Origin of the sequence: Streptomyces spinoverrucosus, from assembly GCF_015712165.1 — a bacterium.
Lineage (GTDB): Bacteria > Actinomycetota > Actinomycetes > Streptomycetales > Streptomycetaceae > Streptomyces > Streptomyces spinoverrucosus_A.
The window spans coordinates 4,188,893-4,417,473 of record NZ_JADPZX010000001.1 but is presented as its reverse complement, the minus strand read 5'-3'; the positions used below and the strand labels follow the sequence as shown (position 1 = coordinate 4,417,473).

At 70.1% G+C, this 228,581-nt stretch carries 208 protein-coding genes, 7 tRNA genes and 6 pseudogenes (2 of these 221 running past the window's edge); 116 read left to right on the top strand and 105 right to left on the bottom strand.

The genetic code is table 11. The features are described 5' to 3' along the window. From I2W78_RS19905 to I2W78_RS19895, 3 genes are all read right to left on the bottom strand, one after another. Window positions 1-849 carry the 5' portion of a sensor histidine kinase gene (locus I2W78_RS19905; protein ID WP_196461639.1) on the bottom strand. It extends 786 nt beyond the left edge of the window, so 849 of the gene's 1,635 nt are visible here — the first part of the coding sequence; its start codon is at window positions 847-849; its stop codon lies beyond the left edge, outside the window. Beyond that, window positions 846-1,586 (bottom strand): response regulator transcription factor, encoded by a 741-nt coding sequence (locus I2W78_RS19900; RefSeq protein ID WP_196461638.1) that lies wholly within the window; start codon window positions 1,584-1,586, stop codon window positions 846-848. The genes I2W78_RS19905 and I2W78_RS19900 overlap by 4 nt, the downstream gene beginning before the upstream one ends. 198 nt (window positions 1,587-1,784) lie before the next feature. Continuing rightward, complete coding sequence (locus tag I2W78_RS19895) at window positions 1,785-2,684, bottom strand: DUF2797 domain-containing protein (RefSeq protein ID WP_196461637.1); 900 nt, start codon at window positions 2,682-2,684, stop codon at window positions 1,785-1,787. Window positions 2,685-2,801: 117 nt separating this feature from the next. Here I2W78_RS19895 and I2W78_RS19890 point away from each other — a divergent pair, with 117 nt between their 5' ends. From I2W78_RS19890 to I2W78_RS19865, 6 genes are all read left to right on the top strand, one after another. Continuing rightward, window positions 2,802-3,155, top strand: a complete 354-nt coding sequence (locus tag I2W78_RS19890; protein WP_196461636.1) for a DoxX family protein — start codon at window positions 2,802-2,804, stop codon at window positions 3,153-3,155. Between the two features lie 243 nt (window positions 3,156-3,398). Next, window positions 3,399-3,836, top strand: coding sequence for a hypothetical protein (locus I2W78_RS19885; RefSeq protein ID WP_196461635.1), 438 nt, complete (start codon window positions 3,399-3,401; stop codon window positions 3,834-3,836). A 127-nt stretch (window positions 3,837-3,963) separates the two neighbouring features. Further along, window positions 3,964-4,272, top strand: coding sequence for a hypothetical protein (locus tag I2W78_RS19880; RefSeq protein WP_196461634.1), 309 nt, complete (start codon window positions 3,964-3,966; stop codon window positions 4,270-4,272). A 431-nt stretch (window positions 4,273-4,703) separates the two neighbouring features. Next, window positions 4,704-5,441 (top strand): hypothetical protein, encoded by a 738-nt coding sequence (locus I2W78_RS19875; RefSeq protein ID WP_230885515.1) that lies wholly within the window; start codon window positions 4,704-4,706, stop codon window positions 5,439-5,441. Continuing rightward, window positions 5,438-7,135 carry a polyprenyl synthetase family protein gene (locus tag I2W78_RS19870; RefSeq protein ID WP_196461633.1) on the top strand — a complete coding sequence of 566 codons (1,698 nt, stop codon included), beginning with the start codon at window positions 5,438-5,440 and terminating at the stop codon, window positions 7,133-7,135. The genes I2W78_RS19875 and I2W78_RS19870 overlap by 4 nt, the downstream gene beginning before the upstream one ends. Next, window positions 7,132-7,764, top strand: coding sequence for a hypothetical protein (locus tag I2W78_RS19865; RefSeq protein ID WP_196461632.1), 633 nt, complete (start codon window positions 7,132-7,134; stop codon window positions 7,762-7,764). The genes I2W78_RS19870 and I2W78_RS19865 overlap by 4 nt, the downstream gene beginning before the upstream one ends. Here I2W78_RS19865 and I2W78_RS19860 read toward each other — a convergent pair. Beyond that, the gene (locus I2W78_RS19860; RefSeq protein ID WP_196461631.1) at window positions 7,757-9,709 is read right to left on the bottom strand and encodes an NHL domain-containing protein; all 1,953 of its coding nucleotides are present in this window, start codon (window positions 9,707-9,709) and stop codon (window positions 7,757-7,759) included. The genes I2W78_RS19865 and I2W78_RS19860 overlap by 8 nt on opposite strands. Before the next feature lie 244 nt (window positions 9,710-9,953). Between I2W78_RS19860 and I2W78_RS40570 the strand changes: the two are divergent. Continuing rightward, a pseudogene (locus tag I2W78_RS40570) lies at window positions 9,954-10,182 on the top strand (site-specific integrase); the annotation flags it as partial. Between the two features lie 109 nt (window positions 10,183-10,291). Here I2W78_RS40570 and I2W78_RS19855 read toward each other — a convergent pair. The 4 genes from I2W78_RS19855 to I2W78_RS19840 form a co-directional block, all read right to left on the bottom strand. After that, a complete protein-coding gene (locus tag I2W78_RS19855; protein WP_196461630.1) occupies window positions 10,292-10,507 on the bottom strand; it encodes a hypothetical protein in 216 nt (71 codons plus the stop codon). A gap of 419 nt (window positions 10,508-10,926) precedes the next feature. Then, the gene (locus I2W78_RS19850; protein WP_196461629.1) at window positions 10,927-11,148 is read right to left on the bottom strand and encodes a hypothetical protein; all 222 of its coding nucleotides are present in this window, start codon (window positions 11,146-11,148) and stop codon (window positions 10,927-10,929) included. Between the two features lie 306 nt (window positions 11,149-11,454). Next, a tRNA-Arg gene (locus tag I2W78_RS19845) sits at window positions 11,455-11,527 on the bottom strand. Between the two features lie 191 nt (window positions 11,528-11,718). Next, window positions 11,719-11,809: transfer RNA gene (locus I2W78_RS19840), tRNA-Ser, on the bottom strand. A gap of 207 nt (window positions 11,810-12,016) precedes the next feature. On the opposite strand from I2W78_RS19840, the gene I2W78_RS19835 reads away from it, so the two are divergent. Together I2W78_RS19835 and I2W78_RS19830 are read left to right on the top strand one after the other, a co-directional pair. Continuing rightward, window positions 12,017-12,481, top strand: a complete 465-nt coding sequence (locus I2W78_RS19835; protein ID WP_230885514.1) for an SSI family serine proteinase inhibitor — start codon at window positions 12,017-12,019, stop codon at window positions 12,479-12,481. Between the two features lie 274 nt (window positions 12,482-12,755). After that, window positions 12,756-17,111 (top strand): PAS domain-containing protein, encoded by a 4,356-nt coding sequence (locus I2W78_RS19830; protein WP_196461627.1) that lies wholly within the window; start codon window positions 12,756-12,758, stop codon window positions 17,109-17,111. Window positions 17,112-17,121: 10 nt separating this feature from the next. On the opposite strand, the gene I2W78_RS19825 is transcribed toward I2W78_RS19830, so the two are convergent. Then, window positions 17,122-17,802 carry a hypothetical protein gene (locus I2W78_RS19825; RefSeq protein ID WP_196461626.1) on the bottom strand — a complete coding sequence of 227 codons (681 nt, stop codon included), beginning with the start codon at window positions 17,800-17,802 and terminating at the stop codon, window positions 17,122-17,124. Window positions 17,803-17,890: 88 nt separating this feature from the next. After that, entirely contained in the window at window positions 17,891-18,469 is a 579-nt protein-coding gene (locus tag I2W78_RS19820) for a TetR family transcriptional regulator (RefSeq protein WP_196461625.1), read from the bottom strand. Between the two features lie 141 nt (window positions 18,470-18,610). On the opposite strand from I2W78_RS19820, the gene I2W78_RS19815 reads away from it, so the two are divergent. Further along, complete coding sequence (locus I2W78_RS19815) at window positions 18,611-19,900, top strand: MFS transporter (RefSeq protein WP_196461624.1); 1,290 nt, start codon at window positions 18,611-18,613, stop codon at window positions 19,898-19,900. Between the two features lie 30 nt (window positions 19,901-19,930). Here I2W78_RS19815 and I2W78_RS19810 read toward each other — a convergent pair whose 3' ends face one another. The 6 genes from I2W78_RS19810 to I2W78_RS19785 form a co-directional block, all read right to left on the bottom strand. After that, window positions 19,931-21,607, bottom strand: coding sequence for a long-chain fatty acid--CoA ligase (locus I2W78_RS19810; RefSeq protein ID WP_196461623.1), 1,677 nt, complete (start codon window positions 21,605-21,607; stop codon window positions 19,931-19,933). Between the two features lie 129 nt (window positions 21,608-21,736). Further along, on the bottom strand, window positions 21,737-22,294 hold the full coding sequence (locus I2W78_RS19805; RefSeq protein ID WP_196461622.1) for a SigE family RNA polymerase sigma factor: 558 nt from the start codon (window positions 22,292-22,294) through the stop codon (window positions 21,737-21,739). Window positions 22,295-22,498: 204 nt separating this feature from the next. Further along, window positions 22,499-23,638 carry a lipid-transfer protein gene (locus tag I2W78_RS19800; protein ID WP_196461621.1) on the bottom strand — a complete coding sequence of 380 codons (1,140 nt, stop codon included), beginning with the start codon at window positions 23,636-23,638 and terminating at the stop codon, window positions 22,499-22,501. Continuing rightward, window positions 23,635-24,030: a MaoC family dehydratase gene (locus I2W78_RS19795; RefSeq protein WP_196464635.1), complete on the bottom strand. Its 396-nt coding sequence runs from the start codon at window positions 24,028-24,030 to the stop codon at window positions 23,635-23,637. Before I2W78_RS19795 ends, I2W78_RS19800 begins: the two co-directional genes overlap by 4 nt. 8 nt (window positions 24,031-24,038) lie before the next feature. Further along, entirely contained in the window at window positions 24,039-24,971 is a 933-nt protein-coding gene (locus tag I2W78_RS19790) for a bifunctional MaoC family dehydratase N-terminal/OB-fold nucleic acid binding domain-containing protein (protein WP_196461620.1), read from the bottom strand. 194 nt (window positions 24,972-25,165) lie between these two features. Next, window positions 25,166-25,489: a hypothetical protein gene (locus I2W78_RS19785; protein WP_196461619.1), complete on the bottom strand. Its 324-nt coding sequence runs from the start codon at window positions 25,487-25,489 to the stop codon at window positions 25,166-25,168. A 359-nt stretch (window positions 25,490-25,848) separates the two neighbouring features. Here I2W78_RS19785 and I2W78_RS19780 point away from each other — a divergent pair, with 359 nt between their 5' ends. Further along, window positions 25,849-26,724: a bifunctional DNA primase/polymerase gene (locus I2W78_RS19780; protein ID WP_196461618.1), complete on the top strand. Its 876-nt coding sequence runs from the start codon at window positions 25,849-25,851 to the stop codon at window positions 26,722-26,724. 156 nt (window positions 26,725-26,880) lie between these two features. Here I2W78_RS19780 and I2W78_RS19775 read toward each other — a convergent pair whose 3' ends face one another. The 13 genes from I2W78_RS19775 to I2W78_RS19715 form a co-directional block, all read right to left on the bottom strand. Continuing rightward, window positions 26,881-27,432, bottom strand: coding sequence for a hypothetical protein (locus tag I2W78_RS19775; RefSeq protein WP_196461617.1), 552 nt, complete (start codon window positions 27,430-27,432; stop codon window positions 26,881-26,883). Between the two features lie 215 nt (window positions 27,433-27,647). Beyond that, window positions 27,648-28,439, bottom strand: coding sequence for a hypothetical protein (locus I2W78_RS19770; protein ID WP_196461616.1), 792 nt, complete (start codon window positions 28,437-28,439; stop codon window positions 27,648-27,650). Window positions 28,440-29,526: 1,087 nt separating this feature from the next. Beyond that, window positions 29,527-30,705, bottom strand: coding sequence for a tyrosine-type recombinase/integrase (locus I2W78_RS19765; RefSeq protein WP_196461615.1), 1,179 nt, complete (start codon window positions 30,703-30,705; stop codon window positions 29,527-29,529). Beyond that, on the bottom strand, window positions 30,705-30,914 hold the full coding sequence (locus I2W78_RS19760; RefSeq protein WP_196464634.1) for an excisionase family DNA-binding protein: 210 nt from the start codon (window positions 30,912-30,914) through the stop codon (window positions 30,705-30,707). The genes I2W78_RS19765 and I2W78_RS19760 overlap by 1 nt, the downstream gene beginning before the upstream one ends. Window positions 30,915-30,916: 2 nt before the next feature. Then, complete coding sequence (gene repSA / locus I2W78_RS19755; protein ID WP_196461614.1) at window positions 30,917-32,335, bottom strand: replication initiator protein RepSA; 1,419 nt, start codon at window positions 32,333-32,335, stop codon at window positions 30,917-30,919. Further along, window positions 32,332-32,568 carry a hypothetical protein gene (locus tag I2W78_RS19750; protein ID WP_196461613.1) on the bottom strand — a complete coding sequence of 79 codons (237 nt, stop codon included), beginning with the start codon at window positions 32,566-32,568 and terminating at the stop codon, window positions 32,332-32,334. The genes repSA and I2W78_RS19750 overlap by 4 nt, the downstream gene beginning before the upstream one ends. Continuing rightward, window positions 32,565-32,753 (bottom strand): hypothetical protein, encoded by a 189-nt coding sequence (locus I2W78_RS19745; RefSeq protein WP_196461612.1) that lies wholly within the window; start codon window positions 32,751-32,753, stop codon window positions 32,565-32,567. Before I2W78_RS19745 ends, I2W78_RS19750 begins: the two co-directional genes overlap by 4 nt. Before the next feature lie 93 nt (window positions 32,754-32,846). Beyond that, window positions 32,847-33,152: a hypothetical protein gene (locus I2W78_RS19740; RefSeq protein ID WP_196461611.1), complete on the bottom strand. Its 306-nt coding sequence runs from the start codon at window positions 33,150-33,152 to the stop codon at window positions 32,847-32,849. Window positions 33,153-33,162: 10 nt separating this feature from the next. Further along, the gene (locus tag I2W78_RS19735; RefSeq protein WP_196461610.1) at window positions 33,163-33,348 is read right to left on the bottom strand and encodes a mobile element transfer protein; all 186 of its coding nucleotides are present in this window, start codon (window positions 33,346-33,348) and stop codon (window positions 33,163-33,165) included. Window positions 33,349-33,366: 18 nt separating this feature from the next. Next, window positions 33,367-34,017: a DUF2637 domain-containing protein gene (locus tag I2W78_RS19730; protein WP_196461609.1), complete on the bottom strand. Its 651-nt coding sequence runs from the start codon at window positions 34,015-34,017 to the stop codon at window positions 33,367-33,369. A 76-nt stretch (window positions 34,018-34,093) separates the two neighbouring features. Further along, a complete protein-coding gene (locus I2W78_RS19725) occupies window positions 34,094-34,261 on the bottom strand; it encodes a hypothetical protein (protein ID WP_196461608.1) in 168 nt (55 codons plus the stop codon). Window positions 34,262-34,343: 82 nt separating this feature from the next. Then, window positions 34,344-35,672 carry an FtsK/SpoIIIE domain-containing protein gene (locus I2W78_RS19720; RefSeq protein ID WP_196461607.1) on the bottom strand — a complete coding sequence of 443 codons (1,329 nt, stop codon included), beginning with the start codon at window positions 35,670-35,672 and terminating at the stop codon, window positions 34,344-34,346. Window positions 35,673-35,674: 2 nt separating this feature from the next. Continuing rightward, a complete protein-coding gene (locus I2W78_RS19715; protein WP_196461606.1) occupies window positions 35,675-36,007 on the bottom strand; it encodes an SCO3933 family regulatory protein in 333 nt (110 codons plus the stop codon). A gap of 187 nt (window positions 36,008-36,194) precedes the next feature. On the opposite strand from I2W78_RS19715, the gene I2W78_RS19710 reads away from it, so the two are divergent. Next, entirely contained in the window at window positions 36,195-36,953 is a 759-nt protein-coding gene (locus I2W78_RS19710) for a GntR family transcriptional regulator (RefSeq protein ID WP_196461605.1), read from the top strand. A gap of 1,394 nt (window positions 36,954-38,347) precedes the next feature. Here the strand turns inward: I2W78_RS19710 and I2W78_RS19705 are convergent. From I2W78_RS19705 to I2W78_RS19695, 3 genes are all read right to left on the bottom strand, one after another. After that, a tRNA-Ser gene (locus I2W78_RS19705) sits at window positions 38,348-38,425 on the bottom strand. Between the two features lie 75 nt (window positions 38,426-38,500). Then, the gene (locus I2W78_RS19700; RefSeq protein WP_196461604.1) at window positions 38,501-39,166 is read right to left on the bottom strand and encodes a YdcF family protein; all 666 of its coding nucleotides are present in this window, start codon (window positions 39,164-39,166) and stop codon (window positions 38,501-38,503) included. Continuing rightward, window positions 39,163-39,957: a GntR family transcriptional regulator gene (locus I2W78_RS19695; protein ID WP_196461603.1), complete on the bottom strand. Its 795-nt coding sequence runs from the start codon at window positions 39,955-39,957 to the stop codon at window positions 39,163-39,165. Before I2W78_RS19695 ends, I2W78_RS19700 begins: the two co-directional genes overlap by 4 nt. 557 nt (window positions 39,958-40,514) lie before the next feature. Between I2W78_RS19695 and I2W78_RS19690 the strand changes: the two genes are divergently transcribed. The 12 genes from I2W78_RS19690 to I2W78_RS19635 all read left to right on the top strand — a co-directional run bounded on the left by I2W78_RS19690 (window position 40,515) and on the right by I2W78_RS19635 (window position 50,542). Beyond that, the gene (locus tag I2W78_RS19690) at window positions 40,515-40,784 is read left to right on the top strand and encodes a DUF6284 family protein (protein WP_196461602.1); all 270 of its coding nucleotides are present in this window, start codon (window positions 40,515-40,517) and stop codon (window positions 40,782-40,784) included. Further along, window positions 40,784-41,209: a hypothetical protein gene (locus I2W78_RS19685; RefSeq protein ID WP_196461601.1), complete on the top strand. Its 426-nt coding sequence runs from the start codon at window positions 40,784-40,786 to the stop codon at window positions 41,207-41,209. The genes I2W78_RS19690 and I2W78_RS19685 overlap by 1 nt, the downstream gene beginning before the upstream one ends. Continuing rightward, window positions 41,206-42,102, top strand: coding sequence for a DUF2637 domain-containing protein (locus tag I2W78_RS19680; protein ID WP_196461600.1), 897 nt, complete (start codon window positions 41,206-41,208; stop codon window positions 42,100-42,102). The genes I2W78_RS19685 and I2W78_RS19680 overlap by 4 nt, the downstream gene beginning before the upstream one ends. Then, window positions 42,102-42,434 carry an RRQRL motif-containing zinc-binding protein gene (locus I2W78_RS19675; protein ID WP_196461599.1) on the top strand — a complete coding sequence of 111 codons (333 nt, stop codon included), beginning with the start codon at window positions 42,102-42,104 and terminating at the stop codon, window positions 42,432-42,434. The genes I2W78_RS19680 and I2W78_RS19675 overlap by 1 nt, the downstream gene beginning before the upstream one ends. A 13-nt stretch (window positions 42,435-42,447) precedes the next feature. Continuing rightward, entirely contained in the window at window positions 42,448-42,765 is a 318-nt protein-coding gene (locus tag I2W78_RS19670) for a hypothetical protein (protein WP_196461598.1), read from the top strand. 99 nt (window positions 42,766-42,864) lie between these two features. After that, on the top strand, window positions 42,865-44,991 hold the full coding sequence (locus tag I2W78_RS19665; protein WP_196461597.1) for an FtsK/SpoIIIE domain-containing protein: 2,127 nt from the start codon (window positions 42,865-42,867) through the stop codon (window positions 44,989-44,991). A 204-nt stretch (window positions 44,992-45,195) separates the two neighbouring features. Beyond that, window positions 45,196-45,660, top strand: a complete 465-nt coding sequence (locus tag I2W78_RS19660) for a hypothetical protein (RefSeq protein WP_196461596.1) — start codon at window positions 45,196-45,198, stop codon at window positions 45,658-45,660. A gap of 17 nt (window positions 45,661-45,677) precedes the next feature. Continuing rightward, window positions 45,678-45,968, top strand: a complete 291-nt coding sequence (locus tag I2W78_RS19655) for a hypothetical protein (RefSeq protein ID WP_196461595.1) — start codon at window positions 45,678-45,680, stop codon at window positions 45,966-45,968. Between the two features lie 88 nt (window positions 45,969-46,056). Next, window positions 46,057-46,947, top strand: a complete 891-nt coding sequence (locus I2W78_RS19650; protein WP_374222682.1) for a bifunctional DNA primase/polymerase — start codon at window positions 46,057-46,059, stop codon at window positions 46,945-46,947. A gap of 2 nt (window positions 46,948-46,949) precedes the next feature. Further along, a complete protein-coding gene (locus I2W78_RS19645; RefSeq protein ID WP_196461594.1) occupies window positions 46,950-48,428 on the top strand; it encodes an ATP-binding protein in 1,479 nt (492 codons plus the stop codon). 492 nt (window positions 48,429-48,920) lie between these two features. Then, window positions 48,921-49,106, top strand: a complete 186-nt coding sequence (locus I2W78_RS19640) for a helix-turn-helix transcriptional regulator (protein ID WP_196461593.1) — start codon at window positions 48,921-48,923, stop codon at window positions 49,104-49,106. A 59-nt stretch (window positions 49,107-49,165) separates the two neighbouring features. Beyond that, window positions 49,166-50,542 (top strand): tyrosine-type recombinase/integrase, encoded by a 1,377-nt coding sequence (locus tag I2W78_RS19635; RefSeq protein WP_196461592.1) that lies wholly within the window; start codon window positions 49,166-49,168, stop codon window positions 50,540-50,542. A gap of 135 nt (window positions 50,543-50,677) precedes the next feature. Here the strand turns inward: I2W78_RS19635 and I2W78_RS19630 are convergent. The 3 genes from I2W78_RS19630 to I2W78_RS19620 form a co-directional block, all read right to left on the bottom strand. Beyond that, a tRNA-Ser gene (locus tag I2W78_RS19630) sits at window positions 50,678-50,762 on the bottom strand. A 51-nt stretch (window positions 50,763-50,813) separates the two neighbouring features. Then, window positions 50,814-51,074 carry a hypothetical protein gene (locus I2W78_RS19625; protein ID WP_196461591.1) on the bottom strand — a complete coding sequence of 87 codons (261 nt, stop codon included), beginning with the start codon at window positions 51,072-51,074 and terminating at the stop codon, window positions 50,814-50,816. Window positions 51,075-51,111: 37 nt separating this feature from the next. After that, window positions 51,112-52,593, bottom strand: coding sequence for a S1C family serine protease (locus tag I2W78_RS19620; protein WP_196461590.1), 1,482 nt, complete (start codon window positions 52,591-52,593; stop codon window positions 51,112-51,114). A gap of 251 nt (window positions 52,594-52,844) precedes the next feature. On the opposite strand from I2W78_RS19620, the gene I2W78_RS19615 reads away from it, so the two are divergent. The 3 genes from I2W78_RS19615 to I2W78_RS19605 all read left to right on the top strand — a co-directional run bounded on the left by I2W78_RS19615 (window position 52,845) and on the right by I2W78_RS19605 (window position 55,576). Further along, the gene (locus I2W78_RS19615) at window positions 52,845-53,672 is read left to right on the top strand and encodes a glycerophosphodiester phosphodiesterase (protein ID WP_196461589.1); all 828 of its coding nucleotides are present in this window, start codon (window positions 52,845-52,847) and stop codon (window positions 53,670-53,672) included. Between the two features lie 139 nt (window positions 53,673-53,811). After that, window positions 53,812-54,450: an ATP-binding protein gene (locus I2W78_RS19610; protein ID WP_196461588.1), complete on the top strand. Its 639-nt coding sequence runs from the start codon at window positions 53,812-53,814 to the stop codon at window positions 54,448-54,450. A gap of 160 nt (window positions 54,451-54,610) precedes the next feature. Then, the gene (locus I2W78_RS19605) at window positions 54,611-55,576 is read left to right on the top strand and encodes a DUF5926 family protein (RefSeq protein WP_196461587.1); all 966 of its coding nucleotides are present in this window, start codon (window positions 54,611-54,613) and stop codon (window positions 55,574-55,576) included. Between the two features lie 252 nt (window positions 55,577-55,828). Here the strand turns inward: I2W78_RS19605 and I2W78_RS19600 are convergent, their stop codons facing one another. Both I2W78_RS19600 and I2W78_RS19595 read right to left on the bottom strand, forming a co-directional pair. Further along, window positions 55,829-56,416 (bottom strand): hypothetical protein, encoded by a 588-nt coding sequence (locus I2W78_RS19600; RefSeq protein WP_196461586.1) that lies wholly within the window; start codon window positions 56,414-56,416, stop codon window positions 55,829-55,831. Between the two features lie 55 nt (window positions 56,417-56,471). After that, the gene (locus I2W78_RS19595) at window positions 56,472-57,137 is read right to left on the bottom strand and encodes a bifunctional DNA primase/polymerase (RefSeq protein WP_196461585.1); all 666 of its coding nucleotides are present in this window, start codon (window positions 57,135-57,137) and stop codon (window positions 56,472-56,474) included. Window positions 57,138-57,642: 505 nt separating this feature from the next. On the opposite strand from I2W78_RS19595, the gene I2W78_RS19590 reads away from it, so the two are divergent. Both I2W78_RS19590 and I2W78_RS19585 read left to right on the top strand, forming a co-directional pair. Then, a complete protein-coding gene (locus I2W78_RS19590) occupies window positions 57,643-59,151 on the top strand; it encodes a PP2C family protein-serine/threonine phosphatase (RefSeq protein ID WP_196461584.1) in 1,509 nt (502 codons plus the stop codon). 122 nt (window positions 59,152-59,273) lie between these two features. Continuing rightward, window positions 59,274-60,740, top strand: coding sequence for an aminopeptidase P family protein (locus I2W78_RS19585; RefSeq protein ID WP_196461583.1), 1,467 nt, complete (start codon window positions 59,274-59,276; stop codon window positions 60,738-60,740). A gap of 84 nt (window positions 60,741-60,824) precedes the next feature. Here I2W78_RS19585 and I2W78_RS19580 read toward each other — a convergent pair whose 3' ends face one another. After that, window positions 60,825-61,277: an ATP-binding protein gene (locus tag I2W78_RS19580; RefSeq protein ID WP_196461582.1), complete on the bottom strand. Its 453-nt coding sequence runs from the start codon at window positions 61,275-61,277 to the stop codon at window positions 60,825-60,827. A gap of 268 nt (window positions 61,278-61,545) precedes the next feature. On the opposite strand from I2W78_RS19580, the gene I2W78_RS19575 reads away from it, so the two are divergent. The 9 genes from I2W78_RS19575 to I2W78_RS19535 all read left to right on the top strand — a co-directional run bounded on the left by I2W78_RS19575 (window position 61,546) and on the right by I2W78_RS19535 (window position 71,698). Further along, entirely contained in the window at window positions 61,546-62,361 is an 816-nt protein-coding gene (locus I2W78_RS19575) for a hypothetical protein (RefSeq protein ID WP_196461581.1), read from the top strand. A gap of 170 nt (window positions 62,362-62,531) precedes the next feature. Further along, window positions 62,532-63,284 carry a YcnI family copper-binding membrane protein gene (locus I2W78_RS19570; protein ID WP_196461580.1) on the top strand — a complete coding sequence of 251 codons (753 nt, stop codon included), beginning with the start codon at window positions 62,532-62,534 and terminating at the stop codon, window positions 63,282-63,284. A gap of 118 nt (window positions 63,285-63,402) precedes the next feature. Beyond that, on the top strand, window positions 63,403-64,056 hold the full coding sequence (locus I2W78_RS19565; protein ID WP_196461579.1) for an SCO family protein: 654 nt from the start codon (window positions 63,403-63,405) through the stop codon (window positions 64,054-64,056). After that, complete coding sequence (locus tag I2W78_RS19560) at window positions 64,053-64,508, top strand: copper chaperone PCu(A)C (protein WP_196461578.1); 456 nt, start codon at window positions 64,053-64,055, stop codon at window positions 64,506-64,508. The genes I2W78_RS19565 and I2W78_RS19560 overlap by 4 nt, the downstream gene beginning before the upstream one ends. 13 nt (window positions 64,509-64,521) lie before the next feature. Then, window positions 64,522-66,579: a copper resistance CopC/CopD family protein gene (locus I2W78_RS19555; RefSeq protein ID WP_196461577.1), complete on the top strand. Its 2,058-nt coding sequence runs from the start codon at window positions 64,522-64,524 to the stop codon at window positions 66,577-66,579. A 90-nt stretch (window positions 66,580-66,669) separates the two neighbouring features. Continuing rightward, complete coding sequence (gene efeB, locus I2W78_RS19550) at window positions 66,670-67,920, top strand: iron uptake transporter deferrochelatase/peroxidase subunit (protein ID WP_196461576.1); 1,251 nt, start codon at window positions 66,670-66,672, stop codon at window positions 67,918-67,920. A 147-nt stretch (window positions 67,921-68,067) separates the two neighbouring features. Next, the gene (pheA, locus tag I2W78_RS19545) at window positions 68,068-69,000 is read left to right on the top strand and encodes a prephenate dehydratase (protein ID WP_196461575.1); all 933 of its coding nucleotides are present in this window, start codon (window positions 68,068-68,070) and stop codon (window positions 68,998-69,000) included. Between the two features lie 605 nt (window positions 69,001-69,605). Beyond that, a complete protein-coding gene (serS, locus tag I2W78_RS19540; RefSeq protein ID WP_196461574.1) occupies window positions 69,606-70,883 on the top strand; it encodes a serine--tRNA ligase in 1,278 nt (425 codons plus the stop codon). Further along, entirely contained in the window at window positions 70,880-71,698 is an 819-nt protein-coding gene (locus I2W78_RS19535) for an HAD family hydrolase (protein ID WP_196461573.1), read from the top strand. The genes serS and I2W78_RS19535 overlap by 4 nt, the downstream gene beginning before the upstream one ends. Window positions 71,699-72,118: 420 nt before the next feature. Here I2W78_RS19535 and I2W78_RS19530 read toward each other — a convergent pair whose 3' ends face one another. From I2W78_RS19530 to I2W78_RS19510, 5 genes are all read right to left on the bottom strand, one after another. Beyond that, window positions 72,119-72,358 carry an SGM_3592 family protein gene (locus I2W78_RS19530; RefSeq protein WP_196461572.1) on the bottom strand — a complete coding sequence of 80 codons (240 nt, stop codon included), beginning with the start codon at window positions 72,356-72,358 and terminating at the stop codon, window positions 72,119-72,121. Between the two features lie 122 nt (window positions 72,359-72,480). Beyond that, window positions 72,481-73,200 (bottom strand): ABC transporter permease subunit, encoded by a 720-nt coding sequence (locus I2W78_RS19525; RefSeq protein ID WP_196461571.1) that lies wholly within the window; start codon window positions 73,198-73,200, stop codon window positions 72,481-72,483. Between the two features lie 10 nt (window positions 73,201-73,210). Then, complete coding sequence (locus I2W78_RS19520; RefSeq protein WP_196461570.1) at window positions 73,211-74,122, bottom strand: ABC transporter ATP-binding protein; 912 nt, start codon at window positions 74,120-74,122, stop codon at window positions 73,211-73,213. Further along, window positions 74,119-75,027 (bottom strand): ABC transporter permease, encoded by a 909-nt coding sequence (locus I2W78_RS19515; protein WP_196461569.1) that lies wholly within the window; start codon window positions 75,025-75,027, stop codon window positions 74,119-74,121. Before I2W78_RS19515 ends, I2W78_RS19520 begins: the two co-directional genes overlap by 4 nt. Beyond that, window positions 75,017-76,051 carry an ABC transporter ATP-binding protein gene (locus I2W78_RS19510; RefSeq protein ID WP_196461568.1) on the bottom strand — a complete coding sequence of 345 codons (1,035 nt, stop codon included), beginning with the start codon at window positions 76,049-76,051 and terminating at the stop codon, window positions 75,017-75,019. The genes I2W78_RS19515 and I2W78_RS19510 overlap by 11 nt, the downstream gene beginning before the upstream one ends. Window positions 76,052-76,255: 204 nt before the next feature. On the opposite strand from I2W78_RS19510, the gene I2W78_RS19505 reads away from it, so the two are divergent. The 7 genes from I2W78_RS19505 to I2W78_RS19475 all read left to right on the top strand — a co-directional run bounded on the left by I2W78_RS19505 (window position 76,256) and on the right by I2W78_RS19475 (window position 82,873). Next, window positions 76,256-77,086: a M24 family metallopeptidase gene (locus tag I2W78_RS19505; protein ID WP_230885513.1), complete on the top strand. Its 831-nt coding sequence runs from the start codon at window positions 76,256-76,258 to the stop codon at window positions 77,084-77,086. Between the two features lie 2 nt (window positions 77,087-77,088). Beyond that, window positions 77,089-78,840 carry an SDR family oxidoreductase gene (locus I2W78_RS19500; RefSeq protein WP_196464632.1) on the top strand — a complete coding sequence of 584 codons (1,752 nt, stop codon included), beginning with the start codon at window positions 77,089-77,091 and terminating at the stop codon, window positions 78,838-78,840. 13 nt (window positions 78,841-78,853) lie between these two features. Beyond that, complete coding sequence (locus I2W78_RS19495) at window positions 78,854-79,789, top strand: MerR family transcriptional regulator (protein WP_196461566.1); 936 nt, start codon at window positions 78,854-78,856, stop codon at window positions 79,787-79,789. Between the two features lie 122 nt (window positions 79,790-79,911). Continuing rightward, on the top strand, window positions 79,912-80,451 hold the full coding sequence (locus tag I2W78_RS19490; RefSeq protein WP_196461565.1) for an RNA 2'-phosphotransferase: 540 nt from the start codon (window positions 79,912-79,914) through the stop codon (window positions 80,449-80,451). A 39-nt stretch (window positions 80,452-80,490) separates the two neighbouring features. Beyond that, the gene (locus I2W78_RS19485) at window positions 80,491-80,940 is read left to right on the top strand and encodes a hypothetical protein (protein WP_196464631.1); all 450 of its coding nucleotides are present in this window, start codon (window positions 80,491-80,493) and stop codon (window positions 80,938-80,940) included. A gap of 42 nt (window positions 80,941-80,982) precedes the next feature. Beyond that, a complete protein-coding gene (locus I2W78_RS19480; protein WP_196461564.1) occupies window positions 80,983-81,885 on the top strand; it encodes an LLM class flavin-dependent oxidoreductase in 903 nt (300 codons plus the stop codon). A gap of 100 nt (window positions 81,886-81,985) precedes the next feature. Next, window positions 81,986-82,873 (top strand): HAD-IIB family hydrolase, encoded by an 888-nt coding sequence (locus I2W78_RS19475; RefSeq protein WP_196461563.1) that lies wholly within the window; start codon window positions 81,986-81,988, stop codon window positions 82,871-82,873. 63 nt (window positions 82,874-82,936) lie between these two features. On the opposite strand, the gene I2W78_RS19470 is transcribed toward I2W78_RS19475, so the two are convergent. The 4 genes from I2W78_RS19470 to I2W78_RS19455 form a co-directional block, all read right to left on the bottom strand. Continuing rightward, window positions 82,937-83,995 carry a M23 family metallopeptidase gene (locus I2W78_RS19470; RefSeq protein WP_196461562.1) on the bottom strand — a complete coding sequence of 353 codons (1,059 nt, stop codon included), beginning with the start codon at window positions 83,993-83,995 and terminating at the stop codon, window positions 82,937-82,939. A gap of 310 nt (window positions 83,996-84,305) precedes the next feature. Then, on the bottom strand, window positions 84,306-87,857 hold the full coding sequence (cydD, locus tag I2W78_RS19465; RefSeq protein ID WP_230885512.1) for a thiol reductant ABC exporter subunit CydD: 3,552 nt from the start codon (window positions 87,855-87,857) through the stop codon (window positions 84,306-84,308). A 51-nt stretch (window positions 87,858-87,908) separates the two neighbouring features. Then, window positions 87,909-88,913, bottom strand: a complete 1,005-nt coding sequence (cydB, locus tag I2W78_RS19460) for a cytochrome d ubiquinol oxidase subunit II (RefSeq protein ID WP_196461560.1) — start codon at window positions 88,911-88,913, stop codon at window positions 87,909-87,911. 20 nt (window positions 88,914-88,933) lie between these two features. Continuing rightward, window positions 88,934-90,439, bottom strand: coding sequence for a cytochrome ubiquinol oxidase subunit I (locus I2W78_RS19455; protein WP_196461559.1), 1,506 nt, complete (start codon window positions 90,437-90,439; stop codon window positions 88,934-88,936). A 200-nt stretch (window positions 90,440-90,639) separates the two neighbouring features. Between I2W78_RS19455 and I2W78_RS19450 the strand changes: the two genes are divergently transcribed. After that, the gene (locus I2W78_RS19450) at window positions 90,640-91,029 is read left to right on the top strand and encodes a cyclophilin-like fold protein (protein WP_196461558.1); all 390 of its coding nucleotides are present in this window, start codon (window positions 90,640-90,642) and stop codon (window positions 91,027-91,029) included. Window positions 91,030-91,217: 188 nt separating this feature from the next. Here I2W78_RS19450 and hisC read toward each other — a convergent pair whose 3' ends face one another. Further along, window positions 91,218-92,297: a histidinol-phosphate transaminase gene (hisC, locus tag I2W78_RS19445; protein ID WP_196461557.1), complete on the bottom strand. Its 1,080-nt coding sequence runs from the start codon at window positions 92,295-92,297 to the stop codon at window positions 91,218-91,220. Between the two features lie 441 nt (window positions 92,298-92,738). On the opposite strand from hisC, the gene I2W78_RS19440 reads away from it, so the two are divergent. The 4 genes from I2W78_RS19440 (at window position 92,739) to I2W78_RS19425 (ending at window position 97,789) form a co-directional block, all read left to right on the top strand. Continuing rightward, window positions 92,739-93,845 (top strand): LacI family DNA-binding transcriptional regulator, encoded by a 1,107-nt coding sequence (locus tag I2W78_RS19440; RefSeq protein WP_196461556.1) that lies wholly within the window; start codon window positions 92,739-92,741, stop codon window positions 93,843-93,845. Window positions 93,846-94,203: 358 nt separating this feature from the next. Beyond that, entirely contained in the window at window positions 94,204-95,307 is a 1,104-nt protein-coding gene (locus I2W78_RS19435; RefSeq protein ID WP_269066566.1) for a metallophosphoesterase, read from the top strand. Between the two features lie 193 nt (window positions 95,308-95,500). Then, window positions 95,501-96,367, top strand: a complete 867-nt coding sequence (locus tag I2W78_RS19430) for a hypothetical protein (RefSeq protein WP_196461554.1) — start codon at window positions 95,501-95,503, stop codon at window positions 96,365-96,367. Between the two features lie 339 nt (window positions 96,368-96,706). Next, the gene (locus I2W78_RS19425) at window positions 96,707-97,789 is read left to right on the top strand and encodes a hypothetical protein (RefSeq protein ID WP_196461553.1); all 1,083 of its coding nucleotides are present in this window, start codon (window positions 96,707-96,709) and stop codon (window positions 97,787-97,789) included. 566 nt (window positions 97,790-98,355) lie between these two features. Here I2W78_RS19425 and thiC read toward each other — a convergent pair. Then, on the bottom strand, window positions 98,356-100,170 hold the full coding sequence (gene thiC / locus I2W78_RS19420) for a phosphomethylpyrimidine synthase ThiC (protein WP_230885510.1): 1,815 nt from the start codon (window positions 100,168-100,170) through the stop codon (window positions 98,356-98,358). Window positions 100,171-101,180: 1,010 nt separating this feature from the next. Here thiC and I2W78_RS19415 point away from each other — a divergent pair. Next, the gene (locus tag I2W78_RS19415) at window positions 101,181-102,755 is read left to right on the top strand and encodes a YibE/F family protein (protein WP_196464629.1); all 1,575 of its coding nucleotides are present in this window, start codon (window positions 101,181-101,183) and stop codon (window positions 102,753-102,755) included. Between the two features lie 289 nt (window positions 102,756-103,044). On the opposite strand, the gene I2W78_RS19410 is transcribed toward I2W78_RS19415, so the two are convergent. From I2W78_RS19410 to I2W78_RS19395, 4 genes are all read right to left on the bottom strand, one after another. Then, complete coding sequence (locus tag I2W78_RS19410) at window positions 103,045-103,482, bottom strand: SsgA family sporulation/cell division regulator (protein ID WP_196461552.1); 438 nt, start codon at window positions 103,480-103,482, stop codon at window positions 103,045-103,047. 100 nt (window positions 103,483-103,582) lie between these two features. Next, a complete protein-coding gene (locus I2W78_RS19405; protein ID WP_307783974.1) occupies window positions 103,583-104,308 on the bottom strand; it encodes an IclR family transcriptional regulator in 726 nt (241 codons plus the stop codon). 309 nt (window positions 104,309-104,617) lie between these two features. Next, the gene (locus tag I2W78_RS19400; RefSeq protein ID WP_196461551.1) at window positions 104,618-104,830 is read right to left on the bottom strand and encodes a DUF5326 family protein; all 213 of its coding nucleotides are present in this window, start codon (window positions 104,828-104,830) and stop codon (window positions 104,618-104,620) included. A 197-nt stretch (window positions 104,831-105,027) separates the two neighbouring features. Further along, window positions 105,028-105,345 (bottom strand): cupin domain-containing protein, encoded by a 318-nt coding sequence (locus I2W78_RS19395; RefSeq protein WP_141312150.1) that lies wholly within the window; start codon window positions 105,343-105,345, stop codon window positions 105,028-105,030. Between the two features lie 58 nt (window positions 105,346-105,403). Between I2W78_RS19395 and I2W78_RS19390 the strand changes: the two genes are divergently transcribed. From I2W78_RS19390 to I2W78_RS19370, 5 genes are all read left to right on the top strand, one after another. After that, window positions 105,404-105,781: a phage holin family protein gene (locus tag I2W78_RS19390; RefSeq protein WP_196461550.1), complete on the top strand. Its 378-nt coding sequence runs from the start codon at window positions 105,404-105,406 to the stop codon at window positions 105,779-105,781. 5 nt (window positions 105,782-105,786) lie between these two features. After that, window positions 105,787-106,278: a low molecular weight protein-tyrosine-phosphatase gene (locus I2W78_RS19385; protein ID WP_196461549.1), complete on the top strand. Its 492-nt coding sequence runs from the start codon at window positions 105,787-105,789 to the stop codon at window positions 106,276-106,278. Then, the gene (locus I2W78_RS19380; RefSeq protein WP_196461548.1) at window positions 106,275-107,432 is read left to right on the top strand and encodes a cystathionine gamma-lyase; all 1,158 of its coding nucleotides are present in this window, start codon (window positions 106,275-106,277) and stop codon (window positions 107,430-107,432) included. The genes I2W78_RS19385 and I2W78_RS19380 overlap by 4 nt, the downstream gene beginning before the upstream one ends. A 228-nt stretch (window positions 107,433-107,660) precedes the next feature. After that, on the top strand, window positions 107,661-108,566 hold the full coding sequence (locus tag I2W78_RS19375; protein ID WP_196461547.1) for a LysR family transcriptional regulator: 906 nt from the start codon (window positions 107,661-107,663) through the stop codon (window positions 108,564-108,566). 200 nt (window positions 108,567-108,766) lie between these two features. Continuing rightward, window positions 108,767-109,249, top strand: a complete 483-nt coding sequence (locus I2W78_RS19370; RefSeq protein WP_196461546.1) for an NUDIX domain-containing protein — start codon at window positions 108,767-108,769, stop codon at window positions 109,247-109,249. Between the two features lie 31 nt (window positions 109,250-109,280). On the opposite strand, the gene I2W78_RS19365 is transcribed toward I2W78_RS19370, so the two are convergent. Next, a complete protein-coding gene (locus tag I2W78_RS19365; RefSeq protein ID WP_374222725.1) occupies window positions 109,281-110,741 on the bottom strand; it encodes a globin domain-containing protein in 1,461 nt (486 codons plus the stop codon). 1,375 nt (window positions 110,742-112,116) lie between these two features. Here I2W78_RS19365 and I2W78_RS19360 point away from each other — a divergent pair. Beyond that, window positions 112,117-112,983 (top strand): GNAT family N-acetyltransferase, encoded by an 867-nt coding sequence (locus I2W78_RS19360; RefSeq protein WP_196461545.1) that lies wholly within the window; start codon window positions 112,117-112,119, stop codon window positions 112,981-112,983. Between the two features lie 71 nt (window positions 112,984-113,054). Here I2W78_RS19360 and I2W78_RS19355 read toward each other — a convergent pair whose 3' ends face one another. Both I2W78_RS19355 and I2W78_RS19350 read right to left on the bottom strand, forming a co-directional pair. After that, window positions 113,055-113,477, bottom strand: coding sequence for a GlcG/HbpS family heme-binding protein (locus I2W78_RS19355; RefSeq protein ID WP_196461544.1), 423 nt, complete (start codon window positions 113,475-113,477; stop codon window positions 113,055-113,057). A 153-nt stretch (window positions 113,478-113,630) separates the two neighbouring features. After that, complete coding sequence (locus I2W78_RS19350) at window positions 113,631-114,833, bottom strand: MFS transporter (RefSeq protein ID WP_196461543.1); 1,203 nt, start codon at window positions 114,831-114,833, stop codon at window positions 113,631-113,633. Window positions 114,834-114,975: 142 nt separating this feature from the next. On the opposite strand from I2W78_RS19350, the gene I2W78_RS19345 reads away from it, so the two are divergent. Beyond that, window positions 114,976-115,434, top strand: coding sequence for a MarR family winged helix-turn-helix transcriptional regulator (locus tag I2W78_RS19345; protein WP_196461542.1), 459 nt, complete (start codon window positions 114,976-114,978; stop codon window positions 115,432-115,434). Window positions 115,435-115,443: 9 nt separating this feature from the next. Beyond that, complete coding sequence (locus tag I2W78_RS19340; RefSeq protein ID WP_196461541.1) at window positions 115,444-115,896, top strand: GNAT family N-acetyltransferase; 453 nt, start codon at window positions 115,444-115,446, stop codon at window positions 115,894-115,896. Between the two features lie 70 nt (window positions 115,897-115,966). On the opposite strand, the gene I2W78_RS19335 is transcribed toward I2W78_RS19340, so the two are convergent. After that, window positions 115,967-117,352: a serine hydrolase domain-containing protein gene (locus I2W78_RS19335; protein ID WP_196461540.1), complete on the bottom strand. Its 1,386-nt coding sequence runs from the start codon at window positions 117,350-117,352 to the stop codon at window positions 115,967-115,969. A gap of 106 nt (window positions 117,353-117,458) precedes the next feature. Next, window positions 117,459-118,937 (bottom strand): replicative DNA helicase, encoded by a 1,479-nt coding sequence (dnaB, locus tag I2W78_RS19330; protein ID WP_196461539.1) that lies wholly within the window; start codon window positions 118,935-118,937, stop codon window positions 117,459-117,461. Between the two features lie 460 nt (window positions 118,938-119,397). Between dnaB and I2W78_RS19325 the strand changes: the two genes are divergently transcribed. Further along, entirely contained in the window at window positions 119,398-120,735 is a 1,338-nt protein-coding gene (locus I2W78_RS19325) for an MATE family efflux transporter (RefSeq protein ID WP_196461538.1), read from the top strand. A 234-nt stretch (window positions 120,736-120,969) separates the two neighbouring features. On the opposite strand, the gene rplI is transcribed toward I2W78_RS19325, so the two are convergent. The 4 genes from rplI to rpsF form a co-directional block, all read right to left on the bottom strand. Further along, window positions 120,970-121,416, bottom strand: a complete 447-nt coding sequence (gene rplI / locus I2W78_RS19320; protein ID WP_196461537.1) for a 50S ribosomal protein L9 — start codon at window positions 121,414-121,416, stop codon at window positions 120,970-120,972. Window positions 121,417-121,434: 18 nt separating this feature from the next. Continuing rightward, window positions 121,435-121,671 carry a 30S ribosomal protein S18 gene (rpsR, locus tag I2W78_RS19315; RefSeq protein WP_003949403.1) on the bottom strand — a complete coding sequence of 79 codons (237 nt, stop codon included), beginning with the start codon at window positions 121,669-121,671 and terminating at the stop codon, window positions 121,435-121,437. Window positions 121,672-121,728: 57 nt separating this feature from the next. Beyond that, the gene (locus I2W78_RS19310; protein ID WP_196461536.1) at window positions 121,729-122,310 is read right to left on the bottom strand and encodes a single-stranded DNA-binding protein; all 582 of its coding nucleotides are present in this window, start codon (window positions 122,308-122,310) and stop codon (window positions 121,729-121,731) included. Window positions 122,311-122,385: 75 nt separating this feature from the next. Next, the gene (rpsF, locus tag I2W78_RS19305) at window positions 122,386-122,676 is read right to left on the bottom strand and encodes a 30S ribosomal protein S6 (protein WP_003991486.1); all 291 of its coding nucleotides are present in this window, start codon (window positions 122,674-122,676) and stop codon (window positions 122,386-122,388) included. 262 nt (window positions 122,677-122,938) lie between these two features. On the opposite strand from rpsF, the gene I2W78_RS19300 reads away from it, so the two are divergent. From I2W78_RS19300 to I2W78_RS19290, 3 genes are all read left to right on the top strand, one after another. Then, window positions 122,939-123,250 carry a hypothetical protein gene (locus I2W78_RS19300; RefSeq protein ID WP_196461535.1) on the top strand — a complete coding sequence of 104 codons (312 nt, stop codon included), beginning with the start codon at window positions 122,939-122,941 and terminating at the stop codon, window positions 123,248-123,250. A 191-nt stretch (window positions 123,251-123,441) separates the two neighbouring features. Continuing rightward, the gene (gene femX / locus I2W78_RS19295) at window positions 123,442-124,563 is read left to right on the top strand and encodes a peptidoglycan bridge formation glycyltransferase FemX (RefSeq protein WP_196461534.1); all 1,122 of its coding nucleotides are present in this window, start codon (window positions 123,442-123,444) and stop codon (window positions 124,561-124,563) included. Between the two features lie 74 nt (window positions 124,564-124,637). After that, entirely contained in the window at window positions 124,638-125,669 is a 1,032-nt protein-coding gene (locus I2W78_RS19290; RefSeq protein ID WP_196461533.1) for an alanine racemase, read from the top strand. A gap of 117 nt (window positions 125,670-125,786) precedes the next feature. Here I2W78_RS19290 and I2W78_RS19285 read toward each other — a convergent pair whose 3' ends face one another. Together I2W78_RS19285 and I2W78_RS19280 are read right to left on the bottom strand one after the other, a co-directional pair. Then, on the bottom strand, window positions 125,787-127,313 hold the full coding sequence (locus I2W78_RS19285; protein WP_196461532.1) for a glycosyltransferase family 87 protein: 1,527 nt from the start codon (window positions 127,311-127,313) through the stop codon (window positions 125,787-125,789). A 356-nt stretch (window positions 127,314-127,669) separates the two neighbouring features. Continuing rightward, window positions 127,670-130,366 carry a transglycosylase domain-containing protein gene (locus tag I2W78_RS19280; RefSeq protein ID WP_196461531.1) on the bottom strand — a complete coding sequence of 899 codons (2,697 nt, stop codon included), beginning with the start codon at window positions 130,364-130,366 and terminating at the stop codon, window positions 127,670-127,672. Between the two features lie 374 nt (window positions 130,367-130,740). On the opposite strand from I2W78_RS19280, the gene I2W78_RS19275 reads away from it, so the two are divergent. From I2W78_RS19275 to I2W78_RS19260, 4 genes are all read left to right on the top strand, one after another. Next, window positions 130,741-131,424, top strand: a complete 684-nt coding sequence (locus tag I2W78_RS19275; RefSeq protein WP_196461530.1) for a PadR family transcriptional regulator — start codon at window positions 130,741-130,743, stop codon at window positions 131,422-131,424. Window positions 131,425-131,469: 45 nt separating this feature from the next. Further along, window positions 131,470-132,552, top strand: coding sequence for an inositol-3-phosphate synthase (locus tag I2W78_RS19270; protein ID WP_196461529.1), 1,083 nt, complete (start codon window positions 131,470-131,472; stop codon window positions 132,550-132,552). A 75-nt stretch (window positions 132,553-132,627) separates the two neighbouring features. Further along, window positions 132,628-133,890, top strand: a complete 1,263-nt coding sequence (locus tag I2W78_RS19265; protein WP_196461528.1) for an MFS transporter — start codon at window positions 132,628-132,630, stop codon at window positions 133,888-133,890. 125 nt (window positions 133,891-134,015) lie between these two features. Beyond that, complete coding sequence (locus I2W78_RS19260) at window positions 134,016-134,507, top strand: LppU/SCO3897 family protein (RefSeq protein WP_196461527.1); 492 nt, start codon at window positions 134,016-134,018, stop codon at window positions 134,505-134,507. Between the two features lie 115 nt (window positions 134,508-134,622). Here the strand turns inward: I2W78_RS19260 and I2W78_RS19255 are convergent, their stop codons facing one another. Next, window positions 134,623-136,059, bottom strand: coding sequence for a CCA tRNA nucleotidyltransferase (locus I2W78_RS19255; protein ID WP_196461526.1), 1,437 nt, complete (start codon window positions 136,057-136,059; stop codon window positions 134,623-134,625). Window positions 136,060-136,317: 258 nt separating this feature from the next. On the opposite strand from I2W78_RS19255, the gene I2W78_RS19250 reads away from it, so the two are divergent. From I2W78_RS19250 to trxA, 7 genes are all read left to right on the top strand, one after another. Further along, complete coding sequence (locus tag I2W78_RS19250; protein ID WP_196461525.1) at window positions 136,318-138,708, top strand: DUF6049 family protein; 2,391 nt, start codon at window positions 136,318-136,320, stop codon at window positions 138,706-138,708. Between the two features lie 43 nt (window positions 138,709-138,751). After that, window positions 138,752-141,052 (top strand): murein biosynthesis integral membrane protein MurJ, encoded by a 2,301-nt coding sequence (gene murJ / locus I2W78_RS19245; RefSeq protein WP_196461524.1) that lies wholly within the window; start codon window positions 138,752-138,754, stop codon window positions 141,050-141,052. A 140-nt stretch (window positions 141,053-141,192) separates the two neighbouring features. Next, window positions 141,193-142,926 carry a protein kinase family protein gene (locus I2W78_RS19240; protein WP_196461523.1) on the top strand — a complete coding sequence of 578 codons (1,734 nt, stop codon included), beginning with the start codon at window positions 141,193-141,195 and terminating at the stop codon, window positions 142,924-142,926. A 26-nt stretch (window positions 142,927-142,952) separates the two neighbouring features. Next, window positions 142,953-143,678 (top strand): RNA polymerase sigma factor SigM, encoded by a 726-nt coding sequence (gene sigM / locus I2W78_RS19235; protein WP_196461522.1) that lies wholly within the window; start codon window positions 142,953-142,955, stop codon window positions 143,676-143,678. Continuing rightward, complete coding sequence (locus I2W78_RS19230; RefSeq protein ID WP_196461521.1) at window positions 143,675-144,571, top strand: anti-sigma factor family protein; 897 nt, start codon at window positions 143,675-143,677, stop codon at window positions 144,569-144,571. Before sigM ends, I2W78_RS19230 begins: the two co-directional genes overlap by 4 nt. 233 nt (window positions 144,572-144,804) lie before the next feature. Further along, entirely contained in the window at window positions 144,805-145,773 is a 969-nt protein-coding gene (gene trxB, locus I2W78_RS19225) for a thioredoxin-disulfide reductase (RefSeq protein ID WP_196461520.1), read from the top strand. Between the two features lie 43 nt (window positions 145,774-145,816). Further along, window positions 145,817-146,149: a thioredoxin gene (trxA, locus tag I2W78_RS19220; RefSeq protein ID WP_196461519.1), complete on the top strand. Its 333-nt coding sequence runs from the start codon at window positions 145,817-145,819 to the stop codon at window positions 146,147-146,149. A 107-nt stretch (window positions 146,150-146,256) separates the two neighbouring features. Here the strand turns inward: trxA and I2W78_RS19215 are convergent, their stop codons facing one another. The 9 genes from I2W78_RS19215 to rpmH form a co-directional block, all read right to left on the bottom strand. Further along, window positions 146,257-146,874, bottom strand: a complete 618-nt coding sequence (locus tag I2W78_RS19215) for a GNAT family N-acetyltransferase (protein WP_196461518.1) — start codon at window positions 146,872-146,874, stop codon at window positions 146,257-146,259. 335 nt (window positions 146,875-147,209) lie between these two features. Beyond that, window positions 147,210-148,313 carry a ParB/RepB/Spo0J family partition protein gene (locus I2W78_RS19210; RefSeq protein ID WP_196461517.1) on the bottom strand — a complete coding sequence of 368 codons (1,104 nt, stop codon included), beginning with the start codon at window positions 148,311-148,313 and terminating at the stop codon, window positions 147,210-147,212. Then, window positions 148,310-149,383: a ParA family protein gene (locus tag I2W78_RS19205; RefSeq protein WP_196464626.1), complete on the bottom strand. Its 1,074-nt coding sequence runs from the start codon at window positions 149,381-149,383 to the stop codon at window positions 148,310-148,312. Before I2W78_RS19205 ends, I2W78_RS19210 begins: the two co-directional genes overlap by 4 nt. 345 nt (window positions 149,384-149,728) lie before the next feature. Next, complete coding sequence (gene rsmG / locus I2W78_RS19200) at window positions 149,729-150,445, bottom strand: 16S rRNA (guanine(527)-N(7))-methyltransferase RsmG (protein ID WP_196461516.1); 717 nt, start codon at window positions 150,443-150,445, stop codon at window positions 149,729-149,731. Between the two features lie 105 nt (window positions 150,446-150,550). Next, on the bottom strand, window positions 150,551-151,063 hold the full coding sequence (locus I2W78_RS19195; protein WP_196461515.1) for a Jag family protein: 513 nt from the start codon (window positions 151,061-151,063) through the stop codon (window positions 150,551-150,553). A 15-nt stretch (window positions 151,064-151,078) separates the two neighbouring features. After that, a complete protein-coding gene (yidC, locus tag I2W78_RS19190; protein ID WP_196461514.1) occupies window positions 151,079-152,383 on the bottom strand; it encodes a membrane protein insertase YidC in 1,305 nt (434 codons plus the stop codon). Between the two features lie 3 nt (window positions 152,384-152,386). After that, on the bottom strand, window positions 152,387-152,782 hold the full coding sequence (gene yidD, locus I2W78_RS19185; protein ID WP_196461513.1) for a membrane protein insertion efficiency factor YidD: 396 nt from the start codon (window positions 152,780-152,782) through the stop codon (window positions 152,387-152,389). Further along, complete coding sequence (gene rnpA / locus I2W78_RS19180; protein WP_141316125.1) at window positions 152,779-153,150, bottom strand: ribonuclease P protein component; 372 nt, start codon at window positions 153,148-153,150, stop codon at window positions 152,779-152,781. Before rnpA ends, yidD begins: the two co-directional genes overlap by 4 nt. Window positions 153,151-153,171: 21 nt before the next feature. Beyond that, window positions 153,172-153,309 carry a 50S ribosomal protein L34 gene (rpmH, locus tag I2W78_RS19175; RefSeq protein ID WP_003956500.1) on the bottom strand — a complete coding sequence of 46 codons (138 nt, stop codon included), beginning with the start codon at window positions 153,307-153,309 and terminating at the stop codon, window positions 153,172-153,174. A 375-nt stretch (window positions 153,310-153,684) separates the two neighbouring features. Between rpmH and dnaA the strand changes: the two genes are divergently transcribed. The 9 genes from dnaA to I2W78_RS19130 all read left to right on the top strand — a co-directional run bounded on the left by dnaA (window position 153,685) and on the right by I2W78_RS19130 (window position 166,462). After that, window positions 153,685-155,559: a chromosomal replication initiator protein DnaA gene (gene dnaA / locus I2W78_RS19170; protein ID WP_196461512.1), complete on the top strand. Its 1,875-nt coding sequence runs from the start codon at window positions 153,685-153,687 to the stop codon at window positions 155,557-155,559. Window positions 155,560-156,418: 859 nt separating this feature from the next. Then, on the top strand, window positions 156,419-157,549 hold the full coding sequence (dnaN, locus tag I2W78_RS19165) for a DNA polymerase III subunit beta (protein ID WP_196461511.1): 1,131 nt from the start codon (window positions 156,419-156,421) through the stop codon (window positions 157,547-157,549). Between the two features lie 204 nt (window positions 157,550-157,753). Next, on the top strand, window positions 157,754-158,629 hold the full coding sequence (gnd, locus tag I2W78_RS19160) for a phosphogluconate dehydrogenase (NAD(+)-dependent, decarboxylating) (protein WP_196461510.1): 876 nt from the start codon (window positions 157,754-157,756) through the stop codon (window positions 158,627-158,629). Between the two features lie 55 nt (window positions 158,630-158,684). Next, on the top strand, window positions 158,685-159,806 hold the full coding sequence (gene recF, locus I2W78_RS19155; protein WP_196461509.1) for a DNA replication/repair protein RecF: 1,122 nt from the start codon (window positions 158,685-158,687) through the stop codon (window positions 159,804-159,806). Further along, window positions 159,803-160,336, top strand: a complete 534-nt coding sequence (locus I2W78_RS19150) for a DUF721 domain-containing protein (protein WP_196461508.1) — start codon at window positions 159,803-159,805, stop codon at window positions 160,334-160,336. Before recF ends, I2W78_RS19150 begins: the two co-directional genes overlap by 4 nt. 442 nt (window positions 160,337-160,778) lie before the next feature. Then, window positions 160,779-162,839: a DNA topoisomerase (ATP-hydrolyzing) subunit B gene (gene gyrB / locus I2W78_RS19145; protein WP_196461507.1), complete on the top strand. Its 2,061-nt coding sequence runs from the start codon at window positions 160,779-160,781 to the stop codon at window positions 162,837-162,839. 42 nt (window positions 162,840-162,881) lie between these two features. Then, window positions 162,882-165,473: a DNA gyrase subunit A gene (gene gyrA, locus I2W78_RS19140; RefSeq protein ID WP_196461506.1), complete on the top strand. Its 2,592-nt coding sequence runs from the start codon at window positions 162,882-162,884 to the stop codon at window positions 165,471-165,473. A gap of 18 nt (window positions 165,474-165,491) precedes the next feature. Next, window positions 165,492-166,283, top strand: coding sequence for a DUF3566 domain-containing protein (locus tag I2W78_RS19135; RefSeq protein WP_196461505.1), 792 nt, complete (start codon window positions 165,492-165,494; stop codon window positions 166,281-166,283). Between the two features lie 102 nt (window positions 166,284-166,385). After that, a tRNA-Ile gene (locus I2W78_RS19130) sits at window positions 166,386-166,462 on the top strand. Window positions 166,463-166,560: 98 nt separating this feature from the next. Here the strand turns inward: I2W78_RS19130 and I2W78_RS19125 are convergent. Beyond that, the gene (locus I2W78_RS19125) at window positions 166,561-167,436 is read right to left on the bottom strand and encodes a hypothetical protein (RefSeq protein ID WP_196461504.1); all 876 of its coding nucleotides are present in this window, start codon (window positions 167,434-167,436) and stop codon (window positions 166,561-166,563) included. Window positions 167,437-167,655: 219 nt separating this feature from the next. On the opposite strand from I2W78_RS19125, the gene I2W78_RS19120 reads away from it, so the two are divergent. Then, window positions 167,656-167,820, top strand: a complete 165-nt coding sequence (locus I2W78_RS19120) for a hypothetical protein (protein ID WP_196464846.1) — start codon at window positions 167,656-167,658, stop codon at window positions 167,818-167,820. A 129-nt stretch (window positions 167,821-167,949) separates the two neighbouring features. Beyond that, window positions 167,950-168,975, top strand: a complete 1,026-nt coding sequence (locus I2W78_RS19115) for an XRE family transcriptional regulator (RefSeq protein ID WP_196461503.1) — start codon at window positions 167,950-167,952, stop codon at window positions 168,973-168,975. Window positions 168,976-169,160: 185 nt separating this feature from the next. Here the strand turns inward: I2W78_RS19115 and I2W78_RS19110 are convergent. Beyond that, a pseudogene (locus I2W78_RS19110) lies at window positions 169,161-169,531 on the bottom strand (DUF6344 domain-containing protein). 371 nt (window positions 169,532-169,902) lie between these two features. On the opposite strand from I2W78_RS19110, the gene I2W78_RS40565 reads away from it, so the two are divergent. Both I2W78_RS40565 and I2W78_RS19100 read left to right on the top strand, forming a co-directional pair. Next, entirely contained in the window at window positions 169,903-170,031 is a 129-nt protein-coding gene (locus tag I2W78_RS40565) for a DLW-39 family protein (protein ID WP_003999697.1), read from the top strand. Between the two features lie 379 nt (window positions 170,032-170,410). After that, a complete protein-coding gene (locus tag I2W78_RS19100; protein WP_374222681.1) occupies window positions 170,411-171,697 on the top strand; it encodes a hypothetical protein in 1,287 nt (428 codons plus the stop codon). Between the two features lie 25 nt (window positions 171,698-171,722). On the opposite strand, the gene I2W78_RS19095 is transcribed toward I2W78_RS19100, so the two are convergent. Then, the gene (locus I2W78_RS19095; protein ID WP_196461501.1) at window positions 171,723-173,867 is read right to left on the bottom strand and encodes a serine/threonine-protein kinase; all 2,145 of its coding nucleotides are present in this window, start codon (window positions 173,865-173,867) and stop codon (window positions 171,723-171,725) included. Window positions 173,868-174,060: 193 nt separating this feature from the next. Beyond that, window positions 174,061-174,609 (bottom strand): helix-turn-helix domain-containing protein, encoded by a 549-nt coding sequence (locus I2W78_RS19090; protein WP_196461500.1) that lies wholly within the window; start codon window positions 174,607-174,609, stop codon window positions 174,061-174,063. Between the two features lie 182 nt (window positions 174,610-174,791). Here I2W78_RS19090 and I2W78_RS19085 point away from each other — a divergent pair. Beyond that, window positions 174,792-174,864 (top strand) — tRNA-Ala (locus I2W78_RS19085). Between the two features lie 829 nt (window positions 174,865-175,693). On the opposite strand, the gene I2W78_RS19080 is transcribed toward I2W78_RS19085, so the two are convergent. After that, a complete protein-coding gene (locus tag I2W78_RS19080; protein WP_196461499.1) occupies window positions 175,694-176,407 on the bottom strand; it encodes a DUF5324 family protein in 714 nt (237 codons plus the stop codon). A 319-nt stretch (window positions 176,408-176,726) separates the two neighbouring features. On the opposite strand from I2W78_RS19080, the gene I2W78_RS19075 reads away from it, so the two are divergent. Further along, window positions 176,727-177,260: a peptidylprolyl isomerase gene (locus I2W78_RS19075; RefSeq protein WP_196461498.1), complete on the top strand. Its 534-nt coding sequence runs from the start codon at window positions 176,727-176,729 to the stop codon at window positions 177,258-177,260. 213 nt (window positions 177,261-177,473) lie between these two features. After that, window positions 177,474-178,358: a rhomboid family intramembrane serine protease gene (locus I2W78_RS19070; RefSeq protein WP_196461497.1), complete on the top strand. Its 885-nt coding sequence runs from the start codon at window positions 177,474-177,476 to the stop codon at window positions 178,356-178,358. Window positions 178,359-178,682: 324 nt separating this feature from the next. Here the strand turns inward: I2W78_RS19070 and crgA are convergent, their stop codons facing one another. Then, on the bottom strand, window positions 178,683-178,937 hold the full coding sequence (crgA, locus tag I2W78_RS19065; protein WP_196461496.1) for a cell division protein CrgA: 255 nt from the start codon (window positions 178,935-178,937) through the stop codon (window positions 178,683-178,685). Window positions 178,938-179,078: 141 nt separating this feature from the next. Here crgA and I2W78_RS19060 point away from each other — a divergent pair, with 141 nt between their 5' ends. The 6 genes from I2W78_RS19060 to I2W78_RS19035 are packed head-to-tail and all read left to right on the top strand — an operon-like array spanning window position 179,079 to window position 183,328. Next, window positions 179,079-179,858 (top strand): DUF881 domain-containing protein, encoded by a 780-nt coding sequence (locus I2W78_RS19060; RefSeq protein WP_196461495.1) that lies wholly within the window; start codon window positions 179,079-179,081, stop codon window positions 179,856-179,858. Between the two features lie 21 nt (window positions 179,859-179,879). Then, the gene (locus tag I2W78_RS19055) at window positions 179,880-180,572 is read left to right on the top strand and encodes a class E sortase (protein WP_196461494.1); all 693 of its coding nucleotides are present in this window, start codon (window positions 179,880-179,882) and stop codon (window positions 180,570-180,572) included. A 54-nt stretch (window positions 180,573-180,626) separates the two neighbouring features. Then, window positions 180,627-180,788, top strand: a complete 162-nt coding sequence (locus tag I2W78_RS19050) for a hypothetical protein (protein WP_196461493.1) — start codon at window positions 180,627-180,629, stop codon at window positions 180,786-180,788. Continuing rightward, window positions 180,785-181,423, top strand: coding sequence for an aminodeoxychorismate/anthranilate synthase component II (locus tag I2W78_RS19045; protein WP_196461492.1), 639 nt, complete (start codon window positions 180,785-180,787; stop codon window positions 181,421-181,423). Before I2W78_RS19050 ends, I2W78_RS19045 begins: the two co-directional genes overlap by 4 nt. Next, window positions 181,420-182,562 carry a class E sortase gene (locus I2W78_RS19040; protein WP_196461491.1) on the top strand — a complete coding sequence of 381 codons (1,143 nt, stop codon included), beginning with the start codon at window positions 181,420-181,422 and terminating at the stop codon, window positions 182,560-182,562. The genes I2W78_RS19045 and I2W78_RS19040 overlap by 4 nt, the downstream gene beginning before the upstream one ends. 13 nt (window positions 182,563-182,575) lie before the next feature. Then, window positions 182,576-183,328, top strand: a complete 753-nt coding sequence (locus I2W78_RS19035) for a class E sortase (protein WP_196461490.1) — start codon at window positions 182,576-182,578, stop codon at window positions 183,326-183,328. Between the two features lie 73 nt (window positions 183,329-183,401). On the opposite strand, the gene pknB is transcribed toward I2W78_RS19035, so the two are convergent. The 6 genes from pknB to I2W78_RS19005 all read right to left on the bottom strand — a co-directional run bounded on the left by pknB (window position 183,402) and on the right by I2W78_RS19005 (window position 191,578). Beyond that, entirely contained in the window at window positions 183,402-185,399 is a 1,998-nt protein-coding gene (gene pknB, locus I2W78_RS19030; RefSeq protein ID WP_196461489.1) for a Stk1 family PASTA domain-containing Ser/Thr kinase, read from the bottom strand. 171 nt (window positions 185,400-185,570) lie between these two features. Further along, the gene (locus I2W78_RS19025) at window positions 185,571-187,043 is read right to left on the bottom strand and encodes a peptidoglycan D,D-transpeptidase FtsI family protein (RefSeq protein ID WP_196461488.1); all 1,473 of its coding nucleotides are present in this window, start codon (window positions 187,041-187,043) and stop codon (window positions 185,571-185,573) included. Next, entirely contained in the window at window positions 187,040-188,479 is a 1,440-nt protein-coding gene (locus tag I2W78_RS19020) for an FtsW/RodA/SpoVE family cell cycle protein (protein WP_196461487.1), read from the bottom strand. Before I2W78_RS19020 ends, I2W78_RS19025 begins: the two co-directional genes overlap by 4 nt. Before the next feature lie 27 nt (window positions 188,480-188,506). Then, window positions 188,507-190,042, bottom strand: coding sequence for a Stp1/IreP family PP2C-type Ser/Thr phosphatase (locus tag I2W78_RS19015; RefSeq protein WP_196464625.1), 1,536 nt, complete (start codon window positions 190,040-190,042; stop codon window positions 188,507-188,509). Between the two features lie 140 nt (window positions 190,043-190,182). Then, on the bottom strand, window positions 190,183-190,692 hold the full coding sequence (locus tag I2W78_RS19010; protein ID WP_196461486.1) for an FHA domain-containing protein FhaB/FipA: 510 nt from the start codon (window positions 190,690-190,692) through the stop codon (window positions 190,183-190,185). Between the two features lie 10 nt (window positions 190,693-190,702). Then, complete coding sequence (locus I2W78_RS19005) at window positions 190,703-191,578, bottom strand: FhaA domain-containing protein (RefSeq protein ID WP_196461485.1); 876 nt, start codon at window positions 191,576-191,578, stop codon at window positions 190,703-190,705. Window positions 191,579-191,992: 414 nt separating this feature from the next. On the opposite strand from I2W78_RS19005, the gene I2W78_RS19000 reads away from it, so the two are divergent. Next, a tRNA-Leu gene (locus I2W78_RS19000) sits at window positions 191,993-192,076 on the top strand. 188 nt (window positions 192,077-192,264) lie between these two features. On the opposite strand, the gene I2W78_RS18995 is transcribed toward I2W78_RS19000, so the two are convergent. Continuing rightward, window positions 192,265-193,344 (bottom strand): hypothetical protein, encoded by a 1,080-nt coding sequence (locus I2W78_RS18995; protein ID WP_230885505.1) that lies wholly within the window; start codon window positions 193,342-193,344, stop codon window positions 192,265-192,267. Window positions 193,345-193,577: 233 nt separating this feature from the next. Between I2W78_RS18995 and I2W78_RS40560 the strand changes: the two are divergent. Beyond that, window positions 193,578-193,850, top strand: a pseudogene (locus I2W78_RS40560) (ATP-binding protein); the annotation flags it as partial. Between the two features lie 21 nt (window positions 193,851-193,871). Here the strand turns inward: I2W78_RS40560 and I2W78_RS18990 are convergent. From I2W78_RS18990 to I2W78_RS18980, 3 genes are all read right to left on the bottom strand, one after another. Next, window positions 193,872-196,307 (bottom strand): ATP-binding SpoIIE family protein phosphatase, encoded by a 2,436-nt coding sequence (locus I2W78_RS18990; protein ID WP_196461484.1) that lies wholly within the window; start codon window positions 196,305-196,307, stop codon window positions 193,872-193,874. Window positions 196,308-196,391: 84 nt separating this feature from the next. Continuing rightward, window positions 196,392-196,583 (bottom strand): ATP-binding protein, encoded by a 192-nt coding sequence (locus I2W78_RS18985; RefSeq protein ID WP_196461483.1) that lies wholly within the window; start codon window positions 196,581-196,583, stop codon window positions 196,392-196,394. Then, window positions 196,577-197,002, bottom strand: coding sequence for a PAS domain-containing protein (locus I2W78_RS18980; RefSeq protein WP_196461482.1), 426 nt, complete (start codon window positions 197,000-197,002; stop codon window positions 196,577-196,579). The genes I2W78_RS18985 and I2W78_RS18980 overlap by 7 nt, the downstream gene beginning before the upstream one ends. A 91-nt stretch (window positions 197,003-197,093) precedes the next feature. Between I2W78_RS18980 and I2W78_RS18975 the strand changes: the two genes are divergently transcribed. The 3 genes from I2W78_RS18975 to I2W78_RS18965 all read left to right on the top strand — a co-directional run bounded on the left by I2W78_RS18975 (window position 197,094) and on the right by I2W78_RS18965 (window position 199,302). Further along, window positions 197,094-197,339: a hypothetical protein gene (locus I2W78_RS18975; protein WP_230885504.1), complete on the top strand. Its 246-nt coding sequence runs from the start codon at window positions 197,094-197,096 to the stop codon at window positions 197,337-197,339. Between the two features lie 156 nt (window positions 197,340-197,495). Beyond that, complete coding sequence (locus tag I2W78_RS18970) at window positions 197,496-198,542, top strand: zinc-binding dehydrogenase (protein ID WP_196461481.1); 1,047 nt, start codon at window positions 197,496-197,498, stop codon at window positions 198,540-198,542. A gap of 109 nt (window positions 198,543-198,651) precedes the next feature. Then, window positions 198,652-199,302 (top strand): TetR/AcrR family transcriptional regulator, encoded by a 651-nt coding sequence (locus I2W78_RS18965; protein ID WP_196461480.1) that lies wholly within the window; start codon window positions 198,652-198,654, stop codon window positions 199,300-199,302. Here the strand turns inward: I2W78_RS18965 and I2W78_RS18960 are convergent. After that, complete coding sequence (locus I2W78_RS18960; RefSeq protein WP_196461479.1) at window positions 199,268-199,906, bottom strand: TetR/AcrR family transcriptional regulator; 639 nt, start codon at window positions 199,904-199,906, stop codon at window positions 199,268-199,270. The two genes, I2W78_RS18965 and I2W78_RS18960, sit on opposite strands and share 35 nt — an antisense overlap. A gap of 138 nt (window positions 199,907-200,044) precedes the next feature. On the opposite strand from I2W78_RS18960, the gene I2W78_RS18955 reads away from it, so the two are divergent. From I2W78_RS18955 to I2W78_RS41690, 5 genes and pseudogenes are all read left to right on the top strand, one after another. Next, complete coding sequence (locus tag I2W78_RS18955; protein WP_196461478.1) at window positions 200,045-201,190, top strand: VOC family protein; 1,146 nt, start codon at window positions 200,045-200,047, stop codon at window positions 201,188-201,190. Further along, window positions 201,187-202,125, top strand: a complete 939-nt coding sequence (locus I2W78_RS18950) for a fumarylacetoacetate hydrolase family protein (RefSeq protein ID WP_196461477.1) — start codon at window positions 201,187-201,189, stop codon at window positions 202,123-202,125. Before I2W78_RS18955 ends, I2W78_RS18950 begins: the two co-directional genes overlap by 4 nt. After that, window positions 202,122-203,744 (top strand): bifunctional 3-(3-hydroxy-phenyl)propionate/3-hydroxycinnamic acid hydroxylase MhpA, encoded by a 1,623-nt coding sequence (gene mhpA, locus I2W78_RS18945; protein ID WP_196461476.1) that lies wholly within the window; start codon window positions 202,122-202,124, stop codon window positions 203,742-203,744. The genes I2W78_RS18950 and mhpA overlap by 4 nt, the downstream gene beginning before the upstream one ends. Further along, window positions 203,741-203,977, top strand: a pseudogene (locus I2W78_RS18940) (acetoacetate--CoA ligase); the annotation flags it as partial. The gene mhpA and the pseudogene I2W78_RS18940, both read left to right, overlap by 4 nt. Window positions 203,978-203,980: 3 nt before the next feature. Further along, a pseudogene (locus tag I2W78_RS41690) lies at window positions 203,981-204,160 on the top strand (hypothetical protein); the annotation flags it as partial. Between the two features lie 120 nt (window positions 204,161-204,280). On the opposite strand, the pseudogene I2W78_RS40555 reads toward I2W78_RS41690, so the two are convergent. From I2W78_RS40555 to I2W78_RS18915, 5 genes and pseudogenes are all read right to left on the bottom strand, one after another. Then, window positions 204,281-204,556, bottom strand: a pseudogene (locus tag I2W78_RS40555) (ATP-binding cassette domain-containing protein); the annotation flags it as partial. Window positions 204,557-205,350: 794 nt separating this feature from the next. Further along, window positions 205,351-205,704 (bottom strand): nuclear transport factor 2 family protein, encoded by a 354-nt coding sequence (locus tag I2W78_RS18930; protein ID WP_196461475.1) that lies wholly within the window; start codon window positions 205,702-205,704, stop codon window positions 205,351-205,353. A 113-nt stretch (window positions 205,705-205,817) separates the two neighbouring features. Continuing rightward, on the bottom strand, window positions 205,818-206,564 hold the full coding sequence (locus I2W78_RS18925; RefSeq protein WP_196461474.1) for an SDR family oxidoreductase: 747 nt from the start codon (window positions 206,562-206,564) through the stop codon (window positions 205,818-205,820). 149 nt (window positions 206,565-206,713) lie between these two features. After that, window positions 206,714-207,652: an alpha/beta hydrolase family protein gene (locus tag I2W78_RS18920; protein ID WP_196461473.1), complete on the bottom strand. Its 939-nt coding sequence runs from the start codon at window positions 207,650-207,652 to the stop codon at window positions 206,714-206,716. 70 nt (window positions 207,653-207,722) lie between these two features. After that, the gene (locus I2W78_RS18915) at window positions 207,723-208,490 is read right to left on the bottom strand and encodes a pirin family protein (RefSeq protein WP_196461472.1); all 768 of its coding nucleotides are present in this window, start codon (window positions 208,488-208,490) and stop codon (window positions 207,723-207,725) included. A gap of 123 nt (window positions 208,491-208,613) precedes the next feature. Here I2W78_RS18915 and I2W78_RS18910 point away from each other — a divergent pair, with 123 nt between their 5' ends. Further along, complete coding sequence (locus I2W78_RS18910; RefSeq protein ID WP_196461471.1) at window positions 208,614-209,120, top strand: MarR family winged helix-turn-helix transcriptional regulator; 507 nt, start codon at window positions 208,614-208,616, stop codon at window positions 209,118-209,120. A 531-nt stretch (window positions 209,121-209,651) separates the two neighbouring features. On the opposite strand, the gene I2W78_RS18905 is transcribed toward I2W78_RS18910, so the two are convergent. Continuing rightward, window positions 209,652-212,084, bottom strand: coding sequence for an FtsX-like permease family protein (locus I2W78_RS18905; protein WP_196461470.1), 2,433 nt, complete (start codon window positions 212,082-212,084; stop codon window positions 209,652-209,654). Then, on the bottom strand, window positions 212,078-212,815 hold the full coding sequence (locus I2W78_RS18900) for an ABC transporter ATP-binding protein (protein WP_196461469.1): 738 nt from the start codon (window positions 212,813-212,815) through the stop codon (window positions 212,078-212,080). The genes I2W78_RS18905 and I2W78_RS18900 overlap by 7 nt, the downstream gene beginning before the upstream one ends. A gap of 197 nt (window positions 212,816-213,012) precedes the next feature. On the opposite strand from I2W78_RS18900, the gene I2W78_RS18895 reads away from it, so the two are divergent. From I2W78_RS18895 to I2W78_RS18875, 5 genes are all read left to right on the top strand, one after another. Then, window positions 213,013-214,275 (top strand): sensor histidine kinase, encoded by a 1,263-nt coding sequence (locus I2W78_RS18895; protein WP_196464624.1) that lies wholly within the window; start codon window positions 213,013-213,015, stop codon window positions 214,273-214,275. Beyond that, window positions 214,248-214,907, top strand: coding sequence for a response regulator transcription factor (locus I2W78_RS18890; RefSeq protein WP_196461468.1), 660 nt, complete (start codon window positions 214,248-214,250; stop codon window positions 214,905-214,907). Before I2W78_RS18895 ends, I2W78_RS18890 begins: the two co-directional genes overlap by 28 nt. 268 nt (window positions 214,908-215,175) lie before the next feature. Beyond that, complete coding sequence (locus I2W78_RS18885) at window positions 215,176-216,603, top strand: DUF2252 domain-containing protein (RefSeq protein ID WP_374222724.1); 1,428 nt, start codon at window positions 215,176-215,178, stop codon at window positions 216,601-216,603. A gap of 487 nt (window positions 216,604-217,090) precedes the next feature. Continuing rightward, on the top strand, window positions 217,091-217,939 hold the full coding sequence (locus tag I2W78_RS18880; RefSeq protein WP_196461466.1) for a hypothetical protein: 849 nt from the start codon (window positions 217,091-217,093) through the stop codon (window positions 217,937-217,939). Window positions 217,940-217,974: 35 nt separating this feature from the next. Continuing rightward, on the top strand, window positions 217,975-218,319 hold the full coding sequence (locus I2W78_RS18875; RefSeq protein WP_196461465.1) for a rhodanese-like domain-containing protein: 345 nt from the start codon (window positions 217,975-217,977) through the stop codon (window positions 218,317-218,319). A gap of 97 nt (window positions 218,320-218,416) precedes the next feature. Here the strand turns inward: I2W78_RS18875 and I2W78_RS18870 are convergent, their stop codons facing one another. The 6 genes from I2W78_RS18870 to paaA form a co-directional block, all read right to left on the bottom strand. Further along, the gene (locus I2W78_RS18870; protein ID WP_196461464.1) at window positions 218,417-219,553 is read right to left on the bottom strand and encodes an acyl-CoA dehydrogenase family protein; all 1,137 of its coding nucleotides are present in this window, start codon (window positions 219,551-219,553) and stop codon (window positions 218,417-218,419) included. A 94-nt stretch (window positions 219,554-219,647) separates the two neighbouring features. Beyond that, the gene (locus tag I2W78_RS18865; protein WP_196461463.1) at window positions 219,648-220,706 is read right to left on the bottom strand and encodes a 2Fe-2S iron-sulfur cluster-binding protein; all 1,059 of its coding nucleotides are present in this window, start codon (window positions 220,704-220,706) and stop codon (window positions 219,648-219,650) included. Next, window positions 220,706-221,233, bottom strand: coding sequence for a 1,2-phenylacetyl-CoA epoxidase subunit PaaD (paaD, locus tag I2W78_RS18860; protein WP_196461462.1), 528 nt, complete (start codon window positions 221,231-221,233; stop codon window positions 220,706-220,708). Before paaD ends, I2W78_RS18865 begins: the two co-directional genes overlap by 1 nt. After that, window positions 221,227-221,946, bottom strand: a complete 720-nt coding sequence (gene paaC / locus I2W78_RS18855; RefSeq protein ID WP_196461461.1) for a 1,2-phenylacetyl-CoA epoxidase subunit PaaC — start codon at window positions 221,944-221,946, stop codon at window positions 221,227-221,229. Before paaC ends, paaD begins: the two co-directional genes overlap by 7 nt. Further along, a complete protein-coding gene (gene paaB / locus I2W78_RS18850) occupies window positions 221,943-222,230 on the bottom strand; it encodes a 1,2-phenylacetyl-CoA epoxidase subunit PaaB (protein WP_073944895.1) in 288 nt (95 codons plus the stop codon). The genes paaC and paaB overlap by 4 nt, the downstream gene beginning before the upstream one ends. Continuing rightward, on the bottom strand, window positions 222,227-223,234 hold the full coding sequence (paaA, locus tag I2W78_RS18845) for a 1,2-phenylacetyl-CoA epoxidase subunit PaaA (RefSeq protein WP_196461460.1): 1,008 nt from the start codon (window positions 223,232-223,234) through the stop codon (window positions 222,227-222,229). Before paaA ends, paaB begins: the two co-directional genes overlap by 4 nt. A gap of 239 nt (window positions 223,235-223,473) precedes the next feature. Between paaA and I2W78_RS18840 the strand changes: the two genes are divergently transcribed. Genes I2W78_RS18840 through I2W78_RS18830 form a run of 3 tightly spaced genes read left to right on the top strand, consistent with a single transcriptional unit; the run spans window position 223,474 to window position 226,234 of the window. Beyond that, window positions 223,474-224,229, top strand: a complete 756-nt coding sequence (locus I2W78_RS18840) for a DUF5819 family protein (protein WP_230885503.1) — start codon at window positions 223,474-223,476, stop codon at window positions 224,227-224,229. Continuing rightward, complete coding sequence (locus tag I2W78_RS18835; RefSeq protein WP_196461458.1) at window positions 224,226-225,452, top strand: HTTM domain-containing protein; 1,227 nt, start codon at window positions 224,226-224,228, stop codon at window positions 225,450-225,452. Before I2W78_RS18840 ends, I2W78_RS18835 begins: the two co-directional genes overlap by 4 nt. After that, window positions 225,449-226,234 (top strand): TrmH family RNA methyltransferase, encoded by a 786-nt coding sequence (locus I2W78_RS18830; RefSeq protein ID WP_196461457.1) that lies wholly within the window; start codon window positions 225,449-225,451, stop codon window positions 226,232-226,234. The genes I2W78_RS18835 and I2W78_RS18830 overlap by 4 nt, the downstream gene beginning before the upstream one ends. Window positions 226,235-226,238: 4 nt before the next feature. Here the strand turns inward: I2W78_RS18830 and paaN are convergent, their stop codons facing one another. Further along, on the bottom strand, window positions 226,239-227,930 hold the full coding sequence (paaN, locus tag I2W78_RS18825) for a phenylacetic acid degradation protein PaaN (protein ID WP_196461456.1): 1,692 nt from the start codon (window positions 227,928-227,930) through the stop codon (window positions 226,239-226,241). A 160-nt stretch (window positions 227,931-228,090) separates the two neighbouring features. On the opposite strand from paaN, the gene I2W78_RS18820 reads away from it, so the two are divergent. Continuing rightward, a protein-coding gene (locus I2W78_RS18820; RefSeq protein WP_196461455.1) for a 3-hydroxyacyl-CoA dehydrogenase crosses the window boundary here: on the top strand, window positions 228,091-228,581 show its 5' end (the start). It continues 1,027 nt past the right edge of the window; only the first 491 of its 1,518 coding nucleotides appear in the window; the start codon lies at window positions 228,091-228,093; the stop codon falls past the right edge of the window.

Sequence of the window (228,581 nt, the reverse complement as noted above, 5' to 3'; positions counted from 1 at the left end):
CACATGGTCGAGCATGCGGTTGAGCGCGGCGCCGACCTGGCCGACCTCCGTGCGCGGGTCGGTCTCGGACTCGGGAACGCGTTCGCTGAGGTTGACTTCGCCGGTGTGCAGGGGGAGTTCGGAGACCCGGGTGGCGGTGGCGGCCACCTTGCGCAGGGGGCGCAGGGCCACGCCGACGATGGCGGCGCCGGCCAGCAGGGCCGCGACGAGGCCGGCGGCGGTGACACTGACCTCGACGATGATCAGGGTGCTGATCGTGTTGGTGACGGTGTCGGTGGGCAGCGCGACGAGGGCGTTGCCCCGGTCGCCGGTCATGTACGTGACGCGGTACTCGCCCAGGCCCGGGACGTCGACGGTGTGGATGCCGCTGGTGGGCACGTCGGCCAGCGCGGCCGTCTGGGCGGCGGTGAGCTCGACGGCCTTCATCCGCTCGAAGCCGCCGCTCGTGGAGGACTCCTCCTGGGCGACGACCGCCCTGGTGATCGTGCCGTCGTCACTCACGACGGCGGCGACGGTGTCGGCCTGCGTCGGGCCCTTGGTGACGAAGTTGTCCAGCCGCTGGTCCGTCGTCTCGGACACCGGCGATCCGCCCGGGTCGCCCAGCCCCCGCTCGCCGCCGTCCGGCTGCACCAACCCGACCGGAGGGCCCGCCGCGCGCCGGGCGGCGTCGGTGACCTGCCCGTCCAGCTGGTCGTACAGATGCGAGCGCAGCGCCACCGTCGTCACCGTGCCGATCACCGCGCAGACCACCGCGATGAGCGTCACCGCGGAGACGACGAGTCGCGTCCGCAGGGTGCGCGGCTGTGCCGCTCGCCGCCGCTGCGTACGCGGCTGTCGTCGCCGGGTCATGACGCGGCGGGCTTGATCAGGTAACCGGCCCCGCGCCGGGTGTGGATCATCGGCTCCCGCCCTGCGTCGATCTTCCGTCGCAGGTACGAGATGTACAGCTCGACGACGTTGGCCTGCCCGCCGAAGTCGTACGACCACACGCGGTCCAGGATCTGCGCCTTGCTGAGCACGCGCCGCGGATTGCGCATGAGGAAGCGCAGCAGCTCGAACTCGGTGGCGGTGAGGTGGATGTTGTCGCCGGCCCGCGTCACCTCGTGGCTGTCCTCGTCGAGGGTGAGGTCCCCGACGACGAGCACGGAGTCGGACCGCCGGTCGGCGGCGCCGGACCGCCGGATGAGCCCGCGCAGCCGCGCGACGACCTCCTCCAGGGAGAACGGCTTGGTGACGTAGTCGTCCCCACCGGCGGTGAGCCCGGCGATGCGGTCCTCGACGGCGTCCTTGGCGGTGAGGAACAGCACCGGCACATCCGGCAGCTCCCGCCGCAGCCGGCCGAGCACGGCCAGCCCGTCCATGTCCGGCAGCATCATGTCGAGTACGACGGCGTCGGGCCGGAACTCGCGCGCGGTCTGGACGGCACCCTGGCCGTCCCCCGCGCTGCGTATCTGCCAGCCCTCGTAACGCAGGGCCATGGACAGCAGCTCGGTGATGGACAGCTCGTCGTCCACTACAAGCACCCGGACGGGGCTCCCGTCCGGCCTCAGCAGTTCGGTGCGCCCCTGGGGCGAGGTCGTGGTCATGGCGGACACCTTGTCGTCCGCCTCTGAGAGCCCCCTTTCGACTACCTGTGATTTGCCTGAGAAATCCACAGGGACCTGACAGGCGACGCCTGGGAATCCCTCACGGGGGTGTCTCGTGGACGACGGGGTGGGGGCACGGTCGGGGTGCCGTGGGCACGGTCGGGGTGCCGTGGGCACGGTCGGGGTGCCGTGGGCACGTCAGAACAACCCGTCCTGTGAAGCCCCCACCTCCCGGAACTCCCGCAGGGGGAAGGAGAGGCGACCCCTTCGGACCCCATGCCCCCCTTGGCCCGCGTGCGAGGACACCAACTCCCACCCGCTCATGAGCCGCGTATCCAGCACCACGACGCGCCCGCCGACGTCGAGATGCAGATCGGGCCCGGCGGCAGCGACCAGCTCACCGCTCACCTCCCCACCGGCGACCAGCTCACTCACCTCCCCCACGGCGTCCGGCACGCCCGCCGGCCCGAACGCCCCCACATGATCGACGGGCCGGAGGGGCAGCCGCGCCAGCGACTCCGGCCACCCGGGAAGGGCGGTGGCGCGCCGGTGCAGCTCCTCGATCTCGGCCGCCCGCTCGGCCTCCGTCCCGGGCAAGTGGGCCCGCACGACCCGCTTGGCCGCGTACGGAATCCGATCCGGCACCCGCAGGGCGGCCCGCGCCATCTCCTCGGCCCGCCGCGCGGCCATCAACGGCCCCACCCCCAGCCAGCTGAAACAGACGGCCCCCTGCTCCAGCAACCGAGCCTCCCCCCGCTCGACGGCAGTGATCCCGACCTTCACCATCCCGGGCCCGAACCACGCCAGATACACGCGATAGGCCCGTGGATCGTCCGGCACCGCGTCGGCGGCAACGGAGTGCGCCCGATCCAACCGCGCACACTCCTCGCACCGCGCCCCGATGCTCCGCCCCGGCACGACGGCCCCGACGGGACACACATGGCCCCGCGCTCCCACACACGCCCGCACCCCTCCTTCCGCGACCCCGAAGCTCACCCACTTCCCCCACGCCAGCGCACTGCGCCGCCCGCCACTCCACTCGAGCACGGGACCACTGCCCGCCCACCGCAGTCCCGAGCACTTCCACACCTGTGCCATCGACTCCGAGCGTAGGCGGACCCACTGACAACGGGCCGGTTCACGACGGCAGGCCCGGTCACCTCTCACGCACCCGCAACGTCGGGAAAGTGACCATCGAGCCAAGCGGGAGCCGTCATGTTCACCACGTACCTCGTCCTCACCCTCCTCACCGCGACCGCGACCTCGTCCGCGGCCGTCGCCAACCTGATCGGCCACGACTACCCCAAAGCCCAGGCGGACCGGCTCCGCGTCCCCCACTCCTGGATCCGCCCCCTGGGCACGCTCCTGGCAACTGCGACCCTGGGCCTCCTGACCGGCCTGGCCATCCCCCCACTGGGCACCCTCACCGCGGCAGGCCTCGTCCTGTACTTCCTGGGTGCCCTCTGGGCCCACATCAAGGTCCACGACCGCCAACTGGGCCCCTGGTCGGCGTACTTCGGCCTGTCCCTGGCGACACTGGTGCTGAGCATCGCCCACCAGGCCCAGTGACGCCGGGAGCCGTGCCGGGCGAGCCACAATGCCCGTTGCCGGCCAAATCCATGACAGCCCGTCACTTCCGCACGGTTCGGGAACCGATCGCCGGAAGGGTCCAGGGATCACGGAGACCTGGTCACGGGATGATTCCGGCCGGCCGGCGTCCGGGGGAGTCGGTGACCGTATGTGGCAAGGTATGCCGACGATTCACGCCGACGAGGTGGATCGTCGCACGTCGAACCTCCAGGAGCACCACCCATGAACGGAAAGCGCCGCAGACTGCTGCTGGCCGCCATCGACCCCATGCTCGAGCCCGGGGAGCGGGTCGAGGTCACGACCATCGTGAACCTGAGCTCCGTCTCCGTGCGCCGAACGGCGGCGTTCGCGGCAGCCTCGGCGATCATGAGCGGCGGTGGAATGGCGGTGATCCCGGCGCCGACGCCCATGTACCTGGCCATGACGGACCGGCGCATCTTCATCTTCCGGGCGAACCCGACCTTCGCCCGGCCGGAGGAGCACCTGATGACGATTCCGCGCGCCGGACTCGTCCGCACGGACATCAAGGAACGTCTGCTCAACTCGTCCTTCGTCGTCTCCTCACCGGAGAGCGAGCAGGGCCTGAAGATCATCTTCCCGCTGATCGGCCGCAAGGAGCGGAACGCGATAGCCGCCGCCCTGCCCCTGGCCGGCCGATAGCCGACTCCGACCCGGTGCACCGGTCCGGTCCGGCGTTGAACAAGCCCGGCGCCCCGACATCCTTGAGCACGCTCACCGGCGTGGTCCACGGTCCGCGGGAACTGGAGCGCGACTGCGAGATCGGGCAATGTCCCGATCCGTAGGCGCGCACACCGCCGACCCGTGCCCGCGGTGCCTGGTTGAGCAGGTCCGACCGGGCAGCCTCGTGACGGTCGCGGGGCGCGATGTCGTCCACTACGTCTGCGCGCGATGCGGGCACTCGTGGTCCCGCCCGGTCGAGAACGACCTGGAGGTGTACGACACCGTCAGAGCGGACCTCGACGACAGGACGCTCTATGGCGCGGTCTGGCAGGTGGACGACGATCGAGTCCAGCTGCGCGATACGAGCAGTGGGCAGCTGCTGTGGGTCGAGCGCTGGCGGGTCATCCTCTACTGAGGCCCGTCCGGCCCGCCAAACCGGCCCCGTCAGCTCCCGCCATACCCCGGTGACGCAGATGCCCTCCGCAATTGCCTCTGTCACTTTCTGCTACGTTGCGCGATGTGTCCATTACGCAGCGTGCATCGACATTGCCGTCGCTCGGACCCCCAGGTCCCTTCCCAGACGCACCTCTCGTCGATTCACTCGACCGACAGTGGCTGCACTATGCGTTTCTGTCTTCGACGGGTCAGGCCATCATTGCGAACCTGTCGGTCCTCGGCCCCGATCAAGGTCGAACACCACAGGCCGCACCACAACGGATGGCCATCCTGCTGACTCACCGGCGTGACGGCCGCTGGGATTCCACCCAGTTCAACGCCACACACTCCGAGCGTCCCTGGTCCTCGTTCCGGCTGTCTCCCGCTGCCACTACCGACCACCCGTTCCACGTGGCAGGCCACGGACGCGGCCCCACGGTGACCCTGCACCTCAGCAGGACCAGCAGGCCGTGCACCTCGCAGTGCGCGCCCTTCGGCAACGGTGGACACCTGCGCTGGCAGTCGGAGCCCGGCGTACGGGCAACGGGCTCCTGGACCACCGGTGACGGGTCGCTCAACGCGCCACCGGAGTCGATGGAGACCATGCTCGGCTACCACGAGCGGGTGCGAGGCCGGTGGAGCTGGCCCGAACTCGGCGGGTGGGTGTTCGGCTTCGCCAACGACGCCGCCGAGTCGGGTCAAGCGGCGACAGCACCGCCCGCCGCCGTGGTGTTCACCCTTCTCCAGCCCACCGCGCCCAGCGACGCGACGAACGGCTCCGTCATGCTCTGGCGGCGCGGCCGGCTGCTGCGGCACTTCCCGCGTCGGAGCCTGCAAGTAGCGGTGCAGGGGCTCTTGGACCGCGATCGGGTGGTCCTCGTGCCGCCGCTGGCCGGGATGCTGGGTACCCCACCGGCCGCCCCGGTGCCCCGTCGTCTGTTGATCACCGGGATCTGCGGGCAGGACCGTGTACGCCTGGACTTCCACGCCAGGACCGCCGCCCGGATCGCCAACCCCTCCGAGACCACACTGCGCCCCTTCAGCGTGCATGAGGTACTGGGGGATTGCAGGGTGGAGGCCGTGGTGTCCGGACGGTCGCTGGCCTTCGAGGCCGGCGCCGTGGTGGAGTTCGCCGGTGGCGCCCGATGACGGAGACCCTGACCGAGAACCGTGGGGCAGGAGTCCCCTTCACCGGGGCCCGGCTGCTGACGGAGACACTCCAAGCGCTGTCCGATCGGGCGCCCGCGATCGTCGCCGCGGCGGCGGAGCAGCTGCGGGGCACCCGCCTCGGCCTTTCCTTCGGTGACGGCAGCGCCGCCGTGCTCACCGCACAGCACAGTCGGCTCATCGTGCGCGCCCCGGCACCGACGACGGAGGTCCCGGACGTCGAGGTCGTCTTCGACAACCGCGCGATGAATCTCGTGTTCGACCTCCAGCTGCGGCCCATCGACCAGGTGCTCCCGGACAGCCTCGACATGCGGGGTGACAGGGAGAAACTGCTCGCGGTCCAGCGCGCGTTCGGCCTGCTGTCACAGCGCGCGTCCGGTCTGCGCTTCATCCAGGAGCTGTGGCGCGACTACCGCGAGCAGGCACCCTGGTTGTGGGGCGAGACGCATTCAGCCGCCCCCGTCCCGGGGCCGTACGCGCCCAGTGGCTGGCAGGCCTTGGACTATCTCGCGCGCCGTACCCCCCAGGACGTCGTACCGCGCGCCGGCGCCCCGGCGTTGGTGGGTGACACCGTGGTCGCGGCGCCGCGACTGCTGTGGGACGGGGCGCGACGCAAGAGTTCACCCTGGTGGGAGTCGCAGGCGGTGAGCGACGCCGACCTGATGCAAACCATGGCGGTCTGCCGGGCGAGGACGACCGAGGAGATGCGGGGTTTCATCCCGGACCGCGAGCCCCGGGCTGCCCTGTACACGCCGATGCGGTCCTATCCGGAGCGGCAGGGCAAGGGACTTCGGCCCACACTCACCATCGCCGCCTGCGCGGCACTGGGCGGGCGCCCGGAGGACGCGGTGCGCATGGCGGCCGCACTCGAGTTGTTCCACAACGGCTTTCTGGTGCACGACGACATCGCGGACGAGTCCACGCATCGCCGCGGCCTGCCGACCATGCACCAGGAACTCGGCCTCGGCCTCGCGGTCAACGTCGGCGACGGACTCAACCTGCTCGCCGTGGACGCCGTACTCGCGAACCTTCAGACGCTGGGGCTCGCCCGCACACTCGCCCTGATCCACGAGGCCATCCACATGTGCCGGGAGTCCATCGAGGGACAGGCCATGGAACTCGGCTGGATCCGCTGGAACCACGTGCCCAAGGACGACGGCTCCTACTTCACCATGAGCACGAAGAAGACCGGCTGGTACACCTGCATCAGCCCCTGCCGGATCGGCGCGGCCTGCGCGGGCGTCAGCGACCCCGCACTGCTCTCCCGCTTCGACGAGGCGTTCCGCCTCATCGGCATCGCGTTCCAGATCCAGGACGACGTGCTCAACCTCGTCGGCGAAGAGCACCTGTACGGCAAGGAGCCACTGGGCGACCTGCTGGAGGGAAAGCGCACGATCATGCTGATCCACCTCTTCCGAGAGGCCGAACCCGCGCTGCGTGCCCGCCTGTCCGACATCCTGCGCCGCCCACGGGCCGACAAGACGCAGGCCGACGCGGAGGAACTGCTCGCCGCCATGCGGACGCACAAATCCATCGAGTACGCCGTCGATCTCGCGAGTGTCCTGGCCCAGGAGGGCATCGAGCGCTTCGAGAACGACCTGGATTTCATCCCCGACAACGAAGGCAAGGCCGTGCTGCGTCAGATCGCCCACTACGTCACGAGCCGACCGCTGTGACCGCCGAGGACATCCTGCCCCTGCCCGAGCAGGACACGCGCCTGCTGGCGCTGCTGGACAGAGGCAACAGCCGTACGAGAGCCGTGCTGTGCACCCTCGCCCGCCACGGCGTGGCCCTGCGTCTCACGCAACCTCATCGCGCGGACACCCTGTTGCAGGCACTCGCGCCCTGGCCGGTCTTCAAGGCCGGGCAGTTCCTCTTCGACCTGTTGGAGTGGGAGGACTTCATGACACACGGCCCTGCCCCGGCACTGATGTCCGAGGCGGAGCTGCGCGGGGCCCTGGACCTGCCGCTGAGATGGCTGACGACCATGTTCGACGCGCCCTCCGAGGTCCCGCCGTCGCCTTTGCGGCATACGGCCTCCACTCTCGACCTGCCGCTGCGGTGGCTGTCCGTCACCGCACGCGCGGCCTACGACGGGCTTGTCACCGACCTCACCCACGCCCTGGCCACGGGCGACGACACCGCGGAACCCGTCGAGACGGACGCGGACCCGGCAGGCCCGAATGAGGCTGCCGAGTCCGCACCGCCGCCACTGGAGGGGGGATTCCACCTCTATACGGACGTCACGCTGGGCTTGGTCCAGGTCGCGGGCCCCCTGCTCGCCGGCAACAGAGGGGTCAGCTGACGAGTCCCCTCAGTTTGATCTGCTCCCCCTTGCCGATCCGGGCGCTGCCGTCCTCGTACACCCCGGCCGACGACTTGCTCCCGTCGGGCCGGACATGGAGCACGTACTGGATGCTGCCCCGGTCACTGGCCGACGTGAACGCGTGCAGGTTGCTGCGGAAGGTCATGGTCCGACCCTCGTCGGCGAGTTTGCCGTTGATGGCCCACGGCGGTTCGGTGGGCATCGGGTCCTGCTGCAGGACCCGCCCGTAACTGGCGTCCACCTGGCCGGTGAACTTCCACCCGGTCGGCGCGTGGAACACCTGCTCGACGTTGTCGGCACGCACCGGCTGCCCCGGGATCGGGCTCATCCCGATGTTGATGGCCTCGATGTCGTGGTTCATCGGCATGCCGGACTGCTTGAGGAACAGCGCGGTCTCGTCGGCGGCCTGAACCGTGGTCTTGCCGTTGTTGGTGCCTCCGCCGTTGGTGGCGACGACGGTCAGCGGCAGGGCGAGCGTGTTGTCGCGCGGGTGCGTCTCGTTCACGTACGAGATCGCGACCATCGCGGTGACGGGCCCGGCGGCCGTGCCGGTCGCACGGACGTCGAACACCCCGTAGAGGGCGTCGGTGTACGGAAGCAGCTTCTTGTCGGGGAAGTTGCGGGTGCACTGCTGCGATCGGTCGTCGGCACACTCCAGGCCCGGCGGCAGCTGGAGCGTGACGGTCACTTCCTTGCCCTCGGCCGTCTGCGGACCACGGTTGCGCACCATCACACCGAGCCGGATGACCTCGCCGGAGTGAACGGTGCCGGGATTCACGGCCTCGCCGTAGAGGTCGGCGCCCTTGGGCACGACGACGTTCGTGTCGTTGCCGTGCTTCATCCCCATGTCCGCGGCCTTGATCAGGGCGCGGACCCGGTTGTTGAACTTGTCGGCGATGTAGAGATTGCCGGCGTCGTCCAACGCCAGGGCACAGGGGCCATGGAGGTACGCCGCCCTGCCCTTGGCACCGTCGCCTTTGTATTCGGGTGTCGGCGGCGTACCGGCCACCGTGTGCACCCTCTTGTCCTTGACCGAGACCACCCGCACGGCGTGGTTGAGGTAGTCGGCGATGAACACGTTGCCCGCGGTGTCGATCGCGAGTGCGCAGGGCCAGCTCAGCTTCGCCGCCTTGGGCTGCACTCCATCAGCCGCGTTGCCACCGCCCGGATCTCCCGCGAACGCGTGGATCCTGCCGGTGGACATCTCCACCCTCCGTACCCGGTTGTGCCCGAGGTCGGCGATGTACAGGTCACCGTTGCCGTCGAAGGCGAGGCCTGCCGGGAAGGACAGCAGGGTTCCGGTTGCCTGGACGCCGTCCGCCTGGTCGGTGGCAGAGGTGCTGCCCGCCACGACCGAGAGTTCCTCCCGCGACTTGTCGAACTTGTAGACGAGGTGGCGGTCCGGGTCGGAGAAGTACAGATCGCCGTTCCGGTCGACGGCGAGGCCGGTTTCCCAGTTCAGGGCGAGCGTGACGTTCGCGTGGCCGTCGCCCGCGATGACGTCGAAGGTGGCCGACTCGCCGATCGTCCCCTGGGTGGCGTTGACCCTGAGGATGCGCTGGTGGCCGACGTCCGCGACATAGAGGTTGCCCTCACCGTCGAGCGCGAGGCCGTTCGGGCCACTCAGGAGCGTCGAGAGCGCCTCGCTGCCGCCGTTGGTCTTCGCGGCACCGCCGCCGAGCACCGTGGTGATCTCGCCCTGCGGGTCGACCTTGCGCACCTTGCCGTGCAGGTTATCGGCGATGTAGACGTCGCCGGAGGGCGCGACGGCGAGCCCGTGCGGCCAGCTGAGCACCGCGTCGGTGCACTTGTGGCCATCGCCGTACGGGGCGACGGTCGCGGTCCCCCCGCCGGCGAACGTCCATAGGGTGTTCGCGGACTTGGTCTCGTACTGCAGTGCGGTCCTGCTGATCGTGGTCGTCATGACGTGGATTGCTCCTTTCGGGCACAGACCGTGCCCGGGAATCGAACACATTCGCCCTTTTGGAACACCTGGGCGAATGTCACTTCATGCAATCACAGGAACACTGAGAGTGCCTGGCCAGGTCAGACCTTTCGTGTCATCTGCGCCTGGTCGCACGAACTTCAGTCGCCCGCGAACCACAGGCAACTGCCCGGGGGAGCCACGCGCTGCCCAAGCATCGGCGAGCACCCCCGACGTCGTGTCGTCTGTGAGGGAGTGCTGTGAGGCATACCCCTCCGGTCAGGTGGTCCAGGCGGCACGCGACGCGTTGCGGGCCGCACTCACCCACGCCGTGACCGAAGAGGAGATCGGCAAGAACGTGGCGAGGATTGCGTCGCGGTGCGGTCCTCGGACTCACCTGGAAGTCGATCGACTTCGAGACGGGTGAGCTGTACGTGGATCATCAGATCCAGCGGGCGGGCCGTCAGATCCTCTCCGGATGCGCCGGGCCCAACAGACGGGCGCGGCGACCGGAAGGCGGCCGGTCCCTGAACCGTCGTTGCCGTCAGGGTTGCCGTCACTGGTGGGAGGCGCCTGCACGCTCTACGGCGTTGGAGTCGGTTTCCTGCGCCGGGCGAGGCGACGGGCAGCCACCCAGAAGTTGATCAAGAAAATGGCTGACCCGGCTATGGGCCAGCCTATGGAACCGCCGTTGCGGTAGGTCTCGATACCCAGTATCAGCACCATCACGCCGAACGCCAGGCCCAATAGATCGAGGACGACGTCTGCCCATCTCACGATCTTCGAAAGCTTGATCACGGCCCGATCGTGACACGCGAAGCATCCACGGCCAAGGCAGGGCCCGGCGCGGCCATTTCAACCTGTTCCGATGAAGTAGTGCACGCGGTCATAGTCCATGACGGCGGCCCGCCCCCGCTGTAGGAGCGACCAGCTTCGGTGTCCTGATGGGCCCCCAGCTTGGAAAGCTGCGCCGGAGCGGCCACGGAGCCTGACTAGGCTGCCTTGGGGTCGGGCTCCTGCGCGTCCTCGAACGGCAAGGCGTCCTGCCCGAAGTCAGGGGCCTGGAAGGGATTTGTCGTCGGAGGCGGCGATGCTGCACCGGAGCAGCGGGGTTGCCCGTCCGGGGCGGAGAACAGCGGTGTCAGATCGATGAGAGGTCTCTCTTTCGGTACAGGTCCCTGAAGGGGCCTGGTGTGCCGTGGCCGGGCACAGCGGTCCTACAGCTTGGTCATCTTGGTGTACGGGCTCAGGATCCGCATTTGCGCCGAGCCGAAGTCCACGAGCGCAGCGATCCCGTCCTCGATGCCGATGACCCGGCCGAGACCGTACACGTCATGCGTGACTTGGTCGCCCATGGCGAAGTGCTTGGGAGCCGGTGTGGCCGGGACCTTGAAGGGGCTGGTGGGCAAATGACGCTTCGATCCCGCAGGTTTTGTCATGGCTCAGTATGAGCCTACGCGTATCCCGCTCGCTATGGCCGTCGGCACAGATCCGGAAGAGAACAACCGCGCCACACCACTGACCTGCGGGTTCGCGACCTGGTGAAGGCGAGAATCGGCCGCGGGTCTCCTTCGCTGACCGTGGCGGCACGAACCTCAGACGACCACAGCCGGCCACCAGGGCGAGTGGGCCGACCGATCAGGCGCGCGTGCGCTGCGCGTCCTCCGCACTCGCAGATCGCCATGACGACGGAGGTCTACGGAAACGCCGAAGGCCCCGGATCTCTCCGGGGCCTTCGACCTGTGCGCACTCGGCAGGATTCGAACCTGCAACCTTCTGATCCGTAGTCAGATGCTCTATCCGTTAAGCTACGAGTGCTTGTCTGTGTTCTGTTTTCCCCGCCGCTCCCGTTCCTTCCGGCCCGCTCGCGGCGACAGGAAGAACATTACATGACTGCCGCCGCCATGTGAAATCCATTGGCCGCACCCCTTGTGACCTGCGGAAATGCGTCTGACGGGGTCCGGAACGACCGAAGCCCCGGTCCGGGGGACCAGGGCTTCGGTGAGGTGCGGAGGCGGAGGGATTTGAACCCTCGATGGGCTTTAAGGCCCAAACCGCATTAGCAGTGCGGCGCCATAGACCGGACTAGGCGACGCCTCCAGCACAGCCTCTCGCGCAGGCGCGAGTGGTGTGTGCAGATGATGACACAGTCGAGCGTGCTGTCACCAATCGCCCCCCACGGTACTAGGCAGGCGGCCCGCAGGGCAAAGGGCTTCCCCGCCGGTCGGGGCGGGTGCCGAGCGCCGGGGGCGCACAGGCGCGCAACGTCCGGGGGCGTGGGGCGTTAGTCAGGTCATGTTGCAGGTCATGAGTCTCTCGCTGCCCCGCCTCGCCCTCGCCGCCGGCGCCTCTCTCGCCGCCCTCACCTCGCTGTCCGCCGCCCCCGCGGACGCCGCCGTGCCCTCGCCCTTCCTCGGCCAGCACCGCGGGCTCCACCACACCGACGCCGATCACCTCACCGTCACCGTCAGTGGTGTGAGCAGTGGTGCGGATGGGAGCTTCGAGGTGCAGTGCCATCCGAGTGGCGGGAGCCACCCGGACGCGGGCGGGGCGTGTCGGGCGCTGGAGCGGGAGACCCGGTGGGGGCGGGACGTGTTCGCGCCGGTGGCCCGGGACAGCATGTGCACCATGCAGTACGGCGGGCCCGCCACCGCCCGCGTCACCGGCACGTGGGCCGGGCGCCCCGTCGATGCAACGTTCGACCGCAGCAACGGCTGCGAGATCGCCCGCTGGGACCGGCTGGTCCCGTTCCTTCCCGAGGCCCGCGCGTAAGCCCCCGTGCTCCCTTACCTCCAACACCACTCCGGAACACCACTCGGGCAACACGTAAAGGTCCGGCGTAGGGGGCGCGAACGGCGCGTGGCGTGGGTGTGCGGGGTCGGGTGACGCGCTTCCGTTCCGTGTCACTTCGTCGTGCGACCTCTCTCGCATCCCGCGTCGCGAGCACAACCCCAGCCCTTAGACTCCCTCGCGTGACACGTCGCGGGCCGGTTGGCAAGATGGCCCGAGCGGTCGGCAAGGTGCGGTAACAGGAGGGAAGCGTCTCGTGAGCAGCAGGCCATCCCGAGGCGCTGCTCGCCTCGCAGCCATACTGGACGCGCTGCCCGACGCGTTGGTGCTGGTCAACGCAAACGGGACCGTCGTCAACGCGAACACCATCGCGCTGGAGGCCTTCGAGGCGCCCGGGACCGCGCTCGTCGGGCGCGGGCTGCTCGATCTGTTGCCGCAGTTCGACTCCAAGCTCATCCCGGGTTCCATGCGGAGGCCCGACCACATCGACCCGCGCGGACGGACCAAGCCGACCCGGATGATCGCCCGGCGGACCGACGGGAGTGAATTCCCCGTCGAGGTCACGAGCGCGAATCTCGAGAACGGTCAGCAGGCCTACGGCAGTTACGGCTACGCAAGTGACGAGCTGCTCATGCTCGTCGTGCGCGACCTCTCCGGCACCGTCGACACCGAGGCCGAGCTGGCCCGCTCGCAGCGGCAGACCGAGATGATCCTGCGGGCCGCGTCCGAGGGTGTGGTCGGGACGGACACCGACGGGCGGATCGTGCTCGTCAACCCGGCCGCCGCGCAGATCCTGGGCTACCGGGCCGGCGAACTCGGCGGCAAGGAGCTGCACAACCTCGTCCTGCACTCGCGCGCCGACGGCTCGCCCTTCCCGTACGAGGAGTCCGCGCTCGCCGACACCCTGCGTTCCGGGCGCAAGCACCGGGTGCGCGGGCAGGTGCTGTGGTCCAAGGGCGGGGACAAGGTCTCCGTCGACCTCACGACCGCGCCCGTGCGGGACGGCGACCAGCTCGTCGGCGCCGTGATGACCTTCGCCGACCGGCGGCCGTACGACGTGCTCGCCGAGGAGAAGGCCGCCGTCGAGAAGCAGCACGCCGAGGAGCTGGAGCGGCTCTCCGAGGAGCACGCCTCCGACCTCACCGCCCTGCGCCAGCAGCACGTCACCGAGCTGGAAGAGCTGCGCGAGCGGCACACGGAGGAGGTCGCGGCGAGCGAGGAGCGGTACGCCGCGCTCGCCGAGCGGGAGAAGGACCGTTACGAGGCCCTGGCCGGGCGGCACGAGCAATTGCTGACGCTGCTCGGGCGGTCGTTGCGCGGGCCCCTCGACGAACTGCGCCGCGACCTCGCGGCCCTCGCCGCGGACGACGCCGGGCAGCTGTGGCCCGAGGCCAACCAGGTCCTGCACCACCTCTCCGCCGGCTACTCGCGGATCACCCAGCTCATCGACAACGTCCTCGGCTACCAGCGGCTCGACGCGGGCACCGAGGAGATCACGCGTACGAAGGTGATGCTCGACGCGGTCGTCGCGGCCGGTGTCGACGGGGCCGTCGAACTCGTCGGGCCGGGGCGCGTGCAGTTCGCCGTCCACGCGCCGCCCATCGAGGCCGAGGTGGACCCGCAGCGCCTCGCCACCGCCCTCGCTCATCTCGTCGCCGACGTGGCGGGTGTCGACGCGACCGGCAACGCGCCCGCGTCGGCGGGCGGTTACCTGGACAACACCGTCGTGGTCGCGGCGGCGCAGCGCGGCGAGGTCGTACGGATCGAGGTGCGCGGGCCGTACGCCGGGGGAGACCCGGTGCACGAGCCGATCGTGCGCGGGATCGTGCGCGCGCACGGCGGCGTGCTGCAGACGCACGAAGTGCCGGGTATGAGCGGCAGTGCCTACGTCCTTGAGGTGCCGCTCGGCGGTGGGGCGGGGGCCGTTGCCGCTCCGGCCGCGCCGGAAGCCGCGCCCGAGGCCGCCGAGGAAACCTCCGGCGGCGGGCGGCGGCGCGCGCGGCGGGCCACCACGGACGCCTTCCTGGAGAGCGAGGTGCCTCAGACCGACGAGGCGGAGGGCGCCGCTCCCACCGGGCGGCGTCGGCGGCGGGCCGCGCCCGAGGTGGCTCAGGCGCCGGGTGACGCGGGTGAGGCCGGCGGCGGTACCGGGCGGCGGCGCGGGCGGCCGGCCGAGGGCGCCGAGCTCGCCGTGGCGGACGGTACGGCGGACGGCGCGGCGGCGGACCCAGTGGCCGAGGGCGCTGTCGTCACGGCCGCCGAGCACGCCGCGGGCACCGCGGCGGCCGCGAACGGACTGGGCGGGACGGTTCCGCCGCAGGGCGTGCCCGCGTCCGGTGGCGGTCGGCGGGCCCGGCGTGCGGCGGGCGAACAGCACGCTCTGCCGGCGGCGTTGCCCGCGGCCGGGTCAAAGGCCCCTGCCCCTGACGCATCTGCCTCGGTTGTTCCGGCCGGGGCCGGTTCCGAGGTGCAGCAGCAGTCGACCGGGCGTCGGCGGCGGGCGCTCGCGGCGGCGCAGGAGCGGGCCGCCGCGCAGGAGGCGGGTCCGCGCACGGTGTTCGCGCTGCCGCCTGCCGAGGCCGATCGAGGGGCGGCTCAGGCGGCTCCCCCCGCGCCCGGGCAGCCTCAGGGGCTGGGCCCGGCGGCCGTCCAGGTGCCCGGGCAGGCCGGTCCGGTGCAGGCGCAGGTGCCGGGCCAGGGCACTCCCGGTGCCGTGCCCGCCGACGATCACGGCCGTCATGACGCCGTACCGCACGACCAGTCCGACGACCACACCCCACCGCAGCCGCATCCGGCGAGCGCGCCGACGGGGCGCCGACGTCGGGTCGCGGCCCCGCAGGCCGAGGGGAACGGGGCGCCCGCGCAGGCGATTCCGGCCCAGGCGATTCCGGCCCAGGCGACTCCGGCCCAGGCGACTCCGGTACAGACGGCTCAGCCGAAGCCGCAGGCCCAGCCTCAGCCCCAGGTCCAGGCCCAGTCTCAGACCCCGGCCCAGTCCGTGCCCGCCGTCCCGGCGGCCCAGGGGCAGAACGTCCCCGCGCAGCAGCCGTCCGGGCAGGTCACCGTGCCCGCACAGGGCGGCGCACAGCCGGTCGCGGGCCGGCCGACCCCCGGCCCGCCCGTCCCGCAGCAGCCCCAGCCGCAGCCGGCCCAGGCCGCCGTACCCCCGCAGGCCCCGGCCCCCCAGCCCCTCCCCGCCGAGGCGGCCCCGGCTCAGAGCACCACCCCGCCGCCGCAGCAGTGGCCGGCCAGCGCCGGTGCGGACGAGACGCCCGGCACGGGCACCCCGGTGCCTCAGCCGGCGAACGCGGCCGGGAGCCCCGTACCTCCGACTTCGACTCCCGAGCAGGCGCCCCCCGCCGCGCCACAGCCACCGGCCCCCGGCGCCCCGCTGCCTCCCGAGGCGGCGGCCGGTCCGACCAGTGCCACCCAGGCGCGGATGGCGCAGCCGCTGCCCGCCGAGGCCGGCGCCGGTGCCGCCGCGCCCGCGGATTCGAACGCCACGCAGGGCCGGGCGATCAGTGTGCGGACGCTGGGGCAGGGTGTGCCGTTCACACGGCAGGCGGCGCAGGTGCAGCAGCCGTCGGCCGGGGCGACTCCGCCCCCGCACCAGTCGTCGGGCGGTGGTCGGCGCCGCAAGCTGGGGACGCCGCCGGAGCCGGCCGCCGCACGCCCGCATCCGCAGGGCGAGCAGGCCGCCGCCGCCCAGCAGAAGCAGTCCTCGTTGGCCGGGCAGTCGCGGCTCGCCGGGCCGGCGGAGGACGCCGGACGGTCGTACGCCATAGGCGCGCCGGACGAGAACGCCGACGAGGGGCCCGAACCGCTGGACGGTCCCGGTGGGGCCGTCGAGGTGGCGGATCCGCCGCTGCCCCAGCCGATGGACGACGAGCTGCCGCCGGAGCCGCTCGACAACCCGCGTCGGCTGCTGGTGTGGCCCGCGCCGGACGTGTCGACCCAGCAGGCGCTCAGCGACCGCGGCTACCGGCCGGTGATCGTGCACTCGCGCGAGGAGGTGGACGCGCAGATCGCCGCGTTCCCGGCGGCGCTGTTCGTGGACCCGCTGACCGGTCCGATCACGCGCACCGCGCTGCAGTCGCTGCGGCAGGCGGCGGTGGCGGCGGAGGTGCCGGTCATGGTGACGGCCGGGCTCGGGCAGGCGACGCGCGAGGCGGCGTACGGCGCCGATCCCGCCGTGCTACTGAAGGCGCTCGCCCCGCGTGACAGTGAGCAGCACCCGCCGCGCGTGCTGCTCATCGAGGAGCACGCGGAGATCGCGCTGGCGCTGACCGCGACGCTGGAGCGGCGCGGGATGCAGGTGGCGCGGGCGGCGAGTGACGCGGACGCGGTGACGCTGGCGGGGCAGTTCCGGCCGAACCTGGTCGTGATGGACCTGCTGCAGGTGCATCGGCGGCGGGCCGGGATCGTCGACTGGCTGCGCGCGAACGGGCAGCTCACCCGCACCCCGCTCGTCGTCTACACGGCCGCCGTCGACCAGGCCGACCTGCCGCGGCTGGCCTCCGGCGAAACGGTGCTGTTCCTCGCGGAGCGGTCCACGAGTACGGAGGTGCAGGGCCGGATCGTGGATCTGCTGGCGCGGATCGGGACGAACTGAGCGACGCCGGTCAGTCCGGGGCGGCGGCGGTTTCGAGGGCGTGGACGACGGCCTGTTCGTCCCGGCCGTTCACGGCCTTCTCCAGGCTGTCGTCGGCCCGGCGGGAGAAGCGTTCGCCACGTGCCACGTCCTCCTCGCTCAGCACCCGGCCGCACCATTCGCCCCGCCCTGCCGTGCGGTCGTCGAACGGGATGGCGGCGCCCTCCCCCAGGACGGCCCACCCGTCGGCCGTCCAGCGCACGGCGAGCAGGTAGGTGTGGTCGAGCTCCAGGCGGGGTGCGTAGCCGGCGGTCCGCTTGCTGCGGTTGCCGCTCGCGCGGTGGACGCGCCAGCCGGGGGCGGTCAGTTCGAAGCCCTCGTCGAGCGACCGGTCGGCACGCGGGGCGGACCAGAGGACGTCGTCCGCGCGGAAGGTGACCGTCCGGTCGGTCTGGTAGCGGTACGCGCCCTTCTCGAACTCGCGCCGGTTGGTCTCCTCCTCGCCGACCGGGGTGGCCACGACGACATGGTCGGCGTTCTCGACCCAGTCCTGCGCCGTCTGCGACGGGTAGGGATCGGCGCTCACACCGCAGCCGACCACCGTGTCCAGACCGCCGCTGCCGATCAGCAGGGCTCCGGCGACTCCGGCGAGGGCCAGCAACAACGCGACGGGGCGGTGCGGGATGCTGCCGGCTGAATACGTCAGGTCCATGACGTTCTAGACGATCAGTCAGCCGGTCGGGATGCGCCGGGTGTTCTGCGTTCTTGATCACTTCGGCGGTGCCCCGTGGGGCGCGGTCTCAGCGTGCCGTCAGCCGCCGCGCCGCCTCCTTCACCGACGCCCGCAGCCGCTCCCGGTCCGCATCCTGCGTACCCACCAGGATGCGCCTCATCTGCGGGACGACGGCCGCCCAGTTGGCCAGCGCGGTCAGCAGGAAGAGCAGGTCGGGGGCCGGGATGGTGTCGGTGACGACGCCCCGCTCCTGGCCGTCCCGGATCATGGCCACCTTGCGGGCGTAGTGCTCCTGGCGTTCGGGCTCGTCGGGGAGTTCGGCGGTGCCGTACTCCAGGCCCTCCCAGAACAGCAGGCGCAGCAGTTCGGGATGGGCGGCGTGATAGTCCATCAGGCGGTCCATCCAGGCCTCGATGTCGTCCGGGTCGACGGGGACCGAGACGGCGAGGTCGAGCATCCTCTTCTCCAGGACGTGGGTGAAGAGCTCCGCCTTGTTGCCGAAGTAGGCGTAGATCAGCTGCTTGTTGGCCTTGGCCTTGGCGGCGATGCGGTCGATGCGGGCGCCGGCGATGCCATGGCGGGCGAACTCGGCGACGGCAGCGTCGAAGATGCGGGCCTTGGTGGCCTCGGGATCCCTGACTGGCATGGGCACAGGGTAGCCGGGGAGGTAACCAACTGTTTGGTTGACGGGGAATGCGCGGGCGCCGCAGACTGTTGCCCTAATCCAACCAACCAGTTAGTTGCTAGAGCGGGCTCGAAGGGTCCGACTCGAAGGAGTCCTCCGCTGATGCCGTCAGGAACCTCGGCAACCACCGCGACCACCGCGACCACCGCGCCCACCGCCGACCGGGCACAACCCACCACCTCCGGCCAGGCACAACCCGCCACTCCCGGCCAGGCACCCCCGACCACCCCCGCGAAGAGGCCGGCACCCCTCGCCCCCACCCTCTTCCTCGCCCTCGTCGCCGTCTGCAGCGCCGTCACGGCCGCCAACATCTACCTCGCCGCCCCGCTGCTCCCCCTCATCGCCCGCGACTTCGGCTCGACCCCCTCCGCCGTGGCGTGGATCGCCTCGGTCGCGCAGTTCGGGTACGCGATCGGCCTGCTGCTGTTCGCCCCGCTCGGCGACACCGTCAACCGGCGCCGCCTGGTCACCGGCCTGACCGTGGTGACCACGGCCGCGCTGGCCGCCTCCGCCGCGGCAGGCGGCTCCGCCACGCTCGCGGTCGCCGTGTTCGTCGCGTCCGCCGCGACCGTCATCCCCCAGCTGCTGGTCCCGCTGGTCGCCGAACGCGCCCCCGCCGCACGCCGCGCCCGCCATGTCGCCGCCGTGATATCCGGCCTGTTCGCGGGCATCGTCGCGGCGCGCGTGGTCGGCGGACTGGCCGGGCAGGCCTTCGGCTGGCGGGCGGTGTTCCTGGGCGCGGGCGGGCTGACCCTCGTCCTGGGCCTGGCCACGGCCCTGGTCCTGCCGTCGGAGCGGCGCCCGCGCGCCGGCCATCTGCTCTCCGGCATCCCCGCGCTGCCCGGCCTCGTCCGCCGCTCGCCCGACCTGTGGCGGGCCTGCGTACGGCAGGCGGGGATGTTCGGCGCGTGGAGCGCGCTGTGGACGTCGCTGGCACTGCTGCTGACGGGGCCGTCGTACGGGCTGTCCATCGCCACCGCCGGGCTCTTCGGCCTCTTCGGGCTGACGGCCAGCGTGGTCGCCCCGCTGGCCGGCGGGCTGGTGGACCGTTTCGGCGCCGCCAGGGTCGTGGGCTCGGCGTATCTGCTCGCGGCCGTGTCCCTGCCGCTCTTCTGGCTGGGCGGGCAGGTGATGTGGGCCGTCTTCGTGGCCGCGATCGCCGTGCACGCCGCCCTGGTCGCCTCCCACGTCGCCAACCAGACCCTGGCCCTCACGACGACCTCGACCCCGGCCACCGCCAACACCGCTTATGTGGTCTCCGGCTTCGCGGGCGGCGCGATCGCCTCGGCCCTCGCCGGGACCGCGTACAGCCACTGGGGCTGGGGCGGCGTGTGCGCGGTGGCGGGGGTGTGGCTCCTGCTGGGGTGGACGACCACGTCCGTACGGCGGTGACGGCCGCCGCCGTACGGACGTACGCGCCGCTCAGAGCCGGGTGACGTCCAGCTCGCCCGCCGCGTACTGCCGGCGCAGCACCTTCTTGTCGAACTTGCCGACGCTGGTCTTGGGGACGGTCGGGATGATCGTCCAGCGCTCCGGGAGCTGCCACTTGGCGATCCCGCCCTCGTCGGCCAGGAAGGCGCGGAGGGCTTCGAAGTCGGCGGTGGCGCCTTCCTTCAGGACCACCGTGGCCAGCGGGCGTTCGCCCCACTTGTCGTCGGGGACGGCGACCACGGCGGCCTCCGCGACGTCCGGGTGGGACATCAGGGCGTTCTCCAGCTCCACCGAGGAGATCCACTCGCCGCCGGACTTGATGACGTCCTTGGCGCGGTCGGTGAGGGTGAGGAAGCCGTCGGGGCTGATGATGCCGACGTCACCGGTCTTGAGCCAGCCGTCCTCGCTGAACTTGTCGGCGGGGCGCAGCGGTTCGGCGCCGGGGCCGTTGTAGTAGGCGCCCGCGATCCAGGGGCCGCGGACCTCCAGCTCGCCGGCGGACTCGCCGTCCCAGGGGAGGCGTGCGCCGCCGGGACCGGTGAGGCGGGCCTCGACGCCGGCCGGGAAGCGGCCCTGGGTGAGTCGGTAGCCGAACTCCTCCTCCGTGCCGACCGCGTGGGCCGGCGGGCGGGCGACCGTGCCGAGCGGGGAGGTCTCCGTCATGCCCCAGGCGTGACAGACCCGCATGCCCAGCGTGTCGAACGCCTCCATCAGCGAGGGCGGGCAGGCCGAGCCGCCGATCGTGACCTGGGTGAGGGTGGAGACGTCACGGGGCCGGGCGGTCAGCTCGGCGAGCAGGCCCTGCCAGATGGTGGGGACCGCGGCGGCGTGCGTCGGCTTCTCCCGCTCGATCATCTCGGCGAGCGGGGCGGGCTGCAGGAAGCGGTCCGGCATCAGCATGTTGACGCCGGTCATGAACGTGGCGTGCGGCAGGCCCCAGGCGTTGACGTGGAACTGAGGGACCACCACGAGCGAGGTGTCCTCGTCGGTCAGGCCCATCGACTGGGCCATGTTGACCTGCATGGAGTGCAGGTAGACCGAACGGTGGCTGTAGACCACGCCCTTGGGGTCGCCCGTGGTGCCGGAGGTGTAGCACATGGCGGCGGCCTGGCGTTCGTCCAGCTCCGGCCAGTCGTACGCGGTCGGCTTGCCGGCGATCAGGTCCTCGTACTCGTGCACCTGGGCGGTGGCGTCGGCGAGGACGGAGCGGTCGCCCGGGCCGGAGACGACGACGTGCTCGACCGTCTTCAGGTGCGGCAGGAGCGGGGCCAGCAGCGGGAGCAGGGAGCCGTTGGCGATCACTACCCGGTCGGCGGCGTGGTTGACGATCCAGGCCAGCTGCTCGGGAGGCAGGCGGAGGTTGAGGGTGTGCAGGATCGCGCCCATGCTCGGGATCGCGAAGTACGCCTCGACGTGCTCGCTGTTGTTCCACATCAAGGTGCCGACCCTGTCGTCGGCCCGGACCCCGAGGTCGTCGCGCAGGGCGTGCGCCAGCTGGGCCGCGCGGGTGCCGATCTCGGCGTAGGAGCGGCGGTGCGGGTCGCCCTCGCCGGTCCAGGTGGTCACCTGCGACGATCCGTGGATCGTGGACCCGTGGGTCAGGATCCTGGAGATCAACAGCGGTACGTCCTGCATGGTGCTCAGCACGGCGTCCTCCCGGGGCGACATTGCCTACGCGGCGGTAAGGTGTGCGCTGATTCTGCGCACGTACCGAGCGGTATGTCACTAGATCCGGACGATCGATCACATCACGTTGCCGAACACAAAGGCGCGCGATAGAACAACGCCCAGCTCACTTCACCGGACGAGCCCCAGTTCGGGATCCTCGCGCAGCTTGCCCAGCGCCCGCGACACCGCCGACTTCACCGTGCCGATCGACACGCCGAGCACCTCGGCCGTCTGGGCCTCGCTCAGGTCCTCGTAGTACCTGAGGACGACCATCGCCCGCTGCCGGGCCGGGAGTCTCATGATCGCCCGCCACATCGCGTCGCGCAGCGCCTGCTGCTCGGCCGGGTCGTCGCCGCCGGGCAGCGGCTCCGGCTCGGGCAGCTCGTCGCAGGCGAACTCGTCCACCCGGCGCTTGCGCCACTGCGACGTACGGGTGTTCAGCAGCGCGCGGCGGACATAGCCGTCCAGCGCGCGGTGGTCCTCGATGCGCTCCCAGGCGACGTACGTCTTGGTGAGCGCGGTCTGCAGCAGGTCCTCCGCGTCGCTCGGGTTCGCGGTGAGCGACCGGGCGGTGCGCAGCAGCACGGGCTGGCGGGCCCGGACGTACGACGCGAAGGACGGGTACGAGAGGGTCTGCGTCCGGGGTGCGGCCGCGTTCGAGGCGGTGGTGCAGACGGGTGTGGTCATGGCTCCCAAGCTAGGTTCCGGGCCCCCTCGACCGGATCGCCCGCAGGTCCCGAAGAGGGGTCCCCCTCAGGGTGTAGAGGTGGGGCTGGCTGCACCTCCTGGAGGTGGACGAGGGGTGGAGTCCTACTGCGGGTGTGTCCCCTAAGGGGCGCGTGGGGACTTGGGGGGCGCGTGCAGGGCGGGGCGGGGGCGCCTGTGCCGCGCTCACCTCTCGGCCGTCAGTACCAGCCCCGACGTCGGCACGCCCGTCCCCGCCGTCACCAGCACGCGTTCCGCCCCCGGAACCTGGTTCACGGACGTGCCGCGCAACTGTCGTACCGCCTCCGCGATCCCGTTCATGCCGTGCAGGTACGCCTCCCCGAGCTGCCCCCCGTGCGTGTTCAGCGGCAGCCGCTCCTCGGCGACAAAACCGGCCGCCTCGCCGCGCCCGCAGAACCCGTACTCCTCGAGTTGCATGAGGACGAAAGGGGTGAAGTGGTCGTACAGGATCCCCACGTCGATGTCGGCCGGACCGCACCCCGCCGTCCGCCACAGCCGCCGCGCCACCACCGCCGCCTCCGGCAGCCCGGTCAGGTCGCCGGCGTAGAAGCTCGTCATCTGCTCCTGCGCGCGGCCCGCACCCTGGGCGGCCGCCGCGATCACGGCGGGGGCGTGCCGCAGGTCCCGGGCGCGTTCGAGGGAGGTGACGACGAGGGCCTGGCCGCCGTCCGTCTCCTGGCAGCAGTCCAGCAGCCGCAGCGGTTCGGCGATCCAGCGGGAGGCGGCGTGGTCGGCGAGGGTGATCGGGCGGCCGTGGTAGTACGCCGCCGGGTTGGCCGCCGCGTGCCGACGGGCCGTGACGGCGACCGGGCCGAAGGCCTCCTCAGGGGTCAGCCGGTAGGTGTGCAGATACCGCTGGGCCGCCATCGCCACCCACGACGCGGGCGTCAACAGCCCGAACGGCATCACCCAGCCCAGTGCCACGCCCTCCGCCGACGGCTCCCGGTGCCGTACGCCGGAACCGAAGCGGCGGCCCGAACGTTCATTGAACGCGCGGTAGCAGACCACCACCTCCGCCGCCCCGGACGCCACCGCCAACGCCGCCTGCTGCACGGTCGCGCACGCCGCGCCGCCGCCGTAGTGGACGCGGGAGAAGAAGGACAGCTCGCCGATGCCGCACGCCCGGGCGACGGTGATCTCCGGGTTGGTGTCCATGGTGAACGTCACCATGCCGTCCACGTCGGCCGGCGCCAGCCCGGCGTCGTCGAGCGCCGCCCGCACCGCCTCGACGGCCAGGCGCAGTTCGCTGCGCCCGGAGTCCTTGGAGAAGTCGGTGGCGCCGGTGCCGGCGATCGCGGCCTTCACGAGGTGCCCCCGGCGGGCAGGGTGACGGTCACCGTGCCCGTGACGTGCCGGCCGATGCCGTTGTCGCCGCTCACCCGGACCACGGCCGTCGGTCCGTCGATCGCCTCGACACGGCCGGTCAACACCATGGTGTCACCCGGATAGTTGGGCGCGCCGAGCCGGATGGCGACCTTGCGCAGGACGGCAGCGGGGCCGAAGTGGTCGGTGATGTAACGGCCGACCAGGCCATTCGTGGTCAGGATGTTCATGAAGATGTCCGGGGAGCCCTTCTGCCGGGCGAGCTCCGCGTCGTGGTGCACGTCCTGGTAGTCCCGCGAGGCGATCGCCCCGGCCACGATCAGGGTGCGGGTGATCTCGACCTCCAGCGGAGGCAGCTCGTCGCCCACGTTCACGTTCACTTTCACGAGAGCCCTCCCCGGAACACGGGCAGCACCAACTCGTCGTCGTACCGCCGGAACTCCAGCCGTACCGGCATCCCGATCCGCACCTTGTCGTACGGCACCCCGACCACGTTGCTGACGATCCGCACGCCCTCCGCCAGCTCGATCAGGCCGACGGCGTAGGGAGGGTCGAAGGCCGGGAAGGGCGGATGGTGCATGACGACGTACGAGTGGACCGTGCCGTCCCCGGCCGCGCGGACGGTGTCCCAGTCGAGGCCGCCGCACGCGCCGCAGCCCGGGAGCCAGGGGAAGCGCGGGGTGCGGCAGTCGGCGCAGCGCTGGATCAGCAGCTCGTGCCGCTGGACGCCCTCCCAGAAACCGGCGTTGTCACGGTTGACGACGGGGCGGGGGCGGGGCTCGGCCGGGGCCTTCTTCGGGCGGGCGGGGGCGTACTTGAGGATGCGGAAGCGGTGGGTGCCGGCGAGTTCTCCCGCGGCGTGGACGCGGGTGCGGGTCGTGACGAAGTAGCCGGTGCCGAGCTTGGTGGTCTTCCTCGCCGACACCGACTCGATCACCGTGTCGAAGGTGATCTCGTCGCCGGGGCGCACGGGGCGCAGATACTCCTGCTCGCAGTCGGTGGCGACGACCGAGGTGCAGCCGGCCTCGTCGAGCAGGCCGAGGAGTTCGTCGTACGCCGGGGTCCGCGTCGTAGCGCCGGAGCGGTCGTGGCCGGAGAGGCCGGCCATCGTCCAGGCCTGGAGCATGGTGGGCGGAGCGATGGCGTCGGGGCCGGTGTACGCCGGGTTGGTGTCGCCGAGGGCCTCGCACCAGTGGCGGATCATGGGCCGGTTGACGGGGTCCTTGCCGGTGCCGAGGAGGGTGGCGGGGCGGCCCTCGTAGGCCTTGAGGCGGGCGAGCAGGTCGTCGTCGTCCGGGTGGTCCCTGCCGTTCATGGCCGTCGTGTCCCCTTCCCGCGTGAGATTTCTGACTGTCCGTCAGATACAGGGGACTGTCAAGGCCGGTGCACGCCGGTGAAACGCCTGCGCGGCGGTGCCGGAGCACCGCCGCGCGGACTGACCTTGTTCACCCCACTGAACACACCCCACGGGAGTCGAGGGGACCGGCGCCGGTGCGCCGGCCCCTCAGATCACCACCAGGGGTAGAAGTTGACGGCGACGTTCTCGTTGCCCTGCTGGACGGCCGTGTACGCCGAGTCGTCGACCTGCGCGGTGTTGCTCTGGTTCGAGGCGCCCGAACCGACCGCCTGCTGCTGGGTGGTGGACGAGTTGCCGTTGTTGTCGTCGCCGACACCGCTGCCGATGATGCCCGCGAACGCGTTGGTGACGGAGGCGGACGATCCGTTGTCCGCGAAGGAGCCGTTGTCCGCCGTCGCAACACCGGCGAAGAGGGCGGCTGCGAGCGGAAGGGCGGAGAGTGCGGCGACAACGCGGGCGGTACGGATGCTTGCCATGTTTCTTCCTCCAGTAGCAATACGCCCGGCCGGACGGCCTTGAGCGCGTGAAGTACAGCCTTTACCAGGGCAGTTGGCCGACCACCCTGGCGGTGTGAGCTCGACGTCGCGTGATCAGGATTGCCCACCGAATCCCCGGCGAACCACCCCGGAAGCCGTGATTCGCCCTCAAGCGTGATGACAAGTCGATAAACCCCTTAGGCCACGTTGGCCCCTCGCATCAGGGCACACAGGACGCCTCCGCCCCAAGCGGCACAAGGGCTGAAGCGTTCCGCCGGCTTTTCGGACAATCTCGCGCCCCCCGGCGCGTCGCACGCCCCCCTCTTCCCTTCTTCGAACACTCGTACGAAAATGAATCCATGGCCACCATCGACCGGCAGGCCACGACGCTGGCCCTCGCACACGCCCTGTCAGCCGCCGAACGCGGCCTGGCCGTCATCCCCCTCTCCCGGACCAAACTCCCGGCCCTGCGCTCCCCCCACCGCGCCGACCCGGCGGCCCCCGCCTGCCACGGCGAATGCGGCCGTTTCGGACACGGCGTGTACGACGCCTCGACCGATCCGCGCAGAATCCGCGAACTGTTCGCCGCCGCGCCCTGGGCCACCGGCTACGGCATCGCCTGCGGCCTTCCCCCACACCACCTCATCGGCATCGACCTGGACACCAAGTCGGGTACGGACTCCTCGGCCGCCCTGCGCGAACTCGCGTTGCGGCACCTGTTCACGATCCCCGAGACGGTGGTCGTCCTGACCCCCAGCGGCGGCCGCCACCTGTGGCTGACCGGCCCCCCGGACGTCGCCGTCCCCAACTCGGCCGGCCGCCTGGCCCCCGGCATCGACATCCGCGGCGCCGGCGGCTACCTCGTCGGCCCCGGCTCCCGCACCGACCACGGGACGTACGGCACGGCACCGGGCACGGCCCACCTGGCCCCCGCACCCTGCCCACCGGCCCTGCTCCGCCTGCTCCTCCCGCCCCCACGCACGCCCGCCCCACCACACGGCCGGACCGGGAACAGCGGGGGCCACGGCCAGGGCCTCGTCCAGTTCGTGCTCGCGGCACACGAGGGCCAACGCAACACGCGCCTGTTCTGGGCGGCCTGCCGCGCCTACGAGAACGGCCTCGCCCCCGCCCTGGTCCCCGCCCTGATCGAGGCGGCCCTCGGGACGGGTCTCAGCGAACGGGAGGCACGCGCGACGATCGCGTCAGCGGCCCGACTGACAGGGGAGCGGCCGTGAGGGCCGGGTCGTCAAGGCCGCGAAAACCAGCCGGCCTCTGACCTGGGCACCCAGGTCAGAGGCCGTTCGACTGCGCGGTGTGTGTGGGATTCGAACCCACGGTGGCTCGCGCCACGACGGTTTTCAAAAGCGCTGCGCCCCAGAATGGGACCTCGTTTACTTGACTACGACGTCAGGGGGGATGGGCCGCGGCGCCGGGCCGACGGGGGTTTCGCTGTCCGTGCTGCCGGTGCTGCCCGTGGGTGGAACCGGCGACGTGGAAGTGTCCGGGGTGGAAGTGTCCGGGGTGGAAGTGTCCGGGGTTGTGGTGTCGGTGCTGTCAGGATGCGAGTCGGGCTGTTTCGGCTTCTCCGGGCAGTTGGGGCCGTTCTTGCCGTTGGTGCCGGTGCCATCGGTGCTGCGGCCGCCGCAGTTGCCCCTGCCTCGGCCGCCGGTGCCGATGCCGCCGGGGCTGGTGCAGACTTCGGCGTCGCCGCCGGTGCCGTTGCCACCGGTAGCGTCGCCGGCGCGGCAATGTTTGTCGCGGTCATCGTGGCCGGCCTTGTCCTTACGTTCCTTGGTGTGCTTGTCGTCCTTCTTATGGTCGCCGGTGACCATCGCCGGGGCCGAGACCGCAAACGCGGTTCCTGCCGGCACCAGGGCGCCGCCGGTCAGGAGGGCGGAGGTGACCACAATGGCCAGGCGGCGCGTCCAGATACTTTCCTTCATGAGGTTTACTTCTCTCTCCAGTCTTTCCAGAAATACGAGAAGGGGGCTCGGACTTCCTGGGTTGTTTGGTATCCGGTACCGCGTTGCGCGGCCTGTGCCGTAGTGCGGGTTCTTGTGATCCGGATGATGTCAGTGGTCCGGCCGGGCGGCATGACCCTGCGGCTGTGCCGCCCGGCCGGACTGCGACCTAACTCGCCTTCTGCGGCGCTACGGTCTTAATTCGCCACGGCATCACCGCCCTTGGCCTCGCCGCCATTGGTGGATTCCGCGTTACCGCCAGTGGCCTTGCCGCCATTGTTGGTTTCGGCATTACCGCCAGTGGCCTTGCCACCATTGTTGGTCTTGGCAGCGCCACCCTGAGCCTCGCCACCATTGTTGGTCTTGGCAGCGCCGCCCTGAGCCTCACCGCCATTGTTGGTTTCGGCATTACCGCCGGTGGCCTTGCCACCATTGTTGGTTTCGGCATTACCGCCAGTGGCCTTGCCACCATTGTTGGTCTTGGCACCACCACCCTCGGCCTCGCCACCATTGTTGGTCTTGGCAGCGCCGCCCTGAGCCTCACCGCCATTGTTGGTTTCGGCACTACCGCCGGTGGCCTTGCCACCATTGTTGGTTTCGGCATTACCGCCAGTGGCCTTGCCGCCATTGTTGGTCTTGGCACCACCACCCTCGGCCTCGCCACCATTGTTGGTCTTGGCACCACCACCCTGAGCCTCGCCACCATTGTTGGTTTCGGCATTACCGCCAGTGGCCTTGCCACCATTCTTGGTTTCAGCCCTGCCGCCGGTGGCCTTTCCGCCATTGTTGGTCTTGGCGTCGCCGCCCTTGGCATCGCGCTGCACCGTTAGCTTGTCGGTGAGGCTCACAGCCGACGTGGTGGGGGCCTGCACTGCAGCGGATGCCGGGAAGGCGATACCGCCGGAGATCAAAGCGGCAGCCACCACCGTCGCGAGGCGAAAACCGCGGCGCCTGGAAATTGCCTCGTCGGTACCGTACTTACGGGTCATGACTTTTCTCCTTCGATGAAGAGGGATGTGTTTGCCGTGCCTCGGGAATTCGAGGCGGGGTGGCGGTAATTAGTTCCACCGCCCTGTGCCGCCCCGTCTTCTTTCGGGTGGGGCCGCACATCCAGTAGGCCCGATCGGTACGGTGTGGGCACGTTCCGATAATTCGGGGCTTGACAGCATGGCGCACACCGGTCAACAGCCATGCCAGAGGGAGGAAGACACGACTGAGAGGCGGAAGTCCAGAACCAGGATGGGGAGACCGTCCACGCCGACGGTTTCTTGAGCGTGCCGGTGTTCCTGCCGAAGAAGACGGAGACTTGGCCCCTTAACAAAGGGCCCTGAGGACGACGAGGTGGACTTCCGCGACGCCCCGAACCCGGAGCAAGCGGCCGACTTGACCGATGCCGTCCGGCAGCTCGGCGCGCGCGGCCAGCACCTGGCCGCCTTCTTCGGATGCCTCTACTACGCGGCCATGCGCCCCTCGGAGATTGCGGCCCTGCGTGCGGGGCACTGCACCCTGCCCAGGGAAGACTGGGGAGCTGGTGCTCGCCGGCAGTCGTCCCGGGGTCGGATCGGGGTGGCCCGACTACGGGAAGTCGTACGAGCAGCGTGGGCTCAAACGCCGGCGCGTACCGCGACCAGGTCCGTTCCGATCCCGCCTGTCCTCACCACGACGCTTCGAGAGCACAAGGAGCAGTACGGGGGTGGCCTCCGACGACCGACTCTTCCGGGCCGCGACGGGCGGGCGCGTCCGGTCCACGGAGTACTGCGGCCTCTGCGACGCTGCCAGGCTCAAGGCGCTACAGCCTCACCGCACTCTTCCGCTTCTACGCGAAGATCCTCCGAGGCCGGCAGGACCGGGCGAACGCCCTCATCGAGCAGGGGCTGAGCGGCGGCTGAGTCACAGATCCTGGCCCGCACATGGCCCATACACGCTGGTCAACACCAGGATGCGGGCGGGCCCCCGATTCGGAGACCCGCCTCTGCGTGCAAGCGGTGGGTGTGGGATTTGAACCCACGGTGACTCGCGCCACGACGGTTTTCAAGATCTCTCGCCGATCATGGGGGTTGATCGCTCCGCCGCAGGTCAGGCGGGTGCGAGCACCCCGGCGGAGCCGTCGTCATCGTCGTCGTGCCCGCTACGTGCCCCTGGGGCGGGGTCGTGCCCGTCGAGCCAGGAGTCCGCGGCTTCGGCGACCTGGTCGTCGCGACCGGCGACCGGCCGGGCGTAGTGCCGGGTGGTGACGCTCGCGTTCGAGTGGCCGAGCCGGTGAGCGGCGGTCATCACGCCGTACCGGTCGGCGACCCACGTCCCGTGCGAAGCGCGGAGATCGTGCGGGGTGACGTCGGTCAGCCCGGCCGCCGACACAGCGGGGTCGAAGTACGCCTTGCGCCACTGGTTGTAGCGCAGCGGCTTGCCGCCAGGCGTCGTGAACAGGAGCGCGTCATCCCCGCCGGGCAGGCTCTCGATGTGCCGACCGAGCCGCTTGGCGAGCGACGGGCCGACTCGAAGGAGCCGCTTCTGATGCGACTTCGGGGTGTCGAAGACCAGGGCGCCGTTGGCTTCGGCCAGGTTCTCGTCGACCAGGACGAAGCCGCCCGACACGTCGATGTCCACCCGCCGGAGGGCGAACGCTTCACCGACCCGGAGGCCCCCGTACGCGAGAAGCGCGATCAGCAGGTCATGCGGCTTGGCAGCACTCCGCACAATCCGGGACGCCTCCAGCGGGGTGAGGATGTGTGGCTCCGTCTGAGGCATCCTCGGCAGCTTCACGCCCCGGCACGGCGTCTGCGGGATCAAGTCGTTGTCGACGGCCGCCCGCATGATCTGCGACAGGACCCGGTACGCCTGGCGGATGCGCGAAGCGCTGAGGCCCTTCGTCTTCATGCCGCCGACCCACTCAGCGATCGTGATCGGCCGGAGGCTCGACAACTCGCGATCCCCCAACGCCGGATTGATCAGTGAGTTGATCAGGGACCGGTACGACGCTTGGGTCTTGTGCTTGAGTTGCGGGGAGACGGCAGCGAGCCAGCGTGCCGCCCAGTCGCGCACGGTCGTCTGTCCCTCGGCAGGGTCGAGCCAGCGCCCCTCTTCGATCTCGATACGCTTCTTCGAGAGCCAGCGGTCAGCGTCCGTCGACGTGGCGAACGTCCGGTCCGCAGGCCGGAGTACGCCGTCAGGCCCGGGATACCGGGCTTGGAAGCGGCCGGACGGGAGCTTGCGGATACGACCGAAGGTCCGGCGGGACTTGCGCTTGCCCGGCATCAGGCAGCCCTCCTCAGACCCGTCGGCCGCAGGACGATCGGCTCCACCGTGTGGGCCGTCACGTAGGCCTCGACCGCGCTCTCAGGGATGCGGACATGGCGGCCGACCTTCACGAAGGTGATACGACGTTCCTCGATGAGACGACGGGCGAACCGCACGCCCGTGCCGAGGCGTTCGGCGACTTCCTGCACGTTGAGGAGTCGGTCCATGGTCACCAGCCCTCCTCTTCAAGGCGCAGATCTGCGGCTACCTCGCGTGCGGCTTCGCGGCTCTGCTGAAGGTCGCGGTGGATGTTGGAGGCCAGCCAGGATTCGCCGGGTGTGTGGCCGTGTCCGGCGTAGGTCCAGTGGGCGAGGGTCAGGGTGGTTGCCTCTTCGTCGTCGGGGTCGGGCAGGCCGAGGGCTTCGCGTTGTTGGGCGGCGCGGTAGTCGGCGCGGACCTGGCGCAGGGCGCCGAGGGTGGTGGAGTAGCGGCGGGACTTCGTAGAGAAGTGGCCGCGGAAGCCGAGCATGTGGGCCCAGTCGCGCAGCTTGCGGTCCGGGTAGAGCGGGTGCAGGTCGAGGCAGGCCTCAATGAGCCGACTCGGGTGGTCGGGCACGCCGAGCAGGATCAGCGCTTCCTTGTTGCCGATCCGGCGGTCGACGGTGCCAGTGGTTTCAGCCGCCTTGGTCGCGTACTTGGCGACGTAGGAGGCCACGGCCTGTTCGGTGATCTCCTCGCCCTGGCCGAAGGCGCCGATCGGCTGGACGTCGAGCTGAGTGCCCCAGCGCAGCGTGCGAGCCGGTTGCGTGATGGCCGGTTGGTCGGGGTCCGGCCGATGCGAGGCCGGGGGCACGTCGACAGCCACGCGAGCGGCGGCGGCATGGATCGCGTCGGTGAGGAGATCCAGCGTGGCCCAGGCCGGGGGCCGGGAGTCCGGCCCGTCGGGACCGTCGAAACGGATCACGGCGTGGAAGTGCACGGCCCCGCGCTTCTGGTACTCGGCCACCTTGCCGAAGGACACCCGGGACTGTTCGCGGGCAGCCTTCTGCGTGAGCCCGGCCCGGCGGGCGATCTCCCGGCGGAGGTAGATCGTGAAGTAGCGCCACAGCTCGGAGGCGTGGTTGTTCCACAGCACCGCGCCCGCGTAGTCGTACGACGCCGGATCCAGCGGCGTGCCCAGTTCCGGGGCATCCTCGGCGTGGCGTTGGCCGCACCGGCAGGCCCGGGTGCCGGGGCGGTTGTGGACGGGGCCGAAGGAGGGGGCGGTGAGGGTGGCGAAGACGCGGGGGTGGTCCCGCACGGTCTCAGGGGTGCCCTTGGCAGGGTCTCCGGTGAGTCCCGCACGGATGAGGTGGTACGTGTCTCCGGCGTAGGTCCAGGCGCAGGCCGGGCACCGGGAGGCACGCCGGTTGCCGCAGGCGATGCGGAGCATGCCGCCGGGCTCATGGTCGGTGGTGTAGGCGTGGAGGACTGTCTTAGTGGCGGGGTCGATCGTCTTCGTGCCGCCGGTCAGGCGGATCGGGTCGGAGCAGCCGCCAGTGCGGCGGATCTGGTCCTGCCAGCGGTCGAAGTCGGCCGACCCGGCCAGCCTCAGCACGTCGGCGAGGGTGGCCGGGTCGAGGCCCGCCAGGGTGGCGGCGTTGGTCACGCGGGCACCTCCGGGGTGTCCATGGTCATGGCGTCCAGGGCACCGGCGGCCTCGGTCGCGGCGGCGGCCAGGTTGCGGAGGGCCTCGGAGGTACCGGCGGAGGCGATCAGCGCGATCTCGAGGAAGTCGCCCCCTATGCGGAGGCTGACGAAGGGGTTGGTGCTGTCTGCGAAGGGTGTGACGCGGAAGCGGGTGTCCGGCTCGATGTGTGCCGAGGTGGTCAGGCTCTTCACGCCGCCACCTCCTTGATCTGGCCGAAGGCGGCGCGGTGGGTGTGACCGGTGCCCTGGCAGGCGTGGCAGACGACGTGGAGCAGGACGCGGGAGCCGTCGCGGTGGCGGTCGCCGGTGGTGATGGCGACGACGGGGAAGCCGTCGCAGTGGTGGCAGACCGGACGGTTCGGGACGCGGGCAGGCATGATGAGTGGAGCCCTTTCGGATCGATGGGTCTGGAAGTGGTGCAGGCCGTCCGGGGCGGCGGATCTTTGGCGAGAGAGCCGCCCCGGAGGGCGTTACTTGCTGAGCGCGCGTGGTGCCTTCTTGCGCTTGGAGGTGCGGCTGATCGTGTAGCCGATGCCGCAGCTCGCCGACAGGACCGAGACGATCGACGCTGCGATGATCTGGGTGACGAAGGCGATCACCAGCAGCACCGCGATGGACCCGGCGGCGATGACGAGGGTCAGCACGATCGGGCCGGTGTAGGAGCGGGGAGCTTCCTGGATGATCACGACGCGGCGCAGGTCGGTGCCGGGCGGGATCTGCCGGTAGAGGTCGGCGGGGATGTGACCGGCGCGAAGCTGTTCGTCGGGCAGGCGCATGGGTCACTCCTCAGGGGTTGCAGCGGTGGGTGCGGGCGGCGAGTTCGGCGGCCGAGCGGTCGCGGTGCTCGGTGGAGAATCCGCACTTCGGGGCCGTGCAGGCGGCGGTGTGCCGGGTCTGGCCACGGCCGTTGTGGAACGTGCCGACCTTGACCGGTCCGATGCGGTTCACGTCGTAGAAGCGGTTCGGGCGCACGGTGGAACCTCCTTTGGGTCAGGCGAGTTGGGCGGCGATCGCTCCGGCGAGGTCTTCCGGGATGCCGAGGCGGGCGCGCAGGGTGGCGGTGTCGATGTCGCTGCCGGTGCGGGTGCGGTGCTCGGTGGCGACCTTGCGGGCGTGGTCGATCAGTGCCGGAGGCACCGCAGGAGCGGATGCTTCGGGCAGAGCCGGTGTGGGCTCGGGGGTGGTGATCGGTTCGCGCTCAGGGAGCGGTTCGGGGGTGGGGGTGGGGGTGGGCGCGGGGGCCGGGGCTGCGGGCGCCGGCGGAACCGGCACCCGGTCCCCGGCCGGAGTCGGCGAGTGAGCCAGCAGAGTGCCGCCGAGGAACGCGAGCGCGGGCCATCCGGCGACGAGGATGCGCAGCCAGGCCGGGACGTGGTCGAGGTCGAGGAGTCCGGCGGTGGCGATGTTGGCGCCGAGCGAGGCGACCAGGGCGACCAGGAACCAGAACCAGGCCAGCCCAGACCGCTCCGTACGGAGTCGGCGCCACACGGCGACCAAGAGCAGGTCGACCGAGACCGGGTAGGCCCAGGCCTTCCAACCCGTCTGTCCAGCGGCTTCGGCGAGGTCGTGCAGGTGGGCGAAGGACAACGCACCAGCGATCACGGCCTGCACCAGCACGGCGTCAAAGCGGAGTGCGCGCATGTCCTCACCTCCTTCGGGGAGTTGAGCCGGGGGCGGGGCAGGGATCATGTGTCCGGCCGCCCGGCCCGGCGGGGGTTCAGTCGTCGGCGGGGATCTGGCCGGAGCCCATGCAGCCAAGGCAGATGCCGGACTGTTCACCGGCGTAGCGGCGCTTGCGGCCGACGCGGACGGGGCGGGAGACCTCGGCGGTGCCCTTGCAGGGCGGGCACTGCTTGGTCGTGGGCTTGGTGGTCTTGCGTGCCATGGGCGATCTCCGATCCGGTTTCGGCATGGCTCGGGTAGGGACTTGGCGCGAAGCGGTCGCGCCGACCGGGGGTAAGCGGGAGCTACGGGGCCACGAGCGGCGGCGTGGCGGGCATCGGCGGCACGGCACGGCCGACCGGCCGGAACGGGGCCAGGAACGGCAACTCCGGGGTCAGGTATGCGAATTCACGGCAGACAGTCGCCGCCTGATCCGGGGAGACCTCGGGAGTGCGGATACGCGACCAGTAGCCGGAGGCGTCACCGGCCACCGCCACACCGGGGCGGTCCGCGCGGATCCCGAGCACGGAGACCACCGCGTCCGGGGCGATATCGCCGAGGCCCATTTCCGCCGTCTGCTTGTCGTTGACGCGGTGCACGACCCGGCCGGTGAGCTGCGCACGCAGGGCGGTCGCGCCCTTGCCCAGGTCGGAGCCGAAGCGCTGCCCGCACGCCTCCAGGTAGATGCCGACCGCGCGAGCCATCTGCCCGAGCCTCACCAGTTGCATGACCATGTGATCGCGAGCCGGTTCGTCCTTCTTGGACGTCACCAGGAACAGCTCCGCCACCTCATCGATCAGCACCACCAGCGGCACCGGCCGAAGCTCTTCGGGCAGCTCCCACACGTCAGAGACCCCGTAGAGGGCGAGCAGGTCGAAGCGGTCTTCCATCTCCCCGACCAGAGCGTCGGCCAGGTCACCGGCACTGTCCCGGTCAGTGGCCAGCGCCGACAGACGCGGCGCATATCGGCTCTGCTCAACACCACGCTTGCAGTCGATCCCGACCAGGCCGACCGGGAGCTGCGCGAGTCCCTTGATCAGGTTGCGCTGATACATGGACTTGCCGGACTGGTTCGCGCCCAGGGTCAGGGCGTGCGGGATCTTGCGGTAGTCCCGCTCGAAGACCGTGCCGTCCTCCCGCAGCGCCACCGGAACGACCAGGCCACGAGGTACAGCCTTGCGCGGCATCCGCACCCGGTTGAGCACGTCATAGCCGGTCATCCGCAGCTCTACGTAGCCGGGCTTAGTCTCCGCGACGATCACCGAATGCACCCCGAAGGCATGCCGCAGGCGCACGGCGGACGCGGCCACGTCGGCCGGTTCCAGCCCGGCGGGGAGCCGGAGCGTCACCCGCAGTCCGGTCGAGGTCGGGCGGACCCGGCGGACCTTCGGCGCCACCGGCCGCACCTCACGGCGGGCCACGTTGCGGGTCATGAACGCCCGCAGGCGGGACGGCTGCACCGTCAGCCCGCACACGTCCATGGTGGACCGGTAGGTCCAGGTGAATCGGCCCCACGTGGCCGGGAGGCCGACCAGCGACCAGTACACGCGCGGCGCACGGTACTTCGCGAGGCGGACGCCACCGGCACCAGCCGCAACGCCTCCCAGCTCCAGCCAGGTCGCGACGTCGGCCATGGTCAGGCCCCCAGCGGGGTGACCGCGACCGCACGGAACGAGATCCCGTGCCGCTTCTGGCCGTTGAACTCGTTCTCCCAGTCACGCGCCCTCAGCCCGGTCACGGCCACCGGCATACCCGGCGTCAGCCCGTCCGGGAGACCGGTCTCCGGGATGGTGACCTGGTAGAGGTTGCCCTCACCCTCGTCCGAGACCAGCAGGCCCACCGTCGAAAGGCCCGCACCGGTCTCCCGGTCAATCGCCCGCTCACCGGTCTTCTGGTTGACCAGCTTCGGCGTCGGCGCGGTCGCCACGAACACCACAGCGGTCGAAACATCGATCTTGAAAGACGGCATGAGCACATCCCTCGTTCAGGAGGCCGCCCGATGCGACCTCTCTAGACATCTCCAGGAAAGCGCACATGTCTAGAGACGTCAAGAGAGATGTATAGAGACGTTTCTGGAACCGGATTGGGACTACACACACAGGGCAGGCGCCTCGCACATGACCTAGGCTGTCTAGAGAAGAGAGGAGGGCTCCCTAATGGCCACCACCGACGACGACCGTCGGCCGAAGTACCAGCGGATCGCGGACTCTCTACGCGAGGCGATCCAGTCGGGCGAGTACAGTCCCGGTGATCGGCTTCCGGGAGAGAACGACCTCATGGCCACGCACAGCGTGGCTCGCATGACGGCACGTCAGGCCTTGGGTGTGCTCAAGGACGAGGGCCTTGCCGAGTCCCGCAAGGGCGCTGGTGTGTTCGTACGGTCCTTCCGCCCCCTGAGGCGCCGAGGCATACAGCGCCTCTCGCAAGAGCAGTGGGGAAGCGGCCGATCCATCTGGTCTGCCGACATCGAGAACCGCAAGCTTGTCGTGGATCAGGTGACGGTCTCGGAGGAGGCCGCGCCCGAGCAGATCGGGCAAGTGCTTGAGCTGGGGACTGGGGACACCGTCTGTGTACGGCGTCGGCGGTTCGTCTTGGATGGGAAGCCCGTTCTTCTCGCGACGAGTTATCTCCCCACATCAGTGGTCGCAGGTTCAGCGATCACGCAGGAGGACACAGGCCCCGGCGGCACGTACGCCCGTCTTGCCGAACTCGGCTACAAGCCAGTGCACTTCCGCGAAGAGATCCGCTCGCGCATGCCCACGAAGGACGAGGCGGAGCAACTGAGCATCTCCGCAGGCACCCCGGTCATCCTCATCTGCCGGACCGCGTTCGCGGACGAAGGCCGCCCCGTGGAGATCAACGAGATGACGCTCGACGCCGCCTCGTACATCCTGGAGTACGACTTCGACGCGTGACCCAGCGGGAGCTGTTACAGGTTTCTCTACCTCATCAAGTGCCCGCGCAAAGCGCGGGCTGGCCCCTTGGGGCGGCCCCCACACGCCTTCGGCGCAGGGGCCGCCCCCTGGGGCCGCAGCGAGCTACGGCCCATGAGTAGATCACCGCATAGCGCGGCAACGCTCAGAGCAGTGCCTCCGGCGGGGGCGCTCAGGCTCCGAGATGGCGGGGGCGCCGTTCGCGAGTGCCGGCGGAGTTGTGGCGTGCGCGGGGAGCTCCCATCCCGTCTGCCATCGACCCAGGCAGAGCCGAGCAGACGCAGCTCATGGCGTCCAGGTCGTTCGTACAGTGGCGCGCTCCACCTGGACGCCATGAGCCACGCCCGCTCCACGGTGTGTGGGTCGACGGCAGACGGGATGGGAGCTGGGGTGGGTGGTGGGTTGCTGAAGGGCTGCACGGTCATGCAGGCCCGGAGAAGTGCAACCCACCACCAGAGCTACTCAGCGGTGGTGCCACCAGTAGAGCGCGAGTGTCCCGACGCCACTCAGGCTTGCCTTGACGGCCACCCGGACCAACTCGTCGCTGGCAGAGCGCACGAGGCGACGGAAGTGGCGACGTGCCGAGCGCTCCGCGAGAAGGGTGTGCACGCGGTCGCGAATTCGACGGATGGCCTTCGAGACCGGACGGCTTCCAGCCCGCCGCCTACACTGCCCATTGTTGGAAATGTTGACCTCCTCAGTCGACGTTACTGACGGTGATGGCGGCCTCCTGCTTAGGACCAGGGGGTCGTCGCCGTTTCCGGCGGTGACCTGTCGACCGCGGAACTGACCCTAGCCATCGACGACTTGGACCGCGAATGGCTCTGACCTGCGGTTTTATCGAGGCGCGCGGAGCGCGAATTCCGCGCGTGTCAACATATGTTGATGGCGCCTTCCCTAGAGACACCTCATGAAGCGCAGGACGACTTCCCGGACAAGCTCATGCGCGTAGCCGTACGGAGGATCAGCGAGGATAGGGGTGCCACCTCGCTCACCGACCGACTGTCGTTAGCCGCCGAGCTGCGGGCTGCTGCCGAACTCAGAGTTTTGAAGGAGATTGCCCGGTGCAGGGCCTCGGGCCTGTCATGGGCAGAGATCGGCGCGGCACTCGGCGTCTCAGCACAGGCTGCTCACCGGCGGTACAGAGGCAGGCATGTGCCTCTTGATGGGGAAGCCCTTCTAGATGAGGTCGTCCCCCAACAGTCCTGGGATCAGTAAGACAAGCGCGTGGTCTCTGGGCCGAGCCGCGTGCCCCCGCTGTGCCCGATCGAACGGGAAATCACGGGGAACACCGGGCAGCCGCAGAGTCCAGACACGCGAACGGCCCCCGACCGATCAACCCAGGTCAGGGGCCGTTTCCGCTGCTCTCAGAGCGGTGGGTGTGGGATTTGAACCCACGGTGACATCGCTGCCACGACGGTTTTCAAGACCAGTCGGTTTCGCGCGACTGAACCCGTCTTGACCTGGCCATATGACACTGTGAGCCGTCTCCGCTGGTGCTTGTTGGCCAGAGGATGGCCGCAGGGCCGTCAGCCGTGCCTTGATTCCTCTGGCACGAGTCGGCTCGTGAATCCGTCGCCCCGCAGGCGCTCGTACGCCGCCGCCACGTCGCCAGGGATCTCCTGCTCGATCATGAACCCTTGGCGGGGGTAGACCATGAGCCGCTGCTGGGCACCGACCAGCATGTCGATCACAAGGCGTGCGTCCTGGATCGAGTCGACGTACTCAGGGAGTGTCATGGGCGTGGATGCGCTGACCCACTCCACGTCCGGCCACAGCTTGCGCGCCGTGGCGTACGCGCGCCGTTCCTCGTACGGCTTGCTGACCAGCAGGACGGATGAGACGGGAACGCCCCGCTCCTCAAGCAGAGTGCGCGAAAGGTGGATGTTCTCGCCCGTGTTCCGGGCCGTCGGCTCAACAAGGATGGCGTCCGCCGGCACGCCCAGCTCCACGGCGCGGTCTCGGTAGTGCTCAGCCTCGCCGCGCGGCATCCGCTCGCGCGTCGTACGGCTGGTCGCTCCCGTGAAGACGATGAGCGGCGCCATGCCTCGGTGGTACAGGTCTGCGGTGGTGTCAGCCACTCCCAGGTCGTGGCTGCCTAGCCCTATCGCGACGGAGCAGGGGCGCGGCTCGTGTCCCATCTGCTGGAAGTCCCAGAGCCGCTGAGCGTCCGCCCATGCTTGAGTGGAGATCACTTGCTCTCGTCCTCCGTGTTCGCCGAGTCGGGCACCTTGAAGTCATACGCCCACGCGAAGCGCGTAGCCGCGTGGACCCCGATGGCGAACTCCACCACAGTCCCGTCGGCTGTGTATGTGGTGCGGTGAAGTTCCACCACCCATTCACCTGGAGATAGCTGAAGGAGCTGAGCTTCTTCGGTGGTGGGCACTCGCGCGAACAGCTCCTCCTTCATGTGGTCGATCTCGTATCCGGCGTCGTACAGGACGCGGAAGCCGCCGCCACGGCCAGCGGGACCCGGAGTCGGGTCGACGATGCGCGTCCCCTCCACATGCTCGGGACGGTAGTAGCTGGTCAGCGTATGGGTTGGCTGGGAGCCCTCCTTGACCAGGCGCGCACGTGCGTACACCTCGGAGCCTTCCGGCAGTCCATGAGCCTGAGCCACCAGCGCCGGCGCTTCCACGCGGCTGACGCTCTGAGTCTGCTCGTTCCTACGGTACGCACGACCGGACGCCACGCGGTCCGCGATGAACGCGACCTCGTCTCCGTCCCGCCACTTGGCCTTGTCGTAGCGTGCGATGCCGAGCCTCTTGAGCGGTGCCCGCTGCCGGACGACGGTGCCGTGGCCTCGCGAGGAGGTCACCAGCCCCTCGGCTTCCAGAGCCTTGTACGCCGCGTGGACCGTGGACTTGGACCCTTCGCCCGCTTCCACAAGGTCTCTGATCTGCGGCAATTGCTCGCCGGGCGCATAGTCGCCGTTCCGGATCCTCTCTGCGATCCGGTCCGCAAGCTCCCGCCATTTGGGCGCCATGCAGAACCTCCTCTCGACGCGACCAGTGAACCACAGTCCCAGGACTGTTGACAGTCCTGGGACTGTGCGCCATTGTCTTCTCAAGCGGTTCGCAGTCCCAGGACAGCGGATCGGGAGGGGTCTTCTTTGGGCTGCTCCAACAACTCCACAGCGTGATCCACCGCAGGTACGACGGCCGTGACGACTCCGGCTGAGGCGAGTGGAGACCAGTCGGTCATCTCCCGTCAGGGACACGTGCCGACTCAAAAGAACGGATCTGCCCAAGGGCACGCACGCCGCGCGAAGAGACCGAGATGCGATTCCTCGGAGGAGCGGGACTGAGGCACAGATCCATATCGCGCAGTACGGGCCGTCACCTCCCGCAAAAGGTGTCCGGCACGGCTCAGGCCCGCGCACTTCTGACCCTCGCCGCATCGCGCGGCGGCCGGTTGCCTCCGCTGCACGTCTCGTACGTGCAGCGCTGAGGGGAGCCGGAACCGACTCCAACGGCAAGCGGCTCCCGGGGTGCATCCCGGGAGCCGCGATGGGCCGTTCCACGCTGAGAGGAACACGACCCAATGAATCACATCGTCACTGTTCAGGACGCTGTTACCGCGTTCGCCGACTTCATGGAGCCGACGGATGCGGAGCTGGACGCGATCGAGCAGGAGATGCCCGTCATCCTCGCGGACGTCGACCTGTTGGACGCGCACATCGTCACCCTCGACCGCACGCCGACCGAGGTGGACGAGCGTCGCATCCGCCGGGCCCGCCGCCGCGCGCTGGCCGCCCGCGTCGCGCTGGTCAACCGCGCGGCCGGCGCGACCGTGCCGGGGGGTGCTGCCTGATGGCCCGCTTCGACCTCACCGAGTACGACCGCTGCACCATCAAGGCCGCCCGGGAGACGTTGGCGGCTGCGGCGAGCGTGAACCTCCTGGATGGCAGTGCCATGGCCCGCATGATCGGCCGTCTTGAGGTGGCCGTGGAGCGGCTGATCGAGATGGTTGACGAGACGGCCGGCGGGAACGTCGTCCGGTGCCCGGCCGCGCACCCGGAGGACCCGACGCCCTGTGGTGGCCCGGTCGTCGTGACCATCATCGACACGCAGAACGCGGGCGCCGACGGATGCGAGCACCACGCCGCCCGCATGCTGGCCTCGATCACCGGCGCTCGCCCGGTCGCCAAGCCGGACGCCCCCGCCGGGGTGGCCCTGCGGATCTTCCGCGCCGCGCACCACACCCGTCCCTTCCCGTGGCTGGAGGGCCGGTCATGAGCCTTCACCGCAAGGGCCGCGCCGCGCTCGTGCTCGCCCTGGTCGCCGTGGTCGCCATGGCGTTTCGGGTGTCGTGGAACGCGCTGCGGGACATCGCCGGCGCGGTCGGCGCGGACGCCACCGCCGCGATGCTGTACCCGTTCGTGGTCGACGGTCTGATGGCGCTCGCCCTGATCGCCACCCTCGTACTCACCGGCGACGCCCGACGCTTCGCGCTGCGGGTGCTCGGTGCCTACACGATCGCCTCGCTGGTCCTGAACTACGTGCACGGTCTGGTCCCGGAGCTGCACGGCCGAACGGTCGACTGGGGTCGACTGGCCGACTGGGACCCGGCGAACTGGGCCCTGGTCCTGCTCGCCACGTCGCTGCCGGTCGGGTCGATCTACTTCGGTTCAGACCTCGTGGCAAAGGTGCTGCACCACCACCCCGACCCGATCCCGACCGCAAGCACGAATGAGGAGGAATCGACCGAGACCGAGATGAAACGGTCTACGGCTGACCTGCCGGTATCGACCCCGACGCCGATCACCCCGAACGTGACCATGCTGCCCCGGCCGGTGGCCGCCGACTTCCTGAAGTCGACACTCACGGCCAAGCCGCTCCCCTCGATCGCACCGGCCCCCGCCGCGCCGATCGAGCGGCGCGCGGTGGCTGCGGAATCGACTCGACCGCGCCGCGCCACCGGCCGCGTGCCGGCGGTGGCGAAGTCGACCCGGCCGAAGCGCACGCCGGAACAGTTGCTCGCCGAAGCACGCAAGGCGACGGCCGATTGGCCGGACGCGAAGGTGACCGGCGAGGGCATCCGCCGCGCCATCCACACGTCACCGGCCAACGCCCGCTCCCTGCGGGACACGATCCTCGCCGAACGCGCCACAACGGCTGAGGCTGCGTGATGGCAACGCTGCCGGTGTTCCGGTGGCGGCTCGCCCCGGACGGCTACGCCACCCGCCGCCAACTCCGTGCCCAGGGCTTACGGCCCGGCGGTCAGGGCGTGGCCGCGCAACTCGAACGGCCGCGCCGCCGCCGTGAACCGCTGGTCGCGTACCTCTACCGCGTCGACCTCGCCAAGCCGGTCCGGCCGATGACGCCGGGCCGGTGGGCGGCGCTGGCCAAGGCGAACGCCGCGCGCCGCGTCTGCCCGCAGTGCCGGCGCGATGCGGGCTACGTCATCCCCGCCTCGCTCGGGTCCTGCGTGCCCTGCGCCTACCCCCCGCCGACTCTCTGAGGAGTAGCTGACCATGCGCAACGCCGATATCCGTCGCCTGGACCGAGAGATTCAGGCGACCACGAAGAAGCTCGAAGCAGTCCGCCGGGGCGAGTGGTGGCCGCTGAACGGCAGCGAGCGCCGGGCCATGGCCCGCTCCCTGGCCGGGGGCGCCTACAAGGTGGCCCGGGGCCGTAGCGCAGGCCGTGAAGAGCAGCGCATGGACGCCACCGGCAGCTCTGCCGAGATCCGGCTGAACGCGGAACTGAACGCCCTGCACAGCGAGCGGCAGCGGCTCATCACCGAGGCCGCCCGCGAAAAGGCCAAGAAGAAGTCGTCCGGCTGGTTCTGACCAGCCATCACACCGGGGTGGCCGGGACTTTCCACGGACACGGCCACCCCGGCTCTCCCTCAGTCCCGCCCTGTTGGGGCAGTCAGGAGCACTTCCAGCATGTCTGAGAACGTCGTCCACCTCCACAAGCCCACCGACCCCCCGACCCCCGACACCACCCCCACCGTGCTCACGGTCGTACCGGACGCGCCGCCCGCGCGGCCCGTGCCGCTGTGGGTCCGCTCCGGCCGCGCTGTGAAGACGGCCGTCACACACGAGCGCACGCGGTCGACGGGGCGGGCGGTGGCCCGGCACGCCTCCTACACGTTCAACGGTGGCCTGATCGTGGCCCGCCGCACCTGGGACGGCCGCACCGGCTCCCGGTACGAGCGGATGATCCGGGCAGCAGAAGCCGCGGGAAACCTGGAAACAGCCGAGGAGTGGGAGGAGCGGTTGCAGCGCTTCCGCGCCGCCCGCCACCACCGCCGCATGGACCTCCTCCACTCGCCCGTGGAGGCCGCCAAGGGCGTGGCCGTCGGCGCCGGCATGAGCATCGGCGTCCTGGTCGCCCTCGGCGTCGTCATGGCCATCAACACCGGCCAGATCAGCGACGTCATCACCCCCCTGTCGGCAACCATCGACTTCATCGCCCTGCTCATCCGCATTGTGCAGATCGTGTGGGGCCCGGCGCTCACCATCGGCCCGTTCCTCGCCCTGCTCGCCCTGTGGTCGGTCGGCCGCAAGCAGCACGCAGCCCCCGCCTGGGCCCTGCCCGCCAACGTCCGTAACGGCGAGGGTGAGCCGATCACCCCGTCCATCGTGGTCAAGGCCCTACGCGACCTCGGCGTGCCCGCCCTGGCCCGGGCCATCAAGGAGATGGGCGACGCCGGCGCCTCCATGCTCGGTCCCATCCGGATCGCCGGATGCGGCGTGGAAGTCGACGTCACCCTTCCCTCCGGGGTGGCCACGAACGAGGTGCAGAACAAGCGACGCAAGCTCGCCGAGAACCTGACCCGGCACGAGCACGAGGTGTTCATCACCATCCCCGAGGCCGCGCGCACCGTGCGGCTGTGGATCGCCGACTCCGGCGCCTTGGACGAACCGATCGGCCCGTCCCCGCTGGTCACCGACGAGACACTGACCGCGAACTACAAGACCGGTCGGGCCCCATGGGGCCAGGACCTGCGCGGGGACGCGGCGGAGCTGAGCGTGTATCAGCGCCACCTGCTGGTCACGGGCCTGTCCAACCAGGGCAAGACCGCCGCCCTGCGGGCGCTCGCCCTGTGGCTGGCCCTGGATAGGACGGTGCAGTTCTGGATTGCCGACCTGAAGGGCGTCGGTGACTGGGCACCGTTCGACGGCATCGCCAAGGTCCTGATCGAGGGCCCCTCGGACAGCCACTGCATTCAGGCGACCGAGATGGTTGAGGACGCGGTGGAGGAGATGAACCGGCGCATCGAGGCGGTGCGTAAGGACCCCTCCCTCGTCTTCCCGCCGCTGATCGTGCTGGTCGATGAGGCGCAGAAGGCGTTCATGTGCCCGGCCAAGGGCGAGGACGGCCGCCCCTACGGCGGCGCCAAGGCCACCTCCCGCTATTTCATGGCGGTGCGCGAGATCCACAATCAGGGCCGTGCGGTCGACGTGCTGATGTGGCAGGGCACGCAGGACCCCACCGACCAGAACCTTCCCAAGCTGGTCCGCGAGGGCGCCCACACCCGCGCATCCCTCGTGGTCGGCACGGAATCCCAGGCTGAGATGGCGCTCGGAGCCAAGGCCGTCAACGCCGGCGCCGCACCGCACCTGCTGCGCCAGGGACTGGACAAGGGCACCCTCGTGGTCGCCTCCGACGGCATCGCCATCCCCGCCGGCCAGTCCTCCATCACCGTGCGCACGCACTTCATCGACGACGAGCCGGCCGCCGAGATCGCCGCCCGGGCCAAGGCCCTGCGCGACGGAGTGGCCACCCTGCACGCCATCGACCGCACCGAGGAGCGCGATGCGCTCGCCGACGTGGCGGCCGTCATCGGCGACGCGGCCCGGATGCGCACCGATGAGGTGCTGAAGCGGCTGCACGCGCTCGACACGGCCGTCTACCGCGAGTGGAACAACGTCCGCCTGAAGCGGCTGCTGGAGGAACACGGCGAGGAGCCGAAGAAGTCCCACGGGGTCATGGTCGTGCGCCGCGACGACGTGGCCCGCGCCCTCGCCAACCGCGACGCCGACGGTTCCGCTTCCGCCTCCCAGTAGCGGGGAGGAACGAGGGTCCGGCCCGGGGAGGCGGGGAGAACTCCCCAATCCCCTCCCCGGGCCCGCCTCCCCGTACTGATCAGCACAAACATCGTTTCAGGGAGGCGGGGAGGCGCCCTGCTCAGACCCCCGAAACACCCCTCCACACGGCACCCCGAACGGGGTGCTTCCACCTCCCCGGCCGAGTACCGGAAGGGATTCCGAATGTACCCCGACCACACCCCGCACGTGCCCGCACAGCGGGCCGTGGAAGTCCACCAGCCCACCCCGCTCCCGCCCACCGTGGCCGTGTCGGCACCCCTCGTGCCGGTGCAGCCCGGCAGTGTTCCGGCGGTGGCGAGCATCGTCCTGCCGGACGGCCGCGTCGTCACCGGCTACGCCATCAACCCCGTCCAGCCCGAGCCGGTCGTGGTCAAGCCGGCCGTCTCGCGGACGGCCGTGAACGTCGCCCTCGGGGGTGTCGGGTTCCTCGCGGTGTGCGGCGGGCTGATCCTGCTCACCTCGTTCATCGCCGCGCTCACCACGTTCATCACCCAACTGATCATCCTGGCAGCCGTCATCTTCGGCGGATGGATCGCCGTGCAGCTCTTCAGCGCGAGCGGCCACCAGGGCGGCACGACCGTGAACATCCGCAAGGCGACGTTTAAGCGCAACCACTTCCACGGCTGAGACAAGGAGACCCGCCCGTGCGACTGCGTATCCAGCGCACCGCGTTGCCCCGCAACTCGCTGATCTTGACCGACACGCCCCGCCCCGACTGCCCCGACTGCGACGGATGGGGCGGCATCGAGCACGACTACGGCGACTACGACACCGGCGAGTACGCCGGCACCGACTGGGAGCCCTGCACCTGTTGGCACGAGTCCCGCCGCTGGCTGCTCTTGCCCCTCCCCGGCCTGCCCCGCTGGCTGCACCGGTTCCGCCGTGACGCCGACCCGTGGGGGCCCCACGGCTACAGCGACGAACCGCCCTTCTAGCTACGCCAAGGGCGGCCCCCCATTCCGCCAAGAACCGGGGCCGCCCTTGCAAACCCAGAACCCATCGAGGAACTGGAGATACCCCAGCATGACGCAACCCACCGACTTCCGGCGAGTGTCCGCCGGGTGCGGCATGAGCGAGACGCCCTACCCCCGGCACACCGCGCTGAGCCTCGCCGCGTCCGGCGTGCCCGTGCTGCCCCTGCGCCGGGGCAAGGTGCCGTTCGGCAACTGCCCCACCTGCGCGGACAACGCGTGCGGCGGCCGGCCGAACATGAAGACCCCGGGCGTCTGCGACTGCCCCGACGTCTGCCACGCATGGGCCGCCGCCACCACCGACCCGGCCGTCATCGTCTCGCCCCCGTGGGCGGCGGCCTGGCGCCGCGCGGTGTGCGTCGGCTACCACCCCGGCGGCGCCGGGCTGACCGTGGTCGACCTGGACGACGCGGACGCCATCTCATGGGCCCGCCAGACCCTGCCCGCCACACGGACCGTGCCGACGACACGCGGTGAGCACTGGATCTACCGGGGCGCCATGACCTCCCGCAACAAGGTGCGTCCCGGTGTCGACGTCAAGTCGTCCATGTCCTACGCCCGCTACCTCGGTCCCGGCACCGGCCGCATGGTCGACCTGCCGGACACCGTGCGCGCCCTGGCCGCCAAGACGCCCTCCCCGGCCCGGCCTGTACCGCACGCTGGCTTGTCCACGCGGTCCGGCGGCGGGCAGTGCCCGCACCGCACGCCCGTCTTCCTGGAACGCGGCATCGCCATGGCCGAGCAGCGCATCACCGCCGCCCGCAGCGCGATCCACGCCACCGTCTACGGGACGTTCCTGGCGGTGCTGTCCACGCACGGCCGGTGCGGCTGCCTCACCGACGCCCACGTCGCCCGGCTGTTCACCGCCGCCCAGACCAAGGGCGAGACGGCCCGGCACTGCACGGACGCGTGGACCAACGCCCGCACCGCATTGGGGTTGTGACCATGTCCGACGACGACAAGAACCCCGCCCGCGAAGTCATCACCGACTACGCGCAGGCGCACTTCCGGTACTTCCGCACCGCCGACGGCACCGTGTACGCGCAGCGCAACGGCCACCCCGTGGCCCGCCCCATCCGGTCCCAGGGCACGACGGGAAGCCACCGGCAGGAACTCATGGTCGGACTCTTCCGCGACGGCATCGGCGTGTTCAACGGCACCGCCATGAAGGAGGCGCTGGACTTGATCGAAGCACTCGCACTGACCGAGGACGTACAGCCGGTCCACATCCGCGTCGCCCCCGGCTACGACGGGGCCACCTGGCTGGACCTCGGGCGCGACGACGGGCAGTCCGTGCGTATCCACCCCACCGGCTGGGACATCCGTACCCCGGACCCGCAGGAGGTCTGCTGGCGCCGTACTCAGCTCACGGGTGAGTTGCCGTTGCCGGTCAAGGACACCGACGGCAAGGGCATCGATCTGCTGATGCGGCTCTGCAACTTCGCCACCGCCGAAACGGAGTGTCTGGCCATTGCGTGGCTCATCGGCTGTCTTGGGCCGACCGTGCCCGTCCCGGCCCCGTTCCTCACCGGACCGCAGGGCGCCGGCAAGTCCACCGGCGGCCGGATGCTCGTGCGGATCATCGAGGGCATGACCGGGGACCTGCGCCGGGCCCCCAAGGACGAGGAGAACCTGATCACGGCGGTGGCGGCCGGCTGGGTCACCGCCCTGGACAACCTCTCCCACATGACCCCGGAACTGTCCGACGCGATGTGCTGCATCGTGACCGGCGCCGAGAACGTCAAGCGCGCGCTGTTCACCGACGGGGACGTCTTCCGCATCGGCTACCGCCGCCCCCTGCTCCTGACCGGCATCGACGTCGGCGTGATCCGGCCCGACCTCGCCGAACGGCTCCTGCCCCTGCGCCTGGAACGCCCCCGGGTGCGGCGCACCGAGGCGGAACTGTGGTCCGACTTCGCCGAAGTGCTGCCCGTCATCCTCGGCTCGCTCCTGGACCTCACCGTGCAGGTGCGGGCGGCGGAGGCGGACATCCCGACCGACCTGCGCATGGCCGACTTCGCGCACCTGTGCGCGCAGCTCGACGCGGCCACCGGCCTGGGAGCTCTCGCCGCCTACCGGGCCAGCCTGGACGACCTCAACGACGACGTCATCGAGGGCGACCTGTTGGCACAGACGGTGCTCAAGCACGCCGCCGGCACGGAACCCGGCACCGAGCAGCGGATGACGTCCGCCGAATGGCTGCACTGCCTCACCGGCCTCTACACCGGCGAGGACTTTCGCCCCCTGCCGAAAGGGTGGCCGACCACGGGCAAGGTGCTCTCTGACCGCCTCAAGCGGCTTCAGCCCACCCTCGCGGCCCGGGGCGTCCTCATCGACTGGGGGCGCACCAACGCCTCCCGCTACATCGAGATCGCGCGTCCGGGCGCCGCACCGCCAGCGTCCGAGCAGGAAGCGGCCTTCTGACCGCACGGCACCACGACCGCTCACAAGCAAGAGGAGCACCGGCGCCCGGGTGCTCCTCTTGCTGTTCGGCGGCGGCGCCGCCCTGCGAGGGACGCGCCGCGAAGCGGCTCCTTCTTTCACTCTCTGAGCCGCGCACCACAACAGACACCACCCCCTCTTTGTCCTAAGTAGGAAGGCGCTGCGTCACCTGCGTCACCCGGGCCCCGAAAACGGTCGGTGACCTGCCGAAAGGCGGGTGACGCAGACGGCCGATTCCTGCGTCACCCCGCGTCACCTGCGTCACCCAATGACGCAGGTCTGTGTCACCGGTGACGCACCCCCACCGTTCTGCGTCACCGCGAAATCGCAGGCCAGAGCAGCGAATGACGCAGATGACGCAGGTGACGCAGAAATCCGCACCTCGGACACACGCAGGCATTCGACAAGTCCCGAAGTCCACCTGCGCTCAGCCAATGGCACTTGAAGTCACCCCGACTACTGAGGAGCCACCGAATGGCCAGCCCCCGGATGCTCAAGCTCCCCGAAGTCCTCGAAGAGATCGAGATGAGCCGCGCCGCCTTCTACCGGATGCGCGCCCGAGGCAAGGCGCCAAGGCTCATAAAGCTGCCGAACGGCCAGATCCGATGCCGTCGCAGTGACTTGGACGCGTGGTGGGCCAAGCACGAGATCGCCGCCTGACCGCTGACCGACCCGATGGGGCCCGCCGTACGGCGGGTCCCATCTCCGTGAGGAGAACAATGCACAGCTATGACGTGCGCATTTGGAGCGTCCGGAAGCGTCCGAGCAAGGCGGCTCCGTACCAACTGCGCTGGCAGGTCGCCGGGACGGAGTTTCCGGAGAGGTTCGCTACCAAGACGCTCGCCGACGCTCGCCGCGCGGAACTGTTGACTGCGGCCCGTAAAGGCGAACCGTTCGACACCGAAACCGGCCTCCCCGTGTCGGAGCTCCGGGAGCGGAACCGCACGAGTTGGTACGCCCATGCCCGCGCGCACGCCGCGCGCAAATGGCCGACTGCCGCAGCAAAGCACCGGGCGAGCATCGCAGAGAGCCTGACCATCGCCACGATGGCGCTGTGCCCGGACGGGAAGGGACGCCCGGGGGACGACCTCTTGCGCCGGGCGCTCTACCAGTGGGGATTCAACGCCGGACGCCAGGACCAGGAGCCGCCCGAAGCGGAGGCCAAGGCGTTGGCATGGGTGGCACGCAACGCGCCGGCCGTCATCGACCTGGACAGCGCGAAGCGCGTGCGCATGGTGCTGGAAGCCCTGGCCAAGCGCAAGAACGGCAAGGCAGCCGCAGCCAACACCTTCCGGCGTCGCCGCGCGGTGCTCAGCAACTGCCTTCGCCTCGCCGTGGAACAGGAACTGTTGCCCGGCAACCCACTACACCGCGTGCACTGGGAGACGCCCAAAGCAGTGGAAGAGCTGGACGTGCGCAGCGTGGCCACCCCGGCGCAGGCACGGGCACTCCTGGACGCAGTCCGCGCGCAGGGGCAGCGCGGCGCCCACCTGGTCGCGTTCTACGCATGCATCTACTACGCCGCCATGCGGCCGGAGGAGGTGTCCATGCTCAGCGCTGAGCAGTGCGAACTCCCCACAGAAGGCTGGGGGCGGCTCATGCTCGCTGGCGCCCGGCCGCAGGTGGGATCCGCCTGGACCGACGACGGCAAGCCGTACGAAGAGCGGCAGCTCAAGCATCGGGCCCGCCAGGCAGTCCGACCCGTACCCATCCCGCCGGTACTGGTGGCCATCCTGCGGTCCCACCTCGAAGCGTTCGGCACCACGTCCGAAGGGCAACTGTTCAGTGCCGTGCGGGGTGGGCCCATCCGGTCGCAGGAGTACGGCGCGGTGTGGAAGGAGGCTCGCAAGAAGGCGCTCACCGCCACGCAGGTGGCCTCTCCGCTGGCCGCCATCCCGTACGACCTGCGCCACGCCTGTGTGTCGTTCTGGCTCCGCTCCGGGGTCAGCCTTGCCGAGACCGCCCGGCGCGCGGGTCAGAGCGTCGCCGTGCTTCAGCGCTACTACGCCAAGGTGCTGGACGGCGAGGAAGCCAGGATGAACGCCCTGATCGAGCAGGGGTTGGCGGAGCAGGAAGGCGAGTCAGAGGAACCGTGAATCCTGGCCGCAGGTTGGCCGCACGCGCTGGTCAAGCCCGGGATGCGGGCGAGTCAGGGTGAGACAGGGTGAACGCAGAAGGGGTGCCCCCAGCGGAGGGGCACCCCTTCTGACCTGCAATGCTTCTGACCTGCGCGGTGGGTGTGGGATTTGAACCCACGGTGACTCGCGCCACGACGGTTTTCAAGACCGTTCCCTTAGGCCGCTCGGGCAACCCACCTGGCTTCCGCCCACCTGTGGCGGAGCGGGTACAGCGTACCGGCCCCACGCGTCAGCTGTGCGAGCGCAGGGATTCCCGGATGGAGTGGGCACTGGTGATCGCGGCCGTGAACCACAGCAGGGCCGCGCCGAGCGCGATGTGGCTCTCCACACCTGCCGCGCCGGCCGCCGCGAAAACAGCGATGGCCGCGGGGACACCGGCCGCGAGCGAGGCCGGGTCACGCAACGGTGACCCGATCGACGTCCGTCCCACGAAGAGGCGGATCGCGACGGAGAGCACGACGGCGACGCAGCCGCTGTACAGGAACCACAAGGGTCGAGAGCCTCAGCTTCTCCCTGCCGTCCGAAGGTCAGCTGTCGCCCACGCGGGAGCCCAGGGTGAGGTCGACGGTGTTGGTGCTGCCGTCGCGTTCGTAGGTGATCGTGACCCTGTCGCCGGGCTTGTGCGTCCAGATCTCGCCGATCAGGGTCGGGCCGCTGTCGATCACCGTGTCGTCGAGCTTGGTGATGACGTCGCCGGGCTTCAGGCCGGCCTTGTCGGCGGGGCCGCCCGCCTCGACCGGGTCCGTGCCGCCCGCGCCCGTGTCGGTGATCTTCGCGCCGTCGGTGGTGTCCTCCAGGGAGACGGACGCGCCGATCTTCGCGTACACCGGCTTGCCGTTCTTGATCAGCTCCTGGGCGACGTACTTCGCCTGGTTGATCGGGATGGCGAAGCCCAGGCCGATGGAGCCGGACTGGCCGGTGCCGAAGCCGCCGTTGCTGCTCGACTGGATCGCGGAGTTGATGCCGATGACATTGCCCTTGGCGTCCAGCAGCGGGCCGCCGGAGTTCCCGGGGTTTATCGAGGCGTCGGTCTGCAGGGCGCTCATGTACGACGCCTGGCTGCCCGTGCCGTCACTGGAGGCCACCGGGCGGTTCTTGGCGCTGATGATGCCCGTCGTGACCGTGTCGGAGAGGCCGAAGGGGGCACCGATCGCGATCGTGGAGTCGCCGACGGCCACCTTGTCGGAGTCACCCAGGGTGAGCGGCTTCAGGCCCGAGGGGGCGTTCTTGAGCTTGATCACCGCCACGTCGTAGCCCTGCGCGTTGCCGACGACCTCGGCGTCGTACTTCTTGCCGCTCGGGAAGGTGGCCGTCAGCTTGCCCCCGTCGACCGCCTCGGCCACCACGTGGTTGTTGGTGATGATGTGGCCCTCGGTGTCGAACACGAAGCCCGTGCCCGTGCCGCCCTCGCCGCTGCTGCTCTCGGCCTCGATGGTGACCGTGCTCGGCAGCGCCTGGGCGGTCACCCCGGCGACCGTACCGGGATCGCGCTTGATGTCGCCGCCGCTGTCGGGGGCGGAGACGGTGGTGGAGCTGGTGTCGTCGTTCTTGGCCAGCGTGTAGCCGAGGCCGCCGCCCAGGCCGCCCGCGACCAGCGCGGCCACCAGGACCGCGGCGACCAGCCCACCGCGCCGGCCGGAGGGCTTCGGCGCGGGCTGCGGGTACGAGGTTCCCCAGCCGGAGCCGTCGCCCGGCCCGCCGGTGCCCTGCGCGGGGTACGCGTGCGTGGGCGGCGGCGGGGGCGGCCAGCCGCCCTCGGGGACGGCGTTCTGCGAGCCGCCCTGAGGGGTCGTCGACGCGTACGCCGGTGCGCCGGGGGCGTGCGGCGGCTGCTCCCGTGCGCCGGAGGCGCCGGGGGCGCCGGGAGGCGTGACCGGCATCGGCGTCGTCGGCGCGTCGGCGGCCGGCGCGTGTGCGGGCTGCTGCGGGGAGGCTGCGGGAGTGTCCACCGGCACGGGAGGTGCGGACGGGGCCGGGGGTACCGCAGTGCCCTCGTTCTCGGTGCTCACAGCTTTTCTCCTCGGTCCACTGCTGTTGGTCAGGCGCGATGCGGCTGTGCCGGTGCTCGCTGCTCACTGCCGACTGGTGAATTTTGTATGCCGTCAGCTTTTCCCACAGGACGTCAGGGCACCATAAGCGGTCGCTGTGGGTGTTCGACTAACCCTTATATAGGACCAGCCTGACCAAAGGTACGCATTCCCACCACCGCCGAACCGCCTCCGCCCCCACGGCTACCCCGTCCCGGTGGCACCATGACGCGGTGACCCACGCACGACAGCACCGGATCCAGGTCGTCGCCCACCGCGGCGCCTCCGAGGACGCCCCCGAGCACACCCTGGCCGCATACCGGAAGGCGATCGAGGACGGGGCGGACGCTCTGGAGTGCGATGTCCGGCTGACCGCGGACGGTCACCTCGTGTGCGTCCACGACCGCCGCATCGACCGTACGTCCAACGGCCGCGGCGCGGTCTCCGCCCTGGAGCTCGCCGATCTCGCCGCTCTGGACTTCGGCTCCTGGAAATACCGCGGGTCACTGCACCACCGGGACGAGGAGCCCGACTGGGTGCACCGCCCGGAGGACCCGGCGGAGACCTCCGTACTCACCCTGGAGCGGCTGCTCACCCTCGTCGCGGACGCCGGGCGGCGGGTGGAGCTGGCGATCGAGACCAAGCACCCCACCCGATGGGCCGGACAGGTGGAGGAGCGGCTGCTGACGCTCCTGAAGCGGTTCGGGCTGGACGCTCCGGCCGCGCCGGAGGAGTCCGCGGTACGCGTCATGAGTTTCTCGGCGCGCTCCCTGCAGCGCGTCCGGGCGGCCTCGCCGGCGCTGCCGACCGTCTATCTGATGCAGTTCGTGTCGCCCCGGCTGCGCGACGGGCGGCTGCCCGTGGGTGTCCGGATCGCGGGCCCCTCGATCCGGATCGTGCGCAGTCACCCGTTGTTCGTCGAGCGGCTGAAGCGGGCCGGCCATCAGGTGCATGTGTGGACCGTGAACGAGCCCGCGGACGTGGATCTCTGCGTTGACCTGGGCGTCGACGCCATCATCACCAATCGCCCGCGCGCGGTGCTGGACCAGCTGGGTCGCTGACCCATGAAACGAACCTTGACCTGAGGGCCCGGCTGGACCATCCTCCGGTCTCGGCCACACCGTCGAAATCCAGCCACATGCCGACCGGTCCATTACGGGGAGTGCTCCGGCGCGTTCGGTACGTATTCGATCGTTGCGAATGCGTCGCCGGACGTGGATTGGCCGGTTTCCGGTACAGGCCAATGGGGCATCCACACCGTGGCGTGGGGCGAAGGAGGTCTCGGGGGTGGCGTTGGTGGTGGCACAGGAGGTGCCCACGTCGTCGAGCATGGCCGTACCCCATGGCCCTGCGGGCGTGGGCAAGGCGCGGCACCGGATGCGCGATCAGTTGCGCAGAGGTGGCGTGGCGGAATCGGTCATCGACGATGCCGTACTGATCCTTTCCGAACTTTTGAGCAACGCGTGCAAACACGGCCGACCACTGGGCGACGCCCTGGCCGGGGACGGTGACGTCCGGGCCGCGTGGCGCGTGGACCCGGGCGGCAGGCTGGTCGTGGAGGTGACGGACGGCGGCGGACCGACCCGTCCGGCCCCGGCGACCCCCTCGGTCACCGCACACGGCGGCCGCGGGCTGAACATCATCACGGCGCTGGCCGACGACTGGGGCGTACGGGACGACACCCGGGGCGAGGTCACCGTCTGGGTCGTGGTCCACGACGGCGTGCACGATCCCGGTGCGGCGCACCGGCGCGACGACTTCGCTACGCGTGTCACGGCCCCGCCGGTCTCGGCCATACCCGAGCTGGACTTCGCGGACGCGTTCGACGACCTGGACTGAGCACGAGGCACAACAGCCACGGGCGACCGCGACTCGGTCCGCCGCCCGGTCCGTCCGCGTTGTCCACAACGCCCCCGTCATCCACAGGGTCCCGTCCCCGCGCGCACGAACGGCTAGGCTCCCGCCGTACGAGACGAGCCGTAACCGGGAGACACCCACCATGGCCAAGAAGCGACCCCAGACGAAGGCCACGCGCCCGCAGCTCACGGACGAAGAGATCCCGGTGGTCGGCGCCCGTGAGCCCTGCCCCTGCGGTAGCGGACGCCGCTACAAGGCGTGCCACGGCCGGGCCGCGGCACAGGCCGCGACCGAGCTGGTGCACCGCCCGTTCGAGGGGCTGCCCGGCGAGTGCGACTGGGTCGCCCTGCGCGAGCTGGTCCCGGCGGCCACCGCCGAGCTGACCCTGAAGGAGGGCCTCCCCGAGGGTGTCCCCTCGGTCACCCTCGCCACGGTCCTGCCGATGGCCTGGCCCGCCCTGCGCCGCGACGACGGCTCGGTCCTGCTCGGCCTGCAGAACGACACCGCGTCGGGCGACATCAGCCGCGACCTCGCCGACACCCTGCTGCGCGCGCTCGAGGCGCAGCCCGGCACCCCGGTGAAGGGCCGCCGCGCCCCCGCCGACGGGCCCCGGCTGCAGGACCTGCTGGACCCCAAGGCCCCGTTCGAGCCCGTCGTCCACCCCGGCTTCGAGTTCTGGGTACCGGACCCGGAGAACGCCACGCCGGACGTGACCGCGTCCCTGGAGCGGGCCAACGCCGCCGCCATCCCGACGGTCAAGCTTCAGGGCGTGGACGCGGCGTACTGGTGCGAGACGCCGGAGAAGAACCACCTGCGCTGGGTCATGCCGCACCTGGAGGAGCGGCTTCTGGACGCTCTGGCGCGGCTGCACGCGGCCGGCCGGTCCAGCCTCGGCGAGGGCACCCGGCTCGTCGGCTCCTTCCGGGCGCACGGTCTGACCGTGCCGGTGTGGGACCTGCCGAGCGGTGTCACCGCCGACGACATCGAGAAGCCGGCGGCCGAGTTCGCCGAGCGGCTCGCCGCGGCGCTGGCCACGGACGCGCCGCTCACCGCGGACGAGCGCCGCGCGCGCGGAGGCCTGACCAACCGACAGGTCACCCTCAGCTGACACAAAGCCGCCCGACAGCGTTCAGCTGACTGGTCGGTCAGCTGAACGGCTCACCGGAATGAGGGACTCCGGTCTGAACTCCCGCTGCTGACAAGCCAGTCGGTGTCCGAATAGCCGAGGAAAACAGGAGATCGAATTTGCGAACCGCCGATCTCTTGTTACCGTTCCAGTAGCCCGGTTGCTGGTGCATCCCCCGTCGCCAGCAACCGGGTCTTTCCATGTGCGGAGTCGCTCACGCAACGCCGCCGGGGATCAACTGCCGGTAGGCGCATCGGAGTTGCTCCCCGAGCGCAGCAGCGACGGGCCCTGTCCGCCCCGCGCCGCGAACTCCGCGATCGCCGAGTACGCCGCCGGCTCGCCCCGCGTCCGCTCCCGGGGCGTGTCACAACTGGCCGGCTCGTCCTCGGCGCCCACCGGGCAGCGCAGCTGCACCGCCCGCCCGTCCGGCCCCATCAGGCTCAGTACGGCGTCCAGGGCTTCGCCGGTCGCGTTGCGGTAGTAGGTACGCGCCCACGAGTCCTCGCCCTGCGTCAGCACACAGGTCTGCGCCTCGATGCCGTCGGGGGAGGTGACTTCGGGGCCGCAGCGGGTGGCGGTGGCCAGGCCCAGACCGAGGAGGTGGGGGGAGCGGGCGGGATCGGGCGCGGCGGCCTCCGCGCCGGGAGCCCCGGCGTCACCACCGGGCGCATCGGCGTCCGGCACCTTGGCATCCCCACGCCCCGAGACCCGTACGGCCCCGGCCTCACGGTCGTCACCCACGGGCCCTGCGGACGCCATGGCCAGCGGCAGTGCCACCGCGCACGTCACGACGGCCCCGAGGGCGAGCAGGCGGAGATTCATGAGGGGACGATAACGACCAGGACCGGGCGCTCGGTTCCACGCGCGCCCGACACCCTCAGAACTCGGGCGCGCTCACACCCGTCCGAGTGAGGGCGTCGACCACGGCGTCCACCACGGCCTCGACGTCGGGCACCCACGGAGCGGCCGAGCCGGGCAGCGGCGCGCGCTCCCAGCGGATCTGCCCCTGGCCGGTCTCGGACGGCGGCAGCGCGAGGTAGCCGCCCTGGCCGTGGAAGCGCAGGGAGCCGGGGACGAAGTCCTTGGCGTAGAGCAGTTCGCCGAGTTGTTCCATGGAGTACGGCCGGACGAGCACGGCCCAGCGGGTGCGGGAGGCGAGGACCGGGCCGAGGCGCATCCCGGTGCGGTCCAGTGCGGCCAGGGCGCGCGCGGCAGCGGGCGCCGGCAGGCTGACCGCGCAAGGGGCCTTGTCGCCGGTGGCCAGGATGATCGGCGCCGTGGGCCGGTTGGTCCACCACCAGCGCACCATGCGCTCGTCGGTGGTGGCCGCGAGCAGCCCGGGGTCGAAGGGGTGCGCGCCTGGCACCGTGCACTCCGGGTCGGGGCAGCCGCAGCGGGCCCGGCCCTGCGGGTCCACCGTGACGCCCGGCAGTACGGGCCATTTCCATTCCGCCGCGAAGGTCAGGGCCGCGCTGATCACCTCAGGCCTCCCCTCGTTCCGCCTGGACAGGAGCCTGCGTCGCCTTCCGAGGATCTCGCGCATGAGCGCTCGTTCCTTTCCGTTGCACGCCTGGCAACACCGTGGTCCACATCACACCATGTGTCGATCACTTCACTGTGCGTACCTGTTGGCGCATCACACCCCGGCTATCGAGCACGGGGAGCCCCTATGGGCCGAGCGTTGGCTGCGTCCGCGTCCATACTGCGTCTCTCAAAAGCATGGGCGTGGCGTGGGGTGGCGAAGTGTGGCGTTTGCCGTCCCGCGTATTTCTCTTCGCCGCCGTCACGGGAGGATGGGGCTCGGTCGTCGGTGGCTAAGACGCCCGGGTCCGTCACCAGGTTCCGGGTGCCCCCCAACCACCCCTGGCCTTCACCGAGTACGTACCCATCACGACCGCTGTGACGCTCCGTCGAGCAAGCCCAGTCGACCGCAATAGGGCATTACCTGAAGCAGTTTTCAGCCAACTTCCGCTTTCCGCAAGAGATCCCGGGAGATCCGGTCCCGGAGCCACAACAGACCCACGGACACCAGTAATCCCAGCAGGACAATGCTGGACATCTCCTCACGAGTGCGTGTACATGTGGAGACACTGCTAGCGGCGCAAAATGCCATGGGGGTTTGCGATGCTTTTGAGCAAAACGCACCGGCCGGAAAGCCGGATGCCATGAACGCCCCGCACCCTCCGAAAGTGGCCGGAATCGATTCAACGGTTCCGGCACCGGCACACACTGTCGCGCCCTCCTCCCCGACCGCCTCCGCCGTCACCACCGGCCCCGGCGCCCTGTTGCAGGACCGGCTCGCCGGCTGGGTCTCGGACCTCACCACGCTGCACGAACTCACCGAACGCCTGGCCCGTACGGACACCCTGGCCGACGCGCTCCAGGAACTGCTGCGCGCCGGCGCGGCCCTGGTCGGCGCCCGGCGCGGTCTCGTCGTACTGGAACCGGCCGACGGCCTCGGCCCGCGCAGCACCATTGGTCTGGGCCTCGCCCCGGCGGATCTCGGACACATCGAGACCGTGCCGCCCGGTTCCATGCCGTACGGCGATCTGCTGGACGCCCCGGTGGGCCCGCCGGGCGGCGTCCGGGAGATCGTCCGGCCCGATCTGTTCGCCGAGGACGGCCTCGACCCCCGCCACCGCGAGGTGGCCCGCCGCCTCGGCTATGCCGCCAGCTACGCCCTCCCCCTGACCGCCGACGCCGCGGGCCGCCTGGGCGCCGCCGTGTGGCTCTACGACGAACCCGCCGAGCCGGTCGAACGGCAGCGCCACCTCGTCGGCCTGTACGCCCGCTACGCCGGCGCGCACCTCGCCCGGCTGCTCGAGGTCGAGCGCACGCGCGCGTGCATGGCGACCATCTCCGAGGAGCTGCTCCCCTCCCGGCTCCCCCGCGTCAGTGGCGTCCAGCTCGCCGCCCGGCACCGCACCGGCCCGCGCGGCGGCGGCGACTGGTACGACGCGCTGCCGCTGCCGGACGCGGCCCTCGGCCTCGCCGTCGGGTCCGTCACCGGGTCGGGTCCCAGCGCGGTCGCCGCGATGGGGCGGCTGCGGGCCTCCCTGCGCGCGTACGCCGTGATGGAGGGCGAGGACCCGGTCGCCGTGCTGTCCGACCTGGAGCTGCTGCTCCGGCTGACCGAGCCCGCCCGTTCGGCCACCGCCCTGTTCGCCTATGCCGAGCCCGCCCTGCACAAGATCACGCTGGCCGGGGCCGGGCACTGCCCGCCGCTGCTGATCGGGGAGCGGCGCACGGAGTTCGTGGAGACGTCGGTCTCGGCGCCGCTGGGGATGCTCGCCTGCTGGGAGGCGCCCAGCGTGGAGGTGCAGGCGGAGCCCGGAGAGACGGTTCTGCTGTACACCGACGGGCTGCTCCAGCGCACCGGCGACCCCGTGGACCGCGCGTTCGCCCGGCTGCACGCGGCGGCGGCCGGATTGCCGCGGGCCAAGCGCCGGGATCCGGACGCGCTCGTCGACCATGTCCTGCGGACCGTGCTGCCGGAGGGGCTGGACTCGGCGGACAGCGAGGAGGACGTGGTGCTGCTGGCGGCGCGCTTCGAGTGACGCCGGTGATCAACCGGCGCCGGTACACGGATCGCGGGTGACGCCGGCCACGGGTCTTTCGGCCCCGGGCCCTCTTTCGTGCGACCGTACGATGGATGGGGTCGAATGCCGTACCTAGGAGGATGACCGTGGCCGAAGAGCTCCCGGAGACCCCGGTGGATGCTTCTGAGGAAGAGCCCATCAAACAGCGCAAGAACGGCCTGTACCCGGGCGTGTCCGACGAGCTGGCCGAGAACATGAAGACCGGCTGGGCCGACACCGAGCTGCACGACCTGGAGCCGGTCCCCCAGGCCGCCGAGACCGCCGCCCGCCGCGCCGCGCTCTCCGCACGCTTCCCGGGCGATCGCCTGGTCATCCCCGCGGGCAACCTGAAGACCCGCTCGAACGACACCGACTACCCGTTCCGGGCGTCGGTCGAGTACGCATACCTCACCGGCAACCAGACCGAGGACGGTGTCCTGGTCCTGGAGCCGGTCGCCGACGGTCACGAGGCGACGATCTACCTGCTGCCGCGTTCCGACCGCGAGAACGGCGAGTTCTGGCTGGACGGCCACGGCGAGCTGTGGGTCGGGCGCCGGCACTCGCTCGTCGAGGCGGAGAAGCGGTACGGCATCCCCGCGTCGGACGTCCGCGAACTGGCCGACAAGCTGCGCGAGGCGACCGGTCCGGTGCGGGTCGTACGGGGGTACGACGCCGGTGTCGAGGCCGCGCTGACCGACAAGGTCACCGCCGAGCGGGACGAGGAGCTGCGGGTCTTCCTGTCCGAGGCGCGGCTGGTCAAGGACGAGTTCGAGATCGGCGAGCTGCAGAAGGCCGTCGACTCGACCGTGCGCGGCTTCGAGGACGTCGTGAAGGTCCTCGACAAGGCGGAGGCGACCTCCGAGCGGTACATCGAGGGCACGTTCTTCCTCCGCGCGCGTGTGGAGGGCAACGACGTCGGCTACGGCTCCATCTGCGCGGCCGGGCCGCACGCCTGCACGCTGCACTGGGTGCGCAACGACGGCCCGGTGCGGTCGGGTGACCTGCTGCTGCTGGACGCGGGCGTGGAGACGCACACGTACTACACCGCGGACGTGACGCGGACGCTGCCGATCAACGGGCGGTTCAGCGAGATCCAGCGGAAGATCTACGACGCGGTGTACGAGGCCCAGGAGGCCGGGATCGCGGCGGTGCGGCCGGGCGCGAAGTACCGGGACTTCCATGACGCGGCGCAGCGGGTGCTGGCCGAGAAGCTCGTCGAGTGGGGGCTGGTCGAGGGGCCGGTCGAGCGGGTGCTGGAGCTGGGGCTGCAGCGCAGGTGGACGCTGCACGGCACGGGACACATGCTCGGCATGGACGTCCACGACTGCGCCGCCGCGCGCACGGAGACGTACGTGGACGGTGTCCTCGAGCCCGGGATGTGCCTGACGGTGGAGCCGGGGCTGTACTTCCAGGCCGACGATCTGACCGTGCCGGAGGAGTACCGGGGCATCGGTGTGCGGATCGAGGACGACATTCTGGTGACGGAGGACGGGAACCGGAACCTGTCGGCGGCGTTGCCGCGCCGGTCCGACGACGTCGAGGCGTGGATGGCCGGGCTCAAGGGCTGAGCCGTACGAGGTCGAGGGCCGGGCACCTGGTGAGGTGCCCGGCCTTTCACTTGCGCGCGGGCAGGGCGTCCAGGAACAGCGCCCTCAGGACGCCGTCATCAGCGGCGCGTCCTCTCTCCACTTGAGGATCTTGTCGAAGCTCACCACGGCTCCGTCCCGGCCGGGGTTGTTGCCGATGTGGACGTGGTCGGCGAGTTCCTCGATGAGGCACAGGCCGCGGCCGTGTTCGGCGTCGGTACGGGCGGGCAGCGGGCGCGGGTGCGGGCGGGCGAAGCCCGGACCGGAGTCGGTGACCTCGATGCGGCACTTCTCGCCGTCCAGGTAGGCGGTGACCCGGTACGCCCCCGAGGAGCGGCCGTGCGCGGCGTCCCCGCCGTGCTCCACGGCGTTCGCGCAGGCCTCGGTGAGGGCGACGGAGAGGTCGTACGAGACGTCGGGGTCGACACCCGCCGTCTCCATCGTGCCGAGCAGCAGGCGCCGGGCGAGCGGCACGCTCGCGGCCTCGCGCCGCAGATGGAGTGACCACCAGATGCTCATGCTCCAGCCTCCTGGCCGCGGCTCGACATACCGTTACGTATTACCGCGCGTACGCGTATGTAAGCGCGGATTCAACGTGATGCCGCCCATACGGGGGATGTGCTGAAGGTGGCGGACGGTGTATGTGGGACCTGAGTGTTCCAGACGGGTGACCGGCGGTAGCAGGGGCGCCGGGCAAGTCACAGCAAAATGGGGCCTTCTGGATCGTACGGAATCTTGCGGACCTGCCGTATGGCCGCGATAAGCCCAGTGCGATGATGACCCCGCCATGTCTGCCCCCCACCCGCGCACGGTGCGCCCCGGAGCCGGGCTCCGGATTCTGCGGGCCGCGGTCTTCGCCGCGGTCTGCGTCGTGCTGTCCGGGGCCGGGCACGCCATCGCCTCCTGCGCCGCGGTTCCGCTGTGGACGCTGGGCGCGGGGTTCCTGGGCGTGCTCGTGGTCGCCGCGCCGCTCGCCGGGCGGGAGCGCTCGCTGCCCGGGATCGCGGCGCTGCTGGCCGTCGGACAGACCGTCCTGCACACGCTGTTCGGGCTGGGGCAGCACGGTACGGCGGCGACCGACGCCGCGCAGCACGACGCCGCGCTGGTCGAGCAGGCCGCGCGGCTGGTGTGCGGGACCACAACGGCGGCACTCAGTCCGGTGCAGGCCCAGCGGATCCTCGTGGAGGCGCGGCTGTATCCGGGCGGCGCAGGCTCGGGCGCGCACGCCGTGCATCACCCTGCGGACGCCATGTCCACCGCCGCCGACTCCTCCGCCGCGCTGCTGCCCGCCCTGCCCATGCTGCTCGGTCACCTCCTCGCGGCGGTCGTCGCGGGCTGGCTGCTGCGCCGCGGTGATCTCGCCCTGCTGCGGATCGCCGAACTCTCGGCGCATTCGGTCGCGGAGGGGGCGCTCGTACGGTCCCTGCGCGCGGCGTTCGCGCTGGCGCGCGCCCTGCGTGCCGGGCTCCCGGGGGCCCCGGACGCCGGCCCGCGCTTGCGGCGCGCTTGCGCACGAGCGGTCACCGAGCCTCGTACCACCGCACTCCAGCACACCGTGATCCGGCGCGGACCGCCTGCCGCCGTGCTCGTTCTCGCCGCCTGACGCGACGCGCGCCGCCACTTCCTTCCGTGGGCCGCCGCCGTCGCGCGGCACGCGCGCGTACGGTTCCTTTGCCGGACCTCAAGATTTCGTGGGGCCCTCAACGGGCACCTCCACGCGCGCGTACCCCTCTTCACCAACGGAATCTCACTCGAAGTGGAGTGCTCATCGCCATGAAGGCTTCCCGTCTCGCCGCCGCCGGTGCCGTCGCCGTCTCGGCCGTCGTCGTCCTGTCCACCCCCTGCTTCGCGCACGTCACCGTGCAGCCCGAGGGCACGGCCGCCAAGGGCGGCTACGCGGTCGTCGACTTCAAGGTCCCCAACGAGCGCGACAACGCCTCGACCACCAAGCTGGAGGTCAGCTTCCCGACCGAGCACCCGCTGTCCTCGGTGATGCCGGAGCCGGTGCCGGGCTGGAAGGTCGAGGTCACCAAGTCCAAGCTGGACAAGCCGATCGAGTCGCACGGCCACCAGATCACCGAGGCGGTCAGCAAGGTCACCTGGACCTCCGACGGCAAGGGCATCGAGCCGGGCTACTTCCAGAAGTTCCCGGTCTCCGTGGGCGCGCTGCCCGAGGACGCCGACGAGCTCGTCTTCAAGGCGATCCAGACGTACTCCAACGACGAGGTCGTGCGCTGGATCGAGGTGCCGCAGGAGGGCCAGGAGGAGCCGGAGAACCCGGCGCCCGTGCTGGAGCTGTCCGCCGCCGAGGGCGACCACCACGGTTCGTCGGGGTCCGAGAAGCCCTCCGACGAGCCTTCTGACGACGCCTCGGCCGCCGCCGCCAACACCACCGCCGAGGCCGCCGAGCCGGCCGACAGCACCGACACCACCGCCCGCGTCCTCGGCGTCGTCGGCATCGTCGTCGGCGCGGCCGGTGTGGCGTACGGCGTCCTGGCCGGCCGTCGGCGCGACACCGCCGCCTGACGCATCCCGCTCCGACGGTGTGCGCCGGGGCGCACGCACCTGCCCTACGCCCCGTAAGGCATCTGTGTACGCCCCCGGCGCGCGCCGGGGACTAGTGAGACATCTGGGACATTTTTCTATGCGCAAGAAGACGTTCACGGCGGCCGCGCTGCTCGCCGCCGCCACCCTGACCCTGTCCGCCTGCGGCGGCGGGGGCGACGACGGCAACTCGCCCGTCTCCGTCGTCTCCGAGGACGCCGGCTCCCGCAAGGCGGCCACCGTCCTCGACCAGCCGTTCGAGAAGCCGGATCTGGTACTGACGGACACGAAGGGCGAGAAGTACGACCTCCGCAAGGAGACCGCGGGCAAGCCGACGCTGATCTACTTCGGCTACACCAACTGCCCCGACGTCTGCCCGCTGACGATGAACAACATCGCCGTCGCCAAGACCAAGCTGCCCAAGGCGCAGCAGGACGAGCTGCGGATCGTGTTCGTCACCACCGACCCCGACCGGGACACCCCGGCCGCGCTCGGCAAGTGGCTCAAGGGCATCGATCCCCAAGTCGTCGGCCTGACCGGCGACTTCGACACCATCCAGGCCGGCGCCCGCACGCTCGGCATCTCGATCGAGCCGCCGCACAAGGAGAAGGGCAAGATCGTCTCCACGCACGGCACGCAGGTCGTCGCGTTCTCACCGAAGACCGACGCGGGTTACGTCCTCTACGGCGAGGACGCCACCGTCGACGACTACATCAAGGACCTCCCCAAGCTCGTCAAGGGGGAGAAGCCGTGAGGCGTACGGCGGTGACGGCCGCCGCGCTGGCCGGGGCGCTGGCGCTCGCGGGGTGCGGCTCGAGCTCGGCGGCGGACTCGAAGGCGGACCTGTCCGTCAACGCCGCCTACATGCCGCAGCCCGTCTCGGACTCCATGGCGGCGGGCTTTCTGACCATCGCCAACAAGGGCGGTACGGAGGACGAGTTGACCTCCGTGACCAGCGACATCGGCGAGGTGACCGTGCACGAGACGGTGGACTCGGCGATGCAGGAGGTCAAGGAGCTCCCCGTGCCCGCGCACGGCGAACTCGTGCTCAAGAGCGGCGGAAACCATCTGATGTTCGAGCGGCTGAAGCGCAAGCCGAAGCAGGGCGAGACGGTCTCCGTCGAACTGCACTTCGCCGAGTCGGAGCCCGTCACGGTGGAGATGCCGGTGAAGTCCGCGACGTACACCCCGGATTCCGGGCACTGAGGGAGGGACCACCTTGACACCGACCATCGCTCCCCGCCTCCGAAGCCTGCTGCTGCTGCTCCTGGCCGCCGCCGGGCTGCTGCTCGGCAGCGCCGGGTCCGCCTCCGCGCACGCCGCGCTGACCGGCAGCGACCCCCAGCAGGGGGCGGTGGTCGACAAGGCCCCGGAGCAGGTCTCACTCACCTTCTCCGAGGCCGTCTCGCTCTCCGACGACTCGCTGAAGGTCCTCGACCCCAAGGGCGAGCGGGCCGACACCGGCGAGGCGAGCAGCGTCAGCGGGACGACGTACGCCGTGAACCTGCACTCGGGCCTGCCCGACGGCACGTACACGGTGGCCTACCAGGTGGTGTCCGCCGACAGCCATCCCGTCTCCGGCGCCTACACCTTCTCCATCGGCGCGCCCTCGTCGACCTCCGTCTCGGTGACGGAGCAGACGGCCGAGGGCGGGGTCGTCGGATGGCTGTACGGGTTCGGGCGGTACATGTCGTACGCCGGATTCATCGTGCTGGCGGGTGGGGCCGCGTTCGTGCTGGCCTGCTGGCCGCGCGGGGCGGGCGTGCGGGCCGTGCAGCGGCTTGTCGTCTCGGGGTGGGTGGCGCTCACGGCGGCGACGCTGGGGCTGCTGTTGCTGCGCGGCTCATACACGCGGTCCGGGGCGCTCGGCGACGTCTTCGACCTCGATCTGCTCGGGCAGGTGCTGCAGACCAAGACGGGGGCGGCGCTCGTGTCGCGGCTGCTGCTGCTCGCGGCGGCGGCGCTGTTCATCGCCGTGCTCTTCGGGGCGTACGAGAAACGGGACGACGACGAGAAGCGGGATCTGACGTTCGGGCTGGCGCTCGGCGGGGGTGTCGTGGCTGCGGGGATCGCCGCGACCTGGGCGATGGCCGAGCATGCGTCCACCGGGCTGCAGCCGGGGATCGCGATGCCGGTCGACGTCGTCCATCTGCTGGCGGTGGCGGCCTGGCTCGGTGGGCTGAGTGCCTTGCTGGTCTCGCTGTACCGGGCGCCGGCCGGGACTCCGCTCGAGGCGAGTGCGGTGCGGCGGTTCTCGCAGATCGCCTTCGGCAGCGTGATCGCGCTGGTCGTGACCGGCCTCTACCAGTCGTGGCGGCAGGTCGGCTCCTGGTCGGCGCTCACCGGGACGGGGTACGGGCAGTTGCTGCTGGTCAAGGTGGGGCTGGTGGTGCTGCTGGTCGGCGTTGCGCGGATTTCGCGGCGGTGGACCTCGCGGTTGGCGGACTCCGTGGTCGCTGGTGGGGCCGGGAAGCGGCGGGAGCGAGCCGAGGCCGGGGCGCGGGCGACTTCCAGTAGGGGCGCGAAGGGGGGCGGTCCCGGTTCCGGTGCCGGTGCCGGTGCCGGTGCCAGAGACTCCGAGGGGGCTGGTTCCGGGGACTCCAAGGGCGCTGGTTCCGGGGAGACCAAGGGGGCCGGTGCCGGGGAGACCAAGGGGGCCGGTGCCGGGGAGACCAAGGGGGCCGGTGCCGGGGACTCGAAGCGGGCCGCCCAGCTCGCGCGGCAGCGGGCCGCCGTGGACGTGGCCCGGCAGAAGCGGGAGCGGGACGCCGATCCGAACCGTTTCGGGCTGCGCCGCTCGGTGCTGGCCGAGGCGGGCGTCGCGGTGGTCCTGCTCGCGGTGACGACCGCTCTGACGTCCACCGAGCCGGGACGCACGGTGGAGGAGGCCGAGGCGGCCGCCGCGTCCTCGTCGTCGGCCGCGTCCTCGGCCGCCGGGGTGGTCACCCTGGACATGGCCTTCGACGCGGGCGGCGAGGACGGCAAGGGCGTCGTACGGGTCGACATCGACCCCGCGCGTGTCGGCGGCAACGAGATGCACGTCTACGTGCAGCGCCCCAACGGGCGGGCCTTCGACATCCCCGAGGTGAAGGTCGCCTTCACCCTGGAGTCCAAGAACATCGGGCCCCTGCCCGTCGTCCCCGACCACATCACCACCGGCCACTGGTCGGCGAGCGGAGTGCAGATCCCCATGGCGGGCGAGTGGGAGATCGCCGCGACCGTGCGGACCTCCGACATCGACCAGGTGACCGTCTCCAAGAACGCGCAGATCGGCTGAAACATCACCATGGCTGAGCACACGGCCGAGCAGACGGCTGACCAGTCCCTTCCGAAGTCCCGCAAGGGGCAGAAGCCTGAGAGGCCACCAATGGGGGCCGTTTCGGCAGACGCGCTCCCCAGGGAGGGTGTCTCGCGGCGGACGCTGCTCGGTACCGCCGGTGCGACCGGGCTGGTCCTGGGGGCGGCGGGCGGTGCCGTCGGGTATGCCGCCGCGCCCGCGCAGGCGGCGCCGCTCACCTCGCTGGGCGCCGATCAGGTGATGTTTCACGGGAAACATCAGCCCGGCATCACCACGCCGATGCAGGCGCGCGGCCACCTGATCGCCTTCGACCTGGCCGCCGGCGCTGGCCGCAAGGAGGCGGCCGCACTGCTGCGCCGCTGGTCGGAGACGGCCCGGCGGCTGATGGCGGGCGAGCCCGCGAGGGACGGCGACACTGATGTGGCGCGGGACGCCGGTCCGTCGTCGCTGACGATCACCTTCGGGTTCGGGCACAGCTTCTTCGGCCGTACGGGTCTGGAGAAGCAGCGCCCGGTCGCCCTCGATCCGCTGCCCGCCTTCTCCTCCGACCAGCTCGACAAGGCGCGTAGCAACGGCGACCTGTGGGTGCAGATCGGCGCGAACGACTCCCTGGTCGCGTTTCACGCCCTGCGCGCGATCCAGAAGGACGCGGGCAGCGCGGCCCGGGTCCGCTGGCAGATGAACGGCTTCAACCGGTCGCCGGGGGCCACGGCCCACCCCATGACGGCTCGCAACCTGATGGGCCAGGTTGACGGGACGCGGAACCCGAAGCCGACGGAGACCGACTTCGACCGGCGGATCTTCGTGCCGGAGTCCGGTGCGGCCGACCCGACGTGGATGGCGGGCGGCTCCTACGCCGTCGTACGCCGCATCCGCATGCTCCTCGACGACTGGGAGCGGCTCTCGCTCAAGGAGCAGGAGGACGTCATCGGGCGTCGCAAGTCCGACGGGGCGCCGCTGTCGGGCGGGTCCGAGACGACCGAGATGGACCTGGAGAAGACGGACTCCGAGGGCAACCTGGTGGTCCCGATCAACGCGCACGCGCGGATCAGCCGGCCCGACCAGAACGGGGGTGCGGCGATGCTGCGGCGCCCGTTCTCGTACCACGACGGTTTCGACGGGGCCGGGGTGCCGGACGCCGGGCTGCTGTTCATCTGCTGGCAGGCGGATCCGCTGCGGGGATTCGTGACCGTGCAGCGGAAGCTGGACCGGGGGGACGCGTTGTCGCCGTTCATCCGGCATGAGGCGAGCGGGCTGTTCGCCGTGCCGGGCGGGGCGGCGGACGGGGAGTATGTGGGGCAGCGGTTGCTGGAGGGGTGACTGGTGCCGCGGGGGCACTCCGAGCACTGGCCGCTCCTCGCACGGATCACTCCCTGGAAGGGCGCGGGGAAGGGGCGCGTTCACTCACGGGAGGGGCTCTCGTGAGACGCGTGAGCCGGGCGCCCGGGGGCCCATTAGGGTGAGGACATGCCAGCGAGCTATGCGTATCTCGGTCCCGAGGGCACCTTCACCGAAGTCGCTCTGCGTACGCTGCCGGAGGCGGCGACCCGCGAGCTGATCCCGTACGTGTCCGTGCAGTCAGCGCTGGACGCGGTGCGCTCGGGCGAGGCCGAGGCCGCCTTCGTGCCGATCGAGAACTCCGTCGAGGGCGGCATCACGACCACCCTCGACGAGCTGGTCGCGGGCGAGCCGCTGATGATCTACCGCGAGGTGCTGCTGTCGATCACCTTCGCGCTGCTGGTCAGGCCGGGCACCCAGCTGTCGGACATCAAGACGGTCTCCGCGCATCCGGCGGCCCAGCCGCAGGTGCGCAACTGGCTGAAGAAGCATCTCCCGGACGCGATCTGGGAGTCGGCCGCCTCGAACGCGGACGCCGCACGGCTCGTCCAGGAAGGCCAGTACGACGCCGCCTTCGCGGGCGAGTTCGCGGCCGCCCGGTACGGCCTGGTGGCCCTGGAGACCGGGATCCACGACGCGGAGAACGCGCAGACCCGGTTCGTCCTGGTCGGCCGACCCGCCCGGCCCGCCGCTCCGTCCGGCGCCGACAAGACGTCCGTCGTGCTGTGGCAGCGCGACGACCACCCCGGCGGCCTGCGTGACCTGCTGGGCGAGTTCGCCACCCGGGGCATCAACCTGATGCTGCTCCAGTCCCGGCCCACCGGCGCCGGCATCGGCAACTACTGCTTCTGCATCGACGCCGAGGGTCACATCTCCGACCGCCGGGTCGCCGAGGCGCTGATGGGGCTCAAGCGGATCTGCCTCCAGGTGCGCTACCTCGGCTCGTACCCCCGCGCGGACGCGAAGCCGGCGGATGTGCAGCCCCCGCTGCCCGGCACGTCGGACGACGAGTTCACGTCGGCGGCGGACTGGGTGGCCCGGTGCCAGGACGGCCGGTTCTAGCAAGTCAGCCGGTTCCGGCCAGTCAGCCGGTCCAGCCGGTCAGTCGGCCAGTCCCTCCAGCCTCACCAGTCCTACCTGCATATTTTCGTTATCCACAGGCGTTATCCACAGGTCCGCTTCTCGACCTGGGGACAAGTCGACAGTGGACCATGACCCTGTCGACAAATCGCCCTACAAGGCCTCGCGGCGTCCACCAGCCCGCAGGTCACCCTTCGTCCACTCTTTTCCTTCGGTCAACTCTTTGGAGCGATGCATTTCCACTCGAAAGTGGGCGTAAGGGAGGATTGCCATGGGAATCCAAAGATCCACTGGTGCGCTTCGGATTGATCAATTCCGAATCCACAGATCTTCCGCACACCCTGTGGATAACTCTTCGGAGGGTGTGGATTCCTGTGGACAACCGAGACCCCAAGTCCCGTTCTCCACAAGGAAATCCAGTCAACCGACCGCCCTTCGACTGCCCCGATCAAGGGATCGGGAAGATCTTTATTGACGAGGGCGGACGAGGGCACACAACAGCTGGCAATTACCGCATAACGGAACGTAAGCCGCGGCTTGGAATAGTGAGTCGTGGGCGCTCACCCCGCACCGGTAGCCTGGAGCGCGTGATTGACCTTCGCCTGCTCCGTGAAGACCCCGACCGAGTGCGCGCCTCGCAGCGCGCCCGTGGAGAGGACGTCGCGCTCGTCGACGCCCTCCTGTCTGCCGATGAGCGGCGCAGGTCGTCCGGCGTCCGCTTCGACGAGCTGCGCAACGAACAGAAGGGCCTCGGCAAGCTCATCGGCAAGGCCTCCGGCGACGAGAAGGCCGAGCTGCTGAAGAAGGCCGGCCAGCTCGCCGCCGACGTCAAGGCCGCCGACGCGGAGCGCGACGCGGCCGACGCCGAGACCCAGGAACTGCTCCTCAAGCTCGGCAACCTCGTCCACCCGGACGTCCCCGTCGGCGGCGAGGAGGACTTCGCCACGCTGGAGACGCACGGCACGATCCGTGACTTCGGCGCCGAGGGCTTCGAGCCGAAGGACCACCTGGAGCTCGGCCAGATCCTCGGCGCGATCGACGTCGAACGCGGCGCGAAGGTCTCGGGTTCGCGTTTCTACTTCCTCACGGGCGTCGGCGCCCTGCTGGAGCTGGCCCTGGTGAACGCCGCGATGGCGCAGGCCACGGCGGCCGGCTTCACCCCGATGCTCACCCCGGCGCTGGTCCGCCCGCAGTCGATGGCCGGCACCGGCTTCCTCGGCCAGGCCGCCCAGGACGTCTACCACCTCGCGAGCGACGACCTCTACCTGGTCGGCACGTCCGAGGTGCCGCTGGCCGCGTACCACATGGACGAGATCCTCGACGCCGCCAAACTCCCGCTGCGCTACGCGGGCTTCTCGCCCTGCTTCCGCCGCGAGGCCGGCTCGCACGGCAAGGACACGCGAGGCATCTTCCGCGTGCACCAGTTCGACAAGGTCGAGATGTTCTCGTACGTCGCTCCCGAGGACTCGCAGGCCGAGCACCAGCGCCTGCTGGAGTGGGAGAAGCAGTGGCTGACCTCGCTGGAGCTGCCGTTCCGTGTGATCGACGTGGCCTCCGGTGACCTGGGCGCCTCCGCCTCGCGCAAGTTCGACTGCGAGGCGTGGATCCCGACGCAGGGCAAGTACCGCGAGCTGACCTCGACCTCGGACTGCACCGAGTTCCAGTCCCGCCGTCTGTCGATCCGCGTCCGTGAGGGGAAGACCGTGCGGCCGTTGGCGACGCTGAACGGCACCCTGTGCGCCGTACCGCGCACGATCGTCGCGATCCTCGAGAACCACCAGCAGGCCGACGGCTCCGTGCGCGTGCCCGAGGTGCTGCGTCCGTATCTGGGCGGCCGGGAGGTCCTGGAGCCGGTGGCCAAGTGAGCGACACGGCTCCCGCCCCCGGTTTCCCCTACCGACTGATCGCCACCGACCTCGACGGCACGCTCCTGCGCTCCGACGAGTCGGTCTCGCGCCGCACCCGTGAGGCGCTCACCGCGGCCACCGCGGCGGGCGCCGCGCACATCGTCGTCACCGGACGCGCGGTCCCGTGGACCCGGCACATCCTCGACGACCTCGGCTACAGGGGTCTCGCCGTCTGCGGCCAGGGCGCACAGGTGTACGACGCCGGCGAGCACCGTCTACTGACGTCGGTGACCCTGGACCGGCAGCTGGCGGGGGTGGCCCTGGCCAAGATCGAGGCGGAGGTCGGCCCGCTGTATCTGGCGGCGAGCCGCGACGGCCTGGACGGCGAGGTGCTGGTCGGGCCGGGCTACGCGCTCCAGGGCGGGCTGCCCGCGACGCCCTTCACGGAGGCGTCGGACCTCTGGTCGGCGCCGCTGAACAAGATCTACATCCAGCACCCGACCCTGACCGACGACGAGCTCGCGGAGGTCGCCCAGCGCGCCGCGGGCGGTTTCGTCACCGTCACCATGGCGGGCCAGGGCATCGTCGAACTCCTCCCCCTCGGCCTGTCCAAGGCGACGGGGCTGTCGCTTGCGGCCCGGCGTCTGGGCGTGAAGGCCGCGGGCACCATCGCCTTCGGCGACATGCCCAACGACATCCCGATGTTCGCCTGGGCGGCCCGGGGTGTGGCGATGGCCAACGCCCACGAGGAACTGCGGGCGGTGGCCGACGAGGTGACCGCGTCCAACGAGGAGGACGGGATCGCGGTGGTGCTGGAGCGTCTGCTGGCATAGCTGCGGGCAGTCGTGCCGCTGGGGCGGCACGGGTGGGCGCAGCGGCACCTCGTGGCGCCGAGCAGCGCAACCAACCCGGCCACCCCAACGTGCGGTGCCTCTTCGACGAGGCCTACTGGTAACTCGGCCAAGCCAAAGCGGCAGCGACTGGGTGGGCGGCCCACGCGAGAGCGACATCGCGTGCTCGAAGCGGCCGCCCCGGGCAGCTCCCCGTATGGGGCGAGCTCGACGGAGCGGTGGCGACTACTCCGGAGTCCGCCGCGGGCTGCCCTGACGGGAGCTGGACGTACTGCCGTGCATGGACATCGTCCGGCTCCTCTCCCAGACAGTGGCGCCGGACCGGTCCGGCGTCGTGGACACAACCAGCATGCCGGTACGCCGAGTTGGGCGCCACTGATTAAAGAGGCTGCCGGAGCCCCGCTAACGTCGACGCCACCTCCGCCGGCGAACCTTGCTGAAGAACCAGCCCGCCGGCGGTTCGTCGGAGCGCCACGGCTGCGGTTCGGGCGCCTCGCGGCGCCACCGCGCGGCCAGCATCCGGGCGCGGGCGGACGGTTCGGCCGTACCGGCCCCGCGTATGAAGTCGTCGTCCAGGACCAGGCTTTCCCAGGCGTCGTCCCCGGAGTCCCCGGACTGTGCGCGGTCCTCGTGCTGCGACATTCTGCCTGCCTCCCGGTCCTGAAGTCGGTGCAATGCATCAGCTTTGCATCCGCTTTGCCCAGTGTGCCCGGACAGAGGTGAAGCGGATGTCAGGGCCGGGCCCTGTCAAGGGCCCGGCGCCCTCACTCCTCCCCGGCCAGCGTCAGCGACCGCAGCTTCTGCCCGGCGTACCAGGTGGCGAGCACGGTGACCGCGACCAGCAGCACCGCCGCCGTCGGCAGCCCGACGTCGGATGTCACCAGCTCACCGTTGCCGACCCTGTGGGCCACCGCCAGCGACCACTGCTGGACGCTGAGCGTGCGCGCCCCGGACACCAGGGAGCCGAACAGGGCCTCCCAGACCAGCGCGTAGACCAGGCCGAACACCACCGCGTGCCGGGACACCGTGCCGAGCAGCAGGAACAGCGCCGCGTACGCGATGGAGGCGACCAGCGCGGCCACCGTGTAGGCGACGGCGATCTGCTGGCTGTTGCCGTTCAGGATGAAGCCGGCGATCAGGGTGGGCACCGCCGAGAACACCATGGTCACCGCGATCGCCACGATCAGTTTGGTGAAGATGATCGTCGGCCGCTTCACCGGCTTGGACAGCAGATACACCACCGAGCCGTCGTCGATCTCCGGGCCGATCGCGCCCGTGCCGGCGATGACACCGATGATCGGCACCATCGTGGCGAGCGCGAGCCCGCCCAGCAGATCGGCGGCGGTCTGGTCGTCGGCGCCGGCGAGGCCGCGCACCACCACGGAGATCGCGATCAGCAGCAGCGGCAGCGCGCCGAGGATGAGGGCCCGGCGCCGGCCGAGCAGGGCCCGGTAGGTGAGCCGGGCGACTGTGGGGTCGTACATCTTCGGCCTCCTACGCCGTGACCAGGTACGAGAACACGGACTCGAGGGACTCGTCGGACGGCGAGACCGTCAGCAGACGGATGCCGTGGTCCCGGGCCACCTGCGGCAGCAGGGCGGTGAAGCGGCCGAAGTCGACGGCCTGGATACGCAACGCGCCCTCGGTGAGGTCCACTTCGATGCCGGACGTGGACGGGTCGGCGATCAGCGCGGCCGCGAGGGCGCGGTCGTCGCTGGAACGCACCAGGTAGCGGTGCGGCCGGTCGGTCATCAGGCGGCGGATCTTGCGGAAGTCACCGCTGGCCGCGTGCCGTCCGGCGACCACGACCTCGATGTGCCAGGCGAGTTGCTCGACCTCTTCGAGGATGTGCGAGGAGAACAGGACCGTACGGCCCTCGTCGCCCATCCGCCGCAGCAGGTCCATCAGCTGCATGCGCTGGCGCGGGTCCATGCCGTTGAAGGGCTCGTCCAGCAGGAGCAGCGAGGGGTCGTGGACCAGCGCGCTGGCCATCTTGACGCGCTGCCGCATGCCCTTGGAGTACGTGGCGATCTTGCGGTCCTGCGCGTACTCCATCTCGACCGTTGCGAGGGCCTTCTGGGCGGCCTTCGCGCCCAGGCCGTGCAACTCGGCGTTGGCGACGACGAATTCGCGGCCAGTGAGGAAGTCGTACATCGCCTCGCGCTCGGGGACGATGCCGATGTGCTGGTAGATCCGCTCGTTGCGCCAGACCTGCTGCCCGTCGAGCGTGACCGTGCCGGTCGAGGGGGCCAGGAAGCCGCCCATCATGTTGATCAGGGTGGACTTTCCGGCGCCGTTGGGGCCCAGCAGGCCGGTGACGCCGGGGCCGATCGTCATGGTGATGTCGTTGACGGCGACCACGTTGCCGAACCAGCGGGAGACGTGGTCGAGGGAGAGCGTGGTCACAGTCCCACCTTCTTGTAGCGGCGCATCAGCAGGCCGTAGCTCGCGGCGATGAGGCCCAGCGCGACGATGACGTAGACGACGCCCTCGGCGTTCGTCGGGCCGACCCCGCCGGGGAATGCCGATTGCGCGCCGAGGAAGGCGGACTGCACTCCGTCGATGAGGGTGATAGGCGAGAAGAGTCCGATCCAGGCGATGGAGTCCGAGGTGCCCTGCGCGTCCGCGATGGCCTGCAGGGTCGACACCGCGCCGTAGGAAATGGTCAGCACGGCGATCACGGCGGCGATGCCGAAGCCGCGGCGCGGGGTGACCGACGCGATGACCAGCCCGATGCCGGCGAAGAGCAGTGAGAGCAGTGCCACGGAGACGAGTCCCTGTGCGAATCCCTTGGTCTGGTCGGCGAAGTCGAGCTTGGCCAGCAGCGCGCCGACGTAGAGCACGAGCAGCGGGGCGGCGGTGAGGATGAACATCGCCGAGGCCAGCGCCGCGTACTTGGCGCGCACGTAGTCCGCGGTCTCGATGGGACGCGAGAAGTACAGCGGCACCGTCTTGAAGCGCAGGTCGCGTGAGACGGACTGGGGTGCCTGCGAGGCGATGTACAGGCTGATCACGGCCTGCATGATGATCGCGTAGCGCGTGTAGTCGACCGGCAGGTCGTTGGCCTTGGTGGCGACCGCGACGGCGACCATGATGGCCGCGGGTACGCACATCACCACGAACAGCAGCATCGGCAGCACCTTGGACTTCACCGAGCGGCCGAGGCCGTAGGCGCCGCGCAGGGACTGCGAGTAGAGGGAGCGGGTCGCGTAGGAGCGGCCCAGGCGCGGGCCGACGTACGTGCGGTAGCCGATGTTGTGGATACGGGTCTGGTCACCCGGCGCCGTGGGTACGGGCTGCTCAACCGCCATGGCGGACCGCCTCCTTCCGCTGCTCGTCGGTGCCGGTGGCCGTGTCTGTGGCCGTATCGGTGTCCGTGTCGGTCGTGAAGACCTCCGCGATCTGGTGCCGGCGCTGCTCCATGCGCACCAGGCCGAGACCGAGCTCGGCGACCGTGTCCCGGACCAGGTCGTAGGTCTCCTCGCCCTGCGCGGTGAGCAGCAGGACGTGGCCGGCGCCGGGCAGTCCGCTGCCGGCGGCGACGGTCACCCCGCGCGCGTGGAGCGCGTCGCGCACCGCGCGGGTGCCGTCCGGGTGCTCGTCGGTGTCGGTGACCTCGATGGCGAGGGTGGTCGTGGTCTGCGTGAAGTCCGTGGTGGAGCTGGAGCGCAGGAGCTTGCCGCCGTCGACCACGACCACGTGGTCGCAGGTGCGCTCCAACTCGCCCAGCAGATGCGAGGTGACCAGAACCGAGATGCCGAAGTCGGTGTAGACCCGGCGGATCAGGCCGAGCATCTCGTCCCGGCCGACCGGGTCGAGGCCGTTGGTCGGCTCGTCCAGGAAGACCAGCTGCGGGTCGTGGACGAGGGCCTGCGCCAGCTTGACGCGCTGCTTCATGCCGGTCGAGTAGCCACCGATGGGGCGGTAGCGCTCCTCGTACAGGCCGACGTGGCGCAGGGTGTCCGCGGTGCGCTCGCGCGCGGCGGCGGGCGGGAGGCCGGACATGCGCGCCATGTGGACGACGAACTCGGTGGCCGAGACGTCGGGCGGCAGACAGTCGTGCTCCGGCATGTATCCCACGCGCTCGCGGATGGCGGCGCCCTTGGTGGCGACATCGAGTCCGAGCACTTCGGCGCGGCCCTCGGTGGCGGGGGACAGACCCAGCAGGATCTTGATCAGTGTGGACTTGCCGGCTCCATTGGCTCCGACGAGTCCGGTCACACCGGGCCCGACGTCCACGGAGAGCCGGTCAAGCGCGGTCACCCGGGGGAACCGCTTGCTCAGGCTTTCGGTCGCGATCACAGTCACGTCTTCGACGGTAGTGATCCGCGCCATGCACGTCGTCAGACCGCAGAGCCGTCTTCACGTCACTCTTGAGTATTACGGGACCCTGAGGGTCACCCTGAGGGCCGAAGGGCCGGGCCCTGAGGGTGGAAGACACCGGCCTATTGACGCAGCCTCTAACAACTGTCACATTCACCGATGTCAAGTTACGTGCACGTACCGCAACCGGTGGGACGGGGTGCCATGGCTACGGCAATGACCAGTGAACGCTCGGCGGAGCTGCGTGGGTTCCGCAAGGTGCAGCACCTCGCCTACGAGTGCGCGGAGGCCGTGGCCGCCCAGCTGAAGCCGGGTGTGACGGAGCGTGAGGCGGCGCGGATGCAGCGCGATTGGCTGCGCGAGCGGGGTGTGCGGGACTGGTTCCACCTGCCGTTCGCCTGGTTCGGCGATCGCACGGCGTTCGTCGACTTTCGTGTGCCGCTGCAGTTCTTCCCCACCAACCGGCTCCTGGAGCCGGGGATGCCGTTCATCCTCGACATGGCACCGGTGTTCGAGGGCCACACGGCGGACATCGGCTACTCGGGCTCGCTCGGCATCAACCCCGTACAGAACAAGCTGATGGCCGACCTGGAGGCGCACCGCGAGCTGATCCTGCGCGAGGTGCGCGAGCGGCGCTCCCTGCGCGAGATCTACGAGGACGTGGACCGCCTCATGGTCCGCCAGGGTTACGCCAACCGGCACCGCGCGTACCCCTTCGGAGTGATCGCCCACAAGGTGGACCGGGTGCGCGAGCGTCGCTGGTCCCCGCGGCTGTTCGGGTTCGGCACGCAGTCCCTGAAGGGTCTCGCGAGCGATGCGCTGCACGGTCACCGCGAGGGCTGGTCCCCGCTCTGGTCGCCGTACCGCTTCTCCGACCACCCGCCGCAGCCGGGCCTGTGGGCGGTCGAACCCCATCTGGGCTTCCGGGGGACGGGCGCGAAGTTCGAGGAGATCCTGGTCGTCACCGACTCCGGGGACCCCGAGGAGAGCGCCTTCTGGCTGGACGACGATCTGCCGCACGTGCGGCGCTGGGCGGAGGAGAAGTGACGATGCTCGCAGGTGCGCGGGAGCGCCGGGTGCACACGGGCGGCGTCGAGCTGTGCGTTGCCGAGCTGGGGGATCCGCAGCAGCCGACGGTCGTCCTCGTGCACGGCTATCCGGACAGCAAGGAGGTGTGGTCCGACGTGGCGGTCCGCCTCGCCGAACACTTCCACGTCGTGTTGTACGACGTCCGGGGCCACGGCCGGTCCACGGCACCGCGGCCATTGCGCGGCGGGTTCACGCTGGAGAAGCTGACGGACGACTTCCTGGCCGTGGTGGACGCGGTGAGTCCGGGCCGTCCGGTGCACCTGGTGGGGCACGACTGGGGTTCGGTGCAGGCGTGGGAGTTCGTCACCGTCCGGCGCACCGAGGGCCGGATCGCGTCCTTCACCTCGATGTCCGGGCCCTCCCTGGACCACTTCGGCCACTGGATCCAGCAGCGGGTCAAACGCCCCACCCCACGCCGGGTCGGCGAACTCCTCGGTCAGGGCGCCAAGTCCTGGTACGTCTACCTGCTGCACACGCCCGTGCTGCCCGAACTGGCGTGGCGCGGCCCCCTCGGCAAGCGCTGGCCACGTGTCCTGGAGCGCATGGAGAAGATCCCCGGCGACAGCTACCCGACCTCGTCCCTGCCCACGGACGCGGCGCACGGGGCGTGGCTGTACCGGGACAACGTACGGAGCCGGCTGCGCAGGCCACGCCCGGACGCGTACGCGCACGCGCCCGTGCAGCTCATCACGCCCCTTGGGGACGCGTTTCTGTCCGAGCGGCTGTACGACGAGCTGGAGCGGTGGGCTCCGCAACTGACCCGGCGGACGCTCCCCGCCAAGCACTGGATCCCGCGCACACGTCCGGACCAGCTGGCCGCCTGGATCGAGGAGTTCGTGACCGCGAACGAAGGAGGCAGGCCGGTGATCGAGGCGACAGGCCGGTACGCGGACCGTTTCGGCGGGCAGCTCGTGCTCGTCACGGGCGCGGGCAGCGGCATCGGCAGGGCCACGGCGTTCGCGTTCGCGGAGGCCGGCGCCCGCGTGATCGCCGTCGACCGGGACCCGGAGGGGGCGTCCCGGACCGCGGAGATGTCCCGTCTGATCGGCGCGCCGGAGGCCTGGGCCGAGACGGTCGACGTCTCCGACGAGCAGGCGATGGAGAAGCTCGCGGAGAAGGTCGCGAGCGAGTACGGCGTCGTGGACGTGCTGGTGAACAACGCCGGGATCGGCCTGTCCGGATCCTTCCTGGACACCACCCCCGAGGACTGGCGCAAGGTTCTCGACGTCAATCTGTGGGGTGTGATCCACGGCTGCCGGCTCTTCGGCCGGCAGATGGCCGAGCGCGGGCAGGGCGGCCATATCGTCAACACCGCGTCGGCGGCGGCGTACCAGCCCTCCCGGGCGCTGCCCGCCTACAGCACCTCCAAGGCCGCCGTGCTGATGCTGAGCGAGTGCCTGCGCGCCGAGCTCGCCGGGCAGGGCATCGGTGTCACGGCGATATGCCCGGGCTTCGTCAACACCAACATCACGTCGACGGCACGGTTCGCCGGCGTGGACGCGGCCGAGGAGAGGCGGCGTCAGCAGCGGTCCGCCCGCCTGTACGGGCTGCGGAACTACCCGCCGGAGAAGGTCGCCGACGCGATCCTGCGGGCGGTCGTGCGCAACGAGGCGGTGGTGCCGGTGACGCCTGAGGCACGCGGTGCGTACCTGCTGTCGCGGTTCATGCCCGGCGCGCTGCGCAGGATCGCCCGGGTGGAACCGCGGTTGTGAGCGAGGCACGCGCATGAGCGAGCCGACGTACCGCATCGAGGACCTCGCCCACATCACCGGCACCACCGTCCGCACGATCCGCGCCTACCAGGACCGCGGCGTCCTGCCCCGCCCCGAACGGCGTGGCCGTGCCAACGCCTACACGGGGACGCACGTCACCCGGCTTCGTCAGATCGCCGACCTCCTGGACCGGGGCTACACCCTGGCCTCGATCAAGGAGCTGCTGGAGGCCCACGACACCGGCCGCGGCCTCGGCGGGGTCCTGGGCCTGGTCGCCGAGGTGGACGGCCCCTGGACCGATGAGGAGCCGTCCCGGATCACCCGCGCCGAACTGATCGACCGCTTCGGCGGCACCCCCGACGACGCGGCGATCGCCCAGGCCGTCGAGCTCGGGGTACTGGAGCCGGTGCCGGGCGACGGGGACGTGTTCGTCGTACCGAGCCCTCAAGAGCTGGCCGTGGCGGTGGAGTTGCACGCGGCCGGCGTGCCGCTGTCCGCGATCTCCGATCATCTGCGGGAGTTGAGGGCACAGGTCGAGCACATCGCCTCCCGCTTCCTGGAGTTCACCACCGAGCATGTCTTCGCCCGTTACCTCGACGGACCACATCGCCCGACGGACGCGGACGCGGCAGAAGCGGCCTGTCTCGTACGACGGCTGCGTCCCCTTGCCCGTCAGACGGTGGACGCTGAACTCGGCCGCGCGATGCGGGTGTTGGCGTCCCAGGAGCTGCGCCGGCATCTGGGTGGGGGCGGGGCGGGGGAGACGGCGGACGGGACACGACTGGTCCGGATACCGGCGGACACGATGCGGGCCGTGGAGGAACTGGTTGGTGTGCAGCAGGCCGGGACATTTGTCGCGCTCGCCGCTGAACGGGAGGTACGGGCGCGGGCCTTGGACCGACTGACATCAAACGGGACAAATTCCTCATATGTTGACGAACAAGGCTGAGATTGCGGAGTGGTTGTCCACAGCTTCGGCAATTCCCCTGTGGATAACTACAGTTAGTTGTGGATCAAACCTCCGGAGCAAAATCAAGTGCGTGATCCACGTCTCTGCCGCACGCTGAGGGCATGGACGAAAGACGCGTCGTGAAGGTGTCGAAGTATCTCTCGAAGCACTTGCGCCACCAGCCCGAGAGGATCGGGCTCACGCTCGACGAGGGCGGCTGGGTCGAGATCGACGCGCTGATCGCGGCCGCGGCCGCGCACGGGTTCCGGTTCACCCGCGAGGAGCTGGACCGCGTGGTCGCGACGAACGACAAGAAACGCTTCGCGATCGAGGGCACCCGGATCCGCGCCAGCCAGGGCCACAGCATCGACGTCGACCTGGGACTGCCCCAGGCGCCCCCGCCGCCGTACCTCTACCACGGCACCGTCGCCGGCCACCTGGACGCGATACGCGCCGAAGGGCTCAGGCCCATGAACCGCCACGACGTGCACCTCTCGGGCGACCGCGAGACCGCGACCCGGGTCGGCGCCCGCCGGGGCCGCCCCGTGGTGCTGGCGGTGGACGCGGGTGCGATGCACCGCGACGGCCATGTGTTCCAGGTGAGCGCGAACGGGGTGTGGCTGACAAAGGCCGTACCACCCCGGTACCTGCGCTTCCCCTAGCGGCATTGACCTTGCATGATCCCTGGTATGGACCACCGTATGGACCGTCTGCCCACCACCGAGGCCGCCGTCGTCGCCCTCCGTGCCCTGGCCACGGAGTACAACCGGGAGATCGAGGTCACGCACGACATCGGCGCCGACCAGACCTCCCGCCGCACCGCCGCGGGCGTCGGCGTCACCACCGACCCGGACGGTTCGCTGCCGCACGAGGCGTTCGTCGACTTCGGCGGGGTGCCCAGGGTGAGCGTGCGGCTTTACCCGGACGACGACGCCCTGATCACCGTCGAGGACGTCGAATGCCCCGACATCCGGCGCGACGACGTACCCGACTTCCTGCGCGCCGTCTTCGACGGCCTCGCCCATGTCACGGCCGCCCGTAGCTTCCTGCACGCGCACCACCTGGTCGTGCCACTGCCGGGAGACCGTACGCACAAGGAGTTCATCCCGATGATCACGCTGACGCCGTGGCTGAGTCGCCACGTACGGTGACTGTTTCACGTGAAACACCGGGCGCCGCTTAGGCTCGGATCCATGAGTCTGCGTCTGAGCACTGTGATCCTCCCGTACCGCCGTTGGCACGACGGCGGCCGTTCGGCCTGGCAGCGCGCGGAGCAGCTCGACTTCCACACCGCGTACACCTACGACCATCTGTCCTGGCGCAGCTTCCGGGACGGCCCGTGGTTCGGTGCCGTACCGACACTGACCGCCGCCGCGGCGGTCACCGACCGGATGCGACTGGGCACCCTGGTCACCTCGCCGAACTTTCGGCACCCGGTCACCCTCGCCAAGGAACTGATCTCGCTCGACGACATCTCCGGCGGCCGGATCACGCTCGGTATCGGCGCGGGCGGCACCGGCTTCGACGCCACCGCCCTGGGGCAGGAGGCCTGGACCCCGAAGGAGCGTGCCGACCGGTTCGCCGAGTTCGTGCCGCTGCTGGACCGGCTGCTCACCGAGGACGCGGTGTCGTACAAGGGCGACTACTACGCGGCACACGAGGCGCGCAACATCCCCGGCTGTGTGCAGCGCCCCCGACTGCCGTTCGCGGTGGCCGCCACCGGCCCGCGCGGGCTGAAGCTCGCCGCCCGCCACGGGCAGGCCTGGGTGACCACCGGCGACCCCAAGCTGTACGAGGACGGCACGCCCGAGCAGTCGGTTCAGGCCATTCGCCGGCAGACCGAAAGGTTCGCCGACGCCTGCGCCGCGATCGGCCGCGACACCACCGGCATGGACAAGGTCCTCCTCACCGGGTTCACCCCGGACCGCAACCGGCCACTGGAGTCCCTCGACGCGTTCGTGGACTTCGCGGGGCGGCACCAGGAGCTCGGCTTCACCGAGATCGTGATCCACTGGCCCATCCCCGACTCGGACTTCGCCGCGGAGGAGAAGGTCTTCGAGCAGATAGCGATGGAGGCGCCGGCGCAGCTGGGCTGAGCCGAGCCCGCCTGCCCGGAACCGGCTCACTGGGCGCAACAGCACAGGTGGGGGCCGTATCCACTCACCTGTGCGGACTCCCGCACGCCCGTGCAGGCGGATGCGCGAGAATGGCCCGGTGACCTCAGCGACTCGACAGCCCGAGACCCCGGCCGCCGCAGTTCCGCCCCGGCTGATCGCCACCGACCTCGACGGCACGCTGCTCCGCGACGACAAGTCGGTGTCCCCCCGCACGATCGCCGCCCTCGCGGCCGCCGAGGAGGCGGGCATCGAGGTCTTCTTCGTCACCGGCCGCCCGGCCCGCTGGATGGACGTCGTCAGCGACCACGTCCACGGTCACGGCCTCGCGATCTGCGGCAACGGCGCCGCCGTGGTCGACCTGCACGGCGGTCCCGGCGCCCACCGGTTCGTGAAGGTGCGGGAGCTGGCGCGGAAGAACGCGCTGGACGCCGTACGACTGCTGCGGGAAGCGGCGCCGGGCACGGTGTACGCGGTGGAGCAGACGTACGGCTTCTACCAGGAGCCGGACTATCCGAAGCTGCACATGGAGATCCCGGACGCGCTCGCGCCGGCCGAGCAGTTGCTGGCGCCGGACGCGCCCGGCGCGGGCGAGCCCGTGCTCAAGATCCTCGCCTACCACCCCGAGATCGACCCGGACGCCTTCCTCACGCTGGCCCGCCTCGCCATCGGCGAGCGCGCCAACGTCACCCGCTCCAGCCCCAGCGCCCTGCTGGAGATCAGCGGTCCCGGCGTCTCCAAGGCCAGCACGCTCGCCCTGAGCTGCGCCGAGCGGGGAATCTCCCACGAGGAGGTCGTCGCCTTCGGTGACATGCCCAACGACGTCGAGATGCTCACCTGGGCAGGCCAGTCGTACGCCATGGGCAACGCCCACCCGGACGTGATCGCCGCGGCATCGGGCCGGACGGTCGCCAACAACGACGACGGGGTGGCGATCGTGATCGAGCGGATGCTGGCGGAGCGGGGTTGATCGTCTGCCGTCTGCCAGGGTCAGGGGGCAAAGTCCCCGCCTTCGCACCGTCGGCGATCGGTGTCAGAGGTGGACGCCTCGGGCCGCCAGCCACGGCACCGGATCCAGCCCCGACCCCAGTTCCGGAGTGATCCGTACCTCGAAGTGCAGGTGCGGGCCGGTCGAGTTGCCGGTCGTGCCGGACTGACCGATCCACTGCCCCGGCACCACGTGATCCCCCTGGTCGACGGCGACCGAGGCGAGGTGGGCGTACTGCGTGTAGTAGCCGCCGGGGTGCGCGATCACGATCTGGATGCCGAAGGCTCCGCCGCAGGACACCTTCACGACCCGGCCCCCGCCGACGGCCCGCACCGGCGTGCCGATCGGCACCGCGAAGTCCTGCCCGGTGTGCCGGTTCGCCCACCTCGCCCCACCGCTGCCGAACCGCGCGGACAGCTGGTACGTCCCCAGCGGCGCCACCCACGCGCGTGTGAAGGAAGTGTCCGGCTGGTGGAGCCGGACAGCGCCCGGGCAGGTGCCCGACGCGGCGGAGGAGTCGGCCTCCCCCTGCAACCTCTCGCGGGCCTCCTCGAGTTTGCGCTGGATGTTCTGCTTCAGCGCCACGAGCTTGGCGTTCCGCCGCTCCAACGCCTTCCACTCCGCCGCCGCCTTCCGCTCGTCCGCAGCGAGCCTGGCCTCCGCGCGACGGCTCTTGGTGATCGCGTCGGTGACGGCGAGGTCTGCCTTCGACACCGCGTGCTGCCGGCGCAGCAGTTCCTCGGGCCTGTGCGCGAGGAGCATGCGCGCGGCGAGGGGGACGTCCCCACCGCTGCGGTACTGGGCGCGCGCGATCCGGCCCAGGTCCTCGCGCAGGGCGGCGAGTTGCCGCCGTTCGCGGTCGAGGAGCTCCTCCAGCCGACCGGCGCGCCTCCGCTGGGCCTCGGCCGCGTGGCGGCCCTCCTCGTACTGCCGCGTCGCCGCGGCCGCGTCCTCGTACAGCCGCGCCACCTCGGCGCCGACATCGGGATCGGCGCCACCCCGGGCCGGGCTCCTCTCGGGCGTCTCGACGGGCCGGGCCAACAGCACGGCGAGCGCGCACAGCAGCACCGGGAGGAGCCAGCGGGGGCGGCGGGATGAGCGCATGTCAGCGATCCTGGCCCGCGCGCCGCCCGCGGTCCTGTCGGAGTCGTGCGCACGGGGGACGTCACGCACGGATGGAGCAGAGCGCTACGGCCGAACAGGGGGCGCTGCCGGGCAGCCTGACGGCCCGTCGCCATGCCCGGGTCGTAGTCACTGGGCCCGACTTGTCACGGAACCGAACGCCACTCGGACCCAGCTACCTCACGCCACCCCGACCCAGCTACCTCACGCCACCCGGATCCGGCTACCTCACGCCGCCCGGACCCAGCTACCTCACACCCCCAACCCGGCTGCCCAACTCCCACGGCACCGGCTACGTAGCCCCCACCAGCACCTCCGCCTCCGCCTCCCGCTCCGCCATGGCCCGCAACGGCCCCTCCACCGCGGCCAGCTCCGCGAACGGCCCGCGCTGCACCACACGTCCCCCGTCCAGCACGACCACCTCGTCCACGGCCTCCAGTCCGGCCAGCCGGTGCGTGATGAGCAGGGTCGTACGGCCCTCGGTCGCGGCCAGCAGGTCCGCGGTGAGCGCGTCGGCCGTCGGCAGGTCGAGGTGCTCGGCGGGCTCGTCGAGGACGAGGACGGGAAAGTCGGCCAGCAGCGCGCGGGCGAGCGCCAGCCGTTGCCGCTGCCCACCGGACAGCCGTGCCCCGTGCTCGCCGACCAGCGTGTCGAGCCCCTCGGGCAGGCCGTCGGCCCAGTCGAGCAGCCGGGCGCGCCGCAGGGCGTCGCGCAGTTCGTCCTCGGTGGCGTCCCTCCTGGCGAGCAGCAGGTTCTCGCGCACGGACGTGTCGAAGAGGTGCGCGTCCTGCGCACACAGCCCGACCAGCCGCCGTACGTCGTCACCGTCCAGGGCGTGCGCGTCCACGCCGCCCAGCGTGTACGAGCCGGTGTCCGCGTCCAGGAAGCGCAGCAGCACCTGCGCGAGCGTCGTCTTGCCGGAGCCGGACGGACCGACCACAGCGATCCGGCGCCCCTTGTCGAGCGTCAGGTCGAGCCTGGTGAGCGCGTCCCGGTCCTGCCCGGCGTGCCGGGCCGTCAGGCCCTTGACAGCGACCGGGAACGGCGACGCGGGCGCCTGCCGCGGCCGCTCGGGTTCCCGTACGGGCTCGGGGGCGTCCAGCACCTCGTACACCCGCTCGGCGCTCTTGCGCACCCGCTGCCGGAACTGCACGGCGAGCGGCATCCCGAGCACGGCCTCGAAGGCGGCCAGCGGGGTGAGTACGACGACTGCCATGGCCACGCCGTTCAGCCGTCCGTCGGCGACCGCCTGGGCGCCCACGAGCGCAGCGGCTGTGACCGTCAGGCCGGAGATCAGCGCGGTGAGCCCGTCGCCGATCGCGGTGGCGGTGGCGGCGCGCGAGGCGATCCGGGTGAGTGCGGTGTCGGCCTGCCGGGTCTCGGCGGTACGTGCGGACAGGGCGCCGGCGACGGTGAGTTCGGCGGTGCCGGTGAGCAGGTCGGCCACGCGCGTGGCGAGTACCCCGCGGGCGGGGGCGAGCCTGCGTTCCGCGCGCCGCGCCACGGCGGCGGTGACCAGCGGGACGCCGGCGCCGGCGGCGAGCAGTCCGACGGCGAGCACCGCGCCGGCCTCGGGCAGCAGCCAGCCGGTGAAGCCGACGGCGGCCATGGAGACGGCGACCGCGGCACCGGCGGGCAGCAGCCACCTGAGCCAGTAGTCCTGCAGGGCGTCCACATCGGCGACGAGCCGCGAGAGCAGGTCGCCCCGGCGGGACTGGCGCAGCCCGGCGGGCGCCAGCCGTTCCAGTCGGCGGTAGACGGCCACCCGCGTGTCGGCCAGCATCCGCAGCACCGCGTCGTGGGACACGAGCCGCTCGGCGTACCGGAACACGGCCCGCCCGATCCCGAAGGCGCGCGTGGCGGTCACGGCCACCATCAGATACAGCACCGGTGGCTGCTGCGAGGCCCGGGAGATGAGCCAGCCGGAGGTGGCCATGAGTCCGACGGCGCTGCCGAGGGCGAGGCTCGCGAGCAACAGGGCCAGGCCCAGCCGTCCGCGCCGGGCACCGGACATGGCGCGGACGCGGGCGAGGACGCCACCACCGCCGCGTGCCGCGCCGGCGGCCTCGTGCGCCTCCCTGAGGATCTCGGAAGCCTCGGTCGGCCGCGTGGCCGCCGACGACGTCCCGGTGGCCACACGGGCGGGGGAGACGGCGGCGTCCCGCCACGGCGGCCGTTCCGCCTCGTCCAGCAGCACCACCCGTTCCGCCTCGTCCAGCCGCACCACCCGGTCGGCCACACCCAGCAGCGCCGGCCGGTGCACGACCAGCAGCACGGCCCGGCCGGCCGCCAACCGCCGTACCGCGGCGACGACTTCGGCCTCGGTCTCCCCGTCGAGCGCGGCCGTCGGCTCGTCGAGCAGGAGCACGGGCCGGTCCGCGAGGAAGGCCCGGGCCAACGCGAGGCGCTGCCGCTGGCCCGCGGACAGTCCGGCGCCGTCCTCGCCGAGCACGGTGTCGACACCGCGCGGAAGGGCGTCCACGAACGCGAGCGCTCCCGCGTCCGCCAATGCCCGCCGTACGGCCGCGTCGTCCGCCTCGGGGCGGGCCAGCCGTACGTTCTCGGCGATCGTCGCGGCGTACAGGTGCGGCCGCTGCGGCACCCAGGCGATCCGCGCCCGCCACTGCTCCAGATCGACGTCGGTGAGATCCACTCCCCCGATCCGCACCCGCCCCTCGGTCGGCTGCACGAACCCCAACAGCGCGTTCAGCAGCGTCGACTTGCCCACACCGCTCGGCCCGACGAGCGCGACCGTCTCCCCGGGCCCGACGGCGAAGGTCACGTCGGACACGGCGTCCGTGGTCCGCCCCGGGTACCGGACGGTCACGCCCTCGAAGGACAGCGCACCCGCGGGCGGGGTGCGGGTCCCCGACGCCGGCACGGGCGTCTCCAGAACCGAGAAGATCTCCCCGGCCGCGGACAGTCCCTCGGCCGCCGCGTGGTACTGCGCGCCCACCTGCCGCAGCGGAAGATACGCCTCGGGCGCGAGGATCAGGATGACCAGGCCGATGTAGAGGTCCATCTCACCGTGCACGAGCCGCATGCCGATCGTCACGGCGACCAGCGCGACCGAGATCGTGGCGAGCAACTCCAGCGCGAACGACGACAGGAACGCGATCCGCAGCGTCCGCATCGTCGCCTGCCGGTACTCGCCGGTGATCCGCTTGATCGACTCGGCCTGCGCCTTGGCCCGTCCGAACACCTTGAGGGTCGGCAGCCCTGCGACCACGTCCAGGAAGTGCCCGGACAGCCGGGAGAGCAGCCGCCACTGACGGTCCATCCGGGACTGGGTGGCCCAGCCGATCAGCACCATGAAGATCGGGATGAGCGGCAGGGTGCCGACGATGATGGCGGCGGAGACCCAGTCCTCCGTGACGATCCGCGCCAGCACGGCCACCGGCACGACCACCGCGAGGCCCAGCTGCGGCAGATAGCGCGAGAAGTAGTCGTCGAGGGCGTCGATTCCACGCGTGGCAAGGGCCACCAGCGATCCGGTGCGCTGCCCACTCAGCCACCCGGGGCCCAGCTCCGCTGATCGCTGCAGCAGCCGCCCCCGAAGCTCCGACTTCACCGCCGCGCCGGCTCGGTGCGCGGCAAGTTCGGTGAGCCAGGAGACCAGCGCCCGGCCGCAGGCCACAGCCACCAACAGCAGGAGAGGAGCACGGAGTTCGACGACGGTCATTCCGTGCTGGAACGCGCCGACGACCGTCTCGGCAATGAGCATGGCCTGGGCGATGACCAGCCCGGCGCCGATGGCACCCAGACCGACGACCGCCACCAGGAAGAGTCGGGTGGCGCGGGCGTAGCGCAGAAGGCGCGGATCGATGGGTTTCACGTGAAACATGCCCTTCAGTCACGTGGGGTGTGTTTCACGTGAAACACACCCCGGCCGGACTCAATGTGCGGGTTCGGCGATGTGCTGGGTACCGATCCGCTTGCGGAACACCCAGTACGTCCACGACTGGTAGAGCAGGACGATCGGTGTGGCGATCGCCGCGCACCAGGTCATGATCTTCAGGGTGTACGGGCTCGACGAGGCGTTGGTGACCGTCAGGCTCCAGCCGTCATTGAGCGAGGACGGCATGACGTTCGGGAACAGCGACAGGAAGAGCATCGCGACGGCGGCGACGATGGTGACGCCGGAGAGCGCGAACGACCAGCCCTCGCGCCCGGCTTGGTTCGCCAGGAGCGCCACGACCAGCGCGGCCACCGCCACCACCATGGCGACCAGGCTCTTGCCGTTCCCACTCTGGATCTGCGTCCACAGCAGGAAGAGCACCGCCAGCGCGGCCGTGACAAGGCCGACCCGGAAGGCCAGCCTGCGGGCCCTTTCCCGGATGTCCCCGACCGTCTTGAGGGCCGTGAACACCGCGCCGTGGAAGGTGAACAGGGTCAGCGTCACCAGACCGCCGAGCAGCGCGTACGGGTTGAGCAGGTCCCACAGGTTGCCGACGTACTCGAAGTCACGGTCGATCTTCACGCCGCCGACGATGTTGCCGAAGGCCACGCCCCACAGGAACGCCGGGATCAGCGAGCACCAGAAGATCGCGTGCTCCCAGTTGCGCTGCCAGTTCTCCTCGGGCCGCTTGGCCCGGTACTCGAACGCGACGCCCCGGACGATCAGGCAGACCAGGATGAGCAGCAGCGGCAGGTAGAAACCCGAGAAGAGGGTCGCGTACCACTCGGGGAAGGCGGCGAACGTGGCGCCACCGGCCGACAGCAGCCACACCTCGTTGCCGTCCCACACCGGGCCGATCGTGTTGATCAGTACCCGCTTCTCCGGCCGGTTGCGGGCCAGCAGCTTGGTGAGGACACCGACCCCGAAGTCGAAGCCCTCCAGGAAGAAGTAGCCGATCCACAGGACGGCGATCAGGACGAACCAGACGTCGTGCAGTTCCATGACTGTGCAGCTCCCTCGGCCTAGTACGAGAAGGCCATCGGCTTGTCGGCGTCACGGGCGTCGCCGCCGATCTTCGTGGGCGGGTTCAGGTCGGCCTCGGTGAGCTCGGGAGGGCCGGCCTTGACGTACTTCACGAGCAGCTTGACCTCGATCACGGCGAGGATGGCGTAGAGCGTGGTGAAGACGATCATCGAGGTGAGGACCTCACCCTGGGAGACACCGGGGGAGACCGCGTCGCGGGTCTGGAACAGGCCGTAGACGACCCACGGCTGGCGGCCCATCTCGGTGAAGATCCAACCCCAGGAGTTGGCGATCAGCGGGAAGGCCATCGTCCAGACCGCCACCAGCCAGTACAGGCGGGTCAGCCGCGACCCGAGCGGCTTCCTCAGCAGGACCAGATGCGGTACCTCGTCCTCCCCGGTCCGGTACGCGGCCGGCAGCAGGAACTTCTTCCGCGTGAGCCACAGCCCCAGCAGGCCGATGGAGAACGACGCCATCCCGAAGCCGATCATCCACCGGAAGCCCCAGTAGGCGACGGGAACGATGGGCTTGTAGTCACCGGGGCCGAACTTCTCCTGGAGGGCCTTGTTGGTGTCGTTGATGCCCGGCACATAGGACTCGAAGTCGCTGTGGGCCAGGAAGGACAGGAGTCCGGGTATCTCCAGGGCGACCTTGTTGTGTCCCTTGTCGACGTCCCCGTAGGCGAAGACGGAGAACGGCGCCGGCTTCTCGCCGTCCCACAGTGCCTCGGCAGCGGCCATCTTCATCGGCTGCTGCTCGTACATGACCTTGCCGAGGGTGTCTCCGCTGACCGCGGTGAGCAGTCCGCCGACCGCCACGGTGACCAGGCCGAGCCGGAGGGACGTCCGCATGACCGGGATGTGCTTCTTGCGCATCAGATGGAAGGCGGCGATGCCCACCATGAAGGCGCCGCCCGTCAGGAAGGCCGCCGAGAAGCTGTGGAAGACCTGGTTGAGCGTGGTGTTCTGGGTCAGTACGGCCCAGAAGTCGGTGAGCTCGGCCCGGCCCTTCTCCTCGTTGATCCGGTAGCCGACCGGGTGCTGCATCCACGAGTTGGCTGCGAGGATGAAGTACGCCGAGAGCAGCGTGCCGATCGAGACCATCCATATGCAGGCCAGGTGGATCTTCTTCGGCAGCTTGTCCCAGCCGAAGATCCACAGCCCGATGAAGGTGGACTCGAAGAAGAAGGCGATGAGGGCCTCGAAGGCGAGGGGCGCGCCGAAGACGTCACCGACGAAGCGCGAGTAGTCGGACCAGTTCATGCCGAACTGGAACTCCTGCACGATGCCGGTGACGACACCCATGGCGATGTTGATCAGGAAGAGCTTGCCCCAGAACTTGGTCGCCCTGAGGTACTTCTCCTTCTCGGTGCGCACCCAGGCGGTCTGCAGGCCGGCTGTGAGGGCGGCGAGCGAGATCGTCAGGGGGACGAACAGGAAGTGGTAGACGGTGGTGATGCCGAACTGCCATCGCGCCAGAGTCTCCGGTGCCAAAGCCAGTTCCACGTCGTCTCTCCTTACATCGCCGTGGACAGTGCGGCAGCGTGCCCCCTTTGCCCTTCACATCCCAGGCAATCGAGGCGCTTGTGAACGCGTTCACATTCACAAGCCATTATGACGCACAGCTGCTCGACACCTGAAGGGGGGTACCCCCTACGTCACGTCAACCCCTTGGCAGTGCATTCAACATATTGTTGAATTCCAGCATGCAGACGCACCTGATAAAGATCCGTATCTCCTGGCCCTCGGGGCACCTCACTGCGACCCTCGACGACACCCCGACCACTCAGGCCCTGACCAAGGCACTGCCGCTTGCCTCCGCCGCGCACACCTGGGGCGAGGAGGTCTACTTCGACACGGGCGTCGCCGTTTCACGTGAAACGAACGCTCGGCAGGTCGTCGAGCCCGGCACGGTGGCCTTCTGGACCGACGGCGACGCCCTCGCACTCCCCTACGGGCCCACGCCCATCTCGCAAGGCGACGAGTGCCGCCTCGCCAGCCCGTGCAACATCCTCGGCCGTATCGACGGCGATCCCCGCGTCCTGGCCACCGTCCACGACGGCGACCCGATTCGGGTGGAGGTTGTGGAGGGCTGAGCGCGGGGATGGTTCCAGGGGCGGCCTGAGCATGGGGGTGTCTCTCCCAGGGTCGGGGCGACCGCACCCTCGATTGCGCCGCCGCGGTCGCCGCCTTGCCCTACCTCAGAACTCGCCCTCACTTCAGAGCTCACCCCTCAGAACTCGCCCCGCACTTCAGAGCTCGCCCCTCAGAGCCCGACCCTTACTCACAGCTCTTTCCGGAACCCTTCCGTCACCTTCAGGAAGATGTCGTTCCCCTCGGCCTCCCCGACCGTCACGCGCACACCCTCGCCCGGGAACGGCCGCACGATCACACCCGCCTGCTCGCACGCCGCCGCGAAGGCGACCGCGCGCTCACCCAGCGGCAGCCACACGAAGTTGGCCTGAGTCTCGGGGATCGTCCAGCCCTGGTCGCGCAACCCGTCGACCACGCGGTTGCGCTCACACACCAGTGACCCGACCCGGCCGAGCAACTCGTCCTCGGCACGCAGCGAGGCGATCGCCGCATCCTGCGCCAGTCGGCTCACTCCGAAGGGCACCGCCGTCTTGCGCAGGGCGGCGGCCACCGGCTCATGCGCGATGGCGAACCCGACGCGCAGACCGGCCAGGCCGTACGCCTTGGAAAACGTCCGCAGCACACAGACGTTGGGCCGCTCGCGGTACAACTCGACGCCGTCCGGCACCTCGGGGTCGCGGATGAACTCGCGGTAGGCCTCATCGAGCACGACCAGCACATCACCCGGCACCCGGTCCAGGAAGCGCTCCAGCTCGGCCCGCCGAACGGCCGTGCCGGTGGGGTTGTTGGGGTTGCAGACGAAAATCAGCCGAGTCCGGTCCGTGACCGCGTCCGCCATCGCGTCCAGGTCGTGCACGGCACCCGGCGTCAACGGCACCTGCACGGACGTGGCACCACTGATCTGCGTGATGATCGGGTACGCCTCGAAGGAGCGCCAGGCGTAGATCACCTCGTCGCCGGGCCCGCTGGTGGACTGCACCAGCTGCTGGGCGACACCGACCGACCCGGTGCCGGTGGCCAGGTGGGACGCGGGGACGCCGAAACGGTCGGACAGCTCGTTCACCAGGTCCGTACAGAACATGTCCGGGTAGCGGTTGAAGGACGAGGCGGCGGCCGTCACGCTCTCCATCACGCCGGGCAGCGGCGGATAGGGGTTCTCGTTGGAGGACAGCTTGTATGCCACCGGCCCGTTGGCCGCGGCCGGCCGGCCCGGCTTGTAGGTGGGAATTCCCTCCAGCTCGGCGCGCAGCTTGGGGCTCGTCTCACTCACCGCAGTCCTCCTCGCGACCACCGGCGGCCCCTGACCGCCGCCGGCTTCCAATGCTTCTCACCTTATGAGGATTCGGCGCGACTGCGTATGGGTGAGGCGCGGCTGCGTATGACTGAGCGGCCTCACCTCATCAGTCCCACTGGCATCAGGGGCATCACCGCATGAAGGCGTACGAATCGGGGGGCGCGCCACACATATATCTACGCGCCGGTGGCTCACGCCGTAGCGCGCATCCCCCGGTCAGGTGAGTTGAGACCTCTTCGAAACATCGAGGTCTTGGCAGGCCCGTACGCGCCGACAAGTCACGTACTGCAATAGGGAGGCTCAACTCCCTTGTTTTCCAAGGTATTTGATACTTTATGACCTTGCAGAAACGTGTCTGTCAACGGGTGCATATGCGTCCGCACTACCCCACCGCATGAGCCCTACTATCGGCTCGCCATGACAGCAGCAGGGAAGCACCAGGTGAGCCGCGCGGAAACCTCTCGTCGAGGCAGTCGGCCGGGCCGGGCGGGCATCAGAGATGTGGCCGCCGCCGCCGGGGTCTCCATCACGACCGTCTCCGACGCCCTCAACGGCAAGGGCCGGCTCCCGGACGCCACCCGCCGCCATGTCCGCGAGGTCGCCGACCGGCTGGGGTACCGCCCCTCGGCCGCGGCCCGAACTCTCCGTACCGGCAAGTCCGGCCTGATCGGTCTGACCGTGACGACATACGGGGATGAACCTTTCACCTTCACGGAGTTCGCGTACTTCGCGGAGATGGCCCGCGCCGCCACCTCGGCCGCGCTCGCCCGCGGCTACGCCCTCGTCATCCTGCCCGCGACCTCCCGCCACGACGTGTGGTCGAACGTCGCCCTCGACGGCACCGTTGTCATCGACCCCTCCGACCAGGATCCGGTCGTCAGCGAACTGGTCAGGCAGGGTTTACCGGTCGTCTCCGACGGCCGCCCGGCCGGCTCGCTTCCGGTCACGGCGTGGGTCGACAACGACCACGAGGCCGCGGTGCTCGGCATCCTCGACCACCTCGCCGAGGCCGGCGCCCGACGGATCGGCCTGCTGACCGGGACCACGACCGACACCTACACACACCTGTCCACGACGGCGTACCTGCGCTGGTGCGAACGTGTCGGCCAGGACCCGGTGTACGAGGCGTACCCGGCGCACGATCCCTGCGCGGGCGCTGTCGCCGCCGACCGACTGCTCGCCCGGCCCGACCGGCCGGACGCCGTCTACGGTCTGTTCGACCCGAACGGCACCGACCTGCTCGCCGCCGCCCGTCGCTACGGACTGCGCGTACCGGACGATCTGCTGCTGGTCTGCTGCAGCGAGTCCACCGTGTACGCGAACACCGAGCCGCCCATCACCACGCTCTCCCTGAAGCCGCGCCGGATCGGCACGGCCGTGGTCCAGCTGCTCATCGACGCCATCGAGAGCGTCGAGTCGGACCAGCCGGTCGAGCAGGTCATACCGACCGAGCTGATCGTGCGCACGTCATCACAACGGCGCTTCCCGCGCACCACGGTCAGCCCACCGCGGACGCCCGACTAGGCGTGCCAGGCCCCGCGACGCCGAATGCCGTGACCATCGGCGCAGGTGAGCGGGGCTTGGGCGCCCAATGGGGGCACCCCCTGCTCGAAGAGCCTGAGGAAGGGCGTGCCAAGCCCCGTGTCTGCCGCATGATCCCCCGGACAGGCTCAGGCTGAAGAACCACGCAGGCATGGCACGGCACCGTCCCCGGGCCGGTGAAAGCCCGGCCCAATCGGGGCGAAAGCCGCGGTGAACCGGACTCCCGCTCCGATTCACCACCCCTGGGTCATCACACGGCGCGATCCGCATTCCTATGATGGGCCCACGACACCGCGGGCCGCTGCGACCAGGCAGTCCGATGCGGTGCAGATGCGGCGCGATGGTGGAGGGGTCGATGACTCAGGGGGCCGGTCAGGGACCCGAGGTGGAGCGGACGGCGACGTTGCGCGACTTCCGGGTGCCCGCTTACGTGCACGAGACCGGTCCGTACGTCCACAGCGCGCATCCCGGCGAGGTCGTCAGCCCCGTCGCCGAGCCGGTGGACCACCCGGACGAGTACACGCCCACGGAGCGCGACCTGCCCGTCATCAACCGGGGTGACACGGTTCAGGTGACCGTCGACCCGCAGGCCGTGCCGACCCCGCAGCCGCAGCCCACCACCGGTCCCGGCCCCCTGTACGTCGTGGGCGACGTACACGGCTACCTCGACGAGCTGGTGGCGGCGCTGCGGGAGAAGGGCCTCATCGACACCGCCGGCCAGTGGTGCGCCGGTACCACCCGGCTGTGGTTCCTGGGCGACTTCACCGACCGCGGCCCGGACGGCATTGGCGTGATCGACCTCGTGATGCGGCTGTCCGCCGAGGCTGCCGCGGCCGGCGGCTACTGCAAGGCCCTGATGGGCAACCACGAACTGCTCCTGCTCGGCGCCAAGCGGTTCGGCGACACGCCCGTCAACTCCGGCGCGGGCACCGCCACCTTCCAGGCGGCCTGGTTGCTCAACGGCGGACAGAAAACCGACATGGACCGGCTCCAGGACCACCACCTGCAGTGGATGGCCCGCCTCGACGCGCTCGTCGAGATCGACGGCCATCTGCTCGTCCACTCGGACACCACCGCCTATCTCGACTACGGCGACTCCATCGAGGCCGTCAACGACAACGTCCGCGAGGCCCTCACCCGTAACGACGCGGACGAGGTCTGGGACCTGTTCCGCAAGTTCACCAAGCGCTTCTCCTTCCGCGACGAGGGCGGCGCCGACGCCGTACGCTCACTGCTCGATACGTACGGCGGCACCCGAATCGTTCACGGCCACAGCCCGATTCCCTACCTGCTGGGCGAGGTCGGCTCCGAGGAGGGCGAGGACAGCACGGGACCGGTGGTCGACGGGCCGCACGTCTACGCCGACGGCCTCGCCATCGCGATGGACGGTGGGGTGACCATGGCCGGAAAGCTGCTGGTCCAGCAACTTCCCCTGGATATCTGAGCGTTCCCGGGGCAGGCGTACCCCGACGGCGGACCGGCGCACGACGGCGCAGGCCAGGGGCCAATTTCTTCAAACCCCCTGTCACGGCGCACTGTCACCGCTCTACCATCGCCTTATCCGTAGCAGGCTCCCCTCCGTTTCTGCCCGACGGCTCGTCAGCGTGCGAGCCCCAAGCCCTACGGAGCATCGGGGGATGCACATGAACAGCGTTCCGCAGCACCTGTTGAGCGAGGACCGCCAGGAATACGAGCGGCTCCTCGATGAGGCGCTGCGCTCCGCACACCACCGACCGGAACTGGCCGCTGTGGGACAGCGGCTCAACCCCGAACAGCTGCGCACCATGGCGCTCAACGCCACCGCACTCATCACGGCGGCCGCGGCGACCGAGTACCAGCACTACGTGAAGGTCCGCGAGGAACTGCGCCGTCCGGCGCCGTCCACCCCGTCGACCGCCCGCGAGTCCGGCTCCACCGAGCCGGGCACGGGCGCCATGGGGCTCGCCACCACCATGGGAGAGGCCGCCGCCGAAACCGTCGGCGCGGGCGCCGTCGCCATCATGGCGGTTCTGGCACCCGTCCTGGCCGGCACGGCCGCGGCGATCTTCCTGCTTGTCGGCTACACCCTGAAGATGCTCGACCCCGAGCCGGGCATCGCCCAGACCATGGTCACCACCGGATGGGTGTTCGGCGCCGTGACCGCGGTCGCGATTCTGCTCGCCGCCGTCGGGCTGCTGCTCACCGCACTGCGCAACCGGCCCTCGCTCGAATCCGGACCGTACGGCGAACTCAGCGGCGAGGTGGCCAGGGCCAGGGAAGCCTGGCGCCAGGCCCTGCTGGAGAACGGCATCATGCCGTTCCTCCGGGAGGCGCTCACCGACCCCGGTCCGGCCCCGTTGCGCCGGACGGCCCCGACGATCCCGACCAGTCGCATCCCGCACCTGGGCTACGACCGCCCGGGCTTCACCAGCCCCGGTGACGGCCCGTCGGGCGCGCGTCCGAGCTTCACCAGTCCGGACTACACCAGCCCGGACTTCGGGGGCCCGGACCACAGGCCGGAATGACCTGCGGCTTGCGTCCCCGTCCGGGGTGCGCAAGCCGGAGATCCGGCGGTGTCGGTGCGCTGTCGTGTGCGGGCTGGTCCGAGACGACGACGGGGTCGCGCGGCCTTCACGACCCCGCCGGTTCGTTTCGGGTCAGCCCGCGATCGGCAGGTACATGCGGTTGTCGGCCGCCGCGAACTCCTTCGACTTCTGGGCCATGCCACGGCCAGACTCTCGCTGAGGGCCAGAAGCGAAAGCAACCGCACCGGGCCCTCCACCCACCGCCTCCACCTCCGCTGTGACGTCTACGATGCGTCAGTCCTCCGGCGGATCCGGATCATCGTGCGTCAAGGGAAGTCCATGCGCCTGTCCAGCTACATCAGGAAGGCCGCCATGGGCGCGGCGTCGATACCCCTCGTCGCCGGGTGCGCGGGGGAACAGGGCGCGGGCGAGACCGTGGAGCGAGCCGCGGAGAGGCCTGCCTCCTGGACGGACCTACCGGTGCGGACCGGCGCACGGGACGTCGTCCACACGGACACCGACCACCGGTCGTACGAGGTCAGGATCACGGTCAAGAGCCTGGTCCGGGGTTCGGAGGAGGACATGCGGGGGGCGCGCGTGGACGAGGATCTGAAGGGCATGGTCCCCCACTACCTCACCTTCGAGGTCACCAACACCGGCCGGAAGAAGATCCCCGCCACCTACATGGTGGACAGCAACTTCGCCCTGAACGGCACCGACTGGGCGCGCGGGGAGAAGGTCTACGTCAGCGGCGGGAGGCCGGGCGGGGTCGACCTGTACTGCGCGGACACCGCACCGAAGACGCTGGCGCCCGGCGACTCATATAACACCTGCGTGACTTACGCGCTGCCCGAGGGCGTCGGCGTGCACTCGCTGACGCACAACGCCGACGGCTACCTCGACAAGGGCGGCGCGGTCGCCACCTGGCCCGTCGAGGGCGGCCTCGAGGCGGCGTCCGCCGGGATGGCGGAGCCGGGCGACATCGTCCGCGTCCGGTGGGACGCCCGCGAGGACGGCATCCTCGAACTGCCCGCCACGCTGGTTTCCGTACGCCGGGGCAGCGCGGCCGACCTCGCGGGCCTGGACCTCGACCTCAACGAGAACGAGCGGCGCGGCGTCCCGTACTACGTGTCGGTCACCTACACCAACCCCGGGCCGAAAGACCTCTACGCCAACCAGGCCGACCGTGTCCGCCTGCTCACCGAGGGCGGTCGGCAGATACGGGGGAAGACCCCCTTCGTCCTCGACACGAAGATCCCCGGCTGTCCGTCCGACTGGGTCGCCCGGATGATCCCGCCGGGCGACAGCGTGACGGAGTGCAGCATCCACCTGGTGACGGACGACGGAGACAAGCCGTTCGCGGTGGGTTTCGTAGAGGCGGGCCGGCCCGGACTGGTGGCCTGGCGGGCCCCCCTCCACTGAGGCGGCCGGGTCAGCCGGCCGTCTCCGCGAGCTGCAGGTACACACGGTTACCCGCCGCCGCGAACTCCTTCGACTTCTCGACCATCCGCGCCTCGATCGATTCAGGCGTCGAGCCCTCGTCACCACCGAACTGCTCCTACGAGCCGTCCCACAATCCCCGTCGCCGCAAGCGCCGCTGACGCGCCCGCTCCATCCGGGCTGTCGCCCCGAAGACGGCGCCTATGAGGACGCCGCCCACCGCTGCAAGCGCAATGTCCGACGGTTGCGTCCCGCTCGAAAGGGCCACGAAGGTGAAAAAACCGGCCGCGAAGACACCGGCCACCAGGCCTACCGAGAGCGGGTGTCGCGCCGCGAAGCGTTGCCCACGTGTGGGCGCGCGATCGCCACCCAACGCGCGGTCCACGGTCCAGAACAACTCAGCCGAACTCCTGCCCAGCTGCGTCAACTTACGGCCCACCTCTGGCATGAACGCGATCGTAGCCCGTACCAGCTAGGTCTCGGTGAGTGCAACGGACATCGGCACGGGCCCCTCCACCGCGCCGGAGAGGGGCCCATGCGAATGCCTTTCAGTCCGCCAGCGGCAGGTATACGCGGTTCCCGCTCGCCGCGAACTCCTTCGACTTCTGGAGCATGCCCTCTGCGATCTCCTCGGGCGAGGCTCCCTCAGCCGCCGCACCACCGAACCGCTCTGTGATGCTTTGGCTAATCTTCATCGAGCAGAACTTCGGCCCGCACATCGAGCAGAAGTGCGCCGTCTTGGCGGGCTCAGCCGGGAGGGTCTCGTCGTGGAACTCCCGTGCCGTGTCCGGGTCGAGGGCCAGGTTGAACTGGTCCTCCCACCGGAACTCGAAGCGGGCGTCGGACAGCGCGTCGTCCCATTCCTGCGCACCGGGGTGTCCCTTGGCGAGGTCGGCTGCGTGGGCAGCGATCTTGTAGGTGATGACGCCGGTCTTGACGTCGTCGCGATTGGGCAGGCCCAGGTGCTCCTTGGGCGTGACGTAGCAGAGCATGGCCGTGCCCCACCAAGCGATCATCGCGGCACCGATGCCGGAGGTGATGTGGTCGTACGCCGGCGCGACGTCCGTCGTCAGCGGGCCGAGCGTATAGAACGGAGCTTCATCGCAGATCTCCTGCTGAAGGTCGATGTTCTCCTTGATCTTGTGCATCGGGACATGTCCCGGGCCCTCGATCATGGTCTGCACGTTGAAACGCTTGGCGATCCGGTTGAGTTCCCCGAGCGTTCGCAGCTCCGCGAACTGCGCCTCGTCGTTGGCGTCCGCGATCGAGCCCGGCCTGAGGCCGTCGCCCAGCGAGTACGTGACGTCGTAGGCGGCGAGGATCTCGCAGAGCTCCTCGAAGTTCTCGTACAGGAACGATTCCTTGTGGTGCGCCAGGCACCACGCCGCCATGATCGAGCCGCCGCGCGAGACGATGCCGGTCTTGCGGTTCGCCGTCAGCGGCACGTACGGCAGGCGTACGCCCGCGTGGACCGTCATGTAGTCCACGCCCTGCTCGGCCTGCTCGATGACCGTGTCCTTGTAGATCTCCCAGGTCAGCTCCTCGGCCTTGCCGTCGACCTTCTCCAGCGCCTGGTAGAGCGGCACCGTGCCGATGGGGACGGGGGAGTTGCGCAGCACCCACTCGCGGGTGGTGTGGATGTTGCGGCCGGTGGACAGGTCCATGACCGTGTCGGCTCCCCAGCGGGTCGCCCAGGTCATCTTCTCGACCTCCTCCTCGATGGAGGACGTCACCGCGGAGTTGCCGATGTTGGCGTTGACCTTCACCAGGAACCGCTTGCCGATGATCATCGGCTCGATCTCCGGGTGGTTGACGTTGGCGGGCAGTACGGCCCGGCCCGCCGCGATCTCCTCCCGTACGACCTCGGGCGAAACGTTCTCCCGGATGGCCACGTACTCCATCTCGGGCGTGATCTCGCCCCGGCGCGCGTACGCGAGCTGCGTGACCGCCTGACCGTCGCGGCTGCGGCGTGGCAGGCGCGGGCGGCCGGGGAAGACGGCGTCGAGGTTGCGCAGCCCGCCGCGCGGCGAGGTGTGCTTGATCCCGTCGTCCTCGGGACGGACGGGACGGCCCGCGTACTCCTCCGTGTCGCCGCGAGCAATGATCCAGTTTTCCCGCAGCGGCGGAAGACCGCGGCGGACGTCGGTGTCGACGAGTGGATCGGTGTACGGGCCGGATGTGTCGTACAGCGTGACCGACTGCCCGTTGGTGAGGTGCACCTGACGGACTGGCACGCGCAGGTCGGGGCGCGAACCCTCGACGTACGCCTTGTGCCAGCCGATGGACTTCCCGGCCTCCCCGTTGCTCGCGTCGTTGGTCGCGTTCTGGGTGGAGGCAGGCGTGCGTGCGTCCTTGTTGGCCATGAGACCGATCTCCCTACGCCGGCATTACCCGGTAACAGGTTCGGCGGTCGACGCAGCGGTTTCCGTCTGCCGGAGTTTCATGGGAAACATCACTCGGACCGAGTCACGTTCCACGTGAAACATCGCGAAGACGGAGGTCAGCGCCCTCTCAGCCCGGTGCTCCGAGCTCCCGCGTGTACAAAGGTGTCCCCACGCTAGCGTCAATTCGGGCGCGGTGAACAGAGGGGCCCGGTCGTTCTTGCGATGATCGGTCGGTGACCACGAATCAGCAGCCCCCGTTCCCGCCGCACGAACCGCCGCGCGGAACCGGCTCCGGCATGGGGTCGGGAAGCGGCGCTGGGATGGGCGGGGGTGGTACTTCGGGCAGGGGGTCGCGCATGGGTCGAGGCGACGCTTCTGGCATGGGGCGGGGTGACGCTCCTGGCATGGGTCGAGGCGATGCTCCCGGCATGGGTCGAGGCGATGCTCCCGGCATGGGGCGGGGTGACACGCCCGGCATGGGTCGAGGCGATGCTCCCGGCGCGGGGTCGCGCATGGCGCGGGGTGACGCTCCGGGCGCGAGGGCGGGCATGGGTCGAGGCGAGGCTCCCGGCGCGGGGGCGGGCATGGGTCGAGGCGAGGCTCCCGGAGCGGGGGCGGGCATGGGTCGAGGCGAGGCTCCCGGCATGGGCCGAGGCGGGGCTCGCGGCATGGGCGCGGACGTGGGAGGCGACGCTCGCGGCATGGGCGCGGGCATGGGTGGCGACCCTGCCGGCATGGGGGCGCGTGTTGGCTCCGGGCTTGGCGGGGGTCCTGAGAGGGGTTCTGGCAGTACTCCCGGCGGCCGTGTGTACGGCTCTGGGGGCGGATACCCCGGCGGTGGGGGGCAGGGGCTGGGTCCCGTTGCCGAGGGCGGACAGGGACGCGGCTCTGGGCAGGGTGGCTGGCACGAGCACGGTGCGGGTGCCGGGGGTTTCCCCGGGCAGGGCTCCGGTTATGGCGACGGGCACGGGCATGGCGTGGACGGTGGCCTGAGCGGTGGTCGAGGCTACGGTCCCGGCCCGGGTGACGGCCACGGGCACTCCGCGCCCAGCGGCGGCCAAGGGCACGGCCCCGGCCGGGGAGGCGACAACGGCCCCGGCCACTCCACGCCCGGCGGCGGCCAAGGGCACGGCCCCGGCCACGGAAGCGGCCGCGGAGGCGGCAACGGGCGCGGCCATGGGCCCGGTGACGAGCCAGGACTCGGCCCCAGCGGCGGACACGGCGGCGGACACGGCGGCGGACACGGCCACGGCCACTCGCACAGTCACGCGCACGGACCCGCCGCCCCCGTCTCCCTGCACCTGCGCAAGGTCATCGCGGCGGTGCTCATCCCCTTCGCCGCCGCCGTCGTAGTCGGCCTCGCCGTACTGTGGCCCGGCGGTGCCCCGCCCCACGAGCGCACCGGCGTCGGCTTCGACCGGCAGACCCAGCAGGCCACGGTCACCAAGATCGAGGAGTTGCCCTGCGACTCGGTCAACGCCTCGGCCGACACACCGAACGGCGACACCTCCACCGCCGAGGGCTCGTCCGCCCAGCAGCAGGCGAACGGCACCTGCAAGCGCGCGACGATCCGAATCGACACCGGCGAGGACAAGGGCCGTACGTTCACCGAGATCGTGCAGCCGGACCAGTCACGCCAGTTGAACCAGGGCCAGAAGGTCGTGGTCGCGTACGAACCCTCCGCGCCCGAGGACCTGCAGTACTCGGTCACCGACGTGAACCGCCGACTCCCGATGACCCTGCTCGCCGGCATCTTCGCACTGGCCGTCGTGGCGGTCGGGCGGCTGCGCGGCGTCATGGCACTGGTCGCGCTGGCCATCAGCTTCCTGGTGCTCAACTTCTTCATCCTGCCCGCGATCCTGCAGGGCTCGAACCCGCTGGTCGTGGCGGTGGTCGGGGCGAGCGCCATCATGCTGATCGCCCTGTATCTGTGCCACGGTCTGTCGGCCCGAACATCCGTGGCAGTGCTCGGCACGCTGATCTCACTGCTGCTGATCGGCGTCCTCGGCTCGCTGTTCATCGGTTGGGCCGCGCTCACGGGCAACACCGACGACAACACCGGTCTCATCCACGGCCTGTACCCGTCGATCGACATGAGCGGTCTGCTGCTGGCCGGCATCATCATCGGTTCGCTCGGTGTCCTCGACGACGTGACGGTCACGCAGACCTCGGCGGTCTGGGAGCTGCACGAGGCCAACCCGGCAATGGGCTGGCGGGGGCTGTACCGGGCGGCCATCCGCATCGGCCGCGACCACATCGCCTCCGTCGTCAACACGCTCGTCCTCGCCTACGCGGGCGCAGCACTCCCGCTGCTGCTGCTGTTCTCCATCGCGCAGAGCAGCGTGGGGACGGTCGCCAACAGCGAGCTGGTCGCGGAGGAGATCGTGCGCACGCTGGTCGGTTCGATCGGCCTGGTGGCCTCGGTGCCGGTCACCACGGCGCTCGCGGCCCTGGTGGTGTCGGCCGACCGGCCCGCCAAGGAGCCCGCCCCGGCGTCGGCCGCGGCCGGCACCGAAGCACCGGCACCGGCCCGCGCCGGGAGGGGGCGGCGGCGCAGGCGTTGAGCGACCTGGGACCAGGCGTTGAGCGATTTGGGATCAGGCGTTGTAGCGCCATGGGACCAGGCGTTGTAGCGCCCTGGGCGCAGGCACTGACGCCGCCCGCACGCCGAACGCCCGAGATCCGGAGGAGCCGTTGAGGACCCCGGGCAGGGAGCGTTCCTGCCCGCCCGCCTCCATCGCCGTGGCCACCACACTCGAAGCCCCGGCTACAGCCGGTTGAAGCCGGGACTTCGGGCCACACAAACCCCATCCACCTCAGGCGAAGCGTTACACCACCCACCCCAGGGACGGCTCACCCGGCGCTCTGCTCCTCCGCCAGAATCCGGTCCAGCGCCTCGTCGAGGTGTGCGTCGAAGTCGGCGAGGGAACCCTCCTGGCCCAACGGCACGAGCTTGTCCGTGCGGTCGAGGAAGGCGACCAGCGGAGCCGTGGAGGAGCGGAACAACGCCTGGTCGTTGCCGACCTGAAGCCGGATCAGGACGTCGCCGAGCGACTCCGGTTCGACCGGCGAAACCCGCACATCGCCCTCCCCGCACGGCCGCCCGACCCCGTCGATCAGCAGCTCCCTGCCGAAGGCCCAGGTCACCGGGGCATCACCGGGCAGATGGAAGGTCAGCCGCACGGCGTAGGGATCACACGTTTCGTAGCGCAGCTCCACAGGGATGCGGAAGGAGAGCTCCTCGGAGACGAGAAAGCTCATCATGACCTCTGCCTGTACGGACTCGCGCATCGCCTACCCCGTCACTTGCCGTTCGATTGGCCGGGAATGAACCTCTGATACCTGGTGGCATCTTGCTGAACGTACACACCAGATCACAAGGAGTGAGTTTTCAGATACTGATAGAGATCGCGAGTGACCCCAGCGCACGACCCACCTCGCTCTGCAATTGCCGGGCTGCGGGCAGCAGGCGGTCCACTTGGTGGCTGGGAAGCGAGATGGCCATCGTTCCCGCGGTGTCACCCACAGTGATCGGAATGGCCGCACACACCGTCCCGAGCGCGTACTCCTGGCGCTCGGTCACCGGTTCCATCCGGCTCGTTCGTTCGAGTCGTCGCAGCAGCGTGCGGCTGTCGCGGACGGTGTACGGGGTGATCGACTGCACGGGATAGCGGTCGAGGTGGTCCCGGCGGGTGTTCTCGTTCAGCTGGGACAGCAGGCACTGGCCGATGGCGTGCGCGTGGCCGGTCTCGCGGAAGTCGGCCCACTCCTCCACCGCCGGATTGCCCGGGGTGTCGGAGACGCACATGACCTCGATCTCGCCGTCGCGGTAGATCGCGTAGTACACGGGCACGCCGATGGAGTCCCGCCAGCGTGCGAGGGTCTCGTTGACCGTGCTGCGACGTTTCTGCTGGGCTCCGCTGCTGGCCAACCGCTCGGCCGCCTCGCCGAGGAAGAACAGTCCTTTCTCCCGGCGCAGGTAGCTCTCGTGCACCAGGGTGCGCAGCAGGTGGTACGTCGTGGGGAGGGCGAGGCCGGTCTCGCGGGCCAGTTGCTTCGCGGGTGCGCCGTGCTGATGCTCGGCGACGGCCTCCAGCAGGCGCATGGCGCGCTGCACGGACCCGATGAGGGTGGCGTTGTGCTGGGGCGTGGGGGGTGCGTAGGGGTCTGCGGGTGCGGTGTCTGCCGTGGCCAAGGGTCACTCCCGAAGCGCGAGTGGGGCAGCCCGTGCAGGGTGAACACGGGAGGGGTTTGTACGGGTGTGTACGCCGCTCGCGGGGTTGCCCCCACGTCGGGTTCCGGACTCTATTGGCCCGCCACCGCCCGCAGACCCGTCCGCCCGGAAACTTCCCTCCCCCGAGGGAACCGGTGATTCCTGTTACCGGTTCCCGTCACCCACAGCTCTCACCAGTCGCCACGACAGCTCTCACCAGTCGCCACGCGACGAGGAGTTCGTCGTGAACTTCCGTACGACATAGATGAGTCCACCGACCAGGGCCACGAAGACCAGCAGCTTGAACAGCAGCCCGATCACGAAGCCCACGACGCTGGCTATCACGCCGCCGAACACGACCAGGGCGATGACCGGCACCGCGATCCACTTCACCCACCACGGCAGACCCGCGAAGATCTCTCGCATCGCCCTCGTCCTTCTCTCTCTGCCCGGCGGCCGCACGACTCCCTGTGAGCGCTCCGGTCCCGCCGGGTCCTGTGATGTCCTGCCTCGATGCTAGGGCCGGCGACGTGCCCGACGGGGGCCTCGCAGCCCTTGTCCTCCCCTGACCGATCCCCTAGGGAATCCGGGGGCGCGGAGGACGAAAACCCGGAGCTGGTGGGTCAGTTCTCGGGCGGAGAGAACACCACGAGCACCCGCAGGTCCTCGCTGATGTGGTGGAACTTGTGAGCCACCCCGGCCGGGACGTACACCACGCTGCCGCGGGCCACCTCGGTGGTCTCCATGCCGACGGTGATCGCGGCACGGCCGCTCACGACGAAGTAGACCTCGTCCTGGTTGTGCGGTTTCTGCGGATCGTGCTCGCCCGCGTTGAGCGCGTACAGACCGACCGACATGTTCCGCTCGCGCAGAAACTGCAGGTAGGCCCCCTCGTTGGCGGCGCGCTCCGCCTCCAGTTCGTCCAGCCGGAATGCCTTCATCGCTTCGTCGCCCTCGCGCCCGTATTCGTATCGGATCTCGTCTGCCACGATCAGACACATGATGAATTTCGTAGTCAAGACGATCGCCAACGCGGGCGCCCTGGCGGTCGCCGTATGGCTGCTCGACAAGATCACCCTGACCGGGGACAGCACCGGGAAGAAGGTCGGCACGCTGCTCGTGGTCGCGTTGATCTTCGGCCTGGTGAACTTCCTGGTCAAGCCGATCGTGAACCTGCTGAGCCTGCCGCTGCTCATTCTCACGCTCGGCCTGTTCACCCTGGTCGTCAACGCGCTGATGCTGCTGCTGACCTCGTGGCTCGCCGACCAGTTCGACCTGAGTTTCCATGTCGAGGGCTTCTGGACGGCCGTCCTGGGCGGCCTGATCATCTCGATCGTCTCCTGGGCGCTCAACGTCGTCCTCCCGGACCGGGACTGAGCGCCATGACCTACCGCGTCTGCTTCGTCTGCACCGGCAACATCTGCCGCTCCCCGATGGCCGAATCCGTCTTCCGCGCCCGGGTGGCCGAGGCCGGGCTGGACGGCCTCGTCGAAGTCGACAGCGCGGGCACGGGCGGCTGGCACGAAGGCGATCCGGCCGACCCACGCACCGTCGCCGTACTGCGGGGGCACGACTACGACACCGAACACATCGCACGGCAGTTCCAGCCGTCGTGGTTCTCCCGGCTCGACCTCGTCATCGCGCTCGACTCCGGGCACCTGAAGGCGCTGCGCCGCCTCGCGCCCACCGAGGAGGAGGCGGCGAAGGTGCGCCTGCTGCGTTCCTACGATCCCGCCGCGGGCGACGACCTCGACGTCCCGGACCCCTACTACGGGGGCCGGGAGGGCTTCGAGGAGTGCCTTGAGATGGTGGAGGCGGCGAGTGCGGGACTGCTCGCCGCGGTACGCGAGCACGTGGAAGGACGGGCGGCATGAGCGATTCTGCAGACGGTACGGGCGCGGAGGGGGGCGTCGGCGAGGGCACGCGCGCGGTGCGGGCGGGGCTGCCCGAGCCGGTGAAGCACGAGCCGACCCTGCCCGGTCCGGTCTTCGCCGCCCACTTCCATCTGCCGGGCGAGCCCACGGGACCGTACACCTACGGCCGCGACGAGAACCCGACCTGGACGCATCTGGAGCGGGCGATCGGCGAGCTGGAGGCACCCGGGCGGGGCGGCGTCGAGACGCTCGTGTTCGCCTCCGGGATGGCCGCCATCTCGTCCGTGCTCTTCTCGCAGCTGCGCGCGGGGGACGCGGTCGTACTGCCCAGCGACGGCTACCAGGTGCTGCCGCTGGTGCGCGCACAGCTGGAGGCGTACGGCATCGAGGTGCGCACCGCGCCGACCGGCGGCGACGCCCAGCTCGACGTCCTCGACGGCGCGAAGCTGCTGTGGATCGAGACCCCGTCGAACCCGGGACTCGACGTGTGCGACATCCGGCGGCTCGCCGAGGCGGCACACGCGCGCGGGGCCCTGGTCGCCGTCGACAACACGCTCGCCACACCGCTCGGGCAGCGCCCGCTGGAGCTCGGCGCGGACTTCTCCGTGGCCAGCGGCACCAAGCAGCTCACCGGGCACGGAGACATCCTCCTGGGGTACGTCGTCGGCCGCGACGCCGAAGCCATGGCCGCCGTACGTCGCTGGCGCAAGATCGTCGGGGCGATCCCGGGCCCGATGGAGGCCTGGCTCGCTCATCGGTCGATCGCCACACTCCAGCTGCGCGTCGAGCGGCAGAACGTCGGCGCCCTGGCGGTGGCCGAGGCGCTGCGCGACTGGCACGAGGATCTCGGGGTGCGCTACCCGGGGCTGATGAGCGACCCGTCGTACAAGATCGCCTCGCAGCAGATGCACGGCTATGGGTGCGTGGTGTCGTTCACGCTGCCCACGCGTGCGCGTGCGGACCGATTCCTCGACGCGCTGCGGCTCGTGGACGACGCGACGAGCTTCGGCGGGGTGCGCTCCACCGCCGAGCGGCGCGGGCGCTGGGGAGGGGACGCGGTGCCGGAGGGCTTCATCCGACTGTCGGTCGGTGCCGAGGACACCAAGGACCTGGTGGCGGATGTGCTGCGCGCCCTGGACGAGTCGGCGCAGTGACCGCTTTCCGGACGCCCGGCGGGGGTCCGGCTACGTAAGACGGACGGTCCGAGCCTCCCCCCTCGTGGCTCGGACCGTCCTCGGTTCTGCGCGCGAAGAACCGCGCGACCAAGGCTAGTTGACTCTCTGTCAGTGTCCAATCACTGTAGCGACAGCGACCTATCGACTTATTTATAGTTGGGCCCTGCCTCGCGGTGGGAGCAGCGGACGGGAAGGGGTGCGCGCGCCATGGATCTGGCCTTGCTGCGCACGTTCGTGACCGTGCACCGGGCCGGCTCCTTCACCCGCGCCGCCGCCCTGCTGGGCCTCTCCCAGCCGGCCGTGACCTCACAGATCCGCACGCTCGAACGGCAGCTGGGCCGCCCCCTGTTCCTGCGGCAGGCGCGTGGCGTGACGCCGACGACCATGGGCGACGAACTCGCGCACAAGGCCGCTCCGCATCTGGACGCACTGGTGGAGATCGCCGAGAGCGGGCTCGACGACGACTCCTCCTTACGCACGCTGCATCTGGCCGGACCTCCGGAGTTCACCGCCGAGCGGGCGCTGCCCGCGCTCGTGGAGCTGACCGGGGAGGACGGCCAGGGGTTCGCCCTGCGTGCCTCCTTCGGCAACGCCGAGGAGACGCTGGAGGGGCTGGCCGCCGGGCATCATGATCTGACCATCAGCACGGCCCGCCCACGCGGCGCCCTGCTCACCGCGACTCCGCTCTGCGACGAGGAGCATGTCCTGGTCGCCGCCCCGCGCTGGGCGGAGGAGATCGACGCCGGGACGCTGCGCCACAAGGGCGCGCCCGCCCTGGAGAACCTCCCCGTCGTCGAGGTGCACGAGTCGTTGCCCTTCGTCGCCCGCTACTGGGCCTCCGTCTTCGACTCCCGCCCGGCCGCGTCCGGCATCGTCATCGTCCCCGATCTGCGCGCCGTCCTGGCCTGCACGGTCGCGGGCGCGGGGCTCGCGGTGCTGCCCCGCTATCTGTGCGCGCCCGCCCTGGAGCGCGGTGAAGTGGTCGCCCTGCACGAGCCGACGGTGCCGCCGCTACGGACGTACTTCCTGGTGGTGCGCACCGGAACGCTCGCCATGCCGCATATCGCGCGGGCACACGAGTGGCTGCAGCGGGCGGCCGCCGACTGGTGCTGACGCGGGCACGAGTGGCTCGCGCGAGCGGCTGTAGGCGGGTGTTGAAGCGGCACGAAGGGCTCCAGCGATCGACCGTCGGCGGGTGTGGAAACGGGCGCCCGGCGGGTGTGGATCGAGGCATCCGGCGGCTTCACTCCCCGGGCTCGACAGGTGACGATCCGCAATGTTTCACGTGGAACATGGCGGGCCACATTTCTCCCATGACCGTCCGACCCGTGGTCAAGCGCACCGCCCGCGCCGTTCTCCTGGACGGTGACGACCTGATCCTGATCAAGCGCACCAAGCCCGGTGTCGATCCCTACTGGGTCACTCCCGGTGGCGGGGTCGACCCCGATGACCCCACCGTCGTCCACGCCCTGCATCGCGAGGTGTACGAGGAGCTGGGCGCCAAGATCACCGATGTCGTGCCGTGTTTCGTTGACACCGTCGAGCACATCGGCGAGGACGGCGGCGCGACCGGCGTGAAGGTTCAGCACTTCTTCGTCTGCCGGCTCGAGTCCATGGATCCGTCCCTGCGGCATGGTCCCGAGGTCGACGACCCCACCGGCGAGTACGAGATCGTACGAGTGCCGTTCACCCGCGTCGGGATCGCCTCCGTGCATCTCGTACCGCTGTCGCTGCGGCACTACCTCGACGGAAACATCGAGGGCGTACGGGCCATGCACGCGCCCGATCTGGGCTGAGCTGGTCGACGTTCGCCTTTGGCCGCGCCCGTCAGCTTCCGGCGGCGACGAGTTCCTCCAAGGAGTCGTGCCGTATGCGCTCGAACGGAATGCCGACGTCCCGCAGCGCGTCCACGCCGCTGCGGATCATGCCGGGCGGGCCCGACAGATAGGCGTCGTACTCGTTCCAGGGGCCGTACTCCCGTATGGCGTCGGGGAGCTGGATGTGCGCCTGCTGGTCGATGATCGCGCGCACGGAGAGCCAGGGGTGCGTCTGCTGGAGCCTGAGCATCGTGTCGATGTCGTACAGGTCGTGGTCGGTGCGGGCTCCGTAGAACACCTCGACCGATCGCCGCTCGCCGTGCTCGGCGACGTCCTCGATCAGGGCCTTGATGGGCGCGATGCCCGTACCGCCGCCCAGGCAGAGCAGTCCACTGTCGGTGGTGTGGTCCACGGTCATCGAACCGGCGGGCGGGCCGAGGCGGACGACGTCACCGGGCCGGGCACGGTGCACCAGGGCGTTGGATACCCAGCCCGCCGGGACCGCCTTCACATGGAAGTTGAGCAGTCCGTCGGAGCGGGGTGCGGAGGCGAAGGAGTAGTGCCGCCATATGCGCGGCCACCACGGTGTCTCCAGGCTCGTGTACTGCCCGGCGAGGAACGGGTAGGGCTGGTCCGGGCGGACGGTGATGACCGCGACGTCCGGGGTCCTCAGGTCGTGCGAGACGACCTCCGCGTACCACCAGGCCGGGGAGCGCAGCTCGTCCGCGGCCGCCGCGTCGATCATGACCTGCGAGATCGTCGTGTACGTCCGTACCCAGGCCGCCTCCGTCTCGTCGTCCCAGACGGACTCGGCGTACCGGCTCAGTGCGCCGATCAGACACTCGCCGACAGCCGGATAGTGCTCGGGCCGGGTGCCGTACTTGCGGTGGCCGCGGCCCAGATTCTGCAGATAGGGGACGAGCACGTCGGCGTTGTCGACATGCTCGGCGGCGGTGAGCAACGCCTTGAGCAGGCGGTCCCGCTGGGCGTCCATCGCGGCGGGGAAGAGGGGGCGCAGGTCGGGGTGGCGGACGAAGAGCAGAGCGTAGAAGTACGAGGTGACCTTGTCGGCGACGGGGGCGACCGTGGCCATGGTGCGCCGGACGAGGACGGCGTCCGGGGAGGCGTCCTCCTGGGACGCGGGGGCGGGGGCGGGGGCGGTGGCGGTGGCGGTGGCGGTGGACGGTTCGGCGTGCGGGGCCGGGCTTGAGGGGGCGGCCTGCGGGGTGGTGCCGGTTGGTGTGGCGGGCGGGTACGGGGTGGAGGTGGGCGTGTGCTGCTGTGGGCGCGAGGCGGAGGCGGGTGCCTGCGGCTGCGGGTGCGGGGCGTGGCTCGACGGCTCGCTGTGCGGGGCCACCGGGGCGACGGACGGCTCGGGGTGTGGTGCCGCCGGAGCGGCAGAGGGGTTCCCGCCGGCCGTGAACAGGGACGGCTCGGTGTGGTCTGCCGGGGCGTGGCGCTGGGTGGGCACGCGGTGCGGGGCGGGCGGGGCCTCGGTGAGGGCTGCCGCGCGTTGGTCGGCGGGCGGCGATTCGGTGTGAGGCGGGAGCGGCGCGGGGGTGGATATGGCTGCCTGGGTTATTCGCTCGTGGTCCCCCGCGACGTCGGTGCCGGCGGGCCTGGCACCGTGGGCGCGCGACGCGGCGAAGGCCTCCGACGGCCTTGCTGCCTGCGGGGCCTGTGCCCGTCCGTGCGGCTCCGGGTCGCGCGTTCGCGCGTGCGGCTCCGGCGGTCGCGCTGCGGTCAACGCATCCGCGGCCCCGGCCCCTCCCGGCGTCACTGCCTCCCGTCCCCACGGGGACGCGCCCGTGCCTGTTTGCGGCGCCGGCTCGGCGCCACCGGCGGGCGGGACTCCGAATGGCGGGCGAGGCCGCCCTTCGGCGGCCGGGGCCGTCATATGCGGCCGGGAGAGGGTCTCGGCGACGTAGGGCCGGGCAAGCGGCCCGTCGGCTTCGAGATGTCCGTGCGGCTCCGTGCCCTGCGAGGTGGCGTCCGGTACGGCCTCGTCCGTCGGCCCGCTCGGGTTGGTGCCTGGCGTGGCCCGGCCCATGGGGCGCATGCCGGCCAGGCGGCGGCCGTCCGCCGCCTCCCGCTCGGTCCCCTGAGTCGGCACCGGCGTCTTGCGCGGCGTGAACCAGCCGCCCCCGCCCGAAGGGCCGTCGTCGGCCGACGTGGTGGTCGGAGCGTCCATGGTGTGTGCCTCGCCTCGAACATCTCTCGGTCGGTCTGCGCACTTCCTCGGTCGGAAGATGCCTACTTCTTCCGCAGCCGGCTGCTGATCCCGTTCGGCGTCGCGGCCAACGCAGCCATAGTCAACCCTTGTTCCCGCTGCTTACGGACAAGTAGGACGAGAGTGTGACATTGGCCGCAGCGCCTCACCGTAGCGTCCCACTTCGCATGGACGCCCGGCCGCTCAACCGAGAATGCCGGTCTTCGATCTCTCCGTCCCGTTAGGCTGCATTGCCCTGCTCTCGGCCCCCATGGGAAGTGCGCTCCGCATCCCGTACGGGAACCGGAGTCGACCATACCGGCCACCGCCCCGCACACAAGTCCCCCCTTCCACGACCACGAATTTGACTATGTGGCGATCCAGCGATTCCCCCAATTACGGGGCGTGCCGCATCAATTCATAGACATCCCACAGATCCTTCCCCGCGTACGAGTGGGTCGTGAGGCCCGTCAGATGCCGGAGGTCCTGATGGATGCTCACCGTTCGCCGATGTTTCACGTGAAACACCCCGCGCTTGTGCATGCGTCCCGCACTACCCCACGAGTTGGCCAAAAGGGCATACGTCTCTGCCGAAACAGGTGGACGTCAAGGGCACCAGTCAGACAGCCTGACCTGCGTGCCTACTCCTTCCCTCGCTGCTCTGCCGATTCGCCGTCTGACCCGCCGCGACCTCAAGGTCTGCGCCGACTTGTCCGAGGACCGGGGGTGGCCGCGCGAGGAACACAAATGGAGCTTCCTCCTGACCGCCGGGAAGGGATACGGCATCGACGACCCTCAGGGAGGGCTCGTGGCCGCCTGCGCGATCACCGAGTACGGGCCGCAGGAACGCCCGGAACTCGGAGCCGTGGGGATGGTCCTGGTCGCCGAGCGGCACGCACGCCAGGGCGTCGGGCGCCGGTTGATGCAGCACGTAGTGTCGGCGATGGGTGCCACGCCACTGACTCTGCACGCGACGCCGAACGGTCGCCCGCTCTATGAGGAACTCGGCTTCAAGGTCACCGGCCGCGCAGAAATGGTGCGCGGCTTTTTCATGCCTGGCGGACCCGAGCCCAGGGTGGCCACACGTCCGGCCACCGGCGAGGACCTCACCAAGATCCTCCGTATCGACGCCGAGGTGTTCGGCGCCGACCGCACGCACATCATCACGCGGCTGCCCGCCTTCGCCGACCAAGTGCGGGTCGCGGAGGAGGACGGCCGGATCATCGGCTACACGGCCGCCTGGCCCAACATGGACACGCATGTCGTCGGTCCACTGATCGCCCGGGACACGGAGACGGCGAAGTCGCTGATCGCCTCTCTCGCCGCCCACACGGACCGCCCGTTGCGCACCGACATCGACGTCCGGCACGAGGAGCTTTTGACGTGGGTGAAGCAGCGTGGCATGGCGTCGATCGCGTTCAACGCGGTGATGACGTACGGGGTGGCGGAGCTCCCCGGTGACTGGACCCGACGCTTCGCTCCGCTGACGGTGGCAGCGGGCTGAGGTTCGGAAAAAGGGGGGAACGCCGGTCCCGTAGGGAACCGGCGTCCTGTCATCGACGAACGGAGCTGCCGTCAGGCGAGCGCCTCGACGGCGGCCGTGGCGAAGCCGTGGTCCTGCTCCGGGGCGCCGCCGCCCACTCCGATGGCGCCGATCAGTCGCCCGTCACGGTGGATCGGCAGGCCGCCCGCGATAAACAGCAGCGGCCGGTCGAGGGCGGTCTGCAGGGAGTGGAACGGCCCGTCGGGCTTGACCGCGTCGACCAGGTCGGCGGTGGGCGCGTTCAGCTGGAGGGCGGTGTACGCCTTGCGGGTGCTGGTCTCTCCGGAGATCAGCACGGCCCGGTCGTCGCGCCGGAAGGCGAGCAGGTGCCCACCGGCGTCCAGGACGGTGACGCTGACGGTCGCCCCGGCAGCCTCGGCGGCCCGACGAGCTGCGGTGACGAGAACCTCGGCGTCCTGAATGGTCAGGGGCGCTACGGCGGCGGTGGTGCTCATTGCGGGGTTTCTCCTTGCGTGTGGTGCTGTTGAGGGGTTCGGACGGGCGGCGCGGGGACGGCCCTGGCCCCGCGTGGACCCGGCTCGGTTCAGTGGTGAGCGGACGGTGTGGGACCTACGGCGGGGCGTAGGGTCCTGCCGTGTCCGGCGCGGTCAGTGGTGGACGGCGGCCCGCTCCTCAGCGCCGGCCGCGACGACCGCGCTCGGGGTGCTGTCGCGGCGCTCCAGCGCCGCCGAGAGGACGGCGAGGAGCAGAGCGGCAGCGGCGAGGATGGCGCCGACCCAGTTCGGGGCCGTGTAGCCGAGGCCTGCCGCGATGACCAGGCCGCCGAGCCAGGCGGAGAGGGCGTTGCCCAGGTTGAAGGCGCCGATGTTCACCGCGGAGGCGAGGGTCGGGGCGCCGTGCGCCTGGTCGAGGACGCGCTTCTGCAGCGGCGGGACGGTGGCGAAGCCCAGGGCGCCGATCAGCGCGATGCTGATGGCCGAGAGGATCTTGTCGTGCGCCGTGAGTGTGAAGAGCGCGAGCACGACCGCGAGGGCGCCCAGGGAGACGTACAGCATCGGCATCAGGGCGCGGTCGGCGAACTTGCCGCCGACGAGGTTGCCGCCGACCATTCCGAGGCCGAAGAGGACCAGCAGCCAGGTGACGGAGCCGTCGGCGAAGCCGGCGACGTGCGTCATCATCGGCGCGATGTAGGTGATGGCCGCGAAGACGCCGCCGAAGCCGAGGACGGTCATCGCCATGGCGAGCAGAACCTGGACGTTCTTGAAGGCGGCCAGTTCGTGCCTCAGGTGGACGCCCTCGGGCTTGGGCATCTCGGGGACGAGCTTGGCGATGCCGGCCAGGCCGACGACACCGAGCGCGGCGACGATGGCGAAGGTGACCCGCCAGCCCAGGGACTGTCCGACGAGCGTGCCCAGCGGGACGCCGACGACGTTGGCGACGGTCAGGCCGGTGAACATCATCGCGATGGCTCCGGCCTTCTTGTCCGGGGCGACCAGCTCGGCGGCAACCACCGAGCCGATGCCGAAGAAGGCGCCGTGGGCGAGTGAGGCGACCACACGGCCGATCAGCATCACGGCGAAGGCAGGAGCCAGCGCGGAGAGCACGTTGCCAACGATGAACAGACCCATCAGCACCATCAGCATCCGCTTACGGGAGACCTTGGTGCCGAGGACGGTCATCAGCGGGGCGCCGAACATCACGCCGAGCGCATAGCCGGTCACCAGAAAGCCGGCTGTCGGGATGGAGACCCCGAAGTCGGTCGCAACCTCGGGCAGCAAGCCCATGATCACGAACTCGGTCGTGCCGATTCCGAAGGCCCCGATCGCGAGGGCCAGAAGCGCGAGAGGCATGGGGGGATACACCTTCCCAGACGATTGCAGGAGCGCTTTGCGTGCCTCCACAATAATTGCAGACGCGGGCTACATGCAACCACGGACTATTGCGAAGTTGCTCTATCCTGGACTCAGCCGCTCCGGGACGGAGGAAACGCCAATGACAGCGACGGACCCCGCGCTCACCGCCCTCGCCCAGGGCTGGTGCGCCCTCTCCTTGCTGCACGGGAGAATCGAGGCGCGCATCGAGCGCGCCCTGCAGGCCAAGCACGGCCTGAGCGTGCGCGAGTACTCCCTGCTCGACGTACTCAGCCGACAGCACGACGGCGACGGCGGGCATCTGCAGATGAAGCAGGTCGCCGACGCGGTCGTCCTCAGCCAGAGCGCCACCACGCGGCTGGTCACCCGGCTGGAGGACCGCGGTCTGCTGGAGCGGTATCTGTGCCCCACCGACCGCCGTGGCATCTACACCAACGTGACCGAGGCGGGGCTGAAGCTCCTGGAGGAGGCGCGGCCGACCAATGACGCCGCCCTGCGCGAAGCGCTCGACGAGGCGGCCAAGAACCCCGAGCTGGTCCCGCTGGTCCGGGTCGTGGAGTCGGTGAGCGTGCCCACATAGGGTGCGGGCATGGGAGATCTTGAGATACGAGCCGCGGTCACGGACGACCTCCCCGCGATCGTCGGCATGCTCGCCGACGACCCGCTGGGCGCGCAGCGCGAGTCACCGGACGACCTGACCCCGTACCGGGCCGCGCTGGAGCGCCTCGGCGGCGACCCGAGCCAGCACCTGGTGGTCGCCGTTCGCGAGAGCCGCGTGGTCGGCACGCTGCAGCTCACGATCATCCCCGGGCTTTCCCGGCGTGGCGCCACCAGGTCGATCATCGAGGGTGTCCGGATCCACGCCGACGAGCGTGGAAGCGGGCTGGGTACCCAGCTCATCGAGTGGGCGATCGAGGAATCCCGTCAGCAGGGGTGCCAGTTGGTGCAGCTGACGTCCGACAACTCCCGTCTGGACGCCCACCGCTTCTATGAGCGGCTCGGCTTCACGGCGTCCCACGTGGGCTTCAAGCTTCAGCTCTGAAGCTCCTGTGCCGCGAAGGGCCATGTTTCACGTGAAACATGGCCCTTGCTCGGCATCTTCCATCGGACGCCTAACCGATCCCCCGCCACCCCTCCGGGTCCACTCCACCCGGCACTTCCACTGTCTCGTCGTACGGCTGGCGCGTGAACACGAACGACCCGAGGTCGAGGTGACTCAAGGACCCGTCCGCTCGCCGCACGGGCCGCAACAGCTCTCCGGCGTAGTAGCCCTCCAGCCCGGTCCAGGTGCCGTCTCCATTGGCCCGGAAGCGCGCGCCACGCCCCTTCCCGGACAACGGCTCCAGTGACACCCCGCCGCCTCCGGTCAGGCGCAGGCCGAAGGCGTACGTCCCCCAGTACCACTGGCCCGCCAACTCCAGTACGGATGGATCGACTTCAGGCAGCGGGCGCCACGGTTCGGGGATGCGCGGCTCGGCCTCGGCGACGATGCGTACGAGGTCGGCGCCGACCGTCGCCAGCAGCGGACCGGACGTGCAGTTGGCGAGCACCACCGCCGCGACGTCGTCCTCAACGCTCAGGGTCAGATTCGCAAGGAAGCCCGGCAGCGAGCCGGAGTGACCCACGAGCAGCCGACCGTCCCCATGCTGGATCTGCAGCCCGAGTCCGTACGTCACCCCGTTGGCGACATCCGCGGCCTCGGCCGGCGCCGCGGGCGCCCGCATCTCCCGTACGGTCTCCGCACTCAGCACCCGCTCGTCGCCCTGGGCGAGGAACACCGCGAATCGAGCCAAATCCCCGGTGGTCGACCAGAGCTGACCGGCAGGAGCCATCCGCCCGAGGTCCTCAGCGGGCTCCGGCAACAACACATCGGCCCACGGATGCACCGCCCAGCCACCGGCGTGCGACGACGACGGCCGCGCACTCGTCCGGTCGAGGCCCAGAGGCTGGAGCACCTCGCGCCGCAGCACGTCCTCCCAGGGAGCACCGCGCAGCCTCTCGACGAGCGCGCCCAGCAGGGTGTAGCCCGGGTTCGAATAGTGGAAACGCCGCCCGGCCGGGTGCAGGAAGGGCTGTTCACCGAGCACATCGGCCAACCCCGGGCGCAGCGATCCCGGGCTGCGCTCCCACCAGGGAGCGGGGGACTCGGCGGCCAGCCCGCTGGTGTGCGCCAGCAGTTCGGCGATGGTGGCTTCGCCGGCGCTCGTACCCGGCAGATGCTTCTCCAGCCGGTCACCGAGGTCGAGGAGGCCCTCGTCACGCAACCGCAGCACCAGAACCGCCGTGAACGTCTTGGTGATCGAACCGATCCTGTACTGCACGTTCTCGTCCGGCACCTGCCCGTCCACCGACGTGCGCGCTCCGTGCCACACAGCACGCCCGTCCCGCACCACCGCCGCGACCATCGACGGGGCACGTCCCTCGGACTGAGCCACGGCGAGCCGGTGCAGCAACGCACGGCGAGTGGCGGGAAGCAGCTCTTCCTGAGATGTAGTCATGCCCCCAGTCCATCCGGCCGGACGACGGACGTCGAGCCCATTTCCCGGCGGCCGGCGGCCGTGCAGAGCTACCACGCCTGCCGACGCCCATGGCCGCAGGCAGCGGTCAGGTCTGAGCCATGTCCACGAAGCGCGAGTAGTGACCCTGGAAGGCAACGGTGATGGTCGCGGTCGGGCCGTTTCGGTGCTTGGCGACGATCAGGTCCGCCTCGCCCGCGCGGGGCGACTCCTTCTCGTAGGCGTCCTCGCGGTGCAGCAGGATGACCATGTCGGCGTCCTGCTCGATCGAGCCGGATTCACGCAGGTCGGAGACCATCGGCTTCTTGTCGGTGCGCTGCTCGGGGCCACGGTTCAGCTGAGAGAGCGCGATGACCGGGATCTCCAGCTCCTTGGCCAGCAGCTTGAGGTTTCGCGACATGTCCGAAACCTCCTGCTGGCGGCTCTCGGCGCGCTTGGAACCGCCCGACTGCATGAGTTGGAGGTAGTCGATGACGACCAGCCGGAGGTCGTTGCGCTGCTTGAGGCGGCGGCACTTGGCGCGGATCTCCATCATCGACAGGTTCGGGGAGTCGTCGATGTAGAGCGGAGCCGCGGAGACATCCGGCATCCGGCGGGCCAGCCGCGTCCAGTCCTCGTCGGTCATCGTGCCGGAGCGCATGTGATGCAGCGCGACACGGGCCTCGGCGGACAGCAGACGCATCGCGATCTCGTTGCGCCCCATCTCGAGCGAGAAGATGACGCTCGGCAGGTTGTTCTTGATCGACGCGGCCCGGGCGAAGTCCAGCGCGAGCGTCGACTTACCCATCGCGGGACGCGCGGCGATGACGATCATCTGGCCCGGATGCAGGCCGTTGGTGAGCGAGTCGAAGTCGGTGAAGCCCGTGGGTACACCGGTCATCTCGCCGGTGCGTGAACCGATCGCCTCGATCTCGTCGAGCGCGCCCTCCATGATGTCGCCGAGCGGGAGATAGTCCTCGCTGGTGCGCTGCTCGGTGACCGCGTAGATCTCGGCCTGGGCGCGGTTGACGATCTCGTCGACGTCGTCGTCGGCCGCGTATCCCATCTGAGTGATTCGCGTGCCGGCCTCCACGAGTCGGCGCAGTACGGCCCGCTCATGGACGATCTCCGCGTAGTACTCGGCGTTCGCCGCCGTCGGCACCGTCTGGACGAGCGTGTGCAGATACGACGCACCGCCGACCTTGTTGATCTCGCCGCGCTTGGTGAGCTCGGCGGCGATCGTGATGGGGTCGGCCGGCTCGCCCTTGGCGTAGATGTCGAGGATCGCCTGGTAGATCGTCTCGTGCGCGGGCTTGTAGAAGTCGTGCCCCTTGAGGATTTCCACGACATCGGCGATGGCGTCCTTAGACAGCAGCATGCCGCCCAGCACGGACTGTTCGGCGTTGAGATCCTGCGGTGGGACCCGCTCGAAGGATGAAGAACCTCCTCCGTCCCAGGTGCCGTTGTCCCGGCCCCGCTCATGCTGCTCTTCGCGACCCCGACCGCCGTCGCCACGGCGGCGGGAGGGCAGACGATCGCTCGGCCCGCTGTCGGCCCACGGGTCGTCCAAGGGCTCGGAAATACTCACCGAGCCACCTCCTCCCGTCCGCCGAGCGGACCTCGCCGTGCCCATCATTTCTACGGCACGGCACTGACAAACTGAGAGGCCCAACTCCGGTTCTGACGCGTCGGTTTTGTGACGGTTTCACGGCCGACGGAGGGAGCGGGCGCCGGACAACGGTAGGCCCCCCGGCACCGTCAGCCAATCTGGTTATCCACAGGCCATGTGGACGACCGCCCGGATGCTGTGGAGAACTCCGCGAAACCTGTGCACGACGCGGTGGACAGCCCTGTGAACAAGCCCGCACCGCCGCCTCCAAACAGACTCTGACCTGCACCTTTCCCATCCACCGGCTGTGCAGAAGAAAAACTTCCCCAGTCGGCCCAAGTTCTCTTCGAACAGTGCCCGACAGCACACACCGCAAGAGATTGAGTAAGGGGCACAATGGCATTGCATCACTTACCTGTGGAAGATTAGATTGGTGCTCATGACACAGGCTCCCGCGACCCCCAGGGCCGCCCGGCGACGACACGATCGAGAGATCGTCTCGCTGGCCGTCCCGGCCTTCGGCGCACTGGTCGCCGAGCCCCTCTTCGTCCTGGCCGACAGCGCGATCGTCGGCCACCTCGGCACGGCCCAACTCGCCGGACTCGGCGTTGCCTCGGCGCTCCTCACGACCGCCGTCAGCGTCTTCGTCTTCCTCGCCTACGCCACCACGGCAGCCGTGTCCCGGCGAGTGGGCGCCGGTGACCTCCCGGCGGCGATCCGCCAGGGCATGGACGGCATCTGGCTGGCACTGCTGCTGGGCGCCGGCGTCATCGCCGTCGTCCTGCCCACGGCACCGTTCCTTGTGGAACTCTTCGGCGCCTCGGACACCGCTGCCCCCTACGCGATCACGTACCTGCGGATCTCGTCCCTCGGCATCCCCGCCATGCTCATCGTCCTTGCCGCGACCGGTGTCCTGCGCGGTCTGCAGGACACCAAGACGCCGCTCTACGTCGCCGTCGCAGGCTTCATCGCCAACGGCGCCCTCAACGCGGCCCTCGTCTACGGCGCCGGCCTCGGCATCGCCGGCTCCGCCTGGGGCACCGTGATCGCCCAGTGCGGCATGGCCGCCGTCTACCTCGTGGTCGTCGTGCGCGGAGCCCGCAGACACGGCGCCTCACTGCGCCCGGACGCCGCCGGTATCCGGGCCTCCGCACAGGCCGGGGCGCCGCTGTTGGTCCGCACGCTCTCGCTGCGGGCGATCCTGATGATTGCGACGGCCGTCGCGGCCCGCCTCGGCGACGCCGATATCGCCGCCCACCAGATCATCCTCTCCCTGTGGAGCCTGCTGGCCTTCGCGCTCGATGCCATCGCGATCGCCGGACAGGCCATCATCGGACGCTATCTCGGAGCCGACGACCCCCAAGGAGCCCGCGATGTCTGCCGCCGCATGGTCCAGTGGGGCGTCGTGGTCGGTCTTGGCCTCGGCGTTCTGGTCGTCGTGGCCCGCCCGGCCTTCCTCCCTCTTTTCACCAGCGACTCCGCCGTGAAGGACGCCGCGCTCCCCGCCCTGCTGGTGGTGGCGCTCTCCCAGCCGATCTGCGGCGTGGTCTTCGTCCTGGACGGCGTCCTCATGGGAGCCGGTGACGGCCCGTACCTTGCCTGGGCGATGCTCCTCACCCTGGCGGTCTTCACACCCGTTGCGCTTGTCGTGCCTACCGTAGGCGGCGGGCTCACCGCTCTCTGGGCGGCCATGACCCTGATGATGACAGTCCGCATGCTCACCCTGTGGCTACGCACCCGCTCGGGCCGCTGGCTCGTCACGGGCGCGACGCGCTGAGCAAGCTGCCGGGCAGGCAGCGGTGTGCGGAGCTGCCTCCGGCTCGGTGTTTCACGTGAAACACCGCCCGAGGGACAGCCTCATGGCTCGCCCGAGAAACGGCGCCCCATGGCGGGTGTTTCACGTGAAACACCCGCCACCGCCCGCTCTCCAAAAAACACCCCGCCCCAACACGCGAGTGGGGCCGCACCCCGGAGGATGCAGCCCCACTCACTGCTTCAGCGAGCGCAACGCTTACGCAGCGATGACCTCGATGTTGACCTTGGCGGCAACCTCGGGGTGCAGACGCACGGACGTCTCGTGGGCGCCCAGCGTCTTGATCGGCGAGCCGAGCTCGATGCGGCGCTTGTCGACCTCGGGGCCACCGGCAGCCTTGATCGCCGAGGCGATGTCGGCCGGGGTGACGGAACCGAAGAGACGGCCGGCGTCGCCGGAGCGGACGGCCAGGCGGACCTTGACACCCTCGAGCTGGGCCTTGATCTGGTTGGCCTGCTCGATGGTCTGGATCTCGTGGATCTTGCGAGCGCGACGGATCTGCTCGACGTCCTTCTCGCCACCCTTGGTCCAGCGGATAGCGAACTTCCGTGGGATCAGGTAGTTGCGAGCGTAACCGTCCTTGACGTCGACGACGTCGCCCGCGGCACCGAGGCCGGAGACCTCGTGGGTGAGGATGATCTTCATGAGTCGGTCACCCTTCCCTTAGCGCGCGGTGGACGTGTAGGGCAGCAGCGCCATCTCACGGCTGTTCTTGACGGCCGTGGCGACGTCACGCTGGTGCTGCGTGCAGTTGCCGGTCACGCGGCGGGCACGGATCTTGCCGCGGTCGGAAATGAACTTCCGCAGCATGTTCGTGTCCTTGTAGTCCACGTACGTGACCTTGTCCTTGCAGAAAGCGCAGACCTTCTTCTTCGGCTTGCGCACAGGCGGCTTCGCCATGGTGTTTCTCCTGTGTGATCAAGAAGTGTGGGTACGGCCCACCCTCAGCCGCGAGGCTTAGAAGGGGGGCTCGTCCGAGTAGCCGCCACCGCTGCCGCCGGAGCCACCGCCCCAGCCACCGCCGCCCTGCTGGCCGCCACCGGCGGGAGCGCCGGTCGCCCACGGGTCGTCGGCGGGAGCGCCGCCACCCTGCTGGCCGCCACCGGGGCCACCGCCCCAGCCGCCGCCACCCTGCTGGCCGCCACCGCCGCCGTAACCGCCCTGGCCACCTCGGCCGGTGGTCTTGGTGACCTTGGCCGTGGCGTTGCGCAGGCTGGGGCCGACTTCCTCGACGTCCAGCTCGAAGACCGTGCGCTTGACACCCTCACGGTCCTCGTAGGACCGCTGCTTCAGCCGGCCCTGCACGATGACGCGCATGCCTCGCTGAAGCGACTCGGCGACGTTCTCCGCCGCCTGGCGCCAGACCGAGCAGGTCAGGAAGAGGCTCTCGCCGTCCTTCCACTCATTGGTCTGCCGGTCGAAGGTGCGGGGCGTGGACGCGACACGGAACTTCGCGACCGCCGCACCGGAGGGGGTGAAGCGCAGCTCGGGGTCATCGACAAGGTTGCCGATGACCGTGATGACGGTCTCGCCTGCCATGGGGGAACCTCTCGGCGGGTTTGCTGCTGGCTGCTTGTGGTGCTACTCGAATCCCGGGATCAACCGAGCGGAAGCTCAGTGGGTCTCGGGGCGGAGGACCTTGGTCCGGAGGACCGACTCGTTCAGGTTCATCTGGCGGTCGAGCTCCTTCACGACCGCAGGCTCGGCCTGCAGGTCGATGACCGAGTAGATGCCCTCGGGCTTCTTCTTGATCTCGTACGCGAGACGACGACGACCCCAGGTGTCGACCTTCTCGACCTTTCCGCCACCGTCACGGACGACAGACAGGAAGTTCTCGATCAGAGGAGAGACAGCGCGCTCCTCGACGTCGGGGTCGAGGATGACCATCACCTCGTAGTGACGCATGTGGAACCCACCTCCTTTGGACTCAGCGGCCACGGTCGTTCCGTGGCAGGAGGGTTGTGATGCGTACGCAACGGTATCGGCCACCACTGACAATCGGAGCCCGGTTGGGGCGTCCAGCCGTGGCCTGGGCAGACACCGGTGCAGACGGTACAGAGTACCCGCACACCGGCTTCCGGTTGAAATCCGGCCGGGGTGACCGTCAATCTGTACACATCGGGTGTGTATGGCGCTACGATGCGCCGCCTTCCGCAGGAGGTGCCCCATGGCACAGGCATTGCGACCCAACACCGCCGGATCCCTCTTCGCCACGGACGGCCGGCCCCACCCCGTCCAGCACGCACTGCTCGCGGTGACCCTGGTACTCGGAGTGGTCTCCTTCGTCACGGCGATGTTCCACAGCCTTCACTTGATCAGCTCCTGGACCGGCCTGGTGGGGATCCTCACCGGGGCGTACGGCCAGTGGATCTCGGAGACGACCCGCGAACGCTTCGGACTGGTGCTGGGCCTCGGCGCCTCGGCCGTCGGCTTCTTCCTGGGCATGGCCCACGGGGGTCTCTTCGGCGGGCTCTTCTGACCCGCCCGGGCACATTCTTCTGATACCGCGCCGAGCCCTTCCGGGGCACGGTGCTCACCGTCGCGGCCGCGACAGGCCGGGGCGAAGGTTGCGCACGCCCAGTCGGGGCGCTCGTGGGGCGCAGTAGGCTTCGGCGCGAGAGCCGGAGCCCCTGAACCCATGGGGACACACCAGCCCGAGGAGCGCCCCGAATGAGCCTGACCCTGAGGACCATCAGTCGAGAGCAGCATCTGGCCTATATCCAGAGCCTGCCGTCGGCGAGTCACATGCAGGTTCCGGCCTGGGCGGACGTCAAGGCGGAGTGGCGCTCCGAGAACCTCGGCTGGTTCGACGAGCGGACCGGCGAGCTGGTCGGCGCGGGCCTGGTCCTCTACCGCCAGCTGCCCAAGATCAAGCGCTACCTCGCCTACCTCCCCGAGGGCCCGGTCATCAACTGGTTCGCGCCGAATCTCGACGACTGGATCCAGCCGATGCTGGCCCACCTCAAGCAACAGGGCGCCTTCTCCGTGAAGATGGGCCCGCCGGTGATCATCCGGCGCTGGGAGGCCGCGTCCATCAAGAAGGGCATCCAGGACCCGGACGTCAAGCGTCTGCGGGACATCGAGGCCGACTTCATCGAGCCGCGCGCCTTCGAGGTCGCCGACAAGCTCCGTCGTATGGGCTGGCAGCAGGGCGAGGACGGGGGCGCCGGCTTCGGCGACGTACAGCCCCGCTACGTCTTCCAGGTGCCGCTGGCGAACCGCTCCCTGGAAGAGGTCCACAAGGACTTCAACCAGCTGTGGCGCCGCAACATCAAGAAGGCCGAGAAGGCCGGCGTCGAGGTCGTCCAGGGCGGCTACCACGACCTCGAGGAGTGGCAGCGGCTGTACGAGATCACCGCGGTGCGCGACCACTTCCGGCCCCGCCCGCTGTCGTACTTCGAGCGCATGTGGACGGCCCTCAACACCGAGGACCCCAACCGCATGCGGCTGTACTTCGCGCGCCACAACGGCGTGAACCTGTCCGCGGCGACCATGCTGATCGTCGGCGGGCACGTCTGGTACTCCTACGGGGCCTCGGACAACATCGGCCGCGAGGTCCGGCCCTCGAACGCGATGCAGTGGCGGATGCTGCGCGACGCCTACGCGCTCGGTGCGACCGTCTACGACCTGCGCGGCATCTCGGACTCGCTGGACGAGTCGGACCACCTCTTCGGTCTGATCCAGTTCAAGGTCGGCACGGGCGGCCAGGCCGCCGAGTACCTCGGCGAGTGGGACTTCCCGCTGAACAAGCTGCTCCACAAGGCGCTCGACATCTACATGTCGCGCCGCTGAGCCCCTGGCATTTGCTTCGATAGCTTCCACACCTCTGATACACCGCAGCCACGAGAAAGGTTCCAGGTCCGGCCATGGCGCTCACGCTCTACGTCGACACCGCGCGCTGGCGGGCGCATCACAAGCATGTGCAGGAGCAGTTCCCGGGCCTCGTCCCGGTCTGCAAGGGCAACGGCTACGGCTTCGGACACGAACGGCTCGCCGAGGAGGCCACACGGCTGGGCTCGGACATCCTCGCCGTGGGCACGACGTACGAGGCCGCGCGCATCAAGGACTGGTTCGGGGGTGACCTGCTGGTGCTGACGCCGTACCGACGCGCCGAGGAGCCCGTACCGTTGCCCGATCGCGTCATCCGCTCGGTGTCGTCGGTCGACGGCGTGTACGGCCTCGTGGGCGCCCGCGTCGTCATCGAGGTGATGTCCTCCATGAAGCGGCACGGCATCAGCGAGCAGGACCTGCCGCAGCTGCACGCCGCCATCGAGAACGTACGGCTGGAGGGCTTCGCCATCCACCTGCCGCTGGACCGCGCCGACGGCTCGGACGCAGTCGAGGAGGTCATCGGCTGGATGGACCGCCTGCGCGCGGCCCGGCTGCCGCTGCACACGATGTTCGTCAGCCATCTCAAGGCCGACGAACTCGCCCGGCTGCAGCAGCAGTTCCCGCAGACCCGCTTCCGCGCGCGTATCGGCACCCGGCTGTGGCTGGGGGACCACGATGCCACCGAGTACCGCGGGGCGGTCCTGGACGTCACGCGTGTCGCCAAGGGCGACCGCTTCGGCTACCGGCAGCAGAAGACGGCCTCGGACGGCTACCTGGTGGTCGTGGCGGGCGGTACGTCGCACGGGGTGGGCCTGGAGGCCCCCAAGGCGCTGCACGGCGTCATGCCGCGCGCGAAGGGCGTCGCCCGCGCCGGCCTGGCCACGGTGAACCGGAACCTTTCGCCGTTCGTCTGGGGCGGCAAGCAGCGCTGGTTCGCCGAGCCGCCGCACATGCAGGTGTCCATCCTGTTCGTGCCGTCGGACGCGCCGGAGCCGAAGGTCGGTGACGAGCTGGTGGCCCATCTGCGGCACACCACCACGCAGTTCGACCGTCTCATGGACCGCTGACGGCGACGACTGGCACGACAGACAGCACAGCCGAAAAGGGCCGTACCCGGAATCCCGGTGTACGGCCCTTCTCATGGCTCTGCTCTGGACTACGACGCCGCCCCTGGGCCCGTTCGCTCAAAGCGAACCGCCAGCCGCCTTCGAGTCGCCGGCCCCCTTCCCGCTGCCCCACTCCACCTGAGGCCCCTCGAACTGGGCCGCGTGCCGCGGCGGACGGGCCGCCGGCCCGAGGACGAACACATCCTCGGCCCGGTCGAGCACACCCCCGGAGGGGTCGTCCTCACCGCCCCTGCGCACCACGTCCCGGTCCGGCATGAGGATGTCGCGCACGACGACGACGCACAGGTACAGGGTGCCCAACAGGTGCACGCCGATCGCCCAGTGGTAGCCGTCGGTCGGCAGTCCCTTGTGGGCGTCTCCGCTGGTCGTGTACGCGAGGTACATCCAGATCCCCAGGAAGTACGCCACCTCGCACGCCTGCCAGATCAGGAAGTCCCGCCACTTCGGCCGGGCCAGCACGGCCAGCGGGATCAGCCACAGGACGTACTGCGGCGAGTAGACCTTGTTGGTGAGGACGAACGCCGCGACGATCAGGAAGGCCAGTTGGGCGAAGCGCGGACGGCGCGGCGCAGTGAAGGTGAGCGCCGCCACGCCGACACAGCACAGCAGCATCAGAAGCGTGGCGAGGAGGTTGACCGTCTCGGTGCTGAGCGGGTCGCTTGAGTTCTGGACCAGGATCAGCCAGAACGACCCGAAGTCGACGCCGCGTTCCTGGCTGAACGTGTAGAACTTCGACCAGCCGTCGAAGGCGAAGAGCATCACCGGCAGGTTCACGACCAGCCAGGCGACGGCCGCGCCCGCCAGCGCCTTGCCGAAGTCCCGCCATTTGCCCGCCCGCCAGCACAGCACGAACAGCGGCCCCAGCAGGAAGAGCGGATAGAGCTTGGCGGCCGTGGCGAGCCCCAGCAGCACGCCGAAGGCCACGGACCGGCCCCGCGACCACATCAGCATCGCCGCGGCCGTCAGAGCGACCGCCAGCAGGTCCCAGTTGATGGTGGCGGTCAGCGCCAGGGCGGGCGCCAGGGCGACCAGCAGACCGTCCCAGGGGCGCCGGGCGTGGATCCGGGTCACACAGACGGCGATGACGACGGCGCAGACCATCAGCATCCCGGCGTTGACCATCCAGTACCACTGCTGCTGGTCCTGCATGCTGCCGGTGCCGGGCGTGATCCAGGCGGCGACCTCCATGAACACGCCGGTCAGCACGGGGTACTCGAGGTACTCCATGTCGCCGGGGATCCTGTCGAAGTACGGCACCAGCCCGTCGGCGAAGCCACGCCCGTTGTAGAGGTGCGGGATGTCCGAGTAGCACGCGTGCGTGTACTGGGAACTGGCGCCGAAGAACCAGGCGCCGTTGTAGCAGGGCGCCTTCTGGACCAGTCCGAGGGCGAACACACCGACCGCCACGAGCGCGATCACCCGCACGGGAGTCCACCAGGACGTCCCGAGGAGGGCGCGCCGGCCCAGGGGACCGCCGATCAGCTCGCTGCCGGCTGCGGCGACCTCGTCCTCCTTGGTCGGCCGCACCGGGTCCGGCTCGTGGACGCTCGCTCGCGTCGTTTCTGCACTGGGCATGGGCCACATCCTGCCGTAGGCGCCTGTGAGGTGCCGCCGACGGGAGGCCTTCGGACCGCGAAGACCACGAACGCCCGGCCAGGACCCCCTGGCCGGGCGTTCACCTCAAAGGGCAGGCAGCACCCTCTACGCCTCGCCCTTTTCCCAGGTGGAGGCACAAGCCGGCTTCGTGTCGCCCTCGTACACACAGGCCGCGTGGACCTGGAGTACGACGGAGTGCCCGTCGGCGCACTCGTCCCGGATGTGGAACGGGTCACGACAGAGGCCGGACCGGCAGGTGATCAAGGTCGGTCCGGCCCCTTCTTAGGCACACACGCGACCGGGCCCTGGCAAAAGCCAGGGCCCGGTCATGTCGCTGCGACGGCTCAGCCGGTCGGGCCTGCGAAGAGACCGCCTCCGTTGCCGTTGCCGTTGTTGCCGTTCTCGTCACCCGTCTCCGTGGGTACGGGCGATGTGGTCACGCCACCGTCTGTGCCGCCGGTGTCCGTACCGCCGGTATCCGTGCCGCCGGTGTCCTCGCAGTTCCACTCGAAGGCGCCACAGGTGTCGCTCGCGGAGGGCGAGGGGGTGACCTCGGACTGAGTGGGCGTCGGCGTCGGGCTCGGGCTCTCCTCCTCGGTCTCGGTGACCGTGGGAGTCGGCGTCGGCGACGGCGCCTCGTTGATCACCTCACCGATGGGTTCGGGCTCCGGGAAGTCCTTGACCGGCATGCCCTTCATGGCCTGTTCCATGTAGTCGTGCCAGATCTCGGCCGGGAACGAGGCACCGTGAATCGACTTCTGGTCGCCCGTTCCGTACATCTCCAGGAACGTCCGGTTCTTGATGTTCTCGTCGTCGGGGTATCGGAACATGCTGATCGCGGTCGACAGCTGAGGGGTGTAGCCGACGAACCAGGCCGACTTGTTGCCGTCGGTGGTACCGGTCTTGCCGGCCACCTCTCGGCCCGTCAGCTGGGCGTTGGTACCCGTACCGTCCTCGACCACGGTCTTCAGGACGTCGGTGACGTTGTCGGCGACCTTCGCGCTGAAGGCCTGCTTGGCCCGGCCCTCGTGCTCGTAGAGCGTGCCGTCCTTGTCCGTGACCTTCTGGACGGAGTACGGATCATTCTGCTTGCCGCTGGCCGCGAAGGTGGCGTACGAGCCCGCCATACGGATCGCGCTGGGGTCGGAGATGCCGAGGGAGAACGACGGGTAGTCGATGCCTGCCAGGCTGCCCTCCAGCACGCCCGCGTCGATGGCCGCCTCCTTGACCTTGTCCAGGCCGACGTCCATGCCGAGCTGCACATAGGCCGAGTTCACCGAGAACTGCATTGCCTCGCGGAGATCGATCTGGTAGTTCGGTGCGTCGCCGTAGGTCTCGTCACCGTCGTTGACCTGCAGCCACTCCTCATCCTTGTCGTTGTGCCAGACCGAGCCGTCATAGTTCTTGATCTTGAGCTTGTTCTTGCCGCTGTACAGGCTCTTGGGCGAGACGACCGTGCGCTCGTCCTGGGCCTGCGTGGGGCCGAGGTCGGGATCGCGGACGCCCCACTTCATGGCGGCCGCGAGCACGAACGGCTTGAACGTCGATCCGACCTGGGCGCCGGTCTCGTTGGCGTTGTTGGTGAAGTGCTTGGTCGCGTCCTCACCGCCGTAGATGGCCACGATGGCGCCGCTCTCCGGATCCACGGAAGCGCCACCGAACTGGACGTGCGTGTCCGTCTCGGGGCGTTTCTTGGGATCAATGTTGGCCTTCTGGACCTTCTTGACCGCCTTCTCGAGCTCAGCGACCTTCTCCTTGTTGAAGGTCGTCTTGATCGACAGGCCGCCTTCCCGGAGCTTGCGCTCGGTGACGCCAGTCTTCTCGCTGTTGTTGAGCAGGTAGCCGTTGGCGAGGTCCACGAGGTAACCGATCTGGCCGCTCAGCGCCCGGTTCGCCCGGGGGTTCTCGACCTTGGGCAGATCGGTGTACTTGGCTCGCTCCGTGGCGCTCAGATGGCCGTACTCAACCATTTTGTCCAGCGTGTCCTGCATCTGACGCAGGGCCCGCTTCTTGTTCGCCTCCGGCGTGGCGGCGCTGTCGATGGAGGTCGCGCCGGCCGGGTCGTAGTACGTGGCGCCCTTGAGCATGGCCGCCAGGAACGCGCACTCGCCCGCGTTCAGCTGGATGGCGTCCTTGTTGAAGTACGCGCGGGCGGCCGCCTGGATACCGAAGGCGCTGCGACCGTAGTACGCGGTGTTGAGGTAGCCCGCCATGATCTCGTCCTTGGAGACCGAGGTGCCCACCTTGATGGAGACGAAGAGCTCCTTGAACTTACGGCTGACCGTCTGCGACTGGTCGTCCAGCATGGCGTTCTTGACGTACTGCTGGGTGATGGTGGAACCACCCTGCGTCTCACCGCCCCGGGCCATGTTGAACACCGCGCGGGCGATGCCCTTGGGGTCGATGCCGCTGTCCGTCTTGAAGGTCTTGTTCTCCTGCGAGATGACCGCGTACTGCATCTCTCTGGGGATCTGCGCCAGATTGACGATCTGCCGGTTGGTCTCCCCACCGGTCGACACCATCTCGGAGCCGTCGGACCAGTAGTAGACGTTGTTCTGCGCCGTCGCAGTGTCCGCGACGTTCGGGACGCCCACCATGGCGTATCCGATGCCGGCGACGGCCACCATGCTGCCGAAGAAGCCGAGGCACAGGCCGGAGACGAGCTTCCAGGAGGGCACCCAGCGGCGCCACCCGTACTTGCCCGCGCGCGGATAGTCGATGATCCGCTTCTGGTCGGAGGCCGCCGTGCGTCCCCGGCCCGGTCCGGCCGCGTCGGCACGCCTGCTGCCCCGGCCGGGGTCGGCCGCTCTGCGACGACTGCCACCACTTCTCTGTGCCGCGCGCCGGGCCTCGGCGCGGCCGCCGTACGGCCGCTCCTCACCTCCCGGACCAGCGGAACCCGACCCGTACGCGTCGGAAGGAGACCCGGTGGCGCCTCGCGGTGCCGCTCGGCGGCCGGAGGACGCACCGGACTGGCCGCGTCGGGCCGCGGCACGTCCGCCTCCCTGCGGCTGCGGCGGTTTGCGACGGTGCTCGCTCATCGAACGACTACTCCTAGGGCAGGCGCACCCTGGCGCGCCTGGAAACGGCGGCTGGTTTCCGGTCCCCCCGAAGTACGGATGTGGTCGGTTCCGCATTCATCCGTACTGCACCGGGGACGAGGACGCCCCCAGACGCATCTCGGTTCCCGGTGGTGTGCATGCCGCACAGACTACGCAGCACCAAAACGCGCCTAGTCCTGAAGTTCACCCCAAAACAGGCAACTTGCTTCCTACGAATCAGTGATGTGACGCCGTTCACGATTCCACCTCTTGTCGCATTCCAGGGGCCGTTCTATCGTCTTGATGTATCGAGTCGATACATCAGCACGACATGAAGACCGTGACGGCCCGACCGCGGCAGAGAGGAGGCGACGATGAGCCGGCGTTCCGGGATCCTCGAGTTCGCCGTACTCGGCCTGCTCCGCGAATCTCCGATGCACGGCTATGAGCTGCGCAAACGACTCAATACGTCACTGGGCGTGTTCCGTGCGTTCAGCTACGGGACGCTTTACCCCTGTCTCAAGACGCTGGTCGCCAACGGCTGGTTGATCGAGGAGCCGGGGAACACCCCCGAGGACGCCCTCGCCGCTCCGCTCACCGGCCGTCGCGCAAAGATCGTCTATCGGCTGACGCCGGAAGGTAAGGAACACTTCGAGCAGCTGCTGGCGCAGACAGGCCCCGACGCGTACGAGGACGAGACCTTCGCCGCCCGGTTCGCCTTCTTCGGCCAGACCTCCCGTGACGTACGCATGCGCGTGCTGGAGGGCCGCCGCAGCCGGCTGGAGGAGCGCCTGGAGAAGATGCGCGCCTCCCTGGCCCGCACCCGGGAGCGCCTCGACGACTACACCCTCGAGCTCCAGCGCCACGGAATGGAGTCCGTGGAGCGCGAAGTGCGCTGGCTGAACGAGCTCATCGAGAGCGAGCGGGCCGGGCGGGACCTTCGCGGATCCGCCACCGGGGGGCCCGCTCAGCAGGACACCACAACTGGAGCGTCGGGCGACCTGCCCCGGCCCGGGGACACCTCCGGGCCGGATTCGTCCGACGACACCGCCACGTGAGGTCCCCGTCAGGGCCTCACCGAGTACACACAGGGAGCAACCGGAATGGGTTCGGTTCGCGTAGCCGTCGTCGGCGTGGGCAACTGCGCGGCGTCGCTGGTGCAGGGAGTCGAGTACTACAAGGACGCCGACCCGGCGTCCAAGGTCCCCGGCCTGATGCACGTCCAGTTCGGCGACTACCACGTCCGTGACGTGGAGTTCGTCGCCGCGTTCGATGTCGACGCGAAGAAGGTCGGTCTCGACCTCGCGGACGCCATCGGCGCCTCCGAGAACAACACCATCAAGATCTGCGACGTCCCGAACACCGGTGTGACCGTCCAGCGCGGCCACACCCTCGACGGCCTCGGCAAGTACTACCGCGAGACCATCGAGGAGTCCGCCGAGGAGCCGGTCGACATCGTCCAGGTCCTCAAGGACAAGCAGGTCGACGTCCTCGTCTGCTACCTGCCCGTCGGCTCCGAGGATGCGGCGAAGTACTACGCCCAGTGCGCCATCGACGCCAAGGTCGCCTTCGTCAACGCCCTCCCGGTCTTCATCGCCGGCACCAAGGAGTGGGCGGACAAGTTCACCGAGGCCGGCGTCCCGATCGTCGGTGACGACATCAAGTCGCAGGTCGGCGCCACCATCACGCACCGCGTCATGGCGAAGCTGTTCGAGGACCGCGGTGTCATCCTGGACCGCACGATGCAGCTGAACGTCGGCGGCAACATGGACTTCAAGAACATGCTCGAGCGCGAGCGCCTGGAGTCCAAGAAGATCTCCAAGACGCAGGCCGTCACCTCGCAGATCCCCGACCGTGAGCTCGGCGAGAAGAACGTCCACATCGGCCCGTCCGACTACGTCGCCTGGCTCGACGACCGCAAGTGGGCGTACGTCCGCCTCGAGGGCCGTGCCTTCGGTGACGTCCCGCTGAACCTGGAGTACAAGCTCGAGGTCTGGGACTCCCCGAACTCGGCCGGCGTGATCATCGACGCCCTGCGCGCCGCGAAGATCGCCAAGGACCGCGGCATCGGCGGCCCGATCCTGTCGGCGTCGAGCTACTTCATGAAGTCCCCGCCGGTCCAGTACTTCGACGACGAGGCCCGCGAGAACGTCGAGAAGTTCATCAAGGGTGAGGTCGAGCGCTGAGGCTCGCCTCTTTCCGGGCTGAGGGTCCCTGGGGCAGTGCGCCCGGGGACCCTCCCCGTATGTGAGGCTGTGCCCATGGCCGTCGTACGTGATCTACGCGTCCTGCTCCGCTTCCGGAACTTCCGACGCCTGCTCGTCGTGCGGCTGCTCTCCCAGGGCGCCGACGGCGTGTACCAGGTCGGGCTCGCCACCTACGTCGTCTTCTCCCCGGAGCGTCAGGCCTCACCCACCGCGATCGCCTCGGCCATGGCGGTCCTGCTGCTCCCGTACTCCCTGGTGGGCCCCTTCGCCGGCGCCCTGCTGGACCGCTGGCGCCGCCGCCAGGTCTTTCTGTACGGCAATCTGCTGCGCGCCCTGCTGGCCTCGGCCACAGCCGTCCTGATGATCAGCCAGGTCCCGGACTGGCTCTTCTACGTCTCCGCCCTGTGCGTCACCGCCGTCAACCGCTTCGTCCTCGCGGGCCTGTCCGCCGCGCTGCCCCGCGTGGTCGACGGGGACCGCCTGGTGATGGCCAACTCCCTCTCCCCGACGGCCGGAACCCTCGCCGCGACCGCGGGCGGCGGGGTCGCCTTCGTCGTACGGCTGCTGATCGCGGACTCGGATGCCGCCGTGGTGCTGGTGGGCGCCGCGCTGTACCTCTGCTCGGCGCTGGCGTCGCTGCGCATGGGGCGGGAACTGCTGGGTCCGGACCTCGAGTTGGTGCAGCCACGTCTGAGGGCGGCACTCTCCGGCACCTACCGCGACCTCGTGGCGGGTCTCCATCACCTCGCCGCGCCCGCACGACGCGAGGCTGCCTGGGCACTCGCGTCGATGACGCTGATGCGGTTCTGCTACGGCGCCCTGACGGTCATGCTCCTGATGCTCTGCCGATACGCGCTCACCACCAACACCGAGGACGGACTCGCCCTGCTGGGGCTGGCGGTGGGCGTCTCGGGAGCCGGTTTCTTCATGGCGGCGGTGCTCACCCCGTGGGCCGCCGGCCGGTTCGGCCCCGGCCGCTGGATCTTCATCTGCGCGGCGTCCGCCGCCGCCCTGGAGCCCGCCCTCGGCCTGCCCTTCGCCACCGAGCCCATGCTGGTCGCAGCCTTCGTCCTTGGCCTCACCACCCAGGGCGCGAAGATCTCGACCGACACGATCGTGCAGTCCTCGGTCGACGACGGCTTCCGCGGCCGGGTCTTCTCCCTCTACGACGTCCTGTTCAACGTCGCCTTCGTCGCCGCCGCCGGAGTGGCCGCCCTGATGCTGCCCCCGGACGGGCGCTCGGTCCCCCTGGTACTGACGGTGGCGGTGATCTACGCAGCGGTTGCGGTGGCTATGGCCCGCTTTGAACGCCGGTAAGTGTCACATCAGAGCCACAGAGCCACTCCTGGGTGCGGAGTTGTCAGTGGAGAGCTGTAACTTACGTGGGTCTTACGCGCGGTTCCCGCGCGTTCTCGTATCTACGTTTCCAGGGGGACCCCCAAGTGACTACTCCGCCGCCCCAGGGCAACCCGTTCGCGCAGGGTCAGAACCCCTACGCGCAGGGCCAGCCCCAGGCGCCCTACCCGCCACAGGGCGGTCAGCCCCAGCAGCCCGGCTTCCCGCAGCAGGGCGCCCCGTACGCCCCCGTCCCGCCGGAGCAGCCGCGTCGCAAGCTGAGCTTCAAGACGATCAAGAACGTGGTCATCGTCATCGCGGTCCTCACCGCGGTCATCGGCGGCTACATCGCCAGCCGGGACGACGCCGATCAGGCCGCCGTGGGTGACTGCCTGAAGACCGCCTCGTCCTCCTCGGACCGCATGGAGGTCGTGGACTGCACCTCCTCCGAGGCCGAGGTCAAGGTCCTGAAGAAGATCGACGGCAACTTCTCGGAGCTCACCGCCGAGACCGAGTGCCGCAAGGTCGAGAAGGCCACCGGCTTCTACGCCGAGACGGGCGACGGGGCCGAGTTCCTGCTCTGCCTCGGGGACATCTGATCCGACCCCAGCAGTGAGGGGCGATGTTTCACGTGAAACATCGCCCCTCTTCGCATCCTGGGAGATCTCGTGACCGGCCTATGTTTCACGTGAAACATAGGCCCGCTTCACGGCCTCAGCTCTGCTCGGCCCACCACTCCTTGAGTGCCGCGACCGCCTCGTCATGCTCCATCGGGCCGTTCTCCAGGCGGAGCTCCAGCATGTGCTGGTAGGCGCGGCCGACAGCGGGCCCCGGCTTGATGCCCAGGATCTCCATGATCTGGTTGCCGTCGAGGTCGGGACGGATGGCGTCCAGTTCCTCCTGCTCCTGGAGTTGGGCGATCCGCTCCTCCAGGCCGTCGTACGCCCGCGACAGCGCGGCCGCCTTGCGCTTGTTCCGGGTGGTGCAGTCCGAGCGCGTCAGCTTGTGGAGGCGGTCGAGCAGATGCCCCGCGTCCCGGACATAGCGGCGGACGGCGGAGTCGGTCCACTCGCCCGTGCCGTAGCCGTGAAAGCGCAGGTGGAGCTCGACCAGGCGCGAGACGTCCTTCACGAGTTCGTTGGAGTACTTGAGCGCCGTCATCCGCTTCTTGGTCATCTTCGCGCCGACCACCTCGTGGTGGTGGAACGAGACCCGCCCGTCCTTCTCGAAACGGCGCGTCCGCGGCTTGCCGATGTCGTGCAGCAGAGCGGCCAGGCGGAGGGTCAGGTCGGGGCCGTCCTCCTCCAGCGCCATCGCCTGCTCCAGAACGATCAGCGTGTGGTCGTAGACATCCTTGTGACGGTGGTGCTCGTCACTCTCCAGCCGCAGGGCCGGCAGCTCCGGCAGTACGTGGTCGGCGAGCCCGGTGTCGACCAGGAGGGCCAGGCCCTTGCGCGGGTACCGGGACAGGATCAGCTTGTTCAGCTCCTCCCGGACCCGCTCGGCCGAGACGATCTCCAGGCGCCCCGACATCTCCTTCATCGCCGTGACGACCTCGGGTGCCACCTCGAAGTCGAGCTGAGCGGCGAAGCGCGCGGCCCGCATCATCCGCAGCGGATCGTCCGAGAAGGACTCCTCGGGAGTGCCCGGCGTACGCAGCACCCGCGCCGCGAGATCGTCGAGCCCACCGTGCGGGTCGATGAACTTGTTCTCCGGCAGCGCGACGGCCATGGCATTCACGGTGAAGTCACGCCGGACGAGGTCCTCCTCGATGGAGTCGCCGTACGACACCTCCGGCTTGCGGGAGGTCCGGTCGTAGGCCTCCGACCGGTAGGTCGTCACCTCGATCTGGAAACCGTCCTTCTGGGCACCGACCGTGCCGAAGGCGATCCCGACGTCCCACACGGAGTCCGCCCACGGCCGGACGATCTTCAGTACGTCCTCGGGGCGCGCGTCGGTCGTGAAGTCCAGATCGTTACCGAGCCGGCCGAGCAGCGCGTCCCGGACCGAGCCACCGACCAGGGCGAGTGAGAACCCGGCCTCCTGGAAGCGGCGGGCAAGGTCGTCGGCGACAGGCGCGACCCGCAGCGGCTCATTCATCGCGTGGGGCGGCACCTGACTCAGGGCAGTGTCATCGTTGGCGTTCGGCACAACAGAACAGGGTACGTGGCCCGGACGACCGCGAGCCTCTCGATTACGGGCGTGCGAACACCGGCGTCGAGTACGACACAAGCCCAGCCCTCACGACGTACGGAAGCGTTCCTCTTTATAGGGGCACATTCAGGACAGCGGCCCCGGCTCCCCCGATCTTGTGGAGCAGACCGCGGCACTTCCCCTCAGCGCGTCTCGTTACCATGCGTGGACGCACATTCCGACGACCACTGACGACGACGAGGGACGGGCGAGCGCGTGGCCGAGGCGGCAGACTTCCAGGGGACGAGTCCCTCACCTGCCCGCCGGTGGCTGAGGCGTACCGGAGCGTTGCTGGCCGGGGCGCCGCTGCTGGCAGGGCTGTTCCAGCTGCCCGCCGCCCCCGCAGCGGACGCCGCCGGGCAGACCTCCGCGCAGCAGGCCTCCGGCTCCCGCACGGTCACCGTCGCCGTCGACTCGCTCAGCCCCAGCGCCCCCACGGAGGGCGACACGCTGACCGTCTCCGGCACGGTGACCAACAACGGCAAGCAGACGGTCACCGACGCCCATGTGGACCTGCGCATGGGTCCCGAGATGACCACCCGCTCGTCGATCGACAGCGCCGCCAAGCGCACCGGCTACTCCCAGGGCTCCGACGGCACGGAGATCGACGACGAGTACCGCCAGCAGTTCGCCAGGCTCACGCCGGGCGTCGCCCAGCGCTTCAGCATCTCGGTGCCGATCGACGAGCTGGACCTCGGCGGGAGCGGCGTCTACCAGCTCGGCGTCGCCCTCTCGGGCGAGACGTCCGCGCAGCCCTGGGACCAGGTGCTGGGCATACAGCGGACGTTCCTCCCCTGGCAGCCCGAGCAGGCGGACACGACGACGAAGACGACGTTCCTGTGGCCGCTGATCTCGACCGCGCACATGACGGCGGAGACGGGTTCGAACGAGCAGCAGACTCCGGTCTTCCTCGACGACGACCTGGCCAAGGAGATCTCCCCGGGCGGCCGCCTGGAGCAGCTCGTGTCGCTGGGCAGGGACCTCGACGTCACCTGGATGATCGACCCGGACCTCCTGGCCTCCGTCGACGCGATGGCCCGCGGCTACCGCGTCCGGGGCGACGGTGACACCACCACGGGGGGCACGCACCAGGCGGTCGCCAAGCAGTGGCTGGCCGATCTGCAGAAGGCGGTGGCGGGCAAGGAGGTCGTCGCCCTGCCCTACGGCGACCCGGACCTGGCGTCCCTCGCCCACAACGGCACGAACGTCACCGGCTCGCTGAGCCGCCTCAAGGAGGCCACGGACGTCGTCGCCAACACGGTGGAGCCGATCCTCCATGTGAAGCCCAACACCGACTTCGCCTGGCCCGTAGACGGCGCCGTGGACCCGTCGATCGTGAAGGTCGCCACCTCCGCCGGCGCCGACAAGGTGATCGCCCGCAGCGACAGCCTGGAGGAGACCGGCGGGCTGTCGTACGCGCCGTCCGCGGCCCGCCCCATCGGCGGCGGCACCACGGCGGTGGTCGCGGACGCGCGGCTGTCGACGGCCTTCCAGGGCGATCTGACGAAGGCGTCCGCCAAGACGCTGTCGGTGCAGCGCTTCCTCGCCCAGAGCCTCGCCCTCAACCTCCAGACGAACCAGCAGCGCAGCATCGTCGTCGCGCCGCAGCGCATGCCGACCGCGAGCCAGGCCCGGGCCATGGCGGAGGCGATCACGGCACTGCAGAGCGGCGGCTGGAGCGAGCCGCAGAACCTCAGCGCGGCCGCCAAGGCCAAGCCGGATCCCGCGGCCACCAGGAAGGTGCCGTCCGGCTACGACTACCCCTCCTCGCTGCGCAAGCAGGAACTGCCGCGCACGGCCTTCGAGCAGATCGCGCGGACGCAGGCCAAGCTCGACGGTTTCCGGGTGATCCTCACCGACCAGTCCCGGGTGGTGACGCCCTTCGGGCGGGCCATAAACCGTGAGATGTCCACGTCGTGGCGCGGCCGGGCCACCGAGGCGCAGAACTACCGCGACGATGTGGAGGACTACCTCGACGGCCTCGCCGCGGGGGTCACGCTGATCGACAAGTCGGAGACCAAGCTCTCCGGCCGCAGCGCCACGATCCCGGTGACCGTCCAGAACAACCTGGTGCAGGACGTGGACCACTTGTTCCTGCGGCTCACCTCGACCAGCCCGACCCGGCTGGAGATCGGCGGCAGTGCCTACGACGAGCAGCCCGTCACCGTCTCGGGCGGACACAGCCAGTCCGTGAAGTTCGCCACGTCCGCCAACGCCAACGGCCGGGTGACCGTGAAGGCCCAGCTGTTCACGGAGGACGGCAAGCCCTACGGCCTGCCCGTCTACTTCGACGTGAGGGTCACCGAGATCACCGCCACGGTGATGCTGGTCATCGGCGGCGGAGTCCTGCTGCTCGTCCTCGCCGGCTTCCGGATGTACACCCAGCGCAAGCGCGCCGCCGCCCGGGAGGCCGCGGAGGAGGGCCCGGACACGGCCGACGACCCCACCGAGGGTGCGCAGAACCCCGAGGACCCCGCCGACCGTCTCAAGGAGGAGTCGGGACCCCGGCCCGGGGCAGGCGACCCGGAGCAGCCGAGTGACCCTGGGCCGGACACCCCAGCGGAAAGCGCAGACCCGTCCGGGACGGGTGAGAGAGTGGACCGTTGATATGTCGCGGCCGGTGGGCCCGGGACGATGAGGTGGGGTAACCATGAACGCGCCGTACGACGGTGACCGCGGCCAGGCTGCGGGCAGCTCGGGCCACCCCGAGGGCCCGCCGCCCGAGCACGGCCAGGTGCCGCCGCAGCACCCCGCGGACATGTACCTCCAGGACGCCTACGAGCAGGACCCGTACCGGGCGCAGGACCTCGCCGCCCAGGACCCGGTCACCGAGGCGCTCTACGACCGCGCCGCGCACCCGCCGCCGCCCCCGGGTACGTACCCGCCGCCGCAGCAGCTGTACGCCCAGCCGCCGCAGTCGCCGTACGCCCCTGACCCGCGCGTGTGGGCGCAGACGCCGGCACCCGAGCCGGCGGGCCCCACGCAGCACCTGCCGTACGGCGACGACCCGCGCACGACCCAGTACGTGGGGGTCGACGACCTGGTCACCCAGGCCAGTGACCAGCGCCACGAGCCCGACGCCTTCGCGCACCTGTTCCGGGACCAGCAGCAGACCGGCGTCCGCCCACCGATGGACCACCCTGGCGTGCCGGGTCCCAGCACCGCGCCGGGAACCGGGCAGGGTCCGGCGGGACAGCACGAGGGAGCGCACGCCCCGGAGGCTCAGTACGGCGGTGCCCAGGCGCCCGCCGAGCAGTACCAGGAGCCCACGCCGCGAGCCGCCACCGAGTCCGCTGCGACCCCCGCAGCCCCGGCCAAGGGCGGACGGGCCGGGGGTCTGCTGAAGTCGAGCGCCGTGATGGCGGCGGGCACGATGGTGTCCCGTCTCACCGGGTTCATCCGGTCGGCGATGATCGTCTCGGCGCTGGGCGTCGGCCTGCTCGGTGACACCTTCCAGGTCGCGTACCAACTGCCGACCATGATCTACATCCTGACCGTCGGCGGCGGCCTCAACTCGGTCTTCGTGCCGCAGCTCGTCCGCTCCATGAAGGAGGACGACGACGGGGGCGAGGCCTATGCCAACCGGCTGCTGACCCTGGTCATGGTGACCCTCGGTGCGCTCACCGTGCTCGCCATGTACGCCGCGCCGCTCCTGGTGCGCGCGCTGTCGAACCCCGTTGCCACGAATCCCGCGGCCAACGACACCGCGGTCACCTTCACCCGCTACTTCCTGCCCACGATCTTCTTCATGGGCGTCCATGTGGTGATGGGTCAGATCCTCAACGCGCGCGGCCGCTTCGGCGCGATGATGTGGACTCCGGTCCTGAACAACATCGTCATCATCGCGACGCTCGGCATGTTCCTCTGGGTGTACGGCAGCGCCGCCGACTCCAACATGACGGTCGACAACATTCCCCCGCAGGGCGAGCGGCTGCTCGGCATCGGTGTCCTGCTCGGACTCGTCGTCCAGGCGCTCGCGATGATCCCGTATCTGCGCGAGACCGGGTTCCGGCTGCGCCTGCGCTTCGACTGGAAGGGCCACGGCCTCGGCAAGGCCGCGATGCTCGCCAAGTGGACGATCCTGTTCGTCCTGGCCAACCAAGCGGGCGCGCTGGTCGTCACCCAGCTGGCCACCGCAGCGGTCTCGGACACGGGAATCGACGGTACCGGTTTCAGCGCCTACGCCAACGCCCAGCTGATCTGGGGCCTTCCGCAGGCCATCATCACCGTCTCCCTGATGGCCGCCCTGCTGCCGCGCATCTCCCGCTCGGCCGCCGAGGACGACGCGGGCGCCGTCCGCGACGACATCTCCCAGGGCCTGCGCACGACGGCCGTCGCGATCGTGCCGATCGCCTTCGGCTTCCTCGCGCTCGGCGTCCCGATGTGCACGCTGATGTTCGGCTCCTCGGGCACCACCTCGGCCACGAACATGGGCTTCATGCTGATGGCCTTCGGCCTCGGCCTGATCCCCTACTCCGTGCAGTACGTCGTCCTGCGCGCGTTCTACGCCTACGAGGACACCCGCACCCCCTTCTACAACACGGTCATCGTCGCCGCCGTCAACGCCGGGGCTGCGGGCCTGTGTTACGCCCTGCTCCCCGCCCGCTGGGCCGTCGTCGGCATGGCCGCCTCCTACGGCCTCGCCTACGTGATCGGCGTCGGTGTCGCCTGGCGCCGGCTGCGCAAGCGGCTCGGCGGCGACCTGGACGGGACCCGGGTGATGCGGACGTACGCGCGCCTGAGCATCGCCTCGGTGCCGGCGGCGCTGCTGAGCGGCGCGGCCTGCTACTACATCACTCAGGCGCTCGGCCAGGGCGTCGCCGGTTCCCTCGCCGCGCTGGTGGCCGGCGGAGCCGTCCTGCTGGGCATCTTCTACGTCGCCGCCCGCCGCATGCGCATCGAGGAGCTGAACTCGCTCGTGGGTATGGTCCGAGGGCGTCTGGGCCGCTGAATCGGGGGGTACGCGCACAACCATCGTCCGCCACCGCGTGTCGTGCATAGCGGCGGACTGTGGGCACAATTGGTTTCGGCGTCGGACGGCGCGCAACGGAGTTCGGCCGGCGCGCTATGGATGGGGAGGCAGGAACGACGGTGGCGGAACGGAGCACGGCTGCCGTCGACGTGGCAGACAACAGCGGCGACGAGCCGCTGACCGCCAAGGCGGATCAGGCGGACCAGTCCACGGCCGACGGGGTGGCCAAGAACCCGGAGCGGGACACGGAACACGACGTGGCACAGGGGAGTGGCGGGACCGAGGGTCCCGGAGAGAAGACCTCGCCGCCCGAACTGCACAGCGGTCACAAACTCGCCAGACGCTACCGCCTCGAGGACTGTGTCACCCGTCTGGACGGTTTCAGCAGTTGGCGTGCGGTGGACGAGAAGCTGCGCCGCGCCGTCGGCGTACATGTCCTGCCCGCGGACCATGCCCGGGCCCGTTCCGTGCTGGCCGCGGCCCGCGCCTCCGCGCTGCTCGGTGATCCACGCTTCGTCCAGGTCCTCGACGCCGTCGAGGAGAACGACCTCGTGTACGTCGTGCACGAGTGGCTGCCCGACGCCACGGAGCTCACCACGCTCCTGTCCTCGGGCCCGCTGGAGCCGCACGACGCCTACCAGATGGTCAGTCAGGTCTCCGCCGCCATGGCCGCCGCCCACCGCGAAGGCCTCGCCCATCTCCGGCTGAACCCCAACGCCGTCCTGCGCACGTCCTCCGGACAGTGGCGTATCCGCGGCCTGGCCGTGAACGCCGCCCTGCGCGGGATCAGTTCCGACACCCCGCAGCGCACCGACACCGAGGCGATCGGCGCCCTGCTGTACGCCACGCTCACCCAGCGCTGGCCGTACGAGAGCGACGCCTACGGTCTGTCGGGGCTGCCCAAGGACGTCGGCCTCATCCCCCCGGACCAGGTGCGCGCCGGCGTCCACCGCGGCCTGTCGGAGCTCGCCATGCGCGCGCTCGCCAACGACGGCGCGACCGCCTCCCGGCACGAGTCCCCCTGCACAACGCCGGAGGAGCTGGTGAAGGCGATCGGCGAGATGCCCCGCATCCGCCCGCCGGAGCCCGCGTTCACCGCCCCGCCGGACTACCAGCGCACGACATACCAGCAGGGCACGTACGGCCGCCCCGCACCGCACCCCGGCACCAACCAGCCGGTGTCGTCCCCGCCGCCCCCGCTGCAGAGCCGTACCGGCAAGGCCCTGAAGTGGGCGGTGTCCGCGCTGCTCATCGCCGCGCTGGGGCTGGGCAGCTGGCAGCTCGCGGACGCCCTGATGGAGCGCGGCACCCAGTCGGACGACCCGAACAAGTCCCAGACGACGGACGAGAACGACAAGAGCGCCGAGGAGAACAAGCCGACAGCCAAGTCGCTCACCATCGCAGGGGCTCAGGAGTACGTCGCGAGCGGCGAGGCCCAGGCCGCCGGCGACGTCGGCCTCACGTACGACGGTGACAGCTCGACGTACTGGCGCACCAAGTACTACAACGACGGTCCGGAGCTGGCTCCCTACAAGCCCGGCGTCGGCATCGTCTACGACCTCGGCTCGGCCCAGGAGATCTCCGCCGCGTCGATAGGGCTCCGGTACCAGGGCGACCGCACGACAGTCCACCTCTACGCGACCGACTCGCTGACCCCCTCGACCGGGGTCGACGGAATGCAGGAGATCGGAACCGCGACGACGAAGGGCACCTCTCTGAGCGTGAAGGCGTCGAAGTCGGTGAAGACGCAGTACGTGCTGCTGTGGATCACGGCAGTGCCACACGCACCCGCCGACGGCTACAGCGGCGCCGGTTACAAGCAGGCCGTGACCGACGTGAAGTTCACGGGCTGACGTCTCACGGAGGGGGAGGGGGTCCGATGGCGGAAGGCGCCGGGTACGAGACGGCAAGCGATCAGGATCTGCTCGCCCGCCATGTGGAAGGCGACCCCGACGCCTTCGGTGAGATCGTGCGGCGGCACCGCGATCGGCTCTGGGCGGTCGCACTGCGGACGCTGGGCGACCGCGAGGAGGCCGCTGACGCGGTCCAGGACGCTCTCGTCTCCGCCTACCGGGCCGCCCACACCTTCCGCGGCCAGTCGGCCGTCACAACCTGGCTGCACCGCATCACGGTGAACGCCTGCCTCGACCGCGCCCGCAAGGCGGCGTCTCGAAAGACGTCCCCGGTCGACGACACCGAGCGGCTGGAGCAGCTGCTGGAACCGCACGAGTCGGCCTCGGCGCCGGCCGAGCGAAACGATCTGCATCGCCAGCTCCTCGAAGCGCTCGGCACGCTCCCGCCCGATCAGCGCGCCGCCCTGGTCCTGGTGGACATGCAGGGCTACCCGGTCGCCGAGGCCGCCCGCGTCCTCGACGTGCCGACCGGGACGGTGAAGAGCCGCTGTGCCCGCGGCAGAGCCAAGCTCCTGCCGCTGCTCACCCATCTGCGGCCGGACAACACCGGCGACGACGAAGAGCCGGCCGCCGGACGGAACCGGGCGCAGGGGACATCCGTCCCACCGGCAGCGGGACCGCACGATGCGGGCCCACGGAATGCAGGGCCAAGCGATTCAGCTGCTGTGAAGGGCGGAGGTGGGCGAGCGTGACTTCCACGACGGACACGACCGGGCACCCGGACGTCACGGAGATCTCCGACCTCACCGAGGGCCTGCTCCCCCCGTCCCGGACCGCGGACGTACGACGCCATCTGGACGAGTGCGAGCTCTGCGCGGACGTCTTCGCCTCGCTGGAGGAGATCCGAGGCATGCTGGGCACCCTGCCGGGCCCAGCCCGCATGCCCGCCGACGTCGCCGAACGGATCGACGCCGCCCTCGCCGCGGAGGCACTTCTTAATGCCACGGCACCTGACGCGGTAAGCACGCCGGTACCCGTCGAAGCGGCCCGCGCGGACGACAGCCCGCATGTTTCACGTGAAACATCGACCCCCGCGGCTCGCCCCTCGGGTCACGCCCGCACCTCCACCACCGGCCCGGGCCGCAAGGAGCGCAGGCGCGGCGGGCGCCGCAGGGTCGCGGTCCTCGGGGCCGTCCTCTCCGTCGGCGCCCTCGGGCTGGCTTCCCTCCTGGTGTCCTCGATGGACGGCGAACAGGGCACGACCGCCCAGGACCGGCAGTCCACGGCCGCGGACACCATTTCCGAGGGGAAGCTGGAGCAGCAGGTCGCAGAGTTGCTCGCCAAGAGCGAGAAGTCCGGCGACCCCTCGCGTACCCCCCGCGATCTCGGCAGCGACGGTCCCCGCATCCTTACCAGGCCAACGGTTCCGGTGCCCGAGTGCGTACAGAAGGGCATCGGGCGCGATGACGACGCCCTGGCGACCGAGCCCGGCACGTATCAAGGGACGACCGCCCTGCTCGTGGTCATGCCCGACACCTCGGACCCCTCACTGGTCACGGCCTACGTCGTGGATGCCACATGCGCGAAGGAGTCGCCTTCCGCATCGGCCGAGGTACTGCTGAAGCATTCCTACGACCAGTCCTGAGAGCACGACCAGTCCTGAGAGCTCTCCTCGCAGCAGTACCGAAGACGCACCGATGACACACCTCCCTTCCTTGCCTGGTCTGCTCTCCCACGGGTATCCGCTCCAGGGACGACCCTCCGTGCGCCCGGACACAGCGGGAATGCGCGCCCCTTAGGATCCGTTGGGTGGGGTGAGAGTTCTGAGAGGGGCTCCCACCGGTCAACCGACGCCGTCCAGAGACGAGGAAACAAGCCGTGAGCGACGTCCGTAACGTGATCATCATCGGCTCCGGGCCCGCCGGCTACACGGCGGCGCTCTACACCGCGCGCGCGTCGCTGAAGCCGCTGGTGTTCGAGGGTGCCGTCACCGCCGGTGGCGCCCTGATGAACACCACGGACGTGGAGAACTTCCCGGGGTTCCAGGACGGCATCATGGGCCCCGAGCTCATGGACAACATGCGCGCCCAGGCGGAGCGCTTCGGTGCCGAGCTCGTTCCGGACGACATCGTCAACGTCGACCTCAGCGGCGAGGTCAAGACCGTCACCGACACCGCCGGCACGGTGCACCGAGCGAAGGCCGTGATCGTCGCCACCGGCTCGCAGCACCGCAAGCTCGGCCTGCCCAACGAGGACGCCCTCTCGGGCCGCGGTGTCTCGTGGTGCGCCACCTGCGACGGCTTCTTCTTCAAGGACCAGGACATCGCCGTGATCGGCGGCGGCGACACCGCGATGGAGGAGGCCACCTTCCTCTCGCGCTTCGCCAAGTCCGTGACGGTCGTCCACCGCCGGGACACCCTGCGCGCCTCCAAGGCGATGCAGGAGCGCGCCTTCGCCGACCCGAAGATCACGTTCGTCTGGGACAGCGAGGTCGCCGAGATCCAGGGCGACCAGAAGCTCTCCGGTCTGAAGCTGCGCAACGTCAAGACTGGCGAGCTGTCCGATCTGTCGGTCACCGGTCTGTTCATCGCGATCGGCCACGACCCGCGCACGGAGCTGTTCAAGGGCCAGCTCGATCTGGACGAGGAGGGCTACCTGAAGGTCGACGCCCCCTCCACCCGGACGAACCTGACCGGTGTCTTCGGCTCCGGTGACGTGGTGGACCACACCTACCGCCAGGCGATCACCGCGGCCGGCACCGGCTGCTCCGCCGCCCTGGACGCCGAGCGCTACCTCGCCGCCCTCGCGGACGAAGAGAAGGCCGAGCCCGAGAAGACCACTGTCTGACCCCTCACCCAGCCCCACGCACCAACCAGTTAAGGAGCCCGCCGTGGCCGGCACCCTGAAGAATGTGACCGACGATTCCTTTGAGCAGGACGTACTGAAGAGCGACAAGCCCGTGCTGGTGGACTTCTGGGCCGCCTGGTGCGGTCCGTGCCGCCAGATCGCGCCGTCCCTTGAGGCGATCGCCGCCGAGTACGGCGACAAGATCGAGGTCGTCAAGCTGAACATCGACGAGAACCCGGGTACGGCTGCCAAGTACGGTGTCATGTCGATCCCGACCCTGAACGTCTACCAGGGTGGCGAGGTCGCCAAGACCATCGTCGGTGCCAAGCCGAAGGCCGCGATCCTGCGCGACCTCGAGGACTTCATCGCCGAATGACGGGCCGCGCCGTTGAGGCGACGGCGCATGTTTCACGTGAAACACGAATGGGCCAACCCCACCGGGTTGGCCCATTCGCGTTACGGCGGTCGCGGTGCTGGTGCCACTTAAAGCGGTCGCAGCGCCGGTTCCTTCTGAACCGCCCCGAGCAGCCGATCCAGTGCCATCTCCACGTCTTCCTTCCAGGACAGCGTCGTCCGCAGTTCCAGCCGCATACGCGGATACGTGGGATGCGGCCGGACCGTCTTGAAGCCCACCGCCAGCAGATGCTCGGCAGGCAGCACACAGGCGGGCTCCTTCCAGCGGGCGTCCCCGAAGGCCTCGATCGCCCTGAAGCCACGTCGCAGCAGGTCCTTGGCCACCGTCTGGACTATCACGCGGCCCAGCCCCTGGCCCTGGTACCCGGGCACGATGAACGCGGTCATCAATTGCACCGCGTCCGGCGAGACGGGACTCGTCGGGAACGCCGTCGAACGGGGCACGTAGGCCGGGGGCGCGTAGAGCACAAAGCCCACCGGCGCCTCATCGACATAGACGACCCGACCGCAGGAACCCCAGTCCAGCAGGACGGCCGAGATCCAGGCTTCCTTCTCCAGCGCCGGCGTGCCCGCCTTTACCGCTGCCTCGCCGCTGACTGGGTCCAGTTCCCAGAAGACACACGTGCGACAGCGCCGGGGAAGGTCCTGAAGGTTGTCCAGCGTGAGCGGTACGAGCCGACGCCCCATGAAGGCTGTTCCTCGCTTCCCTCGCCCGCCGCATCGCGGGCGGCAGTCAGAGCACTCCGTTCCCTGAGCAGGCTGCCGACGAATCCGCCGACCGCGCCCAGGCCCAGTCCCGCGCTCAGCAGTCCGGTCCGGCTCATCGTTCGCATGGCCCCCGCCCTCCCATAGACGTACCGCAGACGTACTGCCAGGTGGATGCGCCATACCCGAACGCATCGTATCCATGAAGCGATTCCATCGATACCGCCTGAAAGCAAAGTACGGGCCGTGTTCCGGTACACACCGGACACGGCCCGCACGAGCACCCGCCGGGCGGGGTCACGCCGCCGCCCGGAACCTCAGTCGTCCGTGTCCTCGGGGTCGCCGCCCTCCAGAAGACTCTTCTGCAGGACAGGTCCCTCGCCCGGGGCGAGGGAGCCGAGGATCCGCTCAAGATCCTCCATGGAGGCGAACTCCACGGTGATCTTGCCCTTCTTCTGCCCCAGATCGACCTTGACCCGTGTCTCGAAGCGATCCGAGAGACGGGTCGCGAGATCGGTCAGCGCCGGAGAGACCCGGGTACCAGCCCGCGGTCCCTTGGAACGCTGAGCCGCCTTGGGCCGCGATCCCATGAGGGTCACGATCTCCTCGACGGCACGCACCGAGAGCCCCTCGGCCACGATCCGATGGGCCAGCCGATCCTGCTCCTCCGAGTCCTCCACCGAGAGCAGGGCACGCGCGTGTCCGGCGGAGAGCACACCCGCCGCCACCCGGCGCTGGACCGCCGGCGAAAGCTTCAGCAGACGCAGCGTGTTGGAGACCTGCGGACGCGACCGGCCGATACGGTCCGCCAGCTGGTCGTGTGTGCAGTTGAAGTCCTTCAGCAGCTGGTCGTAGGCGGCCGCCTCTTCCAACGGGTTCAGCTGCGCCCGGTGCAGGTTCTCCAGCAGGGCGTCGAGGAGGAGCTTCTCGTCCTCGGTTGCGCGCACGATCGCCGGGATCGCTTCGAGCCCCGCCTCACGGCAGGCCCGCCAGCGCCGCTCGCCCATGATGAGCTCGTAGCGAGCGGGACCCAGCTGCCGTACGACGACCGGCTGGAGAAGACCCACCTCCTTGATGGAGGTGACCAGCTCCTGCAGCGCATCCTCGTCGAAGACCTCACGGGGCTGCCGCGGGTTCGGCTTGATGGAGTCGAGGGGAATCTCAGCGAAGTGGGCGCCCATGGGAGATGCGGGCATGTCCACCGCGCCGTCCACCGACGGCTCTTCGGTTTCACGTGAAACAGGCGGCAGTGTTGCCACCTTCGCCGCGGCCACGCCACGGTCGGAGGTCAGCACCGGCACCGCCGCGGGGGACGTGGATGCGACACCTCCCGCCGCAGCCTGTGCTGGCGTCTTCTCAGTCGGGGCCGCAGGGATCAGTGCCCCGAGACCACGGCCCAGCCCCCTCCGTCGCTCGCTCACTGGATCCCCTCCACCATGCTCCGGTCGCTCTGGGCGCCGATATGGGCGTGCGTCGCGTCATAGCTGACGCCGACACCCTTCAGCGCGATTTCTCGTGCCGCCTCAAGATACGAGAGGGCACCGCTCGATCCTGGATCGTAGGTCAGGACCGTCTGTCCATAACTCGGCGCCTCGGAGATACGGACCGAGCGAGGGATGCTCGTCCGCAGCACCTCGTCACCGAAGTGGCTGCGCACCTCGTCCGCGACCTGGGAGGCAAGGCGCGTCCGGCCGTCGTACATGGTGAGCAGGATCGTCGAGACATGCAGCGCGGGGTTGAGGTGCCCCCGCACCAGGTCGACGTTGCGCAGCAGCTGACCCAGGCCCTCCAGCGCGTAGTACTCGCACTGGATCGGGATGAGGACCTCCTGGCCCGCCACGAGCGCATTGACCGTCAACAGGCCGAGCGAGGGCGGGCAGTCGATGAGGATGTAGTCCAGCGGCTGCTCGTAGGACTGGATCGCTCGCTGAAGACGACTCTCCCGCGCCACCAGGGACACCAGCTCGATCTCCGCACCGGCGAGATCGATCGTGGCAGGGGCGCAGAAGAGACCCTCGACATCGGGGACCGGCTGGACGACCTCCGAGAGCGGCTTGCTCTCGACCAACACGTCGTAGATGGAAGGGACTTCGGCGTGGTGGTCGATCCCCAGAGCAGTGGACGCGTTGCCCTGCGGGTCGAGGTCAATCACCAGGACACGGCCGCCATGCAGAGCCAGCGAAGCGGCCAGATTGACGGTTGTCGTCGTCTTGCCCACCCCACCCTTCTGGTTGGCGACGACGATGACACGGGTCTGTTCAGGTCTTGGCAGACCCTCACCGGCCCGGCCCAGAGCCTCGACCGCCAGTTGGGCAGCACGACCGATGGGAGTGTCGTCCATCGGGGGCGGTGTTTCACGTGAAACATCCTCCCCCGGCGACTCGGTACGGGGACCGGGGACCGGATCGGTCATCGGTCCCGCGATGTTGGCGTCGGACCGCAAGGATTCACTCTCCTCGACTTCAGGCTCGCAATGAACAGAGCCTCCCATGCCTTCGGGGTCGTGAACCAGTGAGGCCTGGTGTTCTGTGGAGAAATCCACCTCTGTGGACAACTCCGCACCCCTTGAGGGGGACGGAGCATCCTCGGAAACGGCCGGAGCCTCGCCGAGTGAGCCCAGAGGCTTGCGGTCGCGGGGTTCGGCCGCAGCGCGGCCGCGACTGATGATGCCGTGCAGCAGTGAGCGACGTTTCACGTGAAACACGATGCACAGCAGCCGTGACCGGACTGTCGCGACACTCCGTGATGCGTAGGTTTGGCAGCTTGTGTGGAGTACGTGTCGTCGTCAGGACGGATCAGCGCCGCCCGTCAACCCGTATCCGCCAACGACGCATCATCAGCGCCGCCGACGCGCCCGCCCCGTCCGCGCCGCCTTCGCACGCTTCGCCGCGAACCGCACACCGCCGGGGCTCTCCCCGACCTCGACACGCACGACCGTGGACAGGGGGTCCACGACGCCCTCACCCACATGCAGGATGGAGGTGCTCACGGCCCCGAGCTTGCTGAGCGCGGTGGCCGCGGCCTTGAGCTCCTCCTCCGCGGTGTCGCCCTTGAGCGCGAGCATCTCGCCGTAGGGGCGCAGCAGCGGAATGCCCCACGTGGCCAGTCGGTCCAGCGGGGCCACGGCCCGTGCCGTCACCACATGGACCGGCGGCAGCTTGCCCATGACCTCCTCGGCACGGCCACGCACGACGGTGACGTGGTCGAGGCCGAGCAGCTCGACGACCTCGGTGAGGAAGTTCGTCCGCCGCAGCAGCGGCTCCAGCAGCGTGATCTTCAGGTCCTCACGGACCAGGGCCAGCGGAATGCCCGGCAGACCGGCACCGGAGCCGACATCGCAGACGGTCACACCCTCCGGCACGACCTCCGAGAGCACCGCGCAGTTCAGCAGGTGCCGCTCCCAGAGCCGGGGCACCTCCCGAGGGCCGATGAGCCCTCGCTGCACGCCCGCCTCGGCCAGCAGCTCCGCGTACCGGACCGCGTCCGCGAAGCGATCGCCGAATACCGCCCGGGCCTCCTCGGGAGCGGGGGGGAGCTCCGCTGCCTCCGTCACGGGGACCGTCCTTCCGTACCCTCCAGCGCACACGCGCTGACTACCAGGCTGACAAAGATCGGCCCCGCCTGCGCAACAGACGGGGCCGGTGGAGCGTGGGACCGCTCAGGCAGGCAGTACGACGACGAAGCGCTGCGGCTCCTCGCCCTCGGACTCACTGCGCAGTCCCGCGGCCTTGACGGCGTCGTGCACGACCTTGCGCTCGAACGGCGTCATCGGCTTGAGCTTCACGGGCGAGCCGCTGTTCTTGGCCTCGTCGGCGGCCTTGGCGCCCAGCTCGGAGAGCTCGGAGCGCTTCTTGGCGCGGTAGCCCGCGATGTCCAGCATCAGCCGGCTGCGGTCACCGGTATCCCGGTGCACGGCCAGGCGCGTGAGCTCCTGGAGCGCCTCCAGCACCTCACCGTCCCGGCCGACCAGCTTCTGCAGGTCACGGCTCCCCGTGTCGCTGATGATCGAGACAGCGGCGCGGTCACCCTCGACGTCCATGTCGATGTCGCCGTCGAGATCGGCGATGTCCAGCAGACCTTCGAGGTAGTCCGCCGCGATCTCGCCCTCCTGCTCCAGGCGGGTCAGGGTGTCTGCACCCTCGGCAGCAGCGGAGGTGGTGCCTTCCGTCACGGGATGGACTCCTTCTTACTTCTTGGACGAGGACTTGGGCCGCTGCGGCCCCTTGCGCTGGCCGGACTGGGCCCGGCTGCGCCCCCCGCCACCGGACTTGGGCGCCGCCTTGCCGGCGGACTCCGACTGGGCGTCCTGCGGCGCGTCGGACTTGCTCAGCGAGGTCGACGATGCGGAGGTCTTCTCGGCGTCGGTCTTCTCGGCACCGCCCGCGGGCTTGGGACCGCCGGCGGCCTGGCGCTTGGACTTGGGCTGCCGCTTGGGCTGCTGACGCTTCGGAGCGGCAGCGGTGGTCGGCGTACCGTCCTCGGTCACGGTGGCCACGGCGGTCTCGCTCTTGACCACGGTGCCGTCGGTCTGGGCCGCGAGACCGGCCTTGCTCAGGCCGTTGATGAACTTGCGCTCATAGTCGTTGCGGTCCCGGCCCTTGGCGACGATGGCCTTGACGATGGCCCGCTCGCGCCGGCTGCGGGTCTTGCCGTGGTGCGCGACGTGCTTGTACAGGCGGTCCAGGTAGGCGGCCTGGGCCTTGGAACCCGGGGTCGGGTTGTTGTGGATGACGTACATCTGCTGGCCCATGGTCCACACGTTGGTGGTCAGCCAGTAGACGAGGACACCGACCGGGAAGTTGATGCCGAAGACAGCGAAGATGATCGGGAAGATGTACATCAGCATCTTCTGCTGCTGCATGAACGGCGTCTTCACCGAGGTGTCGACGTTCTTCGTCATCAGCTGGCGCTGCGTGTAGAACTGCGACAGCGACATCAGGACGATCATGACGGCGGTGACGATCCGCACGTCGGTGATCGAGGAGCCGAGCGCCTCAACCTTGCTCGAGCTGTCGGTGAACTTCGCGGCGAGCGGTGCGCCGAAGATGTGCGCCTTCTGCGCGCTCTCCAGCAGCCGGTCGTTGATCACACCGATGGTGTCGTTCGACGCGATGCTGTTGAGCACGTGGTACAGGGCGAAGAAGAACGGCGACTGCGCCAGGATGGGAAGGCACGAGGAGAGCGGGTTGGTGCCCGTCTCCTTGTACAGCTTCATCATCTCTTCGGACTGACGCTGCTTGTCGTTCTTGTAGCGCTCCTGGATCTTCTTCATCTCGGGCTGGAGCGTCTGCATGGCCCGGGTCGCCTTGATCTGCTTCACGAAGAGCGGGATCAGGCAGATGCGGATCAGGATCACCAGCGACACGATGGACAGGCCCCAGGCCCAGCCCGTGTCAGGGCCGAAGAGCGCACCGTACAGCGAGTGGAACTGGACGATGACCCATGAGACGGGTGTGGTGATGAAGCTGAAGAGGCTGGCAATCGTGTCCACTAATCATGCTCCTTGCGCATGGGACGAGGTCTCTGCGGCCGGGCTCGAAGGAACGTCATTCGAAGGACTCGAAGGTCTCGAAGCTCTCGAAGGAACATTCTCCTCGGTGGCCGTTTCGGCGGCGGAGGGCCCGCCCTTGCGTGCGCGCCAAGCGTTGCGCAGCATCTCGTGCCACCGCGGGCGCTTGCGCGGCGGGACATGGTCCACGCCACCCAGCGACCACGGATTGCAACGCAGGATGCGCCAGGCCGTGAGTGCGGTGCCTTTGAGGGCACCGTGCCGGTCAATGGCCGTGTAGCCGTAGTGGGAACACGACGGGTAGTACTTGCACACCGGCCCGAGCAGCGGGCTGATGGTCCACTGGTAGAGCTTGATCAGCGCCAGCAGCGGGTACTTCATCGCGCGCCCCCTCCCAGCAGCCGCTGCAGTGCGGCATCCAGGTCTCGGGCCAGCTGTGCATGGTCGGCGTCACCCGCACCGGGCAGCGCTCGTACGACTACCAGGCTACCGGGGGGCAGCAGGTCGACTCGGTCACGCATCAGATGACGCAGTCTGCGCTTCACTGTGTTACGGACAACCGCACCGCCCACAGCCTTGCTCACGACGAAACCCGCACGCGTCGGGGGAGCGCTCTCCCCAGGCGCGTGCGGGTCCGTGGCACCGCTACGAAGGTGGACGACGAGGAGTGGGCGTCCGGCCCGGCGTCCTCGTCGTACCGCGGTCGCGAAGTCCTCGCGCCGCCTCAGCCGGTTCTCGGTGGGCAGCACGACGTCATGACCTGATCGAGATCAGGCGGACAGGCGGGCGCGACCCTTGCTACGGCGGGACGCGAGAATCGCGCGGCCGGCACGGGTGCGCATACGCAGCCGGAAGCCGTGGGTCTTGGCGCGACGACGGTTGTTCGGCTGGAAGGTGCGCTTGCTCACTCGGGGGCTCCAGTAAGAAATCGGGGTTTGCGGGGTGCCGTCCTGGCTGTCACCGTGCGCCCACGAGTAGCTCGCGTTACGCCCGAGTGCACCGCTTTCCGATCACCTTGACGCGATCTGTGCCCATCGGAGGCAGGCGGCAGCAGCCATCGACAACTCGACCTGGTTACGGTACGCGCGGCTACGCCATCCGGTCAAACCAGGGGCCGCGGGGAGACACTGTCCACAGCCTGGGGACAACAACTTGAACCGCACCGGTCGCCCTGACTACCGTGGCTGGACTCCGATTCGTTCCCTTATCCCCGCCCGACCCGATTTACATCCCGACCCGTCCCACAACCACACGTTCGTGGGACCCGTGAGAGAGCGTGCCCTGTGGCTGACGTACCTGCCGATCTTGCCGCAGTGTGGCCACGAGTACTCGAGCAGCTTCTCGGTGAGGGCCGTGGGCAGGGTGTCGAGGCCAAGGACGAACACTGGATCCGGCGCTGCCAGCCGCTCGCGCTGGTCGCCGACACCGCGCTGCTCGCCGTACCGAACGAGTTTGCGAAGGGTGTGCTGGAGGGGCGCCTCGCACCGATCGTCAGCGAGACGCTGAGCCGTGAGTGCGGCCGCCCGATCCGGATCGCGATCACCGTCGACGACTCCGCGGGCGAGCCGCCGCCGTCCCCGCCGGCGCCGCCATCCCCGCCCCAGCAGCGCTACGAGGAGCCCGAGCTCCCGTCGTCCGCACCGTACGAGGGGTACGGCCGCCACCGCGCCGAGCAGCTCCCGGGCTCGCCCGGCGACCAGCTGCCCAACCCGCGCCCCGCCTACCCGTCGGAGTACCAGCGCCCCGAGCCGGGTGCCTGGCCGCGGCCGTCGCAGGACGAGTACAGCTGGCAGCAGCCACGCCTCGGCTTCCCGGAACGGGACCCGTATGCGACGCCGTCGCAGGAGTCGTACGGCGCACAGGACTCGTACGGCTCCCCGTCCCGCGACTCCTACGGCGTACCCGCGCAGGACTACCGCCCACAGGGCTACGACCAGCAGCGCTCCGAGTACGACCCGTCACGCGGCGACTACGACCAGCGCGACGCGCGGCGGGAGCTGCCCGAGCCGTCGGTCGGCGGCGGGCAGGTGCACCGCGGCCCGGTCGGCGCCACGCTGCCGGTGTCCAGCGGCGCCCCCGGCCCGCTGGCCGCGCAGCCCGCGCCGGCGACCGGCCCCGGGGAGCCGACCGCGCGACTGAATCCGAAGTACCTCTTCGACACGTTCGTCATCGGAGCGTCGAACCGTTTCGCGCACGCGGCCGCGGTGGCCGTCGCGGAGGCGCCGGCGAAGGCGTACAACCCCCTTTTCATCTACGGGGAGTCGGGGCTCGGCAAGACGCACCTGCTGCACGCGATCGGACACTACGCGCGGAGCCTGTACCCGGGCACGCGCGTGCGGTACGTGAGCTCGGAGGAGTTCACCAACGAGTTCATCAACTCCATCCGCGACGGCAAGGGCGACAGCTTCCGCAAGCGGTACCGCGAGATGGACATCCTGTTGGTCGACGACATCCAGTTCCTGGCGGACAAGGAGTCGACGCAGGAGGAGTTCTTCCACACCTTCAACACGCTCCACAACGCCAACAAGCAGATCGTGCTGTCCAGCGACCGGCCGCCGAAGCAGCTGGTGACGCTGGAGGACCGGTTGCGGAACCGTTTCGAGTGGGGCCTGATCACCGACGTGCAGCCGCCCGAGCTGGAGACGCGCATCGCGATTCTGCGCAAGAAGGCGGTGCAGGAGCAGCTCAACGCCCCACCGGAGGTGCTGGAGTTCATCGCCTCGCGGATCTCGCGGAACATCCGTGAGCTGGAGGGCGCGCTGATCAGAGTGACGGCGTTCGCCTCGCTCAACCGGCAGCCGGTGGACCTGGGCCTGACGGAGATCGTCCTCAAGGACCTGATCCCGGGCGGGGAGGACTCCACCCCGGAGATCACCTCGACGGCCATCATGAGCGCGACCGCCGACTACTTCGGCCTGACGGTCGAGGACCTGTGCGGCAGCTCGCGCGGCCGCCAGCTCGTCACGGCCCGGCAGATCGCCATGTACCTGTGCCGTGAGCTGACGGATCTGTCGCTGCCGAAGATCGGCGCGCTGTTCGGCGGCCGCGACCACACGACCGTGATGCACGCGGACCGCAAGATCCGCAACCTGATGGCCGAGCGGCGCTCCATCTACAACCAGGTGACCGAGCTGACGAACCGCATCAAGAACGGCTGACAGCAGCCGCCGTACGCCGCTGAGGGCGCCCCGGGAGGAGATCCCCGGGGCGCCCTTCGTCGTTCCCCGGACATCCGGTGTTCGAATACGTGCCGGGTTACGGCCACTCTCCACAGATTCGGTGAGTTTTTCCCGTCCACATCCTGGGGACTGCCAAGTTGTCCAGATCGTGTCCACAGCCGCACCTGTTGAAAGACCATCAGACCAGGTCAACTGCTTGTGGATTGGTGGACGAACGATCTCCACAGACTGTGGACAGCCGGCGGATCCACAAGCTGTGCACGGAGTTGTCCACGGGCAACCCACAGGCTGGGGGCGGTTGTCCCCAGCGATCCCCAGCTTCTCCACAGCGCTGTCCACTGTTCGGCAACCCGACGCGCCTGATCACCGGGTCGAGTGAAAGCCGTCACACGAAGGTGCCGGGTTGGGCTGTGGGAAAGGTGGGTAAAGCTGGGGACGGCGCTGGGGAGAAGTCGCCGCACCCTGTGCATGGGGTGTGCAGAACTTTCTTTTCTCCACAGACAGCCCCGGTTGTCCACCGCCGCCGCCCACAGGCCCCGTGGACAAAATCTCCGCGCTGAGCTGCGCAAACGCAGTTATCCACGGTATCCACAGGCCCTACTACTACTCCCGACTAGAGAGAGCGGGGAATTCGTTTCGAAGAGGGTCCTGTGCACAACTCGCCCCTCGGCGCCCGGCTGCCCCTCGTCACGACTTGACCCCGAGAGGCACCTACTGTCAGTGCCGTGCGTCAGACTGGTCCCCGGGTGTCCTTCCCTTCCCAGGGGCCGGTGACACCGAGACAGACGACGAAGCCAGGCAGGGCGAGAAGCGCCGGCAACAGCAGGAGGCGGCAACAGTGAAGATCCGGGTGGAACGCGACGTACTCGCGGAGGCCGTGGCCTGGGCGGCGCGCAGCCTCCCGGCCCGTCCGCCGGCGCCTGTCCTCGCCGGCCTGCTGCTGAAGGCCGAGGACGGCCAGCTGAGCCTGTCCAGCTTCGACTACGAGGTCTCCGCGCGCGTGTCGGTGGACGCGGAGGTCGAGGAGGAGGGCACGGTCCTCGTCTCCGGCCGCCTGCTCGCCGACATCTCCCGGGCCCTCCCCAACCGGCCGGTGGAGATTTCCACAGACGGTGTACGGGCGACGGTGGTGTGCGGCTCCTCGCGGTTCACACTCCACACCCTCCCTGTGGAGGAGTACCCGGCGCTGCCGCAGATGCCGAACGCCACGGGCACGGTCCCCGGCGAGGTCTTCGCCGCCGCGGCCGCCCAGGTCGCCATCGCGGCCGGCCGGGACGACACGCTGCCCGTGCTCACCGGTGTGCGCATCGAGATCGAGGGCGACAGGGTCACCCTGGCCTCCACCGACCGCTACCGCTTCGCGGTCCGCGAGTTCCTGTGGAAGCCGGAGAACCCGGAGGCCTCGGCGGTCGCCCTGGTGCCCGCCAAGACGCTCCTCGACACCGCCAAGTCGCTGACCAGCGGTGACAGCGTGACGCTCGCGCTGTCAGGCTCGGGCGCGGGCGAGGGTCTGATCGGTTTCGAGGGCGCGGGTCGGCGTACGACGACGCGTCTGCTGGAGGGCGACCTCCCGAAGTACCGGACGCTGTTCCCGACGGAGTTCAACAGCGTCGCCGTGATCGAGACCGCGCCGTTCGTCGAGGCCGTCAAGCGCGTGGCCCTGGTCGCCGAGCGCAACACCCCGGTGCGGCTGAGCTTCGAGCAGGGCGTGCTGATCCTGGAGGCAGGTTCCAGCGATGACGCACAGGCTGTGGAAAGGGTCGACGCACAGCTGGAGGGCGACGACATCTCGATCGCCTTCAACCCGACCTTCCTGCTGGACGGCCTGAGCGCCATCGACTCCCCGGTGGCCCAGCTGTCCTTCACGACCTCCACCAAGCCCGCGCTGCTCAGCGGCAAGCCCGCGGTGGACGCCGAGGCGGACGAGGCCTACAAGTACCTGATCATGCCGGTGCGGCTGAGCGGCTGACACCGGGCACGGCGAGCGGGCCGGTGATCCACAGCCGTCGCGGTCCTGTGGATCACCGGGCGGACGAAGCCGCAGGTGAGGGCGGTACGTGTGAGCGCGTATGCCCACAGATGTGCGCGAAGGTCCGGGTTTAGGCTCGGACGCAGGTACGAAAGTGCCACACGCCATCTCGCAACACCTGTCGCAACCTAAGGAACACAACTGATGGAGCTCGGTCTCGTCGGCCTCGGCAAGATGGGCGGCAACATGCGCGAGCGGATCCGCCGCGCGGGCCACACCGTCGTCGGATACGACCGCAACCCGGACCTCGCGGATGTCCACAGCCTGGAAGAGCTTGTGGGCAAGCTCAGCGGCCCGCGCGTGGTGTGGGTGATGGTCCCGGCCGGTGCCGCCACCCAGTCGACCATCGACCAGCTGGCCGAGCTCCTGGAGCCCGGTGACGTCGTCGTGGACGGCGGCAACTCCCGCTGGACGGACGACGAGAAGCACGCCGAGGAGCTGGCCGCCAAGGGCATCGGCTTCGTCGACTGCGGTGTCTCCGGCGGCGTCTGGGGCCTGGAGAACGGCTACGCGCTCATGTACGGCGGCGACGCGGAGAACGTCGCCAAGGTGCAACCGGTCTTCGACGCGCTCAAGCCCGAGGGCGACTTCGGCTCCGTGCACGCCGGCAAGGTCGGCGCGGGCCACTTCGCGAAGATGGTCCACAACGGCATCGAGTACGCCATGATGCAGGCCTACGCCGAGGGCTGGGAGCTGCTGGAGAAGGTCGACTCCGTGACCGACGTCCGGGAGGTCTTCCGCTCCTGGCAGGAGGGCACCGTCATCCGCTCCTGGCTGCTCGACCTCGCGGTCAACGCACTCGACGAGGACGAGCACCTGGACAAGCTGCGCGGTTATGCACAGGACTCCGGCGAGGGCCGCTGGACTGTGGAAGCCGCCATCGACAACGCCGTGCCGCTGCCCGCGATCACGGCCTCCCTCTTCGCGCGGTTCGCCTCGCGGCAGGAGGACTCGCCGCAGATGAAGATGATCGCGGCGCTGCGGAACCAGTTCGGCGGCCACGCGGTCGAGAAGAAGTAAGTCCCAGAAGAAGCAACCAGCAACACAGGACACTGGGGGAGGTCGGCGCACCACCATGCACGTCACGCATCTGTCGCTCGCCGACTTCCGCTCGTACGCCCGGGTCGAAGTCCCGCTCGACCCGGGCGTCACCGCCTTCGTCGGCCCCAACGGCCAGGGCAAGACGAACCTCGTCGAGGCCGTCGGCTACCTCGCCACGCTCGGCAGCCACCGCGTCTCCTCCGACGCCCCCCTGGTCCGCGTGGGCGCCGAGCGGGCGATCATCCGCGCCCAGGTCAGGCAGGGCGAGCGGCAGCAGCTGCTCGAGCTGGAGCTGAACCCGGGCAAGGCCAATCGCGCCCGCATCAACCGGTCCTCGCAGGTCAGGCCGCGTGACGTGCTCGGCATCGTCCGGACGGTGCTGTTCGCCCCCGAGGACCTCGCCCTGGTCAAGGGCGACCCCGGTGAGCGGCGCCGCTTCCTCGACGAGCTGATCACCGCCCGCTCCCCGCGCATGGCCGGCGTGCGCTCCGACTACGACCGGGTCCTCAAGCAGCGCAACACCCTGCTGAAGTCGGCCGCGCTGGCCCGCCGGCACGGCGGCAGGTCCATGGACCTGTCCACCCTCGACGTCTGGGACCAGCACCTCGCGCGCGCGGGCGCCGAGTTGCTCGCCCAGCGCCTCGAACTGATCTCCGCGCTCCAGCCGCTCGCCGACAAGGCGTACGAGCAACTGGCCCCCGGAGGCGGTCCGCTCGCCCTGGAGTACAAGCCGTCGTCCCCGGGCGACGCCCACACGCGCGAGGCCCTCTACGAGCAGCTCATGGCCGCGCTCGCGGACGCCCGCAAGCAGGAGATCGAGCGGGGCGTGACCCTTGTGGGACCCCACCGGGACGATTTGAATCTCAAACTCGGCGAGATGCCCGCCAAGGGATACGCCTCCCACGGGGAGTCCTGGTCCTACGCGCTGGCCCTGCGCCTCGCCTCGTACGACCTGCTGCGCGCCGAGGGCAACGAGCCCGTGCTGATCCTCGACGACGTCTTCGCCGAACTGGACACCCGCCGCCGAGAGCGGCTGGCCGAGCTGGTGGCGCCCGGCGAGCAGGTGCTGGTGACGGCCGCCGTCGACGACGACGTACCGCATGTGCTGGCGGGGGCGCGGTACACCGTGTCGGGCGGGACGGTGGAGCGCGCATGACCACGGACGAACCGGCACCCAGGAAGGCCCCCGAGCCCTCCGGCGTAGACCTCGCGCGCGTGGCGCTGCGGGCGGCGAAGGAGGCCGCACGCGCGCGTGGGGACGCGGTCCAGCAGAAGAAGCAGGCGCGCCGCGGCGGTCTGCGCTCCGGCGCGCGCGCCGACGGCCGTGACCCCATGGCGCTCGGCGCCGCGATCAACCGGCTGATCAGCGACCGTGGCTGGGAGGCCCCGGCCGCGGTGGGCGGCGTGATGGGCCGCTGGCCGCAGATCGTCGGCGACGACGTGGCCAAACACTGTGTCCCGGAGAAGTACGACGAGGACGAGCGGGTGCTCGTCGTGCGCTGCGACTCCACCGCCTGGGCCACCAACCTGCGGCTGCTCGCCCCCACGCTGGTCGCGCGCCTGAACGAGGACCTCGGCCACGGCGCGGTCAAGGCGATCAAGGTGTACGGCCCCAGCGGTCCCGCCCGTCGCTACGGCCCCCTGCGCGCCCCGGGGAGCACCGGACCCGGCGACACCTACGGGTGAGCCGCCCGACCTGAGGGTGAACTGCATCACGTGTTGTGAGTGACCTACGCCACGTCGGCGGGGCTCGGCGGTCGCCGTTGTCCATAGGTGCGCACTGATCGTCGTACAACCGCACGCGGTTGCGAATCCTGAGCTGACCCCGGAGTAGCGAAGGGTTGACACCCCGAAGCGCTGAGTGCCTCTGTGAGCCTCTTGGAGCCCCCTTCCGCATATCGGGACCCGGCCGAGGATGGTTCAGGGCGGCACATGCGGACTCAGGTACCGGCAAACCCCCATCACTGTCGGCGCTACCGGTAGACTGGGAGACAATCCCGCCCCGATCGTGGGGACCGTCCGGGAAAAGCTGAGCAACGCTGAACAAGGCTTACCAACGCAACATGCCGCAGCCGCTCCGGCAACCCGCCGACGAGCCCGGCTCGTGCTGTGCCAGAAAGGGCGCTTCGTGGCCGATTCCGGCAACCCCAACGAGAACATCCCGTCCACCGACGCCGGCGTGAACGCCGCGGCCAACGCCTCGAACGGCGAGGTCACGGCCTCGTACGACGCCAGCGCCATCACCGTCCTCGAGGGTCTGGACGCGGTCCGCAAGCGACCCGGCATGTACATCGGCTCGACCGGTGAGCGAGGACTGCACCACCTCGTCTACGAGGTCGTCGACAACTCCGTCGACGAGGCGCTGGCCGGGCACGCGGACACGATCGACGTCACGATCCTCCCCGACGGCGGGGTCCGGGTCATCGACAACGGTCGAGGCATCCCGGTGGGCATCGTCCCGTCCGAGAACAAGCCCGCCCTCGAGGTCGTGCTGACCGTGCTGCACGCGGGCGGCAAGTTCGGCGGCGGCGGCTACGCGGTCTCCGGTGGTCTGCACGGCGTGGGCGTCTCCGTCGTGAACGCCCTGTCCTCCAAGGTCGCCGTCGAGGTCAGGACCGACGGCCACCGCTGGACCCAGGACTACAAGATGGGCGTCCCGACGGCCCCGCTCGCCCAGCACGAGGCCACCGAGGAGACCGGCACGTCGGTCACCTTCTGGGCCGACGGCGACATCTTCGAGACCACCGACTACTCCTTCGAGACGCTCTCGCGGCGTTTCCAGGAGATGGCGTTCCTCAACAAGGGTCTGACGATCAAGCTCACCGACGAGCGTGAGTCGGCGAAGGCCACGGCGGGCGCGGACGAGGCGGGCGCGGACGAGAAGCAGGAGCCCAAGACCGTCACGTACCACTACGAGGGCGGCATCGTCGACTTCGTGACCTACCTCAACTCCCGCAAGGGAGACGTGGTGCACCCGTCGGTCATCGACCTGCAGGCGGAGGACAAGGACAAGAACCTGTCCCTCGAAGTCGCCATGCAGTGGAACAACGGCTACACCGAGGGCGTCTACTCCTTCGCCAACATCATCCACACGCACGAGGGCGGTACGCACGAAGAAGGCTTCCGCGCCGCGCTGACCTCGCTGATCAACAAGTACGCGCGCGACAAGAAGCTGCTGCGCGAGAAGGACGACAACCTCACGGGTGACGACATCCGCGAGGGTCTGACGGCGATCATCTCGGTCAAGCTGAGCGAGCCGCAGTTCGAGGGGCAGACCAAGACCAAGCTGGGCAACACCGAGGCGAAGACCTTCGTGCAGAAGGTCGTCTACGAGCACCTCAACGACTGGCTGGACCGCAACCCGAACGAGGCCGCGGACATCGTCCGCAAGGGCATCCAGGCGGCCACCGCGCGCGTGGCGGCCCGCAAGGCGCGCGACCTGACCCGTCGCAAGGGCCTGCTGGAGAGCGCGTCGCTGCCGGGCAAGCTGTCCGACTGCCAGTCGAACGACCCCATCAAGTGCGAGATCTTCATCGTCGAGGGTGACTCCGCCGGCGGCTCGGCCAAGTCCGGCCGCAACCCGGAGTACCAGGCGATCCTCCCGATCCGCGGCAAGATCCTCAACGTCGAGAAGGCACGGATCGACAAGATCCTGCAGAACCAGGAGATCCAGGCACTGATCTCCGCCTTCGGCACCGGTGTGCACGAGGACTTCGACATCGAGAAGCTCCGCTATCACAAGATCATCCTGATGGCGGACGCCGACGTCGACGGCCAGCACATCAACACCCTGCTGCTGACCTTCCTGTTCCGCTTCATGCGGCCGCTGGTGGAGGCGGGCCACGTGTTCCTGTCCCGTCCCCCGCTGTACAAGATCAAGTGGGGTCGGGAGGACGTCGACTACGCGTACTCCGACCGCGAGCGCGACGCGCTGATCGAGATGGGCCGCCAGCGCGGCAAGCGGATCAAGGAGGACTCGATCCAGCGCTTCAAGGGTCTCGGTGAGATGAACGCCGAGGAGCTGCGCGTCACCACGATGGACCAGGAGCACCGCGTCCTCGGCCAGGTCACCCTCGACGACGCCGCGCAGGCCGACGAGCTGTTCTCGGTCCTGATGGGCGAGGACGTCGAGGCTCGCCGCCAGTTCATCCAGCGCAACGCCAAGGACGTCCGCTTCCTCGACATCTGAGTCGGTCCCAGCTGACCGCACCAGGAAGGATCTTCACCAGCTATGGCCGACGAGAACACTCCTGTCACGCCTGAGGACGAGGGCCAGACCCTCCGTGTCGAGCCCGTCGGGCTCGAGACGGAGATGCAGCGTTCCTACCTCGACTACGCGATGTCCGTCATCGTCTCGCGTGCGCTGCCGGACGTCCGGGACGGCCTCAAGCCCGTCCACCGCCGCGTCCTTTACGCGATGTACGACGGCGGCTACCGCCCCGAGCGCGGCTTCTACAAGTGCGCGCGTGTCGTGGGCGACGTCATGGGTAACTACCACCCCCACGGCGACAGCTCCATCTACGACGCCCTGGTCCGCCTCGCCCAGCCGTGGGCGATGCGGATGCCGCTCGTCGACTCCAACGGCAACTTCGGCTCGCCGGGCAACGACCCGGCGGCGGCCATGCGCTACACCGAGTGCAAGATGGCGCCGCTGTCGATGGAGATGGTCCGCGACATCGACGAGGAGACCGTCGACTTCACGGACAACTACGACGGCCGCTCCCAGGAGCCGACCGTCCTGCCCGCCCGGTTCCCGAACCTGCTGATCAACGGCTCGGCCGGCATCGCGGTCGGCATGGCGACCAACATCCCGCCGCACAACCTGCGCGAGGTCGCGTCCGGCGCCCAGTGGTACCTGGAGCACCCCGAGGCCAGCCACGAGGAGCTGCTGGATGCGCTCATCGAGCGCATCAAGGGCCCCGACTTCCCGACCGGCGCCCTGGTGGTGGGCCGCAAGGGCATCGAGGAGGCGTACCGCACCGGCCGCGGCTCGATCACCATGCGCGCGGTGGTCGAGGTCGAGGAGATCCAGGGCCGCCAGTGCCTGGTGGTCACCGAGCTGCCGTACCAGGTGAACCCGGACAACCTCGCGCAGAAGATCGCCGACCTGGTGAAGGACGGCAAGATCGGCGGCATCGCGGACGTCCGGGACGAGACCAGCTCCCGTACCGGTCAGCGTCTCGTCATCGTGCTCAAGAGGGACGCGGTCGCCAAGGTCGTACTGAACAACCTCTACAAGCACACGGACCTGCAGACGAACTTCGGCGCCAACATGCTGGCGCTGGTCGACGGCGTCCCGCGGACGCTCTCGCTCGATGCGTTCATCCGCCACTGGGTGACGCACCAGATCGAGGTCATCGTCCGCCGTACGCGCTTCAGGCTGCGCAAGGCCGAGGAGCGGGCGCACATCCTGCGCGGCCTGCTGAAGGCGCTGGACGCCATCGACGAGGTCATCGCGCTGATCCGGGCCAGTGACACGGTCGAGATCGCGCGTACAGGCCTGATGCAGCTGCTGGAGATCGACGAGATCCAGGCCAACGCCATCCTGGAGATGCAGCTGCGGCGCCTCGCCGCCCTGGAGCGCCAGAAGATCGTCCAGGAGCACGACGAACTCCAGGCGAAGATCAACGAGTACAACCAGATCCTGGCCTCGCCGGTCCGCCAGCGCGGCATCGTCAGCGAAGAGCTGGCCGCGATCGTCGAGAAGTACGGCGACGACCGCCAGACCAAGCTGATCCCCTACGACGGCGACATGTCCATCGAGGACCTCATCGCCGAAGAGGACATCGTGGTCACCGTCTCCCGCGGCGGTTACGTCAAGCGCACCAAGACGGACGACTACCGGGCGCAGAAGCGCGGCGGCAAGGGCGTACGCGGCACGAAGCTGAAGGAAGACGACATCGTCGACCACTTCTTCGTGTCGACCACGCACCACTGGCTGCTGTTCTTCACCAACAAGGGCCGCGTCTACCGGGCCAAGGCCTACGAGCTGCCGGACGCCGGCCGGGACGCGCGCGGGCAGCACGTCGCGAACCTGCTGGCCTTCCAGCCGGACGAGGCGATCGCCGAGATCCTCGCCATCCGCGACTACGAGGCGGCGCCGTACCTGGTCCTGGCCACCAAGGGCGGCCTGGTGAAGAAGACCTCGCTCAAGGACTACGACTCCCCGCGTTCGGGTGGTGTCATCGCGATCAACCTGCGTGAGCGGGAGGACGGTTCCGACGACGAACTGATCGGAGCCGAACTCGTGTCGCCGGACGACGATCTGCTGCTGATCAGCAAGAAGGCGCAGTCGATCAGGTTCACCGCGACGGACGAGTCGCTTCGCCCGATGGGACGTGCGACATCCGGTGTGAAGGGCATGAGTTTCCGCGAGGGAGACGAACTGCTCTCGATGAATGTTGTTCGACCCGGTACGTTCGTGTTCACTGCCACAGACGGCGGGTACGCAAAGCGGACCGTCGTCGACGAGTACCGCGTCCAGGGTCGCGGCGGCCTCGGCATCAAGGCTGCCAAGATCGTCGAGGACCGCGGTTCGCTCGTCGGCGCGCTGGTGGTCGAGGAGACCGACGAGATCCTCGCCATCACGCTGTCCGGCGGTGTGATTCGCACGCGAGTCAACGAGGTCAGGGAGACGGGCCGTGACACCATGGGCGTCCAACTGATCAATCTGGGCAAGCGCGATGCCGTGGTCGGTATCGCTCGAAACGCCGAGGCGGGACGCGAGGCGGAAGAGGTCGACGGTGTTCTGGCCGCCGACGAGTCCGCCGAGGGTGCCGTCACCACCGGCACGGACGAGGGCGAGGCGCCCTCGGCCGAGTAGCACGAGGAGTGAGTCAGCGTGAGCGGAGCCACGGGCGCCGGATCGACCGGTACCCCGGCCGGTACTTCGACCGGCACGGAGACGGACGGCGGCGGCCGTGGCTCCGCCGCGCCTGCGAAGGACTCGCACACCACCCAACTGCGGGCGGTCAAGCCGTCCGCGAAGGATGCCCAGACATCCTCGAACTCGCCTGACACTCATGGATCCCAGGGGGGAACTGTGACGGACGCCCGAGGTTCGCAGACCCAGCAGTACGCGGCTGGAGCGGGCTCGGCCGCTCCGGGCGCCGCCCAGCCGCAGCAGGCGGCCTCCCCGCTGCCCGGTGAGCGACAGCCGGAGCAGCAGCCCTCCGGGCCGTACCACCCGCCGCAGGCCTACCAGACGCCCGCTCCCGGAAACGCGGTACGCCGGCCGCGCACCGGGGCGCGCACCACGCCGCGGGTGCGCAAGGCACGGCTTCGGGTGGCCAAGGCCGACCCGTGGTCGGTGATGAAGGTCAGCTTCCTGCTCTCCATCGCGCTCGGCATCTGCACGATCGTGGCGTCGGCGGTGCTGTGGATGGTCATGGACGCGATGGGCGTCTTCTCCACGGTCGGCGGCACGATCTCCGAGGCGACCGGTTCGAACGAGTCGAACGGCTTCGACCTGCAGGCGTTCCTGTCGCTGCCCAACGTCCTGATGTTCACGACGATCATCGCGGTCATCGACGTCTTCCTGGCGACGGCGCTGGCGACGCTCGGCGCGTTCATCTACAACCTCTCCGCGGGCTTCGTCGGCGGGGTGGAACTGACGCTGGCCGAGGACGAGTGACGGGCCCCTTTAAACGTCCTGCGACTATCGATTTTGGGACTGCCCCAGTCGTGCGCTAATCTTCAGGAGTCAGCGCGCGGGACACACACCGCAGAGCGCGGCGGGGCTATAGCTCAGTTGGTTAGAGCGCATCCCTGATAAGGATGAGGCCACAGGTTCAAATCCTGTTAGCCCCACCAGCGAAAAGAGCACCTCCTCACGTGAGGGGGTGCTCTTTGACGTTCCCGGTTCCGGTTCCGCTTCCGCCGTCGCGGCTCTCGGTCACGGGCTGTCTGCATCACGGATTGTCTGCGGTCAGGCGTTCTACGCGTGCCGCCGCGGATTTGGCGCGGCGTCGGGTCTCGGTCACGCGGCGGTCGACGAAGCGGGCGCGCTCCCGGGCCTGGCGTTCGGCGGCCACGGCCTGCCGGTGCTCCTCCTCGGCCCGTTCCAGTTCCTCGGCCAGGCCGCTGACGCGCTGTCGCAGCTGGTCCGCCTGCTTCTTGGCGTCCTCCGCGTCGTGGGCGGCCGTCTGCGCCTCCTCCTCGGCGGCCCGCAGCTCGGCCGTGGCGCTCTCCGCTTCCTCGCGCGCCTTCGCCAACCGCTCGCGCCGGGTCTCGTCCGCCGCGCTCTTGCGGCGGGTAGCCGGCGGTGGCGCCGCGGACACGGCAGGAGCACGTCGTACGGCGTCCTGTGCGACCGCCGGGAAGCCGACAGCGGCGTCGAGCGGCCTGACCAGCCTGCCCGCTGCCCATTGCCGCGCCGCGTCCGGATCGGCGAGGACGGCCTGCAGGGTGCTCTCGACCTCCCGCTGGGCGTCGGGAGTGATCGGGCGACCGGCTTGTGCGGCGAGTTGTCCGGCCTGCCGCGACAGCGTGCTGATCAGGACGCGTTGCTGTCGGATGAGTTCGCGCAGCTGGGCGCCGTCCAGATCGTGGTGTGCCTGGCGCAGGCCCTCTCCGAGATTCAGCAGCGGTTCGACCTGGTCGGGCTGTTCGCGGACCAGGAGGTTGCTCGCCCACGCCGACAGGCTCGGGCGGCGCAGCTTGCCGATCTTCTCGGCGAGGGCGCGGTCGCCGGCCTTGCGGGCTGCCGCCGCGTGCCTGTCGCGGGCGGTGGTGAAGTGCTCCGGCCGCAGCCCGTACAGCTCGTCGGCGACAGCGTCGAAGTCCACGAGCGTGCCTCTCCGTGAGGTGCGGGCCGTCGTGAGGGAGTCGTGGTTCCGATTTTCTCAGAGGGGGTCTGGGAGTGCCCGCTCGATCGCCGTCCCTGCCCTTCGCCGGGGCGGGGCATTGTCAGTGGTGTCTGCGATGGTGTGGTTACGCAGTGGTGCGAGTCGTCACGGTCAGTCCTGGAGGGGGCGTGGTGGTGGGGCGGAGTGAGGGGTGTGTCGGTGCGGGGTGGACTGGTGATGCTCGCCGTCGGTGGTGTGCAGGAGTACCGGGCGGGTGGGTCGGTGCTCTGGGCCGGAGCGGGGGGCGGGCTGGTGCTGGTGCCGGTGTGGGTGCTCGTCCGGGACATACGGGCGTTGCGGGCGGCCAGGGGCGGGAGCAGGTAGCACCTCGACTGGCCGGCATTGAGGTCGTCGCGGCGGCGGTAACGCGACAGGAAGGTGATCGGAAGCGTGCGGGAATTGGCGTGATCCGAAATTGTGGGGCGTCCGGGGAGCCGGAGACATTGGTGGGTCATGGAGACCCGGAAAGTGCCGCGCCCCGAACAGGCAAGGGACGCCGCCGAATTCGTGGCGTTGCTACGACAGGTGAAGGAGTCCTGCGGGTTCACCTACCGGGAACTCGAACAACGGGCCGCGGCGCGGGGCGATGTGCTGGCGCGCAGCACCCTGGCCAACGCGCTCGCGCGCGACGCCCTGCCTCGGGCGGAGTTGGTGGCCGCGTTCGTACGGGCGTGCGCGAACGGGGTCGGAGACGGGTCCGCGGTCGAGACGCGCGTCGAGGAGTGGCTGGCGGCTCGGGAGCGGATCGCCGCAAGTGAGGCGGTGCCTGCGGCGTTGCCTGCGGGGCCTGGAGTGCCTGCGTCGGCTGCGGAGTCTGCCGGAGGGGAGCGGGAGGAAGCGCACGGCGTGCCCCGACGGCGGCGACCGCGCGTCGCGACAACTGTTACGGCCATCGCGGCACTCGCCCTCGCCGGCCTCGCCGTCTGGGCCCTGAACGCGATGGGACCCGGCACCGAGGAACGGCGGACCGGCCGCGACAGTGAAGGGCAGAGCGACGCCGATACCGCGGCCGGGATCCCGGACGGCCCTGTGCGTCTGCGGCCGGTCCAGTCCCCCGCGCTGTGTCTGACCGACGGCTTCGTCCGGGACGGCCGGTACAAATCCCATGTGGCGGTCCATCGGGCCTGCTCACAGGCCGCGCCGCCGGTCACAGACCTCGTACCGGCGGGGCACGACACGTATTACGTGCGCTGGCGGCACCCCGAGCACGGTGACGGCTGCCTGAAGGCGCGCACCAGCGGTGCGGCCCGTGGCCTGCTGGAACCGTGGGAGATGTGCGCCGCGGCGACCCGGTTCCGGATCGAGCGCGCGACGAGCGGTGACGGCGAGGGGCGGACGTATGTGCTGCGCCTCGACACGGGCCAGTGCGTGGCAGCGGCCCGGCCGACACCGGACGAGGGCACCGAGGCGACCTTTCGGCCGTGTGACGACAGCCGTGGCCAGCAGTATGTGATCAGCGGAGTGCCGAAGACCGGCTGAGCGAGAACGTCCGTGGGCCGCATCGGCCGGGTGACGCCACAAGGCCCGGCCACTGTGGGAGTGGCCGGGCCTCGACGTAGGGGCGGCGTACGCAAGTTCGCCGTGACGACAGGGATGAAAAGGGTGAAGGGGATGAGGGGCGTGAAGGGGATGGCAAGGATAAGGAGGAGAGGCGGGGCGAAGGTTCAGCGCTGGAGGGGAATCGACACGTGGTCGGCGGCGGCGGGCGGCTCCGTATCGCAGTCGTCGATCTGAGCGGCAGCGGCGGGGGCGGCGGTCTGATCGGTCCCGGCGAGCGGGCGGTGCCGGCAGCGGGGGGACTTTCCGTGGGCCTCGGCCCGGATGCGCTGTTTCATCGTGGGGGCAGGGACCGGGCATGGGCCCAGGCCCAGGGGGACACCGTCGGAGCCGGGAGGTGTGCGGTGCTGTTGCGAGCCGACTCGGTCTGCGGTACGGCCGCGGAGGCGGACGTGGTGATGAATCCGAGCGCCGTGAGCAGCGCGAGGAAGGCGGTGACGACGATGTTCCACAGCTGCATGACCTTGTTCCGGGCCATGGCCCCTCACTTTCGGGTCGGGCGATTTGCGTACTTTCCTCATGATGTGTATAGGGCTCGCGAAGTGGTGGACCGACGCCGATGGCGCGTGGATCTTCCGATGAACACCACACGGATGGGTGCAAGGAGCCCGAAAAGCTTGGAAGGAGGGAGGAGGGCGGCGAAGACGGGGCAAAACTCACCCTCCGTAGGGGTGTGATCACCCTCAGGTCGGAGTGGTGCCGTCCGCTGTAGGCCGGCGTCCTGGGCCGGTTCTAGTGCGGGATTCCGGTGGGGAGTTGGGGCGCCGCGCAGGTCACCGATCGATATCGGTCGGTGTGTATAGTCGGGCGCCAGAGGTCCCCTACGTCAAGGAAAGACGAGGTCGCGCGGTGAAGAAGCTTCTCCTGGTCGCACTGGCCGCCATCGGCGGGCTCCTCGTGTACCGCCAGATCCAGGCGGATCGCGCCGAGCAGGATCTGTGGACGGAGGCGACTGACTCCGTGCCCACGGGTTCGTGAGTACCGACAACCGAATCTGAACAGACCCCGGCCGCATCGCGGTCGGGGTTTTGCGTGTACGCGGGTGCAGGCCCAGGGCCCGCGAGGCAGGATGAGCCAGGGCACGGACGGTTCGAGGTCGGAACTCCCCGGGGGTGGGTGACGCGTGATCGGGCGGCGGCGTACGGCGTGGGGGTGTGCGGTGGCTGCGCTGCTGCCGGGGGCGTTGCTGGTACTGCCGGGAACGGTGGGGCTGTCGGGAGTTGCAGTGGCCGCCGGGACGACGCCGACGGGCTCCGCGTCCGTGCCAATATCGGCGACCGCGCCCGTATCGGCGTCCGTGCCGGCATCGGCGTCCGCACCTGTACCGGGGTTGGTATCGGTATCAGGGTCTGCGCCAGTGTTGACCTCCGCACCCGTGTCGGCGTCGGCACCTTTATCGCGCTCCGCGCCGGCTTCGGCCTCCGTATCCGGTTTCGCGTCCGCCTCGTCCTACGCCTTCTCCGAGGATGCCCGGCCCGTCCCCGCCGCCACCGGTACCACCGACGCCGTGCGCCTGGAGCCCGGCAGGACGTACCGGAGCACCCTCCCGGCGGGCGGAAAGGCGTACTACCGCCTCGTACTCGACGCCACCTCGAACGCGTACGTCTCCGCCACCGCCGTACCCGACCCGGACGCCAGCGTCTCCGCGATCGAGGGCATCGAGGTGTCCGTGCAGGACGCCGACGGCAGGTCCTGTTCCACCGACACCACGACCTTCGGTGCCGCCCGCAGCCCGCATCCGATCGCGGCGGGTGGGGCGCGTGAGGTGGGCGGGACACGCTGCCAGGGGGCGGGCACGTATTACGTCGTCGTCGAACGCGCCGGTACGACGGACTCCGCGCCGGCCGCCTGGGACCTGGAGCTCGCCGCGGTGGCGGAGCCGGGACTGGCGCAGGCCGGTGCCACGAAGGCGCCGGAGGCCTGGGACTCCGCCACGCCCGCACCGCCCACGGACGAGCCCGAACGGCGGCCGGGCGGTGCCGGTTTCGCGAGCGCGACCGACCTGGGACAGGGCGTCTGGACCGACGACATCGCACCCGGGCAGACGCTCTTCTACAAGGTTCCCGTCGACTGGGGCCAGCAGTTGTCCGCCACCGGCGAACTCGGCACGGCCACGGCCGGCTCCGGTTACGCGGGCAGCGCGCTGGACGTCTCCCTCTACAACCCCGTGCGTGCTTTTGTCGCGGACAAGAGCGTCGGCTACGACGGCAAACAGCGGACGGCCGCACTCGCTCCGCTCCCGCCGGTCGACCATGCCAACCGTCACTCCTTCACCGACCGCGTGAGCGGAATGCGCTTCGCCGGCTCCTACTACCTCGCCGTGCATCTCTCCGCGGAGGTGGCCGAGGAGTTCGGCGACGGGCCGTTCGGGCTGACGTTGCGTGTGGGGCTGAAGGGGGCGGCGCAGGAGGGGCCCGCCTACGCCGGGCAGTCGGTGCCGGAGGGCATCTTCCAGGTCCGCGAAGGGGGCTCGGGCGGGGGCCCGGGGGCGGGTGCGGGTGCCGAGGGGGAGGCCGGGGGCGACGGGGACGGCGGAACGATGACCGCGGTGGCCGTGGGCGGGATCGGCGCGGGGACTGTGATTCTCGTGGGGCTCGGGGTGTGGACGGCTGTGGCGCGGCGGAGGGGTGGGCTCGCCGGCTAAAACGGGGGTCTCCGCGCCGCCGAGCTCAGATGCGGGTCAGCGCCCAGAAGCCCACTGCGTAGCAGACCAGCGCCAGCAGGAGCAGCGGGACAACCGCCTTGGCGGGTGGGCCGGGTCGGCGGGCGGCGCGTCGGCCGGGGCGTCGAACGGTTCGGCGATGCCCGGCGGGCGGCCGTGAAATTGAGGGCGCCGAAGGTGGAACCTGCGGGTCCTGAGCGGTGTACGAAGCAGTAGAGACATCAGCGCGCTGTGGCGTCACCGGGGCGGCCTGTAAGGGCGGCGAGGTGGGGTGGAGCGGTGCCTGTGGTTGGGGGGAGGCGAAGGACGGTTGATGTGGTTGTGGGGGGTATTGGGGGTGTGGGTAGTGCTGTCGCTGCTGTGGCTGTGGAGTGCTGCTCTGTTGCCACTGGGGCTGTTCGGGATCTGTGGGGGAGCGCCGGGTGGTGACGGTTGGCTGGGGCGGCGGCAGGTGGAAGCTGCCGGTGTCGGACATGCTGGTCGGCTGCTGGGGCGTGGCGGTCTGATGCTGTGGATCGGTGGGTACGTCCGTGGCGCCGGTCCCTGCGGCTACGGCACCCGTGCCGGGCCGCAGGTCCACGAAACTCTGGCTATCCGCGGCGTCGGGCGGCACGGCATGGCTTCCCGCTGGGGAGCCCTCGGGGGGCACTCCGCCGGTTCCCACTTGCGGCGCTTCGGGGGGTGTCCCGCCGGTTCCCACTCGCGGCCCTTCGGGCGGCACCACGCTGCCAACCACTTGCGATCCCTCGGGTGGCGCGCTGCCTCTCCCGACCCGCGCTGCCCCGGACGCGCCCGCGCCCTCTCCGATCTGCGACGCCTCGGACAGGGCCCCGCTTCTCCCGCTCACCGGCGCCTCGGACGGCCTCCCGGCGTTTGCGACCCGCGGTTCCCCGGACGCGCCCGCGCCCTCTCCGATCTGCGACGCCTCGGACAGGGCCCCGCTTCTCCCGCTCACCGGCGCCTCGGACGGCCTCCCGGCGTTTGCGACCCGCGGTTCCCCGTATGCGCCGCCGTCGTTCCCGACCAGCGGTGCCTCGGACGGCCTGCCAGTGTTTCCGGCCCGGGGTGCCTGGTGAGCGCTGCCGTCGTTCCCGACCAGCGGTGCCTCGGACGGCCTGCCAGTGTTTCCGGCCCGGGGTGCCTGGTGAGCGCCGCCGTCGTTCCCGACCAGCGGAGCTTCGAACGGTCCTCCAGGCCCCTCGGACGGCCCCCCGCTCGTTCCGCCCGCAGGCGCCTCGTCCGATCCCATCTCCCGGGTCCGGCCACGCCGTGTGAGCGGACCGTCCGGTCCGAATCCCGGTGGCAGCGGTCCGATTTGGTCGAAGATCTCGATCTGCTCGTCATCAGGCCCGGGCTCCGGCAGCAGCTCGGCCGCAGCGGCCAGCGCCTTGCGCGCCCCCGTGGCCGTGCGGAACCGGGCCACCGGATCCGGCTGCAACAGTGTCGCCACGATCTGCCACAGCGGTTCGGGGATGCCCTTGGGCGCACCTGGGGTGCCGTGCTCGGCGAAGTACTGGATGAGCGCCTTGGCGTCCGGCTTGGCGCCCTCCAGCAGATACAGCGCGACCAGTCCCACGGCGAACAGGTCGGCCGGGAAGTCAGGTTCCGCGCCCATCATCTGCTCGGGCGCGAGATACCCGGGTGTCCCGACCACGAGGTTGGTCTCGGTCAGACGCGGCTCGCCCAGCCGCATGGCGATCCCGAAGTCGGACAGCCGCAGCCGCGGCCGCCCGGTGCCGGTGGCCTCCAGCAGCACGTTGGCGGGCTTGATGTCACGGTGTACGACGTCCTCCGCGTGCACTGCGGCGAGGCCGGACAGGAGCTGGTCGAGGAGGGTGCAGACCAAGGACGGCGGCAGGGGACCGTAGTCGCCGACGAGATGGACCAGCGAACCGCCGGTGACCAGGTCCATGGTGAACAGGACCTTGTCGTCGTCGGCGGCCCAGCTGGCCGGTGCGAGCACATGGGGGTGATCGATCCGCAGCGCCTGTTCTCGTACGAACCGCAGCAGGGAGTGCGCGTCGCGCTGTTGCAGGACTTTGGCGGCCACATAGCGGCGGCGGCGTTGGTCCCAGGCGCGCCAGACAGCGCCCACTCCTCCGCGGCCGATCGGGTCGACCAGTTCGTACCGCCCGGCGAAGACCTCACCCATCGCTGCGCGCCGCTCCTCCCCCTTCGGTCCCCTTCAGTCCCAGGGCTCCCCTGTTGTTTGCCCCTCGGTGAGTGACACGACCCCTCACAGCGTGCGCCGCACCCCCTGAGCGCCGCACACCCCTGAGCGCTGCACCCCCGTGCCGCACCCCTGCGGCGCAGCCCCGCTGCGACCGATCCCGGTTCCGCTCGGTTCAGCTCTGGTGTGCCTGGTAGTGCGCGACGGCGTCGGAGGTGCGCCCGGCGCCGTACACCCGGAGGAACTCTGCCAGCTCCGGGTGGCTCGGGGCGAGGGTGTCCGCGGCGTCGATGATGTCTCCTGCCGCGGCCACCGAGCGCAGCAGGGACTGGATCTCACGGACCACCCGCTTGACCGTCGGCGCTCCCGAGCTGTTCGTCGTCTGTGTGGTGTTGCTGAGCACTGACCCCCCCTGCGACTTCTTGATCTCCTCCATCCGGTCGGTGGCCTCGGCGGCGCTCACGCTGCCGTCCGCCACCTGCGCGGCCAGCTCCTGGAGCAGCTGCACCCGCTGGACCACGGCCGGGTTTCCGATCTTCGCCCGCTGACCGCTCATCAGCTGCGACAACATCGGTGCGGACAGTCCCAGTACCCCCGCGAGACGAGCCTGGTTGAGACCAAGATCGTCGATGAGCTTACGGAAGAGCGCCCCCAACGGCTCCCCGTACCAGTTCCGCTGCAGTTCCCGCGCTCTTGCGGTGGCTTCCTGCTGTGCGGCGTCCATTGCGTCTCCCCATCGCTTCCCCAAAACGGCGGTTCGCTGTAGCGAACCACGCCGAGCATCTTACGGAGAGTGGTCGTTCACGGGGACCCCCCAATCTTTTTGCGAGATACCGGGGGTGACCCGCTACTCTGGTCTGCGGCGCCTGCCGGTACGTGGTTCTTCCGGCGGATGTCCCTCTTCTCGGGGCCTTAGCTCAGTTGGTAGAGCGCTGTCTTTGCATGGCAGATGTCAGGGGTTCGACTCCCCTAGGCTCCACAATCGAAGACCCCTCTGACCTGCGGAAACGCGGTTGGTGGGGTCTTTTGCACGACCTGCTGCGCACCGAGAACGCGTCAGGGGCGTGGTTGAGCACCACCTCGCTGTCGTGTTCCTCTTCAGGGCCGGCGCTTCAGCTGAGCCTGGCCGCCGGCGTTCCGCACCGATTCGATTCGATTCGATTCGAGCCGCAGCCGGTTCTCGAGGCGCACGTGCCGGGACGCCGCGCAGCTTGCCGGAGAGCAGTAAAGGAGTTTCTGGCGCGCCAGGGCGGATGGCGGGGGCGGTGCCGGTCGGGCACGCGGTGGGTCATGAAGGGCTCGCTGGCGATGAACTCCCTGAGGTTCAGGGACGCTTGGCAGTCGGGCGCGTCCGCTTGCCTCCTCGCGGGCGAGTTCGATCGACTTCAGGTGTGTGCCGGTGAGCGGTTGCGAGGCCACGTAGAAGTCGGACTCCCGGGCCCGCAGTTGGCGGTCACGGGGAGGGGTGGGCGCACGGAAGCGATGTGCCGTAGGAAAACCCTGACTCGTCCCGCTCGTCCCGCTCGTGGTGATCACGCGCCCGCGTTCCCCGTGATCCCGCCAAGAGAGCCGTCCGGGAACGCATGACCCGCTGCTGGGGCCCAGCTCCGGACAGCCGTGCCCGCATGGAACTCTGAGGCCGTTCGACGAAGGCGGCTGCGACGCGACTGGCGTTTGCCCCCGAGAACCGACCCGAGACCGGCCCGCGCACACCGACCTCTCCGAGGTCAAATGGACGGGGCGGGCGCCCATCAGGGCGCCCGCCCCACCGTCATGACGGCGATCCGACTCGGAACTCTGCGCCGGCCTCAGCCGCGGTCGTCGCGGTCCGCGGCCTCCTCCTCGGCCTGCTTGGCCTGTACCTCGGGGTCGAGTACGGACTGGCCGCTGCCGTCCACCGACGTGAGGCGGCCGGACTCGGGGACCTCGGTCGCGGCGGGGGGCTCGACCAGCCAGTCGGGGTTGGCCTGCTTGTCCCACCACTTCCAGGCGGCGAAGGCGCCGCCCGCCAGAACACCGAGGACGGCCAGCACCTTCACGGCCCGGCCGGCCTTCGCCCGGCGCTCGTGCTTGCGGACGAGCTTGTGGATCTCCTCGGGCGAGACCTGGCCGCGCAGCGCGGCCAGCGCCGCGGCGCCCCGGGCCGCGGCCTCGTCCTTGACGGGCCCGGCCGCGGCCACTGCCTGCTCGATCCTCGGCCGGGAGTACTCGGCGGCCTGCCGTGCGGCCACGCGGGCGCGGACGGCGGCCTCGTGGGCGGCGTGGTCGACCTTCGGCGGCACATGCGTGCGGGCCTGGTAGCGGGCCTGCTCCAGGCGCGGCGCGAGATGCGACGCGTACTGGACGCGGGCCTGCCCGGCGGCCTGCGACACCTTGGGCGCGAGCCGTACGCGTGCCTCGTGTGCGTAGTGCGCGGCCCGGTCCTTGGCCGTGTCGGCGTAGGGCGCCACCACTTCCGCGGCGTGCAGCACGCTGTCCTTCGCCGAGCCGGTCGCGGCGCGCACGCTGTCGATGCGGGTCACGGGTTCCTCCTCCTCGGTGGCGTACGGTATTTCGACTTTCCACCCTTTTACGGATCATGCCTGTCGGAGAGCGACGTGGCATGTGAGGGCGGGCATCCGGGTCACGGTTGCGGTGCAATAGCGGATGAATGCGGGGCAACAGGAGCTTGTCGTCGACAATGCCACGGATCGGCGCGCGGCGCCTGCGTCCCGGGGCGACTCGTCCGGATTTCCGCAAACCGATACGCCCGGATACGCGCCTGTCAGTGGGCGTCGGGCGACGCCGGGCGTGGACCATGCGAGGATCGTGGGGTCACAGGAAGACAACGGAAGGCAGATCGTGGCTGAGCAGCTCTACGCCACCCTGAAGACCAACCACGGCGACATCCAGGTTCGGCTCTTCCCGAACCAGGCGCCGAACACGGTCAAGAACTTCGTCGAGCTCGCCAAGGGCGAGCGTGAGTGGACCCACCCGGCCACCGGTGAGAAGTCCACGGCCAAGCTGTACGACGGCACGGTCTTCCACCGGGTCATCAGCGGCTTCATGATCCAGGGCGGTGACCCGCTGGGCAACGGCACGGGCGGCCCGGGGTACCAGTTCGGGGACGAGTTCCACCCGGACCTGCAGTTCGACAAGCCGTACCTGCTGGCCATGGCGAACGCCGGCCCGGGCACCAACGGCTCGCAGTTCTTCATCACCGTCTCCCCGACGGCGTGGCTGAACCGCAAGCACACCATCTTCGGCGAGGTCACCGACGCGGCCAGCCAGAAGGTCGTGGACTCCATCGCGACCGCCCAGACCAACCCGCGCACCGACCGCCCGCTCAACGACGTCGTCATCGAGGCGGTCGTCGTCGAGTCCCGCGAGGGCTGAGCCCCGCGACGTCCCGCGAGGGCTGACCTCCGCGATGTCCCGCGAGGGCTGACCTCCGCGACGCCCCGTGAGGGCTGACCTCCGCGACGCCCCGTGAGGGCTGACCTCCGCGACGTCCCGCGAGGCCCGAGACCTCCCGGTGGGAACCAAACGCCCCGCTCGTCCGTAAAGATGAGCGGGGCGTTGGAGTGCCACGACGACTGAGGGGACCTCATGGACCAGGCGCAGGGCAGCCAGCATGACGCGCAGAGCGCGCCCGTCTGCTATCGCCACCCCGGCCGCGAGACCGGCGTGCGCTGCACCCGCTGTGAGCGCCCGATCTGCCCCGAGTGCATGGTCAGTGCCTCGGTCGGCTTCCAGTGCCCCGAATGCGTCCGCGGCGCCGCCGGCACCGGCCACGGGCCGAACGCCTCCCGCCCCCGCACCATCGCGGGCGGCACGGTCGTCGCCGACCCCCGGCTGCTCACCAAGATCCTGATCGGGATCAACGTCGCGGTGTTCCTGCTCGTCCAGGTCCGCGAGTCGGTGCTGAACAGCCTGGTGCTGGTCGGCGCGTGGCCGCCGGCGCCCTGGGGGCCGACGGAAGGTGTGGCGGAGGGCGAGTGGTATCGCCTGGTCACCTCGATGTTCACGCACGAGGCGCCCTGGCACATCGCGTTCAACATGCTCGGCCTCTGGTGGCTGGGCGGCCCCCTGGAAGCGGCCCTCGGCCGGGCCCGCTACCTGGCGCTCTATCTGATCTCCGGTCTGGCGGGCAGCGCACTGGCCTATCTGCTGGGGTCGCCGACCACAGCCACTCTCGGTGCCTCCGGCGCGATCTTCGGGCTGTTCGGCGCGACCGCCGTCCTCATGCGCCGGCTCAACTACGACATGCGACCGGTCATCATCCTGCTGGCGATCAACCTGATCTTCACGTTCACGTGGAGCAACATCTCCTGGCAGGCCCACATCGGCGGTCTCGTCGGCGGTCTGGTGATCGGCTACGCGATGGTGCACGCCCCGCGTGAGCGGCGGGCCCTGGTGCAGTACGGCGTCTGTGCGCTGATGCTGGCCGTGGTAGTCGGTGTGACGCTGCTGCGAACGGTCCAGCTCAGCTGAGCCGAGGGGTTATCCACTGAGCTCGGTGGTTGTCCACAGCGTGTGGCGGATCTTGTGCACACTGTGCGGGAACAGATGTGCCCCCTGCCTTTGACTTGCGTTTCCGCAGGTCAGGCAGGGGGCGAACATGTTTTCGGGAGATCGTGCGACGGTCGTACCGGCGTCAACGCCCGATGGGTTATCCACAGATCGTCGTCTTTTCCCCAGGTCAGGTGTGGAAATGCTCCCTGGGCTGTGGATAACTCAGCGGATAGCCATGGGTAGAGCTCTGTTCACCGCCCGGTGACCTGTCCTTCGACCGCCACCCCACCGCGTGGAGACCGGCTACTTCCACTGCGTGGAGACGCCGAACCCGGCCGCGATGAAGCCGAAGCCGACCACGATGTTCCAGTTGCCCAGCGATTCGACGGGCAGCGAACTGTTGGTCACATAGAAAACGACGATCCAGGCCAGGCCGATGAGGAAGAAGGCGAGCATGACCGGCGCGACCCAGGCACGGTTGTGCAGCTTGATGCTGGTCGCCTGCTTCGACGGCGGCGGCGTGTAGTCGGCCTTCTTGCGGATACGTGACTTCGGCACGAGGGTCTCTCCTGTCGATGCGCTGCGTGGCCGCGCAGGGAACTGGGTCGGGCTCGGGGCAGCGTACAAGGGGACACTGAGCGCTCCCCCGGGCGTCCGTTAGCGTAGTGCTTCCGTGGCGCCGAAGGAGATAAGGGTACGTTGAGCAATTCTGCCGACTCCCCCGGGACGGGATCCAGCGCTGACCGCCGACGGGCTTTCCGGCCCGTGCGGCTGCTCACGGTGGCCGTCTTCGCTCTCGCGGGCCTCATTTTCTTCACCAGCTTCTACACCGCCAAGGGCACCAATATCCGCACGGACGCGTCCCTGCTGAAGCTCTCGGACCTGATCCAGGAGCGCAGCCGCAGCAACGGCGAGCTGGGCGAGGCCAACGCCGCCCTGCGCGAGGACGTCGAAGCCCTGGCCGAGCGGGACGACGGCAGCACCAAGGCGGAGGACGACAAGCTCGCCGCCCTGGAAAAGGAGGCCGGGACCCAGAAGCTCACCGGCGACGCGATCACGGTGACGCTGGACGACGCCCCGCCGAACGCCACCGCCAAGCTCCCCGGCTACCCCGAGCCCCAGCCCGACTACCTGGTCATCCACCAGCAGGACCTCCAGGCCGTGGTGAACGCGCTGTGGCAGGGCGGCGCCAAGGGCATCAAGGTCATGGACCAGCGGCTGATCTCCACCAGCGCCGTGCGCTGTGTGGGCAACACCCTGATCCTCCAGGGCCGCGTCTACTCACCGCCGTACAAGATCACGGCGGTCGGTGACCCCGAGAAGCTCCAGCAGGCGCTCACCGCCTCCCCGGCGATCCAGAACTACATGGTGTACGTCAACGTCTACGGCCTCGGCTGGAAAGTCGAGGAGAACGGGACGATGACTCTGCCCGGTTACTCGGGCACAGTGGATCTGCGATACGCCCAGCCCATGGAGTGAGCGCCTTCTCGGGAGCCGCCGGTGCGCTTAGTCGTCAGGACCGTCAGCGAACTGTGCATCACCGTCGGCACCGTGATCGTGCTCTTCGTCGTCTACGTGCTGTTCTGGACCGGCGTGCGGGCCGACACCGCCATGGACGACCAGATCGACCGGCTCCAGCAACAGTGGACCCAGGGCGCCCTGCGTACGACGGCCCCGCCAGCGCCGGGCGCCTCCGCCGCGCCCCCGAAGCCGGCGCCGTACGAGAACGGCGAACCCTTCGCGATCATGTACATCCCGCGGCTTGGTTTCACGTGGAACAAGCCCGTCCTCGAAGGCACTGACACCGGCACCCTGAAGAAGGGCCTCGGCCACTACGCCGGAACCGCGCAGCTCGGGCAGAAGGGCAACTTCTCCGTCGCCGGCCACCGGCGCACCTACGGCGATCCCTTCAAGGACTTCCCGCGGCTGCGGCCCGGAGACGCGGTGGTGCTGACCGACGGGACGACCTGGTTCACGTACCGGATCGACCAGGGGCCGTACAAAACCGTGCCCACGGACATTGAGGTGATCGACCCGCTGCCACGTAAATCCGGGTACACACGTCCGGGCCGCTATCTGACCCTGACCACCTGCGAACCGGAGTGGGGCCACAGCCACCGCCTCATCGTCTGGGCGCATCTGGATTCCACACAGCCTGTGGAGGCCGGGAAACCAGCCGCCCTGCGCCGTTAGTCTGGTGCAGTACGGCGTGAGTTTCTGGTGCCGTGGTGCGACGGAAGGGACGGCATGTACGGCTGGATCTGGCGGCATCTGCCGGGGAACGCGTGGATCAAGGCGCTGATCTCACTGGTACTGATCCTGGCCGTGGTCTACGTCCTGTTCCAGTACGTCTTCCCATGGGCCGAACCGCTGCTGCCCTTCAACGATGTGACGGTGGACAACCAGTGAGCGCGCGCATTCTCGTCGTCGACAACTACGACAGTTTCGTCTTCAACCTGGTCCAGTACCTGTACCAGCTGGGCGCCGAGTGCGAGGTCCTGCGCAACGACGAGGTCTCGACGGCACACGCCAACGACGGCTTCGACGGCGTGCTGCTGTCGCCCGGCCCCGGCGCCCCCGAGCAGGCCGGCGTCTGCATCGACATGGTCCGGCACTGCGCCGCCACCGGCGTGCCCGTCTTCGGCGTCTGCCTCGGCATGCAGTCGATGCAGGTGGCGTACGGCGGTGTCGTGGACCGTGCGCCCGAGCTGCTGCACGGCAAGACCTCGCTGGTCGAGCACGAGGGCAAGGGCGTCTTCGCGGGCCTGCCCTCGCCGTTCACGGCGACCCGCTACCACTCCCTGGCCGCCGAGCCGCCCACCGTGCCGGCCGAGCTGGAGGTCACCGCGCGCACGCACGACGGCATCATCATGGGCCTGAGGCACCGTGAACTCCCTGTCGAGGGCGTGCAGTTCCACCCCGAGTCGGTGCTGACCGAGCACGGTCACCGGATGCTGGCCAACTGGCTGGTGGAGTGCGGCGACGAGGGCGCGGTGGCGAGGTCGGCGGGGCTTGCCCCGGTGGTGGGCAGGTCCACGGCGTGACCGCCTTGCGCCCCGAGCGTGAGTCCGGCGCGACCGCCTACGGCGACGCCGGCGACCAGGGCACCTCGTACGGGCAGCAGCCGTACGAGGAGCCGGGTGCGCTCGGGGACTGGTACGGGCAGCAGCCGTACGAGGCACCGGTGGGCGGGGCATCGCTGGGTGAGGTGCCGCTCGGCGCCGCCCCGGTGGACGAGGAGACGATGGCCCTGCGGATACCGGATCCGTCGGGTGGGTCGACAGCGGGCACAACAGCCGCCACAGGAACCACAGGCGCCACAGCAGGCGCCAGAGCCACCGGAACCACCTCGGGTGGCCGCGCGGCCCGCAGAAAGGCCGCCAAGCGCCGCCACCGGCGCCACGCGGGCCACGCCGCCCATGCCGGCCCGCCCGGGGAGCCCTCGAAGGACGACGAGCGGGGCCGCCCGCTCTCCCGCGTCGAGGCCCGCCGGCTCGCCCGGGCCCGCAAGCCCGGCCCCGCGGTCATCGCCAGTCGGCTGATAGGTGAGGTGTTCATCACCACCGGCGTGCTGATGCTCCTGTTCGTCACCTACCAGCTGTGGTGGACCAACGTCCGGGCGCACGCCCAGGCCGGCAACGAGGCCAGCCAGCTCCAGGACGACTGGGCGAACGGCAAGCGCAACCCCGGTGCCTTCCAGCCCGGGCAGGGCTTCGCGCTGCTGCACATCCCCAAGCTGGACGTCGTCGTGCCGATCGCCGAGGGCATCAGCAACGACAAGGTGCTCGACCGGGGCATGGTCGGCCACTACGCCGAGGGCGCGCTGAAGACGGCGATGCCGGACGCCAAGAGCGGCAACTTCGGGCTGGCCGGGCACCGCAACACCCACGGCGAGCCGTTCCGGTACATCAACAGACTTCAGCCCGGCGATCCGATCGTCGTCGAGACGCAGGACAGGTACTACGTCTACGACATGGCGTCGATCCTGCCGGTGACCTCGCCGAGCAACGTGAGCGTCCTCGACCCGATCCCCCCGGGATCGGGCTTCACCAAGCCCGGCCGCTACATCACCCTCACGACGTGCACGCCGGAGTTCACCAGCAAGTACCGGATGATCGTCTGGGGCAAGATGGTCGAGGAACGGCCGCGCAGCAAGGGCAAGCCGGATGCGCTCGTCAGTTAAGGGCAGATGACACGTGGCAGCGACCACCGATCGTGAAGAGCACACCGACGCCGCCCCCGAGGCGCCCGAGCCACGGCGCCGCGGACCCGGCCCGATCGCCATGGCGGTCAGTGTCTTCGGTGAACTCCTCATCACCGCGGGCCTGGTGCTCGGCCTGTTCGTCGTCTACTCGCTGTGGTGGACGAACGTCCTCGCCGACCGCAAGGCGGACCAGGAGGGCAACAAGGTCCGCGACAACTGGGCCACCAACGAGTCGACCGGCCCCGGCGCGCTGGACACCAGGGACGGCATCGGCTTCCTGCATGTGCCCGCGATGACCAAGGGCGAGATCCTGATCAAGAAGGGCACGTCGTCGGAGCTCCTCAACGACGGTGTCGCTGGCTACTACACCGACCCCGTCAAGGCGACCCTGCCCAGCAGCGGCAAGAACGGCAACTTCTCGCTCGCCGCGCACCGCGACGGCCACGGCGCGAAGTTCCACGGCATCCACAAGCTGAAGAAGGGCGACCCGATTGTCTTCGAGACGAAGGACAAGTGGTACGTCTACAAGGCCTACGCCATCCTTCCCGAGACCTCGAAGTACAACGTCAAGGTCCTCGACGCGATCCCCAAGGAGTCCGGCCGCACGAAGGCCGGCAAGTACATCACCCTGACCACCTGCACGCCGGTCTTCACCAGCCGCTACCGGTACGTGGTGTGGGGCGAGTTGGAGCGCGTGGAGAAGGTGGACAGCGAGCGGACACCGCCGAAGGAGCTGCGCCGCTAGGCATCACGTACGAGTGAGCCCCGGCACCCCTCTCAGGGGGCCGGGGCTCACTCATACGTGCCGCGCGGGGCGGTCAGTCTCCGTCGCCGCCGCCGATGAAGCCGCCGTTGCCGTTGCCTCCGTTGTTGCCGCCGAGGTTCACGGTCGTCAGCGTGATCGGCGTCGCGGCCGGGTCGTCGACCTCGGTGCCGGGAGCCGGATCCTGGTTTATGACGAGAGCGGTGTCGCTCTGGTCGCTGCCGTTGGCGAACTGGATGTTGGTGAAGCCCTGTGCTTGCAGCGTCTGCTTCGCCTGGGCGACCGTCTGGTTGCGGGCCTCCGGCACCTGGGTCTTCTGCTGCAGCTTGCCGACCTTCATGGTCACCGTCGAGTCCCTGTCGACCTGGGAGCCCGGCGCCGGCGTGGTCTCGATGACCTTGTCGGCCTGGTTGGGATCGGTGACCGGTGTTTCGTCGCAGATGCCCGTGAGGTTGTTGTCCTGCATCCGCTTCTGGGCGTCCGCACAGCTCAGGCCGACGACGCTCGGGACGGTCGCCTTCTCCTCGGCCTTGGCGACCTCCAGCGTCACCGTGGAGCCCTTCTCCAACTCCGTGCCCGGGTCGGGGTCCTGGCTGAGCACCGTGCCCGTCTCCTGGGAGGAGGACTCCGTCGTCTCGGTCTCGACCTTGAAGCCCTTGTCCTCCAGTTGCTGCGTTGCCGTGTCGACGTTCTTGTCGATCACGTTCGGCACCGCCACCTTCGGCGCACCCGTCGACACCACGAGGTTGACGGTGGTGTTCTTGTCGACCTCCGTCTTGGGCTGCGGGTCCTGCGAGCAGACGTTGCCCTTCTTCTCCTCCTCGCAGGGCTTCTGCGTGACCGTTCCGACCTCCAGCTCGCTGTTGGCCAGGAGCTTTCTGGCATCGGCTTCGGTCTGGCCGACGAGGTTCGGTACCGGCACCGTGTCGTTGCCCACACCGCCGTTGCCGCTGAACGCGAACCGCCCGATCAGGATGGCGCCGACGAGGACCAGGACGGCCGCGACGACCAGCAGGATCGTGGAGGTGTTGGACTTCTTCTGGCGGCGCCGGTCCGGACGGTCGTCGTAGCCGAAGCCGCTGTCGTCCGGGTTGGCCGGCGGCAGCAGTGTGGTCGCGCCCGCGTGACCGTCGGAGCGCAGGGCCGTCGTCGGCTGGTCGTCGGGGTAGCCGCCGTAGCCCACGGAGGCCATGGCCGCCGTGGCCGCGACCGGCTGGCCGTCGAGGCAGGCCTCGATGTCGGCGCGCATCTCGTCGGCCGACTGGTAGCGGTAGTTCGGGTCCTTGACCAGTGCCTTGAGGACGATCGCGTCCATCTCCGGCGTGATCTCGGGGTCGAAGACCGACGGAGGCTGCGCCTCTTCCCGTACGTGCTGGTAGGCGACCGCGACGGGAGAGTCGCCCACGAAGGGCGGGCGGACCGTCAGCAGTTCGTACAGCAGGCAGCCGGTGGAGTAGAGGTCGCTGCGCGCGTCGACCTGCTCGCCCTTGGCCTGCTCCGGGGAGAGGTACTGGGCGGTGCCGATCACGGCGGCCGTCTGCGTCATCGTCATTCCGGAGTCGCCCATGGCGCGGGCGATGCCGAAGTCCATGACCTTGACCTGGCCGTTGCGCGTCAGCATGACGTTCGCCGGCTTGATGTCGCGGTGGACGATGCCGTTGCGGTGGGCGTACTCCAGGCCCTGGAGGATGCCGATGGTCATCTCCATGGCGCGCTCCGGCAGCAGTTTGCGGCCGGAGTGCAGCAGCTCACGGAGTGTGGAGCCGTCGACGTACTCCATGACGATGTACGGGATCGAGACCCCGTCGATGTAGTCCTCGCCCGTGTCGTAGACCGCCACGATCGCGGGGTGGTTGAGCGAGGCGGCCGACTGGGCCTCCCGGCGGAAGCGGGCCTGGAACGACGGGTCACGCGCGAGGTCCGCGCGCAGCGTCTTCACCGCCACGGTGCGGCCGAGGCGGGTGTCATGCGCGAGGTAGACCTCCGCCATGCCACCACGGCCGAGCACCTGACCCAGCTCGTACCGGCCGCCGAGGCGACGCGGCTCTTCCATAAGCTACCTACCAGCCCTCTCCGTCGGTCCCGACCGGCATGTCGTGCGGCCGGAGACTGCCGTCCGGGCCTACCGTACCCGGCTCGCTCTGTGTGACCTGGCCAAGCCCGTCAGCCGATACAGGACCGGTATCCCAACGTGCATCGATGTGAAGACGACGTGACGGGGCTCTCACTGCTTGCTCTTGATGACCGCCTCCATGACGCTCTTCGCGATGGGGGCCGCGAGGCCGCCGCCGGAGATGTCGCCACGGTCCGCCGCCTCGTCCTCGACCACCACGGCCACGGCGACCGGCGAGCTGCCGTCGTCGAGCTTGGCGTACGAGATGAACCAGGCGTACGGCTTCTCGCTGTTGTCGACGCCGTGCTGGGCGGTACCGGTCTTGCCGCCCACGGTGACGCCGTCGATCTTCGCGTTGCTTCCCGTGCCCTTGTCGACGACCGTCTCCATCATCGACTGCAGGACCTGGGCGTTGTCCGGGGACAGCGGCTTGCTGAGCTCTTCGGGCTCGGTCTGCTCGATGGTGGTGACGGTGGACGCCTGGAGCTTGTCGACCATGTACGGCTTCATCAGCGTGCCGTCGTTGGCGACGGCGGAGGCGACCATGGCCATCTGCAGCGGGGTCGCGGCGGTGTTGAACTGGCCGATGGAGGACAGCGCCACCTCTGAGGGAGCCATGTCCTCGGAGAACACCGACGCGTTGGCGCGGACCGGCGTGAACTGCTCCTCGGTGAAGCCGAACTCCTTCGCCGTCTCCAGCATCTTGTCGTTGCCGAGGTCGGAGCCGACCTTGCCGAAGACGGTGTTGCAGGACCACTGCAGGGCGACCCTGAGGGTCGCGTTCTTGCAGGGGATGTTCCCCTCGTTCTTCAGCACGGTCGTGGTGCCCGGCATGGTCCACGGCAGCGGCGTCTTGGTGGGCGAGTCCGCGTCCGTGTACAGCCCGTGCTCCAGGGCCGCCGCCGCGGTGACCACCTTGAACGTCGAGCCCGGCGGGTAGGTCTCGCGCAGCGCCCGGTTGAGCATCGGGTCGTTCGCGTTGCCCTTCTTCTGGAGCTTGTTCCAGGCCTTCTGGTCGTCGTCGGAGTACCCGGCGATCGTCGAGGGGTCGTACGACGGGTAGGAGGCCATCGCCAGGATCGCGCCGGTCTCCGGGTCGAGGGCCACCACCGCGCCCTTGCCGCGCTTGGCCAGACCCTCGTACGCGGCCTTCTGCGCGGCCGCGTTGAGGGTGGTGACGACGTTGCCGCCCGCCTTCTTCTTGCCCGTGAGCATGTCGAGGGTGTTGCGGAAGAACAGCCGGTCGTCGTTGCCGGTGAGGATGCCGTCCTCCAGGTTCTCCAGCTGGTTGGTGCCGAAGGCCTGGGAGGCGTAGCCGGTGACCGGCGCCCACATGGGGCCGTCCTTGTAGGTGCGGACGTACTCGAAGTCGCCGCTGGAGGCCTGCTTGGAGCCGGTGATGGCCTTGCCGTCGACGATGATGTCGCCGCGCGGGGTGGCGTACCGCTCGATGGCCACGCGGCGGTTGTCGGTGTCGGAGGCCAGCTCGTCCGCCCGGACGTACTGGAGCCAGTTGTCGCGGATCAGCAGCGTCAAAACGAGCAGTCCGCAGAAGATCGCGATCCGGCGCAGGGGCTTGTTCATGACGGGCGGACCACCTGGGTCATCTCGGCGTCGGGGTTGGGGGCGGGGGACGGCGCCGGGCGGCGCGCGGTGTCGCTGATTCTCAGCAGGATGCCGATCAGCGCCCAGTTGGCGATCACGGAGGAACCGCCGTAGGCCAGGAACGGCATCGTCATACCGGTGAGCGGGATGAGCCCCATCACACCGCCGGCCACGACGAACACCTGCAGGGAGAAGGCGCCGGACAGGCCGATGGCGAGCAGCTTGCCGAACGGGTCGCGGGCGGCGAGGGCGGTACGCACGCCGCGCTCCGCGATCAGCGCGTACAGCAGCAGCAGCGCCATCACACCGGCCAGGCCCAGCTCCTCGCCGAAGGTGGCGAGGATGAAGTCGGAGTTGGCGGCGAACCGGATGAGCTCGGAGTGGCCCTGGCCCCAGCCGGTGCCCAGGGTGCCGCCGGAGCCGAACGCCCACAGTGCCTGCATGGCCTGCTCGGAGTGACCGCCGACGCCCTGGCGGGAGAGCGTGTACTCGCGCATCGGGTCGAGCCAGGCGTCGACGCGCTGCTGGATGTGCGGTTCGAAGGAGGCCACGCCGACGGCGCCGACCGCGGACATCAGCAGACCGAAGACGATCCAGCTGGTCCGCTCGGTGGCGACGTACAGCATGATGACGAACATTCCGAAGAACAGCAGCGAGGTGCCGAGGTCGGTCTCGAAGACCAGGATCAGGATCGACATCGCCCAGACCACGAGGATCGGGCCGAGGTCGCGGCCGCGCGGCAGGTACAGGCCCATGAAGCGGCGGCTGGCGAGCGCGAGCGCGTCCCGCTTGACCATCAGGTAGCCGGCGAAGAAGACCGCCAGCACGATCTTCGCGAACTCACCGGGCTGGATGGAGAATCCGGCGACCGAGATCCAGATCTTGGCGCCGTAGATGTTCTGGCCGAGGCCCGGCACCAGTGGCAGCAGCAGCAGGAACAGCGCGCCGACCATCGAGATGTACGTGTAGCGCTGCAGGGCGCGGTGGTCCTTGAGGAAGATCAGCACCACGATGAACAGCGCGATACCCATCGCCGTGTACAGCAGCTGGCGCGGGGCGGCGGTGCCGGCCTGGCCGATGTCCTGCAGCAGCTCGGACTGGTCCAGCCGCCAGATGGCGACCAGGCCGAGGCCGTTGAGCAGGGTGGCCAGCGGCAGCAGCAGCGGATCGGCGTACGGCGCGAACTTGCGGACGACGAGATGGCCGACGCCGGCCAGCAGGCCCAGGCCGAGCCCGTAGCTCAGCAGGCCGGCCGGCACCTCGTCGTTGATGGCGAGGCCGACGTTGGCGTAGGCGAAGACCGGGATGACGACGGCGAACACCAGAAGCCCGAGCTCGGTGTTGCGCCGGCTCGGCGTGCCGATCGAGCCGATCGTGGACGTGTGCTGCGTCGACGGGTTGGTAGTACTGCTCATCGTGTGACGGGGCCTCTCACGGCTTGCCTACTGCTTACCGCACAGCGAGACGACCTTCTGCTCTTCCTCCGAGAGGCTGGGGCCGGGGCTGGGAGTGGGCGCGGTCGCGGACTGGGTCGGGGACGGGGATCCGGTGGCCGACGGGGTCGGCGTGGCCTTGGACGTGAGGGAGGTGCGGGTGGTTCCCGTGGTACCCCCGGCCTCGCCCTGGCCGGTCTGCGCGTTGTTCTCGCTCTCGGCGGCACGCCGCTCCGCCTGTTTCTGGCACGCGGAGGCCTGCACGGCCAGCTCGTCGATCTTCGCCTGGGCGTTCTTCAGCCCGCCCTCGGCGATCGTCGCCTTGACCAGCTTCTGCTGGTACGGCGGCAGGTACTTGAGTTCGATCTCGGGGTGGTCCTTCTCGACCTCCGACAACGAGACCCAGGCCAGGTCCTGGCTGATGCCCCGGTACAGCGCGACGTGTTCGCCGTTGGTGCCGACGTAGTACTGGCTCTGCGTCCAGCGGTAGCCGCCGTAGAGGCCGCCGCCGATGACGGCCAGCGCGAGGACGCCGTAGATGGATCTCTTCAGCCAGCGGCGCCGGGGCCGCGGCTTGACGAAGTCCTCGTCGCCGTAGTCGCCGAAGCCGTCGGTGGGGATGTATCCGGTGGTGTCGCCGGAGCCGGGTGGGCCGAACTCGCCGCCCCCGCCGCCCTGTCCGGGCCGCTGGCGGCCCAGGTGCGCGGCACGGCCGGCCGGGGTCTGCATGATGCCGTTGTCGTGCAGGTGGTTCTGGTTCTCGGCGACCGCGCCCACCACGACCGGGGTGTCGGACAGCTGCCCGGCGAGAGTGTCGCCGGTGTCGAGGTCGAGGACGTCGGCGACGATGACGGTGATGTTGTCCGGGCCGCCGCCGCGCAGCGCCAGCTCGATCAGCTGCTGCACGGTCTCCTGCGGGCCCTGGTAGCTGGCGAGGGTCTCCTCCATCGTCTGGTGGGAGACGACTCCGGACAGACCGTCGGAGCAGATCAGGTAGCGGTCGCCGGCCCGCACCTCGCGGATCGACAGGTCGGGCTCGACGTGGTCGCCGCTGCCGAGGGCGCGCATCAGCAGGGAGCGCTGCGGGTGAGTGGTGGCCTCTTCCTCGGTGATCCGGCCCTCGTCGACCAGGCGCTGCACCCACGTGTGGTCCTGGGTGATCTGCGTGAGGACACCGTCACGCAGCAGATACGCGCGCGAGTCGCCGACGTGGACCAGGCCGAGCCGCTGGCCGGTCCACAGCAGGGCGGTGAGGGTGGTGCCCATGCCCTCCAGCGACGGGTCCTCCTCGACCATCTGGCGCAGCTGGTCGTTGGCGCGCTGGACGGCCGCGCCGAGCGAGGTCAGGACGTCGGAGCCGGGGATGTCGTCGTCGAGCTGGACGATGGTGGAGATCGCCTCGGAGGAGGCGACCTCGCCGGCCGCGGCGCCGCCCATGCCGTCGGCGATCGCGAGCAGGCGTGGACCGGCGTATCCGGAGTCCTCGTTGCCCTCGCGGATCATGCCTTTGTGCGAACCGGCGGCGAAGCGCAGTGACAGACTCATGCGCACCTCGCCCGTCGGCTCCGGGTACAGCCGGTCGTGTCGAGCCACACTGCCCACCCTCCGGTCGGGAGCGCGCCGGGGCCCCGGGTGTGGACCGCCGCTGCGTGCTCGCTCCGCTCGCGCTCATTCATGATGTAGCACTACTTCCGCAGCTCGATGACGGTCTTGCCGATGCGGATCGGTGCACCCAGCGCAATCGGCGTGGGGGTCGTGAGGCGGGTCCGGTCGAGATAGGTGCCGTTCGTGGACCCGAGGTCCTCGACGATCCACTGGCCGTCCCGGTCCGGGTAGATCCTGGCATGCCGGCTGGAGGCGTAGTCGTCGTCCAGCACGATCGTGCTGTCGTGCGCCCGGCCCAGGGTGATGGTCTGGGACTGCAGCGCGACGGTGGTGCCGGTGAGTGTGCCCTCGGTCACCACGAGTTTGGTGGGGGCGTTGCGGCGCGCCCGGCCGCCGGCCGGCTGCTGGCGCTGCTGCGGGGGCGCCTGGCGCTGGGCCTGCTGGGCCCGGCCCGCGTCCCGTCGGGACCCGCGCTGAGTGACGCGTGTACCGAACAGATCGCTGCGGATGACCTGCACGGCCACGATCACGAACAGCCACAGTACGGCCAGGAAACCCAGCCGCATGACCGTGAGGGTCAGCTCTGACATTGCCCCCGGATCACCCTTCGGCTTGCCTATAGATAACGGTGGTGCTGCCCACGACGATCCGCGAGCCGTCGCGGAGCGTAGCGCGGGTGGTGTGCTGCCCGTCCACCACGATGCCGTTGGTGGACCCGAGATCCTGGATCGTCGAGGGCGTTCCGGTCCGGATCTCACAGTGCCGGCGCGATACGCCGGGGTCGTCGATCCGCACGTCGGCGTCGGTGCTGCGGCCCAGCACCAGCGTCGGGCGGGAGATCTGGTGGCGGGTGCCGTTGATCTCGATCCAGTACCTGGTACGGGAGCCAGGGGCGGCGCCGGGCGCGGCGCCGGGACGCTGGGCGGCGGGCTGGGCCGGCTGCGGATAGCCGTACCCGCCGGGGCGGGCGCCGGGCGGGGGCGCCGAGGGCATGGGGGGAGCGCCGGCGGGCTGCGCGGGGGCGCCCGGCGGCGGGTAGCCGTAGCCACCGGCCGCGGGGCGGGCACCGCCGCCCGCGGGGGCGGGGGCCTGCTGGCTGCTGGAGGAGGCGAGCGTACGGCTGCGCACCCGGTACAGACCGGTGTCCAGGTCGTCCGCCTTCTCCAGGTGGACCTTGATCGGGCCCATGAACGTGTAGCGCTGCTGCTTGGCGTAGTCGCGGACCATGCCGGCGAGCTCGTCGCCGAGCTGGCCGGAGTAGGGGCTGAGGCGCTCGAAGTCCGGGGCGCTCAGCTCCACGATGAAGTCGTTGGGGACGACGGTCCGGTCCCGGTTCCAGATGGTGGCGTTGTTGTCGCACTCGCGCTGGAGCGCGCCGGCGATCTCCACCGGCTGGACCTCGGACTTGAACACCTTGGCGAAGGTGCCGTTGACCAGACCTTCGAGACGTTGCTCGAACTTCTTCAGGACTCCCATGGGGCACCTCCTCCGGTGTTGCCGTCCTGTCTACTGCCTACCCGGTACTGCTTACTGATCGTATCCACGCGCCGGTTAATCGGCTGGTTCCCCCTGTCAGCCCGGTCGACGGGTGTCGACGCCTGACGAAGTTCCCTTCGGCGCTCCCCTTCGAACGTCGTCTGGCATGGATCGTAGAGGGGGTCACAAACAAGTGTCCCGCACCGGACTGTGGACTCGGTCCGGCTCCTGGGCAGACGGGCCGGACCGGTACGAGGTTGATACGTGCGCGGGCCTCCTGGCCGTTCGATGTGCCGGTGCGGGGGTGTCCCTGCCCGGGACAAGGCATGTGAACCCACCCCGTCCTGCGTGCTAATGTTCTGGGTGTCGGAAGGCGCCAGCCCCAAAGGGGAAGGGCCGAAAGACACACCCAATGCGCGGGTGGCGGAATAGGCAGACGCGCTGGATTCAGGTTCCAGTGCCCGCAAGGGCGTGGGGGTTCAACTCCCCCCTCGCGCACCGAGAGAAACCGACGAAACGGGTCTCTGCAGGTGACGGAAGTCACCGCAGGGGCCCGTTTCTCGTTTCCATGATCGCCGTGAGGCATCACACAGCCTGGTCAGGTCACACGACAGGCCCCGACGCGTGAGCTATCTCACGGGTGGGGGCCTGTCTTCGTGGTCCTGTGGTGCCGGGGTCGGATCGATCTATGCCGCTGGCGCCAGGTGGCCGGTCGGGGTCCAGCTCCTCGGCTCTTTCTTCGGGCGGCGGTGGTGGGTACGTCGGCGGGGGCGTTCGCCGCCGAGCGACAGTGTGTCCAGCCACTTCTTGATCTTGCGGCGGTTCGCGTGGGCCAACTGGAAGGCGAGCAGGATCGTTTGTGCCGCAACCGCGGATACGGCGGGAGCCCGCGGATTCGGTGCCCTCGGCGAGGGGGTTCTTGGCGTAGCTGTTGTAGCCCTCGATGCTGTTGCGGAGCTGGAAGTACACCCTCTGCCATTCCGGGCTGCCGTAGTCGAGGGCCTGCCATTGCTTGGCGCCGGGTTCGGGGCCGATGGTGATCGTGCGCTGGCGGCAGACCTTGAGCGGGCCGGTCGGGCTGGGTTCGGGGTCGATGAGGGGCAGGTGGATGCCTCGCCCGAGAGTGCGAGGTTTGATGGGGCACTGGGCCTTGCCGCTTCGGCGGGACACATCATCCGCTGGTAGCCGTCGGCGTCGGCGTTCTCTTTGGGCATGATGCGGTAGCTGCGGCGAGCGGCGATCAGTTTGATCCAGGTTTCCCGGTCGATGCGGTCGGCGTGCAGGTCGATGGTGGCGTTGATGAGGGGATCGGGCATGGAGGGGCAGTACCAGCGGCCCTCGACGAGGATCGCGCCGTGTGTTCCGGCCTGCTTGCCGAGCTGGTCCGCGCGGTAGTCGTAGACGGGTTTGTAGCCCATGGCTCGGACAGGGAGCTGCCACTCGTCGGGGTCGGAGTTGTTGTAGGCGCGGTCGCCGGCGAGGTAGCCGGGTTTGTATCCACGCTCCCGGAGTCGGTTGAGGATCTTCAGGCCGCTGTACGCGGGGCGGTGACCGGGCTTGTCGAGGGCGACGCCGAGGACGAGGGCCGGGAGGACTTCGGGGTTGGGGGTGCCGTCGTCGAGGAGTACCGCTTCATGCTCGGCGTCTCGGGTCACGATGAGGTGGGCGTCGTAGCCGAAGAGGTACTTGTTCCTGAGCGACGTCTTCTTCCTGCGCTGAGAGGTCTTGGGCTTGCCCTTCTTGGCGGGCGGCGGAGACGGGCGCATGGAATCGGCGACTGGCGCGTCGGTCTCGTACGTACCAGCCGGCGTCCGGGCCCGTGGCGAGCTCCGGGCCGTTCGCACGGCGGCGACGGGAGAAGGTACGTACAGGAGTGGCATCGATGCCCAGGGACACCTCTGCGAGCTCGGTCAGCAGGTCGTGCAGCGGGCGCACGGAGGCGTCCAGCATGAACTCGGTGAACAGTGCGAGCCGTCGCTCGCGCTCCGAGAGGTCTTCGGCCAGCTGGGACGTGGACCCCGACCCCGTCTCCGTGTCGGGGGCCCGGTCGAACGTCGCCCGGCAGTTGATCAGTTGGGGCCTGGAGAACCTCGAGTTCACCGCCGAACTGATGGTCAGTGAACTGGTCACCAACGCCATACGTTACGGTCGTCGTCCCATACGGCTGCGCCTGATCCGCGACCGTGCCCGCACTTTCGACGAGGGAGGACGCGGTCTGCTGTTGGTCGCCCAACTCGCCGAGCACTGGGGAACACGGCACGCCCGACAGGGGTGCAGAGTGCTCAGGCCGTGGTCAGCGGGGGCACTCGATGGGCTGTTCGGACCAGATGGTCTTGTGGTTCTGGCCATGGCGGCAGCCCCATCGGTCGGCGAGTTGGGCGACGAGGAACAGGCCGCGTCCGCCCTCGTCGGTGGTGCGGGCGCGGCGCAGACGGGGTTGGGTACTGCTGGAGTCGGTGACCTCGCAGACCAGAACGCCGTGGCGGATCAGTCGCAGCTCCGCCGGCGGACGACCGTAGCGGATCGCGTTGGTGACCAGTTCACTGACGATGAGTTGGGTGGTGAACAGGAGGTCGTCCAACCCCCATGTGGTGAGTTGGCGGGTCGTCCATTCCCGGGCCTCGGAGACGGCGGCGGGATCGGCCGGTATCTGCCAGTGAGCGGTGTCCTCGCCCGGTACGGCGCGGGTGCGTGCCAGCAGCAGGGTTGCGTCGTCACGTGATGCTTCGTCCACCAGATCGGCGAGAAGGGCCCGGCCGGTCTCGTCCAGGGCGCGGTCCGGGCGGCAGGACGCGGCGAGCGCATCGGTCAGCCGCCGGAGCCCGTCGTCGATGTCGTCGGCGCCCCGGTGGACCAGGCCGTCGGTGTAGAGCGCGAGGACGCTGCCCGGCTCGAGGTCGATCGTGGTGGTCTCGTACGGCATGCCGCAGACGGCGAGGGGCGGCCCCGGGAGAATGTCGACGGTTTCGGCGGTTCCGTCGGGCCGGACGAGTACGGGCGGAGGGTGCCCGGCACTGGCCATGGCACAGCGTCGGGTGACCGGGTCGTAGACCGCGTACAGGCAGGTGGCGCCCACGAGGTCGTGGGTGTCGGATGGTGCTTCGGCCGCGAGGCGCTGGACCAGGTCCGCGGTCCGGGTGAGCAACTCGTCCGGCTCGAGTTCGAGATCGGCGAGCGTCTGGATGGCGGTGCGCAGGCGGCCCATGGTGGCGCTTGCGGGGATGCCGCGGCCGATCACGTCTCCGGCGACGAGGGCCAGCCGGAAGGAGGGCAGGGCGATCGCGTCGTACCAGTCGCCGCTGGTGCCCGCTCCGCCACCGGTGGGCAGGTAGAAGCCGGCGGTCTCGGCTGCCGGAGTGTCGGTCGTGGCCGGAGGAAGCAGGCTCTGCTGCAGGGCCACGGCCGCTCTGTGCTCGCGCGTGTAGCGGCGGGCGTTGTCGATGGCGAGTGCCCCCAGTGAGGCGATCTGCCTCATGAGATCCACCTCGTCCTCGGTGAACGGTTCGGACAGGCCGGTGCGCCAGACCACGATCGCGCCGAGGGTGAGGCCGCGGGCGTGCAGCGGTGCCACCATCACCGCATGGACGTCGTGCGGAAGGAACTGCTCGACCAGCTGCGGGCCGCCGATCAGCGCGACGAAGTCGTCCCGGCCGTAGACGACCGTCTCGCCGTGCTGGGAGCTGCGCAGGAGGGGATGGTCGGACAGCGGTGGGACGAGGTTGCCGAGCTTGATGCCGGCCGCCCACGCGGCGTTGGCCGGCGCCAGGGCCGCGGTGCGCAGATGCAGATCTCCTCCGCCCAGCCGCTCGGCGGGTTCGTCACCGTCGAAGACGGCCTGCGCAAGGTTGACTGAGACGAGATCCCCGAAGGCGGGTACGAGGACGTCCGCGAGGTCCTGCGCGGTCCGCACGACATCCAGGGAACCCCCCACGCGCTCGGCGACCTCGCGGGCGAGATCCAGCTGTCGACGGGCGCGCAGTCGGTCGGTGTCGTCGATGTACAGGGCCGCGACCCCCGTGGGGCGTCCTCGCGCGTTCTCCAGACGGAAGGCGGACAGCGACAGCGCGTGCCGCCGCGCCGGATGGTGCCGCCAGCTCACGTGCTGGTTCCTGCGCAGCACCGGGACGCCCGTCTCGAGCACCTGACGCAGCACCGCCTCGACGTTCTCGGCGTCCTCGGCGCACAGCACGTCGCTCAGCCGGGTGCCGGGCTGTACGGGACGGCCGTCGAGAGTGTCCGGCGTGGCGTTCGTCTGCACGGTGGTGAGGTCCGTGTCATGCAGAGCGATCGTGATCCGGTTCTGTGCGGACAGTGCGCGCAGGAGCGCCGCGCCGTGCTGGTGGTCGGCGACGTAGTGGGTGGGTGCCGCCAACACGAGGAACTTCGCCGAGCCGTTCACCCTTGTGGTGCGGAACGTGACGTCGATCGTGTTGCCGCACCGGTGCCACAGCCGCACCCGCCCGGATGTCGGAACGTGCCTGACCCCGCGCAGGTCGTCAGGGAGGTCGGCCACCAGTTCCCGCACGGGGCGGCCGTGTACCTCCTCGGCGCAGAACCCCGTCAGGTCCTCTGCCGTCCCGGTCCACCCCGCCACCGCCCCTCGATCGTCGACAACGGCGGCTGCCAGGCCGTCGAAGGCGGGCGTCCTGCCGCCCGGACCGGCACCGGAGACGCTGGTTCCTTGTGAGGCGCCTGCCGAGTCGGCGTTTTCCATGTTCGCTGAATCCATGTTCTCCGGCTTCCTTGACGAGCCTGCGGCTACGAGAAATGGGCATCGGTCGGGCGGCTGTCAGCCGCCTGGTTCGTCGGCGGGTCACAGGGCGCCGGCTGCGGAGGGCAGGTCCTGTTCGGCCCAGACGACCTTGCCGTCCGCCCCGGAGCGCGAACCCCACCTGCGCGACAGCCGAGCGACCAGGTGGAGGCCGCGGCCGTGCTCGTCGAGACTGCGGGGATGACGGGGGCGTGGGTGGCCGGTGTTGGTGTCGGAGACCTCACATGTCAGCACCCGGTGCTGAGGAGCGACTCCCGCACCGGTCCCCCGGTCGCCCCCAGGGACAGCGCCCCTATGTCCGTCACGGACACCAGCCACCGGGTGCCGGCGTCCTGCCCCCGCAGCAACGACACCCGCAGCGTCGTCTTCAGCGTGTGGCCGTCGCGGTGGCGTATAGCCGCGGTACCGGACCAGCCACCCTGCGCGCGGCATCGCTCGGCGAACGCCGAAGTCCTCCGGGCGTCCTCGGGGGGCGGCAGCACGTGCGCCACGGACCGGCCCACCACCTCCCCGGCCGAGTAACCGACAAGCTGCTGAGCGGCCTGCGTCCACCCCACCACGATGCCCTCGGCATCGAGCATCGCTATCGCGGCGTCGGGCATCTCACGGGGGCTCACCGGCTCGGTGAGAAGGGTGTGGTCGGTGTTCGTCACCGCGGTCCGTCCCATCGGTGCGGAAGTGAGAGAGCGTCGGCACGTGGCGCGGCGGCCCTGTGTGCGGCCGGGATGAACCGCCTTCTCCGCGGTGACCGGCCACCCGGCCCGGTTCGTGCAGAACGCCATCGCCCATGCCGCCGACACGGTGTGGCAGGCGATCGAGGACGGCGCGTACATCTACGTCTGCGGTGACGGCCGCCGCATGGCCCCCGCCGTCCGCGAGGCACTCGCCGCCATCCACCGCCAGAAGACCGGCAGCGACGACGAGACCGCCCAGCAGTGGCTCGCCCAGCTGGAGGCGGACGAGCGCTACCAGCAGGACGTCTTCGCCTGACCGTCGCACGCCGTCAAGGCGCGCCGACCCCCAGCCGCCGGGAGGCGTGCGGACGTCCTGCCTCCCCGCACGCCTCCCGGCCCCACAGCCACTCAGACACCCCAGGGCCCATGGCCCGAACCACCGGGTCGTGCCGCTCACAGAAAGCAGATCACCATGGACACCATGCTCGCCGGACGCTTCCACCTGGACAGCAAGAAGTTCGCCGTGGAAGAGGTCCCGATCCCCGTGCCGGGCCCGGGCGAGGTCCTCATCCAGGTCAAGGCCGCCGGCGTCTGCCTCTCCGACGTCCACCTCCTCGACGGCTCCCTCGTCCCCATGTTCGCCACCTCCGACACGGTCACCGTCGGCCACGAGGTCTCGGGCGTCATCCACACGCACGGCCCCGACCTCAAGCGAGGCCTGCCCGTCGGCACCCGCGTCACCCTGGAGGCCGGCAAGACCTGCGGCACGTGCGCCGGATGCGTGCGCCACCGCCCCTGCACCCAGATGCTCACCGCCGGCATCGACTACGACGGCGGCTGGGCCGAGTACGTCATCGCCCGCGAGGACACCCTCATCCCCATCCCCGACAGCCTCCCCTTCGACCAGGCCGCGATCATCCCCGACGCGGTCTCCACCCCCTACGCCGCCGTCGTCGCCACCGCGGGCGTCCGTGCCGCCCAGTCCGTCGGCGTCTGGGGCGTGGGCGGAGTCGGCGCGCACAACGTACGCCTCGCCCGCCTGGTCGGCGCCGCCCCGATCATCGCCGTCGACCCGCTGCCCGGCGCCCGCGAGCGCGCCCTGGCCTTCGGCGCGGACCTCGCGCTCGACCCGGCAGCCCCCGACTTCGCCGACCAGGTCCGCGCGGCCACCGGCGGCCGCGGCCTCGACTTCGCCTTCGACTGCGCCGGCGTCCCCGCCGTCCGCGACCAGGCCGCCTCCGTGCTCGGCCTGGGCGGCTCCCTCATCCTGGTGGGCATCACCCCCCGGCCGCTGACCATCACCGAGGGCCTGACCTTCAACTACCTGCAGAAGCAGGTGCGCGGGCACTACGGCGGCTTCCCCGAGTCCGTCTCCGAGCTGGTGCAGCTGACCGCGGCCGGCCGCCTCGACCTCGCCCCCTCCATCACGGACCACATCCCGCTCATCGACGCGGCCAACGCGGTCAGCCGCCTGGAGAACAAGATCGGCGACCCGATCCGCCTCATCCTCGTCCCCTGACGCCCGTCAGCAGGACACCAAGCCACCCTGGGCAGGGGTGAGTGGGCGCCGGTGCGTGAGGGAGCACCGGCGCCCACGGCTTCTCCGGCAACCGTGGACAGAAGAAACCATGCGGACGACCGACACCCCGGGCCGTACTGTGCAGCGCAAGGATGCTCACGCCAACCGCCGACGCATCCTCGCCACCGCCCGGCGGAAACTACGGGAGGACCCGGACGCGAGTCTCGGCAGCATCTCTCAGGCGGCCGGCGTTGCCCGGCGCACCCTCTACGGACACTTCCCCAGCCGACATGCGCTGATCGCCGACCTGACACAGGAAGCAGGCCGTGAACTTCGGCAGGCGTTCGCCAGAGCCCGTACCGCGGATGCCGACCCGGTCGAGGCGATGACACGGATGGTGCTCGCGGCATGGACGGTGGGCGACCACTACCGCATGCTCATCACCTTGGGACGGCGCCATCCGGGAGAGGACGAGATCCGCACCACCCTGGCACCGGCCCGCGCAGAGGCCGTCGCAACCCTACGGCGTGGTCAGCGCGAAGGCGTCTTCGCGGACCACCTTCCAGCACCCGTCCTCGCCCAAGCACTGGAGGCACTCATGCTGGCCCTCGCCGAGGAGAATGCCGCATGCCCGTGGGCGGACCCCACTTGTGAGGCCGCGGCAACCGCGTTGCTCGTTGCCGCTGGCGTAGCACCACGTAGGGCCGCGCTTCAGGTGCAGGAGGTCATCGGGCGAGTTCGGGCAGCGGGCGCCGGGTGACCTCGTGGGCGTCCTCCGCAGCGAGGCCGAGCATGCGCAGGACCATCTCGGCCAGGTCGGAGGCGGCCTCGTCGCCGTCGAGGTCCGGGCGGTCCAGCCGGAGAGCCATCAGGGACAGCAGGGTGCCACCCAGGGCGGACAGGGCGGTGGTCGCGTTGCCGCATGTGAAGCGGCCTGAGGCGATGCCGATCTCCAGGTCGCGCAGGGCGCGTGGGGCGAGGCCGCGGTCGGAGTGGATGTGCGCCAGGCCGCGGTCGCGCAGGATCCGCATGAGTTCCGGGTGGGAGTCGGCCATCCGGGCGGTGAGCCGGAAGCCGACCGCGACCAGCTCGGCCGGGTCGTCGATGCCTTCCACGCGCGCGTCGATGACCTGCCCGAACTCATCCAGGGCGTCCGTCACCGCCGCGTCGAACAGCTCCGTCTTGGACTCGAAGTGGTTGTAGAAGGACCCGAAGCCGACATCGGCGCGCTCGGCGATGGCCTGGATGCTCGCGCTGGTGTCCCCGGTTTCCGCGAGGATCTGCCGGGCCGCACGGACGAGCGCCTGGCGGGTCTCGGCGCGGCGCCGCTCGAAGCGGTTCTTGGGCGGGGCTGACGTCGGCATGCCGCCCAGTGTAACCGTCGCAGCGATGACACTGCCATTACTGATGAGACCCTCAATTATTTGGGCTGCGCCTATTGACGACGAGAAACGGCAGAGTTGATGATTTCCTCATTACGGCAGTGTTGCTTGGAGGACACCATGTCCCACATCCCCGTTAACAAGGGCGGTCCTCTGACGCCCCACCAAGACCTCCACAGCGAGCAGGGCGCCCTGCGCGGTGAACACCCCGGACGAGCCCGGAATCCAGTGATCAAAGTGGCGGATCTGGCCTGGCTTGAGTTCGAGAAGCCGGACCTGGACCGGGCCGAGGTGTTCGCCCGTGACTTCGGCTTCGCGATCGCCGCGCGCACCGATCACGAGCTGTGGCTACGCGGCACGTTCGCGGGCTCTCCCTGCATGGTCATCCGGCGAGGGCAGGCGTCCCGCTTCCTCGGACCGGCGTTCCGCGCGGCCGAGCGGGCCGATGTGGACCGGCTGGCCGCCGCCGTCGGACACACCGTCCGGGACATCGACGTCCCCGGCGGCGGCCGGTCGGTCGCCCTGTTCGATCCCTCGGGACTCCCGGTCCGGGTCGTGCACTGCGCCGAACCGCTGCCCGCGCTGCCCGAGCAGCCGCCGCTGCTCCTGAACTTCGGCACGGACCACCGTCGTACGAACACCACCCAGCGCCCGCCCCGTGAGCCGTCCCGCATCCAGCGTCTCGGCCATGTGGTGCTGGAGACGCGGGCGTTCACCCGCACCCTGGACTGGTACCTGGACACCCTCGGCATGATCGTGTCCGACTTCCTGTTCCTCGACGGGCAGCGCCGGCGCGGGCCGACCATGGCGTTCATCCGCTGTGATCAGGGCAGCACGCCCGTGGACCACCACACCCTCGCCCTGCACCTGGGGCCCGGTACCGGTTACGTCCACTCCGCCTACCAGGTCACCGACCTCGACGCGATCGCCGCCGGTGGGGAGTACCTCGCCGAGCGCGGCTACCAGCGCAGCTGGGGCATCGGCCGCCACATCCAGGGCAGCCAACTCTTCGACTACTGGCGCGACCCGGACCGCTTCATGCTGGAGCACTTCGCCGACGGCGACCTGTTCTCCTGCGACCTCGAGCCCGGCTGGGCGCCGATGTCGGCGAGCGGCCTGGCCCAGTGGGGCCCGCCGGTCACCCGCGACTTCCTGGGCGCCAACCCGTCCCCCGCCAAGCTCCGCGAGGTCATGACGGCCCTGCGCGGCGACAACGAACTCGACCCGGCGCGCCTGCTGGGCCTGATGAAAGCGATGAGCTCATGAGCACCAACGTTCTGCGCACCGCCGACGGCTGGTGGGCCGTCCGGGACGAGCGCGCCGTCCGCATCGACACCAAGGCGGTCACCACCGCCGAACTGATCGCCGACCGGGACGCGGTCCGCGAGGCCGCCGCCTCCGCCGAGAGCGGCACTCCCGTCGCCGACCTGGTGGCCCTGCCTCCGGTCACCACCCCCTGCCGGGTGGTCGCCCAGATGGTCAACTACCGCAGCCACGCCCGCGATTCAGGCTTCACCGGCGACATCCCGCCCACGTTCTTCCGTAAGGCGTCCGGCTCGGTCAGCGGACCGCACGAGACGATCGTCCGCCCGGCGCACGTGAAGTTCCTCGACTACGAGGTCGAACTCGGCCTCGTCATGGGCGCCACCCTGCCCGTCGGCACCGTCATCGAGGAGCAGGACCTGCCGCGCTACGTCGCCGGGCTTGTCCTGACCAACGACGTCAGCGCCCGCGACGTCCAATTGACCAAGACCCAGTTCTACGAGAGCAAGTCCTACCCGACCTTCACGCCCACCGGGCCGTACCTGGCCCTGCTGGAACCGGAGGACTTCGACCGTCTGATCGACCTGCGGCTGCGGCTGTCGGTCAACGGAGTGCCCCGCCAGGACCGCACGCTGGCCGACATGATCGTACGGCCCGCGCAGGCGCTCACCCTGCTCGCCCGCTTCCAGACCCTGGACCCGGGTGACCTGTTGCTGACCGGCACGCCCGGGGGCACCGCCCTGAAGGCCCCGCCCAAGCCGGTCGAGAAGATCGCCGCGTTGCTGCCGCCCGCGCTGAAGTGGAAGGCGTTCTTCAAGGGCCAGGCCAAGAACCCGCGTTACCTGCGAGGCGGTGACCTCGTCACCGCCACGATCGCCACCCCCGACGGGCACATCGACCTGGGCGAGCAGCGGACCCCTGTGGCGGACGCGACGTGAGAGCCACAGCCCGGAGGCCGGTGGTGATCATCGGTGCGGGGCCCGTAGGAGTCACGGCCGCGCTTCTGCTGGCCCGGCGCGGCGTGCGCAGCCTCGTCCTGGAACGCCACCGGGACATCTACCCGCTGCCGCGCGCCGTCGTGGTGGACGACGAGGTCCGCCGGATCCTGCAAAGTGCTGGTGTCCACGAGGAGTTCGCCGCCTTCAGCCGTCCCGCACGCGGGCTGCGACTGCTGGACGCCCGGCGCCGCATGATCGCGGAATTCCCGCGGTCGCCGCACGGCCACCACGGCTTTCCGCAGACCAGCATGTTCGACCAGCCGGAGCTGGAGCGTCTGCTGCGCGACGCCCTGGCGCGCCGCCCGGAGTGCGAGCTGCGGGGCGGGGTGGAGGTCGTGTCCGTCACCCAGCCCACTGACGGTACGGGACCCGTCCGGGTCACCCTCCGGGGCGACGGCAGCGATGAGGAGGAGCACGTCTGGGCCGATGCCGTCCTCGGCTGCGACGGCGCGGGCAGCCTCACGCGCGAGGCCATCGGCGCCGTGTGGGAGGACCTGCACTTCGAGGAGAGCTGGCGGGTCATCGACGTGCGCACCAGCCGCCGGGTGCGCACCTGGGAGGGCGTCGAGCAGATCTGCTGCCCCACCCGCCCGGCCACTTTCATGCGCGTCGGCGAGGACCGCTACCGCTGGGAGTTCCGGCTGGCCGCCGATGAGTCCCTGGACGGCCCGGACGGACTGGAGCGCCTTCGCGAACTGGTCGCCCCGTGGGTCGACCTGCCGTCCCCGGTCTCGCCGGGCGACGACTTCGAGGTGATCCGGCAGGCGCAGTACACCTTCCGGGCCCGCCTCGCCGACCGGTGGCGCCAAGGACGCGTCTTCCTGCTCGGCGACGCCGCCCACCTCACCCCGCCCTTCATCGGGCAGGGCCTGTGTTCGGGCCTGCGCGACGCCCACAACCTCGCCTGGAAGCTCGCCCGCGTTCTCGGGCAGGGCGCGGACGACGCACTGCTGGACACCTACGAGCGCGAACGCAAGCCGCACGTCCGCCACGTGATCCGCGTCGCGGTCGCCGTCGGCTGGGCCATGACCGGCGGCCAGGACCGCGCCGCGGCGCTCCGCCGGGCCGTCGTGGGCGCGGCCTGCCGCATCCCCGGCGTGACGGCGACGGTGAGCCGCGACCTCAGCCCCACACTGACCGCCGGCCCGCTGGTACGGCGGCGCGCGCGGCTGACCGGCCGCATGCCGGCCGGAACCCTCGTGCCACAGCCCTGGGTGACCGTCGACGGCAGGCGCGTACGCCTCGACGACGTCCTCGGGGACTCCTTCGCCGTCCTGACCGCCGTGCCGCCCACCCCGCGGATGACGGTCGTGGCCGAGGCACTGGGCGCACGCACGATCCACGTCGGCGACCTGGGCGACGACGGTGCCCTGGCCGCCTGGCTGACACGTGGCCGGACGGACGCCGTCCTGCTGCGCCCCGACCGCGTCGTGATGGACACCGTCCCCGCCGGCGCCGGTGACTTCACCGACACCGCCGCCTGGGCGCCGCTGCTGCACACAGCCCGCCGTCCCGCCGATGCCCGGCCCGTCCCCCTGCCGAGGAGCACCGCACCATGACCACCCCGCACCGCACGCCGTATCCGGAACCGTTCCTGCCGCCCGACCCGAAGGCAGCCGCCGGCAGCCGCATCGCGGACTTCGCCCGCTGGGCCGCCCGGCACCGGGGTGCCGAAGGGATCCAGGACCCCACCGACTACCAGGCCCTGCACCACTGGTCCGTCACCGACCTGGAGGGGTTCTGGGCCGCGGTGTGGGAGTACTTCGACGTCGACGCGACCACTCCGTACGAGCGGGTACTGGCCATCCCGCACACCAAGACCGGCAAGAAGCTCGAAGTCCCGGTCAAGCGCCTCCTCCAGGGCGCCCCCGCCGGGCAGGTCCTCAACCCAGCGGCAGTCGACAACCCCGAACTCATCGACTTCTACGCCCGGTTGGGCGCGGAGCGGACCAAGCGGGCCACACACCTCACATGACCTCGGCCAAGGGCTCGGCACTGCAGACCCGGTCCCGCCGAGTGGCACCGGGGCGGAGACCCCGCCCCGGTGCCACACCATCCGCAACACCGAAGGCCTCAGCTTCGCGCGTTCCTTCTCACTGGCGGTACTCACCTGGACACCGCCCACCTGGATCTCGCCGGTGTCGGCGAGATCCAGGCCTGCCAGCAGATTGAGCAGGGTCGACTTACCCGAACCGCTGGCGCCGTAGATGCACACGAACTCGCCGGACCGTGCAATGAAGTCCACATCCCGCGCGGCCCACACAGTCTCCACCTCGGAGCGGTAGGCCTTACAGACCCCCCTGGTTCGGATGAGCGCGGCATCCACGGCGTCGGTCAACTCAGCAGCCGTTCCATTGGAGTCTCCGGCCATGCAGCCGTCGTACGTGGCGGAGCGGTTGGCCCACGAGTCCATCTCGTCGTTCTTGTCGCCGGTCAGGTTGGTGAACGTGGTGCTGCCGTGCGCTCACCGATCAGCCACGCTGGGCGTCATCGACAAGGCCCCGAACAGGAGCGTTGCCGACGCTATGACCGTCCTGGCTCTCAAGATGTCCCCTCCGTTGACTGTGTGGACTTGAGCGACAGCGAAGCGTGTCGCTCGTTGCCGGCAGATCATGTTCATGCACATGTTCATGAACATGTGCATGCGTCAACAATGCGATCACCTCAGAGGTTCTTTTCAGACACAACCTCCCCACGGATGACGGCCGACGCCAAGTGCCTCATCAGTCCGTCGCGCAGATCATCGACGACGCACGAGGAGCTGCCGGCGGGCAGGGTCGGAGCGTCGTGGTCACCGGCCGCCGCCGGAGAGCTGAGCGGGGAGCCCGGAGGCCCGCAGTTCTTTGAGGTCGGGGATGTGGTTGTAGTGGGTGCCCACCGAAACGCCGAGCAGGGCCCGGTGGTTTCGATGCTGTTCTCCGGGTTGGGCAGCATGTCGCGGGCGGCGCGCAGCAGTTTGTTGTTGACGACGGTGAGCCGGCCGCCGAACCCGGTGAACAGGGCCGGACGCCGCTCCCGCCCCGCCAGGTCTTCGGTGTCGGCGGCAACTCTCCGAGGAGAGGGACGAGTTCTGCTCGTGGCGCTCGCTGGGCAGCCCTCGGGAGGCCGTCATTGGCCGCCTCGGGGCAAACGGGCTCGGACGGAACAGGTACCGCGCGGTTCGGCTCAGGCGGTGAACAGGGTCAGGACGGTGGCGATCCTTTCCTCGCGCAGAGTGATGATGTCGATGCCGCGCACCGCGGGTTCGCCTTCGGGGCCGAACGCCCAGGCGAGTGCCCCATCGTGCGCACCGGCGTAGCGCCGGCCGTCTTCGCTGAAGCCGAAGTCCGGTGGGACCTTGTCGAGCAGGGCACGCGCCTTGTCTTCGAGTGCGTCCCAGCCCGTGGTGACGCCTTCGGGGTCGGTGAACACGACGTCCTCGGTGTAGATCCGCTCGATCGCCGCCCGGCGGGAAGCAGGGTCACGGTTGCCGAAGACCTCGTGCAGATTGGCGGCGAGCAGGTCGGTCACGGTGTGCATGGTGCTCCTCCGAGGGGTGTCGTGGGTGCGCCGGCCGGGTCCGTGGTGGCGGTCGGCGCTCCGGTGTGGTTCACGGTGGCGGGGTTATCGGATCATCGGGTTGGCGGTCCGGGTCAGATCTGGCTGGCGCCGCCGTCGACGTAGATCTCGGCGCCGGTCATGTAGCTGCTGGCGTCGGACGCGAGGAACAGCACGGTCTCGGCGATCTCTTCGGGGCGTGCGAGCCGGTTCATCGGTACGCCGGCTGCCAGGCCCTTCAGCAGCTGCTCGGCGGACTGCGGGTCGTCGGCCAGTCGGCTCAGGCCCGGGGTCTCGACGGGGCCGGGGGCGATGCTGTTGACCCGGATGCCGCGGGAGACCAGTTCGGCTGCCCAGCTGCGGGTGAACGAGCGGAGCGCGGCCTTGCTGGCGGCGTAGACGCTGAACGACGCGGCACCCTTGGTGTCGATGTTGGAGCTGGTCAGGATGACCGAGGAGCCCGGCCTCAGCAGGGGCAGGGCCTTCTGCACGGTGAACAGGGTGCCGCCGACGTTGGTGTTGAACGTGTCGGCGTAGTGCTGCCAGGTGACGTCGGGCAGCGCCGTGAATTCGCCGCCGCCGGCGTTGGCGAAGACGATGTCGAGGCTCTCCCGCTGTCCGATGGCCGCGAACAGCCGGTCGAGGTCGTCGAGGTCCGCGATATCGGCACGCACCCCGGTGGCACGATCGCCGATCGAGGCCACCGCCTCGTCCAGGGCCTGCTGTCGGCGGCCGGTGAGGAAGACGTGCGCGCCCTCCGCGGCCAGCCGCCGGGCGGCGGCGAGGCCGATGCCGGAGGTGGCGCCGGTGACGAGGGCGGTCTTGCCGTCGAGCTGTCCCATGATCAGTTCTCCTTGGAGGGGGGATGGTTGTCACTTGACTGGAAGGGACGGGTTGTCGCCGCGGTCGGCGGAGTCGGGCGGGGATGCGCTGCTGGGCGAGGGGCCGACCGGTCTGTCCCGGCAGAGTGATCACGTGTACCGCGGCGATGTCAGAGCAGTTCCTGGATCCAGTCGCGGGCAAGGCGCCAACTCGGGCGCGCGGGGTCGATCACGTCGAAATGATTCGTTTCGGGAACCTCGATGAAGCGCACGTCGCCGCCTCGTGCCGATACTGCATCGGCATACGCGCGGCTGTAGGACGGTGCCACGCCTTCGTCGTCGGCTCCATGGATCACCAGCACGGGCATGTCGGCGGGTGGCAGTTCGACGGGGGAGGTCTGGGCGTAGCGGTCGGGAACGTCGGCGGCCGTGCCGCCCAGTAGCAGGCGGGCGGCACCGTCCTTGATCCGGGCGGCCACGGCCGGCCAGACGGCGGAGTCCGACGGCCCCGGCGCGCCGGCCGGCGGCTCGACGTCGAGGTCGGCCAGGACGGAGCCGAGCTTGGCGGCGTCCGCGGCGACGAGGTCCAGCACTCCCGCCAGCGACACCGCACCGAGCGGCTGGACCTTCGGATTCGCGCCGGGGGCGGCTGGTGGGAGGGTGGATCGGTGAGCGGTCCAGGCCGCGAGGTGGCCTCCTGCCGAATAACCGACGACGACCACCCTGTCCGCATCGACCGAGGGGTCGATGCCCGCGACGGCATCCACGGCGGCGGCCACGTCCAGGAACGTCCCGGGCCAGCCGCCTCCCGGCTCGCCGATGCGCCGGTATTCGATGTTCCATACCGCGTACCCCAGCGTCACCAGGTCTGCGGCGAGACCAACGACTTGCCGGCGGTCGAACATGGCCGTCCAGAAGCCACCGTGGATCAGGACGACGACCGGGAAGGGCCCCTCCCCTGAGGGCAGGTACAGCTCGCCCACCTGAGAGGGATGGGGACCGTAGGCAATGGTCCGAACCGGCCGCGGGCCGTCGTCGGCGGCGTCCTGACGTGCTCCTCGTTCGGCGTCGGATCCTGCCTTTAAGGTGTTCATTTCGTGGATGGACATCACTGACTCCCTTTGAGGGCGCACAGGTGCGCTGGTCTGGTGTTCTCGTTCTGATCCGTTGTCGAGCCGGTCACGGGGCGACGGTGGCGTGCATCTCCCACACGAGGACTTCGGCGGGTTCGGTGGCGCTGACCCGGTGGCCGCCCGTGGCGGTGAAACGCACGGCGTCGCCCTCGTTGAGTGCGCCCGTGCCCTCCAGGTCCACCGAGCCACGGGCAACGAACAGGTGCAGGTACGGCGCCTCGGGAAGGATCACTTGCTGTCCGGGACGTAGCCGTGCGGCGTAGAGCGCGGCGTGCCGGTTCTGGATTCGGATGGCGGTGCCGTCTTTGTGTTTGTCCATGCCGGATGCCACCGTGACCAGCCCTCCGGACAGCAACTCGCCGTCGATTTCGAGTTGTTCGTAGCCGGGTGTGACGTCGGCCTCGTCGGGCAGGACCCACATCTGGATGAAGTGCACCGGGTCGGTGGGGCGTTCGCCGGTGGATGTGTAGGAGTCGTTCTTCTCCGAGTGCAGGATGCCGGTGCCGGCGCTCATGCGCTGGGCGAGCCCGGGGTAGATCACGCCGGAGTGGCCGCTGGAGTCCTGGTGGACCAGTGAGCCCTGTAGTACCCAGGTGACGATCTCCATGTCCCGATGCGGGTGCGTCTCGAAGCCTGTACCCGGCTGCACCAGGTCCTCGTTGTTGACCAGCAGCAGACCGTGGTGCGTGTTGGCCGGGTCCGGCCGGTGAGTGCCCAGGGAGAACGAGTGCTTGGAGTCGAGCCAGGACAACCGGGTCGCCGACCGCCGTCCGGCGCGCCGGACGTCCACCCTGGGTGTCAGCAGTGCGCTCATGGTGCGCTCCCTCTCCGCGAGGATCCGGCATGTTCAATGTTCAACATTCACGATACGCATGGATGGCATGAATGTTCAAGTCATCCGAGCGAATTCGGGTGGCCGGGCTGATACGCTCGCGAAATGACCACCCCCGACGAGTCCCTGCAGGCCGACAAGCACGACGAGCACGCCGATCTGTGGCTCACGCCGGCTGAACTGGCGTCGTGGATGTCGATGGTCCGACTGGTCACCCGGCTTCCCTGGGCCCTCGACGCCCAGCTGCAGCGCGACGCGGGGCTGAGCATGGTCGAATACATGGCCATGGCCATGCTGGCCGAGGCTCCCGAACGGACCTTGCGCATGAGTGCCCTGGCCGAGCACACCAGTTCGTCGCTGTCCAGGCTGTCGCACCTGGTGAAACGACTGGAAAGCCGCGGGTACGTCCGGCGCGAACCGGACCCCACCGACGGGCGCTTCACCAACGCCATCCTCCTGCCCGACGGCATGGCCAAGCTGGAATCGTCCGCGCCGGGTCACGTGGCTTACGTTCGTCACCTCGTGGTGGACAACCTGTCCGGCGAGCGCCTGCGCCGACTGGGCCAGGACGCCGAGCGCATCCTGCAGCGCATCGACTCGCCCGTACGCTGAGTGCACCGCCTGATTGCTCGCGCCGGGGTCTTGCGCTCTTCGGTGACTTGACTGTTAAAGCCATTGAGTGTGAGAGGGCGAGCTCATCGCCAACCGGATTCTGCTGCATCGGCCGTTACGTGCCGCGAGAAGCTCGGTCAATGGTCCGACAGCGACCTGGACCCCGACCGGCTCTTCGGCCGTGACCGGATTCTGGACAACATCAGCCTTTACTGGCACACGAACACGGCCGCATCCTCGGCCAGGTTGTACGCCGAGAGCTTCAGCACCGACTTCCGTACCCTCAACGTGGACGTGCCCGTCGGGGTCAGCGTGTTCCCCGGGGAGCTCCACCAGGCGCCGAAGGTATGGGCCGAGCGGACTTACAGCCACTTGTTCTACTGGAACGACGACATCCCCAAGGGCGGCCATTTCGCGGCCTTCGAGCAGCCGGATCTTTTCGTCACCGAGCTGCGCAACTGCTTCCGCTCCATGCGACAGCCCGTGGCCCCGGGCCGAGTGATCTTCCGCCGGTGCCCGGGCCGGAGAGTCTCAGGTCATGGCGTTGGTGCGCAGGGCCAGTGCCGTGGAGGTGACCGACGACACCACCGCGAGGACCGCGCACGCGCCCACCGTCGCGCCGAGGGCCGGCCAGGGCAGGTCCGGGGTGGGGTGCGCCGACAGCAGGCCGAGGGCCGTCCACATGCCCGTCAGGTTGAGTACGGCGACCAGGGCACCCAGCACGCCGCCCACCGCGACCACCGTCAGCGCCTCCGCGCCGACCAGCCGCAGCACCTGCGCGTGCGTCGCCCCGGCCAGCCGCAGTACGGCCAGGTCGCGGATCCGGTCGGAGGTCGCCATGACCATGGTGTTGGCCACGGAGACGCCGGTGTACAGCAGGGCGATGCCGAGGACGAGCAGGAAGCCGAGGCGGGTGGTCCGGTCGGTGTCGGGGCGAGCGGCCCGCACCCACTGGTCCCTGGTGAGGACCCGGGCGCCCGGTCCCGCCGCCTGCCGCAGCCCGGCGGCCACTGCCGCATGGTCGGCACCGGCCGCCCTCACGTCCACCCGGTCCACCCGCGCGCCGGGCGCGTTGGCCGGGGTGACGTACACGCCGTTGTCGCCGGTCCCGGTCGGCATCACCGCGGCGATCCGCAGCGACCTCCGCGTACCGTCCCCGAGCCAGACGTCCACCCGCTGTCCCACGGTGTGCCGCTCCCACTCCTCGTTGACGATGATCGAGTCGTCGTCGAGGTCGGTCGTGCGCCCCGCGACCAGCGGCAGGCGGGCGGTGGCGGCGAGCGGGCCGGGCTCGGCGGCGCGGGCGTCGGACCGGACCAGGGCCACGCCCTCCTCCAGCACGTACACCGCGCTCGACGAGGACGCCGACACCTCGGCGTCCGGCACCTGGCGCAGCCTGTGCAGCGTCGCCGCGTCGAAGGACGTACCGCCCGCCGGAGTCACCACGAAGTCGGCCGCTGTACGGTCCCGCACCTCGGTGGCCTTCGCCTCGTTCAGCGTCGCGGTGGCGCCCAGCAGCGAGCCCGCGAGAGCGACCGTGACCAGCACGGGCGCCGCGATCGCGGCCGTACGCCGGACGCCCGTGGCGGCGTTCTCCCGCACCAGCATGCCGCCCGCGCCGGGCAGTTGGGCCGGCAGCCAGGCGAGCAGCCGGGTCAGCGGGCGCACCAGCAGCGGCGCGAGCAGCACGACCCCGGTGATCAGCAGCATGGGGCGGCTGACGTAGGTCTTGCGGTGCAGCAGCTCGCCCGGCTCGGTGAGCAGGGCCACGGCCAGGGTCACGCCGGCGGTCAGCAGCAGGCCCATGCCGCACAGCCAACGGCCCCGCGTCATGGCCCTGGTGTCCACGGACGCCTCGCGCAGCGCCTGCGTGGGGCCGGTGCGGCCGGCCCGCCAGGACGCGGCCGTCGCACCGCACAGCGCGACCGTCAGGCCGGTCCAGAAGGCCAGGTGGTACGGCCAGTCGTGGTCGCCGATGGTGAACCAGGCGGGGGCCAGGCCGCCGTCGACGGTCCACTCGGCAAGCCACGGGGCGCCGTACGCGCCGAGGACGCAGCCCGTCGCCGAGGCGAGTACGCCGACCAGCAGAGCCTCCGTGACCACCAGCCGCCGCAGCTGACCCGGGGTCGCCCCGGCGGTGCGCAGCAGGCCGAACTCCCGGCGGCGCTGTGCCACCGCGAAGGCGAAGGTCGACGCCACGACGAAGACGGAGACGAAGGCGGTGACGCCGCCGGCCGTGCCGAAAAGGGCGTTCATCGCGGTGAGTGCCTCGGTGTCACGGTCGGGGTCGGGGTCGGCGTACCGGCGGTCGGCTCCGGTGAGGACATCGACGCCCGGCCTGCCGGACACCGCCTTCCGTACGGCTCTCGCGTCGGCCTCGACGACCAGTCGCGTGCTCGACGGGGACAGTTCGGCGGCGCGCGTGTCGGTGAAGAAGACGGCGTTCTCGAAGCCCCGGTCGGTGACGGTGCCGACGACGCGGACGGTGCCGTGGCCGGTGGGTACGCGGTCGCCGGGGGCTGCCCAGGTGCCGCTGACGACCACTTCGTCGGCGGCCCGGGGAGCGCGGCCCGAGGTCAGGTCGTACGGCGCGAAACGGGCGGTGGACCAGGGGTGGCCCAGCAGGTCGCCGGGCCCGCGCGCCGCCGTCACGGGGAAGGACCGGTCCTCGGTGACCGGGCCCAGCTTCCCGAGCGCGGCCACGGTCTCGGCGGGAACCGGGCGGGGGTGGGCCAGTTTCGCGGTGCGGTCACCGACCGGCGTGGGCACCCGGAGGGTGTCCTGGCCCTGGACCACCACGGGCGCGGCGGCGAAACGTTCCGGGGCGCGTTCGGGCGCGTCGAGGGAGGAGGCGAGGGCCAGGCCCGTCACGGTGAGCAGGGCGACACCGAGCGAGAGGGCGACGAAGCTGCCGGCGAAGGTGGCCCAGCGGGTGCGCAGGGTGCTCAGGGCGACGCTCAGCACGGCACGGCCTCCAGCCCGGTCATCCGGGTGGCGATGTCGTCGGCGCTCGCGCCGGTCAACTCGCCGTTGAGGCTGCCGTCCACCAGGAAGACCACGCGGTCCGCGTAGGAGGCGGCCACCGGATCGTGGGTGACCATGATGATCGTCCGGCCCTCGCGGTCGACCATGCCGCGCAGCAGCGCCAGTACCGCACGGCTGGTGCGCGAGTCGAGCGCGCCGGTCGGCTCGTCACCGAAGAGCACCTCGGGGCGGGTGACCAGGGCGCGGGCGAGTGCGACGCGCTGCTGCTGGCCGCCGGACAGCTCGGTGGGCCGGTGCCCCGCGCGGTCACCGAGCCCGACCTGCTGGAGCGCCTCGCGGATCCGCGCCTTGGGGACGCGCCGGCCCGCCAGGCGCAGCGGCAGGGCGACGTTCTGCTCGGCGGTGAGCGAGGGCAGCAGGTTGAACGCCTGGAAGACGAAGCCGATGCGCTCGCGGCGCAGCAGCGTCAGCCTGGTCGCGCTCAGCCCGGTCAGTTCCGTCCCGCCCACGGTGACCGAGCCGGACGTGGGGCGGTCCAGGCCCGCCGCGCACTGGAGCAGGGTGGACTTGCCGGAGCCGGAGGGCCCCATTACGGCGGTGAAGGTGCCGGCGGGGAAGGCGAGGGAGACGTGGTCGAGCGCCGTCACGCCGCCGTCGCCCGTTCCGTACCGCCTGCTCACGGCGCGCAGTTCGATCGCGTTGGTTTCCATGTCTCCCTCGGTGGATGGCGGTTGAGGACCAGTGGTCCTACGAAATCGCCCGGGAGTGGGTCGGCGCAGTGCGGTGGAACGGAGACTTGGGGTAGGGCCAGGCATACCCCCGACCCGCTCCCTGGACGGATGGCCGGGCCGCCTCGGCTGCTTCTACGGTGATCCGCATGCAGCCTCCTCGGAACGTGTGGCAGGCCATGTCCGGGCCGGGCTTCCTGCTGTCGGCGTGGCCGTGGCGGGCGGCCGGGTACCTGGTGTCAGGTGTGGTCGTCGGCGCCGTCACCCTTGTCGCGCTCGTGGTCCTGGCCGCGCTCGGCGGGGTGCTCGTCCTCGTCCTCGTCGGCGTGCCGATGCTCCTCGCCCTGGTCCTGGCCGGAATTCCGGTGGCCCGGGTGGAGCGGCGCAGGCTGCGGCTGGTCGACCTGGACCCGGACCCTGCTCGCGATCAGCATCGGGCGCCCGCGCGCGGGGGGCTGTGGGCCTGGCTGTCGACGCGGTTCAGGGAGCCGGTGACCTGGCGGGAGCTGGGCCATGCGCTGCTGTTCGCGGGGCTGCTGTGGCCCGTCGACGCCCTGGTGGTCGTGTTCGCGCTGCTCTGCCCGCTGTCGCTGGTCGGTACGCCTTTGCTGATGGCCGTCGGCTTCGACGAGGTGAAGGTGCTCAAGCTGTGGGCGGTCACCACCTGGCCGGCCGCCGTCGGGTTCGCGGCCCTCGGGGTCGTCCTGTGCTGCCTGGGGGCCTACGCCCTCGGGGTCGCCGCCGGTGCCCGGGGCGCGCTCACCCGGCTGCTGATCGCCCCTCGGGACGCCGAGTTGGGGGCCAGGGTCGTCGAACTGACGCGGTCCCGGGTGCGGTTGGTGGACGCCTTCGAGGCGGAGCGGCGGCGGATCGAGCGCGATCTGCACGACGGGGCCCAACAGCGGCTCGTGGCCCTGACGATGACGCTCGGACTGGCCCGTCTCGACGCACCGCCGGGGCCGCTCGCCGACCGACTCGCCCAGGCGCACGAGGAGGCGGGGCGGGCACTGGCGGAGCTGCGCGAGCTGATCCACGGAATCCATCCCAAGGTGCTCACCGACTTCGGCCTGGAAGCGGCGGTCGCCGACGCCGCCGACCGCTCGGTGGTCCCGGTCGACATCGACCTGGAACTGCCGGGGCGGCTGCCGCGGGCGGTCGAGTCGGCCGCGTACTTCGTGGTGTGCGAGGCGCTTGCCAACATCGCCAAGCACAGCGGGGCCGCGCGCGCCGAGGTGCGCGGCGGGCACACTGGGGGACGGCTCGTCCTGGAGGTGCGTGACGACGGCTGCGGTGGCGCGGACGCGTCGGCCGGGACCGGGCTGACCGGGCTCGCGGACCGGGTGTCGGTGCTCGATGGCAGACTCTCCGTGTCCAGTCCGCCGGGTGGGCCCACCCTGTTGCGCGTGGAGTTGCCTTGCGAGCCGTCCGATCTCTGCGCGTAGTTCTCGCCGAGGACAGCGTGTTGCTGCGGGAAGGGCTCATCGAGCTGCTCGGCCGGTGCGGGCACGAGGTGGCCGCCGCCGTCGGGGACGCGCGGGGGCTCGTCGCGGCGGTCGAGGAGCACGGGCCCGACGTGGTGGTGACGGACGTCCGGATGCCGCCCGGGTTCCAGGACGAGGGCCTGCGCGCGGCGGTACGGCTGCGGGAGCTGCGGCCCGGGCTGCCGGTGCTCGTGCTGAGTCAGTACGTGCAGCGGGCGTACGCCGCCGAGCTGCTGGACTCCGGCGACGGGAGGGGGGTCGGGTACCTGCTGAAGGACCGGGTCGGGCAGGTCGAGGAGTTCATGGACACCCTCGGTGAGGTGGCGGCGGGCGGCACGGTCGTGGACCCCGAGGTGGTACGGCAGCTGCTGCGCCGGCGCCGGGATCCGCTGGAGCGGCTGACCCCGCGCGAACGGGAGGTGCTCGCGCTGGTCGCGGAGGGGAAGTCGAACGGGGCGATCGCGCGGGAGCTGGTGGTGTCCGAGGCGGCGGTGGGCAAGCACATCGGGAGCATCCTGACCAAGCTCGATCTGCCGCCGGCGGAGGAGACGCATCGGCGGGTGTTGGCGGTGTTGGCGTATTTGCGGGCATGACGCCTTTGCGGGCATGACGTCTTTGTGGGGGTGACGTCTTTGTGGGGGTGACGTCTTTGTGGGGGTGACGTCTTTGTGGGGGTGACGTCTTTGTGAGCGTGACGTCTTTGTGGGCATGGCGCCCGGTCGGACCACGGGCCGGGTGTCACCGGGTGCGTGCGTTTTCCACAGGTGAGGAGTTGTCCACAGGGTCTGACGGGATGTGGCGGCCGGGTTGTACCGTCGGCTCGCGTTGATGTTCGTGTGAGACACGGGGGAGGCGGTCGTGGTGACCGAGGTCGGTGTGCAGGGCGCGGGTTCCGGGACGGTGCGGATTCCACGAGTGCGGGGCTTCGCCGAGTGGACCGGCCAGGGCGCGCGCTCGCCCAAGACGGAGGGGAAGACCCTGCGCGAGCGGGTCCCGCGGCACGCCCACGCCACCCTCGACCTCGACGGCGCCCGGCCCGACGCGGTGGCCGCGGTCGAGGAGTCGAACCGGGGCCGTATCCCGGAGCTCACGCCGATACGCGTGGGCAGGATGGCGGCCACGCCGTTCGCCTTCCTGCGCGGATCGGCGGGCCTGATGGCGTACGACCTCGCCCGCACCCCCATGACCCGCATCCGCGCCCAGATCTGCGGCGACGCGCACGCGGCGAACTTCGGTCTGTACGGCGACGCGCGCGGCGGCCTGGTCATCGACCTGAACGACTTCGACGAGACGGTGTACGGCCCCTGGGAGTGGGACCTGAAGCGGCTCGCCGCCTCGCTGGTGCTCGCGGGCCGGGAGGCGGGGGCCGACGAGGACACCTGCCGGGCGGCCGCCCATGACGCCGCCGGCGCCTACCGCCGCACCATGCGGCTGCTGGCCAGGCTCCCGGTGCTGGACGCGTGGAACGCGATCGCGGACGAGGAGCTGGTGTCCCACACCGACGCCCATGACCTGCTCGGCACGCTGGAGCGGGTCTCGGAGAAGGCGCGGGCCAACACCAGCGGGCGGTTCGCGGCGCGGTCGACCGAATTGACCGAGGAAGGCGGACGCCGGTTCGTGGACGCGCCCCCGGTGCTGCGCCGGGTCCCGGACGGGGAGGCGGCGGCCGTGGCGGCGGCGCTGGAGGCCTACCTGACGACGCTGTCGGAGGACCGTCTGCCGCTGCTGTCCCGGCACGCGGTGCACGACGTGGCGTTCCGGATCGTGGGCACGGGCAGCGTGGGCCTGCGTTCGTACGTCGTCCTGCTCCTGGACCACCGAGGTGAGGCGCTGATCCTCCAGGTGAAGGAGGCCCGCGGCTCGGCGCTGACGCCGCACTTGCTGACCGCCGGTTTCGAGGCGCCGCCCGTCGACCACGAGGGCCGCCGGGTCGTCCTCGGCCAGAAGCGGATGCAGGTCGTCAGCGACATCCTGCTCGGCTGGACGACCGTCGACGGCCGCCCGTTCCAGGTCCGCCAGTTCCGCAACCGCAAGGGCAGCGTGGACCCGGCGGCGCTCTCCACGGACCAGCTCGACGACTACGCCCGCATGACCGGCGCACTCCTCGCCCGCGCCCACTCCCACAGCGCCGACCCTCGCCTGATCTCCGGGTACTGCGGCAAGAACGAGGAGCTGGACGAGGCGATGGCGGCGTTCGCCGTCACCTACGCCGACGTGACCGAGGCGGATCATGCGGCGCTCGTGGCGGCGGTGCGGTCGGGGCGGGTTCGGGCGGAGGTGGGGGTGTGAGGCGTCGTCGGCCTGCTGAGGTGGGGTGTGAAGCGGCCGCCGGCCCGCTTGGGCGGGTCTGAGCGCCGATCGGCGGGTGGTGGCGCTGGTGGCCGGGGGCCGCTGAGGGTGGGGTGTGGAGCGTCGGTGGCCCGCTGGGGCGGGTGTGAGACGTCGGTCGGTGGTGATGGCCGGGTCTGTTGAGGTGGGGGTGTGAGGTGCTGGTCGGCCGCTGGGGCGGGTGTGAGACGTCGGTCGGTGGTGATGGCCGGGTCTGTTGAGGTGGGGGTGTGAGGTGCTGGTCGGCCCGCTGGGGCGGGGAATGAGGCCGTCGGTCAGGGGTGGTGGCCCGGGGTCGCTGAGGCCGGTGTGAGGCGCTGGTCGGCCGCTGGGGCGGGGAATGAGGTCGTCGGTCAGGGGTGGTGGTCCGGGGTCGGTGAGGCCGGTGTGAGGCGCTGGTCGGTGGTGGTGGCCCGGGGGCGTGTGGGGCGTGGCCTACGCTGGTCGGGTGACGACCCCGGATGCTGAGCAGGGCGGTGCCGCCGGTGAGACGCGGGCTGCGCCCCAGGACGGCGCGCCCCGGCCCGAGGAGCGGCTGGAGCGGGCCGTGCGGGCGGCCGAGCAGGCGCTGATCGAGTACGAGATCGCGGTGGAGACCTTCCGCGTCGAGATCGAGAACTTCTCCCGGCTGCACCACCAGAAGCTCGGCCCGATGTACGCCCGCCTCGAGGAACTGGACGCGCAGATAGCCGAGGCGAAGGCGGCCCGGACCGGTGACCCCGAGGACCTTCGCAAGGCGCAGGAGCTGCGGGCCCGGGTGCTGCCCATGCCCTCCGTGGAGGAGCTGTTCCACGGCTGGATGGACGGCGACGGCCTGTTCCCCGAGGCCGCCGCGATGCTCACGGACCAGCCGGTCCGGCCCCCGCAGCGGGTGCGCCCCAGCGAGGAGGCCCGCCGCCTCTATCGCGACCTGGCCCGCAAGGCCCACCCCGACCTCGCCCAGGAGGACGGGGAGCGCAAGCGGCGTGAGGAGTTCCTCACCCGCGTGAACAGCGCCTACGCCCGTGGCGACGAGGCGCTGCTGCGCGAGCTGTCCGAGGAGTGGGCGGCCGGACCGGTGCCGGAGGAGCGCCGCCCGAGCCGCGGCGAGGAGCTGTACGCCCGCCTGGAGTGGCTCGCCCAGCGCAAGGAACTGCTCACGGTCGTCGCCCGGGAGCTGGAGGAGAGCGCCATCGGCTCCATGCTCAAGCTGGCGCCGGACGACCCCGACCGCCTCCTCGACGAGATCGCCGAGCAACTGCTCGCGGAGGTCGCGGGGCGCGAGGCGGAGCTGGCGGAGCTGATCGGTCAGGGCTGACCGGCAGCGCGTGTGGTTCGGGTAGCGTCGGGACCATGAATTTCGGAGCTGTTCCCACCGTCGGGGTCACGGACCTCAAGGACGACGACTTCCTGCTGGACGTCCGCGAGGACGAGGAGTGGCAGGCGGGTCACGCCGCCGGGGCGCTGCACATCCCCATGAGCGAGTTCGTGGCCCGGTACGGCGAGCTGACCGAGGCCGCCCCACAGGACGGCCGCGTCCACGTCATCTGCCGCTCCGGTGGCCGCTCGGCCCAGGTCGCGATGTACCTGAACCAGCAGGGCATCGACGCCGTGAACGTCGCCGGCGGCATGGAGGCATGGGAGGCAAACGGGCGTCCGGTCATCACGGACGCAGGAGAGCCGGGGGCCGTGGTCTGAGCCGGTGCCGAGTGGGGCCACGTATGACCTGTGGGGCCATGTATGACCTGTGGGGCCACGTATGACCTGTGGGGCCACGTATGACCTACGGTGGCCCTCACCCCGGCGCATGCGCCGCCAGCAGATCCCCCAGCGCCTCCTCATGTGCCGCCGCCGGTCCGAGTGACAGTTCCAGGTGCTTCGCCCAGGCGTGGTACCGGTGCAGCGGATAGTCGACGTCCGCACCGAACCCCCCGTGCAGATGCTGCGCCGTCTGCACCACCCGCCGTACCCCCTCCGACGCCCAGATCTTGGCGACGGCCACATCCCCGGCGGCCGGCAACGCCCCCGGCGCCCCCGAGCCGATCCGCCAGGCCGCCTGCCACAGGGTGGCCTCCATCGCCCGCAGGTCGATATAGCGGTCGGCGGCCTGCACGGCCACGGCCTGGAACGTCGCGACCGGATACCCGAACTGCTCACGCTTCCCCGTGTACTCGCTGGTCATCCGCAGCACCCGCTCCCCGAGCCCCAGCGCCAGCGCACACGTCCCGGTGGCCAGCAGCTCCCGCAGCCACTCCCAGGCCCCCTCGCCCTCGATGACGTAGCGCTCCGGCACCCGCACCGACTCCAGCCGCAGCTCCCCGAGCCGCTCCCCGGTCGTCGCGAACTGCTCGGCCACTTCGGCCCCTTGATGCCCCCGTGGGACGAGGGCGAGGACGCTCCGATCGGCGCCGGTGTGCGCCGGTACGACGGTGAAGTCGGCGTCGTACGCCCACGGCACCGCCGTCTGCACTCCGTCCAGGACCCAGCCGTCCCCGTCCCGTCGCGCGGTCACCGCCCGTTCGGCGGGGTCGTGACCGCCGGTACGCCCCTGCCCGGCGACGGTCAGCACGACCTCGCCCCGCCCACCCCGCGCGAGCACCGCGGACTTCAACTCCGCACCGCCGTACGCCTGTACGGCCGCCAGCGCCGCGCAGCTCTCCAGTAGCGGCACCCGCGCCAGCACCTTCCCCGCCTCCCGCAGCACCAGGCACAGCGCGATGGCATCTAGGCCCGCCCCGCCGTGCTCCGGGGCGAGCAACAGCCCGAGCAGATCCGCGTCGGCGAGCCTGCCCCACAGCGCCCGGTCGAAGTCGTCGGCCACGGCGCCCCTGGTCAGCGTGGGGCTCGGCACTGTGTCCGGCGCGACATCGGCGAACACACCCCGCGCCGCCTCGGCCGCCGCCTGCTGCTCCTCGGTGAAGGTGAAGTCCACGGTCCTGTCCTCCCGACGGATCCGCCATCTGACGGAGCGTCAAGATAGAACAGGTTCTAGGAGAAGGGAATGGTGCGAGGGGACGCCTCACCGGCTAGCGGTCGAAGTCCAGCTCCACCCTCTCCGTCACCGGATGCGACTGGCACGCCAGCACATACCCGGCCTCCGTCTCCTCCCGTTCCAGCGCGAAGTTGCGGTCCATGCGCACCTCCCCGGAGACCAGGAAGGCCCGGCATGTGCCGCACACCCCGCCCTTGCAGGCGTAGGGCGCGTCGGAACGGTTGCGCAGCACCGTCTCCAGCAGCGACTCACCGTCCTGCACCGGCCAGGTCCCGCCTCGGCCGTCGAGCCGCGCGGTCACCGTGCTGTGCGTGGGGGCCGTCGACGGCGCGGCGGCCGGCGCCGCGTCCACATGGAAGATCTCCTCGTGGATCCGGCCGCGCGGCACCTCAAGTCCGCGCAGCGCCCGCTCGGCCTCCTGCACCAGCCCGTACGGCCCGCACAGGTACCAGCCCGCCACGTCGGCCACCGGCAGCAGCGCCGGCAGCAGGCCCGTCAGCCGCTCCCGGTCCAGCCGCCCGGACGGCAGTCCCGCCTGTTGTTCCTCCCGGGAGAGCACGGTCACCAGCTGAAACCGCTCGGGGAAGCGGTCCTTCAGATCGGCGACCTCCTCCAGGAACATCGTCGAGGCGGACGTACGGTCGCTGCGGATCAGGCAGAACCGGGCCTCGGGCTCGCGTGCCAGCAGCGTCGTCGCGATCGACAGCACCGGCGTGATCCCGCTGCCGCCGACGATCGCCGCGTACAGCCCGGGAGCGGGGTCGAGGGTGAAGCGGCCGGCCGGTGTCATCACCTCCAGCTCGTCACCGACGTTGATCTCCTTGAGCGCGTACGTCGAGAAGGCGCCGCCCTCCACCAGCCGCACCCCCACCCGCAGGGTGCACGGTCCCTCGCCGTCCCGGGGCGCCGGGGCGCAGATCGAGTACGTCCGCCGGATGTCGACGCCGTCGACGGTGCGCCGCAGGGCGATGTGCTGGCCGGGCGCGTACCGGTACTCCGCGCGCAGCTCCTCGGGCACCGCGAGCGTGACGGCGACGGAGTCGTCGGTGAGCCGGTCGACCGCGATCACCGGGAGCGTGTGGAAGCGGGCCATCACAACTCCTTGAAGTGGTCGAACGGTTCACGGCACGCCAGGCAGCGCCGGAGTGCCTTGCAGGCCGTGGAGGAGAAACGGCTCAGCAGCTCGGTGTCGGCGGAACCGCAGTGCGGGCAGCGGACGGGGTCCGGTTCCTGTGTGAGCGCGCGCGTCGGGCCCAGCTCCAGTGACACCGGTCCGGAACGCGTGCCCACCCGGGGTGGTGCGATACCGAACTCCCGCAGTTTGCGGCGCCCTTCGGGCGTGATGTCGTCCGTCGACCAGGCCGGCGAAAGCACCGTGCGGACGGTGACCTCCCGTATGCCGTGCTCGTGCAGCGCCCGCTCTATGTCCAGGGACATGGCCTCTATCGCGGGGCAGCCGGTGTACGTCGGGGTCAGCTCGACGTCGACCGCGTCCTCGCCGCGCAGGCGTACCGCGCGCAGGACGCCCAGTTCCCGCAGGGTGAGGACCGGCAGCTCGGGGTCGGGCACCGAGCCGGCGATCGCGATGAGTTCCTCTTCCAGGGCGGTCGTGGTCACCATGACGCCCCCGGGTGGCTGCGGTGCAGATGCTGCATCTCGGCGAGCATCCGCCCGAACGACTCGGTGTGCAGGCCCTGCCGGCCCGCGCCCGCGCTCCACGCCCCGGACGGCGGCCCCTCGGGGAGCGGGAGCGTGGCCCGGCTCAGGACCTCGCCGACCGACTCCAGCCAGGCCGACCGCAGCCGCTCCCCGTCCACGTCCAGGCCCTCCACCGGCTCGAACATCTCGCCGGTGAACCGCCACAGCGCCTCGCACGCCCGCCGCATCCGCTCATGGCTCTCGTCGGTGCCGTCGCCGAGCCGCAGGGCCCACTGCTCGGCGTGGTCGCGGTGGTAGGCGACCTCCTTGACGGCCTTCGCGGCGAGCGGGGCGAAGGGGCCGTCGCCGGTGGCCAGTTCGGCGTAGAGCAGGTGCTGGTAGGTCGAGAAGTACAGCTGGCGGGCGATGGTGTGGGCGAAGTCGCCGTTCGGCTGCTCCACCAGTTGGAGGTTGCGGAAGGCGCGCTCTTCGCGCAGATACGCCAGCTCGTCCTCGTCGCCGACCAGCGACAGCAGCACGCGGGCCTGGCCGAGCAGGTCCAGCGCGATGTTGGCGAGGGCGACCTCCTCCTCCAGCACGGGGGCGTGGCCGGCCCATTCGCCCAGGCGGTGGGAGAGCACCAGGGCGTCGTCGCCCAGGGCGAGGGCGGCCGTCGTGGGAACCGTGGTCGTCACAGGTGCTTCACCCCCTCCGGGATCTCGTAGAACGTCGGGTGGCGGTAGGGCTTGTCCGCGGCCGGTTCGAAGAACGGGTCCTTCTCGTCGGGGGAGGACGCCGTGATGGCGGACGAGGGCACGACCCAGATGGAGACGCCTTCGCCGCGCCGGGTGTACAGATCGCGCGCGTTGCGCAGGGCCAGCTCCGCGTCCGGGGCGTGCAGGCTGCCGGCGTGGGTGTGGGACAGGCCCCGGCGCGAGCGCACGAAGACCTCCCACAGCGGCCAGTCGGTGTTGGTCATGCGCGCGTAGCTCCTGTCTCGCTGTGCTTGGCCGCGTACGCCGCGGCCGCCTCCCGTACCCAGGCGCCCTCTTCGTGCGCCCGCCTGCGCTGTGTGATGCGCTGCTCGTTGCACGGACCGTTGCCCTTGAGAACCTCCCAGAACTCCGTCCAGTCGATCGCCCCGAAGTCGTGGTGCCCCCGCTCCTCGTTCCACCGCAAGTTCGGGTCGGGGAGGGTGAGGCCGAGGGACTCGGCCTGGGGGACGCAGATGTCGACGAAGCGCTGGCGCAGCTCGTCGTTCGAGTGCCGCTTGATCTTCCAGGCCATCGACTGCGCCGAGTGCTGCGATGCGTCGTCGGGCGGGCCGAACATCATCAGGGACGGCCACCACCAGCGGTCCACCGCGTCCTGCGCCATCGCGTGCTGCTCGGGCGTGCCGCGGCTGAGGGCCAGCAGCAGCTCGTACCCCTGGCGCTGGTGGAAGGACTCCTCCTTGCAGATGCGGACCATCGCACGCGCGTACGGGCCGTAGGAGCAGCGGCACAGCGGCACCTGGTTGGTGATCGCGGCGCCGTCCACGAGCCAGCCGATCGCGCCGACGTCCGCCCAGGTCAGCGTGGGGTAGTTGAAGATCGAGGAGTACTTCTGGCGGCCGCTGTGCAGCTTGTCGAGCAGCTCGTCGCGGCCCGTGCCGAGCGTCTCCGCCGCGCTGTACAGGTACAGCCCGTGGCCGGCCTCGTCCTGGACCTTGGCCATCAGGATGGCCTTGCGGCGCAGGGAGGGCGCGCGGGTGATCCAGTTGGCCTCCGGCTGCATGCCGATGATCTCGGAGTGCGCGTGCTGGGCGATCTGGCGGACCAGCGTCGCCCGGTAGGCGTCGGGCATCCAGTCGCGTGGCTCGATGCGCTCGTCGGCGGCCACGGCGGCGTCGAAGGCGCGCTCGTACCCGGCGGTGGCGGCGGCGGTGCCGTCCCCGTCGTACGACGCTGTGTGGTCCGTCTTCTGCGCGGCTGCTGTCGCCATGAGGCCCCCTCGACCCTGGGTCTGCCCGGAGCATGCTCCCGACCGATCGTTCGGTTCGTGCGATTCCATGGTCGGACGGGCGCCGTAAGGTGTCAACCGCTGTGGATAACCCGTCGGCGCGGCTGTGGACGAGCTGATCGAAGGGGCTGTGCCCGGTGGGTCGGCCTGAGTACCGTTCGCGTGCGAGGGGGCTGCCGGGCGGCGCAGAAGGACCGGAACGGGATCGGAATCGGGGCGGAATGGACGCGCAGGGCGCGAAGGACACGTACGACAGGGGTGCGAGCGCGCCGCCCGCGGGGGGCGCGCAGGGCGCCCCTGACGGCGTGAGCGAGCCCCTGCCGGGACCCCGCACCGGTGTCGCCGCCCTCTCCCCGCGCTATCAGATCGGCGTCGCGCTGGCCCTCGCCGTCGTCGCGGTCGCCGTCTGTGTACATCTGGGGATGGTCTTTCTGCACGTCGCGCCGTCGAACACGGTCACCAAGCAGCACGGCAAGGCGATCGACGAATGGATCTACCCGGAGTTCGAACAGAACTGGAAACTGTTCGCGCCGAACCCGCTGCAGCAGAACATCGCGGTCCAGGTCCGCGCAGAGATCCGAACGGGTGACGGCAGCATCCGCACCACCGGCTGGTACGACCTGTCCGCGCAGGACGGCAGGGCCATCGACGGCAATCTGCTGCCGAGCCACACCCAGCAGAACGAGCTGCGCCGCGCCTGGGACTTCTACACCGCCACCCACGACGGCAACAACCGCCCCTCGGGCCTGCGCGGCGCGCTGAGCGAGACGTATCTGCGCCGGATCGTGGTGCTGCGCCTGGACCGCGCGGACGCGGCCGGGCCGGGCGGTGTCGTCGAGCAGGTCCAGATCCGCTCGCGGACCACCAGCGTCCGTCCGCCCGAGTGGAGCGAGGAGCGGATATCGCTCAAGCCGGTGTACCGGGTGCTGCCCTGGTGGTCGGTGCCGCACGACAAGGCCGGGGGAGGCGTCCGGTGAGCCGCTTCGCCCTGGCCGTCTCCCGGGGTATCGCCCGGGTCACGGAGTCCGCCCTCGGCCCGTACCAGACCGCCGTGATCCGCATCGGGTTCACCGCGACCTGGCTGCTGTTCCTGCTGCGCGAGATCCCGCACCGGCAGGAGCTGTACGGCCCCGACGGCCCGTGGAGCTGGGACCTCGCCGAGCAGCTGATCGGCGCGAACGGCGCCTTCACCGCCCTGATGTGGTCCGACGGGCAGCTCTGGTTCGAGACCGTCTACGCGCTCGGCGTGCTGACCAGCCTGCTGCTGATGCTGGGCTGGCGCACCCGCACCATGTCCGTGCTCTTCATGGTCGGCGTGCTCTCGCTGCAGAACCGCAGCGTCTTCATGGGCGACGGCGGCGACAACGTGCTGCACCTGATGTGCGTGTACCTGGTGTTCACACGATGCGGCCAGGTGTGGTCCCTGGACGCGCGACGGGCCCGGCGCGCACGCGAGGCACGCGCGCGCGGGAAGCGGGTCACCGACCGGACCGGCCCCGCGCTGTGGGGCGTGTTCGGGCTGGTGCTGTTCGGCGTGACCATGGCGGGCCGGCTGGACGGCGACTGGCTGGTGCCGGCGCTGCTGTGGGGCGTGTGGGTGGCGCAGGCCCTGTGGTGGCTCGCGGGGCGCCTCACGCGCACCGGTCAGCCCCGGATCCTGCTCGACGTGATCGCCAACATCCTGCACAACGGCGCGCTGCTCGTGATCATGGCCGAGGCCTGTCTGATCTACGCCACGGCCGGCTGGTACAAGATCCAGGGCTCCCGCTGGCAGGACGGCACCGCCGTCTACTACCCCCTGCACCTGGAGTACTTCTCGCCCTGGCCCGCCCTCGCCGACCTGCTGTCCGCCAGCGGCACCTTGGTCATGCTCATCACGTACGGGACCGTGATCGTCCAGGTCGCCTTTCCGTTCACGCTGTTCCACCGGCGGGTCAAGAACGTCCTGCTGGCCGCGATGATCATCGAGCACGCCGTGATCGCCGTGGTGCTCGGGCTGCCGTTCTTCTCGCTGGCGATGATCGCGGCGGACGCGGTCTTCCTGCCGACGTCGTTCCTGCGCCGCCTGGGTGACTGGGCCGCACGCGCGCGTGGGCGGCTGTTCCGGCGCGGTCGTCCCAAGGTCCCGGCGCAGCGGAGGCCGGACGCCGCCGAGCGCCCGGGGGACGCCGAACAGACCCACGTAGGCTTCACGGCATGAACGACCCCGCGGCCAGGGACTCCGGCGGCTCCCCACAGCAGCAGGTGAGCGCCTGGCGCCGCCTCGCCGGCACGTCCGTGCTGCTCGACGGCTTCCACGCCCTCAAGCACGCCCTGCGCTTCGGAGCCGAGGTGCCCCTCGCGGTTGCCGCCGACCGCGAGGCCGCGCTTGCCCTCGCCGACGAGCTCGCGCCGGACGTACGGCAGACGCTGGCCGCGCTGCTCACCGAGGTCCCGGAGTCGACGTACGCCTCCCTGGTGCCGCGCCCGCATCCGACGGCCGTGGCCGCCTTGGCGGTACGGCCGTCCCGTGAGGCCAATCTGCGGGCGCTGGCCCGCACGCCCCGCAGCGCGCCCGTCGTGGTCCTCGACGAGCCGCGCAACCTCGGCAACGCCGGGGCCGTGATCCGGCTGGCGGCCGGCTTCGGGGCGACCGGCGTGGTCACGACCGGCACGCTCGACCCCTGGCATCCCACGGTCGTCCGGGGCGGCGCCGGGCTGCACTTCGCGACCGCCGTGGAGCGGCTGGACGTCGAGGAACTGCCGCCCGGGCCGCTGTTCGCCCTCGACCCGGAGGGCGAGGACATCCGCGGCCTGAAGCTGCCGGACGACGCGCTGCTCGCGTTCGGCTCGGAGCGCAGCGGCCTGTCCGCGGCCGTACGCGCGCGTGCCGACCATCTGGTGGCGTTGCCGATGCGCCCCCAGGTCTCCAGCTACAACCTCGCGACCAGCGTGGCCATGACGCTGTACCACTGGAGCGCCACCGGGGGCGCGGCGGCCTGACTGCTCAGGCCTCCCGGCGTACCTCCACCACCCGGAAGCGGTTCGCGACGAACGCCCCGTCGGTCAGCGCCGAGTTGGCCGCCGGGTTGCCGCCCGAGCCGTGGAAGTCGGAGAAGGCGGCGGTCTGGTTGACGTACACCCCACCGGTCAGGTTCAGCGAGAGCTGCGCGGCCTCCTCCAGGCAGGCCTCCTCGATCTCCCGCTCGACCTCCTCGTCGGTCGTGTACGCGCCGACCGTCATCGCGCCCTTCTCGCGGACGGTCCGGCGCAGCAACTCCACCGCGTCGGTGGCCGAGTCGACGGCGACGGCGAAGGAGACCGGGCCGAAGCACTCGCTCATGTAGGCGGCCTCGTCGTCGGGCTTGGCGCCGTCCAGCTTGACGACCACGGGCGTGCGGACCACCGCACCCGGGAAGTCGGGGTTGCTGATCTCCCGTGAGGCGAGGGCGACTTCGCCCAGGCCGGCCGCGGCCTCCAGGCGTGCCTTGACGTCCGGGTTGACGATGGCGCCGAGCAGCGCGTTCGCGCGCGTGTCGTCGCCGAGCAGTCCGTCGACCGCCTGGGCGAGGTCGGCGACCACCTCGTCGAAGGACCTGGGGCCCTGGTCGGTGCGGATGCCGTCGCGGGGGATGAGCAGGTTCTGCGGGGTGGTGCACATCTGGCCGCTGTACAGCGACAGCGAGAACGCCAGGTTGGACAGCATCCCCTTGTAGTCGCCGGTCGACTCCACGATCACCGTGTTGACGCCGGCCTTCTCCGTGTGGACCTGCGCCTGGCGGGCGTTGGCCTCCAGCCAGTCGCCGAACGCCGTCGAGCCGGTGTAGTCGATGATCCGGATCTCGGGGCGGACGGCGAGGGTCTTGGCGATGCCCTCACCGGGGCGCTCGGCGGCCAGCGCGACCAGGTTCGCGTCGAAGCCGGCCTCCGTGAGCACCTGGCGCGCCACCTGCACGGTGAGCGCGAGCGGCAGCACCGCGCGCGGGTGGGGCTTGACCAGGACAGCGTTGCCGGTGGCGAGGGAGGCGAACAGGCCCGGGTAGCCGTTCCACGTCGGGAAGGTGTTGCAGCCGATCACCAGGCCGATGCCGCGCGGGACCGCGGTGAACCGCTTGGTCAGCGCGAGCGGGTCGCGCTTGCCCTGCGGCTTGGTCCACTCCGCGGTGTCGGGGGTGCGGACCTGCTCCACGTACGCGTACGCCACCGCCTCCAGGCCGCGGTCCTGCGCGTGCGGGCCGCCCGCCTGGAACGCCATCATGAAGGCCTGGCCGGAGGTGTGCATGACGGCGTGCGCGAACTCGTGCGTCCGGTCGCTGATCCGCTTGAGGATCTCCAGGCAGACCATGGCCCGGGCCTCCGGACCCGCGTCACGCCAGGCGCGCTGTCCGGCCCGCATGGCGGGCAGCAGCACGTCGATGTCCGCGTGCGGGTAGCTGACGCCCAACTCGATGCCGTACGGGGAGACTTCACCCTCCACCCAGTCGTCCGTGCCGGGCTGGCCGAGGTCGAGGCGGTTGCCGAGCAGGGCGTCGAAGGCGGCCTTGCCCGCGGCGGCGTCCAGGCTGCCGTTCTCCCCGTAGGCCTTCGGGTGCTCGGGGTGGGGGGACCAGTACGCGCGTGTGCGGATCGCTTCCAGCGCCTGGTCGAGGGTGGGCCGGTGCTGGGTGATCAGCTCGTGGGCGGTGAGTTCGGCGGCCATGCGGGACCAACTCCTCGTCTTGTGAGCTCCTCGTCGAGCTCATGACCTGGGCAGAAACATGGGCAGGAACACGCAGTCAGAGTTAGAGTAACCGAACGATCGGTCGGCTCAAGGGGGTCCGCCGCATCTGTGGAAAACCCCGTGCGGGAGGATCGCGTCCATGACAGCACTCGACCTCAGCAGCCCCGTGGCCGTCGTCGGCACCGGCACCATGGGCCAGGGCATCGCCCAGGTGGCGCTGGTCGCGGGCCACCCCGTACGGCTGTACGACGCCGTCCCCGGGCGCGCCCACGAAGCCGCCGCCGCGATCGGTGCCCGGCTCGACCGGCTCGTCGAGAAGGAGCGGCTCACCGGCGCCGACCGGGACGCCGCGCGCGCCCGTCTGCTGCCCGCCGAGAGCCTCGCCGAGCTCGCCGACTGCGCCCTCGTCGTCGAGGCCGTCCTGGAGCGGCTGGACGTCAAGCAGGAGCTGATGCGCGAGCTGGAGGACGTGGTCGCCGAGGACTGTCTGCTCGCCACCAACACCTCCTCGCTGTCGGTGACGGCCATCGGCGGCGCCCTGCGCGCCCCGGGCCGCTTCGTCGGCCTGCACTTCTTCAACCCCGCCCCGCTGCTGCCGCTGGTCGAGGTGGTCTCCGGGTTCGCCACCGA

Bases quoted from the DNA above. Each gene is read 5' to 3' on its own strand.
- I2W78_RS19900 (WP_196461638.1), bottom strand. From the start codon at position 1,586: ATGACCACGACCTCGCCCCAGGGGCGCACCGAACTGCTGAGGCCGGAC.
- I2W78_RS19895 (WP_196461637.1), bottom strand. From the start codon at position 2,684: ATGGCACAGGTGTGGAAGTGCTCGGGACTGCGGTGGGCGGGCAGTGGT.
- I2W78_RS19890 (WP_196461636.1), top strand. From the start codon at position 2,802: ATGTTCACCACGTACCTCGTCCTCACCCTCCTCACCGCGACCGCGACC.
- I2W78_RS19885 (WP_196461635.1), top strand. From the start codon at position 3,399: ATGAACGGAAAGCGCCGCAGACTGCTGCTGGCCGCCATCGACCCCATG.
- I2W78_RS19880 (WP_196461634.1), top strand. From the start codon at position 3,964: ATGTCCCGATCCGTAGGCGCGCACACCGCCGACCCGTGCCCGCGGTGC.
- I2W78_RS19870 (WP_196461633.1), top strand. From the start codon at position 5,438: ATGACGGAGACCCTGACCGAGAACCGTGGGGCAGGAGTCCCCTTCACC.
- I2W78_RS19860 (WP_196461631.1), bottom strand. From the start codon at position 9,709: ATGACGACCACGATCAGCAGGACCGCACTGCAGTACGAGACCAAGTCC.
- I2W78_RS19850 (WP_196461629.1), bottom strand. From the start codon at position 11,148: ATGACAAAACCTGCGGGATCGAAGCGTCATTTGCCCACCAGCCCCTTC.
- I2W78_RS19835 (WP_230885514.1), top strand. From the start codon at position 12,017: ATGAGTCTCTCGCTGCCCCGCCTCGCCCTCGCCGCCGGCGCCTCTCTC.
- I2W78_RS19825 (WP_196461626.1), bottom strand. From the start codon at position 17,802: ATGGACCTGACGTATTCAGCCGGCAGCATCCCGCACCGCCCCGTCGCG.
- I2W78_RS19820 (WP_196461625.1), bottom strand. From the start codon at position 18,469: ATGCCAGTCAGGGATCCCGAGGCCACCAAGGCCCGCATCTTCGACGCT.
- I2W78_RS19815 (WP_196461624.1), top strand. From the start codon at position 18,611: ATGCCGTCAGGAACCTCGGCAACCACCGCGACCACCGCGACCACCGCG.
- I2W78_RS19810 (WP_196461623.1), bottom strand. From the start codon at position 21,607: ATGTCGCCCCGGGAGGACGCCGTGCTGAGCACCATGCAGGACGTACCG.
- I2W78_RS19805 (WP_196461622.1), bottom strand. From the start codon at position 22,294: ATGACCACACCCGTCTGCACCACCGCCTCGAACGCGGCCGCACCCCGG.
- I2W78_RS19790 (WP_196461620.1), bottom strand. From the start codon at position 24,971: ATGAACGGCAGGGACCACCCGGACGACGACGACCTGCTCGCCCGCCTC.
- I2W78_RS19785 (WP_196461619.1), bottom strand. From the start codon at position 25,489: ATGGCAAGCATCCGTACCGCCCGCGTTGTCGCCGCACTCTCCGCCCTT.
- I2W78_RS19780 (WP_196461618.1), top strand. From the start codon at position 25,849: ATGGCCACCATCGACCGGCAGGCCACGACGCTGGCCCTCGCACACGCC.
- I2W78_RS19775 (WP_196461617.1), bottom strand. From the start codon at position 27,432: ATGAAGGAAAGTATCTGGACGCGCCGCCTGGCCATTGTGGTCACCTCC.
- I2W78_RS19770 (WP_196461616.1), bottom strand. From the start codon at position 28,439: ATGACCCGTAAGTACGGTACCGACGAGGCAATTTCCAGGCGCCGCGGT.
- I2W78_RS19765 (WP_196461615.1), bottom strand. From the start codon at position 30,705: ATGCCGGGCAAGCGCAAGTCCCGCCGGACCTTCGGTCGTATCCGCAAG.
- I2W78_RS19760 (WP_196464634.1), bottom strand. From the start codon at position 30,914: ATGGACCGACTCCTCAACGTGCAGGAAGTCGCCGAACGCCTCGGCACG.
- I2W78_RS19745 (WP_196461612.1), bottom strand. From the start codon at position 32,753: ATGCCTGCCCGCGTCCCGAACCGTCCGGTCTGCCACCACTGCGACGGC.
- I2W78_RS19740 (WP_196461611.1), bottom strand. From the start codon at position 33,152: ATGCGCCTGCCCGACGAACAGCTTCGCGCCGGTCACATCCCCGCCGAC.
- I2W78_RS19730 (WP_196461609.1), bottom strand. From the start codon at position 34,017: ATGCGCGCACTCCGCTTTGACGCCGTGCTGGTGCAGGCCGTGATCGCT.
- I2W78_RS19725 (WP_196461608.1), bottom strand. From the start codon at position 34,261: ATGGCACGCAAGACCACCAAGCCCACGACCAAGCAGTGCCCGCCCTGC.
- I2W78_RS19720 (WP_196461607.1), bottom strand. From the start codon at position 35,672: ATGGCCGACGTCGCGACCTGGCTGGAGCTGGGAGGCGTTGCGGCTGGT.
- I2W78_RS19715 (WP_196461606.1), bottom strand. From the start codon at position 36,007: ATGCCGTCTTTCAAGATCGATGTTTCGACCGCTGTGGTGTTCGTGGCG.
- I2W78_RS19710 (WP_196461605.1), top strand. From the start codon at position 36,195: ATGGCCACCACCGACGACGACCGTCGGCCGAAGTACCAGCGGATCGCG.
- I2W78_RS19695 (WP_196461603.1), bottom strand. From the start codon at position 39,957: ATGGCGCCCAAATGGCGGGAGCTTGCGGACCGGATCGCAGAGAGGATC.
- I2W78_RS19690 (WP_196461602.1), top strand. From the start codon at position 40,515: ATGAATCACATCGTCACTGTTCAGGACGCTGTTACCGCGTTCGCCGAC.
- I2W78_RS19685 (WP_196461601.1), top strand. From the start codon at position 40,784: ATGGCCCGCTTCGACCTCACCGAGTACGACCGCTGCACCATCAAGGCC.
- I2W78_RS19680 (WP_196461600.1), top strand. From the start codon at position 41,206: ATGAGCCTTCACCGCAAGGGCCGCGCCGCGCTCGTGCTCGCCCTGGTC.
- I2W78_RS19675 (WP_196461599.1), top strand. From the start codon at position 42,102: ATGGCAACGCTGCCGGTGTTCCGGTGGCGGCTCGCCCCGGACGGCTAC.
- I2W78_RS19670 (WP_196461598.1), top strand. From the start codon at position 42,448: ATGCGCAACGCCGATATCCGTCGCCTGGACCGAGAGATTCAGGCGACC.
- I2W78_RS19665 (WP_196461597.1), top strand. From the start codon at position 42,865: ATGTCTGAGAACGTCGTCCACCTCCACAAGCCCACCGACCCCCCGACC.
- I2W78_RS19660 (WP_196461596.1), top strand. From the start codon at position 45,196: ATGTACCCCGACCACACCCCGCACGTGCCCGCACAGCGGGCCGTGGAA.
- I2W78_RS19650 (WP_374222682.1), top strand. From the start codon at position 46,057: ATGACGCAACCCACCGACTTCCGGCGAGTGTCCGCCGGGTGCGGCATG.
- I2W78_RS19645 (WP_196461594.1), top strand. From the start codon at position 46,950: ATGTCCGACGACGACAAGAACCCCGCCCGCGAAGTCATCACCGACTAC.
- I2W78_RS19640 (WP_196461593.1), top strand. From the start codon at position 48,921: ATGGCCAGCCCCCGGATGCTCAAGCTCCCCGAAGTCCTCGAAGAGATC.
- I2W78_RS19635 (WP_196461592.1), top strand. From the start codon at position 49,166: ATGCACAGCTATGACGTGCGCATTTGGAGCGTCCGGAAGCGTCCGAGC.
- I2W78_RS19610 (WP_196461588.1), top strand. From the start codon at position 53,812: ATGCGTCGCCGGACGTGGATTGGCCGGTTTCCGGTACAGGCCAATGGG.
- I2W78_RS19605 (WP_196461587.1), top strand. From the start codon at position 54,611: ATGGCCAAGAAGCGACCCCAGACGAAGGCCACGCGCCCGCAGCTCACG.
- I2W78_RS19600 (WP_196461586.1), bottom strand. From the start codon at position 56,416: ATGAATCTCCGCCTGCTCGCCCTCGGGGCCGTCGTGACGTGCGCGGTG.
- I2W78_RS19595 (WP_196461585.1), bottom strand. From the start codon at position 57,137: ATGCGCGAGATCCTCGGAAGGCGACGCAGGCTCCTGTCCAGGCGGAAC.
- I2W78_RS19590 (WP_196461584.1), top strand. From the start codon at position 57,643: ATGCTGGACATCTCCTCACGAGTGCGTGTACATGTGGAGACACTGCTA.
- I2W78_RS19585 (WP_196461583.1), top strand. From the start codon at position 59,274: ATGACCGTGGCCGAAGAGCTCCCGGAGACCCCGGTGGATGCTTCTGAG.
- I2W78_RS19580 (WP_196461582.1), bottom strand. From the start codon at position 61,277: ATGAGCATCTGGTGGTCACTCCATCTGCGGCGCGAGGCCGCGAGCGTG.
- I2W78_RS19575 (WP_196461581.1), top strand. From the start codon at position 61,546: ATGTCTGCCCCCCACCCGCGCACGGTGCGCCCCGGAGCCGGGCTCCGG.
- I2W78_RS19570 (WP_196461580.1), top strand. From the start codon at position 62,532: ATGAAGGCTTCCCGTCTCGCCGCCGCCGGTGCCGTCGCCGTCTCGGCC.
- I2W78_RS19565 (WP_196461579.1), top strand. From the start codon at position 63,403: ATGCGCAAGAAGACGTTCACGGCGGCCGCGCTGCTCGCCGCCGCCACC.
- efeB (WP_196461576.1), top strand. From the start codon at position 66,670: ATGGGGGCCGTTTCGGCAGACGCGCTCCCCAGGGAGGGTGTCTCGCGG.
- pheA (WP_196461575.1), top strand. From the start codon at position 68,068: ATGCCAGCGAGCTATGCGTATCTCGGTCCCGAGGGCACCTTCACCGAA.
- I2W78_RS19530 (WP_196461572.1), bottom strand. From the start codon at position 72,358: ATGTCGCAGCACGAGGACCGCGCACAGTCCGGGGACTCCGGGGACGAC.
- I2W78_RS19525 (WP_196461571.1), bottom strand. From the start codon at position 73,200: ATGTACGACCCCACAGTCGCCCGGCTCACCTACCGGGCCCTGCTCGGC.
- I2W78_RS19515 (WP_196461569.1), bottom strand. From the start codon at position 75,027: ATGGCGGTTGAGCAGCCCGTACCCACGGCGCCGGGTGACCAGACCCGT.
- I2W78_RS19510 (WP_196461568.1), bottom strand. From the start codon at position 76,051: ATGGCGCGGATCACTACCGTCGAAGACGTGACTGTGATCGCGACCGAA.
- I2W78_RS19505 (WP_230885513.1), top strand. From the start codon at position 76,256: ATGACCAGTGAACGCTCGGCGGAGCTGCGTGGGTTCCGCAAGGTGCAG.
- I2W78_RS19500 (WP_196464632.1), top strand. From the start codon at position 77,089: ATGCTCGCAGGTGCGCGGGAGCGCCGGGTGCACACGGGCGGCGTCGAG.
- I2W78_RS19495 (WP_196461566.1), top strand. From the start codon at position 78,854: ATGAGCGAGCCGACGTACCGCATCGAGGACCTCGCCCACATCACCGGC.
- I2W78_RS19490 (WP_196461565.1), top strand. From the start codon at position 79,912: ATGGACGAAAGACGCGTCGTGAAGGTGTCGAAGTATCTCTCGAAGCAC.
- I2W78_RS19485 (WP_196464631.1), top strand. From the start codon at position 80,491: ATGGACCGTCTGCCCACCACCGAGGCCGCCGTCGTCGCCCTCCGTGCC.
- I2W78_RS19480 (WP_196461564.1), top strand. From the start codon at position 80,983: ATGAGTCTGCGTCTGAGCACTGTGATCCTCCCGTACCGCCGTTGGCAC.
- I2W78_RS19475 (WP_196461563.1), top strand. From the start codon at position 81,986: ATGCGCGAGAATGGCCCGGTGACCTCAGCGACTCGACAGCCCGAGACC.
- I2W78_RS19470 (WP_196461562.1), bottom strand. From the start codon at position 83,995: ATGCGCTCATCCCGCCGCCCCCGCTGGCTCCTCCCGGTGCTGCTGTGC.
- cydD (WP_230885512.1), bottom strand. From the start codon at position 87,857: ATGTTTCACGTGAAACCCATCGATCCGCGCCTTCTGCGCTACGCCCGC.
- cydB (WP_196461560.1), bottom strand. From the start codon at position 88,913: ATGGAACTGCACGACGTCTGGTTCGTCCTGATCGCCGTCCTGTGGATC.
- I2W78_RS19450 (WP_196461558.1), top strand. From the start codon at position 90,640: ATGCAGACGCACCTGATAAAGATCCGTATCTCCTGGCCCTCGGGGCAC.
- I2W78_RS19440 (WP_196461556.1), top strand. From the start codon at position 92,739: ATGACAGCAGCAGGGAAGCACCAGGTGAGCCGCGCGGAAACCTCTCGT.
- I2W78_RS19435 (WP_269066566.1), top strand. From the start codon at position 94,204: ATGGTGGAGGGGTCGATGACTCAGGGGGCCGGTCAGGGACCCGAGGTG.
- I2W78_RS19430 (WP_196461554.1), top strand. From the start codon at position 95,501: ATGCACATGAACAGCGTTCCGCAGCACCTGTTGAGCGAGGACCGCCAG.
- I2W78_RS19425 (WP_196461553.1), top strand. From the start codon at position 96,707: ATGCGCCTGTCCAGCTACATCAGGAAGGCCGCCATGGGCGCGGCGTCG.
- thiC (WP_230885510.1), bottom strand. From the start codon at position 100,170: ATGGCCAACAAGGACGCACGCACGCCTGCCTCCACCCAGAACGCGACC.
- I2W78_RS19410 (WP_196461552.1), bottom strand. From the start codon at position 103,482: ATGCGCGAGTCCGTACAGGCAGAGGTCATGATGAGCTTTCTCGTCTCC.
- I2W78_RS19400 (WP_196461551.1), bottom strand. From the start codon at position 104,830: ATGCGAGAGATCTTCGCGGGTCTGCCGTGGTGGGTGAAGTGGATCGCG.
- I2W78_RS19395 (WP_141312150.1), bottom strand. From the start codon at position 105,345: ATGAAGGCATTCCGGCTGGACGAACTGGAGGCGGAGCGCGCCGCCAAC.
- I2W78_RS19390 (WP_196461550.1), top strand. From the start codon at position 105,404: ATGATGAATTTCGTAGTCAAGACGATCGCCAACGCGGGCGCCCTGGCG.
- I2W78_RS19385 (WP_196461549.1), top strand. From the start codon at position 105,787: ATGACCTACCGCGTCTGCTTCGTCTGCACCGGCAACATCTGCCGCTCC.
- I2W78_RS19380 (WP_196461548.1), top strand. From the start codon at position 106,275: ATGAGCGATTCTGCAGACGGTACGGGCGCGGAGGGGGGCGTCGGCGAG.
- I2W78_RS19375 (WP_196461547.1), top strand. From the start codon at position 107,661: ATGGATCTGGCCTTGCTGCGCACGTTCGTGACCGTGCACCGGGCCGGC.
- I2W78_RS19370 (WP_196461546.1), top strand. From the start codon at position 108,767: ATGACCGTCCGACCCGTGGTCAAGCGCACCGCCCGCGCCGTTCTCCTG.
- I2W78_RS19355 (WP_196461544.1), bottom strand. From the start codon at position 113,477: ATGAGCACCACCGCCGCCGTAGCGCCCCTGACCATTCAGGACGCCGAG.
- I2W78_RS19350 (WP_196461543.1), bottom strand. From the start codon at position 114,833: ATGCCTCTCGCGCTTCTGGCCCTCGCGATCGGGGCCTTCGGAATCGGC.
- I2W78_RS19345 (WP_196461542.1), top strand. From the start codon at position 114,976: ATGACAGCGACGGACCCCGCGCTCACCGCCCTCGCCCAGGGCTGGTGC.
- I2W78_RS19340 (WP_196461541.1), top strand. From the start codon at position 115,444: ATGGGAGATCTTGAGATACGAGCCGCGGTCACGGACGACCTCCCCGCG.
- I2W78_RS19335 (WP_196461540.1), bottom strand. From the start codon at position 117,352: ATGACTACATCTCAGGAAGAGCTGCTTCCCGCCACTCGCCGTGCGTTG.
- I2W78_RS19325 (WP_196461538.1), top strand. From the start codon at position 119,398: ATGACACAGGCTCCCGCGACCCCCAGGGCCGCCCGGCGACGACACGAT.
- rplI (WP_196461537.1), bottom strand. From the start codon at position 121,416: ATGAAGATCATCCTCACCCACGAGGTCTCCGGCCTCGGTGCCGCGGGC.
- rpsR (WP_003949403.1), bottom strand. From the start codon at position 121,671: ATGGCGAAGCCGCCTGTGCGCAAGCCGAAGAAGAAGGTCTGCGCTTTC.
- I2W78_RS19310 (WP_196461536.1), bottom strand. From the start codon at position 122,310: ATGGCAGGCGAGACCGTCATCACGGTCATCGGCAACCTTGTCGATGAC.
- rpsF (WP_003991486.1), bottom strand. From the start codon at position 122,676: ATGCGTCACTACGAGGTGATGGTCATCCTCGACCCCGACGTCGAGGAG.
- I2W78_RS19300 (WP_196461535.1), top strand. From the start codon at position 122,939: ATGGCACAGGCATTGCGACCCAACACCGCCGGATCCCTCTTCGCCACG.
- femX (WP_196461534.1), top strand. From the start codon at position 123,442: ATGAGCCTGACCCTGAGGACCATCAGTCGAGAGCAGCATCTGGCCTAT.
- I2W78_RS19290 (WP_196461533.1), top strand. From the start codon at position 124,638: ATGGCGCTCACGCTCTACGTCGACACCGCGCGCTGGCGGGCGCATCAC.
- I2W78_RS19285 (WP_196461532.1), bottom strand. From the start codon at position 127,313: ATGTGGCCCATGCCCAGTGCAGAAACGACGCGAGCGAGCGTCCACGAG.
- I2W78_RS19280 (WP_196461531.1), bottom strand. From the start codon at position 130,366: ATGAGCGAGCACCGTCGCAAACCGCCGCAGCCGCAGGGAGGCGGACGT.
- I2W78_RS19275 (WP_196461530.1), top strand. From the start codon at position 130,741: ATGAGCCGGCGTTCCGGGATCCTCGAGTTCGCCGTACTCGGCCTGCTC.
- I2W78_RS19270 (WP_196461529.1), top strand. From the start codon at position 131,470: ATGGGTTCGGTTCGCGTAGCCGTCGTCGGCGTGGGCAACTGCGCGGCG.
- I2W78_RS19265 (WP_196461528.1), top strand. From the start codon at position 132,628: ATGGCCGTCGTACGTGATCTACGCGTCCTGCTCCGCTTCCGGAACTTC.
- murJ (WP_196461524.1), top strand. From the start codon at position 138,752: ATGAACGCGCCGTACGACGGTGACCGCGGCCAGGCTGCGGGCAGCTCG.
- sigM (WP_196461522.1), top strand. From the start codon at position 142,953: ATGGCGGAAGGCGCCGGGTACGAGACGGCAAGCGATCAGGATCTGCTC.
- I2W78_RS19215 (WP_196461518.1), bottom strand. From the start codon at position 146,874: ATGGGGCGTCGGCTCGTACCGCTCACGCTGGACAACCTTCAGGACCTT.
- I2W78_RS19205 (WP_196464626.1), bottom strand. From the start codon at position 149,383: ATGGGAGGCTCTGTTCATTGCGAGCCTGAAGTCGAGGAGAGTGAATCC.
- yidD (WP_196461513.1), bottom strand. From the start codon at position 152,782: ATGAAGTACCCGCTGCTGGCGCTGATCAAGCTCTACCAGTGGACCATC.
- gnd (WP_196461510.1), top strand. From the start codon at position 157,754: ATGGAGCTCGGTCTCGTCGGCCTCGGCAAGATGGGCGGCAACATGCGC.
- recF (WP_196461509.1), top strand. From the start codon at position 158,685: ATGCACGTCACGCATCTGTCGCTCGCCGACTTCCGCTCGTACGCCCGG.
- I2W78_RS19150 (WP_196461508.1), top strand. From the start codon at position 159,803: ATGACCACGGACGAACCGGCACCCAGGAAGGCCCCCGAGCCCTCCGGC.
- gyrA (WP_196461506.1), top strand. From the start codon at position 162,882: ATGGCCGACGAGAACACTCCTGTCACGCCTGAGGACGAGGGCCAGACC.
- I2W78_RS19115 (WP_196461503.1), top strand. From the start codon at position 167,950: ATGGAGACCCGGAAAGTGCCGCGCCCCGAACAGGCAAGGGACGCCGCC.
- I2W78_RS19095 (WP_196461501.1), bottom strand. From the start codon at position 173,867: ATGGGTGAGGTCTTCGCCGGGCGGTACGAACTGGTCGACCCGATCGGC.
- I2W78_RS19090 (WP_196461500.1), bottom strand. From the start codon at position 174,609: ATGGACGCCGCACAGCAGGAAGCCACCGCAAGAGCGCGGGAACTGCAG.
- I2W78_RS19070 (WP_196461497.1), top strand. From the start codon at position 177,474: ATGGACCAGGCGCAGGGCAGCCAGCATGACGCGCAGAGCGCGCCCGTC.
- I2W78_RS19050 (WP_196461493.1), top strand. From the start codon at position 180,627: ATGTACGGCTGGATCTGGCGGCATCTGCCGGGGAACGCGTGGATCAAG.
- pknB (WP_196461489.1), bottom strand. From the start codon at position 185,399: ATGGAAGAGCCGCGTCGCCTCGGCGGCCGGTACGAGCTGGGTCAGGTG.
- I2W78_RS19025 (WP_196461488.1), bottom strand. From the start codon at position 187,043: ATGAACAAGCCCCTGCGCCGGATCGCGATCTTCTGCGGACTGCTCGTT.
- I2W78_RS19020 (WP_196461487.1), bottom strand. From the start codon at position 188,479: ATGAGCAGTACTACCAACCCGTCGACGCAGCACACGTCCACGATCGGC.
- I2W78_RS19015 (WP_196464625.1), bottom strand. From the start codon at position 190,042: ATGAGTCTGTCACTGCGCTTCGCCGCCGGTTCGCACAAAGGCATGATC.
- I2W78_RS19010 (WP_196461486.1), bottom strand. From the start codon at position 190,692: ATGTCAGAGCTGACCCTCACGGTCATGCGGCTGGGTTTCCTGGCCGTA.
- I2W78_RS19005 (WP_196461485.1), bottom strand. From the start codon at position 191,578: ATGGGAGTCCTGAAGAAGTTCGAGCAACGTCTCGAAGGTCTGGTCAAC.
- I2W78_RS18995 (WP_230885505.1), bottom strand. From the start codon at position 193,344: ATGCGCCCGTCTCCGCCGCCCGCCAAGAAGGGCAAGCCCAAGACCTCT.
- I2W78_RS18990 (WP_196461484.1), bottom strand. From the start codon at position 196,307: ATGGATTCAGCGAACATGGAAAACGCCGACTCGGCAGGCGCCTCACAA.
- I2W78_RS18970 (WP_196461481.1), top strand. From the start codon at position 197,496: ATGGACACCATGCTCGCCGGACGCTTCCACCTGGACAGCAAGAAGTTC.
- I2W78_RS18965 (WP_196461480.1), top strand. From the start codon at position 198,652: ATGCGGACGACCGACACCCCGGGCCGTACTGTGCAGCGCAAGGATGCT.
- I2W78_RS18960 (WP_196461479.1), bottom strand. From the start codon at position 199,906: ATGCCGACGTCAGCCCCGCCCAAGAACCGCTTCGAGCGGCGCCGCGCC.
- I2W78_RS18955 (WP_196461478.1), top strand. From the start codon at position 200,045: ATGTCCCACATCCCCGTTAACAAGGGCGGTCCTCTGACGCCCCACCAA.
- I2W78_RS18950 (WP_196461477.1), top strand. From the start codon at position 201,187: ATGAGCACCAACGTTCTGCGCACCGCCGACGGCTGGTGGGCCGTCCGG.
- I2W78_RS18930 (WP_196461475.1), bottom strand. From the start codon at position 205,704: ATGCACACCGTGACCGACCTGCTCGCCGCCAATCTGCACGAGGTCTTC.
- I2W78_RS18925 (WP_196461474.1), bottom strand. From the start codon at position 206,564: ATGGGACAGCTCGACGGCAAGACCGCCCTCGTCACCGGCGCCACCTCC.
- I2W78_RS18920 (WP_196461473.1), bottom strand. From the start codon at position 207,652: ATGTCCATCCACGAAATGAACACCTTAAAGGCAGGATCCGACGCCGAA.
- I2W78_RS18915 (WP_196461472.1), bottom strand. From the start codon at position 208,490: ATGAGCGCACTGCTGACACCCAGGGTGGACGTCCGGCGCGCCGGACGG.
- I2W78_RS18910 (WP_196461471.1), top strand. From the start codon at position 208,614: ATGACCACCCCCGACGAGTCCCTGCAGGCCGACAAGCACGACGAGCAC.
- I2W78_RS18900 (WP_196461469.1), bottom strand. From the start codon at position 212,815: ATGGAAACCAACGCGATCGAACTGCGCGCCGTGAGCAGGCGGTACGGA.
- I2W78_RS18895 (WP_196464624.1), top strand. From the start codon at position 213,013: ATGTCCGGGCCGGGCTTCCTGCTGTCGGCGTGGCCGTGGCGGGCGGCC.
- I2W78_RS18875 (WP_196461465.1), top strand. From the start codon at position 217,975: ATGAATTTCGGAGCTGTTCCCACCGTCGGGGTCACGGACCTCAAGGAC.
- I2W78_RS18865 (WP_196461463.1), bottom strand. From the start codon at position 220,706: ATGGCCCGCTTCCACACGCTCCCGGTGATCGCGGTCGACCGGCTCACC.
- paaD (WP_196461462.1), bottom strand. From the start codon at position 221,233: ATGGTGACCACGACCGCCCTGGAAGAGGAACTCATCGCGATCGCCGGC.
- paaB (WP_073944895.1), bottom strand. From the start codon at position 222,230: ATGACCAACACCGACTGGCCGCTGTGGGAGGTCTTCGTGCGCTCGCGC.
- paaA (WP_196461460.1), bottom strand. From the start codon at position 223,234: ATGGCGACAGCAGCCGCGCAGAAGACGGACCACACAGCGTCGTACGAC.
- I2W78_RS18840 (WP_230885503.1), top strand. From the start codon at position 223,474: ATGGACGCGCAGGGCGCGAAGGACACGTACGACAGGGGTGCGAGCGCG.
- I2W78_RS18830 (WP_196461457.1), top strand. From the start codon at position 225,449: ATGAACGACCCCGCGGCCAGGGACTCCGGCGGCTCCCCACAGCAGCAG.
- paaN (WP_196461456.1), bottom strand. From the start codon at position 227,930: ATGGCCGCCGAACTCACCGCCCACGAGCTGATCACCCAGCACCGGCCC.